The organism is Methylobacterium sp. CM6257, assembly GCF_054611515.1.
The window spans coordinates 1473040-1694787 of the sequence record NZ_CM137735.1 but is presented as its reverse complement, the minus strand read 5'-3'; the positions used below and the strand labels follow the sequence as shown (position 1 = coordinate 1694787).

Genomic DNA, 221748 nt, shown 5'->3' with positions numbered 1-221748 from the left:
CCGCGCCTCGCGACCCAGATCATTCATCGCACGGGATGGGGGCTGCCACGTGAGCCGGGCAGTTCTGCCGGTCCAGGACCGTGACGGGGGTGAACGGGTCGCCGCCGATCCGGACCCGTCCCGTACGGCACGCCCTCACGAAGAGCCTGCACTCCAGGCTCTCGGTCGGCCTGTCGAACTGTCGAGGCCGCTCCGCGGTCGATCCTCGCGCCGCACGCCGTCCGTTCACGGCAACCATGGAGTCGAGATGATGAAACCTCTTGCAGTCGCCCTCGCGGCGGTGTCCAGCCTCGTCCTATTCGCGCCAACAAGCGAGGCACGGCCCTTCGGCAGGGGGCACGGCTTTGCCGGTCACCATGCCGGGCTCCACGGTTTCCGGGGTGGCCACCACGGCTTCCGCGGTTTCAGGGCTGCGGGCTTCCGGCACCATTACCGCGGTTTCCGTGGCTATCGCAGCGTCGGCTTCCGTCCGGCCCGTTACGGCTACGGACGCCACTACGGCCACTACGGCCACTACGGCTACCGCCGCGGCTATCGCGGGCTCGGTCTCGCAGCTGGCCTGGGCCTCGGCCTAGCCGCAGCGACCGCCAGGCCTGCCTACTACGGGGCCTCCTACGGGTACGGCTTCCCCTACGCCTCGGTCGGATACCGCTTCGGCTACGGCGTGGGTCGGCCTTACTACGGCTGCGGCTACTGAGACGAGCATGAACACGGGACGCCCCGTCGCGGATGCCGCCCGGGTTTCCTTCCCATTAAACGGACCTGGTTGGCACAAGGCCCTCCTTCCCGCTGCCGGTGCCGTGCCCTCCACACGAAAGTCAGGACAGCACCATGAAGTACATCGTTCTCAGTACCCTCGCCGCCAGCGCGATGCTCGCGGCTCCCGCATTCGCCCAGGATAAGCAGGCGCAACCGTCGAACGCGCAGACAGCCCCGATGAAAGCTCCGGCGGCGGGTACTGCGATGCCGGCTGCCCCGAACAGTGCCAGCGGGAGCTCTAACGGTTCAGGAGGCATGACGATGGCCGATACTGCGGCCGTCAAGATCCGGTTCGTCACCGCCAAGCCGGCCGAGGTGACCTCCTCGAAGCTCGTGGGCAAGAACCTCTACAACAAGCAGAACGAGACGGTCGGCGAGATAGAGGACCTCGTCATAGAGAACGGCAAGACGGTGACCGGTGTCGTCGTCAGCGTCGGCGGCTTCCTCGGTATGGGCGAGCGTTACGTGCTGGTCGACCCTTCGACGATCTTCCTCCACCGCGCCGACGGGTCTCTCAAGGCCATGGTCGACGCCGACAAGGACACGGTCAAGAACGCGCCCGAATTCAAGTACGACAAGAAGAATACCTGACCACCTCACTGCGAGGGCTCGGCCATCTTGCGCCAAGCCCTCGCTCCGATATCGCCACTCAGGAAGGGCGAACTCGGGCCGGCGCCGGCGCAACGGTCAAGCTTCGCTACGACGGCGGCATGTCATGGTATTCCTGATACGTGTCAGTGAAAACGGCATGTCTGCGCAAACCGGTTGCCGGATGATAGAATTTAGGCGCCACTCAGCATGGCTGACCAGAGGATATAAGCCGCCTGGAAGCTTAGCGCATATGTTGCATCTCGTCGCTGCAGATGACCGGATCGCACGCATTGTGGACGTACGCAGCCTGCAGATCGGCACCGACAGCGTGCTGCTCGCCATGGTTCTCGCCTTCCGGGACGGCGTGAGCGCCCAGGACAGGGATGCCGCATTCGCCGAAGCTTACGGGCGGGTACGCATGCAGTTGCTGGTCGTCGGCTCCCTCTACCTCGTGCCAGCACGACGCGGACCATGAGCGCCTTGAGCCCGAGCTCTGGTCGGTGAAGGTCCGGTAGTCGCGCGAGCCAGACCCAAAGCTTATGCCGTTGGAGCGTCCGCTTTCGGGATGCCGTCGGAGGCCGCTATACGGCCGAGATGGGCGCAAAGCCGAACGTCCGGTCCTGCGTGCGATGGCGATCCGGCGTGACGGAGTCTGGCCGATTGCGGCCCGTCCGTTTCTGGACAGGAAACCGGAAAAGCGGACGTCGCTGTGATACCTGCTCACGACCGAGCCTGAATGAAAACGCCAGCGGCTCGGATTGCGGTAGAATATCTATCCCTGTCCGGCGAAGTCGGCCTCTTGAGGGCCTGTTCGGCCTGCGGAGGGACCCAAGCTCACTAATAGTAGAAAATTGCCCGGTGAAATTTCCTTCCGGCCTTCAGAACTTGTGCGACGTCGCACAGGCAACATCGGCCGATGACGCGCGCCGGGATGAAGGCTCGACCTCCAGACCGTTAACAAACAGGATCTCCAGCTGCAGAGTCGCCACATGCACCGTACATCCGCAAATGCCCGCAGAGTTCGAAGCTCACTGGCTGGCCGGCAGGCTGAGCCGCCCATTCGTACAGTAGATCTCGTGTGGGCCACGACCGGCATCGCGCTCCTTGGTGGCCTCTGCTTACTGCTCGAGGCCTGCTTGGCAACGGAGGCCCAAGGTCTCGTCGACGTAGCTGGCGCGCTGAGCTGAACGCACCCCTGTCTTGGCCGGACAGATGGGAGACCAGACACCATCGGCGCAGGCTCATGGATGAGGCGGACCTGTCCGAGCTGTATGCCAGCTCTCACTGCGGGGTAAGGCCCTGACCGGCCTGCAGCACCGCCGCTGTTGGTCGACGAGCGCAAAAACACTCGCGTCAGAGAGGCCGCGCAGCCCGCCTCGTCCATTTCGCTGTAATGCCGGGATCAAACATCTAGTAGCACGGCGCTATGGACTGCCGCGAGGAGATCGTCTCGGAAACCTGGCAGATAGGGCTGCCTTCCGCGAGCCGCGGCGTGGGCTCTGCCTCCCGGGCCAAGATGCCCCTGCAGCGTTTGCGCCCAGGGACGATCGTGTCTCGCTGCGTCTCGCTTGGTATGGCGTAAGCTGCTTCCGCTCAAGCCCGATTGCACTGCCTATTCGGTCGCGTTGACCACCCGCGGCACGGCTGCCGGGATCTGTCTCGTGGTCTCATCCGTCTAAGATCATGGTTCCGAACGCCCCGTCCGCTTTCTGAAGGCCACGATTCATTGCCGCATGCGACCGAACTGATCGCAATCATCGCTCTCGGGCTGACGCTCGCTTTCATCTGCGGGATGGTCGCGCAGCGCCTCAGGCTGCCGCCCTTGGTCGGCTATCTCCTGGCGGGCGTTCTCCTGGGGCCTTATACACCGGGATTTGTCGGCGACAGCAACCTGACAGGTCAGCTGGCAGAGATCGGCGTGATCTTACTGATGTTCGGCGTCGGTCTGCACTTTTCCTTCAAAGATCTGATGACCGTGCGCGCGATCGCCTTGCCGGGGGCAGTGGTGCAGATCGTGGCGGCCACGGCCATGGGCGTTGGCCTCGCTGTGGCTTGGGGTTGGAGCCTCGGCCAAGGACTGGTCTTCGGCCTCGCTCTCTCCGTGGCGAGCACCGTGGTCCTCTTACGGGCCCTGGAGGAGCGCGGTCTGCTCGACACCGACGACGGGCGCATCGCCGTAGGCTGGCTCATTGTCGAAGATCTAGCGATGGTGCTCGCGCTCGTCGTCCTGCCGGCCCTTGCACCTTCCCTCGGGGGCGAAGCGAAGGAGGCCGTGCACGGTACAGCCCGCGTGTTCAACGAATTCATCGGGCGTCTCGTCGGACCTGACTATGCCGGCAGCCTCCTGCTCACCATCTTTTTGACGCTCGCCAAAGTTGCGCTTTTCGCGAGCCTGATGCTGGTTGGCGGACGCCGCTTCATACCTTGGTTGCTCGATCAGGCGGCGCGTACCGGCTCGCGGGAGTTGTTCACCCTCGCCGTCCTGGCGATGGCCCTGGGTATCGCTTTTGGCTCGGCGGAACTGTTCGGCGTCTCGTTTGCGCTCGGGGCCTTCTTCGCGGGAATGGTGCTCGCTGAGTCTGATCTCAGTCATCAAGCCGCAGCCGACTCCCTGCCCCTCCAAGACGCCTTCGCGGTGCTGTTCTTCGTCTCCATCGGCATGCTGTTCGATCCGAGCATTCTCCTCCGTGAGCCGCTCTCGGTCCTGGCGGCGCTCGGCGTGATCATGGTCGGCAAATCGCTCGCCGCAGTGGCGATCGTACTGGCCTTCCGACACCCGATTGGCACGGCTTTGACGATCGCCGCGAGTCTGGCTCAGATCGGCGAATTCTCTTTCATCCTGGTGACGCTTGGCCTGTCGCTGAAATTGCTGCCGGAAGAAGGGCGCAATCTGATCGTGGGGGGAGCCCTGCTCTCAATCACGCTGAACCCACTCTTCTTTGCACTTGCGGCGCAGATCAAGCGGGTCCTCGCCATGCGTCCGGATCTTGCTCCCCGTTTCGAACGCAAAAGCGTGGCCGATGAGGCAGTCTCATTCGAGGCGTCACGGAGACGCGACCACGTTGTGATCGTCGGCTACGGGCGCGTAGGCAGCAGTATCGGAACGACGCTGCAGGCCTGGGATCTGCCGTATGTGGTGGTGGAGCGTGACCGGCGTCGCGTGCTGGATCTGCGCGCAGCGGGAGTTCCGGCGGTCTTCGGGGACGCGACCGCGCCCGGTATTCTTGAAGCGGCCGACATCAGCGAGGCGCAGCTGCTTGTGATCGCCACGCCTGACCCGCATCAGGCCCGTCGGCTTGTGGAGGCGGCACGCTCGTTGAACCCGAAGATTGACACCGTGGTCCGCACCCACAGCGAGGCCGAGCGGCGGCACCTCGAAGAGGATCGGGTGGGTCTCGTCCTGATGGCAGAGCGGGAACTGGCACTGGGCATGTCGCTCTACGCGTTGCGCAGTCTCGGCGTGAGAGAGGGTGAGGCACGCCTGTTCATCGACTCGGCCCGAACCGAAAGCCAGTTCGGATCGGAAAAGGCAGCGGGACCCGTGAAAGGGAGTCCTGAATTGAGACACCAGCACGATGAGGATGGCGACGGTTTTTCGTGATTTCATGGCTCAAAGCTGAAATTAATTATTGTGACGAAGATAGATGATAAGTAAATTTTATTTAAGTAACATCTTTTGAGATCTCGGCTGCAGAGTAGATATTTCAATTGATAATCAGAATTTAGTTCGAGTGCCTGCGTGGTCGAGCTGCGGGTCGAGAGCTTTCAGCCACTTGATGCGGCACAGGCACCGCCACCACCGTGTGCGAGACGGCTGGGGCCCTCCGGGCCCTGTTCCCTGCGTACGGCTTGTCGCGGCACCCTGCGACCGGCGCGGGAATACAGCGGCCGCATCGGACGTTCCCCTTATCCAGGAGGGTAACGATGCGCATCCTGACCCTGACCGCTTCCCTGGCCCTCGCGGCGGCCATCAGCCTCGCCGGCACCACCCTGACCGTGGCGTCACCCCTGTTCGCCGGGGCCGGCCTGACCCCGGTTGGCGACGTGGGCCTCATCGACCTCGCGCAGTACGGCTATCACGGCCGGCACCATCACCATCACCGAGGCTGGGGCCATCGCCATCATGGCTGGGGCCACCACCATCACTACCGGCGGCACCATCACGGCTGGGGTCACCATCACCATCACCACCACCACCGGCGGCACCACCACTTCTGACCATCGGTCGCACCGGTCCGTGAGCTCCCGCGATGCCCCGGTCAGTGCGGGCTGACGCCGTGCGGCGGTAGCCGTCGAAGCGCGCCCGCCGCTGGGCATCCGCATGCGCGCGCTCGATCCAGCCGCGGCGCAGGAGCAGGTCCCGGCAGTGCAGCAACGCCTTCACCACCTCTGACCCACCCAGTGCCGCGGCAGCCTTACCCTGGCGACGCATGGCCGAGCGGTGAGCCTTCTTCACGGGTTTGGCCTTCCCGGCCTCGATGGCCTCCAGGGTGGTGACCAGAGCCGACACGATTGGTGCGACCTCGCGCCAGGACGCCGCCGCCGTCTGCTCGAGCTAGGCCCCAGGCTCCCAGCTCGGTGCCGGTGCACAGAAGCTGGTGGTTAGCGTGCGCTTTACGCGGCGGTCCTCATGATCTGTCACGACTGGCTTCAAATCCCGAACGCCTGACCTTTCCAGGAATTGGTTTAGAGGCAGGAGGGCACCATGGCCCACGACCAAAGCAGCCGCGCTCACGCATCCGGGAAGACTGGTCGGAGGCGGCGTGGTGAGGACGGTTACCCGCAGACGCCACCCACACCTGAGCAGCAGGATGCGGCCAACCGGACGAAGATGACCGTGACCAAGGAACCGGAGCCGAACCCGCAGGAGACCCAACAGCCGTCGGGCGGGAAATAGGAGGCCTTACGGACTGTCCGGCCGCAGTGCCGGTCACGATGCCGACGAGCAGGTGCGAGACGGCCCCCTTGGCGAGTGCGATCTGGCTCGCCACAGCCAATGCGGTCGAGGGCGCAGCGCTCGGCCGAGGTGCGGTCGGGACGGGGCAGCCGGCCATCAGTTGGGCGAGGCACAGCGGCTCCTTCACTCGGCGAGCAGATCGGCCCGCTGCGGTGAGCACGGCCTTGGGGCGGTCGCGGTTCGAGGGCTCCATCGCCGCGATGTCGTCGATTGGTGCGGCGACTTGGACCGGACGGCCTTGGACCGGACGGCCATTGAACCACGTCGCAGCGTCTTTCGGCCTGCGCAGCGCGTCGGAACGCGCGGCCGGTGCCCGCGCGTCGTTGGTGTAGGCGAGAACGGCAAGGTCCGAGACGATGCTGACCGCGGCTGGCGCGGTCTCCTCAGCCGAAACATGCCGTTCGATGCGGTCGCACACGCTGTCGAAGGGAGCGCGGGCCATGGCGGCTCCCCCTCAGGCTGCAGGTCTGTTCAACGCGCCGTAGCTCGCCGGGATCTGGCGGCAGTCGTTGGCGGCCAGCGCGTCGAGGCCGCAGCAGGCGGGCTCCAACGCGGTGCGAGCGAGGATGGTGCGGAACCTGGCCACCTACCTCTTCGCCGAGCGTCGCGATCCACGCTTAGCGTTAGCGTACTCGGAACGCGTTTCACGCGAGTTGAGCCATGTCGGCAACATGCCGAATACGAGAAATGCCACATATGTTATAATTTGTATCAGAAATCCGTGACTTAGGGTAAAATTTCTATTCCATGCCGTCCGTGCAATACTGCAATGCAGCCAACGGTTACAAATCTGGCTTATGAGCTCTCGCATGTAAGAAGTTGAATTACCTTGGTGGCGATTCAGTGGCGACCAACCCTTTTTTGCTGCAGCTCGAACATGCCGGTCCACTGACACTGGCGGAACGAGCCGAGCTGCAACATCTGACGTCCAAGCAACGGTCGGTGCGAGCTCGTCTCGATCTTGGGGAGGGCGACGCCTCAGATCGCGTCTACCTGGTCCTGAGTGGCTTCGCTTGCCGCTACAAGGTTCTGCACGCAGGTGACCGTCGGATCGTCTCCTTCGTTCTGCCGGGGGACCTCTGCTATGTGCACGACACTGGCGTGTTTGGGCGCAATCTCCGGGTCGGTACGCTCACTCGCTGCACGGTAGTAGACATCTCCCGCTCCAAGCTGGCGGAACTGATCAGGGCTCATCCGGGCATCCAGCGCGCGCTCTGGTGGGTGACGCTGCGGGAACTCAGCCGCGCGCGGGAGTGGATCGTCAACGGCATCCGACCCGCCGAGCACCGTTTGGCACATCTCCTGTGCGAGTTGCTGGTTTGCCTGCAGGTCGTCGAACTGGCAAACGAGAACAGCTTCACGCTCCCGCTGTCGCAATCCGACGTGGCCGATGCGTTGGGCATCTCTCCGGTTCACACGAACCGCATTCTGCGGGCCTTGCGGGAGGGCGGTCTGGTGACTTGGAGCCGTCACCACGTGGACATCCCCGACGTGGAACGACTGAAGGCGTACGCGGAGTTCGACCGGGGCTACCTCTGCTTTGAGGGCTTTGCACCGCAGCCGCGTGTAGGAAGCACGCAGCCGTCTCTGGCTCGTGCGCTCTAGACCAAATGTTCGCCCGAGAGGGGGCGAGCATTTGGTCTAGCTTGAACGCCTTGAATGACATCGAGACAAACCAGCGGCAGCAGGCCAAGATCGCCCGGCGGCAGGGCCCAGCGCGACAGCGAGTGCGCCTACCGGGAGCGCAACGAGTACGTGAGTTCCAAACGCGACGCCCGATCGACGCGCCGCTTTGATCGGCCCTCACCTACTCGACGATGTGGCACTTCACGGGCGGCCGATTTAGGGTGGGCGTCCGCGGGCTTACTTGATGGAGCGGTCCCATCGCCGGCCACGGTCTTGGCGGGCTTCAGGATGCTCCTGAACACGGTTGCGTGAGATCAACAATCTGTTTGAGCCAGATCAATAGCCATTCACACAATGGCGCCAGGCTGGCATGCCAGTTGGACGGGGAAGGCGCCTCTCATCCCCTCGCGATGCGCCTTGGGTCGTCCACGCAAGCCGCCACGCCCGCGCAGTCCCGTGGTGGGCTGGTCGCGATGCAGCTACACGGGTGGCAGATCGGCCCTGGTGCCCCGGAGCTCATCTGGCGGAACAGACCTCCCCGACCGGAGTGTGAGCATGACCGAGATGCACAACACCCGTTTCTACGTCCTGGACGCGATGGCGGCCGTGGAGCGCGAGATATCACACCGGCTCGGCTTCGGGCCGTCTCGCTCACTCACGATGACCAAGGAAGAAACGATGCAGGCGCGCGCCGAGGCCGCCGCCGAGAAGGCGCTCGCTGAATTCGAGGCTGCAAGAGCGGCAGATTGAGTTTCGATGCCGGAGTGATCCGTCCCTGGCATCGACGGCGAGGGCGGCTCCTAGAGACGTGCGGTCGCTCTCGTCACCCTATCGGCCTTCTCTGGCTCGACCCAACTGCAGATGCTCTGCAACTGCATCTTTCTAACTATCCCCAGAAGAAGCCCGCGCTCATTGGAATCTAGCATGCCATATTTCGTCCTTATGTGCCGCAGGTAGTCGGCATCAGATTGAGTCACGGCATTCTCCTTTGTTGGACGATGCTCCAGAGAATTGAGAATGAGCCGGATGGTCTGTGGTTGCTCTCAGGGTCGTGCCTGCCCCGCTGCACCTGGACAGCCGCCCATTGGCCACCGTGAGCTCCTGGGATGCGCGGAGCGGCCCCGCCAACTGATTTTACGATTGATACTGCTCGCGCGGAATTGATGTCGTGCTCGGGTCGACAGTCTAGAAAGATGCGCCCAGCCGTGTACCGTGGCTGAGCAGTCAATTCGACTGCGGCGTATCCTCCCTAACCTCTGGCCGCTCCATTCGGGCGGCCATCTCTGTGTCTGGCCATGCTCAGAGCCGGGCCAGGACCCGTGAGATCTGAACGGTCGACCATGTGCCGGTGCCGCGAGCTGCAGGAACGCCGCGCACATTCAAGGCCGCTGCGATCTCCCGCAGGGATGTAGCACCGCCCGGATCTCAGCGAACACAGAGGCCAGAGCGGTCGCCCGGTTGTTCGCCTCGGCAACGCGCGTCTCGGTGCCCTTGGCCTTCACCTCCGGAGTCAGGACAGCGCCACGATCACCACCAAGCTGTGTAGCTTTCCTGGCGGCCTTCAAGTCGGCCCGCTGCTCATCCGTGAGCTTGACGTAGAACTCCCGCTTGCGTGCAAGAGCGGCCGTGGTCCCGGCCGAGATGGCGCGACGTTCCTCATCCGCGACCAGCGCCATGACGCCGAACGTCAAACGGTGCGCATGCGGGTTGTCGGTGGCGACGAACTCGATCCCGGCCTTCTCAAGTCCGAGTAGGAAGTAGGCGTCACGGCTGAGCCGGTCGAACCTCGCGATCAGCAGCTTGGCGCCGTAGATCCGGCAGGCCGCGATGGCGCGCCGCAGCTGAGGCCGGTTCGCGTCGCTCTTGCCGGACTCGACCTCCACGAACTCGCTGCAGACCATCCAGTCGCCGCCGTTGCGTTAGGTCTCGACGGCCGCGCGCTGCGCCTCAAGCCTGAGACCACTGTGGCCCTACCGTTTGGTGCTGACCCGTCATCCAGGAACTCGCCAATGAGGTAGGCGCCTTCGTCATTGTCAGCTCACACCGCTCGATGGCTGATATCGCTCTCCGCAACCGACACAATGCGCTGCGCGAGGCGCCGACGGATGTCGCTAACACTGGTCAACTCCACACTGCCTTCTATGACCGCACCCGCCTGGCGACTTGGGTCCGGCACTACCCCGGCCTGATCACCTGGGTAAGGGAGCGGATCGGCCGCGCGCTCGTTGGCTGGACTCCCTACGGTTCGTGGAGTGGTGCAGCGGAGGGTGTTGAAGCAGAGTATCTGTTCGAGGAGAAGGAGTGACTGCCTCCGATAGTTTTCGGACGTTCTCGCTGTCAGACGCTTCGCTGTCGGAGAGGCAAGCGAGAGCTTCTGGCGCGCTAGTCCGATAGCAAGCACGGAAATGCTTGGACTCAGCGCTGGCGGCCGCATTCGCACTTGAGACGGTAATCAGTGTGCGGATGCGCTGCTTGGCCCGTTGCAGCGTGATCGACCAGAGCTCCAGCGCGCACTTGAGCGCGGCTGAGAACATCGCGCTCTCCGAGCCGAAATCTCTCAGATAGGGTGCTCAGCGTGCAACTGTAAAGCTAAAGGCAACACGATTGCGAACAGCAGATAAGTACGTGAGCGCATGACCAGCAGCCCCTCCGAGTCGGCTTCTCACAAGATTATCCTGCAATTGTGCCGGTCTCCGGGGTAAATATTAATCACTGGTAAATTGCTGCTCATTTTGTCCTGTATGCGGCGGATGTTAAGCAGCAAAATCGAGATGTATCACCATAACGTACATCATTGAAGATTTATTAATTTTGTAATATTTCATACAAAAAGTAAAATCGACGATTTTTACTTTGAGAATGGAATGAGCGTTCCCGCGCGGTATCTAGCTTGTCTGTTTATCATGAGAATGACCGCATCGCGAATGCTTAGGGCCGGATTGAATTGCGTCCAATTTTGCCTCAGCAGCCGTTCGCCATACTTCCGGCGATCACCGAAGCACTCTGTATGGGTGCTGGTTTGGACGTTCAAAATTTTTTCTACTTGACATGGTAAGTGAATCGCTTCAGATTTCGTGTTTCCAGGGACGACAGCCTGCTTATTCGCGTTGCGGTAACAATACTGATGGCTTAATCCAAAAGATAAATTGATAAAAACCAAGTAGCACTGTATTGTGATACCTCAGAATTGTGTCTATTTTTGATTAATGTCTGTTTGCACGGAATTTTTTTAAAATTTTAGGTCATGTCTACCAACGCAGTTGGGCAAAAATTCGTCCTGATTTGCCCGTCATATTAAGGTAATCCGGCCCAATCTGCTCCTTAATTTGCGTATCAGGAGGGGCGAGCCGAACGAGGATTTGGATCTTGTTGCGGCGCGAAGCAACTCGACGCGTGGCTGTGCGGCATCGGGATATGATTTTGGTTCGATTCAGGGTTGTATTGAGAGTTGCCGCCTCTCAATATGCTTGCTCTGGCCGGAATAAGTTCACGTTCAGAGCATGTTAATTGCGGCTTTCCAGCAATGGAGAGATCCAATGCGCGAGCTCACTAGCAATGAACTGACGCATGTCTACGGCGCGGGCTCCTGTTATTCGGCATCTAAGTGCAAGAACAACGGCAGCAAGAGCAAGGGCAAGAGCCGGACCCGCCACGCGAGCCGCTCGAACCGGCACTCGAAGTCACGCGGCAGCAAAAAACATTGCGCGTAAGCGCCAAGCGCACCGGCGGAAGATCGCCGGTGCGCGCATACCACGGCGAGTCGGGCCGCCCGTGTCTGGCGGCAGCCTTGGGAGGACGAGATGGACGCTCGGGAGAAATGGCCCTTGGCCTGTCACGAGCAGGGGACGAGCATCAGGGAAGCTTGGCTGCTTGGGCAGCCCGGTCTCCAGGATTTCCTGGACTATGTCGAAGACCATGCGCTCCGCATATCCACCGTGCCTCGCTCGGAGCTGGTCGATGAATGGCGCGCGGCGAATGACTACTACCATCGTCTCGAACTCGACGAGGCCGGATCGGCGGACGCCGTCGAGGTCCGCGACCTCGAACCGGAATGCATCAGGTTGGCCGAGGAGGTGCGGGCCGATCCGCGCTACCGCCGCGCCTTCGACAAGGTGCCGACCCGCTTCGCCTTGGTCGAACTCGACCGCCTCGTGGTGACGCAGTCCCACATCGACCTCGACCACGCCGAGCGGCTCAAGGCCCGCGCCGGTGCTCCTCAGAGCGCCGAGGCGCTGTTCCGCTTCTGCCAGCCTCTCGGCGACTTTGAGGCGCCCGTCAGAGTCCAGAAGGCCGGCCCACGCCGGTACCTGTTCTCCTCGGCCTCGTCGGATCTCCGTTTCCACGAATGCCTCCTGCTCCGACCTGAGGACTTGGCCGAACACATCGCTTACGGCTCAATTAGCGGCGCAATATCGCTCGTCGTCGGCTTCGGGTCGAACTTTCTGAGCGTCGTCGAGTCCGACAGGCGCTTGCTCCTGCACAACGGCCATCACCGCGCCTACGCACTGCGCGCCATGGGCATCCAATACGCGCCATGCATCGTCCAGACGGCAACCCGTGGCGAGGAGCTCGGCCTGCTGGCGTCGAGTAAGATCATGGCGTCGCCGAGTTTCTATCTCCGCGCGGCGCGCCCGCCGCTCCTGAAAGATTTCTTTGAACCCCGGCTCCGCAAGGTGATTCAGGTCCGCAGGACCTCGCAGGTCATCGAGCTGAGCTTCGAAGTCAAGGATTATTCAGTCAGGACGCTTAACGACGCATAGGCAAATCCATGACCCAGCATGGAACTGCTTGCGAACTCGCGGCCGGACAGGAGCAACTGCCCATCCAGCGGGAGTCGCTGTTTCGGGCCGAGGTCCTGGCCGAGGGGCAGGCACAGTGGCTCGGAACCGTACTCCTGGAGCCACGTCTCGCCCACTGGATGTTCGCCCTCTTCGCCATGGCAGCAACAGCGGCCGTGCTGTCGCTGCTCTTCTTCGGCTCCTACACGCGCAAGGCGCGTATCAACGGCTGGCTCGTGCCGGAGCAGGGTGTCGTCCGGAGCTTCTCCCCGCAGGCCGGCGTGATCAAGGAGGTCTTCGTTAGAGAGGGCGTGACAGTTCAGAAGGGCAGCCCAGTCCTCGTCGTCTCGACCGAGATGCTGAGTAGCGCGGCCGGGGCGACCCGACAGGAAATCGTCAGGCAACTCAAGCGGCGCCGCGACAGCATGCTCCAGGAAAAGGGCATTCAACGGCGCGTCTTCGAGGATCAGCTCGACGGCGCGCGCAAGAAGCTCGACATCCTCAACGCAGAGCAGAAGCATCTCGAAATAGAGATCAGCCTGCAGAAGATCAAAATCGAGATGGCCGACAAGACCGCAGCGCGCCTTCGCGAGTTGCGCAAGCGCGACATCGTTACTGCTCCGCGGATGGAGGATGCCGAGAAGGATCGGCTTGAGGAGGCGGCCAAGCTCCAGGCCTTGGAGCGCAGCCTTGCGACGCTGGAACGGGACCAGGCAGAGGCACGGGCCACCACGCGGGCCGTACCGCTGCGCCGGCAAACGCAGGAGAATGAGATCGAGCGCAATGTCGCGGCCCTGGAGCAGGACTTGGCCGAGGCCGAGTCGCGCCGGGAGATCGTCATCACGGCGCCGCAGGATGGCACGATCACCGGCCTCCAGGCCGAAATCGGTGGTAGTGCCACCACGGCAGTTCCCCTCTTCGCCATCGTGCCGTCTCGGTCCAGGCTGCAGGCGCAGCTGTTCAGCCCAAGCCGTGGCATTGGCTTCCTGCGCACCGGGCAGCGGGTGCTGCTACGTTATCAAGCCTTCCCGTACCAGAAATTTGGCTTCTACGATGGAGTCGTGGCGAGTATATCCCGGTCGGCTCTGAGCCCAGCAGAATTAAACCAGTCCTTGACCGGGCTGACGGCGCTATTTGGCGCGAATGAACCCGTTTATCGAATCACAGTCGACCTCGACCGTCAGAGCGTCGTCGCCTATGGCCAGGCGGTGCCGCTGCAGCCCGGCATGCAGCTGGAGGCGGACGTGTTGATCGAGAGTCGCCGCCTTATCGAGTGGGTGCTTGAACCTCTATACACCCTGAGCGGATCATGGCAGGCGTAGCTGCACTGGAAGGCCTAAATCTCGGTTGGGGCCGCCGCGTCCCGATGCTGCTCCAGACGGAGGCGGCTGAGTGCGGGCTGGCGAGCCTCGCCATGGTCGCGAGCTACTTTGGCTACCAGACCGGTCTTGCCGAACTGCGTCGCCGCTATGGCATGTCACTCAAAGGCGCGACGCTCAATGAGCTGATGCGGATCGCGGATGAGCTCGGTTTCGCCACCCGGCCGTTGCGGCTGGAGCTTGCAGAACTTGGACAGCTGCGGCTGCCCTGCATACTACACTGGGACTTGAACCATTTCGTCGTCCTGCAGAAGGTCGCACGCGGCAGCGTCGTCGTGCACGACCCGTCGAGCGGCATCCGGCGGATCAGCAAGGCGCAGCTGTCGCGCCACTTCACCGGCGTGGCGCTGGAGCTTTATCCGACCGACCGCTTCGTGCCGGCCGCAGCGCCCCCGCGCATTCGCACCCTGCGGCTGCTCGGCCGCACTGTCGGCGTGAAGCGGGCGCTAAGCCATCAGATTATCCTGGCGCTGGCTATCGAGGTTTTTGCGATCGCAAGCCCGCTCTTCCTGCAATGGGTGGTCGACCATGCCGTGGTCGCTGCCGATCATGACCTTCTGCTGACGCTCGCGCTCGGTTTCTCGCTGCTGCTGCTGATCCAGACGGCTGTGACCGCCATGCGGAGCTGGATGCTGATCGGCCTAAGCGCGACGTTGAAGGTTCAGTCACGCGCCAACCTGTTCAGTCACCTCATCAACCTGCCGACAACCTTTTTCGAAAGCCGGCATCTCGGTGACGTGCAGTCCCGCTTCGCCTCGCAAGAGTCTATCCTCCAAGTCGTCACGACGGAGCTCGTCGAAAGCATCATCGATGGGATCATGGCCGGCATCACGTTGCTGATCATGGTCCTGCTCGCGCCCGACCTCGCCGCCGTGACGGTGATCGGAGCACTGCTCTACGCGGGTCTGCGATGGGCCACCTACACGCCACTGCGCGAGGCATCCGCCGAGGCCATCGTCTGGTCTGCGCGGCGCGACAGCCATTTCCTTGAAACCTTGCGCGGCATCCGCACGATCAAGCTGTTCAACGGGCATGAGGAGCGGCGTGCGCACTGGCTGAACCTCCTCGTCTCCGCGACCAACCGGCAGCTCTCGGTCGAGCGGCTCCGGTTTCTGTTCAAGATCGCGAACAGCTTGCTCTTCGGGTTTCTAAAGATCATCCTGATCTGGCTCGGCGCACGTCACATCATGGCCAACACGATGTCGGTCGGCCTGCTGCTGGCGTTCCTCCTGTACAAGGACCAGTTCCTCGAGCGCGTCGCGGAGCTCATCAACAAATTTGTCGACCTGAAAATGTTGCGCCTGCACGCGGAACGCTTGGGCGACATCGCTCTGACGGAGCCCGAACCGCGTAGCGCGGCCCGCCTTCGGCCGGAAGGATATCCGCCGCAAAGCGTTGAGTTGCGCCACGTCAGCTTCCGCTACGGGGAACACGAGCCCTGGATCCTCGACAATGTGAGCCTGCGGATCGAGGCGGGGGAATCGGTCGCCATCGTTGGTCCCTCTGGTGGCGGCAAGTCGACGCTCCTGAAGATCCTGTCCGGCCTGGTGGCCCCGACCCACGGTGAGATCCTGATCAACGGCGAGCCGATGACCCGGATTGGGCTGCAGAACTACCGCTCCATGCTGGGCGTCGTGATGCAGGACGACCAGTTGTTCGCAGGTTCGATCGCGGATAACATCAGCTTCTTTGCCGAGCAGCCGGATTTGCCGCGCATCGTTGAATGCGCGAAGTTGGCGGCTGTGCACTCCGACATCATCCAGATGCCGATGGGGTACAGCACATTGATCGGCGACATGGGGACGGTGCTGTCCGGCGGCCAGAAACAGCGGGTGCTGATCGCCCGGGCACTGTACCGCCGGCCGGGCATCCTCATGCTCGATGAGGCAACGAGCCATCTCGATGTGGACCGCGAGCGTGCCGTCAACGCCGCGCTGTCCGCCGCCCATGTGACGCGGATCGTGATCGCGCACCGGCCCGAGACCATCCGCGCGTCGGGACGAATCATCACGCTGCGCGACGGCAGGGTGTCCTCACTGCGAACCGACGAGACGGATGGCGGGGTCGAATTGCATCTGCCTCCGGCGACGCCGTTCATGGTGGAAATCGTGGACGTCGCGACTTGACGGCTCCGCAGGAGCAGCGAGCGTGAACGTGGAGCGTCCTACTGGGCGCACCCGACGAACTTTCACCACCGCCTGTCGTTGAGCTCGGGCCCGCAATTTCGGGAGGCCATTAATACTAGGTTTCACGACCTAAGTATTGATCGTCAAGCCACTGCTAGGAGTAAAAATCGATTATTCAGCGTCTATGACGCGGAAGCTTATCAAGGACACGCATAGCGGTCTCATGGTGTGATCGGCATTGAAAAGGGACCCATCCGCTCCCTTCCAGATCAAGCTCTTAGCGCGCCGATCGGCGTCCGAACCGCATTCTGGATTACACCGTGAAGGACCGCGCGGGGCCGAAGGAGACGGTCTTTTGGCCGTGAAAAAGGCGGGGCGCTCGACCCGAGCGCGATGCACCGGGTCGTGAAGGCGGTCGCGGCACGCGCCGGCCTGCCGCCGGAGGTGTCCTTGCACTGGCTGCGCCACGCCCACGCCAGCCACGCCAGATACGGCGCCACGAGCGCCCACTCTTCATCGCTGACGTCGGACAGGTAGGCAGCGCGTTCCAAGCTCATCCTCGGAAGCGCACCGCCGCATCAGCAGTTCATAACACGCTCTAGGCTCGGTCGTGCCGGGCCAACCGGATTGTTGGTAAGCAGTCTTTCTGAAGGTCCGACAAGAGTATGCTTGCGGTACTCTGATCGGCCTTGAACAATAGCAGTGGGCGGAGAGCTATTGGTGGGTTCTTGGCCGATAGCGGACTAGCCGTTGCTGGGTGACGCGATTGCCAGAACAGGCGCGCTCGAACGGCACAGGGATGATTTGTCTACTGCCGGCCTTCGTTCACGACGCGGTCGTAGGCGGCCTGCAACTCCGCCAGCACCGCGCGCTTTGGCGAATCGGCGCCGAGATGTGTGGCCCGCAGTTCGTCCATGAACGCTGCCCACAACTCGGGCCCACCCTGCTCCAGAAGTTCGGCCCTGATCGAAAGCTCCGCCGAAACCGGGGTGTGGCGCCGCCCCCATGCGCCCATGTGGGCGAGCAGAGGCACAAGCTGGATCGCCGGTTCGGTCAGGTTGTAGATCGCCTTCTGCTTATGGCTCGGATCGTCGCGCCTCGTCAGCAGTCCGGCCGCAACGAGCCGCTTCAGCCGATCGGCGAGGATGTTGGACGCGATCCCCTCCTCGCTGTTCGTCAGCAGGTCGCGGTAGCTTCTGCGATTTCCGAACATCACGTCGCGGATGACAATCAGGCTCCAGCGATCGCCGACCATCTCCAACGTCAGGTTAATCGGGCAGCCGGAGCGCTGCTCTGCCTTCATTATCGCCTCTGCTCATTGGATCGCTTGCACGATGCGAGCAGTGGGACTAGCCTGCAACCGGTTGCGATTTGCAAGCGGATTGCCGAGGGGGGATCGAATTTGTCGCTCGTGCTCTACGGACACCCGTTCTCCTCGTATTGTCAGAAGGTCGAGGTGGCGCTCTACGAGAACGGTTTGACCTTTCAGTATCGCATCCTCACACCCGACAACCCCGAAGCCTCCGCCGACTGGGCGTCACTCTGGCCGCTGAAGAAATTTCCGGTGCTCGTCGACGATGGTCGGGTGGTCGCAGAGTCGAGCATCATCATCGAACACTTGGACGTTTTCCACCCAGGCCCAGTTCGGCTGCTGCCCGAGGATCCAGGCGAGGCGCTGGAAGTCCGGTTCATGGACCGCTTCTTCGACAACCACGTCATGACGCGGGTTCAGCAGCCTGTGAGCGAGGCGCTTCGGCGGGACGGAGGTCGCAAGGAGGAGGCGCTCACCCGATCAGCCGAGGCGCTCGAAACCGCATACGGCTGGCTGGAAGAGCGGCTGGCCGGGCGCGCCTGGGCGGCGGGCGATCGGTTCAGCATGGCAGACTGCGCCGCCGCGCCTTCGCTGTTCTACGCGGACTGGGTGCACGAGATCGGCGACGCCTTCCCAACCGTGCGCGCCTACCGTTCGCGCCTGCTTGAGCGCCCCTCATTCGCCCGTGCGGTCGACGAGGGGCGGCCCTTCCGCTCCTTATTCCCGCTCGGCGCACCGGACCGGGACTGAGAGAACAAGGCGGCAGGAGCTTGCGTGCATGGCAAAGCTGATTTTCGGGATGAATCAGTCCCTCGACGGCTTCGTCGATCACACGGCGTTCGCGCCAGCCCCTGCTCTCTTCCGGCACTGGATCGAACATGTGCGGGGATTGAGGGGCAGCATCTATGGTCGGCGCATATACGAGATCATGCGGTACTGGGACGACGAGCACCCTGAGTGGGGCGCAGAGGAGCGCGAGTTTGCGGCCGCGTGGCGGAGGCAACCGAAGTGGGTTGTGTCGCACACCCTGGAGTCGGTCGGCTCAAACGCCGCGCTGGTTGGCAAGGAACTTGAGGCAGCGGTGCGCGGGCTCAAAGCCGAGCACGCCGGAGAGATCGGGGTCGCCGGTCCGGAACTCGCGCGGAGCCTGACGGCGCTCGGGCTCATCGACGAGTACCGCCTCTACTTTCACCCGGTCGTGCTCGGCCAGGGCAAGCCCTTTTTCGCCGGCCCCCGCCCGCCGCTGCGGCTTGTATCCAATGAACTGATCGAAGAGGACGTCGTCAGGCTGACCTACGTCCCGGCTTGATGGCACGCCTCACGCGGACGCCGCCCGAGATCATAGCTCCGCTATAGGGCGGTAGAATAATATCTTTTTTGAGCGGGCGTCCTCCGAAGCGGACATGCCGCTTTCGGCCAGTAGATGCCGAAGTCGACCCGTTGGACTGCTCGGGAGCGGACGCTCTGACCTTCAGCATGGGTGATCTTCTATCCTTTCCGTAAGAGGTGGCTGAGGACTGGGATGCAGCACCGTCCCTGAGCCATAGAGCCCCAAGCGCGCAGCAACCTACTTGCTGACGCGTGCCCATATGTTCGGCGATGGCGCCGCAGCCCCTTGCCGTCTCACCACGCCCAGGCAAAAATCGACTTTCGCGTCTGGCATAAAATAGATGGGAAAAAGAGTTCGCATCAAGGACCAGACAACATAAAAGCAAGCATCAAAGAGGCGCAATCCACACTCATTCCGGAGCTCATCTACTTGGGGCGAAAGAACATCCGCTACCTCTTCACGGAAATGGCCGAGCAATGCGCTCGTCTGATGGAAGCCATCGGCTGGAGGCACAACACATGCGAGCGAATGGAAGCCTGCGGCACGATGGACGAGAACGGCAACAACATGCGGCTCTGCGGAGTGCCGTTCTGCCCGCGCTGCTTCATGGTGAAGCGCGGCAGAGAAACGGGCAAGACCATCAAGAAGCACTTCGCAGGAACCGCCAACGACGACATGGCATTCCTGACGCTGCAGGTGCCATCCACGTTCGGTCTCGGCAGTAGATCCGTGCATGGATGAAACGGAGACGAGCATCCGCAACATGATCCGCTACAAGCGGAAATCCGACCAACGTTGGAACTCCGTGCGTCGCGGAGTTTCACCAGCACAAGCACGTAGCTGAAAACATCAAGACGCTGGTGCGCTGCTCGATGAAGCTCCGCATAGAGACGGACTACAAGATGACCACTGCGTAGCTGGCATGGAATGGCACAGCCATGTCGTTGCAGAGGAACTGGTGGAAGAACGAGGACATCACCGCGTATATGGATTGGTTGATGTCGAAGAGAGGTGGGTTTGAGAGATCGAAGACGCGTATCGTTCCTGAGAAGGCCTAAATTTCACAACTTTTACACATATGATACAAACTGGCTTTGCTTGTGCCGATGATCAAGCATTCGTCGCCGCTACTACGCTTAGGAGCGAAGCGGCTGACGCGTCTGGGCGGTGAGGTCGGACAGCCTGCATGCCACGAGACACAGGCAGGTCCATGTGGGCGGGAAGCTTGAACGACGCTGGCCGGCGTCCTCATGGGCCGAAGGGCAGCCTCGTCAGGCTGCCGCGATTGGCGCAGGTTTGAACTTTTCGCGCAGGCGAGCCGTTTCCTCCGACCCGAGCGCAAGCGCAAGCCGGATAGCCTCCTCGACAAAGGCTGCTGGTGTGGTGCCGGCGCGCTTAGCGGCACGCGAGATTTCAAGGCCCAAGGCGAGGTCGATCTGCACTGGCGTGGTGCGTCGTGCGGCTTCTGCGCTGATCGGCACTGAGACTGGACCAGGAACCGGAGCCGGAGCAGGCTGTACCCGGATGCCGCGTGCTTCGTGTCGCCCCTGCGTTGCGAGACGGTCCGCACGCTCGTTGAGCGGGTCGCCCGCGTGACCGCGGACCCAGGTCCAGCGCACGTCGCGCCGGCTGGCGAGCTCATCCAGGCGCTTCATCAGATCGACGTTCTTCACCTCGCCCGTGGTCGTGCGCCAGCCCTTCGCCTTCCAGCCGCGCATCCACTCGGTCACGCTCTTAACCACATACTGGCTGTCGCAGCGCATCTCGATCTGCGCCCCCTCAGGGAAGTGCTCAAGCGCTCGGATGGCGGCAGTCAGCTCCATCCGGTTGTTCGTGGTACCGGGCTCACCCCCGCAGAGTTCCGGGACACCGTCCTGTCCTGAGATGACGACGCCCCAGCCTCCCGGGCCGGGGTTGGGATCGCAGCCGCCATCGGCGTAGACAACGGTTCGCATCAGGTCGTGATCCTTCGGGAACGCGTGGCTGCGCCTGCCGGTGGGGAGCAAGCGTGATACAGGCAGACGCCACTGAGGTGCAGTGGGATCCCCTTCTCACCCCGGTCGGCGCGACCCGTGCTAGCTGCAGATTGAAAACGAACAGTTTACTGCGAAAGTCAGCACGTGAAGAGCGCCGCCCGGTTCCTGCGGCGATCACCCAGGGGGTTCGGTAGGCTGCACGTTGCCGGGCTCGAACCAGCACCCCGCGAGTACGCGGAGCGGGAAAAATGCCCCTCGATTATAGCGCGGCGCTCACGACAAGAGCTTAGGCGCACGCTGGTGAGCGGTACGTGTCAATGCGCAGAACCGGCTAGTTTTGCGATCTGCACATCGAGCCGTATCGCTCAATTGTGAGCGTGTCACCTCATGTCCCGCTCTCGCTTCTCGTGGGCTGCGCCTGAGTAGGCTTCTTCGGGTGTAGCCAGCTTTATCGAACACGATGATGCCACCCTCCAAGCAGTGACCTGCCGCTATCCGAGTGCACTGTTCCTCGGCGCCGGCGGCTACCCCCGCCAGCTGGCCGGAAACGTCTGGAACTGCCCCGGCGCCCCTGAGCGTGACAACGGAGCGACCGGCCTCAACGAGGTCGAGCTGCTTGCGGAGGCCGGGATTCTGGCAGCCGCGCGGACCCGCTGCCGGGACGACGGCCTGCTCCTCGTCGAGGACGTGGATGCGCTACTCGTGTGGGATCCATGGGGAACGCACTTGCGCCTCACGCCCATGCCGGGGTCAGGACGATTTGGACGTGGCGCCGCCCTCAAGCCTGGGCGCGCGTCTGCCGGCGGCACGCGCTGGGCAACATACCGTAGGCGAACCTGAAGCGACGGCCGAAGTGGGTCATGTCGGAGAACCCCCAGCCGTAGGCGATCTCACTCACCGTCCGGTGCATTTGGTTGGGGTCCTCAAGCGCCTCCCGGCAGCGAGCGAGGCGCCGGGCCTGGATGAGCCGGCCGAGCGACGTCGCTTGGTCGGCCAGGATGGCGTTGGCGTGGCGCGTGCTCACGCCGACGGCAGCCGCAACCGCCTCCGTGTTCAGACCGGGGTCGGCCAACATCTCCTCGACTGCCGCGTGCAGTCTCATGCGGATGAGTGAGCGTGCCGACGAGCCGAGCGATATCCGCCCGCCTACCGCCTTGCCCAACGCGAGCGCGAGGAGGTCGAGCAGGTGCGTCTCGATCATGTCCTCGCCCGCGGAGCTCAATTGGCCGGCCTGGGCAGGCAGCATTGCCAGGTAGCCGGCCGCTAAACGCCCCTCGGCGGTGTCCGAGGTGAGCGGTCGCGCCGTCAGGTCGTGGACCGCTCCGAGGCGGCTCTCCAGTGCCCGCCGCTCCATGATCACGGTGAGGACCTCGGAGTCTTCGGAGAAGCATCCCTCGTGAGGCAGCCGCGGGTCGACCAGCGCGAACTGCCCGGGGTCCAGTACGGCCTGCCGGCCGTTCTGTCGGACGGTCTTCGTTTTGGCCAGGGGCATGAAGACGAAGAGCTGGTCGTCGCTGGGCTGGCCGCTGTGGCGCTTCGTGTGCGCAACCCTGAGTTCCGAACTGCGGGCAAGCGCGAGCTTAACCCCGCCAATCGAGCCGGCGCGAAGGTCCGCCCTGAAGGCTCTCCTCCGGGCCGGGACCGCATCATTGTCGATGAAGTCTCTGCGGATGACGCTCATCCAGTAGTCGAAGCGGTCACGCGGGTGGAGGCCGGCCGTCGTACAGATTTTTCGCATGACGCCTTCTCATGCAGCCGAGGACCCATTCCGGGGAAGCCGATCCCGCGCACTGCGTGCCGGTTAGCATGGCACATCAACGGCGGGAATACAGAGACGCCCGCGACGACGGGCGAGGGATGCGTGCCGCGCTTCTATTTCGATATCGAGGATGGGGGCATCGTTCGCGACGACGAAGGTCACGAACTCTCGGATCTCGATGCCGCACGGCGCCACCTTCGGGACGCGCTCGGCGCGTTGCTCGCGCACGAGCTGCGCCGGGGCGGCTCAGCCCTGATCGGCGTGCACGTCCGTGACGAGACCGGGCGGCGCGTCGCGACGCTCGTTGGCCGCGGCGAGGTGTCGATCGACGAGGTGACGGGAGCGTCCGGCGGCGAGCGTGTCCCCCAACCGGGCGGTCGCACGTCAAGCCCGCTGGTCCAGGCCGCGAACCTCGCAATAGCGGCGCAGGGGGCCAATCACCAGGATGGCGACGCCTCCCTCAGGCACCATGCCGAGATGCTGGTTTGGGCTATCGGGCGCGCGATGATGAGGCGCCTCAGCCACGGGATCCGCCGCGAGCTCTAGTAGCCGCAGGTTCCCGCCGTCACAGATCCGTCCCTTCCCGCTCCGGGGACGACGCGCGACCGCGCGCAACGAGGAGCATCGGGGGTTTATTCAATGCGCTTCAACTACGACCGGAGATCCGCGCTGCTCGAACTCGTCGGCGGGATTGTCTCAGCCTACGTGTCGAACAATTCCGTTCCCGCCGCTGAGATACCCTCCTTGATCGCGAACGTGCACACCGCTTTGCAAGGGTTGGAAGATGGTACTTCGGCCGAGAACGCAGCGCCCGGCGAGACGTTCGAGAAGCCGACGCCGGCCCAGATCAAAAAGTCGGTCACCGCGGACGCATTGATCTCCTTCATCGACGGCAGACCTTACAAGACCCTCAAGCGCCACCTCGCGGCCCACGGGCTCGATCCCCGCGGCTACCGGGCGCGCTACGAGCTGCCCAAGGACTACCCGATGGTGGCGGCCAACTATGCGGCCCAGCGCTCCGCGATCGCAAAGGCCATCGGTCTCGGACGTCCGGGAACCATGGCCGAGGTCGGGGAAGCAAGGGAACGGACACGGAAGGCCGGCTGACCCCATCGACGATCCCGCTAATCCCACGCCAGGGGGCATGCCAAGCCCGCAAGAAGAGCCGCCCCGCGGGTCAGGTATCCGTCGCGAGAGACATCATCGCGCGTGGGAGTTTGCTGCGGCGGGCGCAAGCCAGGCGCCCGCCGCCGCGAGAATGGTCTCGACGCCGGTTCGCAGAGTCGGGCTCAGGACGGGGGCGAACTCGGGCGAGTGGTTCGACGGAAGCTCGTTCAGGGTCCCAGCCTTCTCAGCCTCGGCGTAGAGCTTTGGGTCGGTGCCACCCACGAACCAGAACACAGATGGCACGTTCCAGGCCCGGGCGAACTCGGTGAAGTCCTCGCTCGCCGCGGCGTTGCCGGCAGGTTGCACCCGCTCGTCGCCGAGACGCTGCTTCAGGGCCGCCGCCAGCTTGGCCGTCGCGTCCGCGTCGTTCACAGTCAGCGGAAACTGCCCGAGCGTGGTGAGGAGCGGCGGCTTCGGGGCGCCCGACATCGTCGCCTCGCCGGTGACGATCCGCTTCACCGAAGCGAGGACCCGGTCACGCACCTGGTCGTTGAAGGTGCAGATGTTGAGCTGCAACTCGGATTGGTCCGGGATGATGTTGGCGCTGGTGCCGGCCTGCAGCGAACCGACCGTGACCACCGCGCTGTCGGTCATGGCGACCTCGCGCGAGACAATGGTCTGCAGCCGCATCACGGTTGCCGCCGTCATCACGACCGGGTCGACGGTGGATTCTGGGCTGGAGCCGTGCCCACTGTGGCCGTACAGGGTCACCTTCACGCTGTCGCTGCGGGAAAGGACCGGGCCGCTCTTGAGGCGGACCTCTCCGGCCTGGAACGGCAGCACATGCTGACCCAGCGTGACGTTCGGCTTCGGGAAGCGCTTCACCATACCGTCGCCGATCATCGCGCGGGCGCCTTGCCCAACCTCCTCGCCGGGTTGGAACACGGCCATGACGGTGCCGCGCCACTCGTCCGTGTTCGCGGCGAGGATCTGCGTCGCGCCCATCAGCCAGGTCACGTGCAGGTCGTGCCCGCAGCAGTGCGCGACGGCGGTCTCGCGGCCTGAGGCCGGATCGGTGCCGGTCTTCGCGCTCGCGTAGGGGAGGCCGGTGTTCTCCTTCATCGGCAGCGCGTCCATGTCGGCGCGCAGCAGCGCCGTCGGCCCCTCGCCGTTGTGCAGGAGCCCGACGACGCCCGTGCCCCCCACGCCTTCGGCGGCTTCGAAGCCCTGATCCCGCAGCCAGTGAGCAGCGATGCCAGCGGTGCGCCGCTCCTGCATCGACAGTTCGGGGTTGGCGTGGATGTCCTTGTAGATGCCCTCCAGCTTCGCGAGCTGGTCGTCCGAGGGGCCGGGCAACGAGCTTGTCCCCGTTTCCCCGGTCCTCTGCGATGCGTTCTGGGCGAGTGCCGTCCTCGAGAGATGAGGGCTCAACAAGGCGAGCGGGGCCGCGATCGCGAGCCCTCCAAGGCGTTTCCGGAACGGCATCCCGGTGCTCCTCGTCGCAAGGGCTCTATCGCATCCTGTCATAGGGGCCGGCGGTCCGGGGGCGATACCGCGGAAGCACCCAGCTGAAGCGGAGCGAGACGGCACGCACGGAGAGGCAGACCAAGAAGCCGGCCGCGAGCGCGACCTCCCGCGGCACGCCGAGGCCCGTCAGCCCAACGAAGGTCGCCGCTCCGGCAAGTGCCGCCGAGGCGTAGATTTCTCGACTGAGGATGACCGGGCTCTCGCCGCCGAGGAGATCGCGGATCACGCAAGGTGGCGGTGACCACGCCCATGACTATGTCCACCACCCGACAACAACGGACTGCTGTTCATCCGCACCCACGTTCTGCTTCTCAGCTATCCACTGACCTTGCCAGTTTGGTCAGCTCCAAGCCGCAGCAGTGATACGAGTCGCTTCAGGTCGAGCGCTGCGCGTTTGCTCGGTGAAGGTGCCGATCGCGGCGGGACGGCCCATCAAGCAGCCCTGCGCCGCGTGGCAGCTCGTACCGGCCAAAAATTTCAGCTCCGTGCTCATCTCAACGCCCTCGCAAGCACCGGCAACCCAAGTCAGCGGCCAAGGCCGGACGCCGATCGCACAATCGCCGCCGGCTGCTCATTGCGCCTCGAACATCCGTCGATGGAGAAGGGAGGAACGTCGCGCCCCGGGACGAGCCCGTGAATACAGAGCTGCGTCGCCTCCAACATCCTGGACGCGGAAGGCCGCTCTCTCAGTCCGTTGCTTCACGGTCGAGCGGCCCCCACCGCTATGGCCCTGAAATCAAACGCCGTTTGATTTCAGCATGGTTAGCCGAATTGTAAGGATCGAGCGCGGATCGAAATCACTCCTGGAAAGTGGTCCGATTCCATGCCGAATTGCGAGGTGTATGGCTCGATCATACGAGCGAGAAGCCACCGTCAATCGTACGGGCTGTTCGAGTGGATTACTCCGCCGCCTCGACGAACACTGTTCCGGCCCGCGGCAGGTCGAGAGTCTCCCAGGTCTCCGAAAGAGCCGTGGCGAGGCGCGCGATGTGGTCGGCATCGTGGAAGGGCGAGGGCGTGATCCGCAGCCGCTCGGTGCCGCGCGGCACGGTCGGGTAGTTGATCGGCTGGATGTAGATGCCGTGCCGCTCCAGCAGGTGGTCGGCCGCCGCCTTGCACAGCTCGGCATCGCCGACCATCACCGGGACGATGTGGGTCTCGGTCTCGAGCACGGGCAGGCCCGCCTCTGTCAGCGCAGCCTTGGTGGCCGCCGCCTGGCGCTGGTGCGCCTCGCGCTCGGCACTCGAGCGCTTGAGGTAGCGTACCGAGGCCCGGGCGGCGGCCGCCACCGCGGGCGGCAGGGCGGTGGTGAAGATGAAACCCGGGGCGAAGCTGCGCACCGCGTCGCAGATCGCCGCCGAAGCGGTGATGTAGCCGCCGACGCAGCCGAAGCCCTTCGCCAGCGTCCCCTCGATCACGTCCACTCGATCCATCACGCCGTCACGCTCGGCGATGCCGCCGCCGCGCGGGCCGTACAGACCCACGGCGTGAACCTCGTCCAGGTAGGTCATCGCCCCGTAGGCATCGGCGAGATCGCAGATCTTGCCGATCGGCGCGACATCGCCGTCCATCGAATAGACCGACTCGAAGACGATCAGCTTCGGGCGGTCGCCGGCCGCGCGCAGCAGCTCCTCCAGATGCTGGAGGTCGTTGTGGCGGAAGACCTTCTTCTCGCAGCCCGAGTGGCGCACCCCCTCGATCATCGAGTTGTGGTTGAACGCGTCGGACAGGATCAGGCAGTTCGGGATCAGCTTGGCGATCGTCGAGATGCCGGCCTGGTTCGAGACGTAGCCCGAGGTGAAGACGAGGCCGGCTTCCTTGCCGTGCAGGTCGGCCAGTTCGCGCTCGAGATCCACGAGGGGCGAGTTGTTGCCGGCGATATTGCGGGTGCCGCCGGCCCCGACGCCGCAGCGGGCGGCCGTCTCGGTCATGGCGGCCACCACCTCCTTGTGCTGGCCCATGCCGAGGTAGTCGTTGGAGCACCAGACCGTGATCTCGGCGGTCTTGCCGTCCGGCTTACGCCACTTGGCCGTGGGAAAACGCCCGGAAATGCGCTCGATATCGGCAAAGACGCGGTAGCGCCGCTCGTCGTGGAGGCGGGACACGGCTTCCCTGAAGAAGCCCGCGTAGTCGTGGCCGCTCCTGCCCTGTGTCACCGGGGCCGAGTGGTGGGCGTCCGAAGCCAGCCGAAGATGCATGCGCAGGTATCCTGATAGGCCTCGCGGGCGCCTGGCCGCGGCGGAGAGAGTGGTCGGTCGCTCGGGTCGACAGAGCCGGTGACCTTCCTGCCTATGCGGAAGGGCCGCCGAGCCTACCTTGACGTCGATCAATCGGGCGATTGATCGAGCCCGGCTCGACTCGATAGGGGCAGGTGCGAGCGCGATGCGACGTCTCGGGCCACGGCCAGGGCAACTTCGCGGGCCGCGCGTCGCGTAAGCCGCCAGCGTCGCGTGCTGTTCTCGAACTGGGCGACGACCCACCAAGCCACTGGCCCGTCGCTCCAAGCCTCGGGCTCGATCCCGATCCCGGCCACCCGCGCCAGCACATGCGAACGCGTCCATGTTAGCCGGAACGGGCCCCGCGCCCGCTCGGAGAGAAGGCCATCCTCAGGACCGACGAGATCATTATTCATTCCATACGCTACGCTGCACCGTTATCCCGTGCCCATCCGTCGGCCGGAGCTGCTTCCTCCCACTCGCGATCCTGTTCTGCGAGCCGGGTCGCACGACGGGCGGCAACTTCCTCTGCATCGGCCACCGACGCTTCCGCAGGTGCCTCCATCACCGGACGGACAATCCGACTGCCTTCTCCGAGCAAGCAGGCGAGCGTCGTGACGATGCGGTCCAGATCTCCGGACACGACGACCCCAGTGCGAAGCAGCTCGAGGCGTGAGCGGCCAGCCAAATCCGCACAGGAGCCGCCATCGAAACCAAGGGCGGCGATCTCATCCTTGTTCAGAGGCAGGCGTTCGACTGGAACGTCCCGCAGTCGGGCGAGCCGCCGCTCCCTGGTGGCCTCCAGCGCGTGCATCTCGCGCGCGCCTGGCAGCCAACGGGCGATCTCCTCAAGGATGTAAGTCCGAACGGCCGCGACCCGGATCGCACCGAACTTTCGAACCTTGGTGATCGCGTCCGGCGAGGATTGAGCCAGCTGGCCAAGGTCTCGGAAGTCGGCCTTGCGCAGGCGGGCCCGCAAGGATGTGGTCAGGAACCCGCGACCATACCCGGACGCCGAGAGGCGGTGGATCGTGTCGCCGGGCAGGTCATCGAAAAGGGGCAGCCGCATGCAAGCCTCGGCAAAGAGGCTCACTGACCTGGCTGTGCGGGTTGATGGGCTGGGCATCGCCATTGCCGATACGGTGATCTCCGCCTACCAGCAATCAGCGCCGGAACTCCGCTCCAGTCGCGACGAGGATGAGCCGATAGGTTCCGGCGTGGGACAAAGATGGTAAACCGGATCGATCCTGGAGGGTCGCTCCATGTCCGCACATCCTGAACAACTGGTCACGAAAACCTGTACGCCGTGCCAAGGTGGGATCCGGCCGCTTGCGCCTGACGAGGCTGAGGATCATCGCCGGCAGACGCCCGCTTGGGCCTTGCTTGAAGACGCGCACCGCATCGAGCGAAGGTTCGAATTCGGCAGCTTTGCCGACGCGTTTAGATTTGTGCAGCGTGTGGCAGATCTCGCCGAGCGCGAGGGCCATCATCCCGACATTACGTTCGGTTGGGGCTACGCCACGATTTCGCTGCAGACCCACAAGATAAAGGGATTGCACGAGAATGATTTCATTCTCGCGGCTAAAATAGACCGAGAAGCATCGAGCCAGCATTAGCGCTGCTTCTTGCTCAGTGTCCGATGGAACCTCGCTGCCGATAGCAGGTGATTAAAGCTCAACGGCGGCGCCTCGAAAGAAGTACGTGCTTGGTCGTTACGCGACGGTAACTTCAGAGGGTGCCTCCGTGGGACTTTTGTCCAAGCGTCCCTGACGGGCGTCGCCGCCCTGCGCACACCGCGAGAGAGGTTCAGAGGCGGTGGCGAGGGCGAAGGTGTGGGTCGGTCATGATCGCGCCGCCTCGAACCGCTGGTCTTTCAGCAAGATGGCGTGCCGGCACCCGGGACATGCGAAGCGGTAGTGGTTCTCGAATGCCGATGCGGGCTCATGGATGAGCGTGGCGCAACGCGGGCATTCGCCCACCCAGACGCCGACCTGCTGTGGGCTTGGCCCGCGTTTGTCGCGCATCAGCGGGAGCCCGATCGCCGCCGCGACGACCGCCACGATCCAATACTGGTATGCGAGGCCCGCGACCGCTACGAGCAGGCACGTGCCTCCGGCCATGAGGCGCACCAGGAACAGGATTGTGCTGCCGCCCGTGTCCGCTTGGCCAAGCAGCCCGGTCATGGGATCGACGGCAAGGTCCGCGCGATGGACGGCGGGCGTGCTCGATGGCCTGCTCACCACGGCCTCCTTACGGTACGGGGCGGAACGGGACGGACAGCGCGTCGCTGCCGCCCGCGGTGTCGGCGGGTCGCGAGCGCGGTCACGGCTTCTTCGCCAGAGCGCCCTTCACCAGCGTGCCGTCCGGCCCGAACAGCCTGTAGGTGTCGGCGCACCAAGCGCCCTGCCCAACCCGCTCGTATGTCGACGTGATCGCGGCGGTGCTCTCCCGGATCCTGTCCGCGATCGTCGCATCTTCGGCATCGGTGATCCGGGCCTGCGCGCGCATCTGGGCGAGCTTCGCCGCAATCGTCCGAAAGCCCGGGCAGGCCTGCTCCGCGAAAGTGGTCGTGGACAGTGCCCGTGCGTAGACGTTGAGCTGGTCAGTGTGGCTCTGCGCGTGCGCGACGTCGGAGCCGCACAGGCCGATCAGTGCCGCCGCGAGGCGAAGTGGCGCCCAAGGGCTCTCGACACGGATCCCAGGCGCGATCTCGGTCGCGCAGTCGCTCGGGGCCGTGAGGGTCGTCATGTGCGGGTGCCGCCCGCCCCTTCGACCGCCCGGCCGCCCGGCGACACGTCCACGGTGTCCTTCGTGTCAGGGCCCTCTGGCGCGCGTTCGGCGGCCTTCGACTTATCGCTTGCCATGCCGGAGGTATTGTTCGTGGCCGGTGGTCCATCAGAGGATGTCTGTTCCCCGGCGGCTCCACCACCGCCCGCGGTTAGCAAGACCTGCTGCCGCGCAGCCTGCTCGGCGATCAGGTCGTGGAAGTCCTCGGAGCGCATGGCAGTCTCCGCGCGCGGGCCGGCGAACGGAGACAGCAATCTCCGATAATCATGCGGCGATCAACCGTGCCACGCTGCTGAATAGCGTACTCGTCTGTGGAGCGACCACCTCTTTCGAGCAAGGAGCGGCCTAGATGAGCGCCGTTCGCCGCATTGCCGCCGCTATAGCGTCTCGCACATCCTGCGGCGCTTCGAGCGACTTGTTCGTCTCGATGTACAGCAGGCCACGCCCCAACGCCGCCATGAGCAACGGACGCGGCAATTGTGCCTTCGTGTGTAGCTCGAAAGCAAAGCCGGCCATCATCGCGCCAAACGCCTCGGCGAGCGCCTCGCCCTCGGGGCTCAGCTTCTTCTCTCCCGCCATCCTCAGCTCCATCGATCGTCCCGCAGCAGCGATGCTGGGGCCACGCGGATCGGGTGTCCACCGGACGCGCCGGCCCGCTCGCATCATTCCGGGCAGCGCCCTGCGCCCGAGCTGCCCGGGGCCATCCTGAGCGTTCTTCCCGAGACCGACTGGCTGGAGCTATCGCGCTCCTTCCCCTTTCGGGCGGACTCGCAGCCGGGGATGCCTTCTATCGGCGCTGCATGCCCAAAACGCGACGGGCTTCTTCCAGCAGCACCTCGTGCCGGACTGCCGCGGGTCCGTGGTTCGGGGTGTTCCTGCTCTCCTGGGCGATCAGTTCCTGGAACCGCGGGCGCTTTACGGCTCGTGGGCCGACAGATTTCAGAAGAGCCGTCATGACTGCGCGCGTGGCTTCCATGCGGTGGTTGGCTTCCGAGACTTCGAGTGCTGAGCGGACTTTCAGCTCTTGGAAGGCCTCCCGCAGATCCGCCAGTTCTCTGCGGAGCTCGGCCTCTTCGGTCGCGGTCATCGCTCGCCCCTATAGCTGCTTCTTGCAGCACCTCCTGAAGTTGAACGCGCGCGATGTCCACGGTGCAGGGCGCATAGCGGCTGCCATACTCGTTGCTGCCCCGCTGCTTTCCACCTGCGAGGCCGATCACATCGCCGCGCGAGCCGTCCCCGAGGAGCGGGGGCTTCACGAAACTGCCTTCTCCAGGGCGCCGCTGAACGGCCGCTCCCGTCCCTGGAGTGAACCCTTCGCGCTGCGCTTCCGCGCCACGCGCGAGGACGGCCGGGTCGTCGAGGGCTTCCTCTTCTCGGCCAACGAGTCCGCGCAGGACGCCCCGCTACTCGCCGACACGGCGGAGGCGCCGCAATCATGAGCGCCCTTCCCGCCGGTCTCGCTCCTCGGGTCGTGGCGCCGCACGCAGGCGGAATGTCCCCGTCCCATGTGGCGCGGGCGCTCAAGGTGTCGCGCGCTGCCCTCGACGGTGGTCTGGTGCCGCGCCAGTCGGGCGCCGGCGAGTGGTTCGATTACGCCGGGGCGCGTCGGCCTCGCGCCGCAGGTGAGAAGGTCGCTGCCATCACTCGGGCGCTCGGCATGTCTGCGGCCTCTGTGAGTCGCGTCTGCGAGGGTATCGTCTGCCCCGTCGATCGTCGCGCCACCGCGTGACGGCCTGGGCTGGAGAAGGCCTAGGCGCCCCGAAGTGTCCGGCGTCGCGGCTTTCGCGCTCGCCGGCCGATCCCGGTTCCGAAGTGGCTGACGGCCTCGCTGGCCGAGACGTTCTTCGCGCTGTCCCTGCACGGACTGGCCAGGGCGCTCAGCAGCCAGGAGGTGCCCGCCATCTCCGGCACCGGCGTCTTGTTGCCTAGGTAAGCGGAACCTACGCAGCTGGCGTCGCCAGCTTGGGCGGCATCGCGGCGGGGCCGAACGCGCGGCAGCCGGACGTGCATGCTGGATGTAGACTGCTAAGCAGATGCGGCGCGTATGGACGTGTGGCACCCGAAATTCATCGGCTCAGACCACGATCACTCAGCCAGCCTTGAGCCGAAGCCATGAGTGTTCCGGGCAGGGACGGATTATGGTTCGTCCACGCGAACCGAAAGCAGCTTGAGAAGCTGACCTATGTGGCAGCTGACAAAAATAGGCCGCCCATGCGGACGGCCCGAAGTTTTGGGAGGAAACGCCCAGGAAGGGCTACAGCGTTGCGACGCCATCACCTCGCTGCAAATCGACAACCGAGCGCACTCGAAGCTGTTCCGAAATATCTCTCCATCACGGCTCGTGAAAAGCGAGCCTAATTTGTGTTATATTTTAGAACTCGTTTGTATCGCCGGATCGGCCAGACAAGCTTCGGGCACATCGCAGGCGTGAGCGCGAACCGTTCTGAGCAGACATCTCATGATAATCATGGCCGCTATCTGCGGCAAACTAGTGACAATCCCGGTTCCGAGGACGGGGCCGTAGCTTAGGCATAGGCGCCGCCGAACAGATCGCCCAGGGCCTTCCGCCCGAACAGCGTCGTCTACCGTCTGCGCCGGCACTCCGCCCGGTCTAGGATCATGGAGCGCCGCTGGCGGAAGACGGCCAAATTGGCGTCCGCCTCCTCTGACGTATCGTGATCCCGATGGGCCGCGGCCAGCATCGCGCGGGTGGTGCGCGACCGCCAGCACGTTGATCATGCCGGGCGCGAGGTGCACAAGGCGCCCTCGCCCGCTCCGTCATTAGCCGACCTGGCTTTCCCCGGGCCTCGTGCGAGTTGGGCGTCTATCGCCGAAGCTTGGCCGCATCCTGGCCGGCACCGCCGACATCAGCAGGAGGGCGCTTGATCGCGGCCGGCGCACGCCTCGCCGCGCCCCTGCCGGCTCTCGTTTCCGGATAAGTACGACGGCAGCAAGTCGGCCGGCGTCGGAGTGCCGTCGGGCCCTGCCGCGCTCCGGTTCTATCGGGCCGTTGGTGGCAGCTTCGGCCAGGACCGGCTGCGGGACTGAGGGCACTTTCAAGCCCGCCGCGCCGATGCCCTCCTGCACGATCACCTGCACCTTCCTGACCGCGTTGATGCCGTTGCCCCCGACGTTCCAGATCTCAAGTGGATCAAGCGGCTGCGCCGACCCGGCCGCATCCGTCGCGCGACAGGCCAAAGTGTAGTGGCCCGGCGTGTTGACGCCCCACGGTGCCCGCCAGCCCACCCACGCAAACGGGTCGTCGGAGACGCAGCTCAGTTCGGCCGGCGACCAAGTCTCCCCTCCATCCGCGCTCACCTCGACCTTTGCCACCGGAGCTCCCCCGGACCACGCCCTACCCTGCAGCACATGCTGGCCGTGCGCGATGAAGCGACAGCGCAACATCATATCGGGGATGCCGGGCGGCATCAGGAGCGACATCAGTCGCTTCTCGCGCACCGGTTCGCCCAGCTCGTCACGGGTCTGCTGATAGCGGTATGCCTGAGCTTGCTGCACGCCCATGAACGGGGCGCTCAGAGCCGTGATGGCGCGCAGCCACTTCACACTGGCCATGCCATACCAACTCGGCACGATCAGCCGCAGCGGGAAGCCGTGCTCGGGCAAAAGCGGCTGGTCGTTGGCCGCCCAGGCCAGCATCACCTCCGGCCGCAGGGCGTCGGTCACGGGGAGGCTGCGCTCGAAGGCATGCTCAATGCCGAGGTCGACCCCCGTATCCCAGCCGGTGAACAGGATCTCGACGGCATTGTCGAGGAGGTCGAGCAGCGGCCGCAGCGGCGTGCCGGTCCAGCGGTAGGTGGCCGACCGCATCATCAGCCCAGGGTAGTAGACTGGGCGGGGCTTGAGCAGGATCCGGCCCGTTCCGGCACACTGCATAGTAACGAACTGCGTGACGGATGGTCGGGTCTTCAACTCACCCAGTCCGATCTGCAAGAGCGTTTGTACCCGCCCCGCGATGATCAGCGTGTAGTTCTCGTCGCTAAACTGCGGGACGTCGAAGTGGATCAGCAGGTAGTGCGCGGCCAAGGGCGTGATCGGCTCGCGCAGGACCTCGGCGAACATGCCATGATTGCGGAAGCTGAGGACGGTCTCGGCTTCGCTGAAGTCCTGCCAGTGCGTCTGCGGGATCGGGCGCTTGACGGTCGGCGCAGACGAAACGCTCGTGCAGGCGGTCGGGGGCGCCGGCCGGGTCGCCGTTGCGGGCGCTCGCCGATCAAGACTGAGAGCCAAGTCGGGCCCGAGCACGAGGCGCATTGGCAGTAGAATCGGGAACACGGCCTCATGCGCGCCTTCATCGGCCGGATTGTGAGCCGGTCGGAGCTGTTGGAAGAGCTGTATTTATAGCCTAGCAGCTGACCCGCCACTACAGGCCCGCTTCGAACCGCTTAGAGCGCGCCCTGGCTTCGGCCGGGCCGCCCGTCGTCATCACCGGGTCAATCACAGCGAACTAAGAGACCGGTCTGCTGCTCGAGCGATTGCGTTCGAGGCGGCGAGGATCATGGAGCATGAGGCATTGAGCTGGCTCAAGCGACATTGTTTCTACGGCCCCACGATGCGGATCGCTGCGGCCTCGTTGCGCCGGAGCGGCGCTGCGGAACACGGCATGATTAACTCCTGATGCAGAAGCCTCCCGTTTTCGGCCGCTCCTGATGGCCTCAGTCGGTACGTGCTGCTTCCGCACCTTTGGCATAGGAGTTTGCGCCGGCGGATGTGCGCGGGATCCGAACGCCGCGGTGGAGCATGTCGCGCAATTGCAGATAGATCATCGCGGTCATAAGTGCGTCATTTCCGGCATCATGCTGCGCAAGCTTGGGAATGCTTAGATCGTCCAAAATGGATGTAAAGCTCAGATCGATCGTCACATAATCAGGCGCGCCGTCGTACTTGCATTGATAATACATGGACGATACATCGATCCGTTTATTAGGCAAATGAACTCTGAGAAATGGAACGAGATAGCGGTCTATCATCCCAACGTCGAAATCCGTGTAGTAGCCGACTATCGGTCGACTGCCAATGAAGTGAAGTAATTCCGGAAGAATATCGCGCATCGGGCGCCCATGCTGCAAGTCGCGGTCGAGAATGCCATGAACCTTGATGGCTTCGTGCGCAGACTTCCGGTTTGTTTTGGCCAATGCCTCGAAACGTTCGCTTGTCAGAATGCGTTCGCCCCGGATAGGGATTGCGGCAATCGTGATGATCTCGTCCTTGCGCAGGTTGAGTCCTGTTGTCTCGCAATCGACGGCCACGACCTCGTCGGGGGGAGCGTCGTCAAACAGGAAGGTGTAGCGAGGGTCAGAGATCCGTACCTGATCGATGGCGCGTCGCACTCTGCGGAGCATGTCAGAGCCCCGTGAGGTTGTAGCGGAGACGAATCAACTCGCGAAAACGGCGCACGATGCGAAGCGCGTCACGCAGCATATCTCGCTCCACCGTCGGCATTGTAGCGACATTGACTACGGAGGTGGCCTCGGCTCGGCCTCGATGCCTCGCCTCGATCTGCGCCGAGAGCCTGAGATTCATGAAGATCGTTAGCGCACTGAGGATTTCCCCGGCGAACCGGGCATCCAGCGCTCCGCGTGCAACGAGAGCCTCAGCGCGTTGTCTCGTCGATCCGGCCAAGGTATCGTGCTCAAGCGACAGAACCCGCACTCCGTGAATGATCGGGAACGTACCGTCGCGCTTTAGATCGACGTGCTTATGCCGGAAACTAATCGTGGCAAATACGGTGCCGAGCACGCCCAGATCGTCTGTAGAAAACAGGTCAATCAGCTTCGCGACCTCGGCGAGCAGCCGCGTCTCGCCCCGGAACATTTCAATCAGCTTAGCCTTAGCGTGGGCGAGCACATCGGCATTGCCGGCCACCGCGGCGGCGTCGGCAAAAATCGATAGGTTCATAGCGGCCTCACCGTTAGCCGCAGCGACCCAAGCTCGCAGTTGCGCCAGGAATCCATCCAGGGGTTGCGACCAGAGCGGGTTGCGCACCATGATGTTGCCTGGGCATGGCGGGAAACCGAAGCTTTCCAGTGCCTGCGTGAAGTCGGCCCGGAAGGTCGCGAGGTCGGCCTCAGGAACCGGGCGCGCAAGGAGGAGCCCATTGTCCTGGTCGGTGCGGACACTCTGCTCGCCGCGTCCCTCAGATCCCATCAGGATCAGGCAGCCCGCCTCACGGATCGTAGGTGGTGCGATGATTTCGAAAAGCTTGCCATGCAGCCGGCTGTCGAGATCGGCCGTGATGCCGTTGATGGCCTCGATGCGTACACCCTGTCGATAGAGGCGCTCCACCTGATCCTGGATGTCGCGCGCTGCACCTGCGAGATCGGCCACCGACGTCGCCCGCGCGATCCGGCCGGGAATTAGCTGCGAATTTCCGGCGAAGAGACCGAGGAGGTCGAGGTCGCGCAGCAGCCCGACATAGCGTCCATCCGCAGTCACCGCGATCCGTCGCTTGTTGGACCGAGTCATGATCAGCAGAGCATCGACGAGGAGCTGGTCGGCCTCGATGGAGACCACTTCAAACTGCGCAATCTCGCGCACCGGCGTCTCGAGGGGCAGACGCCGGATCATGCAAGCACGCGTAAGCTTCAGGCCAGTGACGACCCCGATCCGCCCGCACTCATCGACGAACACGGCGTCTGTATCGGCTTCGAGCATGACGTGCGCCGCCGCCTCCAAACTGGCGGAACCATCGATAAAGACGGCCTCGCGGTAGCGCGCATCGCGGATGCGGGTGCCAAGCACCGAATCCATCCCTCTGGGATCACGCGATGTGGAAAGCGCGTCGAGCTTGCGTGAGAGCTCTGCGTAGAAGAAAGCGGCGAAGCCATCGTTGCGGTGGACGAGGTCGAGAACGTCAGTCCGCGGAATCAAGAAGCAGAGCGTCTCCTCGGCGGCGATGAAATCCTCGCTTGCTTCGCTATGCACGACGGCGCGCGCGTCGAAGATGTCACCTGTGCCGAGCACGTCGTGGAGCGCTGCACCGTGGCGAGCTTCGACAGCGCCCTTGATGATGACGTGCAGACAATCGGATGCGTGCCCCTGACGCACGATCGCGACGCCTGGGCGGAAATAGCCGACGTCAATATGCTGCTTGAGTGTCTCCGCCTGATCGTGAGTCAGACGATCGAAAGGCGGACTCAGTGTATCGAGGCTCTGCATCGTCTAGGCTATCCCGACCAGTTCCGCGACCAAGAGAGCATACCTCGTCTACCGTATCCAAAAGACGTTACATCGTGAACTTGAGGCTGGCTCCAATGGCGGGGCCGAAGAATGCGCCGCGGAGCCGGGCCATTGGAGACGCATTCGGAACAACACGCCGAAGGGAAAAATCGTGCCGCAATTCCAGGTGCTTGCGGAGCCGTCCTGCATCGTGCGTCCGCGTCTGGCCACTAGCGCGAGAGGTCGCGCATCAAATCTCGTGTCAGCGCATCGAAGCGAGTATTGGCGCGTGCCACGTAGACACCGGTGAGAATGAAGGCCAGGACGATGACGCCAACACCAAGGAAGAGGCCAAGGGTCGCCGTGCCGGCAACCCGCGTGGCGAGCAACGCCTTATCAAAAGCGATCAGCCCGATGAAGCCGAAATACACCACTAGCATCAGCATCGTGAGGATCCAGCCGAAGCGGGTACGCTCGTGCACTAAAGTTTGGAACGTCGGATTTTGTATAATCCGGTTGTACTCAGTCGCAGCGTCGGCCTTCGCCTTGCTTGTGCGGTCCAAATCACTGATACGTGTGTTGGAGGTGCCGGCTGGATGATGATAGGCGGCTCTACTCATTGTTCCCTCCTACCGTAACGTGGCCTGGCCGGCAATTTAGACCTAGCCAGCGGAGAAACTACTGCACGGTAGCGGCCGTCGGTAGCCGGAAGGCCGGTTGTGAAAAATGTAAAGAGTGCAGGCGGCTGGTAGCCGAGCGACGAATGTGGTGGCCTCACGCGGTTGTAGGTATTCTGCCGAACGCCGAACGCGGCCTGCGCTTCTTTGAGCGAGTAGAAGATCTCCTGCTTCAGGCACTCGTCCCTGAGTTCTGTTCGGTGATATCTGCCTCCTTGCAGGCAACGACGACGCCGCTTCCTGAGCTGTCTGCACCTCGATCTGGCGGAGCATCACACCATCATGTCCACGATGCGGGCGTACCGGTGCGCCGGTGGCGGCTGTGCGCCCGCGTCTGCGCTGGAACTGGCACGGGATCCCGCTCATAGCTTGGAGCTTGCGATCCGCTCTGTTTGCCGCGCTTCTCGACAGCATGGCCGAGCCCTTCGGCTGCCTCACTGACGCGCCTAAAGCGATGCGGCTACGCTCTATTTCCGATTGGCCGATTTCACGGCGGCGCTGACCATGTCCTTGGCGGATGGCGCTGCCGCTATCGACTTCGGAACAGATTTTTTCGGCTTCTTAGCTTCGCGGTTTCCCCGCTTCTTTTCCGAGGACATAATGACCTCCTTTGTCAGAGAAGCAACGATTGCATATTATCAAAATCTGTCTCCCTGAAAAGCCGGCTCCGCCCGAATCCAATCGATGTGATGAGAGGATAGAAGGAGCGGCAGTGGCTTGAGGACTCGCGGGTGCAGCTGAATCCAAAGGTCCGCTACACAGCCCGAGCGTAAGCTGAGAAGGTGAGCGTAACATCGTACAAGGCGCATCGCCCGTGCGCTCGGCGTCAGTCAAACGAGTGTCACAACGCGGCGCAGGTCGCTGACGGAATGGATTTCTTTGGCCACACCAATGAGTTACTGCAGCACCACCGCCCGGTCCATCGCAGGCCCGACGTAGGACCGACTAGCGTGGCGCCTGAAGATCGATAGCATCAGCATTTGACACGCGTGGCCAGCTAGAGCGCGGCCCGATCTGTTTGAGTCATAAGCATCATTCTCATAGCCGGCAGCCGTGAAGCAGTTGCGGCTTTCCTCGGGCGAGAAGCGTGTGAGGGCTTTGTGGATGGCCGCCTAGAGATCGCTGATCGTGCGGGCCCGGCGCTGGTCAGCCTCTCAAGCTGCTACCGGACGATCGCGAGATCCGGAACTGACGTCTATAGCCCTCAACAAATGTTAATTGAAGCTGCGGTGCCGATTGAGCTGCGCGCTACATAATCGGGCCGCGCCGGTATCCAGCATGCGGCGAATCAAGCATCAGTTTTCACGCTGGCGATACGAGATAATGACGTGAGAGCCGGCGCGTCATGACCGGATCTTCTTGCCAATCGGCTTGACGAGGGTCCCGCAATGCAGCATTAGGCCCTGGCGCCGCACAAATCGCATCGGCGTTGTTGAGCCTTGAGGGGGCATCATGAGCACCACCCAGCCGAGCTTCGAGATCCCGACCCAGATGCGCGACTTTGCCGAGAAGAGCGTCGAGCAGGCCCGCGCTGCGCTCATCGCCTTCGTGCAGAATGCGCGCAAGGCCACCCAGAGCGCGCAGGGGCAAACCAAGTCGGCTGACCTGCCGGCCAGCGTCGCTTATGTTCGTGGTCTCGAGATGTTCGAGCAGAACCTCGCCACCACCTTCGATCTCGCGCAAAAGCTGGTGCGGGCCAACAATCTGCAGGATGCGCTGCAACTCCAGTCCGAGTACGTCCGCACGCAGTTCGCTGCCCTGCAGAGCCAGGCTAAGGAACTCGTCAATGCGGCCAAGCCTGCCAAGGCGGCCTGATCGGATCTGGCGCCTCCGCCCACTGCGCCCCGGAGTGAGGCGCAGTGGGACCCTTTGACCTGGGGAGCTTCCTCACTTCCTGTCCATTCTCCAAGAGCCATCCCAAGCGGTAGCTTGTGGACGAGCCTCAAGGTCCTTGATGCGAGACAAGAGAACACGGGAGGGGCCATCTTCTGGCACGCGTTCTTGCGCCTTCTCGAATGCCCCGCGAGCCTCATCCCAGTGTTGTTGCCGGTAAGCATTTAAACCTGCGCTGTACGCTTTCTGAAGTGCTTCCTGAGCAGCCGAAAGATCCTCAACCTTCCCGAGCAGTTCGTGAATCGTGGTTTGGGCCTCGTGACCATACACAATGACCCGATCGACCTCTCTGTACGCGAAGGCTTCGCGCGTCATATCCGCAGTGCGATCCGCAACGAGAATGCGCGTCCCGTAAACCTTGTTCAGGCTCTCAAGTCGTGCGGCAAGAACAACCGCATCGCCCATCACGGTGTAGCTCATCATCAACTCGGACCCAATGCTACCGGCAAGGACTTCTCCGGTCGCGATGCCTATCCGGATGTCCAGCTCACCGGGCATGTGCCGCAAGCCCAGCAGCTCTGGAAATTGGCTCCGCAACGTGGGTAGCTGCCGCACCATGTCGCAGGCCGCAGCACAGGCCAGAGATGCTTGGTCGGCATCGGCGATGAACGGCGGACCCCAATAGGCCATTATCGCGTCGCCTATATACTTGTCGACGATGCCGCCACTCTGACGTATCGGCGCCGACATCGCCGACAAGAACAGGTTTAGAACTTTCACGAGGCCCTGCGGCGTCAATCCCTCGCTTAATGATGTAAAATTCCTTATATCACAGAACGTCACTATCATAACTCGTCTCTGGCCGTCGGAAGCTGTCGAAGATGACCGGTCGATGAGTTGTTCTGCGACTTTGGGATCGATATACATACCGAATGTTTCTCTTGCGCGTCGTGCCTTTCGCAATTGCTCCGACGTCCGATTGAACGCAACTGAGAGTTCACCGATCTCGTCTGCCGTCGAGACACTTACGCCACCGTCGAGGCGGCCCAGCTCGACATCACGCGTCCCCTGCAAAAGTTCTCTGACTGGACGTGTAATGCCACTAGCGACCACCATCGCTACGCCGACCCCGAAAATTGCAGCAAGATGACTGACGATGACCGATGTTACGAGAACGCGATGCTGATCTCGGATTACCGTGGATGAGCTCGCGTGGACCTGCGCGAGCATGTCGGACCTGATTTCATCAATTTTCCGAATAAACTGATTTCGCATCAGGTCGACGTGGGCCATCGATCGGCGCGCTTCCGTGAAATTGTTTACATCAAGCTGTTCTATTAATTTGCCGTCCTCGTCCGAAATTTTATGCAGCAGCTCGGAAGTTGCATTCTCAATGCGGGCATCCAATCGCCCGAGAGCGGCGTTGTCCGATGGGGTGCGCTTGTCATCAATTATCGCGTTGATCAGCTTGCGCGCTTCATCTGCCTCGTGTGCAACTTGCGAACCCTTTTCGGTGGCAATCCGCAATTGCGCTTTGTAACTGTCATCATCAGGCGGCACTTGCATTCTGGCGAGGGCCATACGCCGCAACGCCAGCGCTCGCTCGAGCGAGTGCACGTTCGCACGTGCTAGATGGCTGTATGCGGGTATGTATCGGCTTGTCAGTTCTTCAAGGAGGACGCTGACGGTAATAGACATAACCATTGAGATTATGGAGGTCGCCAGCATAAAAACGATTAAAGCGATCGCGACAGCCACGATCTTGCTTCGAATCGAGCGCCAGGACGTGAACCAGTTAAAGGGTTGCGGAAGAGCCGGGCCCGCTCTGGAGCCGATTGAACAACTCTGCTTCCATCGCTTGGAGGAGGATCAGAGGTCGCTTGTCTCATGCCTCGGTCCGCTCGAATTCGGCAGCATGCAAAAATCACGTTAGAGCGCCGTCGTCGATTCGTACATTCCCGGCCTGTGAACCAAGCTGATCGCTCTTCGCTGCAACCGCTATGCGTTCTCCCTCCAGATGTATGGCGCGCCGGTTCGCAAAAGATACAGCAAGCCCCTGGCGCGTTTGGAGCGGGGGGAGGAAGGGCATCCAAACTGCTCGGTATCGCATTGCTAGCCCAGCGCCCCGGCCTCCCCTGTCCAATCAATAACCGAGCCGTGCTCACGCTCAGATCATCATCCTTGTGCCGGGATTCAAATCCCTCCCTCGCTACCAAATTTATGCCGCCGTGGCTTTAACTGTCGATCTCGCCCACACTTCAAATTCCCGGCAGTGCCACCGACTACCTCGGAATCGATATCGATGTACTCGAAGTCCCAGGACGTCTCCGGCGGCGCACGCAGAACTGATTGTCAGCATTCAGGCAGGTTCACCGCAAGACCGGCCAAGCTCGTTTCCTTGTACTTGGCGCTCATCTCTTCGCCGGTCTGCCGCATGGCCGCGATGCAGTTGTCGAGAGGCATGAAATGCGAGCCGTCGCCGCGCAATGCCAGTGATGCAGCCGCGACCGCCTTCGTCGCCCCGATGCCGTTGCGCTCGATACAGGGAACCTGAACCAGGCCGGCGACCGGGTCGCAGGTCATCCCGAGGTGATGCTCCAGCGCGATCTCGGCCGCGTTCTCGACCTGAGCGGGCGTGCCGCCGAGCACAGCGCACAGCCCTGCCGCTGCCATCGCGCTGGCGGAGCCGACCTCGCCTTGGCAGCCGGCCTCCGCACCCGAGATCGAGGCGTTGTGCTTGATCAGCCCGCCCACAGCGGCGGCCGTCAAAAGGAAATCCGACACCCGGGTCGGGTCCGCACCGATGCAATGGTCCAGGTAATATCGGATCACCGCAGGCACGACGCCGGCAGCTCCGTTGGTCGGCGCTGTCACGACCTTGCCTCCGGCCGCGTTCTCCTCGTTAACGGCCATGGCGTACACGCTCAACCAATCCGTCACGCTGTGGGGCTGCGCCGCGTTCGAGCCGCGCTCGCGTTCAAGCTGGTCCCGAATGCGCTTGGCGCGGCGCTTGACGCGAAGGCCACCGGGCAGCTCACCGGCCCGTGACAGCCCGCGTTCGACGCACTCGTCCATGGCTTGCCAGATACGCGCGAGGCTGGCGTCGACTTCCGCTTCTGGACGGCCGATGGCCTCGTTTGCGCGCTTCATGGCAGCAATCGACAAGCCGCTCTCGCGCGCCATTCGCAACATGGTCGCCGACGTCTCGAAGGGATAAGGCCAGAGCCGCGGGTCCGTGGCCTCGGAGGGCGGCGGCAGTTCAGCGTCGCGTTGTGCGGCGGTGACGATGAAGCCGCCCCCGATCGAGTAGTAGGTCTCCGACAGAACCGGCTCGCGATCCGCGTTCAGGGCGGTGAAGACCAAACCGTTGGCATGTCCGGGCAGCGGCGGACCGTAGTCAAACACGACGGAGGTTATGGGATCGAAGGCCAGAACCGGGAGCCCCGGCGTCGTCAGGCGCTTGGATGCGCGCAGATCCTCAAGCCTACGCTCGGCTTCGTCGATCTCGATATTAGCGGGCCGGTAGCCGAGGAGGCCGAGCGCGACGGCGCGGTCGGTGGCGTGCCCCTTTCCGGTGAAGGCGAGCGAGCCGTGCAGTGTCACCCGGATCGCGGCGGCCGTGCCTCTCGCGTCAGCCGCCCGCAGGAGATCGAGAAAGTCGGCCGCCGCCGTCATCGGCCCCATCGTGTGCGACGAGGACGGGCCTATGCCAAGCTTAAACACATCGAAGACGCTGAGGAACATCGCTACTGCCCGTTGCGGCCGCGATGACCACCCTGTGGCATGACGGCCAACCTTCCATCGAGTTTAACCCCGCGCCGAGGCCACCTCGGTCACGGCCGCACTGAACCGGAGCTGCTCGCACCCCCTCCCCGAGCCATCGAGGAGGTCGCCTCAGCTGCGCGCTGTGATCTCGCCGACATGTAAGCGCGCAACGCGGCCCAGCATCAGCGCAGCTCGATGCAGCCACGCGTGTGGCAAACGTCCCCGGACGGCACCTTCGGACGGCTTGAGATGAAAACGGCACTCGATTGGCAGCAGCTCAAGGCGCAGCCCCATCCTCGTCGAAGGGTTCGCGCGTGATGCCTTCGTCGAACTCGTCTGACCCAGCAGCCTGCTCAGGCAACTCAGTGGCTATCTGGGCGTCCGTCGGGACAATTCCAACGCCCCGACCTTCTGCTGCCTCGGAGCGAAGCGACCGGATCCGGCCAAAGCCGAGGTCCAGCGCAAGCCGCGAGCGCGCCGCCGAGTAGGCCGCTGCCGTCATCGGGTAGTCGGGCGGCAAGCCCCACTTCGCCCTATACGTCTCAGGGGTGAGGCCGCGCACCGTCAGGTGACGGCGCAGTGTCTTGTACACCTTGCCATCCTCGAAGCTGACCAACCCTTCAGGCCGGATCGAGCGGCGGACCTCGGCTGCCGTGAGCCTCGGCCGCTCATCGCTTGGCTCAGCCGAATCGATGCGGAGCCTGAGCAGGCCCGCATGCACGTCGCTCAGCAACACGGGCAGCTCGGCAGCTTGGACGTAATTGTGCGACACGTAGGCAATGACAATGCGAGTCACCAGCGTCACCAGCCAATCCTGCTCCACGATGTCCGCCGTCATCGGCACCTGTCCTGCCGCTTTCGAGCAGCGGCCAGGTACCACGCAGGCGGCCTGGATCAAGCAACCCGGAGTGGCTCAATGATCCGTTCCCGAGGCCGAAGAGCGTTACGATGACGGGGTACAGCTCTCGGGCGCTCAGGAATATGACCAGACGATAGCGATGCTGTCGGAGCTGATGAAACCGGCAGAATGACGCTGAAGCCGGCCACGACTTTGCCCGAGGCATCGCGTAGTGGAGCCGGATAAGTCATGACTGGAACGCGGGTGCCGTCCGGCTTTTCTAACAGGATCTGCTGCCCGCGAGTGACCTCGCCTCCGCGCAGGGTCTCGGCCATCGGGCTGGTCTCGTGGGGTAAGTCTGCTCCCTCGTGGTCGTACAGGCGCCAGGCGCCGCACCAGCGCGCCTCGCCCAGAACGGGTCTGTAGCCCCAGAGCCTTGCTGCCGCATCGTTGTAGTAGGTCAGCCAGCCGTCCGCGTCCGTGGTGTAGATCGGTGCGGTCAACTGCTCGAACACCTCGGCAGGCGAGGGTTCATAATTCCAGCTCTGCGTAGATGCAGCGGGGCCAAATTCGCGCTCATCTGGAAACATGCCGCACCTTCCACGACAGCGGGCCTGTGGCCCGTCAACCACATGGCTGCCCCCCTCTGTCGCGGTGCCTGGGAGCCGAATGGGCGCGCTGGCCGGCTCGGCTCGTCGGGACGCGTGCTTGCGTCACACTCCAGATCGTCCAACTCTACGGGATTGTGCCTTGAAGCTTCCGGGGGCGGTCGCTCCACGACGCCATGACCGGCTCGCGTCGGTCTGGGCTCTCCCGCATAGCCTTATGCGGACGCGCCTTTGTTGCACAGCTTGGATGCGGCGAAAAGAGCTTTTGTGCGAGTATCAGAAGGACTGCATTGCACCGCAATTTGTACTGCAGCGCACCCCAATCAGCTGGAGCTTTCTCAATGGTCGGCGTCGGTCTTACCTGGCCTGTGCCACCAGCCATGCACGGCGTCGTCGATGTAGCCGCCTAATCGCAGCAGCGTCGCCATAAGAACGAGGCTGATCATCAGCGGGAGATAAGCACCGAGCCCGCAGACCACGCCAAGCGCTGCCGCGACCCAGGTTGCCGCTGCCGTGGTCAGACCGTGTACCTGCTCTTCGCTCGGACCCTTCACGATCACACCGGCACCCAGGAACCCGATGCCGGTGATCAGACCCTGAAGGGCGCGGCTGGCATTGGCGTCCATCTCACCTGAGAAGCCGGAGCCGGACAGCGTGACCAGGGCTGCGCCAAGTCCGACAAGCCCAAGGGTGCGCACGCCAACAGCTTTGGCGCGCGCCTCACGGTTGATGCCGATCAGACCGCCGACGAGCACCGCAGAGGCGAGACGCAAGCAAAGGTCAGCCGTCGTGATCATCGGCGTGCGGCAGACAACGCAGCGCTAGGTCACCAGAGAACCCGCGGAAGCCGCCGCTTCCAGCGCTCGCCAGCACGCAGTGTTACGGCTGGCTGCGAGCGCCGTGCGGTACGCGCCTGCGCCGCAGCAGGTTGAGTAGCCACGAGAGGCTTCGCGATCGAGGCGGGAGCAGCAGCGGGTGTGACCTGCGTCTGGACGGCCGATTCGGCGCGAGGCCCACGCCTGGCGGTGGTCCCAGCCGCTGGTTTCTGCCCATGCTCGGCCGGCAATTTGACGCGGCGGACGCGCGGCAGGCGCTTCGGTCCTGGTCCCTCACGAACCGTTGGAACTTCGGGTTCAACCGGCATGGCAAATGTCGGTACCAGGCTCGGCAGTACGCGAGGGGCCGGCGCCTTGGGCTGCACAGGCTCTGGATGAACCATCGGTGTAGGGCTTGCCGGCTTCACCTCAACAGGCTCATCACTCGGGCCCAGCGGTATGCCCCGCCAGAGTTCGTGGCCCTTGCGGGACCGCGAGGTGGCCTCGTGCAGGGAGGCGCGGGATGTACGGGTGTGCTTGACTTCGACCGTGAACGGTCGCGCGCTGCGGCGCTTCATGTGTGTGGAAATCCTGAAAACATCGCACTCGGCGGCGCGAATCGCGCCGATAGGACCAAAACGTCATACGGGATGCTCTCGATCCTTGTCGAGGGGGATCGTTCGAGGCGTTGCTGGGAGAATCACAATCTCTCCGAGATCAACCTCAAGGGCCGACAGGGCGCAGGCGCCGACGAAGAGCCACATCCTGAACTCTACGACCGTAGGCCCGATCGTTGGAATGCGTATGTACACGCTGGCGGCAGTGCACCCGATGAGCCCACAGAGACGAGGAGGAACAGGGCGCGGGGTGCTGCGCGGTCTTGCCTGTAGTTGCCGCTGTCCCGTTTGCGGAACACCGCCTGTGGCTCTTGGGCCGGGCACGCCAACACGAGAAAGCTCGCGAAGACGAGGCGCACGGCGCGGCCGAGTCCGCTTAACGCCTCGCTTATCCCAATCCACGAGGCTGGGGCTGGATGGCGCGAGGAGGGAGCATGACCGACATGACCGACACCTCGGGCGTCGCCGGCGACCGCATCAGCTCGACGATCGAGCGCGTGGCACGGCTGGAGGAAGAGATCAAGGACCTGATGGAGACCAAGAAGGAGATCGTCCGGAAGCTGCAAAGCACGGTGACTTGAAGGTGTGGCTTGAGTGCCAACTTGCACGTGCATGTTGCTACCAGAATCGTCGCGGCACGCAGTTCGCTCTAATGTTCGATGATTATGTCGAGGATGCCAGTCGGCGCATGCTCGGTTACTGTTATCCAGGGCAAGTCGTGACCAAGGATGCCGGTGAGCGCACGATCGCGCACGGCAATGCGCTGGCGTCTTTCATTTACGACGCGAACTGATCGGAGCCCCCTTCCCTCCTCGACACCTGGAAACGGACATTGGCTGCGATCTTTAAGTGCATCTACAAGCATTTAGCGATTTGGATCGAAGCTGCGCTCGCAGTGCGCTTGCCCAGCAGGATCGGCTGCCTGTTTTGGGTTGGCCATCGCCCTGCTCTCAGCACCGCTCCCCTATTTCAGCCTTCAAGTGAACCTGCGGCGTTCGCAATACCGCGCACGGATCGTGTCCGTTCCGGCGAGCCAGGATCAGCGAGTCGGTCATGAGATCGACGATGTCGCACTCAGCAACATCCAATCCAGCCATAGGGTAGCTCCAGCGCCGCTCCGTCGCGTGCTCGTTCAGGTACAAGTTGAGCGCTTTCTGCGCGAGCTTGGCTCTCTTTGCTTCCGTGGGCATGAGCGTTCTCCTCGGCCCCGGCCTCTTGAAAGCATGTGCCGATCAGGCCTTGCGATCTGCGCCCCTGTCAACGGCCGATCCGCTTGCCTGGTTCTAAGATGAATCGCGAACCATCAATGTGCCGCAGAAATTTTCGAGTGTCGCGGTCCGCTAAGTCTGATCTTGTGCCCGCCTATCAGTCTGCGGCGGCAGCCGCAGATGCAACTCCGTCCCGTGATAGGGCTTGCCGACAAGGTTCCATCAAGGGGTGATGGATCAGGTAATCTCCATAGCGCGCGAGGAGGCGGGTATATCTATTCGACATAGAAGTCCGTCCGGTAAAAAGCGCAATTTTGAGCGCCCGTTAACGTCCGTAGGAAGGATTTGCGCCAGCAGTCGCAGGCCGAAACCTTTGTGTGCCGGCAATGGTGCCGGCACAGGCCCCCCGCGCTCTGCCCACCGGAATACGAGCCACGGTGCGCTTGCGGTGGACTGAACACGCCATCTTACCGCGACCGATCCCCCGCTTTCCGACAGGGCTCCAAACTTCACGGCGTTCGCCGTCAGCTCGTGTACCGCCAGGCTAAACACTTCGGCTACTTGCGGCAGAAGAGTGACCGGCGGTCCGGAAATGCGCACACGGTCCTCGCGCTCAAGCTCGAAGGCGTGCAGTTCGTCGGCAACGAGCCATTCCAGATCGATGCCAGACCGCGAACTCTGGCGCGCCGCACCTTCCCGGCGTTGAAGAGCTTCGATCCGGTTGCCCAGGTGCACGGCATCATCTGCCGCGGCCTCGGTGGTCTCGGAAGTGCGGCGTGCTATCGAGCGTACCAGCGCAAGCGTGGCGCGTACCTGTTTCTGAAGCGCGCGAGAGGTCTGATCCAATTGCTCCATGAGCCGGCTCACGTCCGCAGGTGCACCGACTGTCTGGCCTATCCCGGCAAGAGCTTGGTCCATGATCTCGCGGACCCGAGCAACGCGCTCTGTGGGAGACTCACCTGGCTGGTCGCCCGGCCGGACCTCGCGTTGCAGGGCAATCCAGTGGGTCAACGCACCGGCCTCGTTGCGCAGCGGCGTGATGTGCCAGTGCAGTGTGTAGGTGCTGCCGTCCTTGCGATAGTTGATGGCCGTGCCTTGGAACGCCTCCCGTGTCTCGAGGGCGGAGCGTAGATGATCGAGAACCGTCCTGTCGGTCAGCGGTCCCTGTAGGATGCGTGGCGATTGGCCAACGACTTCCTCCGCGCTGTAGCCGGTCATGCGGGTAAAGGCGACATTGACGTGCTCGATGACCGGGCCTGGCCGCTCAAGCTGAGGGCCGGTAATGATGACGGCCTCACTGATACCGTCGAGCGCTGTCCGGAGGAGTTCTGACAGGCCCGGTCCACCTACCGGTGCAGGAGCGGCGTTCTGGGGCATGTCAGCGGTGGAGCTGATCATGACGCAACTCTCTCAGCAACCAAATGCACTTCTGATTGCCAGAGGTGCGCTCGTGCACCTTTGATAAGCCCTGGAGCGCCTGAGATCTAGTCGCCTCCCGGTCAGCCGACTGGCGGGCTGCACGTGGGAGGGTGATCATAGGTTTCAGATCAGGACTTGAGGATTGCGGAGTCGCGCGTACGGAGCGGATCTTGTTTTGCTGGGCCATCAATAAAGGGAAGTTGTTGTAGCTGTTCTATGTCAGCTTGACGACAGTCGGTCTTCAATCGCGTCGTTAAACCGGGGCACTCTCGTGGCTCGCCGTCACAGCAGCGGCGTCACGCTACGAGCCTCGTTCTGGATCATCGGCCGCGAGGCAGGAGCGGATTGCGTGATCAAGGGCTCTTCCGTGCAGGCGGGAACCCAGCTCTACATGTCGCCCTGAGTCCTGAACCGGCACCCGCGCTACTACGAGGCGCCTGAGCAGTTTCGTCCCGAGCGTTGGCAGGACGGTCTTGAACGCCGTCTACCGCGCTTTGCCTACCTGCCCTTCGGCGGCGGACCACGCATCTGCATCGCCCATCGCTTTGCGATGATCGAGGCCGCACTGATCGTGGCGACGATCACACGCCGGTTCCGGTTGGTGACAGGCCAGACCCCTCCCGCTGACCCGTTCCCGTCGATCACCCTGGGGCAGAGTGGAAGTGTTGATGCGCAGATTGAAGCACGCCGAGAACAGGGCCATTGCGCGGCGAGGCCTCAGGGCTCTTCAAAGCTCGGAACATCACTGAGCTTCGCCTCTTCGGCAATTTTTGAGGCGGACGAGAGGCTCAGGCAGGGATGCAGAAGTCGGCGTTCGGGAAGATCGGAGCTGCCACTGAGGCAATTGGTGCTCTTGCGATGGGCAGATCGCGCGAGGTGTTCGCGGCGCGCTATCGTCAGCACGCGGCTGCGAACACGAGGCGCTTGCTGGCGTGACCCGCTGCTTGCACCTGAACAGGGTGAGTCGGCTGCGCGTGATCTCACCGCGGGCCGGCTGCAGCTGCGGGGCATGCTGCCCGGCACGCGTCGTAGTGGCCCGAGGCCACCTTAGGACTGCGGCCGCTTCACCGACGCAGCCACGGTGCTGCCCGTGCTTCGGATCAGCGCCAGAAGCGCTCAAGGGCGCTGTTCCGGCCACCGAAGAGGTCACGCGGCCTAGTTCAGCTCACCCCCCCTTTGGCACGAACGGCTGAACCAGCACGCGTCGACCACTGAGACTGTGTACGCTGACGTGCCACTTCGGCCAGCCTACACTGACGTGAAGACTGCGCATGACATTCTGCGCCACCTGCTCAGCCGGGCGTGAAAGGCGTTCCGGCGTGCGGACGTCGTCACCGACAGCGTCGAACACGCACTCCAGTCCGTTGGTGCAGTGGAAGCGGTAGCGGGCCATCTGCGCTTGATCGTCCTCGCCAGCAGCCTCAGAGAACGCCTCAGTTCGCGTTCCGTTCTCGTCCGGGCCAGGCAGTGGAAAAGAGCAAGGCGATGCCTCGCCAGTCAGGCACTTACACCCAGCTTTGATCCGTGGCCTGCCTGGGAATCGAGCTCGAGAGGCGGCGCCTGTCACGTGCTCCCGTGCGGGTAGGCACGTCGGGCGCTGCGCGCTGAGTGGGACCAGCTCGCGATAGCGATGAGCTGTTTGGACGAATCTCGGGTCGGCGATGCGAGGACGGCTTCGATCGGCGGCAGGCCCTCAGGCCACCATCAAATCATCCTTGAGGATCGGATCCCTGGACATTGGCGTTTCATAGCCCGAGCTCGGCCATAGGCCGGCATCCTCGTGTGAGGCTGCACCCATGTCCGCTTCCCGCGCCTTCACCCGCTTTGCCAGCAAGGTCGCCAAGTGGGCCGGGCATCCCCTCGCCTTCGCGCTGGGAACCGCTATCGTCGTCGGCTGGGCCGTCAGCGGCCCGTTCTTCGGCTACTCGGAGACCTGGCAGCTCGTAATCAACACGGGCACGACCATCGTGACGTTCCTGATGGTGTTCCTGATCCAGAACTCGCAGAACAGGGATGGAGCCGCTATCCAGGCCAAGCTCGACGAGCTCATCCGGTCGAGCGCCGCCCAGAACCGCTTCATCGGCATTGAGAGCCTGACCGAGGAAGAGCTCGACGAATTGCGTCAGCGCCTGGAGACCCGCGCGAAAGCCGAGCGCCTGGACGACATTCGGGAAGCCGCTGACGAGGCGGAAGCTCACGCGCGTGAGAAGGCCGCGCGAGCTGCGGCTAGAGCGGCAGGTGGTTGAGGCGGAGCAGCCGAGGTGCCCAGCCTGGAGGGCGCCCCGGCTTGGGAGAACGGGCAGTTTTGAGCCTTCAGCCGTTGCCTAGACCCCAAAGTCGCAAAGCCGGCCATCGTCGGGCCTGGCCAGCGGCAACCGGGAGGGGGAGAGCATGCCAAGCCTGCTTGGCTACGCGCCCATGGACGCAGGATCACGGACCGGCAGGAGGTTCAGCAAAGTGTGCACACCATCTTTGACTTCGTAGGCGGCCACTCCCCGAGGTAAAAATGTGTACGCAGGCGTAGTTCTACTGCCGAGACCTTCTTTCGCTGCAAAAACAGCATGACGGTGGAAGGCGTTGCTTACGCGATCGCAAAAATTGCGGCTCAATCACGGCTCTTTTGGGAAGGGAAGCTCATTCGTGATCAGGTCTATGCTCACCACAATTCTCTTTGCAGTTTTCGGAGTAGCCTCGCTCGCCAGCCCTGCCTCAGCGGTGCCCCTCCTTCCCGCGGTGAGGCTTGCTGCACCGGCTGATCTCGTAACGAACGTGCGGATGGTCGCTCCAGGGCGCTGGATGATGGACCGAGGCACGCGCCATCACTTGTCCCGACGTCAGCGCCATCATCGGCGTACGTGGGGGAACCGTGCATCGGACCTGTGGGTTGGTGAGCCAACCTTGACTGGCTTCTGACTTGGGCTATCCCGTGGGAGACCCGTTAAAGCTGGCCGATGTCCATCGCTCGCCTGGCCCACTTGGACCAGACTCAGCGACGCTCACTGGCAGAAATCCGCCTCTTATTCGATGAGGGCGACATTAACGACCCGACTGGAAACAGAGTCGGCATTCACATCGCCCTCGACCCTGGTCCCATTCAGGAGTTCGAATTCTGCATGAATGCCTCGGAGTTTGCCGGTCAGGCGCAGGTCTTTGCTATCGAACCCTCCTCTAGCATTTACGAAACTGAATGCGACAACCTGCGCATCCTGGCCTTCACCCGCCAGGGTAGAGACGCGTCCGTTCAATGCATCGATTTTGCAGCCGTTTGTGACGTTGATCTCTAGGTTATTTCCATCGGGTTCTCCTTTGAACGTCGGGGGGCTGGAGAGGAATTCAATTTTTATATCCACCTTGGTGTCTTCGGGCATTGTGCTCTCCAAACGAACTTTATCCTACCGTGTAAAATTTGATAACTGCAAAACTAAGCAGAGATACGTGGCCGCGGCTTCCGAGATAGTGCCAAAGGTGGGAAGCAGGTGAACGGCCAGTCGCCAGAGGAGCCATCATCGCTCAAAGGAACTATGTGGCGGCTTGAAGCTACTCGGCTGCCGCAGCAGGCTCCTCATCAGATTTGCTGGCACTCTCATCGGCAACCATTCCCTCCTTCTTGCTCATGCTTCCGCTGCGGCTTTGACGCGAGCGCTTCTTGGTGGATGGCTTGTCCTCGGTCGCCGGCGCGGCTGGACTTGCTCCGCAAAAGTGGAGAGCTCTTTTCCTGAAGGAGGAGGGTTCCGATGGCAGACCGGAAGCAAACCTTTACCCCTGAGTTTCGTGCTGAGGCGGTGCGATTGGCGCAGACGAGCGGGCGGTCCCGCCGCGCGGTCGCCGCCGATCTCGGCGTCGGGCTCTCGACGCTGCGCAACTGGATCGACGGGCAGCGTGATCGCGAGATGGACGCGCCGCCAGCCGACCGTCAGGAGGACATGGCCGCCGAGCTCAAGCGCCTGCGCCGCGAGAACGAGGTACTCCGCCAGGAACGGGAGATCCTGAAGCGGGCCACGGCTTTTTTCGCCAAGGAGGGAAGTCGGTGAGGTTCCGCCTCATCGATGCGGCGAAGAAGGACTTCCCGGTCGCGCGCCTGTGCAAGGTTCTCGACGTCAGTCCGAGCGGCTACTTTGCCTGGAAGAACCGTCCGGCCTCGACGCGGCAGCGCGAGGATCTCGTGCTGCTCGCCCATGTCCGTTCAGCCTTCACGCTCTCGCACGAGACGTATGGCAGCCCCCGCATGACGCACGAACTACGCGAGCAGGGCCTGGCGGCAGGCCGTCGGCGCGTGGCCCGGCTGATGCGGGAGAACGGGCTCAAGGCCCGCCAGCCGCGCCGCTTCCGGCGCACGACGGACAGCGGCCACACCTTCCCGATCGCGCCCAACCACCTCGACCAGGACTTCACGGCGGCCGGGCCGGATCAGAAGTGGGGAAGCGACATCTCCTACATCTGGACGCGGGAGGGTTGGCTGTACCTGGCGGTGGTCCTCGACCTGTACTCCCGACGGGTCGTAGGCTGGGCGACGGGCGACCGGCTTCACAAGGAACTCGCGCTGACCGCACTCCGACGCGCGCTCGTCGTTCGGCAGCCAGGACCAGGTTTACTGCATCATTCCGACCGCGGCAGTCAGTATTGCTCGACTGAGTATCAGGCGGAACTACGAGGAAATGGTATCGTGATCTCGATGTCCGGCAAGGGGAATTGCTATGACAACGCGATGGTCGAGACGTTCTTCAAGACACTGAAGAGCGAGATGATCTGGCGCACCGCGTTCCAGACGCGAGCCGAGGCCATCGTCGCGCTGGCCCGTTACATCGATGGCTTCTACAATCCCCGACGCCGTCACTCGGCGCTCGGCTTCATCAGCCCCACCCAATTCGAGAGGGGCATCGCCCACCAAACAGCTCTCCACTAAACCGAAGCAAGTCCAGGCTGCACCGGGTTGCGGCTCCAGCGCCACCTTCTGGTGGCTGCTGTCCCAGCGGGCCAGAACACGGTCCCCCTCGTGCACCGCGTCGGCCAACATGGCGCGGGCAAGCTGCGTCTCCAGCTCCGTGCGTATCAGGCGCCGCAACTCGCGCGCACCAAACTCCGGACGGAACCCTGCCGCCGCAAGGTGGTCGACGAGGCTCTGGTCGGTGACGAGCTCGACGCCCTGCCCCTGTGCCGTGCGTCGGACACGCTGCAACTGCAGCTCGACGATCGAACGGATCTCGCTCTGCCCCAACGCGTGGAAGACGATGATCTCGTCGATGCGGTTGATGAACTCCGGCCGGAAGTGCCCCCGCAGCACGTCCATCAACTCGCGCTTGAGCCGCACCGGGTCTTCGGATTCCGTTCCCCGCAAGCGCAGGTTGCGCTGGATGATGTCGGCACCGAGGTTCGACGTCGCGATCAGCACGGTGTTGGTGAAGTCCACCACCCGGCCCTTCCCGTCTGTCAGCCGGCCGTCGTCGAACACCCGCAGCAGCGTGTTGTAAACGTCCGGGTGCGCCTTCTCGATCTCGTCGAGCAGCACCACCGCGTAGGGCCGCCGTCTCACGCGCTCGGTGAGCTGGCCACCCTCCTCGTAGCCAACGTAGCCCGGAGGCGCGCCGATCAGGCGCGAGACGGCGTGCCGCTCCATGTACTCGGACATGTCCAGCCGGATCAGCGCGTCCTCATCGCCGAACACCGTCTTGGCCAGAGCTTTGGCAAGCTCTGTCTTGCCCAAACCCGTCGGACCCAGGAACAGGAAGGTCGCGATCGGCCGCCGGCCCTCGCGCAAGCCCGCACGCGCGAGCCGGACAGCGTCGCTCACCGCCCTTACCGCTTCTTCCTGGCCGATGACGCGCTTGTGCAGCCGCTCCTCCATCGCGACCAACCGCTGGCGCTCCTCCGTGGTCAGCTCGCTGACCGGCACGCCGGTGAGCTTTGCGACGACCTGTGCCACCTGCTCGGTGGTGACCTCGGCCGATCCGGAGCCGCGCTCGCGCCGCCATCGCTCGGTCGCCTCGCCGAGCTCCTTATCCTTGGCCGCGTGCTGCGCCTGGATCTACTGCGCGCGGTCGAACTGCTTGCGCGAGGCCGCGTAGTCCTGCTCGCGCTTGAGCTGGCGCACCTCCGCCTCGAGCTCTTGGACATCGACCGGCCGCGCGGTCGCGGAGATCTTCATTCGCGCCGCCGCCTGGTCGATCAGGTCGATGGCCTTGTCGGGCAGGAAGCGTCAGGTGACGTAGCGGTCGGACAGCTCGGCGGCGGCAATCACCGCCTCGTCCGTGATGGTGGCCTTGTGGTGGCCCTCCAGCGTGTCGCGCAAACCGCGCAGGATCATGATGGTCTGCGCCACCGTGGGCTCCGGCACGAATACGGGCTGGAAGCGCCGCTCCAGGGCCGCATCCGTCTCGATATGCTTCTGGTACTCGTTGAGCGTGGTCGCGCCGATCAGGTTCAACTCGCCTCGGGCGAGCGCGGGCTTGAACACATTGGCGATGTCAAGGCCGCCCTCGCCGCCACCCTGGCCAGCACCCACGATGGTGTGGATCTCGTCGATGAACAGGATCAGGCTGTCCTGAGCGGCCTCGACCTCCTTCAGGATCTCCTGCACGCGCTCCTCGAACTCGCCGCGGTACTTGGATCCTGCCACCATGGAGTTGATCGAGAGCTCGACCAGACGCTTGTCGCGCAGGCTTTCCGGCACCTCGCCGGCGGCCATGCGCTGGGCAAGCCCCTCCACGATGGCGGTCTTGCCCACACCGGGCTCGCCGATGAGGACGGGATTGTTCTTCTTGCGCCGGGCGAGCACCTCGACCGTGGTCTCGATCTCGCGGGCGCGGCCGATCACCGGGTCGAGCTTGCCGTCACGGGCGAGCAGGGTGAGGTCGCGCGCGTACTTGTCGAGGTTGGGCGTGTTGGTAGGCGCGCTGACACGCCCCTCCTCCACCCCGCGCCCCACCACTTTGGTGACCTGCTGGCGGATGGCCTGCGGGGTCAGTCCGTAGCGGCGCAGCACGTCGGCGGCGATGCCCTCGCCCTCCTCAGCCAAGCCGATCAGCAGGTGCTCCGGGCCGACGTAGGAGTGGCCGAAATCGCGGGAGGCTTGATAGGCGCGCGACAGGGCGTCCTTCACCCGCGGCGAGACGCCGATCTGACCCGCGTTCTCATCCTTCTGCGCTCCCGCTGCGCTGCCCTCGGCCTCATCGAGCTGTCTGCGCCGGTCATCAGCCGCGACCTTGAACTGGCCGAAGATGGTGCGCACGATGTCGCTGTCGGCCAGCGCGTACAGGAGGTGCTCGGTGTCGACCTCGCGGCGGCTGAGATCATGGGCGCGCCGGGCGGCAGCCTGGAGGAGTTCCTCCGCGTGCGATGAGAGCCGCTCGGAAATGCCCCCGGTCGGGCGAGCGCGCGACCCACCCCCGCCGGAGCGGACGGGGATCGGTGTTCCGTCGTCCTCCCGTTCGTCGGCCTCTCCGATACAAGCGCCGCCGCGTCCGGTGAACGGTCGCCGACCGAAGAAGTCGCCGCCGAAGAAGTCGTCGAACAAGCTGCCGCTTCCGCCGCCAAACAGACTCTCCAGCGGAGAGCTGGAGTGACTCTGCTGGCGGGCGAGGCGGCGGTAGTCGACATCGCACAGCTCCATGGTGCGGCGCCGACCATCGCTGACGACCTGGGCGCGAACGGTTGCGGGCCGGACCCTGCATATATCGCAGGTGGCGTTTGCCATCCTGGCCTATCCCTCCTCAGCCGAGTGCCGTGGTCCGATTCAGAAGGTCAATGACTCGTAGTGTTCGCCGAACCTGTGTTGCCCGCCCTGCTGACATTCGATCCAGTCGAACCTGTCATAGAGGGATTGGCAGAATGAACTGCCTCAACCATATCGAAGCCTGAGGGGCCAATTGTCATAACGACAGGATCGCCGTTCTTTGATCTTGCTCTAACGACGAATGCCTCGTTCAGAACGCTCACGTCCGAAAAGCCGGCATTCTGAAGATCCTGCTTCAGCTTCTGTGCGGTAAGAAGGGATTTTTGCTGGCCCGCCGAGTTGACGCTCGACTGCTGGTTTGATTGAGCAGGCTGATTCGGTGTCTGGGCACCAGCAGCAAATGCAGGGCCGGCGCAAAGGACGCCAGTCATCACAATGGACGTTACGAAGCGATGCATTGTGCGCTCCATTATTTTTAGGACGGATGTTGAACGTTGCCTGAGCGCAGTCCGGCTCAGGATACAGACAAAAAACTACTTGCGTTCGGGCGAGTTCCAATCTCGGCAGTTTTGTCTGCATGAATTCGATTTAATGATTGATCTTACTGCGAAGGCGCCTTATAGGGCTGAATTGTTCGCGAGATGTACGAAGGCGTACTAGGTTTCAGATTTACAACGGCGAAAATCTCCTGAGACTGGTATAATTCTAAATTTTCCCGGCCGGGAACTTGGTAGCCGGCGATTACCTAGACGTTGGAGTTGCCTAATCCGAATCGGAGTACGTGCACACTGAATGGCCACGTTCAGTTTTGGCCTCGGTGCGGATCGTGCCAGACGGAAGGATTGATCAGGTTCGCTCCAGGGCCGACACTTGAGCCGTGACGAGCATCCGCTTCTGCGGTTTAAGCGCCGGAAGCGGTCAGGTCGCTTTCGGCCGGGAACTGCCGTACGGGAAAGCCGTCACGGCTGTATCAAGCGACTATCCGAAAGCCGGTGAACGTCGACGGACCAGGGCCGCCCGCCCACCGTTGGGTCGGCGGCCATGACTGGACGGGCCACCGCGCGGCAGCGGCTGTCGGATAGCCAGAGGATGAGAACCGCAACAAGCTTCTCGTCGCCGACTGCGCGCTGAGTTGCACGCGCCATTCGCGGCGCCACAGGCACGCTCGACGAAGGCGAGACTCCTGATTGCCTGACGCAGGTGAGGGACTCTGTCGCTTCTCGCTGGTTGGTCCAGGCACAAAAGTGCGTTCGTCGCCGTTGTGCCGTAGCCGAAGGGCCAAGCGTGAGCCCTCATGCCTCGGTGAATCATGGCGGACCAGCAGCGCATCCCACCGGTTCCGCGCGCCCAAGTCGATAAGGCCCCTCGGTGCTCTGGACAGTGTTCCTGGGCACCGTATTGCTCGGCCTCACCGCCTTTCCGAGGCGCTGCTCGACAACGATCACGTCTGGCGCGCTACCTGGGGATCTGAGATGACCGAGCGGGAGACGAATCCAGACGCGATCGCGCGCCGACCGAGCCACGCCGGCCGGCGCGTCCTCGTCACGGGGGCCGGCCGCGGCATCGGTCGGGCGATCGCGGAGGGGTTCGGACGGCGCGGGGCCCTGGTCGGCGTCGCCGACGTGAACCCGGACGAGGTGGCGGCGACGGTCGCGGCTATCGAGGCCGCGGGCGGGCGCGCCCTGCCGATGAAGTTCGACGTCGCCGACTACCCGGCGGCCGAGGCGGCACTGTCTGAGGCCGCCGCGCTGGGCGGACCGTTCGACACGGTGGTCAACAATGCCGGCGTCTCGCCTAAGCACGACGGAGCAGCCCACCGCGTCTGGGAGATGGATCCGGCCGAGTGGAACCGCGTCGTCGCGGTCAATCTGACGGGCGCATTCAACACCGTTCGGGCGCTGACGCCGGCGATGTGCGCGGCCGGGCGCGGCTGGATCGTCAACCTGTCCTCGGTGGCGGGAAAGACCTATTCGCCGATCGTCGCCTGTCACTACGCGGCCTCGAAGGCGGGGCTGATCGGCCTCACCAAGCACCTCGCGGCCGAACTCGGCCCGTTCGGCATCCGCGTCAACGCGATCGCCCCGGGCCGCATCGAGACCCCGATGGTCCGGGCGGTGGGCAGCGCCGTCAACGACGAACAGGTCCGCCTGACGCCGATGGCTCGTCTCGGCGCCCCCGAGGAGGTCGCCGACCTCGCCCTCTACCTGACCTCCGCCGAAGCCAGCTTCGTCACCGGCCAGACCGTTGACGTGGCCGGCGGCCTATACATGACGTGAGCTGGGACCGGTCAGGACGGGGTATGGAGGAGAGGACGGCCATGGACGTAGCGATCACCGTGGCGGGGATCACCGGACGAACCCGGGTCTACGGTATCCTGGCGGATCCGATCTACCACGTGAAGGCGCCCGAGGTGATGGGTCGGCTCTTCGCCCGTCATGGGGTGGACGGCGTCCTCGTCCCACTGCACGTGACCGCGGATGGCTTGGCCGCCGTGATGGACGGGCTCAGGCACCTGCGCAATTTCGGCGGGTTCATCGCCACGGTCCCGCACAAGACGACGATGACCGGCCTGTGCGATGCGCTCACCCGCGAGGCCGAGCAAATCGGGGCCGTCAACTGCGTCCGGCGCGAGGCGGACGGCCGTATGGTCGGCACGATGCTGGACGGCATCGGCTTCGTCGAGGCGCTGCGCGCCTCGGGACTGGAGCCCCACGGTCGGCGTGCGGCGCTCGCGGGTGCTGGCGGTGCGGCGAGCGCCATCGCCTTCGCGCTGGCGGAGGCGGGCGTCGCGCGCCTGACGATCCTGAACCGCACCGCCGAGCGCGCCCGGGCGCTGGTGGAGCGCCTGCGCGCCGCATACCCCACCCTCGCGGTCGCCGCCGAAGGAGTTCAGGTGGATCATGACCTGCTCGTTAACGGCACGTCCCTCGGCATGCGCCCGCAGGATGCCGCACCCTTCGATCTCGCCGCCCTCCACGCAGGCCAGTTCGTCGCCGAGGCGATCATGGATCCGGAGACGACGCCGCTGCTCGACGCGGCGCTGGCGGCTGGCTGCCGCATCCAGAAGGGCCTGCCGATGCTGGAGCGCCAGATCGCACTCATGGCCCGCCACATGGGCGCACTCTGAGGCCGGGTCTTGGGACGGATCGACACCGACGCCCTCGAAGCGGGCGACTTCGACTACGTGATCGTGGGCGGCGGGACGGCGGGCTGCGTCCTGGCCAACCGGCTGACCCAATCCGGGGCGCACCGGGTGTTGGTCCTCGAGGCGGGGGGACGAGCACGCAGTCCCTGGGTGTCCGTCCCGGCCGGCTTCAGCCGCCTGCTCCAGCACCCAGCCTACAATTGGCGCTTCCGGACCGAACCGGAGGAGGCGACCGGCGGCCGGGTGATCGCGGTACCGCGCGGGAAGGGCCTCGGCGGATCGACGCTGATCAACGGCATGATCTACGTCCGCGGGCAGCCGCAGGATTACGATGCCTGGGCGCAGGTCGGCTGCCGCGGCTGGGGCTTCGCGGACGTGCTGCCCTATTTCCGCAGGCTCGAGGATTACGACGGCCCGCCCGACCCGTTGCGCGCGCGCGGCGGCCCGCTGCCGCTCACCGAAGTCGCCGAGCGGCCGGCCATCGCGGAGGCCTTCATCGCCGCCGCGCAGGCGGCCGGACATCCGCGCAATCCCGACTACAACGCGGCGAGCCAGGACGGCTTCGGCTATTATCAGGTCAACCAGCGGCGCGGGCGGCGGATCAGCGCCGCCGACGCCTACCTGAGGCCGGCGCTGGGACGCGGGAACCTCGCCGTCGTGACAGACGCGCACGTCTTGCGGCTGACTTTCGACCAGGATCGGGCGAGCGGCGTAGCCGCGCAGGTCGGCGGGCGCGAGCGGCTCTTCCGCTGCCGCGGGGAGGTGATCCTCGCTGCCGGGGCGGCTCAGACCCCGCAGATCCTGGAATTGTCCGGCCTCGGTGATCCGGCGATCCTCGCCGGGCTCGGCGTAACGGTGCGGCGCGCGCTCCCGGGCGTTGGTGCCAACTACATGGACCATTACTGCACGCGCATGAACTGGCGCGTGCACCTGCCCGTGACGCTGAACGAGCAGACCCGCGGTTTCCGCCTCGGCGTCGCGGCGGCGCGCTACTTCGCCACCCGACGAGGCATCCTGTCGCTGGGGACCGGCCTCGCCCATGGCTTCGTGCGCACGCGACCGGGACTCGACGGGCCCGACGTGCAGTACTTCTTCATGCACGCGAGCTACGCCAACGCCGCCGAGCGCAAGCTCGACCGCCTGCCGGGCATGACGATCGGCGTCACGCAACTGCGGCCGGAATCGCGCGGCACGATCCACGCCGCCTCGCCTGACCCGCTGAAGCCCCCGGCCATCCGCCCGAACTTCCTCGCCACGGAGGAGGACCGACGCGCGATGGTCGACGGGATGAAGATCGCCCGGTCCATCGTCGAGCAAGCGCCCATGGATCGCTTCCGCGGCGCCGAGCTCAACCCGGGACCGGACTGCCGGACGGATGCCGACTGGCTCGACTTCGCCCGTCGCGACGGCCAGACGATCTACCATATCTGCGGCACCTGCCGCATGGGTGGCGATCCCGGTTCCGTCACTGATCCGAACCTGCGCGTGCGCGGGGTGACCGGCCTGCGCGTGGCGGACGCCTCGATCATGCCGCGCATCGTCTCCGGGAATACGCAGGCCGCGGTGTTCATGATTGCCGAGAAGGCTGCCGACCTGATCCGCGCCGATGCCTGAGGTGTGCTGCTCATCAAGTGCGCATTGCAAAATGGCCGCGCCGAGCGGGCCGGCGCCTGCTCGGCGCCGGGTTCGGCCTGCGGGGGACGGCCGTGCCATTCCGCGTCCTGCCAGTCACGGACCTGTTCAAGCTCAAGCTGAGCGGTATCGTAGGCTATGTCGTTGCACGATGATCCGGGTCGGCCTCGGCGGCTCCGCGGCCGTCCCGGTCCGGACTCATCTTCACTCGGCAACGTGCACCGAAGCGCATCTCAGGTCAGATGCACTCAGGCATCTGGACGGGAAAGGATCGACGTTATGCTCTACATGGTCCACATGCAGGTCGACATCCCCACCACCCTGCCGAAGGAGGAGGCGGATCGCCTGAAGGCCGAGGAGAAGGCCTACGCGCAGAAGCTGCAGCACGAGGGCAAGTGGCGCCACCTTTGGCGCATCGCCGGGCAGTACGCCAACTACAGCGTGTTCGACGTTGTCAGCAACGATGAGCTTCACGACATCCTGAGTTCGCTGCCGCTCTACCCGTACATGTCGGTGAGCGTCACGCCTCTGGCGCAACATCCATCCGCCATCGCAGCCAACTGACGAGTAAAGTCCCATGCCCTACATGATCGAGACGTTCGACAAGGCCGGCAGCCTGGACATCCGCAGAGCCAATCGTGCCGAGCATCTCGTCTACCTCGACCGGATCAAGGGCCAGCTCCTGGCCTGTGGCGCGAAGCTGAACGATGACGGAAGCGACGCGGGTGGCGGCCTGTACGTCGTCAATGTCGACACCCGTGCCGAGGCCGAGGCGCTCATCCAGGCGGACCCGTTCTACAAAGTGGGCCTCTTCGAGCGCGTCGAGATCAGGCGCTGGCGCAAGGCCTACCTCGACGGCCGAAGCTATCTTTGAGGGAGAAAACGGCTTTCGCCGGGAACGGCGGCGACCGGTGGCAGCGCCGCGCAGATGACGGCCTGTCGAAGCGGACTGGTCGATCACATTGCCGACGCACACGATCTCGAGCCGCGCGGCGCATCTGATGTACCGCGCAGCTGTTCTGCACCACAAGGTAACGTTGCTCGATCTCTTCGGCGAAGAGAGGTCCTTCACGAGCAATAAACAGGGGAGGATATGATGGGTTATCGTACCTTGGCGGCGGCCGCTGCATTCAGTGCCGCTTCCCTCACCATCGTGCCGGCATTCGCGCAATATGCTGATGGCGGCATCAAGATCGGCGTTCTGACCGATATGTCCGGCGGCTATTCGGACCTTGCTGGTCGAGGATCCGTGACAGCTGCGCAGCTCGCGGTGGAGGACTTTGGCCGCCCGATCAATGGCCGAAAGGTCGAGCTGATCTTTGCGGATCACCAGAACAAGGCGGACATCGCTTCGTCGATCGCGCGACGTTGGTTCGATACCGAGGGGGTCGACGCGATTTTCGATACGAACTCCTCAGTCGCGGGTCTAGCAGTGCGCGAGGTCGCGCGCAGCAAGGGGAAGATCGACATCAACTCCGGTGCCGGTTCCATGGCGCTGACCAACGCCGCCTGTTCCCCGACCGGCGCTCATTGGACATGGGACACCTACTCCCTCGCAGCCGGGACAGCTTCGGCTCTGGCAGATGATCCGAAGAACACATGGTTCTTCATCACGGCCGATTACACCTTCGGACATGATCTGGAGGCACAGGTCACCCGCGTCGTCAAGGCCAAGGGCGGCACGGTGCTCGGGTCGGTCAAGCACCCGTTCCCCAATCCCGACTTCTCGTCCTACCTGCTGCAGGCTCAAGCCTCCGGCGCGAAGATCATCGGCATGGCCAACGCCGGCGCCGATACGATCAACACTATCAAACAGGCGAGCGAGTTCGGGATCCTGCAGGGAGGGCAGACACTGGGCGGCCTCAATATCTTCCTGACCGACATCTATTCAGTCGGACTGCCAGCCGCTCAGGGTATGATCCTGACGACGGGCTTCTACTGGGACATGGATGAGCAGACCCGCGCCTTCGCGCGGCGCTTCGGCGAGCGGATGGGCGGCAGGATGCCGACCATGGTGCAAGCCGGAGACTATTCGGCAGTGCTTCACTTCCTTAAGGCAGCTGAAGCCGCCGGCACGGACGACGGCTTGCAGGTCATGGCTAAGATGCGCGAGCTGCCGATCCAAGATTTCTTCGCTCGAAACGCCAAGCTACGCAAAGACGGCCGCATGGTGCACGACATGTACCTCGCACAAGTGAAAGCACCAGCCGAATCGAAGGGGCCGTGGGATTTCTACAAGATCCTGAAGACCATTCCTGGCGAGCAAGCGTTCCAGCCACTCTCCGAAAGTACATGCAAGTTGGTGAAGGAGTGATACGCGCCTTCGAGATGCACCGCGCGGTGCGACAACTCATCGGTCGCGCCTGACGCGGCAACACGCCGGGCGCCCGCCCGGCAACAGCGCCTTCGCTCGAATCTTGTTGTGCGACTTCCTTGCGCGGCACAGGCTCGCGGTATCGACCGCGCTTCTCATCTCAGACGCATTTGCTGGAGGGGCGCCAGCCTCCTACTTGCTCACCAGCGCCGCGCCTGCCCTGGCGCACGGAATTGTGGGCTACCGCTTCTTCCCCGCCACCCTCGCGGTCGGTGATCCCTTCGTCGCAGACGAGCTCTCTCTGTCCACCTTTGCCATCTTCAGAAATGGCGACAGCGCCCGCGAGGTCGATCTCTCGTTCGACTATTCGAAACGATTCACCGAGTACCTCGGCGTCTCGTTCGGTGAGACGTGGACGCATCTGCACCCCGGCGGCAGCGGCTGGCAGAATCTTGAGACCATCTTCAGGTATCAGGCGATCACCGACCCCGAGCACGAGTTCATCCTCTCGGCAGGCTTGAGCGTTGAGTGGGGCGGGACCGGTGCCACCCGCATCCGGGCCGAGAGCTTCAACGTGTTCACGCCCACGATCTGGTTCGGCAAAGGCTTGGGCGATCTGCCCGACACCCTCTCCTGGGTCCGGCCCTTCGCCATCACCGGGCAGGTCGGGTACGCCATTCCCGGTTCGGGTCGCACGGTGACCTTCACCGGCATCGATCAGGACAGCGGGCTGGTCACCTTCGACACCGAACGCAACCCGCGCAACGTCGTCTGGGGGGCACCCTCCAGCACAGCCTGCCCTACCTCAAAACGAACGTCGTTGACCTCGATCTACCCGACTTCGTGAACCACCTGATCCCGCTGGTCGAGGCCACGTTCGTGACGCCCGCGAACAACAAATTCGCCCGCCTGCCCACCACCGGAACGATCAATCCCGGCGTGATCTGGGTCGGGCAGAAGGTGCAGTTCGACCTTGAGGCACTGATCCGGCGAACCGGCAGAGCGGACGGCACGTTGGCGTGCTCGGACAGGTACACTTCTACCTCGATGATATTTTCCCGACCACGCTTGGGCGGCCGATCTTTCAGGGGCACTCGGAGCAGCGCTCCTGCTGCTGCTGGCGGCCCTTGTTCGCCCGCCGAGCCCTGTGATCGCGCGGCCGGCGGCAGTGCTGCTGATCAGTGAGGGCTGGAGCGGGCATGCCGTGGCCTGGGGCATGCTCGGCTCCGTGAACCTCGCGCTGCACGCGCTCTGCGCCGCCCCTTGGCTCGGCGGATCGGTGCCTCTTTGGTTGGTCGTGCTCGCCGCTTATGGCGGCGGTTCCGATCTCCAGTCCCCTGAACGGGCACTACGCCGGTTCGCTACCGTCGGCACAGTCGCGGTGTGCGGCGTGGTCGCAACGGGCGCGGTCAACACGTGGTACATGCTCGGCGGGACGGTGAACTTCATCGACACCTTCGTGCGTGTCCTCGCGCTCAAGATCATACTCGTCATGGTCATGATCGGGCAGGCCGCGCTCACCCGCGACCGCTTTCTGCCGCGGCTACGCACAGCTCGCTCACGGACGAGCTTGCGACTCCTCATCGGCAGTGTCGCGGTGGAGCAACGTCTCGGCCTCTTGGTGCTGCTCGATGTGAGCGCGCTCGGCATGATGAACCCGCACGCCTGACGAGCGCGCGGAAACGGGAGGCAGTGCGCGAAGCGAGTCTTTGGCCTTCTTCAATCGCGGGCAGCCATCCTTCGATCTGAGGCTCCATGCGCGGCGTGCCGGCCGGGACCTCGACCACACTATGGATCTGATCGTTGAACCACGGTTCCGAATACGCGGCCGGGGCCGTACCCGAATACCGCGCGTTGGAGTCCCGCTCCCGGTGGTGCGCTTAATCTGAAGCGTCAGTTCGAACCGCCTTATCGCCCAATCCCGTCGCCCTCTTCCATGGACATGCGCGACTGATCCGCACCGCTCTGGGCGGCGTTCATAGCCTGCTCTGACCCTTGCTTCATCGCGCTCTGCGCGATGCCGCCAAGCTCGGTCGCCTGTGCCTGCACGGCAGCAAGTTGGCCGCGAGCAAACTCAGCCTGAAGCTGCATCGCCTCCTGTAGGCTCTTGGCCTGGGTCAGCTTCTGCGCGAAGTCCAGGGCCGCCCGCACATTCTGTTCGGCAGCTTGGAAGCTGTGAGATGCCATGTCCTGTGTGCTCGTTTCCGCTGTCTGAGCCGAGCTCTGAGTATTCGCAAATGTTTGACGCGCTGCACTGATGAAGCCGTCGAATGCCTGACGCGCTTGGTTGATTCCCTTCTCGGCAAGCTCTCGCATTGCGCTGGGTATCTCAAAATTCGGAGTGGTGTTCACGGGCTTCTCCTTCAAACATTTCCCACGGGACCGCGCCAACAAGCCAGCACCCGCTCCCTTGCTGAACATCTCGATGGGATATTGGTTCATGGCGGGCATGGACGGTGTGACTGATGGACCGCTGTCCTGAGTCGCCGCCTGAGGGCTCGCCTTCCTCTGTTGCTTGCCGGCACCACAGCCCTTCATTCGTCCGTGCATAGCCGGAAATGACATGGCCAATTCTGCGCTGTAGCGGCAATTTTTTGCCGTTTGCACGGGCGAATCGCTCGATCCCGGCCCGCGCAACGCATCATAATGCTGAAGCGTTAGGCACCTCGGAAGTCAGCGGTCGTGAGGCTGCCGGAGGACACGTCCGTATGCTGTACCTGATGCGTGATGCCTACGACCAGATGCTCTCGCCCATGCGGGTGGCGGCAGAGATGGCCAGAACCGCCTGCGAGAACCCGTTCAGTCCGCTCTCCTACGCGCCCAACAGCCGGGCCGTCGCCGCGTCCTGTGAGTTGTTCGAGCGCGCCACGCGCTGTTATCCCAAGCCGGCCTTCAACCTGCCCGCCGCCGAACGCGTGGTCTGGGAGCGCCCGTTCTGCCGGGTGATCGCCTTCGGTGAGCCCTCCACCAAGCCGAAGCTGCTGCTGGTCGCCCCGCTCTCGGGCCATTACGCGACCCTGCTCCGTGGCACGGTGGCGGCCTTCCTCGACACGCATCAGGTGCTCATCACCGACTGGGCCGACGCCAAGAAGGTGCCGCTCTCGGCGGGACGCTTCGACCTTGACGATTACATCGACTACTGCATGGCGATGTTCGAGGCGCTCGGACCGGACCTGCACGTGATGGCCGTGTGCCAGCCCTCCGTGCCGGTGCTGGCCGCCATCGCCCGCATGGAAGCCGAGGATCACCCGCTGGTCCCCCGCTCGGCCGTGCTGGTCGGCGGTCCTATCGACACGCGCCGGTCGCCCACGGCGGTGAACAGGCTGCCGCAGGAGCGAAGCATCGCGTGGTTCGAGCGCCACTGCATCCACTCGGTTCCGTGGACCCATCAGGGGCACGGCCGTGAGGTCTATCCAGGCTTCCTCCAGTTGGCCGGCTTCATCAGCATGAACCTCGACCGGCACCAGACGGCGCACTGGGACATGTTCAACCACCTCGTCCAGGGCGACGGCGACTCGGCCGCCAAGCACCGGGAGTTCTACGACGAGTACCTGGCCGTGATGGACCTTGCGGCCGAGTACTACCTCCAGACGGTCGAGACGGTGTTCATCGAGCACCGCTTGCCCCGAGGTGAGATGCGCCACCGAGACAGGCCCGTGGACCTCAGCGCGATCCGGCGCTGTGCGCTGATGGCCATCGAGGGCGAGAAGGACGACATCACCGGTCTCGGCCAGACCCGAGCCGCACTCGACCTGACGCCCAATCTGCCGGCCGACAGGAAGGCTTACCACCTTCAGATCGGGGCGGGTCACTACGGCATCTTCAATGGCTCGCGTTTCCGCGCCGAGATCGTGCCGAAGATCGTCGCCTTCATGGAGGCGCAGGCCGAGACAGCAGTGGCTGCGCCGCCGATCAAGCTCGGCGGTGCAGCCCAAGCGACCGCCGAGTCTGACCTAGAGATACCGGCGGCGCTGATAGCTGAAGGCGCGCTCGCCTCCAGCGGGGCTGCTCCCGAGTTGCACGCGTAAGCTCAGGACGCATCCTCTGATTGCGCCAGATAAGGCGTGAGTGCGGTCACTGGACCGTGCCATTGCCTGTTGAGGCGAGCGTCGCCCGCTGCATTGATTCGGACGGGACTCGCGCCATGACCTTCCTGGCGCGCTGCTGTAGCTGCTCTACTCGCTTGTTCAGAGTGTCCCGCTGCCGCTGCCGCCGCTGTTCAAGTTGGTGCAGAACTCGGTCTCTCTCTTCGAGGGAGCCGGACCATCCTTCCAGGCGCTCGCAGTCGATTTGGTAGCTGAACTCGACATCAGCCAGCCCGGCCAAGGTGGCCTGGAGCAAACCAGTCAGATCGTCGAGGTCGGTTCCTCCTGCCTGCACTTCCGGCATCGGCTCAGCCCACTGATCGGCGGGAAGGTCAATCGGATCAGATCCGTTCAGGCTGGTGATCTTGAGAAGAATGTTGGACGCTGCGACCAGCGTGCCTGAGGCGTCGCGCAGCGGCGTCGGGTACGGCATGAACGGGATGCGTGTTCCATCCGGCTGCTCCAGAACAGCCTGCACACCACGCACCGGCCGCCCTTCCTTGATCGCCACAGCCATGGGGCACGCGTCGAGCGGGAGAAGTGTCCCTTCGGGCGTGTAGATGCGCCAGCTTCCGCACCAGCGCGTCTTGCCGAGATCGGGACGGTACCCCCACAATTCGGCTGCCGCATCGTTGTAGTAGGTCAGCCAGCCCTCCGCGTCTGTCGTGTAGACCGGGGACGTGAACTGCCTGAAGATTTCGGCGCGCGCCGGCTCGTAAACCCAGCCGCGATCTGGTCCGACGACTTCGAACTCATCATCGTCCGGAAACATGCTGCACTCCCTCGACGGACAGGCTACGAAATGCCCGTCCAAGCATTCCGGTCGCCCCCCTCTGTCGCGGGTGCCTGCAAGCCGATCTCGCCGCCATGATGGCAGCTTAAGCTTGTCGGTGACGCGAGCCGCGTCGCACTCCAGATCATCCAACGATATGAGATTGTGCCTCAGAGCTCCCGGGGGCGGTCGCTCCTCGACGCCATGACCGGATTACGCCAGCCTGGGCTCTCCCGCATCGCCTTGTACGGACGCCTCTTCGTTGCACAGAGGCGACGCACCTACAACCGCTCGATGACGAGAGACTGACGGTCAGCATCCCCGCTTACAGCGGCGGCTACCGAAGCTGGTTAACGCACCGCCAATTCGCAGAGAGTTTCGACCCGTCGCAGGCTCAGGTGTGATCGCGGATGAACGCCCTGAGAAGGCGGGCGACCTCCTCCGGCTGTTCCTGCTGCACCCAATGCCCGGCACCTTCAACGAGGTGAAAGTCGGTCATGTTCGCGCAGGCGCGGTTGCGCATTGCCTCAACCGCGCCCGGCGTCTGATAGACGCCCCAGTCGCTCTTACCCGAGATGAAGCAGGCCGGCACGTCGATGGTGCGGCCGGCGAAGGGGCGGAGGTCACCCACACATTCGGCATCCGTATAACGGCGGTAACCCTGCAAGCCGCCCTGAAAGCCAGTGCGCGCGTACTCCGTCACGTACACGTCCAGTTCGGCGTCTGTCAGCCACGCGCAGGACTTGATTTGATCCTCGGACGGCATCTCCGGGGCGACCGTCGCCGCCATGCCTTTGTCCCGGTCCATGATGTAGTAGGTCGGAAGCTGCGCGAGATCCTCAGCCGAGCGGGATTTCAGCGGATGAGGAGTGTTGTCCTTCCAGTCGGCACTCTTCGAATGATAGTATGCTTGGAGGAAGGCACGAAGTCCTTGAGGCGCGTGCAGCATGTCGTCGTTGGCCTCCCGCGTCCTGTACCAGCGCTGGTAGAACTTGCGCGGGCGTGGCAGGGCGGCCAACTGCGCATCGAGGGCATCGTCGCTTTGCGCTGGCGAGAGAGTGGGAGCGCCCCCGGCGTTGCATGGAAGGGCGGGCGGTCCCGCAAACGGCGCGCTCATCATAACGACCGAGCGGAAGACATCCGGTCTGATGAGCGCGCACCATGCCGCGGCGGGAGAGCCAGCATCGTGGCCGACCACACAGGCAACCTGTTTGCGTCCGAGGGTGGCAGCCAGAGCCAGGGTATCGGTGACGACGTTCAGGAAGCCGAAGGGATGCGTGCTCCCGTCGTAGGATGGGTCCCAACCGGTCGTCCGACCGTGACCCCGCTGGTCAGCGGCGACGACGTGAAATCCGGCCTGCGCCAGCGGCAGCATGATCTTGCGCCAACTGTAGGCGAGTTCCGGGAAGCCGTGCAGAAGCATCACGAGCGGCCGGTCGGCCGGCTCGAACCCGGCCTCCAGCACGTGAACGGTCAGGCCATTGATTCCCGGTAGGAGGCGCGACCGGATGCCCGCGGGGAGCGTTCCATTGCCGTATGATCCTAGCTTGGCACTCATGGCTGCATCCTCCGCCTGAACCACGGACTATACGGTCGTAAAGGTTGAGAGCAGACCTACAGCCGAAAGGATTGCGGCTCGACGCGACATGTACGATCCAGACGTGGACTGGGGTGCCTGATGAACGCGATGTCTCCCGCCGCTCATTGATAATGTTCTCCTGTGCTCACGCTTGGTCGCGGATACTTGCGCTGCAGGCCGACGATGTCACCACGTGTTCAAGCCTCGATTTGGGCTGCATCGAGAGTTCGCTGAGCAGGCCGACGAGATCGGGCCGCGACCTGCATAGCCAGTCCACGACCCAGGCGGCAACCAGATCGAACACTTAGCGGGCCGCACCCCTCGTCAACGCGTCGAGGCCGGACTGATGATCGCGCCTCTTGGGCCGGGGATGTCCTCGTCGGAGAACACCGCCAAGACGCTCGCGACGAGGAGGTGATGCACGGCATGATCGGTGACGGGGGCTGGACGATGGGTGGCATGGCCGTCTTTGGCCTGCTCTGTCTCGCCGCCCTGATCCTGGCGGTTGCTGCCCTGCTGAAGTACCTGCTGCCACGCTGAGGCAGCGCTTATCCATACGAGTAAATCGCCCTTTGACCGGAAGCGTGTCACCACCGGTGACGGAGACCGGAGCATTCTAAGATCTGCGCAACGAAGCCCTGGTCCTGATCTGCGCCTGAAGGGATTACGAACGGTTTCAGCGCCTCGAGCGTTCCTGGCGGTCGAACACGATGACGTGCCGGGAGGGTGCCATGCACACTTGGAGAGCCATGGATCGGGCCCCGCACGATGGGCGGTGGATCATCGCCATCAACCGTGACGAGCCAGACCAGCGCGCCATCATCCGCTGGGATCCCCACCACGCCGGCGATGCAGCGCCTTGGCACGTCGCCTCGTGCGAGCACAGCTACCGCACCGACGCGTTCACCCACTGGATGCAGTTCCCGGACTGCCCGCCGGTCGGGGACGGGAGCGCAGACAGGCAAGCCGAAGGAGATCACGATGGCGGCGGAAGCCTTGGCGGCCCCCTCCCTGCAGGTTGAGCCCTGCCCGGAGGACCGGTCGCGCTAGCGCTGGATCATCCACGATCAGGATTGCATCCTACGGCGATGCCTCTACTCGTTGCCAGATGAGCAAGCAGCGCTCAGCCGAGGAGAATCCGCTCTCCAGAAGATGACTGCTCTGTGGCGTGACGCGCAGTAAGCCTTAGCTCGACTTTGGCCAATCGGACGGGTCGTCGAGGATGTGAGGTGACGAAGCGGGTGTGACGGATAGGCTGGTGGCGTCCCCGCCAAGAGACACCGCCATGCTGGACCTGCCCACCCGCTTCGCCGGGATCATCCTGGCGTTCGCGCCGCTGTTCGTCCACCGCTCGTGGCGCCATGCTCAGCTTCTGCTGATCGGCGCGATCCTGACGCCGGGCCGCCGCACGGTGGCGAGTGTCCTGCGCATCATGGGCCGCGCGCAGGAGCGGCGGTTCGTGAACGCCCACCGCATCCTCAACCGGGCGGCGTGGTGCCCGCGCAGCGGCAGCCGCATTTTGCTCGGGTTCCTCGTCGACGCGTTCGCGCAACGCGGCCCCGTGGTCCTGGGACTGGACGACACGATTGAGCGCCGCCGCGGCAAGCGGATCGCCGCCAAGGGCATCTACCGTGATCCGGTTCGCTCCTCCGACAGCCACTTCGTCAAGGCGAGCGGGCTGCGCTGGATGAGCCTGATGTTGCTCGCCCCGATCCCCTGGGCGGGGCGCGTCTGGGCGCTGCCGTTCCTGACCGCGCTGGTGCCATCAGAGCGCGCCTGTCGCGACCGGGGCCGTCGGCACAAGCCGTTGCTCGACGTCGGACGCCAACTTGCCCTCCAGGCCCGCCGCTGGCTGCGCGCACGCGACCTCGTGGTGGTGGGCGACAGCGGCTTCTCGGCCTTGCTGTTCCTCGACGCGATGCGCCGCGCCCGCATCACGGCAATCACCCGCCTGCGGCTGGATGCTGCTCTCTACGATCCCGCCCCGCCGCGGCCACCCGGCACGATCGGGCGCCCGCGGACCAAAGGCGCTCGGCGGCCGACGCTCGCCGCGACCCTCGCGGCCAAGGACACGCGCTGGCACGCGGTCGTGGTGCCGGGCTGGTACGGGGCGGGCGAGCGCACGATCGAGATCGCCTCGGACACCGCGGTGTGGCGGCACGGCGGTCTGCCGGTCGTGCCGATCCGCTGGGTACTCATCCGCGATCCCAAGGCACGCTTCCCGCCCCAGGCCCTGCTCTGCACTGATCCGACGCGCGAGCCCACGCAGATCGTGGGGTGGTTCGTGCGGCGCTGGACCGTCGAGGTCACCTTCCAGGAAGTGCGCGCTCATCTCGGCGTCGAGACGCAGCGGCAGTGGTCCGACACGGCGATTGCCCGCACCACACCCTGCCTGCTCGCCCTGTTCTCGATCGTCACGCTGCTGGCCGCACGGCTCCCGGCCCGCCAACGGCGACGGATCGCGGCCGCCGCGTGGTACCCCAAACCGCGCCCGACCTTCGCCGATGCTCTGGCCGCCGTGCGCTGCGCGATCTGGCGCGAGCGGACTTTGGCAACATCACCGCGCCGACGCGCCCGAACAAAACCCCGCTTCCGTTTGCCCGCGCCCTGGGCCTATGCCCTCTGCCACGCCGCATGAATGGCCAAAGTCGAGCTTAGAGCGCCTAACAGAACGGGCACAGATCGGGCGGGCGTTGGCTCTGATGGCTCGTCCGCTTCGACCCGATGATCTCTGGACCGAGATCGCGCCGCTTCTGCCGCCACCCCGTCCGCGTCCGAAAAGTGGGCGCCGCCCGACTGAGAACCGGGCGGTGCTGACTGGCATTCTATTCGTGCTGCGCTCGGGGCTGCCCTGGGAAATGCTGCCGGCCGAGATGGACTGCGGCTGCGGGAAGAGTTGCTGGCGGCGGCTGCGCGGTTGGCAGGAGGCAGGCGTTTGCGCGCCTGCATCAGGTCCTGCTGGAGCGCTTGCACGCGGCCAGGCAGGTCGACTGGAGCCGGGCGAGCCTGGATAGCGCCTCTGTCCCGGCCAAAGGGGGGCTCTGCCACCGGAGCGAACCCGACGGACCGCGGCAAGCCGGGCACGAAGCGCCACCTCGTCACCGACGCGCGCGGCACGCCGCTTGGCCTCTGCCTGAGCGGGGCCAACCGGCACGACAGCGTGATGATGGCGACGCCGCTCGACGCCATCCCGTCCCTGCGCAACGGTCGGCGCGGACGTCCGCGCCGGCGACCCGACAAGCTGCACGCCGACAAAGCCTACGATGCTGAACTGCGCCGACACGAGTGCCGGGCGCGCGGGATCGTGCCGCGCATCGCCCGGCGCGGCATCGAGAGCAGCGAGAGGCTCGGCCGCCACCGCTGGGTCGTGGAACGGACGCATGCTGGGTTCAACCGCTCCCGCCGCCTGCCCATCCGCTACGAGCGGCGCAGCGACGTCTGCGAGGCCTTCACCAGCCTCGCCGCGAACCTCATTACCCTCAACCAGATCAGGCGGTTCTGCTAGGCGCTCTTAAATTTGGGGCGCTCAGCCGGGTGATCGCCTGATAGCGGTAGATGGCCTGCCGTTGCAGGGCATGTCGCCTGATCGGGCCCTCGCGGCGCTCAGTGGGAAAGCTGGGGAGTCCCGCAGACTGAACTTGTTGAGCGCCAGCGGGCGGAGGAGCGTCGAGGCGATTGCCTCGCCCTTCTGACACGGGTGCTACGCCAACTGGACCGCCCCGTCATAGGCGAAGGTCGTCACCGCAGGCTCGGCCGCCCCCGGCACCGCCATGCTCTCCCGCGTCAGCAGCCCCGAGGCGTCGTGCTCGTAGACAGTGCGCGTGCCGTCCGCCGCCAGCTTCTCCGTCGGACGCCCGGCACGGTCGTGCGCATAGGTCGTGCGCAGCCCGTCGAAGTCAGTCTCGGCCACCACCCGACCGGCCGCGTCGCGCTCGAACGTCCAGGCGCGACCGAGCTGGTTCTCCACCCGCTCCAGACGGTCCAGCCCGTCGTGGCCGAAGCGCATCACCCCGCCGAGCGGATCCTCCACCGCCACCACCCGCCCGAACCCGTCCCAGGCGAACCGGGTCAGTTCGCCCCGATAGTCGCGGATCCCCGACAGGCGCCCAGCCGCGTCGTAGGTGATGTCGGTGCGGTGCCCCAGCGGGTCGGTCACCGCGACGAGGTTGCCGCGTTCGTCGTAGCCGTAGACCCACGAGCGCCCGAGCGGGTCGAGCACGTGCTGCAGGTCGCAGCGCGCGCCGTCGGTGCCCACCAGGGTGATGCCGGTGCGCCGGCCGGCTTCGTCGTTGTCGAGGGCGAGGCTCAGGCCGTCCGGGTGGTCGATCCGCGGGATCAGCCCGCGCGGGTCGCGCGCGACCGTCATGCGGTTGCCGTTGCGGTCCTCGATCGCGGCCAGGCGCCGGACCCCGTCCGCCTGGCGGGTGAAGCGTCGGAACAGGCCGCCGTCCTTCAGCAGCAGGGTATCGAGGTCGGCAAACGACAGGGCGAGGTCCTTGTCGGCATCATTTTGCGCGCCCCAGGATGCAGCACTCGTGTCACGAGCCCTGGAATCACATTCCTGCGGTTATTCCGTTTGCCAACAATCTTCATCCAAGACAGACCATCACCCTCAATCGAGGCGGCGGACCCAGACGAGGGTTTCGGCCAAGCCGTCCAGCGGGTCGGGCACCTCAAGCCAGGGATGGCGGAAGGCCTCGAAGCGCAGGGGTGCGAGCGTGCGGGCGACGGTGCGGTAGTGTTCGGGAACCCTGCCGTGGTTGACGTCGCCCAGCTCCGGCTGCGGTCCGGCTTGGACGATCACGCCGCCGTCATAGTCGTGGATCGGGCAGGCCGGGCCGAGGCGCTGCTCCAGCGCGTCCCGCCCCCCGAGCTGCCGCACGAAGCCCGCGTCGAGGACGGTCAGCCAGTTGGTCGTCCGCAGGGCACGGTTGTCGGCCTTACTCACGATGCACCATACGCGGCTGTCGCTGTAGTCGAGGCCGGGGAAGCGCTTGATCAGCGGGAAGGCGACGAGGCCGCTGATGTGCCGGTCGTCTCCCTGGTTGAACAGGGTGCCGAGCCCGGCCGTGCCGTGCATGGGCTGGAGCAGCCCGCACCAGTGCCGGACCGTGTCGATCAGCGCCGGGTAGCCCTGCTGCGCCACCCACGAGGCCGGGATGTAGGCGTCGAGGAATGACACCGAGCCGGCCGGGAACCAGTCGTTGAGCGGCCGGCACGAGCCTCCGCAGTAGTAGAGCGACGGCTCGTCCTTCTCCTCGCCGCCCGGATAGCCGTAGAGGTGCGGCCCGAAAAAATTGATGTCGGGATCCTCGGTCTCGTCGAGGACGGGCCGGGTGGCGTTCTGCTCGTAGTGATCGAGGAACGAAGCGTCCTCGATCGGCGTCAGCCGCCCGGCGAGGATCTTCTGGTAGTGGGTCACGGCCTGGCCGAACAGGCCGTAGTAGTGGCGCACGACTTCCGTGAAGGCGAGGCGCTTCTCGGGCGTGTTGCCGTTGAGGAAGAACAGCGACACGACGAAGCCGAAGCGGACCTTGACAAAGCCGCGCGGGCTGAGCACCGCCAGCTTGTCGAGATCGCCGAGGTCCTTGAACGCGGCCAAGATGGTGTCGATTGCCTGTTCCGATGTGGTCATCGCACGTCACTCCCAAGATCTCATTGTGTTACGGCTACAGCGCCTCCGCCGAGGCCGAGGGCTGCCAGGGCTGCGGCCGCACCGGCTCCGCCCACGTAGAATGTCGCCGCCCCGGCCGCGACCACCGCCGCGGCACCGCCGGCGACCGCCCAATACGGATGCTTCTGGAAAAAGCTCTGCTCCTCCGGCTTTGCCGCTTCCTTCGGGACCGTAACAGGCTGTTTTTCGCCGTCATCGTCGGTGCAGACACAGTTTTCTTCAACGTCGATCGTCCGGAAGCGAGCGCCCAAATCGTTAGCCTGGTCGCTGTATCGATCAAATTGGCCTTCGCGAAAGCGATCGCCCTTGAACTTCATCTCGTAGACGGCCACCGGAGCCCCATCGACGAGGAGGGTGACATCGAGGCGGTTGCCCGACAGACCACGCCGGCGCGACGGCATCCCGTCCGCGGTCCGGCCGAATCCGCCGCCTGGACCGAAGGTCAGCTCCGGCCATAATCCGTTGTCGGCGTCGCGGATGTTGGTCGGGTCGGCCATGATGGCGCGCTCGACGCAAGTTTGACGCGCGGTACCCGCCTGCTTGCAGGTGCACGCATGGAAGCAGAGCCGGTCCATCACCGCCCGGTCGGCGCCCTGGACGGGGCCGGTGTAATACCCACCGGCCGACAGCGTGTTGCCCTTGTTGAGCAGCATCTTGTCGGTGAGGCGCGTGACCGGCCGGCCTTCCATGAACACGTTCGGCGACCAGGACAGCCAGGTCGCTTCGTGCAGATGCGTGCCGGACTTCACGCCGCCGGCCGAGCCCGGCTGGTCACCGGTCGACTTGGCGAAGCGCGATCCTTTGAGGCCGTTCATCGCCCCGCCATGCGAGAACACGGTCGTGGTGCCGCCGTCCAGGTCGCGCGCGAAGGCGACGTTGGTGTAGGGCACCGGCACGGGGTTCGGAGGCGTGAGGCAGACATCGGGCAGCGTCGAGCGCACGAACCCGTCGCTGTGCTTGTGGCACAGGGTCAGGCCGTTGACGGCGATCGTTTCCGTTGTCATCGCACGGCATCCGGCATCGGCGTGCGCGGACTTTCGAGGAGCGCAGCGCAGCAGCATCCGCTTGTGGGCGACGACGCCGACAGGAACGACACCTGGCGGAGCAGCGGAGGCCTTGTGGGCCGCGCGGGCTCGATCTCCGTGCGGCCGCGACGAACAGGCTGGGGGCCGAGCGCCAGCGCGGCCATGGTCAGCCCCGTGGCGGCCCCGAGATCACCGAGACACGTCGCGGGCGCCTCCGGATCGCCCGCAAAGCCGGCGAGCCTCGGCCCCGAGGCCGAGATGGCGAAGCCGAATTCCTCCGCTCTTCCGCGATCTCCGTTCAGATCGACGATCAATCGGCCGAGGGTCGACGTGTCCGGCAGGCAGGTCAATGCTTGCTGATACGCGGTGGCGAGACTCCGCCCACGGATGGCTTCAGGGGTGGACGAAGTCCGCGGTGTCTTCAGTGCGTTGAACCATCCGACCCCCTGAAGCCGGCCGAGCGGCCGCAGGAAACGGGCCAGTTTGTGTTCGCAGAGAAACAGCACGACCGCCCCTTCGCCCGGTATGAAGCCGTAGGGTGTGTGACGCGTCAGCAGTTGCTGCTGGACAGCGAGCCGGTCGAGCCGCGAAGGATGCAAGTGACTATCGACTGCAGCCACGAAGATGCCTCCGCTGCGGTTTTCCTCAATGTCCATGCAGCCAAGCTGGATCGCGTAAAGACTTTCGGCATGTTCTCCGTAAAAGATCCGCAAAGACGATACGCGATCGAGTGGATTTTTATCAGCCAGAGATGACAGCCCATGGGCGACTGGGTGGCCGCGCATCCACGGCGGAAGCACCAGAAGCAGCGGAAACCTCTTGATCGTCTGCAACAAAGAAATTTTACTCAGACAATCATCGTGTGCGCTGCGGAGCAATCCTTGCATGCGTCTCGAGTAATCGCGGACGTCGGCCAGCGGATAGACCCGTGCGACGGTTGGCGGTGAGCCGTCCGAGCTGACGGCGCCTAGATCTTTCACAAAACAGGTGTCGCCATTGACGTACGCCGCCATTGTGTCGGCGAAAGTGTGTCCCGCCGGGCAGGTGACGCCAACGGAATAGATAAATGCCCGTCGGATCGTCACCGCACAGCTCCTGCAATTTGCCGGAGGACGACCAGAGAGCGCTCCACCAGATGGTCGCCCTCCGGGCATGGGATGCAGGAGTTCCAGGTGATGTCGAAACGCTTGGTCGTTGCCTCGATGTGGATCGATATAATCCGGAACCGATGTGTTTCAGATCGCCGTCCGATCCAAGTCCGCGCCTCAAGGATGGCCTGCGGAATCCGGAATCTATAGTTACCTTCGCGATGCAGACCTTCGATGCAAACGATTTCGCCACCTTTGATTTCTGCGGGATAGACTTGATCCGGCGGTGCGGCTTGATGAAAAATATTTGAGAAATCGAGCGGCGGTAGCGGGGCCCGTCGTTTGGACCATTCATCATCGTAGGTACCGGTATGAACAAGCCGACTTGGCCAAGAAGGATGTACCGAGCCAAAACCGATAGGAGCAGGCATCGGGTGATCGGGATGAAACGGAGCGTTCGGATTTTCGATTTGAGGGAGATCGAATTCCGCTGCATCAGCCGCATCGGCGAGATGTTGCGACCAACCCTTTCCGATCGGATTGGACTCACAGATCGATTCCTCGGTTGCATAGGGGTCGCGACCACCCAGCGATAGGCGCCATGACAGAGGAACGGCCGAGACGGCAAGTCGATTGACAGTTTCCCATTTGCCGGCACGTTTTACGACACGGCGAGGGTAGACGGCGACGGCAGATTTACTTAAAACTCCAAAGGAAAATTTTACGACCTGTGTGTAAAATGGCCGCCGATCAACGGCGGTTGCTTCGCCTTCGATAATGATATCAGGCTTTGGGCGGAACGGACAAAAACTCGAATCGGCAAGCAGTTCATCGGCATCCGGTTCTGAGTAGTCAGGATGCAAGCTGATTGGCAATTGCGCCTCACTGATGGCGGCGAGTTCTTCAGATCTTGCTGAAAATCGACCGCGTACAGCTATACACCAGAATTCTCGGCCAATTTCATTTCGAACAAAATATCAGCCCGCCGAGAACGGAGTTCGATTGATGATCTCCCGCATGGTATTAATTCAATCCAATCACAGCGGCATCAAGTACTATCGATTCACTGGCGGATGTTGTGATACGAATTCCTTCGATCCTTAGAGTGCCGTCATCACGGATTGTGATTTTCGCGCTTCCAGCTCTGTTTTTTATTATCAATTGGCCTCTGTCTAAATCTATTTCAATGAAACTTGCCAGCTTCAGAAGCGATCTGATTTTCGTTATCTCGTTTATATCAAGATTAAATCTTGCGTGCTCAAGGGCGAAGTCCAAATCTTCACCATCAAAATCTTTCATCATTTCCGATCCTAATTATAATCGCGCTTAGAGACCGAATGGTGCTACGATTTTCCGGATTAATGCAGATAATTATTACTATAAATCTTGGACGCTTGCCTGTAGAAATTGAATCGATATCAAAAGTTGAAACCGATTGTTTTGCCTGAATGCTTGATCTTACCAGAGAAGTCGGTGGTCAGGGTCGTGCCGGTGAGCGTGACATGGCCGTCCTTGTCCAGGGTCAGCATCGCCTTGCCGACCTTGAGCTGGAATGTCTCGCCGACGTTGATCAGCATCTCCTTGCCGACATTGATCACGTGCTGCGCGCCGACCGTGACCTGCGCGTCCTGGCCCACCGTGACGGTCTGGTTCACCCCGACGACGGTGGTCTTCATCAGCCCGACCTCTTCCGACGAGGTCAGGCCCACCGTGCGGTTCATGGTCATCGCCACGCTGAGCTGCTTGTTCTGCGCGATCGTCTCGACGTGGTTGCCGCCGACATCGATCGCCTTGTTGCGCCCCACGCTCTCCGACTGGTCGCGGTCGACCCGCTTGCGCCGGTCGTGGCGCACCTTCACCCGCATGTCCCTCTCGGCGTGGACGAACACCTCCTCCTGACCCTGCGCGTCCTCGAAGCGCAGCTCGTTGAACCCCTCGCCCTTGTGGGTCTTCGACCGGATGGTCATCCGCGTCTTGTGCTCAGGCAGCGGGTACGGCACCGGCTCGCGCGCGTTGTAGGCCCGGCCCGTGATGATCGGCTGGTCGGGATCCCCCTCCAGGAAGTCCACGATCACGTGCTGGCCCACCCGCGGCAGCGCCATCTGGCCCCAGCTCGCCCCCGCCCAGCCCTGGCTCACCCGGATCCAGCACGAGGCCGTGTCGTCGGCCCGCCCCGACCGGTCCCAGGGGAAGCGCACCGTCACCCGCCCGAACGCGTCGCAGTGGATCTCCTCGCCCGCCGGACCCGTCACGATCGCCATCTGCGGGCCCTCCACCCGCGGCTTGGTCGGCGCATCCGGACGGTAGGGCGTGTCGTGCCGGATCACCCGGAAGCTCGTGGTCAGGTACGCGCCCCCGTCCCCGGCATCGCCCGCCACCGCCCCCGGCTGGCTGCCGGCGTGGCTGGCCGCCACCACCAGGAACCGCCGGTTCAGCGCAGGATCCGGGTGCGCGCTCAGCGCGAACCGGTGCCCCGGCACGAGCCGCGCGCACCGGCCCGCGCCCTCCCCGTGGCTCGCCTCGTCGCGCAAACCCTCCAGCCGGTAGCGCGTGAACGCCTTCCCCACCGCGTCCGCCTTGTAGCGCCCGGGGTAGTCGTACATCTCCAGCTGGCGCGTCAGACCGTTGAGCGCAGACGCCTGCGCGCGCGCCTCGAAGTCGTGCACGGGGTTGCGGAAGAAGTGGTCGCGCTGCACCACGTCCGAGGGCGCCACCACCTCCCGCCACGTGAACCGCCCGACATGCGGGCCCTTCACGCTCCCGCCCGGCAGCGCGTTGTACTCGATCGCCTCGGCGCCCGGCGCGTCCGGGGCGAGCCGGGTGGCGTCGGTGAGCACCAGCGTGTGGCCGCCCTCGGCGTGCTCGAAGTGGTAGGCGATGCCCTCCTCGGCCAAGAGCCGCTCCAGGAAGGCGAGGTGCGTCTCCCGGTACTGCACGCAGTACTCGCGCGTCCCGTGCGGCTCGGTCAGCGCGAGGCGAGAGGCGGTGACGCCATTCTCCTTCAGCACCGCCTCGACGATCTCGGGCACGCTCTTGTCCTGGAAGATCCGGCAATCCGAGCCGAAGCGCAGGCGGTGCAGCGCCGGCATCACCAGGACGGAGTAGCGCGTGTGGTGCGCGCCCCTGTCGCCGCGCTCGGCCAGGGCGACGACGCCGTGGACGTGGCGGGGCGGGCCGTAGCGGTCGAGCACGGTCAGCCGGGCGGGCTTGTCGAGCAGGGCGGTCAGCTCCAGGCCCGGGTCAGGCGAGGCCAGCGCGATCTCGGCGCGGGTCAGCGTCGAGATCGCCTCCTCCAGGCGGAAGCCCGTGGCCGTGAGCTCGGCGTCGGGCAGGCCCTCGGCCTTGAACGCGAGGGTGAAATCGTGCTCGAGCGCGCTCAGCGGCTGGGTGATCTCGGCGGGCAGGGCGATCATCGGGGAGCCTCGAAGGCGGCGGGCCGGCGTTGGTCGGTGGTGGTGGTCGGTCTGGCGTGGTCGGTCGGCTCAGGGGGTGCCGCCCGGGACGTGGAGGACGAAGCGGTGCAGCCAGAAGGCGGCCAGCCCCGCGCCCAGGATCAGCCCGAGCCAGGAGCGCGGCCGGCCGAAGCCGGCCAGGCCGATCAGGCCGAGCACCGGGCCGAGGGTGAGCGTGGCCAGCCGGCTGGGAACGCCCGGGCGGCCGGCTCAAGGCTCGCACCGCGACGGCCCCGCCGCTCAGGCCTTTGGGCTCAGGCCTTGGGCCTGCGCCAGTCGTCGGCGCCGGAGGTGCTGGCGACCGTGTGCTCCCACTCGATCCGGCGGTAGGACAGGGAGACCGCGATCAGCTGGGTGAAGTCGGCGTTGCGCGCGTCCTGGCAGTGCGGCAGCTGGGCGTCGATGTCGATGATGGTCGCGTCGATCAGCCGTGTGGTGAAGAAGTGCTCCTGCTTGCCGGCCGAGCTGGTGCGGAACCACTTGACCTCGACCTTGGTCAGCATCTCGCCCGAGGTGAGCGCGTTGTAGAGCAGCGGCGTGGCCTTGTTCAGCGGCGCGGTGAACTTGAACGGCAGGTGGACGCGCTGGCCCGAGGGCTGGCCGGACTGGGGGTCGCGCGGGATGGTGACGCGGTGGTCGATGGCCTGGACGAGGATCTCGTTCTCGTGACCCTCCTGCCAGATGTTGCCCACGGAGGCTTCGGTGAAGGCGCCCTGGGTGATGTTGCCCTGGGTCGAGCCCTCGATCGCGATATAGGCGGGTGTCGGCATGGTCTCTCCCGGTGCGGCCGGCCCGGGTCGATCGCGTGATCATCCGGGTTGAGGGCGGGAGGATCCCGCCGGCTGCGGCCGTGCACGGGATCCTATGGCAGTGTTCGTGCCAGACTGTGCTTGGACGCGCGAGTTGTGTGCTTGGCTTTGCAAGCGCATGATCTTGCGAGCGGATCGCTTCAACTTGCTGCTTCGGCGCTCTTCTACTTCGACCACGGGTAGAGAGATTTGGCCAAAAATGGCCGAGGGCTTGGCCAAAAATGGCTGAGCTTCTTGAGTGGGGCAAACATCTGGCAGGACACAGGAAATCGGCTCGGTTCGAACTGGTCCAGATCAAGGAAACGGCTAAGTCATTGGGAACACTGGAGCAGGAGGTTTGGCCAAAAATGGCCGAACCGTCCGGGCGGCTGGTACGGCCGGCAGCCCTGCAGGCGGCCCTGCATGCGCCGTACAGGTTGTTGGTCGGGTGGAAGGCTTACAGTGCCGGTTGCCCGCCCGGCGAAGGCCCACACAGGCCATGGCCGCCGACGCGCCGCGCCCTGTTCCGTAAGCCGACGCACGGCGAATTCGAGAACGAATGTCTCGGCTATTGTGGGGCGCAGGACACCTTTCACGTGGGCACGATGAAGGGGGTCGGGCGGATCTACCAGCAGACCTTCATCGACACCTAGACGGTCATTCAGATCCTGGTAGCAGTGCACGATGACGTTGACCGGCGTGGCCAAGCCCTTCGTCGCCGTCAGCTCTTGCAGCAGCCGCGCCTCCACCTGCTCCCAAGGCTCGTAGCCCTCGGCAAACGCCTCGCCGTCGACCACCACCAGCAGGTCGTAGTCCGAACGGTAGCCGCTGGCGTGATCCTCGACACAGGCGGCGCGTGCGTAGGAGCCGAACAGGATCGGATTCAGGATCCGCCCGCCCCGGCGCTTCTCCGACAACTTGCCAGCCTGCGCTGACTGGAAGGCCGCAAACAGGATCCGCGCTACGCGGCCCAGCTCGCGCTGCTTGCGCTCGGGCAGATGGGCGAGGCGATCGGAGAGCTGCATCAGTTGCCACCGAGAAGAGAGCGTCGTTTTTGGGCCGATCGGACGCGCCTCACAGGGACAGTCCCCGCTCTCGGCCGAGCCGCAGCTCGCGACGCTGGACCAGCTCCTCGCCGAGCTTCGCCCGGCGCGCCAGCCGGGGGGCGAGGATGCCAGCGCCGTTCATCACATAGCGCAGCTCCGGGGTGACCGTGCCGTGGCCGGGCGGCCGCTACGGCTCCAGCTTATGCCCGATTGCGCCGTTGCGCCCGAACCGCTCCCCCGCCGCCTTCGCGAACGCCTCGATCTTCGGCCAGAGCGCGGGATCGGCGACCGCCCGCGCCACAGCTGCATCCTGCGTGCCAGGTTTGGCCTTTGCCACGGCGCCGATTGCCTCCTCTGCAGCGCACTGAGACCCGGCAGGGCGATACGCAACTGCTGACGATACTCCAGCGCGTCGCGGCGCGCTGCGGCAAGCTGCGCCTCGTGGCCCGCCTTCAGCTCGCCGGCCTCCCTGCGCGCCACCGGCGGTATCCGCAGGGCCCAGTCGCGCTGCTGCTTGGCTGTCCTGGAGGCGAGTAGCCCGCTCCTGCCGGGCAAGCCGCCGAACCGCTCCAGCGCGGCGAACAGGGCTTCGGCGCGCAGGGCGAACAACGCCTCCGGCTGGTGCAGCTCGACCTGGATCGGTGCCAGCAGCGGCGCGGGATCCTGGACGATGCCGGCGATCGTCTGCGCCAGAGCCGCTCGCAGCCGGTCCAGCGTCTTCATCGCGGCCGCACGGGCGGTGATCACTACCCCCGGGCCGTCCTCACCCAGATGCACAGCCGCCAGGAAAGGCGTGGATGCCGGCCTCGCCTCGGATTGAACCTGCGCCTCCGGGTCGGCCGCCAGCGCCGCGCGTATCGTCGAACGCGTCCCGCGCCGCGTAAAGCCGCACCGCCTCCCGGTGCAGGGTCGTCGCCACGTAGGTCAGGTGCCGGTTCAGCGTCGTCGAGGCCAGCACGTGCGCCTGGCCGGTCCCCGCTTCTCCTATCCTGCCTTCGACGAGGCTCAGGTGATCGAGATCAGCTGATCTCACTCAGGTTCAAGCCGAGGGGCATCGCGTGTCAGCTCACGGACGAACATCTCGGCCTGACCGACGAGCAGGTTCAGATGAACCACGATTTCGCTCATCTGGCTGACCAACTCCGCTGTGAGCTTGGTGAGCTGGATCTTGGCACTCGGCTGCAAGCTCTGCAGACTCGCAATCTGGGCATTCAGCTCGGTCCGTCTCCGACGCAGCACCTTCAGGAGCGTCTCGATCCGCGCCGCTACCAGATCCGCGGTGAGCTCGTCCGTCCGTGCCACGACGGCGCTCTCATCCTCCTTGGAGCGCAGTGGGATGATCGTTCCGGTCATGGCAGCCTGGTTTTGCCTTCGGGAAAAACGGCTTAGGCCGTGACGCATTCCTCAGGCTGACCGGCGCTGGCGATGAACGGTCCAATGGCTGAGCTTTCCATCTCACCCGACCAGGCCGCTTTCCCGCAGTCGGGCACCAGGAGTGTGCATCGGAGCCCGAGCAAGTCTCAGGCGGCTCGGACGGTCGCGAGGAAGCGTGCCACCTCCGCACCAAGATGCTCGGACTGGCGCGACAGCTCGTCCGCCGCGCTGAGCACTTGAGCCGCGGCCGAGGACCTGCCGGCCGATCTCCTGGACCGACGAGCCCAGCTCCTCGGCGGCGGCCGCCACGGTCTGGACGTTGGCGGAGGCCTGCTCGGCGGCGGCCGCCACGGTGGTCGACTGGCTGGCTGTCTCGGTGGCGCTCGACGTCATGGTCTGGGCGGTGGCCTGGAGTTCGGTGGCCGAGGACGAGACCGTCCCGACGATGCTCCCGACCGCGCGCTCGAACTCGTCGGCGAGTTCCAGCATGGTGCGCTTGCGCTCGGCCGCCGCGGCCTCGTCGGCCAGGCGCTTGACCTCGGCCTCCGCGGCGGCCTTGCGGGCCACCATCGCCTTGATGCCCTCGACCGCCTTGCCGACCGCCCCGACCTCGTCCCGGCGGGCCGCCTCCTTGATCTCGGCGTCGATCTCCCCCTGCGCCATGCGCTGCAGGACCGCGACCAAGCGACCGAGCGGATGGGTGATGCCGACGGTGGCGATGAACACGGCCGCAAGCAGGCCCGCCATCATCCCGAGGGCGCTGAAAATCATCAGGCTGTAGCGCGTCGCGCTGGTCTGGTCCGTCAGGTCATCCGACCCCTCGTCCACGAAGGCCGTGATGTCGTCGGCGAACTTATTGCCGTATTTTGAAGCCCGCGGCCTGTTCCTCTGCGAACCGCGCCCCCATGCGCGTGATGCTTGGCGTGGCGGCGGTGCCGCTCGTGACGGGGTCGGCAGCAGAGTGGTGATCTGGCTGTTCGCGTGAGGCGAGCATGATGACGAGCGCCGATGCCAAAGCCTTTGCCCGCCTGCACCATGTGGGCCAGGTGGATGAGATCGGGCAGCCTGTCTTCGAGCATTTGGAACGGGTCGCGTTCGCTGCCGAACTCCGTGCCCAGCACGCTCAAGACACGGGTCTGCCGGCGGTGCCCGACGAGATCACGCAGGCGGCCTGGCTGCACGATGTCATCGCGAACACCTCGGTGACTGCGGGCGAGCTGCGCACCGCCGGCTTCGCCGAGCCAGTGATCAGGATGGTGGCGTTGCTGACGAAGCCGAAAGGCCAGGAGACCGATGAGGCGTGCATCGCCAAGCTGACTGCGAGCGGCAATCTGGGGGCCATACTGATCAAGCTGTCCGTGATCGAGGACGCGGTAAGCCCGGGCCAGCCATTGGATCCGGCGGCCACGCGTCTGGCGTACGCGGCCGCCGCAAGGGCGCGTCTGCGCAAGGCGGCCGAGGCCCTCGGCTATTCCGGGCCGTGAGATCCACCAGCCGGGCGGGATGCTTACTGACGCCCGGTCCGCAAACATCCATCCCGATGGCGAAGCAGGCCGCCGCGGTCACCTGGCTTGAGTGCCCGCTCCCCTGACATTCCAGGCCTTATTGGCGTCGGCTCGAGCGTCCTATTCGGTCCACCCATGAGGCCCTCAAGAGTATCGTGCTGAACGCGGGTCTCGCGATCCTGCCGTATTTCCTGGCGCGCACTTGCCCGGACCTCGTATCCGTCCTGCCCGAGGACGTGCGCCTCGTCCGAGCCTATTGGCTCATCGCTCACGCGGATACCCAAGACCACCCGCGGGTCCGCGTGGTCTCGGACTTCCTGACCCGGCAGGCCGAGGCTGCCGGCGACGCCTTCTGGCTGAGAGAGCCCTGATCGTCACCCCGCCCGGCTCGCGGTCTCCACGTCGAGCAGCCAGCGGCGGAAGGCCTGGATTCTCTCCAACGCCCCGTCCCGCTCGCGGTAGCAGATGAAGTGAAGGTCCCGGTACAAGTTCTCCACCCGGTCGGCCCCCAGCCGTACGAGCTGCCCGGCTCCGAGTTCGTCATGTGCGAACCGCAGGGTCTCCAGCGCAACCCCGAGCCCCTGGACCGCGGCCGAGATCACGAGCGAGCCCCGGTCGAAGGCGGCCCCCGCCGCCGCTGCCGGCATCGACAGGCCGTTGCGGGCGAACCACTCCGGCCACCGCACTGGGCTGACGGAGGATTCGAGCCGGGTGAAGCGCTCGACCGTATCCGGCCCGACCGGCCCGATCGCCCGGGCGACCTCCGGCGTGCAGAGGGCAGCGATCTCCTCCGGCCCGAGGGATTCCACGGTCAGGCCCGCCCCGCGCGGAGGCCGGCCGTAGGCGATCAGGATGTCGATCTCCTCGTGCCGGCCGAGATCCACCGGGTCGGCGCTGGTGGAGAGGCGAATGGCGATGCTGGGGTGCGCTTCCACGAAGACGGGTAGCCGCGGGCCGAGCCACTTCGCGGCGAAGCTCGGCGTGCAGTGGACGGCGAGCGACGAGGGCGGCGGCGGGCTCAGCTCCGTGCAGGCCGCCTCGATGGCGTCGAAGGCATCCGTGAGCCCGGCTAACAGGCGCTGGCCGTCGGTGGTGAGCGTCACCTGGCGGTTCGTCCGCCGGAACAAAGGCCGCCCGAACCAGCGCTCCAGCGCCCGGATCTGATGGCTCACCGCGGAGGGTGTCAGGTGCAGCTCCTCGCTCGCCCGCGCAAAGCTGCCGAGCCGGGCTGCCGCCTCGAAGGCCCGCAGAGCGGAAAAGCTCGGGATCCGGCGCATACGGCAATCCATGAATTGAATTCACGAAAAGAGTGAAAAATCGTCGTTTGTCAACGAATCGACGAGAAACGATAGTGCCGGCCGCACCGCGAAGACGGCTGCGAACTATAAGCTATAGAGAGACGTTGCGATGGCGCAGGGGGTCATGACCCTCGTCGAGCCAGCATCGACGAGATGACGCGGATCTACCGCAAGGTTACGCGGCGCCTCGTGCCGTTCCTGTTCACCTGCTACGTCGCGGCCTACCTCGACCGCGTCAATGTCGGCTTCGCCAAGCTGCAGATGCTCAGCGACCTGCAGTTCAGCGAGACGGTCTACCGACTCGGCGCCGGGATCTTCTTCATCGGCTACGTCCTGTTCGAGGTGCCGAGCAATATGATCCTCCACGAGGTCGGCGCCCAGGTCTGGATCGCCCGGGTCATGCTGAGCTGGGCCGTCATCTCGGCGGCCATGATGTTCGTGACCTCGCCGACCTGGTTCTACGTCCTGCGCTTCCTGCCGGGCCTCGCCGAGGCGGGCCTGTTCCCGGGCGTGATCCTGTACCTGACCTACTGGTACCCGTCCGAGCGCCGCGGCGGCATCATCGCGCCGTCCTTCGTGCTCGGCTTCTGCGTCCTCGCCTGCCTCGACGACGGCATCCAGAAGGCCAAGTGGCTGAGCGCCGACGAGAAGGCGCTGCTCTCCCGCAACGTCGCGGCCGACGGCGCCAACGTCACCGCCCACCGCTTCCGCGTCGGCTTCTGGCTGCCGACCCTGATCAAGGGCGCGGGCGTCTCCGACCCGCTGCAGATCGGCCTCCTGACGATGCTGCCCTACGGCGCCGCCGCGGTGGCCATGATCACGGTCGGGCGCCTGTCCGACGCGGCCCGGGAGCGGCGCTGGCACATCACCGTGCCGGGCCTCGTCGGGGTGGTGGGCTGGCTGGTCAGCATCCGGTTCAGCACGGACCTCGTCATCGCCGAGGCGGCGCTGACCGTGGCGACCATCGGCGTGCTCGTGACGCTCGCCCAGTTCTGGTGCCTGCCGACCGCCATTCCTGGCGGGGGCGGCCGCCGCCACCGGCATCGCGGTGATCAACTCGGTCGGCAACCTCGCGGGCTTCGTGAGCCCCTACCTGATCGGCTGGATCATCGACACCACGAAGTCCACGAGCCTCGGCGTCTACACCCTCGCCGCGTGCCTCGCCCTGGACAGCCTCCTGGCGCTGACGGTGCCCAAGCGCCTCGTGAGCCGCAGACGCCCCTCATCCCGTCCCCTCTCGCCCTACGAAAGGACACGCCATGCTCGACGATCATTCCCACGACGAGACCGCCGCCCTCGACCTGCCGAACGACGAGGCCGGCCGCAAGCGGACCTCGATCTACCAGCCCGAGCAGGCCGGCCTGATCTTCCCGGAGATCCCTAAATTCGCCAACCACGCCGAGGAGCGCGAGTACCGCAAGAAGCACCTCGTGGCCGCCTGCCGCGCCTTCGCGATGCATGGCTTCGACTACGGCTTCGCCGGGCACCTGACGATCCGTGACCCGGAGCGTCCGGAGCTGTACTGGACCAACCCGATGTGCGTGCACTTCTCGCAGGTGCGCATGTCGAATCTGATACTGGCCGATCACAAGGGCCGGGTCGTCGAGGGGCGCCATGCCATCAACCGGGCGGGCTTCGTCCTCCACGCCGCCGTGCACGACGAGTACCCGGAGGTGATGGCGATGTGCCACGCGCACACGACCTACGGGACCGCGTGGTGCGCTACCGGCCGCCCGCTCGACATGATCAGCCAGGACGCGGCGGCCTTCTACAACAGCCACGCGGTGATCGGCGCCTCCGCCGGGGCCGTGGCGGTGGAGGAGGAGAGCGGCCTCTCGGTGGCCCAGCAGATCGGCCGCAACCGCGGCGTGCTGCACCAGAACCACGGCCTGCTGACCTGCTCGCGCCACAGCATCGACGACGCGGCTTTCTGGTTCATCGCCCTGGAGCGGGCCTGCCAGCAGCAACTCCTGGTCGAGGCCAGCGGGATCAAGCCGCAGCTCCTCTCGGAGAAGACCGCCCGCTACAGCCGCGAGCACGTGGGCAGCGACTACATTGGCTGGCTGCACTTCCAGACGCTGTACAACCATATCGCCGAGACACAACCCGACATGTTTGCGTGAAAGCGAGGGGCCGGCTGCGAAGCCGGTCCTCCGCCGCTGACCGTATGAGTAGCCCCGTAGCGCGAAGCCGGTCAGGACGGTCTGGTGGCTGCGGTGCTGATCATGCTCCGCGGTCGCGCTGCCCTTCACGCGCTGCGCCAAGCGACCGATCCTGTGTTTTCGATGTCGAAGGCAGAACGGTGGCTTTCGGCCAGATCCGACTGACTGCTTTGCGCTCATTGCAGCGACTCAGCCGAGCTCGACACCGTTTTGGAGGCAGACGCTCCGGTCGAGAAACTCGCGGGTCTGGATTGCGCTGAATCCATACCTTCGAAGCCAGCCACGCGCACGCCTTCTATATTTCAGAAAGCGAAACTTTATCAGATGCCCCGGCCCCAAAATTGGTAGACACTGAGCTGTATAGGTTCAGCGACAACCATGGCCGGGTGCGGCCCCCGTCACGTTTCGCACATTTGCCGAAAGCCGGGACGACGGACAAAGTGGACCCGGCGGACATGCCGGCCTTCTGGGCCGGCATGCTTACCGGGGCGGTACTGCGCTACTTGTTCAGGTCCTGAGCCATCTTTAGGTGCTGCTCCAGGGTTGGCTCGGTCTTTCCAGCCCAAGTTTTGAGGTCTGGATTGTCGCCGCCCTTCGCGTAGCGCTGGAACAGGTCGACAGCATCCTTGTGCGCCTTCACCTGATCCTCGTGGTACTGCTTGTTGAAATCCGCTCCCTGCAGAGTCTTCAGCTTGTCGATCTTGCTCTGATGGGTGGAGTCCAGTGCAGCCGGGATCTCAGCCTTGACCTTGCCGCCCTGGACCATGCTCTTGAGCTCGCCGGACGTCTTCTGGTGGTCCGCAATCATCTGCTGCGCGAATTTCTTCGTCGCCTCATCGCCGCGCTCGACTGCGAGCTGGCTCGACTGCATCTCGAACATGTCGCTGATCGCCGCTTCCTTGACGAAGTCTGCCGTGCTCGGGCTGGCGCCCACGAGCGAGTTCAAACCTGACTTCTCAGTCACCGACTGAGCGTAGACGGGAGTGGCAAGCATGGCACAGGCAGCGACGAGAAACAGCTTCTTCATGGAACCCTCCATTAGTCCCGCGGCAACGCCTGAGGAGGCAGCAATGGTTCCACTGATCAATCTGCCTTGGCGTGGCGGCCGATGAGACTTCTGCCTCCTGCACCTGACCGTACCTTCGGAGCCGCGCGGTGGAAGGTCCGGAATGGGTAGGTCTGAGGCATTCAGCTGAGCCCCGCCGAATGGCCGCTTACCCACGACGAGGGGCCCGATGCGGACTGGGCGCAGCCGCGCCGAAGTCGCGCCGCTCTCGGTCGCCGTGGATCAAAACCGATCGATGCGCCGTTCCAAACAGCTACTTCCAAGGGCGGCGATGAGAAAACTCCATGAACGCAGCACCGGACGGTTCGGTCATCCAGCGCGACGCACCCCGGCCTGATCTCGTCGCCTTCGAGATCAAGGACAGGATCACGAAGCCGGACATCGAGTGGATGTCCTCCATCGCCGACGCAGCCATGAAGGCGCACAGCAAGATCGACATGCTGCTCATCATGTCGAACTATGAGGGCACGGATCTCGGCGCGAGGTTCGACGGCTATGCCAACGAGGTAATGGCCCGCTCGGTCGCGCGCATCCGCGCGTACGTCGTGGTCGGCGCACCGATGTTTGCCCGGGCTATGATCAAGCTGTCGGGGACGATCATGCCAGTGGAGACCAAGACCTTCGATTTGTCCGAGGAGGCTGCGGCATGGGCGTACCTCGCTGAGGCTGGACCGGCCGCGGCGAATTGAGGCCGCCCACCCTCTTGGCTGATCCGGTGCTCAAGATGATCCCTACGCGGCGAGACTGTCAGGAATTTCGTTTGGGGGTGGCCATAGTGGATCCGAAGGAGGATCCCGATGGCCCGACGCAAAGCCCCCCGCATCCCTGACGCGATCCTGGACCAGGTGCTGGCCGGTGCTGATCCGAAATCGGCGTTCGAGGCCGACGGCTTGCTGGACGAGCTGAAGAAGGCCCTGGCCGAGCGCGCCCTCAACGCCGAGATGGGCCACCATCCGGCGGGCGAGGACGCCGGCAACACGCGCAACGGCTACGGCCGCAAGATTGTGACCACCGAGACCGGCCGGATCGAGCTGGCGATCCCGCGCGACCGGCAGGCGACGACAAGCGCCGCGGCTTTCGCCGGGCCCACCAGCAGCGGCTGGATGTCGAAGTGGATTCGGTCGCGCGTGCCAGTCAGGGCCGTCGTCCATGAACTGCGCCCAGGCGCGGCACCGGGCCGCCGACGAGGTGCGCAGCGGGTAGAGGTTCACCGCGGTGAAGCCGCCGCAGCACCATGCCCGGGCGAAGTGAATCCAGCGGCGTACCGTCGGATCGTCTTGCCGGTGATCCGCGGTGCTCGGGTTGAGGCCGATGAAGCAGACGTGGCCGCCCACGCCCGACCAGGTGCGGGTGAGCGCGAAGCGGTTGGCGCCACAGCGGGACAGGTCGGTCGAGCGGGCGATCGTGTCGGCGAACGGCACGCCGCGTAGGTCGCGAGTGGCGTTGGCGGTCGCGCTCATGGCGTCCCCGCGATGTCGAGCGCGCCGGCCGGGGCTGGCAGCTGCCGGCGGATCAGAGGCTGCTGCAAGGATCGCGGTGCGTGACTGCCCGCACAGAGGCGCCCGCTGAGAAGCAGTATCCATAGCGAATGACGTGATCGCATCCAGGGAGACCCGCCATGTCCGTTCTGCACGTCGTCGCGACGGTATCGCTGCTGGTCCCTATCGCGTCGGCGCTGACGCTGGCGTCGTTGGCAAGTTTGGTGATGACGGCGACCGCACTGCAAATGGCGGCTGTCGCCTGCGTGCAGACGCGCTTGAGCGTCCACAGTGTGAGACCACGGTCGTTCTCACAATCATCGTGTCGGATGAGCCGACTCGCGCTCGCGCGCATCCACGCGCGATAGGCAAGAGCAGCATTCACGGCCGCACCTTCGCATCGCCGCCGAACAGATCCGCCTTCGCGTCCTTGGCGTTGGTCTTCGCGCTGAGCTTGCATGAGCGCGGTTTGGCGATCGGCGAGTTGCTGGGTCATCCGACCATACTCGACCCATCTGGGATCGGTGCGCTGCTGCTGGCGGACTTCGCACTCGGCGCAGTCGGCGAGTTCCGCAGCGGTGAAGGCGTCAAGCATGGGCTATCCCCCTCGCACGGAGGGAGGTGGAACGCGCGAAGCCGCTGATCACTTCCTTTCGAGTGGAGCGGACGGCGAACGCGCCGTCCACGGACGGCTGGTCGCCACGCCATGGCTCTGGTCGTCTGCCGCCTCCACAAGAAGAGTGGGAGAACGCGATGACTGGCGGCAAGGACGACGGCACGGCGCCATCTTTGGATGAGGTTGCTGAGCGCGAGGAGGCCAGCAGGAGGCGGATGATCGAGGACGGCGGCCCGCGGCGGCAGCCTCCGGACAGAAAGTCCTCGGCCCAGGATCGACCGAACGGCGAAGTCCCTGAATAGGAAGTGCCCGGCCTCATCGACGCGATGAAGGGAAAGCAGGTCCTCAGACGCAGGCGTCTCCCATGGCGCGGGCGTCGCGGTCGGGCCTCGGCTGCGGAATCGGTTCGTAGGGCTTAAACCACTCTCCACCGGGGTCCGCGAAAGCCTCGCGCTCCGGGCCGCAGCGATCCGCAGGGATGACGCCTTCGTTCACGTCCTGGTACACGGGATCACCGCTCTTGAGCGCTCGCCCGCCGGCGACGCAATGGTCGCGCGTGATGGTGCTGGACCCGGCCCTGCTGCTACTCTGTGAGTTCGGTGGCGGGGTGAGGAGTGCGTGTACCCCGTCCGGAAAGGATCGCTTCCCAGCAGCCGGAGAGGGTCCATGGAACGTAAGACGAAGACGCTGGCCGAGTTGGAGGAGATGCTCCTCGCAGGCCTTCGCGAACTGCCGAATGGAGAGCTCATCGAGGGTGTGAACATCGTGCCGCCGTCTCCCGACGAAGCGGCCCTCGGTGTCGGGGTGTTTTGGAACGAGACCGGAACGAACATGCGTCCGATCGTCAGTTATGCGATTACTTACAGTCGCATGCTGTTCCGTCGGTTTGATGTGAAAACGGAAGAGTAGCATCCGGCGACGAGCTCCATCTGCCCGGGCCGCTGCTCCCACGCGCCCGGCGTCTGCAGAGCGTCCCCGCTGTCGGTCATGCCGCGCGGCCAGCTCTGCGAGCGCCAGTCGTTCTGCGCGATGTCGATGCTGTCGATGGGGGCGAACGGCAAGGACTGGCCGCTGCACTTCATGCCGCAAAGCATGTGGATCCACGGCAGGTGCCGGTGCTCGCTGGCGAGCGCGTTCCAGCACGCGTCCAGCCAGTGACGCCAGAGGTCGGACATCACCTTGCGGGACTCAGCCGTCGAGCCGATGCAGACGCGGGGCCAATCCGAGCACAGGCGCAGCAGTCGGAGGAGCGGCTCGTCCATGTGCCAGACCGGTGCGCCGCGGTATCCGAATGGCCTTTCCCGCAGGAGCGCATCCTGCAGTTGCGAGCCGCCATCGATCACGTCGGGGATCACCGCCCAGGTGGTTGGGAATCCCAGCCAGCGATCGTATCACGCGTAGAAAGCTGGCCAGTCGGTGGCTCTACCGCGCTTCCAGAGGTTGAAGGCGCCATCGTCGAGCATCACGCTCTGGTCGATCTCGTGCAGGCGGGCGACCTGCTCGGGGCGGGCGTGACTGACGCAGAAGTGCCGGCGTGCTGGTAGAGCGCCGCCACGGGCGTGACTGGGGTGCCGTGATAGTGGATCACACTGCCCCCTCGCCGCTCGCCCCGAAGCCGTCGGAGGCGGCAACCCTGGCTCGATTGGTAGATTTGACAGCGCACTTTCTGGGGGACTGCCATACGTTGGAATTGGCCGCCCCAATTGACCGATGATGTGGCAGTAGAGGCCTATATTTGCCTAACTTTACAGCGGCAATCTGCCGGTATATAGACGTGGCGGTCTGGGGAGCGTGTTTTGCAAGGGACACGCTATGACTGATATGATGCCGATCGCGGATGAAGCCGCGACACGCCTGGCTTTTAGCCTCATGCGAAACGCGTATATTGACCTCGCGCATACGCTGCGGAGCCTCGACGAGGACGCCGCGCGCGAGTTGCTGCAAACGGTAGAGTGTCGGATTGAATACAGGCTCGGTTCGTCGGCGCAGTACGCTCCGGACGAGACCCCGCAGGAGACTGTGCTCGCCATCGCTGCCGGACGTGTCCGGAGCGTGCTCCGCGAAGCACTGGAGAACTGAGGCCTTCGCCGGGCCAAGCGGGCACGTGAGGCAGTCCTCGCCCGCTTAGCCGAACTCTGCCGGTCGCTGTAGTTCGGCTCGCGCATCACGCCACCGCCTCGCACACGAACCGGCCATCTGCCCGCGCATCCGCACGCGGCCGGCAGCATCAGCACGTCGTCTTCGTCGTCGCCGGCCATGCCATCGCCGAATTCGATGTCGCTGGCCCGGGTGTCGTGGCACCGCAGATCTGGGCAGTTACCGTCGTCGACGGCCACGCGATCTACGGCGGCACGCCGTCCGACCGGAGCGTGGTGCGCTGCAGGCCCCGGGAGACATCTTCACGGCCTGCCAGGGCTGCGACCACACCCTGGCGGCCTACCGATCCAAGTTCGCCAATGAGACCAACTTCCGCGGCTTTCCGCGCGTGCCTACACCCGAGGTTGCGTTCGAGCGCAAGGAATCTGAAGCTTCGTACCGACCGTCATCGGCCCTTCTCAGACCTTCGGAAGGTCCGGCCGGAGGTTCGATCGCCTTCGAATGACCGAAGGTGGCCAGAAGCGGCCCGTCCGCTTCTGAGCGGGCAAGGCGGTGAAGCGGACATTCTGCGCGGCTCAGATGAATGCCTCAAAGTGGCCCCTTCCGGGCTTTTCACACGAAGCTTCTGAGATCTTTTTCAGCGCCAGTAACGGACATGGGCCAGCGGTCCCGGTGTCAGGGTACTCTGGACTAGAGTCGAGGACGGCTGGGGGCTGGCCATGGCATCGAGGAGCTATCGCGTGTTGCCGCTCCCGACCGATCCTAGGCGATCCAGGTGCCATGCTCATCGCCGATGCCGTGCCACGCCTTGTCCAGCACGTCGCGGCGGTACTCGGCGTCCCCGGTATCCTCGACCATGTTCGCGGCTTTGTGGTGGATCGCCCGCATCGTCTCGATGCTGCCGGTGAGCCGGTGGGCGTGCAGACCGAGGCGGAAGAGGCTGACGCGCAGCGCATAGGCGACCGGCTCGCAGACCAGTTCGCCCAACTCGGCGTTGGGATCATCGCAGAACGGGTCGAGGTGCGTTCCGGTCCATGCCGCTGGGCTGGTGGCGTCCAGCTGACGAAGCGCGGTCAGCACGGCGTCGAGCGCCCCGACGATCTGGGACAGCGGCCCCTCGGTCGGCAGGGCTGCCGCGGCTCGCTCGAGCTGAACGCGCCCCTGCTCACGCGACGTCGCCGCAGGAACGGGTCCAGCGTCCGCTGAGCGGATGTTCGTGCGGGCGTCACCGAATAGGGTGCGAAGATCGACCATGTGGGCGTCCTTTCAGGCGGCACGGGCGAGGGCAGCGTAGGCGGCCCGGATCTGACGCTTGTCATTGGGCGGCAATGCGTCGAGGACGCGGCGGGCGCCGCAACGCGGCCGAGTTGGTCTCGGCCTGGGCGAGGAGCCGGCAGAGGTGAGTGGCGCGGGCCGGCGAGGAAGCGGGCCGCCTGGGGGGAGAGCGCGGAGGCGGGCGCTCTGCTCGGCCGGGTCGAGGTCGGGCACGAATGGGCTCCAGCAGTCGGCAGCGGCCATCATCGCCCGAGCCTCTCGATTCGCTGGGGCGTCAGGGCTTTACGCCAGGCTGTTGATGCTCGGCACTACCTCTGTTGAGCCCGCCCAGCTTGGGGCGGCCTCCTTCGAGGCGCACCCCGCATGTCGCGCAGTGACTGAAGTTCACGCGGTACGCTACTGTTCGGTGTCAAGGTGCGGGCGCGCAGCCAGCCGCTCGCTTCGGCCCGTCTGCATTAGGACGTCTTGCGGACCCGACGAAGCAGAGCTTCGCCAATCGCGCGATGTGGGGCGCGATCCGCACAACTATCGTCCCCTCGTCCTGCCGGCGAGCCGGTAAGCGGTCGCGCAAATTCGATTCGGGGCGTCGCTTCCGGACCCGTGTCATCCGAGCCCGGCACCCCTCCAGCCCGGCCTAGAGCACCGCACCGCGACTTCAAGAATGGGCGGAACAGCCAAGCTCCGGTAAAGCCCCGGTGCAGGTGATTTGCAGCAGCAGAGGACCATGGCGGGAGCACAAGCAAGAACCGTTCACTGCCGGAGCACCCGGCGCAGCCCCGACTTGGAGATCCGCACGAACGGCGTCTCTAGGAGGCGGTCGGCGGCAGAACTCGTCGGACACGACGCTGCCGGACCGCCAGGGCGGCCGCTCACGGCCCACGAACTGATCCAGATGGCCCAAGCCGCGCGAAGGGCCCGGCCCCAGAGGGCCAGGGCAATCGTGCTTCCGGGCGCAGGTCAGGAGTAGGAATGTCGGATATCTTCGTGACGCATAGGTCGGATAGCGGCAGCCGCGAGCCGGCGTACCGGGCGGTCGTCGTCGATGCGCAGAACACGGTCGTCAGCGTCGATACCTTGCCGGCAACCCGGCTCGAAGAGGCTGCAGCACGCGCCCGGGAAATGGCTGCAACCTCGACCGTCTACCTCTGGGAAGGCGTGCGGTTCATACAGCGGTTTCAGCGGGCGGATCACTAGGAAGGCCGCCATTCCAACCGGGCTGGCTGCCGCCGCCCGGACATTTGGAAGCCCCCACACAGCGTCATGCGACCCGGCGAGCCGAGCCGGAGGGAAAGCCAGCAGCGGGTGCTTCGCTACCGTCATTGTGACCGCGGACCATCTCTCGACCCGGTCTGAAAGCGATACCGGACCTCTCCTCCGGTGAGACGGTCGTGCCAGTTCGCGCATTGCGCGCCCATCGCGGTGCACGGAACTTCGTGGAAATGGCGTCGAAGCCCCGCAGTTCGATCCGATCCCCGCCCGCAAGAACGCCTGCGATCCTGTCGAGCACCGCATCCGCGACGGTCTTGGCCTCTCGCAATCTGCCAAGCACCGACGGGGCTCGGATCGCAAACGGCCACGCTTTGACCACGATCCCGGTTAGCTTGGCTGTTTAGTGAAAGGTTAACCCTTGGGGAGGGCGTGACGATCCGAATCTGGCCTGCCGCATCTCATGGCTCAGCCGAGGCTGGCGAGTGCCGCCGCGAAGTCCTCCGCCCGCCAGGGTTTGGGAACGAAGGCCATGCCCTCCGGCAGTTCCTCCGGGCCGACGTAGCCGGAGGTGAGCACGACCTTGAGATCGAGCCGCAAATGCTGAGCGGCCTCGGCAAGCTCCAGCCCATCCGTGCCCGGCCTGCGCACATCCGTGAACAGGATCCGGATTTCCGGGTGGGTTTGAGGAACCTCCAAAGCTGCCGGGCCGTCGCAGGCAGCAAACACCTCACAGCATAGCTTTTTCATGATCTCGACGGCGTTGTGGCGAGCCGGGGTAAGAGTTTCTACCGCTAGGACGGCAGTCTTTTCGCTCTGCAATGCTCAGCCTCGGTAACGCACCAGCACTTTAGTCTTCACGATCAACGCACCAAGGCGATGAATGGCCGACAAACCCGACGATATCGTGCCCGACGCCCCCGTACCGGCAGATCCCGAGGCGGTGATCGCGCGCGGGCGTGAGCTGGCGGCGCAGGCCGATCGACTACGGCGCGCGGCGGATCGTCAGATCGAAGAGGTTCAGGCGACCATCGAAGAGGCTGAGAGCGTCCTGATGCACACGGCCCGCCTCCTTGAGGACGATGCAGGCCGATAAGGCCGCGGCAAAGGTTACAGAATCATCCGGCTCTGGGGCCTGTCCACCGGCCCGTCCTGGACGTGTCGGCTCTGGTCAGAAGCGCGCGGGTTCAACTCAGGTCAGCTCCGCCGAGCCCGCACCGATGCCGCTGCGAGCCCCGGCCGGCAACATCGCCACGCCGACATACCCCAGACCTACTGCCGTTCGACGCGGAGAGCCCAATAGGAGCTCGCCGTTCGGGCAGCCTTGCGGCCCTTCCGCTCGCGCCTAGCCATGGCGCCCGGCTGCCTCAGCCCGAAGGCCTCAGCGATGGCGGAGCGCTGCTCGGTGTAGCTCGGAGCAATCATCGGGTCGTCGGCGGGCAGGCTGTAGCGCGCCCGGTAGCTGCGCGGGTCGAGGCCGTTGGCACTCAGGTGGCACTTGAATGTCTTGTAGGTTCTCCCGTCGACGAAGCTGACGCTCCCATCGTCCCGGACCGACTTGCGGATTTGGGCCGCGCTCGGCTTCTCGACCTCGACGTGTGGGATCGCAGACACCGAACTGCCTGTGGTGGTAAGACCATTGCCCGCAGTTGAGCGCCGAGATGGTCCCGCACGGCCGGGGGCAGAATAGAAATATCTGAGGATTCGGTTTGGGTTAGGCTACCCGAGTCCTGTTTCAGGCCCACGAACACATCCATCAACTCAACCCCGCATGGGAGGGGAATTCGCCGCCCCCGTGCTCTGGCCCGACGCGCTGTCAGACACGTGGCGCCCCTTGCAACAAGCCCCTCCCGACACTTGCGACGGTGGCCCAGTGGCGCCTGTCCGCGGCCCTCGTCAGCATGTCATGTCGCAATGAGCCTGGCCGTACAGTGAACAAATAACTCCCTGGTTGATGGATCGTTTCGTGAACCACTCGCGTTGCGCGAGCCCACAAGGTGCCGCGGCTGAGGTGATGAGACGACCAGTGATCTTCAGCATCATCGACTGTGCAGATGGGCGGTTCGCGGTTCTGGCTATTTCGTCCTCCGGCTCGATCTACCGGCGAGGACCGCTACTAACTCTCGCCGACGCGGAGGCGTGTATCGAGGAATTGCGCGAACTGATGGAGGCCTGTGGCTTTCCGCTCGCACGCGAAGCTGGCGAGGTGTCAGGCCGGGGTGTTGGAAGGTAGTCTGAACAGCAACCCTGCAGACCTCGCGCCTGGCCCGCAGCATCGAGAGCTAGATGCCAAGCTTGGCTGCGATCTGCCTCTCAGGCCGTGGCGCTGCTTTCCAGCAGCGCCACGGCCTCGCGCTTCAACCCGGCCGTGAACGTCCGCCTTGATGTCCTCAACAGACACCTTTCCATTCCCGCAGGAGCGTGACAAAGGCGTCCACCCATTTAGAGGAGGATCAAAGCTCCCGAGACAAATCTTGGCTAGAAATAAGGATCGTAGCCGAACCGCGGCCCAAACCCGAAGCCAACAGGGCGGAAGGGCCGGAAGAATCCGGGCCCATAAGCAAACCGTGGCCGCATGGGCGGTCCATAGGCATAAGGCGGCGGACCATCATCGAACGCCTCGACAAATACCTCGCGCACGAGTGGCCGGGGGCGGTAGACCATCGGCCGCTCGACCACGACCTCACGAACGATGCGCCGCGTCCGGTAGACGGGGCGCTCTACAACAACCTGGCGCACAATCCGGCGCCTGCTAGAGACAGCGCGGTAGCGAAAAACCGGACGGCCTTTGTAGGTCCGGTGGCTGTAGCCGACAGGCTCGTCGGCACTGGCTGGAGCGGTGCTCACCACCATCCCGGTACCAAGTGCCAACGCGCCAGCGAGGAAGTAGGCGATGGTCTTCATCTCAGCTCTCGACACTGCGCAGGGTCAAACCGATCGGACGCCTGCAGGAGACCGTACGCCCAAGCTTACGGCCGTGTCTATCGATGGGTTCCCTCCCGCTTCGCATCGAGCGCAATCCAAGCATCGCTGGATCCATTTTGGAGGTCGAGATTTCGCCTCGCCGTCAGACGCCTCTGTGCCGGATGGAATATGCTCTCTGACTAGGCTGAATCGACTGAGCAGGCGTCCACGCGGACTGCCCCGTCAGCTGTCAACATGCAGATGTACTCGCGTCCAGCGTCTGTGACGAAGGAGTGAAACAGCTGCTCCTCAAATACGCTTAGGCTGCCGCCGGATATTTCCACGATCTTCTCCCGCGCGCAGTCTGCCAAAACCGATTCGTCATCTTCCGACGAGGAAAGAGCAGATTGCGTGAATACAATCTCAAATGACATACGTGGCTGCCTTCATGCGGAGTAAATTTCAGAGCAGAGCGCCGGACGCCTCGCGCCATCCCGTGGCAAGCGCCTACGATCCGACCTTAAGGCAGAGCGAATCCTTCCAACTCGCCTCGTGCCCATCACCGGGTTGAGCATACGGCCATGAGCACTTGGGCTGACGCGGTCTCATTGCCGTGCGAGTTCCGGTAATCAGCCGACGCTGACGCCGTCCGACACACGGCCGAGAGGGCCGCTCGCAAGACCGCCGGCCTCGTCAAGCTCAGAAGCATTCGACGTGCGGATCGGCTCGATGCTCTGCGGCATGCAAGTTCCTTGCTGTTGATCAATCCTTTAGACAAATATGCCGATAGCTTTCCAAAGAAGCGCCTTAGCAATGCTTCCGCGTTCAAGTGATCACAGCAGCCTTTGCGCATCAACCCCGAGGAAATGCTGCGGTGCAGCATAAAAGGAACGGCCACGATGCGCTTTGCCCGGCTCAAGCCATGATCCCAGAGTGGCAAACTCCTGTGCTGCCATCGGCTTTCGGGAAGCCTGGGCGCACAAGCAACTACCAGTTTTCTGAGCCGACTCAGCGCCAGCTCGAAGTCGACCAAAATCGCCGTAAGCTGCTCATGTCGCAGTTGTTTCGGCTTTAGGCGCGGTCGGATGACGCAGGTAACGAAACTGCCAGCAGAACAAAAATTTTAGGGAACCTCTTCGAAGTCGCCGCTCGGTGAGGCTATGCCCTTGTCCGACCTAGTGCTTTCGCCGATTGAGCATGGGCACAATGGCCAAGCGGCTGCCACGATGAGCCCGACCCGGCACCGCAGGCGCGGATGCCGAAACATGGCAGAACCTGGGCAATCTGGAGCGGCATCAGGAATGCTGGCCCGTCGATCATCGACAGTCTACCGGGCATCTCAGCGGCGGTGCAGTTTGATGGCTGCCATCGACTGCGTCGCCAGCCGGCCTTTTAGATCAGCATGGCTGCGGCTCGTCGCGGGACACTGGATCAAAGATCGGAGCATATTATTACCGCATGTATCGACCTCATCACAGAGATCAGAAGTATAATTTAGGCGTGAGCGAGCCGCCTTGTTAGGTGAGGCTCGACGAGGCGTGAATATTTTCATATATCCACTGACTGCAATTTGATATAAATCTCTCAAGCTTCTCTACGAAAGCGTTAGGTTGTCTGCTGGCAAGCAGCAATGCTTAAATGACAGAGGAGCAGGTGGCTCATTGCTCCTCCGCTGTAGCAGGAGAGGCGCTGCCGTGAGCATGCATTCGGAAGGGTCGGACCGCTTGGAAGCCCTGCTGGCGGGCATAGCCCGCGAAACCTATGCTAGGTCCGCCCTCAAGCTCGCCGCGCAGTTCGAAGGCAGGCTGACCGAGACCGAAGCCCTCGTCTATGACGAGGCCCTGCTGCGACTGGCGCGGGCCGAGAAGAGCGAGGTGCGCGTACATCTCTCGCAACGCTTGGCTCCTGTCGGAGCCGGCCCGGTGCGCACCGTGGCCGATCTCGCTTACGATCTCGATCCTGAGGTCGCCGCGCCCGTCCTGCGCAGGTCCGTGCTCCTCCGGGACGCTGACCTCGTCATGATTGCAAGATCCCGCGGCCAAGGGCATCTCGAGGCCTTGGCGGAACGGCCGGCCGTCAGCGCGCCGGTGACGGATGTCGTAGTGGCTCGTGGCTCTTGGCCGGTGCTGCGTCTTCTGGCGGCGAACCGAACGGCGGCGTTATCTGGCCATGGGTTGGCCCGGCTTGTAGCCCTATCCTGCGGCGATGGTCACATCACGGTGGCCTTGACCAAACGCAGTGACGTGCCGGCCGCGGCCCAGCGCGATCTGCTAACCCAGTTCAGGGACATGGCGACAGCCGGGCGCCCCTCACTGCGCGGCGAATGCTCGGAAGTGCGGCTCCCCAGCGAATTTCCGGGTGCGGTGAGTTCTCCGCAGATATCGGCTCCTTCAGGGCAAGAAGATAGGGATCCGCTCTCGGCCGAGAGGCTTCTCTCGGCCACGATGCAAGTCGATCTCTTGGCCCAATCGCATACGCTGACGAGCCTGTCAGTGTCTGATGCCCTCGCGGGTGGGCGCGTGGCTGAGGCTGTCGTCATCATCGCGCGCCTCGCAAATGAGGAACCGGAAACCTTCGTTCAGGCTCTCAGAGGGTTGAGCTCCATCAAGAACCTTGCCCTTCTGGTGATGCGCAGCGCCGACCTGAGTTGGGCTACGGCCGAGCGAGTTCTGCGCGAGACCGGGAGCCGGGCGGATCGCGGGGGCAACCTGCCGGCCCTGAATGTAGCGGTTCAGAGAGAAGCGTATGTCGGGCTATCGAGCCGAGCGGCGCAGCGTGCGCTGCAGGCCGTTCGGCTGCGCGCCGGCTTCACAATACTAGAAGGTAAGCGATCGGTGTCGCGTTGACAGATCGAGGTTGCGAGATCTTGACGTCGCAAGCCACCGATCGCGGGGGCGCCGCAGCAGCGGACATCGTTGGAGGCCGAGGCTGCAGCGCTATCGGCATATGTTGGATGATCTTCACCAGCGCCGCGCGAGTCAACGCGCGCGGTCGCCCGATCTCCGGCTTCTTAGATTCAGACTATTCGGTGCGACGGTAAGTGGAGGTGCAGATCTGTTCCAATCAGGTTCGCTGGATGCTGGCTTCCGGAACCGGTAGGGCACATGCTTCGCGACAGTCTGCTTGGCGACGAGCAACGCAGCTGTTGCGCGGGGCGGACGATGTTCTGCTTGTGGCGTGATCCACGCGCGCAACCCGCGCTGACGCAACGTCCGCTTCCGAGAAGCCGCCGGGTACGGCATAAAGGCAGCAACGGGCGCAAAGCCGAACGTCCGGTCCTGCGCGCGATGGCTGTCTGGCGTGATGTAGTCTGGCCGAGAGCCGCCCGTCCGCTTCGGAGGTCTGCCTATGGGTTAGCGGACGTTCTGATCGGCCCCGGTGAAGAGCGCGAAACGACCCGCAGCCGCTCCAGCGAAGCGGCGCATCTGAGGTCTGCTTCCCTGAACGGACCCAGAGATTCCCCGGGATGTCACCCTGCCGCCAAGGACAATCGGTGTGGATAGGTCAAGCCCAAACAGCGGCGCTTTCCGTTCACCCCCGTTCGACTGGTGCGCCCGCTTTCTCCAGTGCCGAGAAGCCGCCGGCGATGTGGGCGACCGGTCCCAGTCCCATGTCCATGAGCGTCTTGGCAGCCAGGGCCGAGCGATTACCCGAGCTACAGTAGAGCAGCAGCTTTTTGCCACCTGCAAGCGCGGCCCTGTGGGTCGGGCTTGTCGGATCGGCCTGGAACTCCAGAAATCCTCGCGGCACGTGAATTGCCGCTGCGATCTTGCCGGTTTTGCTCAGTTCCTCGCTCTCGCGCACGTCGACGAACACCGCGTCCGGCTGCCCGAGGCGCGCCAGCGCTTCCTCGGCCGACAGGGTCTCCACCGCGCGGCTGGCCTCAGCCACCAAGTCCTTCGCGCTTTTCGTGGTCATGATGGCCTCCGTCACTCGCCCCAAGCTGCGCCGTCGAGCGCGTTCAGCGGGATCTTCAGGTAGCGTCTTCCGTTCGCCTCGGGCTCGGGCAGGCGGCCGCCCCGGATGTTCACCTGCAGCGAAGGCAGGATGAGCGTCGGCATCGGCAGCTCACGGTCGCGCGCCTCGCGCATCCGCACGAACGCCTCCTCGGTCCCGGTCTCGGTCAGGTGCTTGTTTTCGGCCCGTTGCCGGGCGACCGTGCTCTCCCAAGCGGCCTCGCGCCCACCCGGGCGGTAGTCGTGCCCGGTGAACAGCCGCGTCTCGTCTGGCAACGCCATGATGCGCGCGATGCTGCGCCAGAGCACGTGCGCGCTGCCGCCCGGGAAGTCCGCCCGCGCCGTGCCGCTATCTGGCATGAACAAGGTGTCGTGGATGAAGGCGGCGTCCCCCACCCGGTAGGCGATGGAGGCCAGGGTGTGACCCGGCGTGAACATCACCTCGACGTCCAGGGTGCCGATCCGGAAGCGCTCGCCGTCGGCGAACAGGCGCGACCACTGCGAGCCGTCCGTCCGGAACGTGTCGGGCAGGTTGTAGAGCCCCTTCCAGAGCCGCTGCACCTCGACGACCTTCTCGCCGATGGCGGTCGGGACGCCGGTCCTGTCGTGCAGGTAGCCCGCCGCCGAGAAATGGTCGGCGTGCGGGTGCGTGTCGAGGATCCAGTCCAACGCGTAGCCCTCACGCTCGATGTGGGCGAGCAGGGCGTCGGCGGACCGGGTGGCGGTCGCGCCGGACCTCGGGTCGAAGTCGAGCACGGGGTCGATGATGGCGCAGTGCTTCGTCTCGGGGTCCGCGACGACGTACTGGATGCTGCCGGTCGCCTCGTCGTAGAAGCCCGTCACGGTGGGCCGCCCGCGCAAGGGCGCGGTGATCTGGTCCGACATGGATCTCCTCCGTCCGGGTTCAGGTCGTCGCGCCGAGGAGCGGTGGGATCCCGCGGGCTACGACATAGAGGCCGACCAGGATGACGAGGCCGGCGAAGGTGATGGTCAGGGCACGCTTGTGCTCGGCGAGGCGTTTGCCGAGGCGGGCGCCCGCGAGGCCGCCGAGCATGCCGCCGAGGATGAACAGGCCGGCCACCGGCCAGTCGATCAGGCCCGAGGCGGCGTAGCTGGCCGCGGTGGCGGCTCCGAAGGCGCTGACCGCAACCAGCGAGGTGCCGATGGCCATCGGCAGCGGCATACCGGTCGCTAGCATCAGGCCCGGCACGATCAGGAATCCTCCGCCGATGCCGAAGAAGCCGGAGAACAGGCCCACGGCGAACCCGATGCCGAGCAGCCAGGGCAGGAGCACCGGGGCGCTCCGCTTGGTCAGGCGCACGTCCGGATCGCCCGCGCCGCGCCGCTTGCGCAACATCAGGCCCCCGACGACGAGCATCACGACCCCGAACAGGGCCAGCAAGCTCTGCCCGTTGACCGCCTTGGCCGCCGCCGAGCCGGCGAGTGCGCCGCGGACTCCGGCAGCCGAGAACACCGCCGCGCACCGCCCCTTCACCATGCCGGCGCGCCAGTGCGGGACGAGGTTGCCGGCCGCGCTGGCCGAGACCGCCAGGGCGCTGGTGCCGATGGCCACGTGCGGCGAGCTCACCCCGACCACATAGGTCAGGAGCGGGACTGCCAGGATTGAGCCCCCTCCGCCAACGAGGCCGAGGATCACGCCGACGACCCCACCGGACCCGGTCGCGAGGCCGGATGTCAGCAAATTGGGCATCACGCGTCCGCTCCCTGCACCGTCGAGGGCTTCGAGGCCGCCGAGGGCACGAGGCGGAACAGCAGCATGCCGACGACCATCGCGGCTACGAAAGTGGCGGCCTGCGCTGGAACGACCGTGAGGATGGTCAGCGCCGGCCCGGGGCAGAGGCCGGCAAGACCCCAGCCCACACCGAAGATCGCGGCACCAGCGATCAGGCGCAGGTCGAGATCGCGCCGGGTCGGGATCTCCAACCGTGGCGCAAGCAGCGGCTTGCGCCTGCCCCTCGCGATCAAGTAGCCAGCGGCCGAGACCGCGACGGCGCCCGCCATGACGAGGGCGAGGCTCGGGTCCCAACGTCCGGTCACGTCGAGGAAGGCGAGGACCTTGGCCGGGTTAGCCATGCCGGAGACGAGTAGGCCGAGCCCGAACAGCAGGCCGACGGCAAAGGCGGAGGCGGTCTTGGCCATGACTCAGGCTCCGAGCAGGTGACGCGTGACGAAGACCGTGGCGATCGCGACGGCCATGAAGGTGCCCGTCGCGACGAGGGAGCGGGGTGAGCCGCGACCGATGCCGCAGACGCCATGGCCGCTGGTGCAGCCGGCCCCGAGGCGCGCGCCGAACCCGACGAGCAGGCCCGCGAACACCAGGAGCGGGAACGAGGTGGCGACTGTCACAGGCGGCATGCTGCCTCCCAGGCCGGCATAGACCAGCGGCGCCAGGACCAAGCCGGCCAGAAAGGCGATCCGCCAGCCGGTCTCGCGAGAGGGCGGGGCCAGCAGCCCGCCGAGGATGCCGCTGATGCCGGCGATGCGTCCGTTGAGGAGCAGGAACAGGGCCGCGGAGGCGCCGATCATGAGGCCGCCGAGGGTAGCGCTGAGTGGCGTGAAACCGTCCATGGTGATCTCTCCCGAGCTGCGGCAGCGGCAAACCCGTGGGCGCCGCATGATCCGCGAGCCACTTCCGGGGTTGTCGTTGACCAAGTGCCCCCGCGCTCGGCCGCAGAAACATTAGATGATACTTAATTAGTAAGATCTAATCCAACGTCAAGAGGGAGATGGCAGATGATCCCCGGAACGGCGGAGCGGGTCCCGCTCCACACAGGCGCGCACGACAACCGGCGCATCGCCGCCGACCTTGATGCCAGTGTCCGCTGGCATGCCGAGCACCCGCAGGCCATCGGTCGCCGGATACGCGAGCTCGACGCGGAGTGGGACATCGAGCGGACACTGGAAGCCAATGCCGCGACGCTGGCGCTCACCGGAACCGTGCTGGGCATGACCGCCGACCGGCGCTGGCTCGCCCTGCCGCTGGCAGTGACAGCGTTCCTGCTCCAGCATGCCGTTCAGGGCTGGTGCCCGCCCTTGCCGGTGCTTCGGCGGCTCGGCTTCCGCACGGCCCGCGAGATTGAGGTGGAGCGCAACGCTCTGAAGGCGCTCCGGGGCGATTTCGGCCCCATCGGACCGGGCCCGGGCGACCACGACACCCGGGCGGGTCACGCGCTCATGGCGGCCAGGCTCTGATGCTGGGGCGCCAGAACGGCCTCGCCATCTCGCCGGGCTAAGGGTGAATGTAGGCGAATCCCATGCCCTGCAGGCGCGCCAACTCGGCGACGCCGCTCGGCACGATATCGTCCTCGCTCACGCCGTAGAGAGCGCCGCGGTCGATCTTCCGTTCCCGCAACGTGTTGGCGCAGACCAGGAACCTGACGCCCGCGGCCCGGAGGGCATCGATGCGTCCGGCAAGATCCGTGTTGTCCACGGCAGACTGGAGGAGCGCGACCCCGTCGCCGAGGCTCACCACGCGTATGTCGACGTGCTCCTTGCCTACGGCCTCGACATGGTTGCGCAGATTGCCGAGCAGGCGCTTGAAGTAGACGGTATCGTCGGGGCCTCTCCCACCGTTGTGGTAGACCACCTTCTGGTCCGCGTAGTAGCCGGCCGGCGCTGCCGAGCCGGGCCAGGCGACTCCCGCGCCAAGGGTTGCGAGCAGGACCGCGAGCAGCAGGCTTCTAAAGACGATCGTCACCGGGCTCTCCGTCGTCGGTCAGGGGCTCCGGGGCCTGGGCAGACAGGCTGTCGAGCCGCGCATGGTCGAGCCCATCCTCCAGCTCTGGTCCGGCGGACGCGCCGCTCCGGAGGCTGCCCGTCGTCTCCGGCCTGACCTGCCGTGCGGCGTGGGCCGTACCTCGTGATCCGAGCACCACGACCTTCGTGCCGGTCGGCACCCGCCGGTGCAGGTCAATCACATCCTGGTTCATCATGCGGATGCACCCTGAGGAGACCGCCTCGCCGATGCTCCACGGCTCCGTGGTGCCGTGTATGCGGTAGAGCGTGTCTTTGCCGTCCTTGAACAGGTAGAGCGCCCGCGCACCGAGGGGGTTCCTCTCCCCGCCCGGCATGCCGCCCGCCCAGCGCCCATTCCGTTCCGGGTCTCGCCGGATCATGTCGGGCGTCGGCGTCCAGCGCGGCCACGCGGCCTTGCGGGCGACCGTCGCCTCACCGGTGAACTCGAAGCCCGCCTTGCCGACACCAACCCCGTAGCGCATCGCCTTGCCACCCTCCATGACGAGGTAGAGGAAGCGCTTGTAGGGGTCGACCACGAGTGTGCCGGGCGACTCATTCGTCGGGTAGTCGACCACCTGGCGGACGTTGCGGGCCTTGAGGTCGCGCGGATCGACCGCCTCCACCAGAAACGGCTCGTCTGTGATCGCCGCGTACCGGCGCAGGGCATCCGGTGCGATGCGTGGCCGGGCTTCCGCGACCGGAGCCGGTGCCCCCATTGAGGCCGTGCAGGCGCCGAGCGCCGAGGCGAGCGCGATCAACGCCGAGAGGCGCAGGACCCGCCGCATCACGAGCGCCCCCTGGCGCGCGCCTGGGCCGCCGCCTGCTTGAAGCCGTCGTAGTCGAGCGCCGCGGCCACCTTCAGCGGGCCAATCAGGAAGACGGGCGTGCCCTGCAGGCCGAGAGCATCGGCCTGGTCCAGGTTGCGCTGGAGCAGAGCGGCGATCTCACCCTGATGGGCCTTCCCATCTTCCTCCAAGCGGGCCATGTCCGCGCCCGCGGCGGACACGGCCTCCAGCATCCGCTCCTTCGAGATCCTGCGGCCCGGAATGGCCATGAGCGCCCGGTGCACCGCGTCGTAGCGGCCCTGGTACTTCGCCGCGAGGGCGAGCTGGGCACCGTAGACGGAGGCGTCGCCGAGAATCGGCCAGTCCTTGTGGACGAGGCGGATCCGCCCGTCCGCTTTCACCAGCCGGAGAAGGTCGGGCTCGGACTTCTTGCAGAAGGGGCAGTTGTAATCGAGGAAGGCGACAATGGTCAGGTCGCCCTTCACGTTGCCGGAGACAGGCGCCTCGGGGTCGTTGAGGATGGCATTCGCGTCGATGCCTTCGGCGAAGGCTTGGCCAGCTCCCGGCGGTGCCAGCAGGGCCGGCGCGAGCGCGGCGGCGGGCAGAAGGGCGAGCAGGGTCCTGCGGTCCATGACGGTCTCCGTGGGGTTGTCGAGGGGGTGTTGGCTCAGGCGCCGACCAGGGCGAGACGGCGCGTCAGGTCCTCGACCGTGAGCTCGCCCTCGCTGCGGCCCTCCGGCACCTCGGCACCGTCAGGGCGCATCAGGATGAGCGTCGGTGGGCCGACGACCTCGAAGCGCCGCATCAGGGCGCGGGTGTCGGCGTCATCGCGGGTGACGTCGGCCCGGATGACCGAGACGGCCCTGAGCCTCTCACGGATGCCGGCGTCGGCCAGGACCGTCCGCTCGTTCGTCCTGCAGACGGTGCACCAGTCGGCGGCAAACTCGATGAGCACCGGCTTCCCCTCGGCACGTGCGGCCTGGAGGGCGGTCTCGAATGCGGAGACGGAGGAAACCGTGCGGGCCTCGGTGGCCCGACCCACCTGCGGAAAGCCGAAGCCGGCGAGCGGTCCGAGGGGGGCGGATCCGCCCGCCGTGGCGCCAACGACGAGGGCGCAGCCGTAGGCGACGGCCACGATCCCCGCCGTCCTGCCCACGCGCGCCGGGATGCCGCTCGTGGCAACCGCCGCGACCGACAGCCCGAAGCCGATGGCGAGCGCGCCCCAGAGCAGGAGCGACAGCCCGTCCGGCAGCAGGCGGGTGATCAGCGAGACCGCGAGCGCCAGGAAGACGAAGCCGAACGCTTGCTTGGCCCGCACCAGCCATGGGCCGGACCGCGGCAGGACACCGGCGCCGAACGTGCCGACCAGCACGAGCGGTGCGCCCATCCCAAGGCCGAGCGCGAACAGGGCCAGCGCGCCGCGCAGGACGTCGCCGGTCTGGGCGACGTACAGGAGCGCGGCGGCGAGAGGCGGGGTCACGCAAGGCCCGACGATCAGGGCCGAGCTGAAGCCGAGCAGCGCGGCGCCGAGGATCGATCCCCCTTTCGCCGCGGGCGCGCCACTCCGGCGATCTCGCCACCAGCGCGGCGCCTGAAGCTCGAACAGGCCGAACATCGAGAGAGCGAGGGCGCCGAAGGCGGCGGCCATGAGACCGAGCGCGACCGGGGTCTGAAGCGCGACCTGCAGGTTGCGCCCGAGCCACGCCGCCACGAGACCGAGGCCGGCATAGGCCCCGGCCATCGCGAGGACATAGCTGCCAGAAAGGATGAAGCCGCGTTCGGATGTCAGGTCCTGGCCCGCGCGGACCAGCATGCCGGAGAGGATGGGCACCATAGGCAGGACGCAGGGGGTGAACGCCAGGAGGATGCCGAGCCCGAACATGCCCATGAGGACCCCGGCCAAGTTACCGGTCAGGAGCGATGCGGGACTCTCGGGAAGGACGCTCGAACGCGAGGCGTTCGAGGTTCGCTCACCAGCAGCCTCCGTCAGACGGCCTGTCGCGAGCACCTCGTCCCGGGGCGTGGGATCCTTCGCGCCCAAAGCCGACATGTCGATCCGGCGCGTGACCGGCGGGTAGCAGATGCCCTTCTCGGCACAGCCCTGGAAGGTGACCCGCACCTCGCGCACGCCCGCGAGCGCTGTGCCCGGAACGATGGCCTCGGCCGAGCCGTGGTAGACTTCCGTGGGCCCGAAGTTCGGATCGTCCTTGGTCTCGCCCGGCGCGGTGCTGAGGGGCAGCTCAAGGCCGGCCCTGGCTTCTGCCCCGATCTTGTCCCGGTAGAGGTAGGTGCCGGGAGGAATGGTCCAATGCAGGCGGAGCGAGAGGTCGGCTTCGCGGGTGGCAGAGAGGGTGAACGGTGTTCGCCGGACGGACCCTTCCTGGCACTGTCCGGGCGACCAGAGCGCCGAGCCTGTCCAGACGAGAATGGCCAGTACGATGTGGGCGATAAGGTTCGGCATGAGAGGGCGGGGTCCGGGGTCGGATCGGTCCGCCGCGGGTCGGAAGCGCAGCTTAAGCCAGGCTTAAGCCAAGCTCGGCGGATGCCGGACAGCCAGGGAGACATGCATGCGCATTCTCGTCGTCGAGGACGACCATATCATCTCGGACGGCCTCCGGGCCGGCCTCGCCATGAGCGGCGCGACGGTCGACTGCGTCGCCACTTGCGCCGATGCGGACGCCGCGCTCGCGGCGAGCCGGTTCGGTGCCGTTGTCCTGGATCTGATGCTGCCGGACGGCTCCGGTTTGGATGTCTTGCGCAGCCTGCGCCGCCGGGGTGATCGAACACCCGTCGTCCTGCTGACCGCCCGCGACGCCGTGGCGGATCGGATCGCGGGGCTCGATGGCGGAGCCGACGACTACCTCAGCAAGCCCTTCGATCTCGACGAGCTCTCCGCCCGAATCCGCGCCGTCGTCCGGCGGGCCTCGGGACGGGCCGCGGCCAGCCTGGAGCACGGCGGCATCAGACTCGACCCTGGCACCTCGACCGTCACGGTCGACGGGGCGCCAGTCACCGTGTCCCGGCGCGAGTACATGGTGCTGGCGGCCCTCATGGAACGGCCGAGCGTGCTGCGCTCGAAGTCCGAGTTGGAGGATCGGCTCTACGGCTGGCAGGAGGAGGTCGAGAGCAACGCAATCGAGGTCCACATCCACAACCTGCGCGCCAAGATCGGCAAGCACGCCATCGAGACGGTTCGGGGCCTTGGCTATCGCATGAGGGCGCTCGCATGAGGTCGCTGCGCATCAGGCTCTTCGCCATCCTGCTGCTTGCCACCGGCCTGATCTGGCTGAGCGCCATGGCGTGGATCTACCTGGGCTCCAGGCGCGAGGTGGAACGGGTCCTCGACAACCGCCTCCAGGAAGCCGCGCGCATGGTCAGCTCCCTTGTGGGTGCGGTCGGCGGAACGGACTCAGACGGGACACCGCACACGATCCAGGCCCCGATGTCCTACGAGCGGCAGCTCTCCTGCCAAATCTGGTCCATCGACGGCCGGATGGTCGCGCGCTCGAGCGGCGCCCCGGAGCGGCGCCTGAGTGACGCGCCGGCGGGCTTCTCAGAGCGCGAGGTGGACGGCGAGACCTGGCGGGTTTTCACCGTCGAGGAACCCGAGAAGAAGGTCCGCGTCATGGTCGGCGACCGCCTCGGCTTGCGTGAGCGCCTCGTCACGGACCTCATCATGGGCCTGCTCGCGCCGGCCCTCCTCATCGTCCCGCTGCTCGGCATGCTGATCTGGGTGAGCCTGGGGCGTGGCCTCCGCCCCTTGCGGCTGATGGCCCGAAACCTGGCGGCACGGGAGGCCGATGACATGAGCGCCATCGACGCCGCACGAGCGCCGACGGAGGTACGTCCCCTGGCGGCCGCCCTCAACGGGTTGTTCCTCAAGGTCGAAGCGGCCCGCCGTCACGAGCGGGAGGTGACAGCCTTCGCCGCGCACGAGCTGCGCACGCCGCTGACCGGCCTGAAGACCCAGGCCCAGGTGGCTCTGGCCGCCACGGACCCGGACGTCACGAAGGCCGCACTCCGCCAGATCATGGCAGCGGTGGACCGGACCACCCACCTCGTTCGCCAGCTCCTCGACGCCGCCCGGCTCGATGCCGCCACGGAAGCCCGGCCGTTGACGGAAGTCGACCTGGGCGCGCTCGTCACCGAAACTGTGAGGGGCATGCGGACGCCGCCTGGCATCCGAACCACCATCGATCCCGGGCTGCGGGGCTTCACGATCCGCGGGGACCCGGACAGCCTGCGCCTCGCTGTCAGGAACCTGCACGAGAATGCCGTGCAGCACATGGAGACCGGGACGATCGAGTGGGGACGGCGACCGGAGGGCGGGGGCGTCTTCGTGCGCGATGAGGGTCCAGGCATTCCAGACGAGGAATTGCCGCACGTGACGAAGCGTTTCTTCCGGGGACGCCATAAGAGTGCGACGGGGAGCGGTCTCGGGCTGGCCATCGCGGAACTGGCGTCGCGCCGGAGTGGATTGAGCCTGCAGCTCCGCAACCGGTCTGACCGGCCGGGGCTTGAAGCGGAGATCCTCCGAGGCTGATCGCGCTCGTGCGCTCAGCCGAGGTTCGGACAGAAGATATCCTTTAAGGTCGCGAGCACGCGCGCCGCCCGCGGATCCTCCAATCGGTAGTAGAGCGTCTGGCTCTCTCGCCGGAACGCCACGAGCTCGTCCTCACGAAGCTTGGCGAGATGCTGCGACAGGGCCGACTGGCTGAGTTCAACGGCCTCGGCGAGACTGGTCACGTCCATCTCGCCGCGCGCGATCAGCAGGCACAGGATGAGGAGGCGCTTCTCGTTGGCGAGCAGGCGCAGCAGTCGCGCCGCATCGGCCGCCTTGTCCTGGAGGTGCAGCAGGTCGGTCGGCGTCACAGCATCCATCTATCCGCATCCCAAGACGTTAGGTCCATCTTATTTAGGTGCTTCTAATATATTTTCAGCGGGTCGTGCGACTGCGCTGCAAACGCAGGCGGGTGTATTGGATCGATGGGCGAACTGGCCGCGGCACCCTTCAGGCTCCAGGTCGGCGACAAGATCATCAAGCACTTGGTCGGTCGGGGCAATCACACGTGGGGCAGGCGCCCGCGCGACGGCGCGTTGGGTTGAGCAGATGAACCGGCAGCCAGGGAAGGCCGAGCCGTTCGGCAAGCGCAGCGTCCTATGACCCAGCGATGCTGACGTGGAGATGAGGCTCTTAGACGGCTGACACTTACGCGAGTCATCGGAGAGCCTGGGTGATAGCTCTGGTGCGCTGGAGTACGGGTACAGCCCGCACAGAACTTCGACGGCCGTGGGGCCGCTTCGCAATAGGGATTGAGCGATGCCGATAGCATGGCGTGTACCGGCGTGAACTTCAGTCCAGAGGTCCCGAGCGTTTGATCAACATCAAGGTGTGACCACCCAGGCCGGGTCAGTCTAAGCCCGGCTGCACCGACGGCCGACTTCATCGCTGGCGGCGGCGCTCGTGATGGGGGACATCCACCGTTAGTTTGGGAGGGCGCCATGACGCTGGCAACACTGGTGCAGGTGACGGCCCTCACCACCCTCCTCACTGGCGGCTCGCGGTCCAGCGCAGGCGCCCAGACATCAACGGGTCCGGGAAGCACTCCGGACCAACGCGCCCAGCCCAATCAGCCTGGGATGATGGGCCCTGGCATGATGAGCGGCATGGGAGGGATGGGCCAGGGCGGCATGTGTGGATTGATGGGCCACATGATGCACGGGGTGAACAGCAGCATGATGGATGGCGGCCTCAGAATGCGGATGATGTTCGCTATTGCGGACATGGACGGAGACGGGTCGCTCTCGTTCGAGGAAGTGACGGCTATTCACAAGCGCATCTTCAATGCGGTCGACGCCAACAAGGATGGAAAAGTGACCCCTGACGAGCTTCGGAAATTCTTCGGAGAGCAGTGATCAAAGCTCACATCGACCCGCAAAGAACGAGCGGAAGCAGGACGAGCGGGCACACGTCTTCCTCAGCCCAGTCCCGCCATGGGCCAGCGATGATGCAGGTGGGCGATGACATGTGGCATGAGCGTGCCGGCGCCCCCGGCGGCTTCCAAGTGTGTAGGATCAGGGTGGATGTGCTCGATGAGGTCCATGTCGGGGGCCGGCCGTAGATAGGTCGTCGGCACCATGGCCGCTCCGTTCGACGAGGCGGACACCATGACCATGATCGGTATCCCTGTCGTCGCCGGGCCGGCCAGCGAGAGGGTAGATCAGCAGTTTCTGCGAACCTTCCTCGAACACCGGCACTGAGACCACGCTCGCGCGTGGGTCGCCGCCCATGGCACAGACATGCTCAAGCGCCTCCTCATCGTGCTGCTGGCCGTCGTCAGCGGCTTCCTCGTCGCGACTTGGTGGCCCGCCGCCCCCGACGCACTGCGAGCCCTGCTGACCGGCACGCGGCACGAGCCCACGATCGCACGCCCAGAAGTCACACCGGCGGCCGTTCCAGAGCTGGAACGGTCCAGGCTGGTTCGCCTGACGGACGATCAGGTCGCGCGGGCCAGGATCCGCATGTCCCCCGTCGGCGAGGGGCGCCTCTCGCGTCACCTGCACGTCCCGGGCACCATCGTGCCGAGCGCCGACGGCACCGCCCGGATCGCGGTGAAGACGACCGGCACGGTGGTGGAGCTGCGCAAAGGGCTCGGCGACAAGGTCGGCAAGGGCGAGGTGGTCGCCCTGCTCGACAGCCGCGAGATCGCCGATGCCAAGGGCGAGTACCTGGCGGCTCGGGTGACGGCCGCGCTCCAGAAGACCCTGTACGAGCGCGACAAGGAGCTCTGGGACAAGCGCGTCTCGTCCGAGCAGCAGTACCTGCGCTCGCAGGCGAGCTATCAGGACTTGAAGGTCAAGGAGGACGCGGCCCGCCGCAAGCTGACCTTTCTCGGCCTCAGCCAAGCCGAGATCCAGGCGCTGCCGAACCAGCCGGAGGCTCAGTTCGAGCGCCAGGAGATCCGTTCGCCGCTCAGCGGCAAAGTGGTGGAACGGCGCGTCGACCTCGGGGCGGCCGTCGGACGGGACAACCTGGAGACCGAACTCTACAGCGTCGTCGACCTCTCGACCGTCTGGATCGATCTCGCGGTGAGCCCCAGCGACCTGCCGCTGGTCCGCGAGGGCCAGACCGTGGTGGTGCGGGCGGACGCCACCGGCGAAGCGGCTCGCGGTCGCATCGTCATCATCGTGCCCGTCCTCGATCAGACGACGCGCGCGGCGCGGGTCGTCGCGGCGCTGCCCAATCCGGACGAGATCTGGCGGCCCGGCTCCTTCGTGGCCGCCGAGATCGCGATCTCAGACAAGCCCATTCGGGTCCTCATCCCCGCGACAGCCATCCAGACCCTGGAGGGCAAGCCGAGCGTCTTCGTGCGGGTGGCGGAGGGCTTCGAGACGCGGCCGGTCAGCCTCGGGCGGTCGGACGACGACGGCGTCGAGGTGACGGCGGGGCTGGAGCCGGGAGAGGTCATCGCGGTGGCCAACACCTTCACGCTCAAATCCGAGCTCGGCAAGGTCGCGGCGGAGGACTGAGCCATGATCCGCTCGGTCCTCGCCTTCTCTGTCGCCAATCGCTACGCGGTCATTTTGGTCACGCTCATCGCGGCCGCCTTCGGCGCCTGGTCGCTCACACGGCTGCCCATCGACGCGGTCCCAGACGTCACGAACAACCAGGTGCAGATCAACGTCATCGCGCCGGCGCTGACGCCGGTCGAAGTCGAGAAGCAGGTCACGGTCCTGGTCGAGCGGGCGCTCGCCGGCACGCCGGGCCTGGAGAGTATGCGCAGCTTCTCGCGCAATGGGTTTGCCCAGCTCACCGCCGTCTTCAGCGACAGGGTGGATGTCTACTTCGCCCGGAGCCAAGTGAACGAGCGGCTGGTCGAGGTGCGAGGCACGCTGCCCCCCGGGGTCGAAGTCCGGCTCGGACCGATCTCGACCGGGCTCGGCGAGATCTACTGGTGGGCCGTCGAGTACCGGCCGCCCGGCGACGGATCGCCCGTCCGGGAAGGCCAGCCCGGCTGGCAGCCGGACGGCAGCTATCTGACGCCTGAGGGCGAGCGGCTGAATTCGGACTTCGAACGCGCGGTCTATCTGCGCACGGTCCAGGATTGGATCGTCCGGCCGCAGATGAAGAGCGTGCTGGGGGTGGCGGGGGCCGACGCCGTTGGCGGTTTCGTGAAGGAGTATCAAGTCCAACCCGACCCGATGAAGCTCGTCGGCTACGGCCTGTCCTTCGCCGACCTCACGCGGGCCATCGCAGCCAACAATGTGACCCGCGGGGCGAACTACGTCGAGCGTAACGGCGAGGGCTATGTCGTCCGGGCCGGCGGGCTGATCGAGACCATCGACCAGATCCGCGACATCGTGGTGGCCACCCGCAACGGCGTGCCCATCCTGGTCCGGGATGTCGCCGCGGTCGGACTCGGACGGGAGCTCCGGACCGGCTCGGCCAGCGAGAACGGGCACGAGGTGGTGCTGGGCACCGCGCTCATGCTGATCGGCGAGAACAGCCGCACGGTCGCGGCGGCAGCCGCCGCAAAGATCAAGGAGATCAATCGGCTGCTCCCGCCAGGCATCCAGGCCCAGACACTGCTCAGCCGCACGGACCTTGTCGATGCAACGGTCAAGACGGTGGCCAAGAACCTCGCGGAAGGGGCGCTGCTGGTCGTCGCGGTGCTGTTCTTGGCCCTCGGCAACATTCGCGCGGCGATCATCACGGCGCTGGTCATTCCAGTGGCCATGATGCTGACGGCCACCGGCATGCTGGCGGGGCGCATCAGCGCCAATCTGATGTCGCTTGGCGCCCTTGACTTCGGCCTCATCGTCGACGGCGCCGTCATCATCTCCGAGAACAGCTTGCGGCACCTCGCAGAGCGCCAGCACAAGTTCGGGAGGCCGCTGACCCCGGACGAGCGGCTGGAGACCGTTCGCGTCTCGGCCGAGGAGATGATCAAACCGAGCGTCTACGGGCAGGCCATCATCATCCTGGTCTACGTACCGCTGCTGACCTTTACCGGGGTCGAGGGCAAGACGTTCGCACCGATGGCGCTGACGGTGCTGATCGCGCTGGGGGCGGCCTTCATTCTGTCGCTGACCTTCGTGCCCGCCATGATTGCGACCGTGATCACCGGCCGCGTCAGCGAAGGCGACAATGCTCTCATTCGGGTGCTGAAGGGCGCCTATCGGCCTTTACTCGCCGGCGCGATCCGGGCACCCCTGGCTTATGTGGCCGGCGCGATCGCCATTCTCTGCCTGGCAGGGATCCTGGCGACGCGACTGGGCCAGGAGTTCACGCCGACGCTCGACGAGAAGAACATCGTTCTGGAGGCACGGCGCATCCCCTCGACGGCCATCTCGCAGTCGCAGGCCATGCAGCTCGGCGTCGAAGAGGCGATGAGCAAGTTCCCCGAGGTGGCCTTCGTCTTCTCGCGGTGCGGCACGCCCGATATCGCGGCGGACCCTATGCCGCCGAACGCCTGCGATGCCTACCTCATCCTGAAGCCGCAGAGCGCGTGGCCCGATCCGGAGGAAACCAAGGAGGCGCTCATCGGCCGGATGGAGGCGGAAGCGAAGTTGATCCCGGGCACGCTGCTGGGCTTCTCGCAGCCGATCCAGATGCGATTCAACGAGCTCATCGCCGGCGTGCGCGACGACCTCGCGGTGAAGGTGTTCGGCGAGGAGTTCGGGCCGATGGTTGAGGGCGCCCGCAAGATCGCCGGCATCCTGCGGAGCCTGGACGGGGCCGCCGACGTGAAGGTCGAGGAGGCAGTCGGGCTTCCGTTTCTAGAGATCAAGATCGACCGGCGGGAGATCGCCCGGCGCGGATTGAGCATGGCCGATGTGCAGGACGTGATCGGGACCGCGGTCGGCGGCAAGGACGCCGGGCTGGTCTACCAGGGTGACCGTCGGTTCAACATCGTCGTGCGCCTCGCCGACAACGTCCGCGGCGACGTCGAGGCGCTGAAGAATCTCCCGGTCCCGCTGCCAGTCTCACAGGTTGCGCAGGGCCGGACGGGCACGGGCGTTCCGTCGGCACCCGGGCCGGCCGGAGGTCTCAGCGTGCCTTTGCGGCAGCTGGCGAGCTTTACCTTCACGGAGGGACCGAACCAGGTCAGCCGCGAGAACGGCCGGCGCAGGGTCGTGGTGACGGCGAACGTGCGCGGCCGCGACATCGGCTCGCTGGTGGCTGAGGCGCAGGCGCGCATCGCCGCCGATGTGAGGCTGCCGGCCGGCTACGAGGTGCATTGGGGAGGACAGTTCGAGAACCTGACGGCAGCACGCCAGCGCCTGACGATCGTGGTGCCGGCCTGCTTCGCGCTGATTTTCATCCTGCTGCTCGGGGCCCTGGGCTCTGCCCGGGATGCGTCTATCGTGTTCAGTGCGGTGCCGATGGCTCTGACCGGCGGGGTGGCGGCCCTGTGGCTGCGGGACATGCCCTTCTCGGTTTCGGCGGCCGTCGGTTTCATCGCCCTTTCGGGCGTGGCGGTCCTGAACGGCTTGGTGCTGCTCAACCACATCCGCACGCTGGTGGCGGACGGAATGGCCGTTCCGGAAGCCGTACAGGAGGGCGCCCTGACCCGCCTCCGACCCGTGGTCATGACCGCGCTGGTCGCCGCCCTGGGTTTCGTGCCGATGGCCCTGGCGACGGGCACGGGCGCGGAGGTGCAGCGTCCGCTGGCGACCGTCGTGATCGGCGGCCTCGTCAGTGCGACGCTGCTGACGCTCCTGGTCCTGCCCGCTCTGTACACGCGGTTTGGCAGGGTGACAGCCAAGCCAGCCGAGGATGTACCGAGCGCAGCGTCAGAGCGCCTGAGACCGGCGGCATGAGGATGCGCTCGAAGAGCCTGTGCCAGGGACGAACTCGGCATCTTGCCTTGATCAAGCGCAACACTCGGCCGTCTGTGGGGTGCACACGACCACGCTCCGGCTCACCGGAGAGAAGCCGGGCAGCGGGACGCGTAAACGCTCGCTCGGACCGGTCACGACTTCCGGAAGCGAGACAGAAATCTCTCGCCCGCCTGAGCCGCCATTTCGAGCTGCGGCTTCAGTGCCGGGATGTCCTCACTCAGGAGCGCGAGGCCGAGAGGCAGCATCCAGAGGCCGAGGACGGGCAGGAATGACAGCACCCCGCCTCCGATCAGGACGAGCGCCGCCGCCAGTCGTAACGGCCGCCGCGAGGGCACTCTCAGCCACACGACCGCGTCGCGCACGCGCCCGGGAAGCCGACCGGTCAGACGGTCGATCCGCGCATCCCAATCCGCGGCGGTCGGGCTCATGCCACCCTGGTCCCGATAAAGGCCTTCAGAGGCTGATCGCGTCGATCGGGCATGAAAGCCTCCGCCGCCGAATGCCGTCGGTTTACCCCGGCTTCACCGTGGTCCCAGATGCCCGCTGGCTTCATCGGTCGGTGCCCCCCTACTTCGCATCGACCGGCAGCCGGACGACCGGAGCGCGCCGCCGTTCGTGCTCGGGAGAGGAGCCTCGCTCCGGGTCCTGCCTGAGCGCGGGAAACTCTGCCGCCGTGACGGTTTCCATGTCGAGGAGGAGCGTGGCCCCGGCCTCCAGATCCTGTCGCCGCCGTCGCAGGATCTCTGTCGCCCTCTCGAATGCGCCCGCCACGATGTCCCGACCGGCAACGTCGATCTCGCGAACCGTCAGTTCGGCCGCGTTCGGCCGGTCGATGCCGAACTCGGTCAAGAACGGGTTCGCGGGTGGCAGATAGGTGCGCTGGCCGAGCTCTGCCGTCATCCCGTGCCGGGTCACCATGTCCAGCGCGATCTGGGTCGCGCGCTGCAGGTCATCCGCGGCACCGGTCGAGACATCCCCGTCGAAGACCAGCGCCTCGGCCGCACGGCCGCCGAGCAGGACCGCGACCCGGTTCCGCAGCTCGCTCGCCGTGATCAGGAACTTGTCCTCGGTGGGACGCTGGATCGTGTAGCCGAGCGCCCCGACCCCACGCGGGATGATGGAGACCTTCAGGACCGGGTCGACACCCGGCAGGCTCGCGGCAACGAGCGCGTGTCCCATCTCGTGGAAAGCCACGCGCCTCCGCTCCTCCGGCCCGAGCACGCGGCTGCGCTTCTCAAGCCCGGCTACGATCCGCTCCATGGCGGCCGTGAAGTCGGCGTAGGTGACGTCCGCTCCGCCGCGCCGAGTCGCCACGATGGCGGCCTCGTTGACGAGGTTGGCGAGGTCAGCGCCCGTGAACCCGGGCGTGATGCCCGCCACCTCGTCCAGGTCGAGTTCCCTGGCGAGCCGAACCTTACCGACATGCACCTTCAGGATCTGGACACGGCCCTTCCGGTCGGGGCGGTCGACAAGCACCTGCCGATCGAAGCGGCCGGGCCGGAGGAGCGCCGGATCGAGGACCTCCGGCCGGTTTGTGGCGGCCAGGAGGATCACGCCGGTAGCCGGGTCGAAGCCGTCGAGTTCCGCGAGGAGCTGGTTGACGGTCTGCTCGCGCTCATCGTGGCCACCGAGGATCTGGGTGCCGCTGCGGCTGCGGCCGAGCGAGTCCAGTTCGTCGATGAAGATGATGGCGGGCGCGGCCCCATGGGCCTGCTCGAACAGGTCTCGCACCCGGGCGGCGCCGACGCCGACGAACATCTCGATGAACTCGGCCCCCGAGATCGAGAAGAACGGAACGCCGGCCTCGCCGGCGACGGCGCGTGCGAGCAGCGTCTTGCCGGTGCCCGGAGGCCCGACGAGCAGGATGCCCTTCGGTGATCGCGCCCCGAGCCGCCCGAACGACTTGGGATCCTTGAGGAAGGCGACCGTCTCCTGCAACTCGGCCTTCGCCTCGTCGACGCCGGCCACGTCCTTGAACGTCACCTTCGTATCGGTCTCGACATAGACCTTGGCCTTCGATTTGCCGATGGTCATGAGACCGCCGAGGCCGCCTTGTCCCGACAGGCGGCTGAACAGGAACTGCCAGAGGAGATAGAAGGCGAAGGCCGGTAAGATCCAGGAGAGGAGGCCCGTCAGGAAACCCGTAGGTGGGGCACCCTTGACCACCACGCCTTTGGCCGAGAGCTTGTCGGCGAGCGCTGGATCAACGCGCGTCGCCACGACGTACCGGCGGCCGCTTTCCGCCGGCTCCTTTAGCGTGGCCGTAATCCGGTCGGTGCCGACGGTCGCCTCGGCAATCTTTCCCTGGGACACCAACTGCTCGAACTGGCTGTAGGGGATTGTCTCCGTCTGGCTGACTCCGACCCATAGATCCTGGACGAGCAGCACGCCGAAGAAGGCCGCCATCACGTACCAAAGCGCCCAGCTCAACTTTCGCTTGTTTCGGTCCACGAGCGCCTCCCACGTTGAAACGGGAAGTGCACCGTTCGAGCGGTGATGACTTTGCGCCAGCTCAAACGGGCGCTGGCGATGATCTCCTGGGTTGGGGTGGTCTCGCCCCCATGGTCGGCCTGCAGGTCGAGGTCGTGACCGCACTCAAGGGCGTGCCGGCCGAGCTATAGTCGCTGCTGATGGCCGGCATCGGCGTCTACACGCTGGCCCGCTCGGTGGACAAGATCGTGCCGCAGGTGGCCGGGCCGAAACGGTGAGAACCCGCGCCGTGGGCAGTCACCGATGACGGGCGAGATGCCGCCCCGGGCACGCACAACGCGGGCGGGCCGCCGCGAGCAAAGGACCGGGACGATGTCCGACCACTCACCCGGGTGGATCGGACGCCTCTCCGGCCAGGACGTCTCTTTGGCGTGGCGCGGCTTGGGCGGACCGAACCCAAGCCCACTATCTGCGTACTATACCGTGGGGATTTGCCGACAAATACGTCATCCGAGAGTATACCGGCTAGTCATTACAGCTAAGGTCGTGCCGATGAGGAGTGAAGCCCCTCGTCAGCGATGAATGACTCAGCCCGCCCGGCCCAGCCGCGGCGGGCTTTTCTTCGGCCGAGCTGGAACATTTTGGATAAGGCGAGCTTGTCGCCCCAACTCGTCCGCACCTTGCGGGCCAATCTGGAATCCGGAGAAGCCAATGCATGCTGAAGCCGTCTTTGCTGCCGCCTTCCTAGCCGGGTTCGTCGAGTTCGCGTGTCTCTGTCAGGAGGCACCGACCTCTTCCGACGACTGAGCCTCAGGGTTGCGACAGCGAAAGGCGCTGCTGAGAGCTCGCCCGTTCTGCCATCGCGGCGGGCTCTCCTCCGCTCCGGGCGCTGTTCCTGTCCAGCCAGGCGCTCGGCGTAACGTACCGAGCGACTTGTCCCTCGACCCGCCCGACAGTCGCCGCGGCGGGCTTTTTCGACCGGTAGGCGCTAGCCTACTCCTTTGCGGCGAGGACTTTGCGCGCCTCGGCCAGCAACACCTCGTGCTGCACCGCCAGGGGGCCGGTGTTCGGCACAAGACGGCTCGCCTCGGTGATCATCTTGCGGAATTTCTGGCGATCGAGCCCCCGCCACCCCCGACTCGCGACCACGGCTGAGAGCACAATCTGCACCGCCTCCGTACGGGCGTTTGCTTCTGCCAGAGCGACCTCGCGCTCCGGCAACAGCTCCAGTGCCCGTTGGATCGCCGCCTGTGCTAGCGCGATCTCTCCGCGCACAGCGTCTTCCGCCATCCTACCATCCTTTGCCGCTCTGGGATGGGCTTCCTGGGATGCGCAAGCTGAGAAGTCCACTCGGGACGCCGCGTTGCGCCCGGCCCAGCCGGGGTGGGCTTTCCTTGTCGGGCCCAGAACGAATCGGCTGCCGCAGCGTTGCCCGCGTGAGCAGGAGCACGACATGCAAAGCAAGTGGATGACATTGGCCGAGTTGGCCGCGGAACGGCACCTGACGCTCGCCGAAGCCCAGAAGCTGGTGGACGAGAGCGATTGTCCGAAGGCCTTCAAGGCGCACGGCACCGTCTATCTGATCTGACGGCGAATCGTTCGGCCGTTCCAGCCCGCCCGGCTCGCGGTCGCGGATTTTTTGTGTGCCGAAGAGCAATGCCATGTCAGCCGACGGTATATCGCGGTTTGCTCCCTACCTAGACCGTGTGGTTCGAGCGGCCGATTGCAGCTGCTTACACATTAGCGTTCGAAATCTCCTATCTAAATTCTTTCTGAAAGAGTTAATGTTTTTCTCCGTTGTGATCGCATGCTTGCCGCTCCGGGATCCGGCGGGGCTCCTCGGTGTACCCTGAGCGCGTTCAGAAATGATGAGGCAATCGTTATTGACGCCGTGAAAGGGTCATATCGACCTCGGGCGTCTCTGATCGCTTCGTTCCTTCCTCAACCCCAACGCCGGTCCCGCGCCGTCCTCCTCAATTGAGATGAAGCTGGCGGCTCACGGGCCACGCCTCGTTAGTGCAGTGAGCCGGCCGCAGCGGCCATGTCGGACCTCCCGCCCGCCGTCGCTTCCTGACGCGACCAGATCGAGCACCTGTCCGGGCACGCTTCGCCCTGCCGGTATCTTGCCCCGTCGAAGTGGGCGGCGATCCGCGCGAACGCGCTGGCCTGCATCGATCAGTTCGGCGCTGAGGCGCACCGGCTCGGCTGGTCGACGGCCGAGCTGTTCGGCCTGCACCCGCAGAGCGGCACCCTGCGCGTGGATTCCTGCGGCGCACTGATGCTCGGCACTGGCGCGGTCCAAGCGATCCACGCCGATCGCGTCGCGTTCGCGCAGACCTCGGGCGACCGTTTTCTGAAGGGCCAGACGCCAGGCTTCCCGATCTGGGAGTTCACCACGAAGAGCGGTCGAAGTGGCCGATCGCAGTTGCATGCATCGCCCGCCGCTCTGGTATGCCAGGCCAAAAATTGTTGAGCTTGGGCCGGCTGCTACGGTGGAGACCTTCCACCCGTGACAACGACCTCGACCCGGCCAGCCTAGCGCTGCGCCGGGTTTTTTGTGCTTCCGGCTTCGAGCCGCAGCAGCACGAGGGTCACTTCCCGCGCCCGCTCACGACCTGGGGTCCCGGCGAGCTCGGCGATGACAGCTGCTGTCGCGGGCTTGGCGGACAGAGCAGCCAACAGGCGCGGGCGGGGGGGGGCCTTGCGGGGCCGGGCGCCACGTGGTGCAGCCACCACCCTCATCGATCAGATCATCTGGAATGCGCCGGTCGCCTTCCAGCGAAGGAAGGCCTCGATCGTGAGCGCCACCGTCGGCAGAACTTCCGGTAGTGCGTCGGGCCTGAACCACCCGACCCTCATGTTCTCGCCTCCATCGCTTGCCGGCGCGCCCGAGAAGGTTCGGGTCGTGAACATCATGCTGAAGTAGTGGCAGACATGGCCGTTGGGGTAAGTCCAGACCTCGGTATGGGGTCCAGAGGCGAAGCCGAACGGGACCAATTCGGAAATCCGCAACCCGGTCTCCTCGAGAATCTCGCGCATCGCGCAGGCAACGATGTCTTCGCACTCGTTCGGGACGCCGCCCGGCAGCCCCCACACGCCGAAGTCGGAGCGCAACTCCAGCAGCACACGGTTCTGATCGTCTTCGATGACGACGCGCGCGCCTGGCACGAGCAGCAGGCGAGAGCCGACAGACGCCCGTAAGCGGCCGAGGTACGAGCTGGCGAAGTCGTTCACCGCCTACTCCTTCACCGGTTGTGCCAGCATGATCGTTCCAAGCCCCATTCAGCGCCACCTCTCCTTCGTGCAGGCCAGCAGGTATGCGGTCCGCATGCAGCGCTCCTGACCGGATCGCGAGCCAGCGGCAGCCATGCATGCCTCCATCCCCACGGTGAGCAGCCCGCGATCGAGATCTTTCTCGGAGGCACAGGTGAAGATCGGCTGGAAGCCCTCGAACTGGCTGACCTCCCAGAAGATGGCCATGAACGACAGCAGGCAGAACGTGCAGACCAGCACCCGGTTGTCGTAGAACCAGTGCCTGCGGTCGGCAGCTGTGGCGGCTTCCTCGCTCATTCCTTCACCGGATGCGCCAGCAGGATTGCGGCGCGGACCATGTTGCGCTTCCACGCCGGCCCTTCGGCCTTCGGCGCCTCGGCCGCGCGGCTGTTCGTGCGGATCATCTCGACCAGGTCGAGGATCCAGCCCTTCGCCAACGGGTAGGCTTCGGTCCTGAAGCCAGCCACCACGTCGTCTGTCGCAGTGGCGAGATCATCGAGGGTGTCCCCCTTCGCTTTGAAGAGGTCGGTGACGGTCGGTTCGAGGAGCATGGCGGAGGCGTAACCCGCACCCGGCGGAGAGTCGAGGCGGGCCCGGACACCTAAGTCCTTGAATACAACGGGGCAGTTCGACGCGATTTCAGACGCTAAGTGCCTGAAGGTAAGCGAACAAGCAGGGCATCATAATCCCTGGGTCGGGGGTTCGAATCCCTGATTCGCTACCATCAAGTTCGCCCGTCTGGTCAATGGCTTGGCGGGTCTTTTACTAGCCGAAACACGTCCTCGCGGGATTGCAAAACGCTGCGACACGGGTCGTGGTTTCACGATGGGTTACGGCTTTGCGGAGGCTGCTCCACGCGACACGGATGGAACACGATGTCGGAGGTGGGGCGATGGCCGAGGATCATGTCGGCAAGCTGCACGCTTCTGCTCGCCGGAAAGGCTGAGCCGGTGGGCATTCCGACCCTGGATCAAGCCACACGCGCGCTTCGCGTTCGAAAGACCGATGGTCGGTCTCGACCGATGCTGACTGGTCGCCTTCGCGAGCGCGACGTATCAGCGAATGCCGCCATCGCTCAAACGGTACCAAGCGATGATCGCCGAGACGTACAGTCGATGGAGCGCATGCAGCGGTAGCGGCGCGATTGGCGTGATCGGGAGTGGCAGGGCGTCGGCATCGCCGGTGGCGATGTACGCGGCCATCGCGCGGCCCATCGCAGATTGGAGGCCAACACCCCGGCCCTGGCAGCCGATGTCGATGAGGAGGCCGGGTGCCGGCTCGTGAAGATGGGGCAGGTAGTCCCGGGTAATCGCCACGCGACCGCACCAGCGATGGTCGAAGGCGACGCCCTCAAGCTGTGGAAACAGCTTGCCCACGATCCGCTCAAGATGCGCCCAGTCCTGAGGGCTGCGCGGCTCGCGGAAAGGGCCGCGTCCACCCATCAGGAGCCGGCCGGAATGGTCGAGGCGGAAGTAGAGCAGCAGCTTGCGCGTGTCCGAGGAGACCTGACCTTCCGGAAGGATGGAGCGGCGCAGGTTGTCGGAGAGCGGCACCGTAGCGACTTGGAAGGAATTTGCCGCGATCACCGTCTGGGCGAGGCCCGGCAGAAGCCCCCCGGTATAGCCGTTGGTGCAGAGGATGACGCGCTCTGACGTGAGCCGAGCCCCCTGCGCCGTCGTGACGGTCCAACCCGATCTCGTCCGATTCAGTTCGGTAACCGGCGAGTCGCCGTGGATCGCCGCGCCGGCCTTCAGAGCCGCCCGGGCGAGGCCGCGGGCATAGCTCAGCGGTTGAATGGCGCCGCCACGACCATCAAGCCAGCCGCCGAGATACCGTTCAGTCCCGAGCAGCCGGTCGGTCTCAGCCTTGTCGAGTACGCGGGTCGGTGCCCCGAGATCGGCCCACTGGGATGCCCGCCGCTCGACCTCGGCCAAGCCGGCCTCGGTATGAGCGCCCTGGATCCAGCCCTCCCGCCGGTGCGGCACATCCATCCCATGCTTGGCGATCAGGTCGAACACCGTGTCGGCGGTGGCACCGGCAAAATGCGCGAGCCGTTCGCCTCGCTCGCGCCCGAACCGGGCGACAAGGTCGGCGGGGTCGTATTTCAAGCCTGGAATCACCTGGCCGCCGTTTCGGCCGGAGCCGCCGAAGCCGACTTCGCGGGCTTCCAGCACGACCGGCCGAATACCGCGCTCGGCCAAGTGCAGGGCGGTAGAAAGGCCGCAGAAGCCGCCGCCGACGATTACCACGTCGGCCCGCCCAGATTCGGCGAGCGGCGGCGTCTCCGGCGCGGGCGATGCCGTGGTGGCCCAGAGCGACGGGGCGAGTGGGAACGGTTCGGCCACGGCGTGTCCTACAGCGGATGCAGCACGCGCTGCAGGAAGTCCTGGGTGCGCGGATTCTGCGGACGGTTCAGGATTTCGGCGGCTGGGCCCTGCTCGACGAGGCGGCCGCCATCGAGAAACAGCACCCGGTCGGCGACCTCCCGGGCAAAGCCGATCTCGTGAGTGACAACGATCATCGTCATGCCTTCGTCGGCGAGCCCGCGCATCACCCGCAGCACGTCGCCGACGAGTTCGGGATCGAGGGCCGAGGTCGGCTCGTCGAACAGGATCGCCTCGGGCCGCATGGCGAGCGCCCGGGCGATCGCGACGCGCTGCTGCTGGCCGCCGGAGAGCTCGTTGGGCCGGGCGTGTTCCTTGCCCGAGAGGCCGACCCGCGCGAGCAGGGCGCGGGCGCGCTCCTCGGCCTCCGGCCGGGGTTCGCCCTTCACGTGTACCGGTCCCTCGACGATGTTCTCCAGGGCGGTCCGGTTGGCGAACAGGTTGAACCGCTGGAACACCATGGAGACCCGGGTGCGGATCGCCTTGATGCTGCGCCTGTCCCGGTCGACCCGCTGGCCGCCGACATGAATCTCGCCGCCGTCATAGGCCTCAAGCCCGTTGATGCAGCGCAGCAGAGTCGACTTTCCGGATCCCGACGGACCGATGACGCAGACCACCTCGCCCTTTGCGACCTCCGCCGAGACGCCCTTGATCACCTCCAGCGAGCCGTAATGCTTCCGAACGTCCTTCAGGACGATCATCGGTGCCGCCCCCTGGCCTCGAAGTGGCGGACCAGCAGGATCAGGGGCAGGCTGAGCGCCAGGTACATCAGCGCCACCATCGTGTAGACGCTGGTGTTCTTGAAGGTCGAGGACGCGATCAGCTTGCCTTGAAGCGCGAGCTCCGCGACCGTGATGGTCGAAGCCTGCGACGAGTCCTTCAGCATCATGATCATGATGTTGCCGTAGGGCGGCAGCGCGATCCGGATCGCCTGCGGCAGGATCACCCGCCGCATAGTCATGCCCCAGCCCATCCCGATCGACAGCGCGGCCTCAACCTGTCCGCGATCCACCGCCTCGATGCCGGCGCGGAAGTTCTCGGCCTGATAGGCCGAATAGGCGATGCCGAGACCGATGATCGCCGCCTGGACGGCCGTGAGCGACAGGCCGAAATCCGGCAGCACGAAGTAAATGTAGAACAGTTGCACGATGATCGGGATGCCGCGCAGGATGTTGATCATCACCGCGCTGAAGCCCGCCAGCACGGCGATGCCGGAGACCCGCAGTACCGCCCAGACCAGACCGAGCAACGTCGAGACCACCAGCGAAGCCACGGTGATCAGAACTGTGAGCTGCACGCCCTGCAGCAGGATCGGCAGGTAATCCTGCGCGTCGGCGAGGAACTCGCGCATCAAGTTCAGGACCGGTCGGCCGACGGCGGCAGGCCCCACTTGGTGAGGATCGCCTGGACCGTCCCGTCCGCCTTGAGCTTGGTGAGCGCGGCGTCGATCTTGGCGAGTAGCTCAGTATCTGTCTTGCGCACGCTGAGACCCACCGAGGCGACGACGGTCGGCTTGAAGGTCTCGACCAAGCGGACACCGGGGAACGCGCCCTGCTTGACGTAGTATGCGAGGATCGGCGCGTCGGCGAAGCCCGCCTTCAGCCGGCCGGAATTCACGTCGCGGATGATATCGGGGATCGTGTCATAGATCTTCACCTCGCCGAACAGGCCGGATTTCTTCAGCGGCTCGACGAAGGCGGTTCCGACCTGGGCGCCCACGGTCTCACCTTTCAGGTCGGCAAAGGACGTGTAGTCCTTCGCGTCGGCCTTCGGGACGATCAGCCCCTCGCCGTAGCTGTAGACCGGCGCTGAGAAGGCCACGACCTCCTTGCGTTGGGGCGTGATGAACATCGCCGCAGAGATGATGTCGATCTTCGAGGCGGTGAGCGCCGGGATCAGCGTCGAGAATTGCAGGGGCTCCACCGCGACCGTAAAGCCCGCCTCCTTGCCGATTGCGTTGACAAGGTCGACCATCACGCCCTGGATGGTGTTGGTCTTGGTATCGAGGAAGGTGAATGGGAGGCCGGTGGGTGTCGCGCCGACCTTCAAGGGTTGGGCACTGGACGTCGTCCCCAGGAGACCCAGGAGAAGCGCCGACGACAGACACAGGCCGGCCAACCGTCTTTTCATCATGCCGCTCCCGTCACATGCCTGGACCGACCGGCCAAGACCAGCGTCCGATTTCATTGTCGTGAAGAATACCGCATGTTTTCCGTGTCGACGCAAGCGACTTTCACGTGCATGAAGAGATGCGCGAGAGGCAGATTGGTGTGACGGTGAGCATCCCCCCAGGCGGTACGATGGGTCCGGAACCGGTCGACCAGGCGGTGGGCCAGCGTCTGCGCAGCCTGCGGCGTGCGCGAGGGTTGTCGCTGGAGGCGGTCGCGTCCAGCACAGGCCTGTCGATCGGCTTCATCAGCCAGGTCGAACGGGGGCTATCATCGCCCTCGCTCCGAGTGCTGGCACTGCTTGCGGACACGCTGCAGATCGGCATCGGGGGGCTGTTCGAGCAGCCCCTCAATGAGCCCGAACCGGATCCGATCGTCGTGTTCCGGAAGGATCGGCCTGAACTCCAGCTCTGGCGAGCCGGCATCACCAAGCAGTTACTGACGCCGCCGGGCGGGACGCAGGGCATGAGCCTGTTCCACATGGTGCTGAAGCCGGGCGCCAGCACGGGCGACGAGCTGTTCAGCCACGACGGCGAAGAGGCCGGCCTCGTCTTGAAGGGGTGTCTCACGCTCGTCGTCGAGACGCGCACGCTTCAGCTCTCTGAAGGGGACAGCTTCCGCTTCGAAAGCCGTCGACCGCATCGCTTCGGCAATCCTGGGACGCATGGTCAGACAATCGTGCTGTGGGTCAATGTACTCGGGTCTTCTCAACTCAGGACGCCATAGCCGCCTGGTCGAGTCGGCGTCCGGTACGTTGAGGCCTCGACTGATGTGTGCTCATGAGGCCAGCACTCGGCGACGAGCCTCCATTTGGCCGCCGCCCGAGAGCCGACATCCGACTTTGCGCCCATTCTCGCCATTCAGCTGAACGTGAAGGCAGCCCGGAAGAAGACATTCCTCTTCTGCGGCAAAACGAATGAGGTTTGAGGATAAGTTTTCTGTCTGGATGCGAGACCTCTATGGCGTCTGCCATGGCTCGGGGAGCCCTGGGTCTCGGGCCGATCCGGCGAGGCAGTGCGAGGTCGCAACAGGGACTCGCGGCGGGAAGATCCTTCAGCCGCGAGCCCTTCTGGTCGGTGTTCGAGTGAGCGACCGCTCTCAGTAAGCCCAGCCGTAGTACGGGCTCCCGTAATAGCCGTAGCCATAGTAGCTGGCCGGCGCGTATCCGTATCCGTAGCAGTAGGGATCGTAGTAGCTGCAATAGGGATAGCCGTAGGCGAGAGCGGAGCCGGCCGCAAGGCCAAGCCCAACGCCGGGCAAGCCCCAGCCCCAACCGCGCCGCCAACCATATCCGCGCCAACCGTAGCCGCCAGGCCAGCCCGCACCGCGCCAACCGACAGCCCCACCGCGCCAGCCGATGGCCCCACCGCGCCAACCGACGGCCCCACCGCGCCAGCCGACGCCTCCTCCGCGGAAGCCAGCGCCGGCGAAGCCGCCCCTGAACCCTCCGCCACCGAACCCGCCACCCCGGAAGCCGCCGCCTCCGAAGCCGCCACCGCGGAATCCCCCGCCACCGAACCCGCGCGCATCTGCGGGATCAGATGCAAATGCCAGAACGGCGAGGAGCGCCGTCGTCGCAAGGGCAAGACGTTTCATGTCAGCACCTCCGAACACATGCCCCTTGTCATGTTAACGCGTGTGCCGCGAAGCTTATCCTCTTCACATTGCGAACACAGTGTTCCGGCGTCGCTTCTGAAGCTTCTCCTGTCAGAGGGCATGGAAAACACCTGCTCTCGAGCGGAGTGCGACCTAACCTGAGCCTCCCGCCGGCAAGCCCATCTGCGTACGTCATGCGAAGCCGCGCGCGTCCGCTGTCAGGCTCGTCAGGATCAGGGCGGCGAAGCCCGCGAATGCAATCAGAAGCGGTCTCATGACATTGTCTCCTCGCCGGAGGACAACGCGGCACCTCGCGGCCCACCGGATCCGGCCAGTCTGATCGGGCCGGGATGCGGTCGGCTTCGACACCTTGGCTGGCTCGATCGTATTGCCGCCAGTGCACGGCCGCTTGATCCGAGAGGACGCTCGGCGACGTCTGTTCAAGGCCGTGATCGGATGGAGGTGGCTTTGCGGGGCAGGTGCAGCGAGGGCCCTGGGGCGCAACCTGTCTGCCATCGGAGAAGCAGGCCACGCGTCGTTCGCCGGAGATCAGGTTCGCTTCACCGCGCTGGCGGCCGCCTCTTCGGAGGATGTTGAGTCGTATGTCGGTGAACTTGCATTCACGTCGTGCGGTCACGGTGCGGAGGCTCGACCCCTTCAGCCGACCCGAGCCCCGTCGGCTCGAAGGCCAGCTGGCCGAAGCCCCGTTCCGCCGGCGCAGGATCTGAATGCCGATCAGTCCGCACGCTTGTGAGGTGGCCTCCGCGCGCGTACCTGGCTACGAGGGCGACTCGGCCGTTGCTTCCTGACCGGTAACAGCTCTAAAGACGCAAACACGAGGACTGTGCGGTCCACCCCCAAAGTCCTGGGGCTCGATCACACCCAGGATCCACATGCGAGCCGAGGGTACGACAGACCGACAAGGCAGCCTGAGCTTCGGCTTTTTGCCGCTATCGCCACCAGCCGGCGGCCTCATGCAGGCGTGCCTTAACGCTCAGGGTAGCACTTGGCGGCCATATTGAGGGTGACGGTGCACAGTACCGTCCCAGCCTCGTCCCGCACGTAGGCCGTGAACGCTCTTTGACCGTCTGCGGGCGGCGGTTCACGGCCGATGTCCGGCAACGCCGCGATCGCCGCGTTGCGTGCGTCGTGTAGATTCGCGTAACACGTGCCCTCCTCGTCTCGCAGGCTCTTCGAGCCATCCTCGTAGTCAATGAAATAGCGAGGCATCGCAACGCGCGGGTTGGTGAACGCAGACGGGTGCGACCCTAGAAACCGTTCAGGCGCAAAAGGTTGCATAGGTTACAGAACGCAGGCGACGACATCGGCCAAACTGATGAGATGCGCTCAACTTTTCGCCGTCGGGTCACTAGTGACCAGACAGCCAACCAAGCGTCGCAGTAAAAACGTTGTGCCCTATCGATCTGGAATGACCCACCTCTGCCCCATGCTCGCCGACGTCGACGCACTGCTCAGAGAAAACCTGCTCCTCAGCGCCCTGCGCGTGCCCGATCAGGCCCTGCTCAAACCGCATCTGGAGCTGAAGACGTACGAGCGCGGCGACGCGCTGTTCGAGGCCGGCGAGAACGTCAGCTTCATCTCCTTCCCGCTCGGTCAGTGCGTGGCTGCCCTGGTGATTGGGCTGCGGGACGGGCGTGCTGTCGAGACGGCCACGGTGGGACGCGAGGGCGCGATCGGTGGCGTGGTCAGCCAGGGTTCCCTGCCCGCGTTCAGTCGCGCGGTCGTGCAGGTTCCCGGCTCCGTGCTGCGCATCGAAGCGGCGATGCTGCAGAAGATCAAGCAGACCTCGCCAGGCCTGCGCAACCTGATCACCCGCTACTCCGACTGCCTGCTCGCTCAGGTGCTGCAGTCCGTGGCCTGTAACGCCAGCCACACCATCGAGGCGCGCTGCGCTCGCTGGCTCCTCAGCCTGCAGGATCGGCTCGGCACCGATGTTCTGCCGATCACCCACGAGGTGCTGGCCGAGCTTTTGGGCGTGCAGCGCTCCTACCTCTCGCGCGCCCTTCGAACCCTGCAGCAGCAGGGCCTGATCCAGGTGCGGCGCGGGCGGATTATCATCGTGAGCCGTCCTGCTGTGGAACAGGCCGCCTGCGAGTGCCACGGCGCGGTCAAGCGCCACTTCGAGGCCGTGCTGGGCGCTGTCTACAACGCGAGCGGCACCCTCGTGTCGCTTCAGGGCCGAGCCTCAAACGATGGCCGGGTTTGCGAGGCTGTCTGAAACGAGGGGTCGGCAAGCCTCTTGACAGCGTTCCGCCGTCGGGAGCGAGGCAATCGCGCCCTTGGCCACCGAACCCTGTCGAACCGTCAGCCCGGCCGATTCAGCCAACCCGATCAGAGCACCATGAGACCTGAGGCGTGCTGAGTTCTCTTTCCCGCAAGGCGCTCGAAGCGGAAGTCCTGCGCCTTCGCGCGCGCGACGAACGCTTCAGCACGATCTTGAACACGATCGAGGCAGCCTTCGCCATCGTCGAGGTCTCGTTCGACGGCGACGACAGGCCGGTGGACTATCGCTTCCTTGAGGCCAACCCGGCGTTCGAGCGCGAGGCTGGGGTCAACCTGCACGGCAAGTGGGTCACCGAGTTTGCCCCGAACCTGGAGCGGTTCTGGTTCGAGACCTACGGTCGGGTCGCCAAGACTCGAGAGCCCGCCACCTTCGAAAGCTATGCCGAGGCCTTCAAGCGTTGGTTCGACGTTCGGGCCGTCCCGGTCGGCGACCCGGCGGAGCGGCAGATCGCGATCATCTTCAAAGACGTGACCGCGCGGCGTGCCGCGGAGGAACGGCTGCGCGCTAGCGAGGCGTTGGCGCGCGAGAACGTGGAGCGCGTGCAGCTGGCGCTCGCGGCCGGTGCGATCATCGGCACATGGCATTGGGATATCCCAGCCGACCAGTTTACGGTCGATGAGGGCTTCGCGCGCGCCTTTGGCCTCGACCCGGCACTCGGCCGAGAAGGCATCCCGCTCGCCAAGATCGTCGAGACCGTCCACCCGGACGATCAGGCCGGTCTCGCAGTTGCAATCGACGCGGTCATCGCGCGGGGTGGTGCCTACGCGCACCAGTACCGGGTGCGTCGCGCTGACGGGCGCTACTACTGGATCGAGGCGAACGGCCGCGTCGACCGCGCCCCGGACGGCACGCCGCTCTCATTCCCTGGAGTTCTCCTCGACGTCGAAGAGCGGCGAGCCGTGGAGCAGGAGCGCGATCGCGCCGCCGCAGCCCTGCGCGCCCTCAACGAGACATTGGAGCAGCGTGTGGCCGAGCGCACGGCCGAACTGTTGCGCGCCGAAGAGCAGCTGCGCCAGTCCCAGAAGATGGAAGCGGTGGGCCAGCTCACGGGCGGCCTCGCGCACGACTTCAACAACCTTCTTGCGGGAATCTCGGGCAGCCTGGAACTGATGAACACCCGCATCGCGCAAGGGCGTTATCAGGACGTCGACCGGTACCTGGCCGCCGCTCAGGGAGCGGCCAAGCGCGCGGCTGCACTCACGCATCGCCTGCTGGCCTTCTCGCGCCGCCAAGCGCTCGAGCCCAAGGCGACGAACGTCAACACGCTCATCAGCGGCATGGTCGAGCTGATCCAACGTACGGTAGGCCCCAGCGTCCAGATCGAGACGGTCGGCATAGCGGGCCTCTGGCCGGCACTGGTGGATCCGTCGCAGCTGGAGAACGCGCTCCTCAACCTGTGCATCAACGCGCGCGATGCGATGCCCGAAGGCGGCAGAATCACGATCGAGACTGCAAACCGCTGGATCGACCGGCACGCGGCCAAAGAACACGACATGCCGGAGGGCCAGTACCTTTCCCTGTGCGTCACCGACACCGGCACTGGCATGACACCCGACGTGATCGCGAAGGCGTTCGACCCGTTCTTCACCACCAAGCCCACCGGCGAGGGTACCGGCCTCGGGCTTTCGATGATTTACGGATTCGCCAAGCAGTCTGGCGGGCAGGTGCGGATCTACTCCGAGGTCGGCGAAGGCACGACCGTGTGCCTCTACCTGCCTCGCCACACCGGCGACGCCGAGCACGACGAGGTGCTGCCAGAGACCGGGTTGCTGCCGTTCGCTGAAGCCGGTGAGACCGTGCTGATCGTGGACGATGAGCCGACCGTGCGGATGCTGGTCACGGACGTTCTGGGCGATCTCGGCTACACGGCTGTCGAGGCCGCAGACGGGGCCGGTGGCCTCAAGGTGCTGCAGTCGGGTGCGCGGGTCGATTTGCTGATCACCGACGTCGGGCTACCGGGCGGGTTGAACGGCCGGCAGATGGCCGATGCGGCGCGGATCACGCGCCCGGACCTCAAGGTGCTGTTCATTACCGGCTTTGCTGAGAACGCCTTACTCACAAACGGTCAGCTTGAGCCAGGCATGGCCGTGCTGACCAAGCCTTTCGCAGTCGATACGTTAGCAGCCCGCATCCGCGAATTGATCGCCCGCTGAGATATACTTGGCTGACCCCGAGGCGCGCCTTAGTAACTTAAGGTAGCGCTATTTCGGGTCAGAAGAGAGCTCTTTTATACCGCCGTCGACCAAGGGAGCATGTCGTGATCGATGAATGCCGTGCTCGCAGCGCTGGCTCAGCTCGACCGCGAGGTCATCGCGCTCTCGGCGGGACGCGAGTCGCTGCGTGACCTGACTGGCATTTTGGACCGGGCTGAATGCGAGGCTACTGCATGTCGGCAGCCACACGCATCCCGGTGTTTGCCAGCCCAGGTGCTATTCGTCACCCATCTCCTTGTGCTCAGTCGCTTCATCTTCCTCTTCGGCGTCATCGCCGAGAAGGTCGTCCAACTCTTGGATTAGGTCCGCGACCTGCTGCTCGTTCGCACGGACGCGGAAGATTTCTCCATCTTCGGCCTCGAAGGTGAGGTGGTACTCACCCTGAATCTCGTCGGAGAGCACACGGGCTAGCTTCTTGGGCAATCTCATTGCATGGCTCCTCCCAGTAGGGAGAGAACGCGCAATCAGCGAGTACGATGCCGGCGAGTTCTAAGCAGGTGGCCTGGATCGCTCTACGTCATCAAGTCCGCTTCTTCCGGAGCGGCCTGCCTCCGCACTGGATGGGCCAGCCGGATCGCGCAGCGGACCATCAGTCGCTTCAACTTGGGCGTGCGGTAAGCGGCGAGACTCAAGACTACACCTTCAGCGTGCCATTGCGCGCCAGAATCGCATCGCCCACCACGGATTTTCGGGTGGACGGTGCGTATGCTGCAGACTCTTGCTTTTCGCTAATCGTAGCGGCCGTGTTCACGCCCGGCGGCTACGGAATCACCGAAGCCGGACGACATGCTGATGAACGTACCGGATTCTAGGGAGCTCTGTTCGTGATCGCTACGCTCCTGGCCGGGGTTGCCGAACTGGTTCAGATCGGCACTTAAAGTTCGTCGCTCTTCCCCGATCGGTCATCCTCAGCGCCTCGCTCTGAAATCAAGAGGACGGCGCCTCCGGCTTCCTGCAGGCCGGAGCCAATCATCCGCGTCTGCCTTAGGAGTTAGGAGAGTGCGACACCGGTGGACGCTACGTCGAAACGGCGTGAGCAGTGCTGAAGCGGCGTCTCAGCGTGCTGCCGACTGCATTTGTCCCCTGGTCGTCGGTGACGGGATCCAGGCCCTACAAATCAAGCCTGAGCTGTCGCGTAGATGCCCTCCCTTCAGCGGGACAGGTCTGTGCGGATTGTTTCGCAAAATCATCTTGCCGGCTCCAGAGAAAGCACGCGATATCCCGAAACGAAGCTTTTGAACTCGGGCGTGTCGTGTACAGATGCCGTCGGGGCGTAAGCGCTCAAGTGCAGGGTGAACGCAATTAGCACGCGAGTTCAGCCCGTTCTTTGTTACCGCTGCCACGTCTCTCTCCGGAGGCTTAGGAGAAGGATTATGTGACGGTAACTAACATGGTTGCGTCACCTGTTATGTTTCCACCTTAATATCATTCCGAACAGATCCCGCGGATCATCTGGGTCGGCAAGCAGATCGAGATTTTCGTAGAACGGAAACGTCTCAAGTTTGCTCCGTAGATAACGCAAGGCCGAGAAATCTTCGACCGCAAACCCAACTGAGTCGAAGATTGTGATCTGCTGCGGGTCGCGCCTGCCTGAAGACAGACCGGACATGACCTGCCATAGTTCCGTCACGGGGTGCCCAAGTGGCAGTTGCTGGATCTCGCCCTCGATTCTGGTCTGCGGGGCATATTCGACGAAGATGTCCGAGCGCAGCAGAACGTCGCGGTGCAACTCGGTCTTGCCGGGACAATCCCCACCAACCGCATTGATGTGCACGCCGGCACCAACCAGGTTGTCATTGAGAATCGTGGCGTTTTGCTTGTCGGCGGTGGCTGTCGTGATGATGTCGACCCCTTCTACCGCTTCCGCAGCAGTCCTGCAGGCTGTCATTTCGAAGCCGAGAGCAGCGAGATTGCGCATACATTTGATTGTCGCAGCTGGGTCGATGTCATACAGGCGTACTCGATCAACACCGAGCAAGGCCTTGAAGGCCAATGCCTGAAATTCGGCCTGCGCCCCGTTGCCGACGAGAGCCATCGTGCGCGAGCCGGGTTTGGCAAGATGCTTGGCCGCCAGAGCTGAGGTTGCCGCTGTGCGGAGCGCAGTGAGGATAGTCATCTCGGTCAAGAGCATCGGGTAGCCGTTGCCAACGTCAGCTAGAACACCGAAAGCTGTGACCGTTTGACGTCCCTGGCGAATGTTCTTCGGATGGCCGTTGACATACTTGAATCCGTAAGTCGTGCCGTCGCTCGTCGGCATGAGTTCGATAACGCCATCAGGACTATGCGAAGCGATGCGTGGCGTTTTGTCGAACAGATGCCAACGCTGGAAGTCTTCTTTGATGTAAGTGGCGAGTTCCGCCATGAAGCGTTCCATGCCGATCTCGACAACGAGCCGCATCATGTTTTCTACGTTGACGAACGGGACAATGTTGAAATTCTGTCCTGGCAGTGGAAGTTGGATCATGGATAGATGACTTCTCATTCACCTCGGATCACCGGTTTGCGCACGTGATCGGATGGTCTTGCCCTTTAGATCGCTGTGAAAGTGCGGACCAAGGGAGTTTATCACTGAACTGTGCCCACTTTTCTACAGAGGCCCGTTGAGGAGAGCTCCGATGGCTTACGTGCTTCTCTCACTGTGGCGTCGATATCAGCCAGGGCCGCGGCGTCCGGCAGCCCGCTTATTACGGTCTTCCCAACGTGCTTGACCGTCCCCACCTTCCAACTTTGCCAGAAGATCCCGTTGCTCTGCAACTATCCATGCTCAGGCGCAGGGCAGATTGCTGATCTCGCGGCCGCGTATCGCGTAGATCGTGCAGATGCGCTTCACGTCACGCCTCCTACGTTGCGCGGTCCTGATCCACCCGCCGATTGCCGCTTTCTTCGCATCAGCGGGTGATCGGGTCCGAGCTCGAAGAGGTGTCTCTGACCCCTCGCGGAGGAAGGCCCAACGAGATCCTGCGGCGCTCCCTCGAGCCCATGTCGGTGTCCGCGAACTGGAAGAGGGCGGCCCCGGTTCTGGCGTCGACGACGGTCACGGACGTCGCCCCGTTCCGTGTGTGCTGCAACGGATATTGTGCGAGAGCGTGGGCTGTCGCCGCTTCCAGACTGCAGGGCCAAAGTCGGCTGGCGACGGTCCGATTGCCTTTCGAGAATATTGCTTCTGTAGGCCACGATGTCCTCCTGTTGTGAAGAGCATACGCCTGCAGCCTGGCGGGTGGATGCTGGTGTCTGCAGATCGATGCGGTCAGCCATGCCGCATTCGCGTGCCGTGGGCACTGTGCCGGTGCCTGCTCCGCTGGCCGTTGGAGTGCCCGTGAAAAACGGCGCTGACAAAATATCGTGATCTACGCGATGAGACGAAGAGGGGCTTCAACATCGTTCCAGGCGTACAATATGTCGGCCATATTCCGGCCCAGAGGTCGGGTCTGATCCCGGGTGCGGCCCCTCGATCTTCGCCATCCACGTGCCCTCCGACATTCACTCGCCTGAGCCAGGCGCTCTCCGCCGGCGTGCCGGGCGGCACTGGGCCGGCCCGCTCCTGTGCCAAGCCCCGTGACGCATCGCGCAACAAAGATCGGCCAGGACCATTATCTAGACGTTCAGATGCGCCATGGACGTCGTCGTCAAATCCGCCGGATCGGCCGGCACCTGCTGGACCTTGGCGGACAGGCTCGGCCGGTCCCTTGGCGCGATCTATCATTACAGACCCAACGGGTCCTTCGTCATCGCGGCGAAGGGGGCGCTTGTCGGGATTGTACCGCTGCACGCCACCCTCGATGACGCCATGACCGCTATCGCGCACAAGATGCACGGCGCCTGCGAACTCGACAGCGGCGAGCGACCGTAACGCTTATCCAGCCGGCCCTGTCGGTCGCTCCGATGCCATCGCGAACCGATCGGGGGCGAAGAGCCAGCCTGCTGAGCAGCTATCGCCGGTTCTGGCGCAAACCCCTTTTGCTCGGCCGTGTGCACAATCTTCCATGCCCGCCCGTCAGTCCGAAGACGGAGAAGACTGGGTCGGTCATGATCGCGCCGCCTCGAACCGCTGGTCTTTCAGCAAGATGGCGTGCCGGCACCCGGGACATGCGAAGCGGTAGTGGTTCTCGAATGCCGATGCGGGCTCATGGATGAGCGTGGCGCAACGCGGGCATTCGCCCACCCAGACGCCGACCTGCTGTGGGCTTGGCCCGCGTTTGTCGCGCATCAGCGGGAGCCCGATCGCCGCCGCGACGACCGCCACGATCCAATACTGGTATGCGAGGCCCGCGACCGCTACGAGCAGGCACGTGCCTCCGGCCATGAGGCGCACCAGGAACAGGATTGTGCTGCCGCCCGTGTCCGCTCGGCCAAGCAGCCCGGTCACGGGATCGACGGCAAGGTCCGCGCGATGGACGGCGGGCGTGCTCGATGGCCTGCTCACCACGGCCTCCTTACGGTACGGGGCGGAACGGGACGGACAGCGCGTCGCTGCCGCCCGCGGTGTCGGCGGGTCGCGAGCGCGGTCACGGCTTCTTCGCCAGAGCGCCCTTCACCAGCGTGCCGTCCGGCCCGAACAGCCTGTAGGTGTCGGCGCACCAAGCGCCCTGCCCAACCCGCTCGTATGTCGACGTGATCGCGGCGGTGCTCTCCCGGATCCTGTCCGCGATCGTCGCATCTTCGGCATCGGTGATCCGGGCCTGCGCGCGCATCTGGGCGAGCTTCGCCGCAATCGTCCGAAAGCCCGGGCAGGCCTGCTCCGCGAAAGTGGTCGTGGACAGTGCCCGTGCGTAGACGTTGAGCTGGTCAGTGTGGCTCTGCGCGTGCGCGACGTCGGAGCCGCACAGGCCGATCAGTGCCGCCGCGAGGCGAAGTGGCGCCCACCTCGCGCCTGGCAGCCAGCGGGCGATCTCCTCAAGGATGTAAGTCCGAACGGCCGCGACCCGGATCGCACCGAACTTTCGAACCTTGGTGATCGCGTCCGGCGAGGATTGAGCCAGCTGGCCAAGGTCTCGGAAGTCGGCCTTGCGCAGGCGGGCCCGCAAGGATGTGGTCAGGAACCCGCGACCATACCCGGACGCCGAGAGGCGGTGGATCGTGTCGCCGGGCAGGTCATCGAAAAGGGGCAGCCGCATGCAAGCCTCGGCAAAGAGGCTCACTGACCTGGCTGTGCGGGTTGATGGGCTGGGCATCGCCATTGCCGATACGGTGATCTCCGCCTGCCTGCAATCAGCGCCGGAACTCGGCCGCAGTGTGAGATGACCGGCTCGCGACCAAGTCGGTCAAACCTAGAGCTGTTCCCGGTCAGGTAGCGACGGCCAAGTCGTTCTCGTAGCCGGCTGCGGCGAGGTAGTTGCGGCACTCTTGCGGCGTGAAACGGGTGAAGGCCTGCCGGATCGCCGCCCACAGATCCGGGATCGTGCGGGCTGCCGCGCTGCGCAACAGCGCCTTCAGCTTTGCGAAGGCCTGTTCAATCGGGTTGAAATCAGGGCTGTAGGACGGAAGGTAGAGCAGCCGCGCTCCTGCGGCCTCGATCGCATCCTGCACGCCGGCGACCTTGTGGGCTGGCAGATTGTCCATGACGACGATGTCGCCCGGCTGCAGCACCGGGACCAAGGTGTCGGTGACATAGCTGCAAAAGCGCGTGCCGTTCGTGGGGCCGTCCAGCAGCGCGGTGGCACACAGCCCGCTCGTGCGCAGGGCGGCGGTGATGGTCGTGGTTTTGTAATGGCCCAGTGGGGCTGCGAGCCGGCAGCGCTCGCCGCGTGGGGCCCAGCCGGAGCGCCGCGCCATGTTGGTGGCCGCCGCTGTCTCGTCCAGGAACACCAGCCGGTCCGGATCGAGCTCGGGCTGTGCCTCAAACCACGCCTCGCGGGCCGCTCTTACGTCTTCACGCTCCTGCTCAGCTGCGAACGTCGCCCCCTTTTCCAGGTGATCGCGTGTCGCTGGAAGAAGCGCGACAGGCCGCTTGTGCTGGTCTGGACGCCCTGCTCAGCCAGTCGGTCGCGCAACTCGCGCAGGAAGAGACGCGGCTCCTGCTCGGAGGTCGCCAGGATCAGTGCGGCATGCGCCTCGATGCGCTGCGAGGTGTGATCGCCGCCCATCGGCTTGGGCGCGACATGGCCCTCTTGGTGCGAGCGCTGCGACCAGCGGCTGGCGCTCGACACGCTGACCCCAAAGCGAGCTGCGGCTCGGTGGCACGAGGCCCCTGCCGCCACGGCAGCCACGACACGCTCGCGTAAGTCGACCGACAGAGGTGAAGGCATCGGCATGCTCCTTCACCCGTCAACGCGCCAGCCGCTAACCCGTCGCAATCCGCCCGGGACCGGCTCTAGCGATTGATCGGTCACGATTGGGTAAGGGTGGGTCGCACCGGTGCGTCCCTCCCAATAACTAAGCAGGAGGGAGAGGACTGCCGGTACCGCCCTCGATCAGTGAGTGAGGGCTCATTAACCGGCCGAAGGTGCCCTGGAATACGCCCAGAACTTCATGGCCGCAGGCCGGGCTGGTGTGGACGCGTGCCTCGTCAAGCCGTTCAGTGTTGCCGCCTTACGCGACACGATCCAGTCGATCTCCGCCGAAGATCGGCTAAGCCGCATTGGTAGTAGAAAAGCCTCTCTGTAGCGTCTCAGGTACTTCTTGAGCGCCATGGTCGGTCTGGGGCGCGAGCTGTCGGGCTTGGGGGCCCGCCAAGAGCCCAGCAGGGCGGCCATGCCCGAGACGCTCCTGCAATGGCGGCGGAATGGTCTTCAGGCCGTCTGAGCGTAGATCTCAGAGCTACAGGCGCGGAGACGCTCCCTCATGGCACGGAGCGCTGCCGCACGCCCCCCGACGCCCGCTGGCAAGTGCCTCGCTTGAGAGCGTCGCGGAGGCTGCTGACAGGGCATCGTAGGTCTGGTGGTTCATGCCGCCGCACTGTGTCACCTGCTCAGAGACCTGCCGGATGAGGAGCTTGACCTCGGCCTCGATGTTCTCGCTCACCAGAGCCCTCAGCCTCCGCTCGATGACCTAGGGGTGCGTACGAGGTCGCACGGTTTGTTCGGAGCGTGCGCCCGGTTCAAGCGAGCTGTTCAGACCTCGGCTGCGGGCCATCGATCCAGCACGGCCGACCCGGCGTGCAGCTCGACGTGGTGAGCGTGAGCGTCGTGGCGTGTTTTGCAGAGGTCGACAGCCGAAGCGAAGCGTGTCCGCGCGGCAACCTCGGTGGCCACGTCCTCGGCGATCACCTGCTGCCCGTCGCGGAAGGTAAGCACCCGGAACGACGGGTTCTTGAGGTCATTGGCTTCCATAAGCGGCCCTCCAGGAGAATCGTTGCACCTTATCCGGTACCGCGGCCGTCCTCGATCTTGTCATGCATGCGGCGCCGCGGGCCGAACGAGGCGCATGACGGACGCGTGAGCTCCCAGCGAGGAACCAACCGCGGCAAAGGCCACGTACACGGCATTCTCCATGTAGATGATCACGGCGAACGCGGACAGCTGCTACCAGTGAGCGCGCCAGTTCTCGGCCGGGATGCGCCTACGGGCGACCACGGCGGCGTCCGCCAGGCAACTGGGCGGGTCCGTGCAGGAGATTGGCCGGCAGGTTCAGGGCTTGGCGCAGCTGGCCCGCACGGCCGCGGATGAGGCCAGCCAAGCGGCCGCTCTCGTGCAGGAGCTGAACGGGGCCATGTCGCGGATCGGCGAACCAGACTTCAATCCCGACGACTCGGTAGGATACGCCATTCAGGACCAGACCAACGGCCGGCGCGGCAAGTGCGGTCGAACCGTATGGCACGCGGCGGACTTCCCCGGACGATTCAAGGAGGTCTGCCGTGGTGTTTCGCTTGTTCCGATCGGGAAGTCCGCCCCCTCCCGCCAACCTGCACGTCCAGCCGCCGCCCGCGTCGGAGAAGCCGACCACCGCGATGCTGAAAGCCGACATCGACAGCGGCGCCACAGGTGACAAGGTCGAGCAGTACGACGTGGGCATGGCGCAGCTCGGCACCTGCGACGAGGTCGCCGGCACGCCGCCTTCACCTGAGCGGATCGCGCTTGCCAGGAAGACGGAGGCTGAGAACCGGCCGAGGCGTCCTGCCGGCTACCCGTATGCCCGGCAATCCTGGGTTATCCCTGCCTACATCGGCTTCATCGCTGCGGCTGCCGTGATCGTCAGCGGTGCCCTCTGGCTCACGCGTTGAACGGAAGCACGGCGACAGTGCACCAAGTTGAGCGCTATCCGAACAGGCCCAGGGCACCCATGCGGCTCACCCTGGCTGCCGGTGTCTCGAGCACTGCCGCGCTTGCTCAGAGGCAGCAGCAACACGGGGCCGTCTTCTCGGTGCGTTTCTCTGGCGCTGGTTCCGCGCGGAGAAATCCGTTCAGCATTCACCATCCGCTGAGAGGCGGACCGGCGGCCACGAACGCCTGTCGTGACCACTGCGGAACGGCCGCCGAGCCGGGAGGAGGTGTCTTGCTCGCCTGTCGCGGCAGTGTCTCGCCCAGCGCTGCCAGCTTGGGCGGATCTGGGTGACCGAGGAGGAGCTGCGCCGCGCCCTCTACAGCGTCATCCACCTGGGACAGCGGCTTTGGGTTCGGCGCGGGCGGCCTGCACGCAGCCGGCCCTTCTCGGGTGGCTCTGCGGCATCTCGCAGCGTCGGCTAGGACCAATTGCAGCGTGACAACGAATTGGGAAGCCGCTTCCCAACGAGGTGTACCGACGCTTTGTGCCGCCACTGCACCTAGGCTCCTGGTGAGGCCCCTTCCATCGTGAATCCAACCTTCAAGGTGACCTGGTAGTGCAGCACCTTGCCGTTCTCGACTTGGCCACGGGTCTCCAGCACCTCGAACCAGCGAAGGTTGCGCACAGTCTGGCTGGCGCGTGCGATAGCACCCTGAATGGCATCCTCAATCGACGCCGTGGATGAGCCGACCAGCTCGATGACCTTATAGACGTGGTCCGACATGGCAGCCTCGCTTGGTGAGACAAGCTGCTAGGATCGACCTGTATCAGAGATGGATCAAGTAGCTGGCGGAACGCAATCATTCCGTGGGTCCGGTGCCAGGCAGATCGGCTTGGCCCGTCGCGTGCAGGCTCGAGTGTGCCGCCGGGCGGGACATGGCTGTGTACATGGTCGGGCTCGGCGCGCTGCTCACCTGCATTTAAATCTGTGGCCTGATCATTCTACCACGCTGGCGAGCGCTGCGGATGAGCATAGACTCGCTCACTGTACTGTTCCTGTATGCGACTGATCCCGCGGAGCTGGTAACGATCGCGTTGCAATCAGCGAGCTAAGTTCGCCACGATGCGCAGAGAGGTCGCCGACAAGCGGCTCAAGCGTAGGGAAGGTGGCCTAAGCTGCGCGTCGGCGGGGTGCTGGCGCGACGCATAGTATTCCTGAATCATCAACAAATTATAAGTAATCATCGTCGAATCAAAAGTCATCAGCCCGCAAGCTCTGTAATAAGGGCGAGCACGCAATCGGCGACGTTCTCGCCCTCAGGCTACCGCGCACAAGCCAGAGGCGGCTGGAAGATCCGTACATTCGGTTGCGGCGCTAGGCCCCCGAAGCAGAGATAGCCTTCGTCGAATTCCGCGTATGTCTTCAGCCGTCCCACGTCAGGGATGTCCACGTGGTGACGGCTCCAGATAGCCAAACCGGTCTCCCGCAAAGTCCGCAGGACGCGGTTTGTGTGAACCGGAGAGATGCCCAACGCGTCGGCCACGTCGGATTGCGACAGCGGGAGCGTGAAGCTGTTCTCGTTTGCCAGTTCGACGACCTGCAGGCAAACCAGCAACTCGCACAGGAGATGTGCCAAACGGTGCTCGGCGGGTCGGATGCCGTTGACGATCCACTCCCGCGCGCGGCTGAGTTCCCGCAGCGTCACCCACCAGAGCGCGCGCTGGATGCCCGGATGAGCACTGATCAGTTCCGCCAGCTTGGAGCGGGAGATGTCTACTACCGTGCAGCGAGTGAGCGTACCGACCCGGAGATTGCGCCCAAACACGCCAGTGTCGTGCACATAGCAGAGGTCTCCCGGCAGAACGAAGGAGACGATCCGACGGTCACCTGCGTGCAGAACCTTGTAGCGGCAAGCGAAGCCACTCAGGACCAGGTAGACGCGATCTGAGGCGTCGCCCTCCCCAAGATCGAGACGAGCTCGCACCGACCGTTGCTTGGACGCCAGATGTTGCAGCTCGGCTCGTTCCGCCAGCGTCAGTGGACCGGCATGTTCGAGCTGCAGCAAAAAAGGGTTGTCCGTCACTAAATTGTCCTCGGCTAAATATTATCTATGTACATTCGATGGTTCATAAGATGGATTTGTATTATCGTCATGCATTCCAGCATTGCGTCCCCGGTATGGATTAGAAACTTGAGCTGAGGGCGAATATTTTTGCTTCGAGCGATGATCTATTTGGTAATGCCGGATACTGGCATTCCTTCGACCGCGCTTGGCGTGGGCGGAATCACCGAGCGGGCAATGACGCGGAGTATTCGTGCGGACCGAGGAGGTCGCCTTGGAGAGGCTAGCCGGTGGTGCGGGCAGTGCATCGAGTTGCCGTCGTGGGCCAATCCGCGGAGCACCCTCTACAGGGCTGCTGAGTGGATTGCAGGCGCGGTCAACGGCGCTGCTGAAGTCGGAATCGGCAACCGCAAGCGGTCCTGTCAGGTAACTCCGCGGGCACGGAGACCGGACTTGCCGCTGAGGAAAGGCGCACGCTGGAGCCGCGCCCCCGCGATGCAGCCGCTGCGCGACGCGATCCTACCAGTCGAACAACCAGTCGAGACTTGGCAGGAGGAATGCCACCGTCAGGAGGGCTCCAAGTGCGCCCGAGACCATAACCGCTATCGCCACAGCGCCGCCCTGCAGATCGCTTGTGCGCAATCAACCCAGGACGGAGCAGAAGGTTTCAGTTGCCGGCTCACCAGCGAATGAAGCGGTCAAGGGCTGGCAGGGTCGCCACGATGATCGCCACGGCGCCAACCGCGGCAACGAGCATCACGACAAACGGTAAGGTCACAGCTGATCGGCTCCCCATCCGACTGTGTGGCAGATGTGGGATCAACCAATGCAGAACGTAAACCGTGCTGTGCGACAGAATGACCGCGCCGTCGGCAGCGGGTGACAGCACGGTTATTGAGCCCCACCGAACTGCAGGTCTCCGGATGCTTAATCAGTCGGACGGTGCGTGGTCAGGCGAGGCGTGCTGCACCTCGTCGTTCGGGCACCCGAGATCTTGGCGCTGCAGATCAGACGCAGTCTGCGCGCACGACGCTGCGAGTGGTGTTGAGGCTTCCTCAGCATGCAAGGTGAGCGAGACGATCGAGAGCACAGCTGTGAGCACGGCGAAGCGCATCTGCACCTCCTGTGATGATCAAGATGCAGGCTACGCCACGAGGAAGCCTTCTCGCGTCCTCTGCTAAAAGGATGCAGCTTCACCCGCTCGGTCTGCCGCCTATGAATGGCACACCGTCGAGTAGTCGAACGAAAAGCCTGCCGTGGCGGACCGGGCGGGCAGTCATAGGAGACTGGAAAGACAGTCAGCGTCGCCCTGGCGAAATCGGTTCCCGGTGGGCGCTTAGAGCGCCGCCGATTGCGCGTTCGCCAGTGCTCACATCCATCGCCCGCCCCGGCGGGAGAGCAATAGGCGAAGGAGAAGCCCAGATTCGGGCGTAGGAGCGTTCGAGACCAGAGCAGCGTCAGCTCCTCGGTCGCCCGAGCGTAGGCAGGCTCGTTGAGCCCGGCCAGACTGATCACCGACGCCCGGACGCGCCTTTCGTAGCCAACGAGTTGCTCCTCCACGGCGGTGATGTCGAACTGGGTCGACAGGATCAACCCGCGCAGATTGGGGTGCGCCACCCTGCTCGGGGTGCGGCCAACGCTGAGCACCGCGTCGAGCCGGGGGCCGCCAGAGCCTCACGCAGGAAGCCAATCTTACGGCTTGCCGGGCCGTTTCGAGTGTCGCACCCTGCTCTGGGCGGCGCGAGCACGATCCGCTTCGCCGCGCCTTCGAGATCACCGACGAAGCCGGGCAGCAGACGACGGTCGTGCTGTTCACCGAAGCGCTTAAATCTCCTGTATAGGCAGCCAGTTGATCAGTCCCGGCGCGGCGCTCCGACCGAGATCCGCCCGCGCATGGCCGGATGGTAGCGGCAGTAGTACTCGGTCTCGCCAGCCTGCTTGAGCACGACGTGGCCAGTTCCTTCTGCTGGAATGGCCACATCCCACCTCCCATCACGGGCGGTTGCGGTGTGCGCGACGAAGTCGCGGCTGACCCACTCGACAGTGTCGCCCACGTGGGCAGAAGCCTGCGCCGGAACATAGGCCAGATCCTCGACGCGGATCCGGATCGTCTCCGCCGCCGCTGAGGACGCGGGGCACACTGCCAGACCGACAAGCGAAGCCAAGCGCAGCTGACGTCCTATGGACCGGCACCTCATTTCAGCGCCTGGACGACGTGCTCGGCATGCTGCTCATGCCCCTGAAAGATCTTCAACCCCGTGTGCAGCAGCTCCTTCAGCTCGGGATTGCTCGCCGACGGGATAAGCGTGGTCTCGAGCGCACCATTGACGGTCTTGTGGTAGCCGACCTCGTTCTCGGCATAGGCCTTGTCGAAGGCGGGACCGTTGAGCTTCACCAGCGAAGCTTCCTTCTCGTCAGCTTGCTTGGTCAGCGCCCTGCTGGTGGCGTTATCCTCCGGGGTGACGTTAAGCTTCTTGACCAGCGCCAGAGCTTTGTCGTTCACCGCCTTGTGGTCGCGTACCATGTCTTCCGCGAAGGCGCGCACGTCCTTGTTCTTGGACTTCTGCAGCGCGAGTTCTGCAGCCTTGATGTCGATCTGCCCGGCCGTGTAGGCGATGTGGGCGATCTGCGCGTCGTTCGGCTTGGTGCCTTGCGCGCTGACCGCGGCAGCGCTCAGCACCAACGCGGCAAAAGCCGCAGTTCCTCTCATGAACATCGCGTCTCTCCATCGCTGGGCCCACCGAAGTGGCTCTTCGAGCGCGGTTGGATGCCGGACGCGCGGAAAGGTTCCCGCGCGCTATGGGAAGCCGAGCCGCTCCAGCACAGCATCGGTCAGCCGCTTGCAGCGGAGACCGGCAAACGGGAATACATCAGCCAGCACAGGTCCAATCCGCTCCTCCAAGTCGCGTCTCAGCAGTCGACGCGCGCGGTGCAAGCGGGTCTTCACCGTCTCTGGCCGGAGACCGAGTAGCGCAGCGGTTTCCTCGGTGCTCAGGTCCTCGACCAGACGCGCGACCAGCACTGTGCGAAATGCATCGGGCAGCCTATCGATTGCCTGCTCAAGCAGAGTGCGGACCTCGTGTTGTGCCATGAGAGCTTCCGGATCGAGCGACGCGCTGGCGTGCGGAAACGGGATGATCTGGGCGCCGATGTTGGGCGCTCTGCCGACGCTCGGATCCAGAGCCGGGCGTTGACGCCGCAGGCGGCCCAGCGCTTCGTTGATGACGATGCGGGTCAGCCACGTACTGAAGCGAGCCTCACCCCGGAAGGTATTCAGGTGAGTGAAGGCTCGCACGTAAGCTTCCTGCAGCACGTCCTCCGCTTCGCTCTCGTCTCGGACGATGCTGCGCGCGATGCGGTACAGGCGGCGGTTGTGTTGCTGGAGCATCTGCCGCACGGCCGCTGGGTCTTGGCGGCGAGCTTGCTCGAGGAGTTCTGCCTCGTCTGCCGGGGGCTGCTGATGAATGCGCTCGGTCATGGCACGACTGCCCGCTGTTGCGAACAGGTATTAGATGTAGCCAAGTCGGAAACGTTCCCAAGCCGTGCGCTTACCCCGGCACAGTCAGGACAATAGTGGTCGATTTTGATCCAGCTACCCCACGCATCCGAAACGCCCAGTCCAAGCGCCCCGTCTGGTCGTGTGACCCGTCGCATCCTGTATGGAGGCGGCTACCTGAACAGGCAGCGCCCCGGCCTCCCCTGCCCTATCAATGACTGAGCCGTGCCCGCGTTCAAATCATCATCCTTGTGTCGGGGATTCAAATCCCTCCCTCGCTACCAAATCTATGCAGCCCCGCTAAGCACTTGTCGGGGTTTTTGTTTGCCTTGCTCCCTGCGGATGTCGGCTTTAAGTCCTGGAACAGCGCTGGCACAGCCGGAAAAATCATCGTGCGGGCGTGAGAGTTTGCCGGGGGCTTGAAAAGCAGCTGAGCCGGCCCTACGCCCGACTGAGATGTATGACCTGGCTTGGGCCGGTCAAATCATCGCACCCGCGTTCATCAATCCCTGCGGATCGATGGCCTGCTTGAGAACGCTGAGCAGGGCTAGGCGAGTCGGATCGCCGTAGCGGTTCAGCAAGTCGCGCTTGAACCGGCCGATGCCGTACTCGGCGCTAAAGCTCCCGCCGAGGTCAATCGCCACCGCGTAGACCGCATGAGCGACGCCCTCCTCCACTTCTCGCGTGAAGGCGATCCGGTCGCGGCCCGGCGGCACCATCAGATTGAAATGGATGTTGCCGTCACCGACATGGCCGTAGAACGACAAGCGCGTACCCGGAGACTGCTCCTTAACCACCGCGCCCGCCCGAACCAGGAAGGCGGAGACTGCTGACGTCGGCACAGCGATGTCGAGCTTCACCGATCCGCCGGCGTGCTTCTCCGCCTCGGGGATGGTCTCGCGGATCGTCCACATCTCGCGCCGCTGCCGCTCCGACTGAGCGAGCACCGCATCCTCGACATGGCCTGCCTCGATCAGTGCCTCCAGGGTGCCCAGAAGGATGTCGTCGAGCGGGATGCGCTCTGAGGACGCGGAGAGTTCCAGCAGCACCGCGCCGCCAGGCCCGGCCGCGAGCCCGAGCTCGGCGCCGCGCATGTCGGCGACGAGTCCGAGTGATGAGGCCGAGATGAGCTCGAAGGTCGAGGCGAGGTCTGCGGTCTCTCGTCGGACCAGAGCCGCGATCTCCGGGATGGGCGCGCCTGCCGTGAGTTGCATCCAAGCAGTGGCGCGCTGCGTCTGCGCGGGCCAAAGCTTGAGCACCACACCGGTGATGATCCCGAGCGTACCCTCAGCACCGACGAAGAGCTGCTTCAGGTCGTAGCCGATGTTGTTCTTACGCAGCGTCCGCATATCGGAGAACAGCGACCCATCCGGCAGCACGACCTCCAGGCCGAGGACGAGATCGCGGGTCATGCCGTAGCGCAGCACCTGCAGGCCACCGGCATTGGTGCCGACATTGCCGCCGAGGCGGCAACTGCCCTCAGCTCCCAGGCTGAGTGGCAGCAGACAGCCGCTTGCCGCGGCGGCCGCTTGTGCGTCGGCGAGGATTGTGCCGGCGTCGGAGGCAAGGGTGAAGCCCGTCGCGTCGACGGAACGAACACGGTTCATCCGTTCAAGAGCGACAACGAGCTGCCCGCGACCGGGCTCCGGCGTGGCACCACCTACGTAGCTGGTGTTGCCACCCTGAGGCACGAGGCCGAAGCCGAGGCGCGCTGCAAGGCGGACGGATTCCTGGACTTCTACGGTCGACCGCGGTCGCAGGATGCCCGAAGTCTGCCCCTGCATCAGGGCGCGCTGATCATGTGTGTAGCGGGTCAGGCTGCCGGTATCGGTGATGACGCCGCCCTCGCCGAGGAGGTCGCGGAAGGGGGACAGATTGGAGGAAGACAGGTCTGACATCCGAGGCGGCTCAGCCCATGGTACGTGGTGGCTGGGATTGACGCTAACGCCGTCGCTTCGGCGCAGCAGCTGGCGAGCTGTCTAACCAGACGCTCCGGCGCAGCAATGGCGTCGATCCCGTCCGCCGTCGAGTGCCGCAGGCGGCATCGGCAACTTTCTGATACCCGGAGCTCGGGATCGGACGATCAAGTCACGGGCCATGATCACACCGGCGAGGCTACAGTCAGCTCCCTGCGAGCGTTCAGTGCGGCCGGACGTTCGGAGCGGGAACGGGTTGTCGGTGCGCAAACTTTCACCTGATGCGCTTGGAAGTCACCCCTTCGCTGAGGGGACAACATAGGTCGAACAGTGACCGCTGAAACGGTTCAGTTCTGCGCGACGCAGCATGACACCGACGGTGATGCGCCTGGAGCTATGGCGGCCTTCCCGTATGATCGGACGACCGTGGAGCGGTTCCGCGCGGCGTTCCCACGTGCGCGATGGCGCGACGACCTTAGGGCTTGGTTTGTTCCGGGCACAACGGCGGAGCGTCGTCTGATGGCGTGGTCGAGCCGGGAATGGTCGGGCGTACTGGCCTACGCCGACGAGCGCGGTCGCGACGCCTTCATGTTCGAACCGATCACAAGCCCCTATTTGGAGGCTGCCGGCGATCTGGTTGTTCGTACACCGTACTCCCGAACGGTGATTGCCGAGTTGCGGATGGTGCCTTGGGCGCGGTGGGATCCGGCATCGAAAGCGTGGCACGTGCCGTTCCGGTCATTCGAGGACTTGCGGCGGCGCTGGCCGGGTATCGAGAACGCCGCCCGCCATGCCGAGCCCGACGAGCGGCGGAAACGCGACGCAAGTCGCAAGGCGTCCCCTGATCACGCGGATAGACTGGCCGAGGCTGCGGAACGCCGCCGCAATCGCTACCCTGTGCCCAAGGACGCGCTGCCACCGCTCGGGCGCGTGCTGATGACCTACGCGGGAAGTGTGGTGTTCGAGGCTATCACCGGCGAACGCGTGGAACCCCTGATTGCAGCCCGGTTCTACCCGGATGTGACCGCTGGGATCGAGACGTTGATCTGGGCGACCCGGCGCAGGCCCACGCACGATGAGTTGGTCCGGACTTGGCCCGCGCGTGCGATGCCGGGTTCGGACGAGTTGACGCGTGGCTGGTGGCAGCCGCCGATCGAAGTGTTGCGAGAGGAGCGGCGTAGGGCGGCCTCCTTGGAGCGCGCACGAAGTTGGGCGTTCCATTCGTCCTCTGCCAATGGCACGCCTCCTGACCGCCGCTTCGTTTGATGGGCGATGGTGTACCTAAACTATTATGCCAAGCCGGAAACCCTCCGCCACGGATTGAGCCCGATTGCGGGTCCGGAGCTTCGCGCGCACGCAGCGCAGGCTCGAATCGACCCCGTGCTCCGAGATCCCCATGATCTCGCCGATTTCCCAGTCGGTCTTGCCCTCGGCTGCCCACTGGAGCGTCTCACGCTCACGCGGCGAGAGTTTAGCTGACTTCTCTGTGGGCTGGCCGCGCACGAGCAACGCTTGGCCGAACGCGTAATTCGCGATCAGCGTAAGCATGCCGCGGTGCTCTGGCGCGATCTCTAAGCGAGCTCCGGCGAAGCTCATCCCGCCCGCCTCCCCTTCGATGGTCGTCAGGGGGACCGTGTAGCCATCGCACAAACTGAACTCGGCGGCCTCGCTCATGATCCGACGCGCAATCAACGATGTCGACGTCGCAATCTCCGGATCGCTCCAGGCGAAGCCCATCTGGCGCTGGAGGGTCTGGGCGACGATTGGATCGTGTGCAGCGTAGCGGCGGTGCAGGTACCGCTGACGCCACTCGTCGGACACGCTCTCCATGACCAAGAATTGGCGGTTGAAACCTGCCAGCGAGGGCGCCGTCGGAAGCAGCGCCGCGATAATGGAGCCGACGCCGAAGCCGGATAGCTGCCGCTGCACCGTGGCCACCACCTCCGACATACTGCCGGCCCGGTCGAGGTCCTTGAGCAGCTTGAGCGTGTGATCGAGCGACTTCCTGCTCACGACGCCTCCTGTCCTCTTCCTCTGATAACGCCAATCCACACGCTCGCCTACGGGATAAGGCATCCCGGCAGGCCGTGGCCTGCGACGCGCAACCTGTGTCCCGACACCACGCGTTCGCGTGGTGTCGCCCGCCGCATCGGGCGGGCACACCAGAGCACGGAGGTACTTCATGATCCAGATCATTACGGCAGCTGATATCGATCGGAACAAGGAATTGATGGAGCAGGCTTGGCGGCTTCGCCACAAGATCTTCGTCGAGGAGATGGGCTGGTCGGCCATCGCACGCGACGACAATCGGGAGATTGACGAATTCGACGATGAGCACGCCGTTCATCTGCTTGCCGTGCAGGACGACGAAGTCATCGGTTACTCTCGTCTTCTTCCGACGTCGCGGCCGTACGTCCTGTCCACACATCTGCCGCAGCTCTGCGAGCTGGATCCGCCCAGCTCACCGCACATCGTCGAGTGGAGCCGGATTGGCGTGGCCGACAGCGTGCGCACTTCCGGTCGGCGACTCAATCCGACGGCCCTGGCGATCCTGACGGCGATCGTGGAATGGGGGCTCCCGCGCGGCATCAAGGGCTTCGTCTCCGAGATGCCGACCAGTTGGCTCCTTCGGCTGCTGCAGCTTCATATCCACGCGCTCCCGCTCGGGCTTCCGCAGGTGATCGATGACGTCGAGATTGTCGCGGTCAACGCAGGTTTCGACATCCGGAGCCTGCGACAGTTGCAGAAGATGCGGGGAACCACCGAGTCGGTCTTGGCGCCGGAAAGTCGTGTCGCGGCCCGGCTGGCGAGCTAGAGAAGGTACAGGCGACATGGAAATCGTGCCGGCGAGCGATAGCAAGAGCGATGACCTGAGATGTCGTCTTGAGCGAGCGGTCGAACAAGCCCTCAACCTCCGCAAGTCAATCATTGGTCTTCCTGACCCGCACCTTCGCGTGATCGTAGATGTGCTGCTGCTCGAACTGGGACGGCACGTCGCCGAACTAAGACGCTGACACCTTCCGCGCGCCGGTCCAAGCCGGCGATAAGGCAGCGGATCGGCGGACAGTGAAGACAGGCACTGTCTGCCGATCTCGCCCCGTCGTCACTTCGTGTCACGAGCTGGCGACGGGTTAGGAAAGTAGAACGATGCGAGGGTCGCAGTCCCGACGTTGCCTGCACGCAGCTGCCACTAAATCAAATCTATAGACACAAGTCGAAATCAGCGACCGCTCCCGGGCGAGCGAAGTCCAGGGGGCTGACCCGGCGCAATGCAGTTTCGATCTCACCGGAACAGAGGGATAAAGACGATGGCCGCAGCCGACCGACCGCGCCTCTTCGACAACGTGGAACTCACAACGACGATCACAGCCGCCTACGTCTCTCGTAACCATGTGTCGCCCGCTCAATTGCCGCACCTGATCGCCTCTGTTCACAGCAAGCTTTGCGAATTGTATCGTGATCCCGTCGGTGCGGCGGTGCGCGACTGCGGCGCCGAATTGCCCAGTGCTGCCCAGATCCGTCGGTCCGTTACGGATGAGGCGCTGACCAGCTTCATTGACGGAAATTCGTACAAGACGCTGAAGCGGCATCTCGCCGCCCACGGTCTCACGCCCGAGCAATACCGCTCCCAATACGGTCTGCCTGCTGACTACCCCATGGTCGCCCCCGGCTACGCTGCGCGCCGCTCGGCACTCGCGAAGGCGATCGGGCTCGGCGTTCCGGGCGGGATGGCGCGGCGGCAGGCGGCGGGGTGAGCGGATGTGCGGCAATCGCCCTGTGACACACCTGTCGGTCCGAATTTCTTCTCAGGCCTGCGTCAGGCGAGTGGCCAAACACGCGTTATAGCTAAATGATAGGTTGCGAGGGTCGTACCGCGAGGTTGGATGATACGAGCACTCTTGGTCTTGTTCGCTCTCGCACAAGCCTCTGCTTATGGGTTCGCAGGCGACTTGCCGCGCGAACAGGCAAGTGGGTTTGTGGCGGCGCGTGGTCCCGACCTGATCGGGCCTGATGGCGCGCCGCTGCTATTGCGCGGCATCAGTCTAGCCAACTGGCTGGTCCCCGAAGGCTACATGTTCGGCTTCGACTCCGCGACGTCGCCCCGTGAGATCAGGCAGGTGTTCAGCGAACTGGTGGGTGAAGAGGCCACCAACGCATTCTGGTCGCAGTGGCGCGAGGAATTCGTAACGGCTGACGATGTGAGCGACATCAAGCGGATGGGCCTCAACCTGATCAGGGTGCCGTTCGACTACCGGGATTTCACACCCGAGGAGTACCCCGAGGTGTGGGTTGATCTGGGCTTCCGGTACATAGACCGTGTCGTCGAGTGGAGCGCCCGAAACGGTCTTTTCGTCCTCCTCGATATGCATGCGGCTCCCTGCGGACAGACCGGATCCAACATCGACAACTCCTACGGCTACCAGCATCTCTTCGAGGACGCACGTTGCGTGGAGCGGATGGGTCGGATCTGGCGGCGCATTGCGGAACATTACGCCACTTCGACTACCGTTATCGGCTACGAGCTGCTCAACGAGCCGATGCCCTTCGTTCAGGGCAAGGCTCCAAATCTCGCAGTGCTGAACGAGGTCTATAGGAAGGTCTCCGATCGCATAAGAGAAGTCGACATGAATCACGCGCTCTTTCTTGAGGGCGCCAACTGGGGTTTGTCGTTCCAGAATTTCGACCAAGCGCCCCTCATCAAGGGGTCTGCTTACGTGTTTCATTACTATTGGTCTGACCCGACCGAGGAGGGTATTCGAAAATTTCTCGATTTTCGCGATCGCTTGAGGGTGCCTGTGGTCATGGGCGAGTCGGGAGAGAACACGGACGAGTGGGTTCGAGAGTTCCGTACCCTCCTCGAAGCGCAGCGCGTCGGCTGGTCGTTCTGGCCGTACAAGAAATTAAGTTCACCAAGCAGCATCAAGACTTATCCGGCGCCGCGCTACTGGGATGAGATCGTGGCGTACCAGAAGCTCATGTACGCGCCGCAATCGGAGAGGCAAAAGATCAAACCCGAGCGACAGCATGTCCTGTCCGCGCTGAATGAGCTGCTTGAAAGCATCAGATACAAGAATTCCGTTGTTAACCCCGGCTTCGTCTCTGCACTTGGGCTGGCGCCATGAGCGATTCGCGGGTCCGCCCGTAATGCGCTAGGGTGGACGAAGGCTCGGGACGGGGAGCTGGGGGCGTCAGCGGCAGACCACGGCCCGCGTCGCGTACAGCATGCCATTCAGCCCTAGACCAGCGCAGACCACCCGCGCCGAGCGCGTCAGAGCTGCCCAACCAAGTCAATTCAGGGTGTAGCCCAGCAGGCCCTCGGATGACTGGCCCTCACAGTTCGGGTCGGCGGACACAAAATGGTCGTGTCCGCCTGCGTTGCAGCGGAAGATCGGATAGCTGCCCGGCTGCTGTGCATCGTAGATATACCCGGTTTGCCCCAGCGGTGTGTGACCCTCGCAATTCGCGTCGCGGCTAAGGAAATGATCCGTGCCAGCCACGCAGCTCATCAGCTTCGAGGTACCGGGCTTCGAGAGCAGGAAGAGCGAACCGAAATTGCGCTCGAACTCGTAGTCTGCGCCGACATAGCCCGTAGTGACCCAGTGCCCGCTTGGTCCCAACGTTTGCCTGAGGGGCGCGCGATCGGATGCGCGCGTCGCGGTCGCGGCCGCGATCCGCCAAGTGCCCGGGTAAGGGTCTCCACCCGAGAAGAAGACGGTGATGTTCGGCAAAAATGGCGTGATGTTGCCGTAGGAGTCGCGTTGAAAGCCCGGGCTGTGGTTCAGGTAGAAGCCCGTCACGTCCGAGTTCAGGTAGCCGATAGGCGTCCACTTCGCGGGATTGCCGCTCAGCAGGGCTTCCATCGGCATTCTGAAGAGACCCAACTGGTAGGTCTCACGATCAGGATTGCGGGCCGGGTCTTTGCAGGCAACCTGCCGGCAATTGCGACCTGGCAAGCCAGTGATGACGTAGACGTCGCCCGTCGCGTGATCGTAGCCGAAGTCGGAGTTGGGGTTGATGGTCGTGCCGTCGGACGCCACGTTCGGCACCCGCACGGGCTTGTCGAAATGAACACCATCCGACGTGCGGCGGACGTAGAGATCACCGAAGCCATTCACACCCTGCGGACCACTCAGATCGGTGGTAAAGATGAACAGGCTGGACCGGCCATCGATATTGAAGGTTGCCGGCTGCCCACTTCCATAATTGCCTTGAGCGACGGCCGGGTTGATCGATGAGATTACCGGTGTGGGATAGTCGACCCAATTAATCTTATCGTTCGAGAGGGCTAAACCTATCTGATTGTTGTTTCCCGGCTGATTGTCTGCGCCCGAATAGTACATGGCATAGCTGTAACGCTGGCCATCGGCTGGATTGGTGAAGCTGCCCTTGATGACGCTCGGGTCACAGACATACCGGCGGTTCCAAGAGCCGGGTGTGGGTTGAAAAACAATTTGCGCTGGAGAGAACCCCGTTTGCGGATTGTAGGATCTGTGAAAGATGACATCGGTCTCACCCTGGCCACACCACCAGATATCGGTCGTCCCGTTCTCCGTGATGATGCTCGGCGCGTAGTTGTATCCCTTCGGATTGGCCTCGTTGATGAAAAGGGGTTGAGCGTCGGGGCCCTTCCACCCGGCCTGCGCGGACACCAACACGGCGGCACTGAGAATTGCGGCGCTGGCGAGTGATAAGATCAGCGGTTTCAAATCTTCACTGCCCCTCGCTGCTGACGGCGTAGATGGGCTGCTCTCCGGTGACGGCGTCAAGTTGGAGCTCCTTCCCGCGAGCGGCGACGTTCCAAACGGGAACTTGCGCGGAATAACTAGGGGCACTTTGAGCGGCGTCACTGCGTTCGATGCTCGCCCACCGGGAAGGTCCTGACCCGCCCCGTGGGTCTTTAATCGGCGCCGATGTCGAGTGCTGGCCGACAACCGCAACGCAGACCTATAATAAGCTAAGCTGCCCCTGACGTCCGCCTCGGATGGGGCGCGAGAGTCGGCGGATCGGCCGAAATGGGCGCGAAGCAGCCGGCTGACAATGGCCGCAAGCCGCCAATCCGGTTTGAGGCGATTGAAATGAAAAGCGGGTACGCTGCTTTCGACCCATCTCGGTCCTTGAAACACATGCGCCGCAATGCTCGAAGCTGTCGGGGGCGGACGATCGCCCCCAATGTCACGGTCGAGGATTGCGCGTCTCTCACATCTTTGATCACCCGGCGTGACACCAAGGCTCGTCGAGGGAGCCGAGGGAAACGTCAAGCCGGGCGCACGGCGCTCTACGGCAAGGCCAGCGCTGTTGGGAGGCGCGTGTGGCGCCGGCCAGCATATCGCGTTGCAACGTGGCCTCATGCGCCCGCGCCCCGGGGTCAGGAAGGTCTCCGACGAAGGCTCGAATCTGTCGTCGACGTTGCAGAGACCGTTCTTGTTGTCACCATCACCCACGACCGTCAGGGTTTCGGCGATGCCCATGGGGTGGGCGCTGCACCACCCCGAGGCCTCGCCCTGCTCGGCAGCGTCGGTCTGGGGTGTCGCCGCAGACAGAAAGCGTCAACCAGCTCTGCCATCATAAGAGGACCGTCCGTCGTTCAACGAGCATGACGGCGTCCCGGTTCGTCAGCCCTTGGCGACCTTGGCGTGATCGAGGGCCTCGCGCAGGCCTTTTGCCAGCCTGCCCGCGTCGTCGTTGGCCCAGAAGTGCATGAAGAACAACCGCGGCTCGTCGTCGAGCATGTGGTTGTGCAGGGCCGTCACCTCGATGCCGTTCGTGCGGAGTGTCTTGAGGACCGGGTTCACCTCGTCGGCGGTCAGCACGAAGTCACCCGTGATCGCCGCCTTGCCGCCGCCGGTGGGCTGGAAGTTGATCGCGATGGCCGAGCCCATCGCATCGGGCACCAGCAAACCATGATCTTTCGGCGTCTCGGTGCGCGGCACGCTGACAGCATAGATGCCGCCGTTGAACTTGCCTTTGTGCCCGAGCGCCTGGTCGATGGCGGCCGTATCCAGGTCGAGAGGCTGATTGGACGTGATCGTCTTCGCGGGCACCGGCCCCTCTCCGGCCGAAGTCGGACCCGTGCTGGCCGTCGATGGCGGCGCGCCCCCCGTCGTTTCGCCGTCCAATGGCGTCTGGCTTGCGCCCAGAGCGCCCATCAGGATCGTGGATAGCTTGCTTGGCTCGCCATGACCCGAGACGTGCATGTAGAGTGTGCTCGGCGAGGCCCGCAGCAGGTGGTTGTGCAAGGCGGTGATCTCGATCCCGTTCTCAACGAGGCGCTTCATCACCGGGTTCACCTCATCCTCGGTCAGGACGAGGTCGCCCATCACCATCACCTCGTTGTCGCCCGTCTTCGTGAAGGCGAGCCAGGAACCGAGTGCGAGGGCTGGCTTGATCCGAACGCCATCGACTGTGACCGCCAGGTCCGTGCGTGGCAGCCCGACCCGGTAAACGCCGCCCGGCATCACCGTACCAGCCTTGCCGAGACCTTGGGCTATGGCGTCCTGCCAGGGCTCGGCCGCTGACGCGGCGGGTGCCAGCGCGACCGTGCCCAGCACGGTGAGATGGGCAAGCAACTGACGCATGGTCACCTCCTCGGTTGTTTTCAGCTTGCGCGTTCTCAGGACCGGTGCGCTGCTACCCGCAGCATGACCTCTCCAGGCTGGGTGCCGTCACCGCGGGTCCTCCCGCCCCTTACGCCAGTCCCACGAGATGGAGGGCGATGCCGGCCGCGGCACAGGCCGCGAGCGCTTGGACCATGCCGACCTTGAAGTGGAACACCGCCAGGATGGCTACCGCGGCGAGCGCAAGCGCCCAGGGATTGAGGCTTGCGAGGACCGGCACGTCGAGCCGGATCGTCCCGGCCGTGTATGACCGCGTCTCGGCGAAGATGGTATGCAGCGCGAACCAGACGGCGAGGTTCAGGATCACGCCGACCACGGCGGCCGTGATGGCCGAGAGGGCGCCGGCGAGAGCCCGGTTGCCGCGCAGGCGCTCGACGTAAGGCGCACCGACGAAGATCCAGAGGAAGCAGGGCACGAACGTCACCCAGGTGGTCAGCAGGCCACCGAGTGTGCCGGCGAGAAGCGGCGGCAGCAGGCCCGGCGCCCGGAACGCAGCCATGAAGCCCACGAACTGCGTGACCATGATCAGCGGCCCGGGCGTGGTCTCGGCCATGCCGAGCCCGTCGAGCATCTCGCCGGGCTTCAGCCAGCCGTAATGCTCCACCGCCTGCTGGGCGACGTAGGCGAGCACCGCGTAGGCGCCTCCGAAGGTCACCATCGCCATCTTCGAGAAGAACACCGCGATGTGGCTGAACACGTCGTCCGGGCCAGCGGCGACCAGGATGGCGGCGACCGGCACCAGCCAAAGCGCGCCCCAGGTCAGCAGTACCCGCACTGTACGCCCTGCTGCGGCCCGCTCCTGCGGAAGCTCGTTGTCGTCGAGCAGGAAGGGGCCCTCCACGACCTTGCCGCCGCCACCGTGCCCACCGGCCCGGAACTGCGGCAAGCCGGCCCGGCCGCCGAGATAGCCGATGACGCCGGCCGTCAGCACGATCAGCGGGAAGGGCACGTCGAGGAAGAAGATGGCCACGAACGCCGCCGCCGCGAGCCCGACCATCGCCGGCCCTTTAAGCGCCCGCTTGCCGATGCGGATCACGGCCTGCAGCACGATGGCGAGCACGGCGGCCTTGAGCCCGAAGAACAGGCCGGCGACGAACCCGACCTTGCCGTAGAGCGCGTAGATCCAGCTGAGCGCCATGATTGCGGCGATGCCGGGCACGACGAACAGGCCGCCCGCGACCAGCCCGCCGCGCGTGCCGTGCATCAGCCAGCCGACATAGGTCGCGAGCTGCTGCGCCTCGGGGCCAGGCAGGAGCGTGCAGAAGTTCAGCGCGTGCAGGAAGCGGTTCTCGGAGATCCAGCGCTTCTCCTCGACCAGGATGCGGTGCATCACCGCGATCTGCCCGGCCGGGCCGCCGAAGGAGAGCGCGGCCACCCGCACCCAGACCGGCAGGGCCTCGGCAAGGGTCACAGCCTGCGGGCTTTTTGAGGTGGTCACGAGTGACTCTTCCGGCGCGGCGTGGCTGAGTGTGGCACCGGCCATGGTCAGGTTCTCACTTTTGGCTTGTTGGTCGGCCAGTTATGGGTTTCCTCCGTCGCGTCCCGGCACCAGCGGTAGAAGGCGTCGTAGAGGAGCATCCCGGCCTCGAGCTGCTCCAGGTCATCCGCGAAGATGCGCGACAGACCGAGAGACGCAGCGAGCAGGCCGGCCGCCTCGGGCGCGAGGTCGGGCCGGGCGGTATCGGCTCCACGCACCAGCACCGCGAGATGCAGGAGCGGCGGCGTCGCGAGGCCGAACTCCTCGACCATGACGTCGAAGGTGCACAGCGCGCCCCGGTGGCTCCAGAAGACGTCCGGGTCGTCGATGTCGAACGCGGCGCCCGCAAACCGTTCTGCCACGGCGGTCACCTCGGGCGGCGGCACGAACAGAAAGACCGCGTCCGGGTCGACAAAGCGGCGGATCAGCCAGGGGCAGGCGATGCGGTCGACCTTGGGCCGGGCCCGGGTGACCCAGACGGTGCGGCCACGTGCGTCCCGTGGCGGCAGCTTCGCCTCCGACACCAGCGGCAGGCCAGCGGCATCCCAGGCATCGAAGCCGCCCTCCAGGGTCTCGGCCGCAACGCCAGCTTGGCGCAGGTATGCAGCCGCGCCGTGGCTCAGATCGCGACCATCTCGGCACACGAGGACCGCCGCTCGACCGGCGAGGTCGGCAGACCAGTGCACGATGCCGGGCGCGGAACGGCGGACACTGCCGGGGATCAGGCGGTGATCGGCGCCGAGGGCATTGTCCGGCCTGAGGTCGACTACAACGGGGCAGCCGACGGTGCCGACGAGACGGGCGAGTTTGTCGACGGGGATTGCAGTAGGCGTAGGCATGGCGCGTCCTTGCATCGAGTGCAGATTGGACGCGATTCTTCGGCCGGAGCCTCGTCGGGAGATCGCTTCCCGAGCCCCTAGTCATCGCCCTCGAAAGCGCGATGTCAAGGGGGAGACGAATCTGTCCCATAGGACGCCGTGGTGCAAAGCCGCCGACCCTGCGGATAGTCCGGTTCAGGGCGCATCCGGACGCTCACAGCCGGAATTGGCGGCGGTCGAGATATCTTTCGAACGTCCAATCATCGTCCGTGATGTAGGAGCGGCCCACGCGACCCATTCTCCAGGCCATCGCAGTCGGGAGGCCGCCTCGCTGCCGTCCGAGGGGCGGCAAACCCAATCGAGCCTATGCGGCAGGGGTCGGGCTGCGAGCCCGGCCCCATTTCCGGTTATCGTTACTTTGCGTACTTAAACTGCGGCGCGGCTTTCAACTGATCTTTGGTCGCGTTGAACACCGCGTGATCCGGCGCCGAGCGGTTTGCATCAGTCGTGTTGCCAGTGTCCGTCTTCGTCGTGCCAGTCGTCTCCGCCTTCTTCACATCGTTCCTGGCCTGGCGCGGCGATTCGTTGGTAAACTTGATCTGGTCGAAGGGCACCGCAACGTCGTGCTCACCCATGCCCAGGAACCCGCCAACACCTATCACAACCGCCTGGATTTTGCCGGTATTATCAACCAAAAGTTCGTTAATGTCGCCGATTTTCTCATTGTTGTCATTGTAGACGTTCAAACCTCTAAGCTTGGACGTACGCCACTGCCCGGCTTTCTCCTGAGTAACGAACTGTCCGTTGTTTGAGGCCGGCGCTGTTTCAGCCAGTACGGGACCGGCGAGCACAGCCGAGCCAACGACAGCGAAGGCAAGTAGCTTCAACATGGCAAACTCCTCACGCAAGCCAATAGTCCGGCCAGTTCTTCGATCCGGCACGGGTCGGGGCAGTAACGTGCTGAGGCAGAAAGGCGTTCCTGAATTCGATGGCTTGTGCTGATCATTAAGCTTTGCCGTATCCATGTGTGTGATCTACTATGAGACCTATCGGACAGCTTGATTCTTTGCTGCCGATGTTTGCGCTCCGGGTTCGATCCGATTCCGGGCCTTCTCCAAAGCGGCCTCTCGCCTATGGAAGAGCGGCCCAGTGGGCTCGTACTTGAAAGCCTCCGGATCGAGGAACTTGGCCAATTCTGCGATACGGGCCTTTCGGTCGTGTCCGTTGTTCATAAATATGGACGCCTTCGCTCGCCGGGACTGGGAGCAACGAACGGCAAGCCCCTCCGGACGGTTCCGCCGTCGAGGGCCCGGCCGCTCGCGCTGAAGGACGCAGGCTTGATCGTTGCCCGATGAGCAGACCTGCGATTGGGTCAGACGACAGCCTCATGAGCGCTCAGACTGTGAGAAGCGGGGCGGTTGGTTCTCGGCCTCTGCCGGTTAGGCGACCATCCCGAGCCCGACGACGCAGCCTACCAGCGTTATCAGCGATAACGTGAACCCGAGGCTTGCCTGAATAAGGCTGGGCCCGTTGCCGCCCACGCGCAATCCTTCATTGCTGCCCATACCGCTCACCTTTGCTGTTCGGATTGGGGCTGCAACGCGGATCGGCGGCATGCAGTTCCAGTCGCGTAGTGATGCCTCGAACAGGGGTGATCCAGTCTAATGAACCCGGCTCAACGCCGACGCTAGCCCTGGCAAGCGCGCAAACAGATATTGCGCAATCTATCTTATGTTAATGCCAAGCTGAAACGGCTGATCTGTCGGGTCAGTTCTATAGGTCTGTTGTGGGGCAGCGTCGAAAGGCGCGTCCGATTTGGGATTGATATCGGGGAAGTTGGTATGCGGGTCGTGACGGGTGGCGATTGGAGCATCGGTTTAGCCTTGGATAGCAGCTTGGATTCTGCTCTGCTTAATGCCTGCCTCAGTGAGGGGCTGCGCGAGGTCTACAGCGGCACGGTTGAAGAGCCTCTTCCGTCCGAATTTGGCCGGTTGCTGGCGCAGATCAGCGACGGTGGCGCGGACGTCAGTGGTACGGACCTGAGGAGCGATCATCAGAAGGCTGCACGACCGGATCCGACCAGACGTACGTAATTCGTCGCCAAATGGTTCTGCCCAGTTGATTTGACACGCCGGCACATCGCGCCATCAGGGGAACGGAGATGGACACGGGTTTGTCGGGCGGTTCGCCAACTTGTGCGAAGCGTCAGATGAACATTCTTACAGCGGCGGCGGCGATGACGGCTGTGATACCGGTCGGGGTCGGCCCGGGCGAGGCGCAGGGCTGCATCAAAAGAGCCATCATCGGTGGGGCGCCGGTCATTACCTCGCCAATCACCACGGCGTCATAGGCGCAGTGGTCGGGTGTATAGCTGGACGCTACGGAGCAAGCCGCGCCACGACCCGTCGGGGTTGTGGCCTGGGCTAAGCTCCTACCGGCGGCCCCGGTGTGAGAGGTGACCGCTACGGCTGTTCACGCCGGGCTATATGGGTCGCCGTCAGGCGGCCCGGTCCCCTCTACCAGGAAGAACCGGACCGGGAAGTGCTTGTTCAGCCGCTTCCACCCACTTCGCTTCGTGTCTGCGCGTCAACACCACCAGCCATATCAAGCCGGCAGCAGAGAAGACCAGCAGGATGATGCCCACCGGTCCAGTAAAGACCTCGACCTGTGAGCCGAAGAAGTAGGCTCCGCACGCAAACACGGTAGCCCAGACAACGCCACCCGTGGCGTTGAACAGGAAGAAGCGCGGCCACGACATCTGGTTCGCGCCGGCCAGCAGTGCTGCGAGCACGCGAAGCACTGCCACGAACCGGCCCAGGAATACGACCTTGCCGCCGTGGCGCAGGAAGAGGTAGCGACCAAGCTTGATCTTCTCGGGCGTGAGACCGATGCGCGGACCGTGCCGGATCAGAGTTTGCTGGCCTACGCTGCGGCCAGTCCAGAAGCCGAGGCTGTCGCCGATCACAGCTCCGGCTGTCGCTGCTGCAATAACCGCAAGCAGCGACAGATTGCCAGTTGCGCCCGCGTAGACGGATGCTGTGACGAGGCAGGTCTCACCGGGAAGCGGCAAGCCCATGCTTTCCAGGCCGATCACCAGCGCCACGATCCAGAGGCCGTGCGCAGCGATCAGGCCGGACAGATCGCCAAGGATAAGCTCTAGCATACCCGCACAGCCGCCTGAAACGAGAGCCTGTAAACTCAAGGGGCGTCGCTACCGGCTCACAGACCCCAAAATCTATGAACGCTGGTGAGTGACGCGGAAGAGAGGGTCAGTCGCAGTTCTCCCGGTGCACAGTCTTCGAATCGCCGGCATCATTTTCCTTGTGCACGGTTGTGTGCGAGCAGCCGCCTCGGCGCTCGACAACGGTATCGCGAACTGGTCCGGTTGCCGCATGCCCAACCCCTGCGCCGACAGCCGCGCCGGTTGCGGCTCCGACTGCCGCGCCCCCCTCAGCAGCCAGCGCGGCCGAGCCCATGAGCGTCGTTGCCGCGATCACGAGCGCAATGCATTTCATGGTTCACCTCCAGAATTCAGAGCTTGAGAAACGGAAGCATCGTCACTCTCGTTCCTCCACCAAGGTTGGAACGGTTTTCGACCCGCCTTCGTTTCCCGATGGCAAGATCAAGCTTCCTGGTTTGTTCGGAGGAACCCATGGATAAGGATCGTGTCGAAGGCTCTGCCACGAACATAGGCGGTAAGATCAAGGAAGGTGCCGGCAAGGTGACCGGCGATGACAAGTTGCGCAGCGAAGGGGTGATGGATCAGGTCAAGGGTAAGGTCCAGAACGCGGTCGGCGGCATCAAGGATACTCTCAGAGGCAAGTAGCCTCCGCTATCCTCACTCGAATATCGTGCGAGTGCGACCGACTGCCATGTCGGTACTTTGCAGTTCGTAGCCTTGACCGCATGGTGGCCCCAGGGGATTTCCTACGGGCCATCTCTTACGGCAAGGCGGCGATCTGCTCGGCCTCGGCTTGCATCGCCGCCCTGATCCGTTGAACCGAAGCGGAACCAGCGCAATCGGCGTTCCTCCAATCAGTGCGGGCGGCGCATCCTGAACCTTCTCGGCGTACGGATCGGCGAGCAGGGAGAGCCCGGCTCCCGTTCTCAGCCGAAATGCTGAGGGAGGCGGCCTGATGCATGCGCTCCGCGTTCGAAACGACCGTACCTTTAGCCGCTGAACACGGAATTTCTCTCCTGCGGCTGATTGCGTATACGTTTCAGAACATCTTCACTGCAGGGCGATGATGTGACCAGCCGATTCGCCGCCGGCAGCATTATCGTGCCTTGAATAAAGCAAACCTTAGCTGTTGGAACCGCTTTTCCCTCGACGTCGTTCGGGGGGTGGGCGTTCAGCGCGCCACTCTTGCTGCAACTTGGGAGGAAAGGTATGGTCAAAGCTGCGTTGCTGACTTCTGTTGCTGTATTTGTACTTGGCTCGTCGCTCGCGACAGCAACCTCGCCCGCCCAAGCCGCTCCTCTGGGCTGCGCCCCAGAGGGCAGCCTCGCAGCCCTTCAAGGCGACCTCCCGTGCGGAGACGACATGGGGAACGATGACGTGATCGAGTGGAAGACCGTTCGACGCGCCCGCACGGTCATGCGGCGAGGGATCATCGAGCGGAAGCGAACGGTTCTGCGTCCCGAAATCGAACGGACCGCTGCGACCGTTCCGGAGGAGGTTGATGTCCCGGTCGCCCGGACCGAGTTGCAGCCCGTCACCGTGCCGACACAGCGTATGGTCGAGACACCGGTCACCGTCCAGCGTGCCCGCACCGTGATGCAGCCGGAACAGGTGCCGGTTCAGCGCACGGTCGTCGAACGCGAACAGGTTCCAGTCACCCGCACGGTGATGCGGCCCGAGCAGGTGCCGGTTCAGCGTACCGTCGTCGAGCGCCAGCAGGTGCCCGTCACGCGCACCGTGATGCAGCCGGAGCAGGTGCCGGTAACCCGCACCGAGTTGCGACCTGCGCAGATCCCGGTCAGCCGCACGATCACCGAGCTTGCCCCGGTCACGCGATCGCACACGGTCATGGTCCCCTACGTCGCGTTCCGGCCTGAGAAGGTGGAGACGACTGAACTCGTGGCGCAGCCTCGCACCGTGACCGAGACCCAGACGGTGATGCGGCCCCAGACCGTCACGGAGATGCAGACCGTTCAACGCCCGCGCACCATCACGGAAACACAGACCGTGGAACGTCCTCGCACTGTCACCGAGATGCAGACCGTGATGCGGCCTGAGACGGTGACGGAAACTCAAGAGGTTGCCCGTCCGCGGACAATCACGGAGGCGCGCACGGTGATGCGGCCGCGCACAGTCGTGGAGAACGAGACTGTGCTTCAGCCGCGCACGATCACCGAGAACCGAACCGTGCTGCGACCCCGAACCGTGGTGGAGCACCGCGCGGTGATCCGGCCACGGACGGTCGTGAGCAACCGCACCGTGTTGCGCCCGCACACGGTCACCAGTCGAGAGGCGGTGCTGCATCCGGAGACGGAGGTGACCACCGGTACGGTCGAGCGCCGCGCCGGTATCCGCAACGCTGCGTTTGCGGAGTAGGACGCTACTGACGCGAGAGGCATTAGGCGCGCTGTCAGACCGCGCCCAGTAACAATGGGCCGTTCTCCTTCGGGAGGGCGGCTCAGCAGTCGTGACTTGCGCGGCTGGGCAGCTTGGGAGCTGCGGAGCCAGTTCGCGCGCCTACTGACGGGAGGCCCGGTTCTACGTTGCGCGGTCCTGATCCACCCGCCGATTGCCGCTTTCTTCGCATCAGCGGGTGATCGGGTCCGAGCTCGAAGAGGTGTCTCTGACCCCTCGCGGAGGAAGGCCCAACGAGATCCTGCGGCGCTCCCTCGAGCCCATGTCGGTGTCCGCGAACTGGAAGAGGGCGGCCCCGGTTCTGGCGTCGACGACGGTCACGGACGTCGCCCCGTTCCGTGTGTGCTGCAACGGATATTGTGCGAGAGCGTGGGCTGTCGCCGCTTCCAGACTGCAGGGCCAAAGTCGGCTGGCGACGGTCCGATTGCCTTTCGAGAATATTGCTTCTGTAGGCCACGATGTCCTCCTGTTGTGAAGAGCATACGCCTGCAGCCTGGCGGGTGGATGCTGGTGTCTGCAGATCGATGCGGTCAGCCATGCCGCATTCGCGTGCCGTGGGCACTGTGCCGGTGCCTGCTCCGCTGGCCGTTGGAGTGCCCGTGAAAAACGGCGCTGACAAAATATCGTGATCTACGCGATGAGACGAAGAGGGGCTTCAACATCGTTCCAGGCGTACAATATGTCGGCCATATTCCGGCCCAGAGGTCGGGTCTGATCCCGGGTGCGGCCCCTCGATCTTCGCCATCCACGTGCCCTCCGACATTCACTCGCCTGAGCCAGGCGCTCTCCGCCGGCGTGCCGGGCGGCACTGGGCCGGCCCGCTCCTGTGCCAAGCCCCGTGACGCATCGCGCAACAAAGATCGGCCAGGACCATTATCTAGACGTTCAGATGCGCCATGGACGTCGTCGTCAAATCCGCCGGATCGGCCGGCACCTGCTGGACCTTGGCGGACAGGCTCGGCCGGTCCCTTGGCGCGATCTATCATTACAGACCCAACGGGTCCTTCGTCATCGCGGCGAAGGGGGCGCTTGTCGGGATTGTACCGCTGCACGCCACCCTCGATGACGCCATGACCGCTATCGCGCACAAGATGCACGGCGCCTGCGAACTCGACAGCGGCGAGCGACCGTAACGCTTATCCAGCCGGCCCTGTCGGTCGCTCCGATGCCATCGCGAACCGATCGGGGGCGAAGAGCCAGCCTGCTGAGCAGCTATCGCCGGTTCTGGCGCAAACCCCTTTTGCTCGGCCGTGTGCACAATCTTCCATGCCCGCCCGTCAGTCCGAAGACGGAGAAGAGCGTCGGGGCGAGCATAGAAGGTCAGCGGGACCGTCGAAACCCGCCAACGAGTCTGGCAGAAAAGATGAGCATCGCCGAACGGCGTCCGCCTCTCCCGTGTGCCGTTTGCGCCTCTGTTGCGCGGCTCTTCTAGGCGGCTCGCGCGATCCAACCAAGTACCGAGGCACATTGCTCGGCTTGGTCACGCGTCAGTCCAGACGCTACGACCTCACCGTCGCGATAAACGACGAAGGTGCCGTCGTCGACTGCGCGGATCTTGACTGATGCCATCACTCACCTCCGCCCGTGAGAGCCTGAAGCTGCGTCAGGCCGGTGGAGGTGATCTGCCGAGTGACACAGGGAATGCTGATTCCGTGGTCGCCAACCTGTTTCAGACGACCGACGCTCTCAAGGGCGGTGAGCCGACTGTGATCGCTGGGCCAGGAGTTGTCCGGCTTCTTGCGGATCGAGATCCGATAATCGGAGGCCTCGGCAGCTTTGTTGAGAAGGCGGCGCTCGTGGTTGACCAGCATTAGCACTCCTGGTTGCGGGGGGATTGAGACACATCACGCCCGCTCATCGCGGAACGTATGGCCAAGCTTCAGCAACAGTGTGGCAACAATGCGGGTTTCTACGTAGCATGACGCCGAAATCGGGTAACCGGCGGCCAACCGGCTTGGCGCCCTTCACGTAGAGATGCGGGTTCTGCTCCGCGAGAAGGGCAAGGGTTCTGCCGCCGTGGCCGCCGGGGTGGAGGCATTGGCGGGCAAACCGCGTGTGCGACGAGCGAGATCTCAGGCCAGATCACCCGGATCAACGGCTCGACGGGGCAGGCCTGATAGCGATCAGCTCCATCAGTGCGCGCATCCAGGAGACCGGCGGAATTGCGGCGAGCATCGTGGCGGCTGTGGAGCAGCAGGGCGCGACTACACAGGAGATCGTGCGCAACGTCGCCAAGGCAGCACGAGGCATCGGTGGGAGGATCGCCCACATCGCCGGTGTGGCGGGCGCAGTCGAGGAGACCGGGGCAGCGGTGTCCCAGGTGCTCGGGGCAGCCCCAGGACTGTCGCGGCAGTCCGAGCGGTTTGCCGAGCAGTTTGCAGCCGAGTTGGTCCGCTTCCTGCTTACGCGGCTCGGTTGGGTTCTGGTGCCCCTAGCACGAAGGGCCGTACCAGCACGCGGCCGCCGCTGAGGTCGTGCGCGCCGACCCGTCACTCCGACCGATCATCGCCTACAGCGATGCGCCGGCGGACACGCGCCAGCCATTCCAGTCTCGTGAAGATGCCGATCTGCTCCGCGAGCACTGGCTATGGATACTCCTCGCCAGTTCGCCGCCTAAGCCGCTCTCAGCATGCTCTATGCACAATCCTGATTTACGTATATTGAACGAGCCACAGCATTCGATCGGTGATAGGCTGCGAATTACAATGAATATAGTCCTTCTGAAGGGCAGTGCGTAAAGGGGCGATTTTGTGGTTGGTGACCCGTTCCTGCAAAAGCTTGAGCGTGCTGGTAAATTGTCAGACGAAGAGAAGGCCAAGCTGCAAGCCCTGACCACCAGCCGCAGTGTCGCGCCTGCCCGAACTGACATCGCCTCGAGCGGCAACACGGAACGGGTTTATCTTGTCGCAAGCGGCTTCGCCTGCCGCTATAAAACGCTGCAAAGCGGCACCCGCCGGATTGTCTCTTTTGTTTTGCCGGGCGACCTCTGTTATATGCACGACACCGGTGCCTTTGGACGCGATCTGAGGATTGGAACTCTGTCGCAGTGCTCCGTTGCCAATATCTCCCGCTCCAAATTGGTTGAACTGATCGACTTATATCCCACCGTCAGCCGGGCGATGTGGTGGGTTACGTTGCGAGAGTTGAGCAGGGCGCGAGAGTGGATCGTCAACGACGCGCGTCCGGCCGAACAGCGCTTGGCCCATGTGCTTTGCGAGTTGCTGGTCTGCTTGCAGGTGATCGGGCTGGCGGATGAGCAAAGCTTTGAGCTGCCAATCTGTCAAAGCGATATGGCTGACGCGCTTGGGGTCTCTGGCGTTCACATCAATCGCATCGTACAAGCGCTGCGTGGGAGCGGTCTGATCACTTGGACCAAGCATCGGGTGACAATCTCAGACGTAAAGGCTCTGAAAGAGTTTGCCGAGTTCGACCCAGGCTACCTGTGTTTCGACGGCTACGGACCCTGAAGTAGCCTCGGATGACTTGTAGCTTTGACGCCCTGCGGAGGCATATGGAACTGGTCGATCTTGCGAGAGCAGGACGGGAGTGGCTTGGCGGTAAGCAGTTACTCGACTGAGGTGCGCGATGGTGGAGATCACGCTGCAATCGGTGCAGATTGGGACCCAGTGCGCTGACACCGAAGGGCGTCTTGCTTTTGCGAACGGTAAGCTCGTCGCCGTGCTGGTGCGCCTGAGCGATGAGTTGCATGGCTCAGACGGCAGAGCGGGCTATTGGTGTCTCGAGGCAGGATTCGGAGCTTGTGAAGCTCGCCCATTGTCTGTTCACTTCGACACACTGGAGGCCGCGAGCGCTTGGCTCACCAGCCGAATGAGACGCGAATAGGCTCGGATCGGACTCGAATCCAACGCTTTGAGCAGAACGAGAGTGCTCTTGCCGGGTTAGCGTCTGCCACTTCGCGGCAGAACCTGCACCGGCACATGATGGCGGTTGCGGCTTCCGCCTCAAGCAAGCCTCGCGAGGTGATCCGCCACCGGCGCGTCGGACCCAGGAGGTTAAAGCGCCGGTTCAATCGGCGGTCAGCTGTTGCCTTTACAAAGCCGAGGCGGGGCCCGCCGCGCGTTGTCGTACGCAACATCGACTGGCAGCCCTGATTCATCGCGAATGCTTGTCCCTGGCGGCCCAGAACGGCCGCTGGCAGCCCGATGAGTTCAAGCACGTCGACGGCGACCTGTACCGCTTGGAGGCGCAGGCGCGCGGAGAGGGTTGCGGCGCGGGCAAGATGCGGACGCAGGGGATCGAGTCGCGCGACCACCTAGGCCGGGACAGGGCCGCGATCGTAAACTCGCTCAACATCGACCACGATCTGGTCGCCGCTCGGCACCATAACGGCTGTTGCTGCGCCCCAGCCAAGCCCGCGCGGCCGGAGGAACTGGGTGAATATCGGGTTCGCCCCGATCTCTTTGGGCGTTTAGACATCAAGATCGGTGTGGGACCCGGCGTGCGGCTTGGACAACAACCGAGCCGAACGGTGGTTGCGGGCCACCCATCTGCCAGACATGAATTCCGCGACGTAGCCCTCCAACTCGGGGAGGCCACATAGCGAAAATCTTGGCCTTGGCTGGCAAACAACAAAGCGCCGACGCCGTCGCCGTCCTCATCGGCGCTCCGTGACGCGGGCCGCGTCTCTGCAAAGATTTCTAGGGCCGCAGATTCAGGGAAGACAATCAGCATCGGAGGAAGTCGGGCGCAGAGAAATCGTGCTGCGATCTCCGTCTACGAATTACGCTCCAGCTCGAGCTTTGCCGTCTGGCTGTCCAGCTCCGATAGAACGGCTTGTAGGCGGACGACGGAAGTCAGTTTTGCGAGTGAAGCCAGATTCTGGCGGTGCTGGTTCAGTGCCCGACCAGGGCTAACCCCGCTTCGCTGAGCGCGACGCGTGAGGATCTCCACAAACTCCCGCGCCGCCGCTGTATCGTGCTCGTCCTTCATCTAAACCTCACACTGCTTCGCTGATCTTGTCGCCCTTGGCTCGATAGATGGTGGGCATGGTCACCGCCGGAACCGAGTCGGTTCCGTTCGGACGGCATCCAGTGAGCAAGCGGATCAAGCGCCCAAAACCGACAGTTGCTTCACTTTTACAAGGATGTTCGAGCCAGCCACGATCTTCCCAGCGTTGTCCCGCAGCGGCGTCGGATGCGGCATGACCGGAATTCGTGTATTGTCAGGCTGTTCAAGGAAAATTTGCAGGCCACGCACCGCACAACCTTGCTGGAATGCAAGCGCAAGCGGCCAGTGCTCACGCGTTATTGGCGTTCCGTCAGTGTCGTAGATGCGCCAAGAACCGCACCAACGTTCCTCGCCGATGACTGGGCGACGGCCCCACAGTTCGGCAGCTGCATCATTGTAGTAGGTCAGCCATCCTTCGGCATCAGTGGTATACAAGGGAGCCGAGAACGTCTGGAGCAGCTGAGCGCGCGCGGGTTCGTAGTTCCAGCCGCGGTCAGGCGGCGAGAGCTCGTATTCATCGATGAACATTTGACGCCCCCCATCCGCGACCACGGCGCCGCGTTTGGCCTCAGCTCTCATTTCATACTAAAGTACAATTGGCAAGCATATCTGCATAGAGCCCTGACCCGAGAGGCTATTATCAAATGTTAATCGGGGGTTCAGACTCAATTAAGGCGCGCACCAGATAATCGCGCCGTTAGAATGGTCCTCGCGTATCGGATGAGAAATCCGGGCCGAGGGCTCAAGACGTCGGGAAATGATCGGCAAAACTGCCGGAAATACGGAATATTCCTGCTGTCCTGCTTGACGTCAGATTTGCGATGCAGCATTAGGCCGTAGCGCCGCACAAATCAATCCGGCGTTGTTGAGTTTCGAGGGCTATCATGAGCGTCACCCAGCCAAGTTTCGAGATCTCGACCGAGATGCGCGATTTTGCGGAGAAAGGCGTCGAGCAGTCGCGCTCCGCATTCATTACCTTCGTGCAAAACGCTCGCAAGGCGATGGAGAGCGCTCAGGCGCAGACGAAGACTGCAGAGCTGCCTATCAGCGTCGCCTATGTGCGTGGTCTCGAGTTCTTCGAGCAGAACCTCGCCAGCACCTTCGATCTCGCGCAGAAGCTGGTTCGAGCCAACAATCTGCAGGATGCGCTGCAGCTCCAATCTGAATATGTCCGCACGCAGTTCGCTGCGCTGCAGAGCCAAGCCAAGGAGCTCGCGAGCACGGCTCAGCCTACCAAGGCGGCTTGATCGATGCGGGACATCGCCCTCTGCACCTCAGGTGCAGAGGGCGTTCATGACCTGTGAAATGGTTAATGTCGCGACAGGATGGAGTATGAAGGTGGGCGGCGCCCGCTGCCTCAAGCCCGCCTTTGGTCGCTCTCGACTGGGACGAACCCGTGCAGGAGTCGCGGCCGCCGGTCGCGAACGGATGCCGGGCTGTGGAGGCCGCTCCTGGATGCCGTGGGGTACACCGGATTGCGATCCGGTGCCGCGTATACAACACCTGATCACAAAAGTTTGTCGCTCAAGTCCTTACCTGAACGACAAGTCGACCAAAGATTTTTCAGGCTGCAGCGGCAACTGGCACTTTGAATATGACGGACCGGTCTGAGTACTGGACCTCAACCCACGAAGAACAGACGGGATACCTACCGCGCGCCTGCTCTTGTAGCAGAACCTCAACCATCTGCTTGGCCTTGCGATATGCAAAGCCGATGTTCTCAAATTGCATTCCTTCTTTGTCGACGACCTTTTCTCCATCGCGATACAGGTCGAAATAGAACTTTGCCATTGCGCGACGTTGCCTCCCGAACGGAGCGCTCTCGGGCGCCTCACGATCACGTTCGTACCTCGGATGAGCCGGGGTTCCATTAACATTTGCAAAATATCGTGTCGAACCCGCGGCACGTGGAAACATCGTGCAACCTTGGCTGAGCGGCCGGAGGTTCGCTGCTCTACGGTGGCGTATCTGCGACCCACGATCTCGGCGCGCTGCGCGGCAACACCTGAGCGCTGCTTTTCAGCCTACATTGCCGGCCGAAACCCATCTTGAATGGAAGGGCGCTGCGGGTTCCGCTTGGTCGGAGTCCTGCTCTGCGAGGGGAGCCGCTTTGGCGAGCGTCGCGATCGAGCGGGGTAGCTCCAGGTGCTCTGGTCTACCTCCGCCGGCAACCAGAAGAGAGCCGAGTTCGATCTCGGCCGACGGGCGGCCGGATCCGGGGGCCGCCTCGTGCTGAACGAACGGGCAGCCCTTGGCTTCGTCGTGCACCGAAAGCCATCGGACGCCGTTTGGGCTCACGCAGAGCCCTCGCGTCCGGTTCATCGCCGGATCCTTTGTGGAACCTGCCTATGGAGCCGTTGCAAGCCGGGAAGGAACGCTCCGGCTGTTTCCGCCCTTCCCTTTCGTGATGTCTCGGCTAACGAGCGGCTTCTTACGCGTATCGACGAACTCACTCGATGGGACGCTCGTGAGGTTCAGTGCCAGTTCAGCGTAGCCGTGATATCAGGTCTTCGCGAACCTCACAGGAGTGAATATGAAGAGGCTGGCTTATGCGGCGCTCGCAGCCGCTCTCGCGGGCTCTGTTCTCATCGCCCCATCCGCCGAAGCTCGCCCGGGCTACCGTGGGGGCTATGGCTATCACGGTGGCTACGGTTACCGGGGTGGATACCGCCATTACGGCCACCGGCGGGGCCCTGGTGTGGGCGGCGCGTTGGCAGCAGGTGCTGCTCTCGGCATCATCGGGGGAGCGATCGCTGCCTCTCAGGCGCCGCGCTACTACGCTCCCGCTCCGGCCTATGGCTATTACGACCCTTATGGCTATTGAGGGTAGCTATAGGGCCGGTATGAATATGGGGCGCCTACGGGCGTCCCGTCCTTCGCCTGATGTCGGCTGCGACAGGACTCATCTGTGAGGGGCGCCTCCGCCGATTTGAGTGAAGCTCGGGCGGTTCTCGACCAAGCGGACCAGTCCAGCCCTGTTGCCCCGGCCGCGCACAGGTGAACGGCAGCGAGAGGGCCGCCTTCGCGGAGTTCCCGGAGCGCCAGCCTTACCACTCGGCCACGCGATCCCGGATCTTCGCGACGAACGAGCGCGTGAAGCGCTCCAGATCGGTTTTGTCGCTGTCCTCTCGCGCGTCGAGGGCCTTCCGGTAGTCGGGGCGGGTCTGCGGCGCGAGATCGGTGGGCGCCGCGTACGCACGGTAGGCGGCGATGAGGCTGCCAAGCGTACCGGGTTTGAGCGGCGGCCACCTCGGTGCTTTTGCCAATCCGAGCCACGAATCGTCCTGCCGATGATCCGTCGTGCTCGGGTGAGGCCGATGAAGCAGACGTGTTCGCCCTTGCTCAACCACGTGCGGACGAGCGTGAAGCAATAGGCACCGCGGCGGGATAGGTTGGCCGAACTGGCGATCGCGTCGGCAATCCGCACGCCGAACAATTCGCGAGTGGCGGGGGTGGCGGTACGCATGGCTTGGCCACCCACCGCTGGCGGCGGAAGAGGCTTAGTCCGCGTGTCGCGATGCGCGTCTCCTTCCGGACAGACAGGAAACACGCGGAACTCCCACACACGTCCATACTTGCCGTGAAGCCCGATCCGGGCGCGGCGAGGAGATCGGCCCTGATGCCTGACGTTCTCACCCCGCCGATGGTAGCTCTGGGGCTGACCATCACGTTCGTAATCACTGCGGGAGCCGTTGGCATTCGGCGCACGCGGCATGATCCGAGCCGCCGCACCGAACTGCTGATCATCTTGACCGTACTGACGCTTACGATGGCGGCGAGTGTGGCCCTCTTCCAGCCGCTGCGCGCCGGCGATTTGATCGACGCGCGGCCGCAGCCTTGAGGCGAGGCTGAATCCCCAGGTGATGACGGCGCTCATGCCGCCTCCACGCGCGATGTCGAGCGGGTCGGTCGGGGGGGGGAGCGGCTGCAAGCCCAGGTGAGGATGTTTCGCCGGTCTCGGACGTCTACTCCCAGTAGCCTCTCGCCGACACCGAAGGGTGTCCTGAGCAAGGGGTGACGGCTTGGACCTGCCCGGCGGTATCTCTGATGTCGCGCATCACGCTCACCCCCATGATCCTTGCAGCCGTCTTCACGTTGGGCTGCGTCAGCATCCACAGCGCGCGCCGGCATCCCGACGCCGTCACCTTGGCCTTGCTTCTGCTGCTTGGGTTCCTCGCAACCTTGTACGTCGGCCAGCATGGAAGTCTGGATGCGCGTCATCCTGCCTGGCAGCACGAGGCCGTCCACCCGTGGATTCAGCCGCCGCCGCATCCGACGATGTGAAGGCCCCCGCATAGCCTTGTCCGCTTGCTGGAGGAAGGCTCAGCCGCGGGCGCCTCGGGTCGCGACGGAAGCGCCGTCAAGAGCGCCTCTGGTTAAGCAATCTTGATCTGTTGCTGAGTTATTTCTATAGTATCCAAAGTCGGTTTTTATAGATAAGAGTGCCATATATGCCCAAGGCAAGGTGGTTGCTGCTAGCGGGCTCCGCCCTATTTTTCCTTGTCGGCGCATTTGGTTCTAAATATGACCCTATGGCACGAGATAAGATCAACGGGTTCTTTATTAAAGAGTGGGCGTTTTCAGCGGCTATTTTCTTCGCGTTCTGCATGACCTTTCTGCGAGAACGATGACGTTCTTAAAGCTTTGGCCTGCGGAGTGTTAGGGAAGCCGTCGCGCCGCCGCTCGTGATGGCTCTGTGCTCACCCATGAGCAGCCTTGTGCGCGAAAGCGGTCCGCGCGATCTCGGCGAGGATGGAGCAGAGGTCGGTTGCAGGTTCTCGTCGGGGTTGATCAGGCCGATGGCCTTTGTGGCAGCCGAGAGCGGCGGGAGGCGGGCGAAGGCTACCCACCAGATCAGCGTGAGGGGCGCGAGTGCGGGCAGGAGGAGCGCGGCGGCCACAGACCCGCTCCTGCGGCAGGTTGACCCGCGGGAAACCAGACGCGCGCGTGATTGATTTCACAACGGACGATCGCCCGTCCGAGGCGCCTTGCGAGTTCAGATTTCTGTCGGACGAACCAGCGAGGCCGCCCATGGCTAACCGCGATGTCGTTTTCGAGGCTGAGGCCGGCGTTGTAACCTTCATGCTGCTGAGTTCCGCCTTCCGCGAGCTGGCGGTCGCCATTCGCGGCTCCGACCCCCAGCGCGGCAATGCCTTGCTGCTCGAACTCGAGGAGCGGCTTGTCGCCACCCTCGAAGGATTCGAGGCCGACCGGCCCGACATGGCTGGCAGCCCGGTCCTGCACGAGGCTGCGCGGCGCGTGTGCACAGTCGTGCGGGCATCGCGGGGCTCGTGTCACGTCGAGGGCAGCGCGTAGCGGGACGGGGCGGATCACGGCTGCTCTTCCGTCGCGGTGGCTGCCTCCGGCACCCCCTCGGCATCCTCCGGGACTTCGGCCCTCAGCTTCGGCAGCAGGGTCACGAGGAGGCTGCTGAGCGGCAGGGCGCGCTGTCGGCCGGCTCGGCCATCGGCGTTCGCCCCGGTGGCCGCCTCGATCATCTCGCGTTTGATAGGGCTGGACACGGCCATACTGCTACTCCGCGGCTTGGATTGCCGGCTGAGGGGCAAATTCACTTGCCGATGCTCGCTCTAAAATCCGAAATCAGTCATCGGCCGGATTGTTAACCGGCGCCAAGCAGAATGCTCGAGTCTAATCTGATCTGGTTCAGCCATGCCCACAGAGCGCAGAGCGGCCCCGCGGCGAGACATTTTCCGGCTGGGGGAACTGATGACGGACAGGAGCGCCGCACCGATCGACTGCCTTGTCCGCAACTCCTCGGAAGTCGGAGCCCTAATCGAGGTTAAAGCGACGGAAGGCTTGCCAACCGAGTTCCACCTGTCCGTGGCAAGCACCGGCATAACCAAGCGGTGCCGTGTCACGCGCCAGACTAAGCATCTGTTAGGCGTTGTCTTCACGAACTGAGTTGCAGCAGCAGATCTTTGGAGCGCGAGAGGCACGTTCATTCCGCCGCTCCCTCGCCGCTCGCCGAGAAGGGCGCGGCGCGAAGTGGGCGAAGGCCGCCCACCAGATCGGCGCAGAAGGCGCAAGTGTGAGGAGAAGCACAGTGTTCCGGGCCGCGACTCGTTAGTTTGGCGTAGCTCGAGTGGGCAGGGCGATGCGCCCAATTCCCGACATCGCGCGGCGCCGGGGCCGGCCCAAACTGACCGGACCGGGTCAAGCGGAGGACAGGCCGATGAACTACGAATCTTTGATCGACGACGGCGACCACGCCGGCCTGTCCGACGATTTTCAGGAGGCGAACGGCGTTGCCTTCATCCTCGCGAGCAACGCCTTTCTGAAGCTGGCAGAAGCCTACATGCGCCGGGAGGAAGCGGCCGCTTTGGGTCTGATCAGCGAGGTCGAGGCCGAGATGAGCGACGTGTTGCGGCGCTACGCGATGGAGCCCGGACACCGAGACGTACGCGCCGATGTCATGCTGGAGGCGGCGCACAAGCTGGGCGCCCTGTTGAACGCAGGACGCGCCCTGTCCAAGGCGGCGCCCGGCGTTCACTGACGCGGCACCCGGGTGGGGACAGGGAGTGGCTATGATAGCTGCTCTCCCACTCCGAGGGCTGCCTTGAGCGCCTCCTCGGCGTCCTCCATGACCTCGTCCTTCAGCTTCTGCGGCAGGATCGCGCGGGCGTTGCCCATCGACGGGACAACTTGGGCCTGCCCGGCGCTGGCGATCGCCGCAACGGCGGCCCCGATCGTGTCGCGCGTGCTCGTGCTGACCTCAGCCCTGCTGCTACTCCGCATCCTGGATCGCAGGAGTGAGGGCGGCGTCCGCGATCATGCGGGCGCTGCGGTCTAGGGGATTGTGGGCGCTCGCGGCGATCTTACACGATGAGGTGCGGGTTGCCGGTTGAACAGCGGAGGCATCCCCTGCCCTATCGATGACTTGGCCGTGCTCGGGTTTGGATCACAATCCTTGCGTCGGGTGTTCGAAACCCTCCCTCGCTACCATTCTTCGCAGCCTCGCTTGGCCTCAAGCGACTCCTTGTCTTTCTACCGTAGCGCGCAGGCCGCCGGGCTTCGCCTCGGCGCAGATGGTGGATGCGGGAGCGACTTGGCCCGCTGATGATGGTGGGTCGTTCGAGGAGCGCAGGCCGAGATCGCCGCGGAGCCGCGGAACATGATGCCCGGTTGCAGATCCGTTCGGATGGAAAACCAATCTTCGTCGGGGGCGATGAGGTAACCCATCTCGGTTAGTTCCAATTGGTGACTATGCCGATCCGTATCAACCAGCCAACCTGATGCGGTTGCGGGACTGTCCCGCAGACTGGACCGAGCGCCCATTGAGGAAACCGCGCTCGGCGCGGGTCTAATCCGCTGCGCCCGAGCAGGTCACCGGTCGCGTGCCCCGCACGTGCGGACAGCCTGAGCTCGGGCCTGCCTGAGCCGCGACGCGCGCGCATCGGGGGAGCCTCACCATGAACGATCACCTCGGACACCTACTGGGCGGCGCATCCCTGGCCGCCGCGGCCCTGATGCCTGCGCCCAGTTTCGCCCAGGACTTCACAGCGTCATCCGCGGCTCCTGGCCCGGCGGACGCGCGAGCGATAACACCCGGCCGCCTCTGGATCCGACCCTATGAGCCGCCCGTCAATTGGGTTTTCCCGGCCTGGCAGAGTCTCGTCCCGTTCGCGCCCCTGAGCTTCGGCACACCGTTGGCCGGCCCGGCGCCGAGCGGAGCCAATACCCTCAACACCGGCGGCTTCAGCTTCGGCCCGACCGGCGGTTCCGGCAACAACAATGGCAACGGCAATGTCGGTTCGAATAACGGCAATGGAAACGAGACGAACGGCAACGGCAACTTTGGCGTGGGCGACAACCGCGGGAACGGCAACGCCAATTTTGCGGCAGAGTGACACGCTGCACGTTCGGCTTGGCTTCGCGCTGCGAACCGCCTTGTGCTCAAGCCCCAGAACACCTCTCGGGACAAGCCGATCGAGACTGGCGCGACCAGGAACGTGTCCTCATCGTTGCGCACCGGCCTCTGCCCGATGCATCCCTGCCGAGCCTCTGCGGCGGCGCGCGAGAGGCGAACGATCGCCCGTGAGTACTGATCCGGCGGCTTGAGGTCGCTGTCGCTCCAACTCCCATAAGAACAGGCCGCTTGGAAAGCGCGCGCTCGACGCGGGTTGTCTCCTCGGCCGAAAGTTACCGGTATGTGGCCCAACCCCAGGAGGTCGCTTCTCGGGGCTTCCGTCACACCCCGGAGGTTGGCTTGCCGTGACCCGAGGCGCCGATGAAACCGGCATCATCTCTGCGTCAAGGCGTCCAACGTGTCGCACGATGACGTGCTGCGGGCCTGGGCGGCCGCCCCGCACTCCGTGGGCGGGATAGCTCACCACCCGGGAGCTTATCGGCGACATCCGTGTTTCCCCCGGACATTCCGTCTTCGAAGCCGGTCAGCGTCGGCCATCTCCCACCCGGGGGCCGAAGATCGCGAAGCAGCGTCCTGTAAACCTTAACCTTGACCGGAGAGTTTCGATGGTGGGAGCATCCGCTGCGGCAGCCATGGCCGCCGCGCCTTCACGCGTGGGCGCCGCGGCGGCCCGGACCGATGAGCCGGTCCTCGCGAAGGTCGCCTTCACGGTGAACGGTCAGCGCCGAGACCTGGAACTCGACACGCGGACGAGCCTGCTCGACGCGGCGCGCGAGCACCTGCACCTGACCGGTTCCAAGAAGGGATGCGACCACGGTCAGTGCGGCGCCTGCACGATGATCGTCGACGGGCGGCGAATCAACGCCTGCCTGACGCTGGCGATCATGCACCAAGGCGCCGAGATCACGACCATCGAAGGGCTTGGGCAGCCGGACAACCTGCACCCGATGCAAGCCGCCTTCGTGAAGCATGATGGCTACCAGTGCGGGTACTGCACGCCAGGCCAGATCTGCTCGGGCGTCGCGGTGCTGGAGGAGATTGAGGCCGGCATCCCGAGCCACGTGACCGCGGATCTCACCGCTGCACCCCAGATGACCGAGGCCGAGATACGCGAGCGGATGAGCGGCAACATCTGCCGCTGCGGGGCCTATTCCAACATCGTCGAGGCGATGACCGAGGTCGCAGGGCACCGTGCCGCGCGGAGGCAGGCATGAGGTCCTTCACCTACGAGCGCCCGAGCACCCCGGCCCAGGCCGCGGCCTCCGTCGCGCGCACGCCCGATGCCAAATTCATCGCCGGCGGAACGAATCTCCTCGACCTGATGAAGCTGCAGATCGAGACACCGCGGCACCTCGTCGACGTGAACGGCCTGGGCCTCGACATGGTCGAGCCGACCGCAGAGGGCGGCCTGCGCATCGGCGCGCTCGTGCGCAACACCGACCTCGCGGCCCATCCGCGGGTGCGCAAGGAGTACGGGGTGCTGGCCCGGGCGCTGCTCGCGGGCGCCTCGGGCCAGCTGCGCAACAAGGCGACCACCGCCGGCAACCTGCTTCAGCGGACGCGCTGCCCGTATTTCTACGACACGGCCCAGGCCTGCAACAAGCGCCAGCCCGGCTCCGGCTGCTCGGCTCTGGACGGCGTGAGCCGCCAACTCGCCGTGATCGGCGGCAGCGAGGCCTGCATCGCCACGCATCCGGGCGACATGGCAGTTGCCATGCGCGTGCTCGACGCCACCGTCGAGACGGTCGATGCCGAGGGCGCTGAGCGGAAGATCCCGCTCGCGGAGTTCCACCGTCTGCCCGGCGACGAGCCTCAGCGCGACACGAACCTCAGGCCCGGCGAACTCATCACCGCGGTGACGCTGCCCGCGCCGAAAGCGGGCACGCATATCTACCGCAAGGTCCGCGACCGCGCCTCCTACGCCTACGCGCTGGTCTCGGTGGCCGCGATCATCGCCGAGGACGGCACCGGGCGCGTCGCCTTCGGCGGCGTTGCCCACAAGCCGTGGCGGGTCGAGGCGGCCGAGGCCGATCTCCCGAAGGGCGCCAAGGCAGCGGCAGATCAGGTCTTCGCCGACGCCAGGCCCACCGCCGACAACGCCTACAAGCTGAAGCTCGCCGAGCGGACCCTCGGCGCGGTGCTCAATCTAGCGAGGTCCTGAGCCATGAAGTTCGACACCCCCGCCGGCCCGAACCCGATCGACCGGCTCAAGATCGTGGGCCATGCCACCGACCGCATCGACGGCAAGTACAAGACGACCGGCACCGCGCCCTACGCCTACGAGCGCCACGACGCGGCGCGCGGTGCGGTCTACGGTTACGTGCTCGGTGCCGGCATCGCGAAGGGGCGCATCCGCAGCATCGACACCGCGGCGGCCCGGCAGGCCCCCGGCGTCGTCGCCATCGTCACGACCCTTGATACGCCCCGTCTGAAGCGCGGCGTGATGAACGCCGCCTACCTGTTCGGCGGCGACGAGATCCAGCACTATCACCAGGCCATCGCCGTGGTGGTGGCCGAGACTTTCGAGCAAGCCCGGGCGGCGGCCTTCCTAGTCAAGGTCGATTGCACGCCCGAGGCGGGCAAGTTCGACCTCGCGACCGAAGCGAGGGCCGCTAAACCTGTCCCGGCCGACAGCGGCGAGGGCAGCGGCGGCGACGGTGAGGAGCGCGTCGGCGACTTCGAGGCGGCCTTCGCGCAGGCGCCGGTGACGCTCGACGCGACCTACACGACCGCCGACGAGAGCCACGCCATGATGGAGCCGCACGCCACCGTGGCGGCCTGGGAGGGCGACAGGGTCACGCTCTGGACCTCCAACCAGATGATCGGCTGGGGCCACGGCAGCATCGCCAAGATCCTCGGTCTGCCGAAGGAGAAGGTCCGGCTCGACTCGCCCTTCGTCGGCGGCGGGTTCGGCGGCAAGCTGTTCGTGCGCGCCGATGCGGTGCTGGCGGCCCTGGCCTCGAAGGCGGCGGGGCGCCCCGTGAAGGTGGCGCTGACGCGCCCCCTGATCGCCAACAACACCACGCACCGGCCCGCCACGATCCAGCGGGTGCGCATCGGCGCGACGCGGGACGGTGCGATCACGGCCATCGCGCACGAGAGCACCTCCGGGAACCTGCCCGACGGCGATCCCGAGACGGCGGTGAACCAGACCAAGTTCCTCTACGCGGGGGCGAACCGCCTGACCGCCATGAAGCTCGCCCACCTCGACCTGCCCGAGGGCAACGCCATGCGCGCGCCCGGTGAGGCCCCGGGTCTGGCAGTCCTCGAAGTCGCCATGGACGAAATGGCCGAGAAGCTCGGACTCGATCCGGTGGAGTTTCGCATCCGCAACGACACCCAGGTCGATCCGAACCAGCCGGACCGCCGCTTCTCGCACCGCGACCTCGTCGGCTGCCTGACGCTCGGTGCGGAGCGGTTCGACTGGGCCAAGCGCAACCCCGAGCCCGGTCAGGTCCGGAATGGGCAGTGGCTCGTCGGACTCGGCATGGCCGCCGCGTTTCGCAACAACCTGGTGATGAAGTCCGGCGCCCGGGTGCGCCTGGACGACACAGGTACGGTCGCGGTCGAGACCGACATGACCGACATCGGGACCGGCAGCTACACGATCATCGCCCAGACCGCCGCCGAGATGATGGGCGTGCCCCTCGACCGGGTCGTGGTGCGGCTCGGGGATTCCTCCTTTCCGGTCTCCGCGGGCTCCGGGGGGCAGTGGGGGGCGAACTCCTCGACGGCGGGCGTGTACGCGGCCTGTGTCAAGCTGCGTGAGGCCGTGGCGCAGAAGCTCGGCTTCAATGCCACCGACGCGGTGTTCGAGGACGGGCAGGTCCGGGCAGGCAATCGCGCCATCCCGCTCGCCCAGGCAGCCTCGGACGGAGCGCTGGTGGCCGAGGAAACGATCGAGTTCGGCAAGATCGTCCACGCGCAGCAGCAATCGACCTTCGGCGCCCATTTCGTCGAGGTCGGGGTCGACGCCGACACCGCGGAGGTGCGGGTGCGGCGGATGCTGGCGGTCTGCGCGGCCGGTCGGATCCTCAACCCGAAATCCGCCCGCAGCCAGGTCATCGGCGGGATGGTCATGGGCACCGGGGCGGCCCTGATGGAGAAGCTGGTCGTCGACACGAAGCGCGGGTTCTTCGCCAATCACGACCTTGCCGGCTACGAGGTACCGGTCCACGCCGACATCCCGCATCAGGAGGTGATCTTCCTCGATGAGGTTGATCCGATGTCCTCGCCCATGAAGGCCAAGGGCGTCGGCGAATTGGGGATCTGCGGCGTCGGCGCGGCGGTCGCGAACGCGATCTACAACGCGACCGGCATCCGTGTGCGGGACTATCCCATCACCCTCGACAAGCTGCTCGACCGAATGCCCGACGCCGCCTGAAGGCCGATGCGCCTGTTAGAACCTTCTCTCGTGCGCGCCGACGTCGAGAATCCACCGGTCCTTGAGCTCGGCTTTTCCCAAGCGCGGGCCATCATGCGATGATGGCACCGGAGGCAACGACATGCACGACAGCGACGATCACGGCCACGCCCACGACCCCGGGGCTGCCGATCACCACAACGGCGCTACCGAGCGCTGGAAGCACGACGGGGTGCGGGTGATCCCGGGGGACCGGCTCGACGCGAACACCGCGCAGACGCCCGGAATGTTCCGTCAGGCGGCGATCAACGCCGCCCGGGTCGGCGCCCAGAAGATCTGGGCCGGCACCGTGGCGATCCAGCCCGATGCGAAGACCGGCGTCCATCACCACGGCGAACTGGAGAGCGTGATCTACGTCGTCTCCGGCCGCGCCCGGATGCGCTGGGGCGAGCGGCTCGAATACGTCGCCGAGGCCGGCCCGGGCGATTTCATCTTCGTGCCGCCCTTCGTACCCCATCAGGAGATCAACGCCTCGACGGACGAGCCCCTGCATTGCGTACTGGTGCGCTCCGACAACGAGGCCGTGGTGGTCAACCTGCCCGACGTTCAGGCCGCCGAACGGCCCGAGACCGTCTACTGGGTCGATCCCATTCACAAGCACCCGTGAGCCGCCGGAGACATCGCCGATGAGCCGGGACCGCCAACTGCATCTCGGCGCCTTCATGCGCCCGGTCGGGATCCATACAGCGTGGTGGCGTTATCCCGGCAGCTACCCGGATGCCAACTTCAACTTCGAGCATCTGGCGCATTTCGCGCGGCGGCTGGAGGCGGCGAAGTTCGACGCCTTCTTCATGGCCGACCATCTGGCCGTGATGAACATGCCGATGGCCGCGCTCCGGCGCTCGGCCACCGTCACCTCCTTCGATCCGCTGACCCTGCTGCCGGCGCTCGCCGTGTTGACCGAGCGGATCGGGCTGATCGCCACGGCCTCCACAACCTATAACGAGCCCTATCACATCGCCCGGAAGTTCGCCTCGCTGGACTACATCTCGAAGGGCCGCGCCGGCTGGAACCTCGTCACCTCAGGGAATCCGGACGAGGCGCTGAACTTCGGCCGCGACGCGCACCTCGATCATGCGACCCGCTATGCCCGGGCGCGCGAGTTCTTCGACGTGGTGACGGGCCTCTGGGATTCCTGGGCCGACGACGCTTTCACGATGAATTCGGAGTGCGGCCTGTTCTTCGAGCCCGAGAAGATGCACGTCCTCGACCACCGGGGCGACTTCCTGAAGGTGAAAGGCCCGCTCAACATCGCCCGGCCGGTGCAGGGCTGGCCGGTGATCGTGCAGGCCGGCGCCTCCGAGGCCGGCAAGCAGATCGCCGCCGAGACCGCCGAGATGGTGTTCTGCTCCGGCTCGACCGTGGAGGCGGCGCAGGCCTTCTACGCAGACGTGAAGGGGCGCATGCCGGCGGCCGGGCGCGACCCGGACGACTTGAAGATCCTGCCCGGGTGCTTCGTGGTGCTGGGCGAGACGGAGGCCGAGGCCCAGGCCAAGAAGGCGCGCCTCGACGATCTCGTCCACCCCGATAGCGGGCTCGCCAACCTCTCGGTGCGGCTGGGTATCGACACGTCGGGCTTCGACCTCGACGCGCCCCTCCCCGAGATCCCCGAGACCAATGCCAGCAAGAGCGGGCAGGCGCAGATCGTCGACTATGCCCGGCGCACCGGCGCGACGGTGCGGGAGCTGGCCCGCAAGGTCGGGGGCTATGGCGGGCTGCAGATGGTCGGCACGCCGGCCCAGGTCGCCGACCGAATGGAGGCGTGGCTGGAGAGCCGCGCCTGCGACGGCTTCAACGTGATGTTCCCGTTCGTGCCAGTGGGTCTCGACGACGTGGTCGACCTGCTGGTGCCGGAACTCCAGCGGCGCGGCTTGTTCCGCACCGCCTACACGGGCACCACGCTACGCGACCACCTTGGCCTGAGACGGCCGGCCAACCGGTTCTTCCCGCCCGAGCGCCCGGACCGAGCAGCGTGTTGACGGGCCCGCATCCGCAGCATCGGAACGGACCCGTCCGAGAGGGCCAGCCTCAGTGTCCCTGCGCCTCGCGGAGCACGGACCGGACCTGGCCGGCTGCAACCTGCAGCGCCGTCTCCTTCGGGGCGCCCTCCGGACCGTCGTTCGCCAGAGAACCGAGCCTATAGGTAATTCTGTTCTCGACAGCTTGCAGCAATTCGCGCGCAGGCTCCGCCTCGATACGAACTAAAGTTTGCGCGAGGTCAAGATAGGCGCTTCGCATGAGGCTGAAGGCCAAGCGTGTCGCGGCTTCATCCGCGATCGGCATGATATCGGTCATCGCGTGTTCCTGATCAAACACGCTCCCCAGACCGATGGATCTATATACCGTCTGAAAAGGATTGTAAATTCGTTGCGAGAGAGTGGGAACTAGGCCGATTTTCTGTCCATTGGCGCGCGAAATTACAACATAGGGCAGTCAGTGCTGCTCCTGTGGCCTGCCGGTCACGAGCCAGGACGCGCGGGTTTGTCGGGTTGGGCGCGCGCCCGAAGCATTCGGACGATCCGCACCTTGACGCCAGCTCGCTTCGAGAGAGGTTACTGTATCGTTCGAGCTTCCGGAGCGAGAGAGCGCCCCGCTTCGAGCAATGCGCGGACCTTCCGAGTCGCGTGCAAGAGTATATCCGGACGCGCATCCTCGTAGGATGTCTCGTCGACGAAGCTCTGCAGGGCCTCGGTGATGCGGTCTTCGATCTCGTCCATCAGGGCGAGGCCGCCCGGGCCCTCGCGCCGCAGATGGGCGTCGGCGAGCGCGAGATAGGCCGCGCTCGCGAGCAGGAACGCGATGCCGTTCGCTTCCTGCGCAGCGTCGCAACTCTCATCGCCGCTGTCACTGCCGTCTGCGACTTCGTCGTCCATCGGCCCACTGACTCCCTCTCCGGATCCGCTCCCTGTGCCGCAGCCAGCGCGCGTCAGAAAGTAGGGAAAAGGGGGCATCGCCCGCGTCCATTCGGTCGACGCCGAGAGTCTTACCTCTCGGCGGCACGGCCGGCCGTGGCAAAGGGCGCCGCTTTCTCAGGAGCAGCTCGGACCTCCCGACCGGCGTGAACGCACCCGGCGCGCCGCTCCTGCCGCGCCCGAACGGCGCGCTGCCACCGGTCACCGCAGCTTCTCTCGCGGCTCGCGATTCGCAACGGTTTAGCTGGGAAGGCTGGTCATATTCTGGGGGGCGGCCTCCTTGGAGCTGGTGGTCTAGCATTTCTCGTTCCTGGCTCACCGTCTTCTCCTTCTCGCGGCGGCGGAAGGAGGGTGTCGAACTCGGGCGCAGCGCAGTGAAATGGCCCACGCGAGCCGCAGATACTGGGGGCGGTCGAACGTCGACGGGAGCGCCGAGCATCGCTGAGCCGGTCAATGCGCGTCCGGTCCGTGCGGCGGCGGGAAGGTGACAGCCTTCGAAGGTCACCCCGGCGCCGGGCGGGCCGCCAGCCAGGGCTTCGGGCATGCCCCGCTCGCTCCAGTGCAACGGCCGAGAGGCACTTGCGGCAGGCCTGCTTCTGCCCGTCACGACGACACAATTTTTCTGACGGCCCACCGAAGAGTTTTTCAGCAGCATGGCCGCCGAGATTTGGAGTACTATCGCGTGACAGGCGTGTGGTTTCATGCGGCGCCGAAAATATTGATGCGGTGCAATAAGAGGCGTCTGTAACACTCAGATGTTCCCGCGGCCGGATCCGTCTTGGTTCTCCGCGGGCAGCCTAAGAACAGAGTCGGAGACGGCGGGCGTCGCGGACGCACGGTCCTCCGAACCCCAGGGAGGATCACGGGCTCCATGAGGAAGAACAAGGTCATCACGGCGGACGAGGCGATCGCGCTGATCCGTGAGAACGACGTCGTGACCACCACGGGCTTCGTCCAGAGCTGCATCCCGGAGGCGCTGCATGCGGCCCTGGAAAAGCGCTTCGTCGAGACCGGCTCGCCGCGCGGGCTGACCCTGATCATGACGGCGGGCGCGGGCGACAGCAAAGGCCTGGGCACCGGCCGCCTCCACCATGACGGCCTCCTCTCTCGGGTCATCGCGGCCAATTTCGGCCGCATGCCCAAAGTCGCGAAGGCCGCGCAGGAGAACCTGATCCGCGGCTACAATCTGCCCCAGGGCGTGATCTCGCAGCTCTACAGGGCCTGCGCGGCCGGCCAGCCGGGCCTGTTCTCGAAGGTGGGCCTGAAGACCTACGTCGATCCGCGCCACGGCGGTGGAAGGGTCAACGACCTGACTACCGAAGACATCGTCAAGCTCGTCGAGGTCGATGGCGAGGAGTGGCTGTTCTACACCGCCACCAAGATCGACGTGGCCTTCATCCGCGCCACATCGGCCGACCCCTCGGGCAACCTCTCCTACGAGAAGGAGGCGTTGACCCTCGACTGTCTCGCCCAGGCGATGGCGGCCCGCAACAACGGCGGCATCGTCATCGCCCAGGTCGAGCGCATCGTCGATGACGGCTACCTGCTGCCCAAGGACGTGCGGGTGCCCGGCATCCTCGTCGACTGCGTCGTGGTCGCGGAGCCCGAGATGCACCGCATGAATTACGGCGTGATGCACGATGCGGCGCTCGCCGGCGAGATCCGGGTGCCGGTCACCGGCATCAAGCGGATGCCGCTCAACGAGCGCAAGATCATCGCACGGCGCGCCGCCTTCGAGCTGCCCCCGAACGGGGTCGTCAATCTCGGGGTCGGCGCGCCGGAGGGCATCTCGTCGGTCGCCAACGAGGAGAAGATCACCCCCTACATCACGCTGACCACGGAGGCGGGAGCGGTCGGCGGGGTGCTGGCCTCCGGCTCGAGTTTCGGCGCGGCCACCAACGCCGACTGCATCATCGACCAGAATCAGATGTTCGACTTCTACGACGGCGGCGGCCTCGACATGACCTGCCTCGGCATGGCCGAGTGCGACGAGGCCGGCAACGTCAACACGTCCCGGTTCGGTGGCAAGCTCAACGGTTGCGGCGGCTTCATCAACATCTCGCAAAACGCCCGCACCGTGGTGTTTGCCGGCACCTTCACGGCGGGCGGCCTCGAGATCGCCGTGAGCGACGGTCAGGTTCGGATCGTCAGCGAGGGCAAGGCACGCAAATTCGTCGCCCACGTGCAGCAGAACACCTTCTCCGGCCCCTACGCGGTCGAGCGCTCGCAACCGGTCCTCTACGTGACCGAGCGTTGCGTCTTCCAGCTGACGCCGGAGGGCTTGGAGCTGATCGAGGTTGCGCCCGGAATCGACATCGAGCGCGACATCCTCGCCCATATGGACTTCAAGCCGGTGGTGCGGAACCCCGTGCCGATGGATGCGCGCATCTTTCGCGACGGGCCGATGGAGCTCATCTCAGACCTGCTCAACCTCGATCTGAAATCCCGCGTCAGCTACGATGGGGAGCGCAACATTCTCTTCATCAACCTGGAAGGCTGGTATTGCCGGGTGAAGAGCGACATGGACGAGCTGCGCATGACCATCGTCGAGGCCTGCCGCAAGGCCGGCCAGCGGGTCAACGCCGTGATCAACCACGACGGCTTCCGGCTCAACGAGAACCTGTTCGATGATTACGCTGGGATGGTTCAGTATCTCCAGGCCAATTATTACGCGACGACGACCCGCTACGCGACGAGCGCCTTCCTGCGCCTGAAGATGGAGGAGGCGTTGAACAGGCGTGGCGTCGCACCCCACGTCTTCGAGCGAAAGGAGGAGGCGCAGGCCTTCGTCAGCAGCACCGAGGACAAGAAGGCCCGCAAGCGGATTTCGCCGGCAGTCGCCTCGGCGGCGTGAGGGCGACGCGGCGAAGGGACCGGGTGCCGCGGCGCCGAGCCTGCCAAGTTAGCCCGCAGGCCTGAGGGAAGTGCCCGAGCAGGTCATCGGGGCTTTCTTGACCATCCCTGGGGCGCGGACCGCCCGACGGGCGCCCCGGGGTTCCATGGCCCCCGCGCCGGAGTGAGGGCGCTCCAAGGCGGTCTTCTGATATAGGCGGGTGAACCCGTCCTCGTCGCAGGCTCAGCCGACGAGCGTCGCGAGGAGTCCGGCCCCTGCGTCAGCAACTTAGTCCTTCCGCAGTCGCGCTCGCCGAAGCGCCGCCGGCGAGCGCGTACCTTCCCGAGCGCGTCGCCGATCTCGCCCATGGGGCGTTGATCGGGGAGCTTGAGACTTGGCCGAAGCCAGGCCTCGTCAGCCCCATCGATTCCGGCAGTCACGACGATATGGATGCCGGGATCCTGCGCCGCAGCGCGGCCGCGATTCGCCCCTATTTCGCGGAGCTGGTCTCGGCCGGCAGCCGGGGCGCGACCATGGGCGAACTCCGCGCGATCGGCCTACGGGCCGAGGCCGCGATGCTGCGGGCCACCGGCGGCGTCAACGCGCATCGCGGCGCCGTCTTCGCCCTGGGCCTGATCTGCGCGGCGGCTGGCGCGCTCGGCGAGGCCCCCGCGTCCGCCGAGGCGCGCGCCGAGGCCGTCGGACGGCTCTGGGGAGACGCGATAGCCCGGGCGCCTGCCTCGCTGACGAGCCACGGCGGGCGCGCGGCGCGGCGCTACGGTGTCGGCGGCGCCAGCGCCGAAGCGGCGGCGGGCTTCCCAACGATCCGCGCAGTCGGACTCCCAACCCTCCGCTCGAGCCGCACGTGCGCGCCGGGCGATCCTGAGGCGACCCGCGTGCAATGCTTCTTCGCACTCCTTGCCGTTGTCGACGATACCAACCTGTTGCACCGCGGCGGGGCGGCAGGGCTGACCAGCGCGCGTGGAGCGGCCGCCGCTTTCCTGGCGACCGGCGGCATCGCGGCGCCGGGCTGGCAGGACCGTGCCGTCGCGATCCATCGCGACTTCGTGGCGGCGCGTTTGAGCCCGGGAGGGTGCGCCGATCTCCTGGCGGCGACGCTGCTCCTCGACGCGCTGGCCGCGGCATTCTGAAGGCACCGCGCCAGCCGGCAGAGCCGCGGCCGCCAGCCGGACTGTTCGGCTGCATTCCCGCGGCTCGGCTGGATACCTACATGGAGCCTGTCCCCTCTCCTGCCCCGGCCAGCCCGTGACCTTCATCAGGATCGCGCTCCTCGCGCTTGCTGCCCTCTTTGTCGTGCCTGTCGCAATCTCGGCGACGCTGTATTGGTTCAAGGCGGGCGGCGATTGGCGCTTGGCCGACCGGTCCAGCGCGGGACTGCTGCCGCCGGCAGCATCCTATTCCGCCGCGGTGGTGCGCATCTTCTCGGCCCGCACCGTGAGCTGGCGAGGCATCGTCGCGACGCACAGCTGGATCGTCATCAAGGGCGCTGACGAACGCGCCTATCGCCGCTTCGATTACACGGCCTGGGGTCATCCGATCTGGATCGACCGCTTCGTGCCGGACGGCCGCTGGTTCGGAAATCTGCCCGACGTGGTGTTCGCGGTCGATGGACCCGAAGCCGAGGCTATGCTCCCTCGGATCCGTGAGGCCGTCGCCCAGTACCGCTACGCCCGTCCCGGCGACTACGTCGTCTGGCCGGGACCGAACTCGAACACCTTCGTCGCCGCCGTGATGGCCGCCGTTCCCGAGATCCGGGCCAGCCTGCCCACGACCGCTATCGGCAAGGACTTTCCCTACGACGGCCGTTGGATCGGCTGGACACCCTCGGGCACCGGTATCCGGGTCAATCTCGGCGGCTATGCCGGGGTGACGCTCGGCTGGGTCGAGGGCTTGGAGTTGAACGTGCTCGGCGGCGTGGCCGGGCTCGACCTGCGCCGTCCGGGGATCAAGCTGCCGGCTCTGGGCCGTCTCGGCATCTAGCTATCGCAGCGGGAGGGCCCGGTCTCGCCCGAACCATCTCGTCGACTCCTCTGGGAGCCGACCCTCGTGCTCTCGATATGTAGCGATGCTCGCGCCGATGGTCGCAGGACGCCGTGCACAGTGCGGATGCATGAGCGGGCCCTTACACGGGCGTCGCGCTGCATGAGAGACAGCGGCTGTTGTCGGGACCGGGGCTCAGTTGCGGGCTATGCGGGTGCGTCCGGTGTCGGCAAGGCTCGGCAGGGGATCCTGCGTGCCGCTCACGACAACCAGGCGCTGGACCTCGCCCCGCAGGAAGGCCTGGAGAAACCGGTTGTAGTCCCGGAACGACACGCAACCGTTCGAATCACCGCGCGGTCCCAGCATGAAGGTGTGAGCCAGCAAGCCGACGCGGCCGTAGACTGCCTCGCTGCCGCCGACCGGCGTGAGCCGGATCGCCCGGACGCCGTGGAACAGCTGCTCGCGCTCGGTGAGGTCGTAGGTTCCCGGCGGCGTCGGCCCACGCATCCGCACATTGACCAAGCGCGGGTCGTCCAGTCCCTCTCTCAGGCCGGAATGGGCCTCAAGCCGTTCGCCGTTCGGCAACGTCACGGTGCGGGCTGCGATGTTGTAGACGGCAACCCCCGCCGTAGGGCTCGGCTCCTTCGACAAGGTCAGGGGCGGAGAGATGCGCCGCTGCGGCACGAGATCCGTCGGTTTGCTCTCCAGCGCCGCGTAGGCCATGGCCGGCGCGCTCTCGATCCCGAACAGCTTCTCCAGGAAGGAGCGGTCATCGGCCTGCGGCGCGGGCATTGGGGCAGGCGGCAGCTCGCGGCGCGCCATGCGGCGCTCGGCCCTGCGGGTGAGGCTTGCACCGCCTGATGCGCGGAACTCCGGCGGGCGCGGCACCGGAAGCGGGACAACCATCTCGGCCCGCGGCGGCTCGGCGCTCTGCGCCTCCGCCTCGGGGGCGATCTCCGGGGCCGGTGCGATGGATGGGGGCTCCATCTGAGTCCAAGCCCAGCGCGACAGCGGGCCGCCGGTGGCGTCGCGCCAAGTCTCTGGGGTGGGCATCTCGACAGGCGACGCCTGCGGCGCAGGCGTCTCGAGGGCCGCCTCAGCGCGGGGCGTCTCGGCCGGCGCTTCGGTCATGGCGATCCGGGATTCCGGCCCCTCGGGTGAGGCGACCGGCGAAGGAGCCGGCGGCAACACGCTGCTTCCGACCGCCGCCATCACCAATGCCCCCGTGAGCACCGTCAACGGGGCCAAGCAGGAGCGGCGCGCGCTCCGGGTGTCGAGGCCGTCCAGCGGCACGGAATCGATGGCCATGTGGGTGCCCATGCTCCTCGTGGCGGAGGGGGTACCACCAGACCGCCGCCATCTCCGCGAACGGTGCGGAGGAATCGCGACGGGCCAACTGGCCCCGCTCAGGCTGAAACAGCGGGGCCGGGCCGGCTTTTCTGGGGCGACTGCGTGGTCGATCCTGGCTCGATCAGGACCATTTTCGGGCAGCTTTCGCCGCTAACACGCGGTCATCAGGCAGTTTTCGGTGGCCGATGCCCTTTAATCGTTGTCGATCTGCCGGCCGAGAAGCGCGATCGCCCGCTCGTAAACCGGGGCGGCGTTCCAGCCCTGGATCGCGGCGAAATTCGGCTCACCGGGCTGGTAGCCTGCGCCCGCGCGCCAACCATGCGCCTTGAGGAAGTTCGCGGTCGACGACAGGGCGGCTCCGACGTTGTTGAGGTCGCCGGTTCCGTAGGAGAGCACGTTCTTGGGCAGGAACTGCGTGTGGCCGACCTCACCGTGCGCCGCACCGCGGGTGCTGGGCGTCAGCAGCCCGCGGTCGATCAGCGTCAGCGCGGCATAGAGTTGCTCGGTGAAATATTCTGTGCGCCGGCAATCGTAGGCGAGCGTCGCCACCGCCGAGAGGGTGTTCACGTTGCCGCGCACCGCGCCGAAGCCCGTCTCCATTCCCCAGATCGCCAGCAGCGGACCCGGCGGAACGCCGTAGCGCTGCTCGATCGACTGGAACAGGGCGGCGTTGGAGCGCTTGAGCGCCCGCCCGCGCGAGACGATCGTCGGGCCGCCGCGCTTGGCTAGGAACTGGTCCAGCGACAGCTTGAAGCTGTGCTGCCCGCGATCCGCCGAGATGGTGGCCGTCGAATAGGTCGTGTTCTGGAGCGCCGCCAAGCTCGCAGCGCTGGCCCGGCCGCGCGCTTCCTCGGCGAACTGCCGCTTCCAGGTCTCGAACCCGGCGGCAGAGCTGCCGCACTGGGCGGCATGGGCCTGCCCGGCGCTGAGAGCGAGCCCAGCCATTGCCGCCACCGCGAAGGTCATACGCCGCTTATTGTCGATCACGCGAAACACTCCTCCGGCGCATCGTCGCGCCCCGTCCTTCTGGCGATACCGGGCCACATCTCGTCGACATGAGGGCGAGAAGATGTCGAAGCAGCGATCTTCAGCCGTCCCGTACTCAAAACATCGCGCATTCGCTGATCCGCCGCGAGATCGTTCGACCCGACGGTTCGGAGCGTCGTGAATAATGCGTGTTCGGCCACTCTGCACGTCACCGTGCGTTCGCGCGTCCGGGCCGGGGCGTGGGAGTGCGCGCGCTCCCGCGGGAGCGCGCGCCCGCGGGAGCGGGTGTCCCGAGCCAAGCTGACACGGCATCCGCTGCCAAATCCCGATTCCCAGGGAATACCTTCTTTGCCGACGAAGTGTAATCGGCCAAAATAACTTCGAACTGCTGTCACAACATTGTCAAACGACAGTCATAGCTTTGCCAGCGGAAAGAGTGCTGCGAAAAAACGGGGTGTGCTCGATGACGTTCCGGGCGGATTATCGCCCTCGGTACTTCCGAAGCTCCTGACCGGCGATCGGCATTACGCGATTTCAGCCGCGGCCGATCGGCTTGCGTGAACATGAGCGCCCCCGAAGAGTCGCCCTCTGACAAGGCAGGAGATCGGCTCATCCTTCGGCAGAGCCGAGCCTGATCCCGGCGGAGCCCGGGCGCCAAGCAACCGAGGGTGGCTGTGACCGCCGGCGGCCCGGTGTTCGGCCTGACACACAGCGAGACAGGACATCCATGGCCATCGGAATGCACGGCACCGGTCCATCGCGCGCGGACACGCCCGGCCCGGACCTCGATCGCGACGGCGTCGCGAAGGCTTATGGCCGTTGGGCACCCGTCTATGACGTGGTCTTCGGTCCGGTCTTCGCGCAGGGACGGAGCCTGGCTGCGGTCGCCGCGGAGAAGATCGGCGGCCGCGTCCTGGAGGTCGGCGTCGGCACGGGGCTTTCCCTGCCGGCCTATCGCCGCGTGCGGGCCGTCGTGGGTATCGATATCTCGGCGCCCATGCTGGCGAAGGCCAGCCGCCGGGTGGTGCGGTTGGGCCTGAAGAATGTCGAGCGCCTCGCCGTGATGGATGCCGAGCACCTCGAATTCACGGACGCCTCCTTCGACGTGGTCGTCGCCCAATACGTGGTGACGGCAGTCCCGAACCCGGAGGCGGCGCTGGACGAGTTCACCCGGGTGCTCCGCCCCGGCGGCGAGATCATCATCACCACGCGGATCGGCGCCGAGGCGGGGCTGCGCCGCGCCGTGGAGCATGCCCTGGCGCCGATCACGAGACGTCTGGGCTGGCGGACCGAATTCGCCTGGAGCCGCTATGCCGCCTGGGCGGCCAAGGCCCCGGTCGAGGTCGTCGAGCGCCGCGACCTGCCGCCGCTGGGGCACTTCTCCCTCATTCGCATGCGCAAGCGGAGCGCCTGAACGCGGCCGTCGCGCGAGCCTTCTAACAGCCCACCACCATTCGATCGGGGAAGCACATCATGGCCAGCTTTCTGGAGGCGCTGCGCGTCCAGCGTTGGGATGACCACAGGTACTACCATCATAACCGCGTCAATCAGAGCTTGCATGTGGTCAGCGCCGTGAGCTTCCTCGTGGCCTATGCGCTGGCCTTCAAGGATCCCGCCACGGCGGCGCTCATCGGATGGCTCGTGGCGATGACGTCTCGGCAGGCCGGTCACCTGTTCTTCGAGCCGAAGGGCTACGACCACGTGAACGGTGCCACGCACGAGCACAAGGAGGAGATCAAGGTCGGCTATAACCTCCGGCGCAAGGTTGTGCTTCTCGCGATCTGGGCGCTGTCGCCGCTGCCACTCTACTTCGATCCGAGCCTGTTCGGGTTGATCGCACCGCATCAGACCACCGCGGACTTGGTCCGCAATGTCGGATGGATCTGGCTGTGGCTGGCGCTCGCTGGCCTGCTCTTCCGGATGGTGCAGTTGTTCTTCCAGCGCGACGTGCAGACCGGTCTCGTCTGGGTGAGCAAAATTCTCACGGACCCCTTTCACGACATCAAGCTCTACCATCGGGCGCCGCTCGCGCTGCTGCACGGCGAACTGGTGGAGGAGCACGAGCCGCACGAGCGCGGCGCCTGAGCCGCACCGACGCGCCGGGCCGAAGCCGGTCCGGCGCGGTGCCGCGTCAGGCGCGTTCCGGTCCGCGCAGCCCGGGGCGACCCAGGCGTATCGCCGCGATCTCGCGCAAGATGGCCCGGCGGATCGCCTTGTCGCTCGGCGCGCCGGCCTCCCACCAGCCATCCGCGCGCATCGCGCGCGCCGCCGCAACGAATCGCTCGGCCACGGCCGCGAACGCCGCATCGTCATAGGCGAGGCTGAAGATCATGCGGCCGGTCCCCACCCAGGAGAGAGCGAGTCCCTCGGCGCGCAGGTAGAATTGCAACATCCAATTGTAGCGCGACGGCTTGGTGTACAAGACCGTCCAGATGGTGGACAGGTTGGCCACCCGCACCGGCAGTCCGGCCGCCGCCAGCATGGCATTGAGCCGCTGCGCGCGCGTGTCCCAGATCGTGTCGAGGTCCGCGTAGAGAGCCGCGACCTCGGGCGTGTCCAGCCGGTCCAGGAACGCGCTCATGGCGCCCATGACGTAGGGATGGGCATTGAAGGTCCCGCGGGCGAAGCAGATGTCTACGGGCCGGTCGTCCCGAAAGCGGCGCATCAGGTCGGCACGCCCGCACAGCACGCCTACAGGCAGGCCACCGCCCAGCGTCTTGCCGTAGGTGACCATATCGGCCTGCACGCCGAAAAAGTCCTGCGCGCCGCCGCGGGCGAGGCGAAAGCCGAGGAAGACCTCGTCGAGGATCAGCACGATGCCGCGGGCGCTGCACACCGCGCGCAGGTCGTGCAGCCACTTCGTGTAGCCGTCGCGGTCGAACTGCGCCTTGCGGCCGCTATCCACGAGAGCGGAATCCGCTGGCGCGCCGGCATTCGGGTGCATCGCTTGGAGCGGGTTCACGAGCACGCAGGCGACGTCCCGCCGGGTCGACAGGACCCGCAGAGTCGGCTCGGACATGTCGGCGAGGGTGAGCGTGTCGCGGGTCGGCATCGGGTTGCCGATGCCGGGCTGCACCGCGCCCCACCAGCCGTGATAGGCGCCGCAGAAACGCACGATCCGGCGCCGGCCGGTATGGTAGCGGGCGAGGCGCACCGCCTGCATCACCGCCTCGGTGCCGGACATGTGGAACGAGACCTCGTCGAGGCCGGAAATCGCCTTCAGCCGCGCCACGTTGCCGGTCACGACCGGGTGGAGCGGGCCCAGCACGGGCCCGAGCGCGGCGACGCGCGCGGCCCCCTCCTCCAGGCACGCCCGGTAGAAATCGACGCCGAACAGGTTCACGCCATAGGATCCGGCGAGATCGTAGAAGACGTTGCCGTCGAGATCCGTGACGGTGACACCCTCCGCGGCGGCCGCGAAGGCGCCCGTGCTGAGATGCTCGCGCACATGGCGGGCATACTGGAAGGGCACCCGGTAGAGCCCGGTGAACTGAAGGTCCGACAGGCCGTCGCGCACCGCCTCGGTTTCGGCGCGGGTGCGGGCGAAGCGGGTCCGGAACAGCGCGGAGAGCCGCGCGAAACCGGCTTCCCGGCGCAAGGCCACCGCCTCGTCCGGATCGTCGGAGCGGAAGAAGCCGCGTTCGGAATAGGCGTAGTGCGGGATCAGCCCCGCCACGCGCCGCGCCATGCGCGCGTGGCCGGTCAGCGAGGGATGTTTCGCCCGCGAGAGCTGAAGGCGTTGTGCCGCCCGTGGCAGGGCGAGCAGCGCTGCGGCGGTGGTGGCGGACAGGGTTGCGAGGAGCGCGGACATCGCTTCGCTCCCTATCGAAGGCGGTTCACGGCATGATGACGGTTTCCGGAACGCCCCTGCGGCGCGTCCTGGCACGGGTCGGCGCGCAGGAGGATCTGAATTTCCTGCTGACCAACCGCCTGCCGCGGCGCCTCGCCACCCGGTTCATGGGCTGGTTCAGCCGCATCGAGCAGCCGCTGGTGCGCGATCTCTCCATCGCGACCTGGCGCCTGTTCTGCGATGTCGATCTCAGCGACGCCCGGGACAGCCGGTTTCCGAGCCTCCACGCCGCCTTCGTGCGTGCCCTACGTCCCGGTTCCCGTCCGGTGCATCCCGATGTCGAAATCCTCACGAGCCCCTGCGACGCGATCCTGGGGGCCCATGGCCGGATCGAAGCGGGGCGCCTGTTCCAGATCAAGGCGTTGTCCTATCGCCTCGCGGACCTGCTCGGCGGTGACGAAGCGCTGGCCCGCTCCCATGAGGGTGGAACCTACGCGACCCTCCGGTTGACGGCTGGCATGTACCACCGCTTCCACGCACCGCACGACCTGCGCGTCGACTCGGTCCGGCACATCTGGGGCGATACCTGGAACGTCAACCCGATTGCGTTGAAGCGCGTGGAGGCCCTGTTCTGCCGCAACGAGCGCGCAGTTCTGCGCCTGCGGGTGGCCGAAGCCGGCCATGCCGTCACGCTGGTCCCGGTGGCGGCGATTCTGGTGGCCGGCCTGCGCCTCGGCATTCTGCCGGACGGCACCGAACTTCGCCAGACAGGCGGCCGCACGCTGCCGTGCACAGCCCGCCTCGCCAAGGGCGCCGAGATGGGCTGGTTCGAGCACGGCTCGACCATCGTGGTACTGGCGCCCGCGGGCTTCACGCTCTGGCCGACCCTGCGCGAGGGGGCCCGCCTGCGCATGGGCGAGCCCCTGATGCGCCTGCCGGGAGCTTCGGTGCCCCGCTCCTTCTGAGCGCCGTTCGCTGCCTCAAACCGCCATGATTTCCGCGCCCGTCACGATCTACTCTTCCGACTGACGCGATAGGCGCGTGGCCGCCTCAAGCACCCGGGCCGCGGCCGCACCGACTTTCCGAGGGGCCTGAGGCACGCTCTGTTGTTGATTCTGACCGCATGAGTCCCGTCCGGCGCCCGACTGAGTTGCGCCCTCTCCCGGGATGAAAGACCCGCCCCGACGCGAGCGAGGCGGGCGACAGCCGTTATGCCTGCGCCGCGGCTTCAGTCGTCGAAGTCATGGTGGTGATGGTGGTGCTCCTCGTAGAACCGCCTCTCCTCGTAGCGCCGCGGGTGGTGGTGCCGGACGACGACGTCCTCGTGATCTCCGTGGCGGTAGACCTCGACGTGGTCGTGCGGGCGCCGGTATCCGCCGCCCTCGTAGTATTGGGCGGAGGCCACGGCGGGCGCGAGGATCAGGGCCGCCGTGAAACCCGCCAAGATCGTCCTCATGTGTCGCTCCGAAGGTAATCCCGAATGCGAGCATCCTGGGACGGCCGCCTTGAACGCGCTCTGACATCGACGTTCAGCAACCGGTAACCTTCCCGCATCTTGAAGCCGCGAGGACCGCGGACCGGGTTCCCCTCGGGCTGCGGCTCCTCCGGCATTGGCCTCAGTGGCGGTGCTCTTCGACCACGGTGTACTCGTGGACGTCGTCGTGGTGGTGCTCGTGCACGACCGGCTCGTCGTGGTGGTGCTCGTGCACGACGGTGCCATGAGTGTGCTCGACGTCGTGATGATCGCCGTGAACCGACACGCCGCCCGGGCCGACATCAACGTGCTGGGCGAGCGCGGGGACAGGGGCGAAAGCCAGGGCAGCGGAGGCGGCGAGAGCGGCGATGGTGATCTTCATCTGTGTCTCCTGAGGTCTTGGAATAGCTCCACAATGCAGAGTTGCGCGAAACCGTTTCGGGCTATTTCTCCTCGGTTTCCGTGCGGTCGATTCCCGCCATTCCAAAGGCGAGTGATTGAAGTTCCCGCGTCTCTTCTGGCTCGCAGCGGGCCGGTCATCTAATCTCGACCGCTCGGTCTGGCTGAACGTGTGGGATTGCCGGACGAACATTTCCGAAGGCCGGCGTGGAAAGAGCCGTTCATCCCGAGTTCAAGCCCCTCACGACAGAGCTTGTGTCGTCGGACCTCAATCGCACATAAGGGCGACGATGACCGCGGCGCGACGCGATAGGGCCTTCGGGGCGCTGACGGGGTGGTGGGCGACCGCCGCCCGCCTGCTCGCGCTCGTCCTTGCCCTGTCGCTCGTCGCGCCCAGCGCCGGCCTCGCCGCCGACGTCGCCTACCACGATGGCGGCGGGAGGCACGTTACGGAGCTTGCGAGCCTGGAGGCTGCGCCTGAGGCCGGTGCAACCGACCCCGGCATGGCCTGCCACCTCCATTGCGGCTGCCACCAAGCCGCACCCGCCGTGACGGGCTTTACCGAGCCGGTCTTCGGCGTTGCCCGGCCGACCTATGCCCGCCTGAGCGAGGCGGGTACCTCTGTGTCACCGGACCGTCTGCCGAGGCCTCCTCGCGCCTGAGGTGACGCCGCGAAGGCGCGCGTCCTGAACTTGGAGCCGACGCTCCAGGCCGCCCTCCCAGGTCACCGAAGCGGGACTGCCGCGTCCGTTCGAACGGCGCCAGGTCTCGGCCGAGCAGGTCTCATGCGCATTCTCCTCACCGCGGCCCTCGTGGCCGCCGGCGTCCTCGTGGGCGCCACTGTTCCCATGGTTTCCGCCTTCGTCCGCGGCCTCCTGACCTCAGCTGGACTGCCGCCCACGGTCCTCACCTTCGCCGCCGGGCCGACGCCCGATCGAGAGGCGTCCGCGGGCGGAGCCGACCATGCCAAACACGGCGGCCACGATCGCGGGACGCCTGCGCCGAGGTCAGCCGGCGGCCACGCCCATGGCGAACACGAGCACTCCGAGGCCGAGGGCGAGGAGGGGCACGTCAAGATGACAGCCCAGCAGGTCGCCGGCCAGGACATCAAGGTCGCCTCCGTCGGGGGCGGGACGCTGGCCCGGCACATCCTCGTTCCCGGCACCATCACCCCCGATACCGACCGGATCGCCCGGGTCCCCGCCCGGGTGGCCGGGACCGTGGCCGAGATGCGCAAGCGCCTCGGCGATGTCGTGCAGAAGGACGAAATCGTGGCCGTGCTCGACAGCCGGGAGGTCGCCGACGCCAAGAGCGAGTACCTCACCGCCTTGGTCCAGGCCGAGCTGCAGAAGATCAACTTCGAGCGCCAGCAGAAGCTTCTGGCCTCGCAGGCGGCCTCGGAGGCGGCGTTCCAGAACGCGCGCGCCACCTTCCTGGAGAACCAGCTGCGCGTCGACCTGGCCCGGCAAAAGCTCTCCGCGCTCGGACTGAACGCCGCCGACGTCCAGGCCGCGCAGAAGCGCGACGAGGCCACTCCAAACCAGTCTACGCTCCGGCGCTACGAGTTACGCTCGCCGCTCGGGGGCCGGATCGTGGAGCGCAAGGTCGACGTCGGGACGGCGGTCGGCAAGGAGGGCGACCCATCAGACATCTACACCGTAGCCGACCTCTCCAATGTCTGGATCGAGCTGTCGGTGCCCACTGTCGACCTCGCCAAGGTGAAGGAGGGCGCCCGCGTCGTGGTCACTCCCGGCCAGGAGGGCAGCGACCGCCACGAGGAGGGCAGGGTCATTTTCGTCAGCCCGATCCTGAACCCGGACACCCGCTCCGCCCGGGTGATCGTCGCCCTGACGAACAAGGACATGGCCTGGCGTCCGGGCACCTTCGTCACCGCTGAGGTCGAGATCGCGCAGGACAGGGTCGCCGTAAGGCTTCCCAAGGCGGCACTGCAGACAGTGGACGGCAAGCGCGTCGTCTTCGTGCGCACCGAGGAGGGCTTCGAGAAGCGCGAGGTCGAGCTCGGGCGCGGCGACGACGACGCCTACGAGGTCACATCGGGGCTCAAGCCCGGCGACGAGATCGCGGTCGCCAACTCCTTCCTCCTCAAGGCCGAGCTCGGAAAGAGCGAAGCCGCGCACGACCATTGAGGAAGCCGGACATGATCAGCCGCATCCTCAACTTCTCCGTGCACCAGCGCTGGCTGGTTCTGCTCCTGTCGCTGATGGCCGCCGGTTTCGGGGGCTACGCCCTGACGAAGTTGCCCATCGACGCAGTGCCCGACATCACCAACAACCAGGTTCAGATCAACGCGGTCGCGCCGTCCCTCTCGCCGGTGGACGTCGAGAAGATGGTCACCTACCCGGTCGAGACCGCGCTCGCCGGCATCAAGGGCCTGGAATACACCCGCTCGCTCTCGCGCAACGGCTTCTCGCAGGTGACCGCCGTATTCGCGGAGCGGCTCGACATCTACTTCGCCCGCCAGCAGGTCGCCGAGCGGCTCTCCCAGGTGAAGCAGGACCTGCCGCCCGGGGTCGAGCCGCACATGGGCCCGATCTCGACGGGGCTGGGCGAGATCTACATGTGGTCGGTGCGCTATGCGAAGCCGGGCGAGCGCAAGGTCTCGCCGGCGGGCAAGCCCGGCTGGCAGCCGGACGGGATCTATCTGACCCCGGAGGGCCAGCGGCTCCGGACCGAGCTGGAGCAGACTGCCTACCTGCGCACGGTTCAGGACTGGATCATCCGGCCGCAGATCAAGACCGTGCCGGGCGTGGCAGGCGTCGACGTCGTCGGCGGCTTCGAGAAGCAGTACCACGTCCAGCCCGACCCCACGAAGCTGACCGCCCTCGACCTGTCCTTCGGCGACGTCGCCCGGGCGCTCCAGGCCAACAACGCCAACCAGGGCGCCCGCTACCTGGAAGACAACGGCGAGGGCTACGTGGTGCGCGCAGCCGGCCGCCTGGAGAGCATGGACGAGATCGAGAACGTCCTCGTCACCACCCGGGGGGGCGTCCCGGTGCGTATCCGGGACATCGCCGAGGTCCGTATCGGGCGCGACCTGCGCACCGGCTCGGGCAGTCAGAACGGTCAGGAGGTGGTCGTCGGCACCGCGTTGATGCTCATCGGCGAGAACAGCCGCACCGTCTCGGCTGCGGTGGACGCCAAGATGGACCAGATCCGGCGCGCGCTGCCACCCGGTGTCGAGGTCCAGACCGTGCTCAATCGGACGCAGCTCGTCGAGGCGACGGTCAAGACGGTCGTGAAGAACCTGTCCGAGGGCGCGGCCCTGGTCATCGTCATCCTGTTCCTGTTGCTCGGCAACATCCGGGCCGCCATCATCACGGCTCTGGTCATCCCGGTCGCCATGTTGATGACCCTGACCGGGATGGTCGAGGCGAAGATCTCGGCTAACCTGATGAGCCTCGGGGCGCTCGATTTCGGGCTGATCGTCGACGGGGCGGTGATCATCACCGAGAACGCGCTCCGCCATCTCGCCGAGCGGCAGCAGGAGCTAGGCCGGACCCTCGAGACCGAGGATCGGCTTCAGACGGTGCGGGCCTCAGCCGAGGAGATGATCAAGCCCTCGCTCTACGGGCAGGCGATCATCATCCTAGTCTACGTCCCGCTCCTGACCTTCACGGGCGTCGAGGGCAAGATGTTCGAGCCGATGGCGCTGACCGTCATCATCGCCCTGGCTTCGGCCTTCCTCCTGTCGCTCACCTTCGTGCCGGCGCTTATCGCCGTCGTGATCACCGGAAGGGTGACCGAGAAGGACAACCTCATCATTCGCGCCCTCAAGGCGGTCTACCGGCCGGTGCTGGGCGCGGCGGTCCGGGCGCCGTTCGCCTTCGTCGGCGCGGCCCTCCTGCTGCTCGTCGGGGCGGGCATCCTGTTCACCCGCCTCGGGACCGAGTTCATCCCGCAGCTCGACGAGAAGAGCATAGCGCTGAACGCGACCCGGATCCCCTCCACCAGCCTCATCCAGTCGCAGGCGATGCAGCTCAAGGTCGAGCAGGTGGTCTCGAAGTTCCCGCAGGTCGCCTACGTGTTCTCGAAGACCGGTACCGCCGAGGTCGCTACTGACCCGATGCCGCCGAACTCTTCGGATACGTTCGTGATCCTCAAGCCCCAGGAAGAATGGCCGGATCCCGACCTGTCGAAGGCCGAGCTCCAGGAGCAGATCGAGAAGGCAGTGGGCGGGCTCGCCGGCAACGTCTATGAGTTCTCACAGCCAATCCAGCTGCGCTTCAACGAACTCCTGGCCGGGACCCGGGGCGACCTCGCCGTGAAGGTGTTCGGCGAGGAGTTCGAGCCGATGCTGAAGGCCGCCAACCAGGTCGCGGCGGCGCTGAAGGGCATCGACGGCGCCGAGGACGTGAAGGTCGAGCAGACCGCGGGCCTGCCTTTCCTAGACATCAAGATCAACAAGGCGGAGGCGGCGCGCCTCGGCCTCAGCACCGGGGCCATTCAGGAGGTCATCGGTGCGGCCATCGGCGGTAAGGAGGCGGGTGTCGTTTTCGAGGGCGACCGCCGCTTCCCCATCGTGGTGCGCCTGACGGACAAGGTTCGCGAGGACCGTGAGGCCCTGGAGAATATCCCCGTCCCGCTGCCTCCGGGTCCGAACGGACGGGCGACCTCCGTGCTCCTGAAGCAGGTGGCGAGCTTCTCGGTCACCGAGGGGCCGAACCAGATCTCGCGCGAGAACGGCAAGCGGCGCGTTGTTGTCACGGCCAACGTGCGCGGGCGCGATATCGGCTCGCTCGTCGCCGAGGCGCAGGCGAAGGTCGGGGCGCAGGTACAGCTTCCGCCAGGCTATTACGTGACCTGGGGCGGGCAGTTCGAGAACCTCGCCTCGGCCCGGCAGCGGCTGATGGTCGTGGTGCCGGTCTGCTTCTCTATGATCTTCCTGCTGCTCTACTCGGCATTGGGCTCGCCCCGGGACGCACTCTTGGTGTTCAGCGCCGTGCCGCTGGCGCTGACGGGGGGCATCTTCGCCCTCTGGCTTCGCGGCATGCCGGTCTCGGTACCGGCCGCGGTCGGCTTCATCGCGCTCTCGGGCGTCGCCGTCCTGAACGGCCTCGTGATGCTGACCTTCATCAAGCAGCTCGTGGCAATGGGACGCCCGAAGCGCGAGGCCATCCTGGAGGGGGCCATGACCCGGCTACGACCGGTGGCGATGACGGCGCTCGTCGCCTCGCTGGGCTTCGTTCCGATGGCCGTCGCCACTGAGACCGGCGCCGAGATCCAGCGGCCGCTCGCCACGGTGGTCATCGGCGGCTTGATCAGCGCGACCCTGCTGACCCTGATCGTGCTGCCGGCCCTGTACGCCCGGTTCGGCAAGACGACCGTGCCGGCGTTCGCGGAGAGCACCGCGGAGGCGAAGCCACGGCACCTCAGGGCGGCGGAGTAGGTGGAACGCGGGGGCCTGCCGCTGTCCCGGCGGCTCTCGCCCGGACAGCGGCAGGCCGCCCCCGACGAGCAGCAGGAGGGCCGCGCCGAGTGCTCACGCGCTGGTCAGGGTCGTGGTGTCGAGGCTTCGGCCGGCCTCGGTGCCGTAACGATCGAGGCGATCAAGACGAGAACCGGTACCGCGATGCAGCCGAAGCTCAGCCGGGCGATCCCGAAGGCCCCGCACAAGGCTCCCACCGTGAATGCGACAATGGCGGGCAACACGCGCAGGAACCGCGCGCGGGTCCGGGCGGGGTTCTGGGCTCGCCTCAGGGCGAGATCGGTGGCGTCGATCACGGCTTGGCTCACGCTCACGGTCATCACGGTGGTCGGAGCGAGGTGACCGAGCGACAGACGGCCGATGGCGTTCTGAAGACCCATCGCCGCGACCGCGAGCATCCCGATGATGATGGCCGGGGCGCCATCCGGCTCACCAAGGGGCGACCACAGGGTTCCGCACAGGCCGAACCCCGTGAGGACGGCTGCCTCGGCGGCGAGGAGCCAGGGCAGAGGATCGCAATCCCATCGCTCCAAGAGCAGCGACAGAATGCGCGCCGCCGCCACGGCCGCCATGAAAACGGGCAGCGCCAGAAGTTTTGCCAGGACGCCCGTCGAATTGGTGACCAGCTCGGCACCAATCAGGACGAAGTTTCCCGTCACATGGGCGGTGAACAGACCTGTCAGAGCGATGAAAGCCGCCGCATCGACGAACCCGGCGACGAAGGCGAGAGCGGTTCCGGCGGATGCGAGCCGATCGCGCCCCTCCGTTGGGCTAATCGCCATAGGGAGTCGCGGTCATCGCGACCGAGGTCCGCGGGTTGGCGTGGTACTCGGGCGACCGATTGCAGAGGGCCACGAGCGCGGCCACCAGCACGGCGGTCGTCGGCAGGAAGGCGAGCCCCTTATTGACGGAGTGCGCCCACTTCCCGAGCGCCTGGATGGCGACGAAGCCGCTGACGAAGATGCTGGCCATGACGACGGGACCGGTCATCGAGTGAGGCTGGGCCTTGCGCTTCAAACGGGTTCAGCCTGGATCCTAAGCCTGTCATGACCTTGGGCGGTACCGATATCGGCTATCACGAACCATGATGAGCAATCTGAACGTCGACTTGCTGCGCTCCTTCTTGGCCGTCGTCGACAGCCGCAGCTTCACAGCGGCTGCCCAGGTGCTCGGCGTGCGGCAATCCACGATCAGCGGGCACATTGCGCGCCTGGAACAAGCGCTCGGTCGCTGCCTCCTGATGCGGGACACGCATCGAGTCGCTCCGACGCCGGATGGCCAAGCCATGATCCGCTTCGCGCGCGACGTGCTGGACTCGCATGACCGGCTGCGCGCCTTCTTCTCGGCGAGCGGCCTACGCGGACGCATCCGCCTCGGCGTCTCCGAGGACTACACGCTATCGGCCCTGGCCCAAGTCCTGGCGCGTTTCGCGGACCGGCACCCCTCGGTGGACTTGCAGCTCACGGTCGGGCTCAGCCGGACCCTCTACCAGGCCTATGACGCGGGCGAGCTGGACGTGATCTTCTGCAAGCGTCGGCGCGGCGATTCGCGTGGCGCGCTGGTCTGGGCAGAGGATCTGATCTGGGCAGGCCGGCCCGGCTTCCTTCCCGATCCGGCGCTGCCCCTGCCCCTGGTCCTCTACCCGCCTCCCTCGATGACACGCACCCTCGCGCTGGATGCCCTCGAAGCGGCAGGCCGGTCCTGGCGGATCGCCTGCACCAGCGGCAGCCTGATGGGCGTTCGCGCGGCCGTCGAGGCCGGCCTCGGCATCGCGCCACACTCGGCCAAGGTGATGCCACCGGGACTGGCCCCTGTCCCAGAGATGGCTGGATTGCCCGCGATCGGCGAGGTGGAGTTCGTGGTGCTTGGATCGGGCGGCCATCACGCCACCGCGATGGCCTTGCAGGAGACAATCCTGGCGAGCACGGCGGAGCTGCAAGGTGCCACGGCAGCTTAGGTCATCAGACACATGACTGCAGTGCGCTCATTGTCGCCGTTCACTCAGCTCATCTTTCACGCCAGGCTTTGCTGATTTGGTCCATCAGCGGCTTCGTCAGATAGGACAGGACTGTGCGCTCACCGGTCTTAAGAAAGGCGTCGACCGGCATGCCCGGGACGAGACGAATCTCGCCCAGACGCGCGCGCTCGGCATCCGAGACCCTGATCCGCGCCTTGTAGAAGCTCAGGCCCGACTTCGGGTCCTGCGTCACGTCCGCAGCTACTCGATCCACGATCCCGTTGATCTCCGGTGTAGTGCGCTGATTGAGCGCCGAGAAGCGCAGCGTCGCCAGCTGATCGATCTGCACGTGGTCGATATCCTTGGGCTCCACCCGGACCTCAACCGCAAGTTCGTCTGACTCGGGGACGATCAGCATTGCGGGCTCGTTCGGGGTCACAAGTCCGCCCACCGTATGCACCGTCATCTGGTGAACGACGCCATCCTGCGGCGCCCGAAGATCGGTTCGCCGGAGCTGATCGAGGGCGGCCGTCCGCTTCTCCTCGTATTCTGACCATTTGCTGCGGATCTCGGTCAGGTCCTTGCTGACCTCGTTCCGCATGTCCTCGTCGACCTGCATGATCTGCAGCTCGACCTCGTTGATCTTGCCCTTGGTCTGCGCGATCGAGGCGGCGAGCCTGCCGCGATCCCCCTCGAGCCTCGCGGCTTCCCGTTCAAGCGCCGTCAGGCGCGGAAGCTGGATCAGGTTCTTGAGCCACAGCTCGCGAATCCCCTTCAGCTCCTGGTCGACCGCGGAGACCTCCCGCGTCTTCGCGGCAATCTGATCGTTGATCCCGGCGATCTCTTGGCTGAGCTGGGCGATGCGTTCGCGCAGTTGGGCCTTCCGACCCTGTCGCGCTTTGCTGCGCGCCAGGAACAGGCGCGTCTCGCTGTCGATGAGGCGGGCGACCGCGTCGTCCGATGCGGCCCGGGCCTGGAGATCGGAGGGAAAGTTGAGCGCGAAGTCGCCGTCGCGCTCCGCTTCCTCGCGCGTCCGCTTGGCCGCGAGGGCATCCATGGCGCGGAGAACAGTGTCGAGGATCGCCCGCGGCTGCGTCTCGTCGAGGCGTACGAGGATGTCGCCGGCCCTGACGTGCTCGCCTTCGTGCACGCGCAGCTCACCGACGATGCCACCGATCGGATGCTGAACCTTCTTCACATCGCTCTCGACCACAAGCCTTCCGGACGCGATGACCGCTCCACCGATCTGCGTGAAGCTCGCCCACCCGCCGACGCCGCCGACAAGTGCCGTAACCAACAGGGCGGTGAAGCGGACCTGCCGTCGGATCGCCGCCCGGGACGCATGGCCGAGCGTCGGCGACGCGTTCTGTGGTGCGGCGCGCATCGGAATGGCGGTGGGCATCCTGTCCCCTCCTCTGGGGCGTGAAGCGGGCACGACATCCCGCCACGACGCGCGGGAGTGCGGCGGATCGAGGCGCGGGTTCTGGAGCGGTCAGGCACTCATCCTGACGCCCGGCCGGTCTGGTCTCGACCGATGGGACCTTGTCGCACGGTCGTGGCACGGGTCCGTGACCCGGGTCACACAGCGGAGCGGGCGGGCAGCTTCCGGCCGCGCTACGGCAGCGTCCCGACGAAGCGGTGCGCGATGACCACCTTGCCGCCGCGCACGACCTCGAACGTCGCCTCGTAGCCCCCCGAACGGAAGCCCTCGGCCGGACGCCGCCTCCCGGTGAAAACCAGAGATTGCGCGCGTGGCTTGACCAGGGGCGGCAGCTGGTTCTCAGCGAGGATCTGCCCGTCCGGAGCCCGGACGACGAGACGCTGCACGTCGCCGGCCTCAAGGCTGATCGCCCGGACCCAGGCCACCAGGGTTTCAGCCCGAGCACTAAAGGGGCGGGCAGCCTCGGCCTCGACGGCCGCCATCGTCACGGGACTGTCCGAAAAGCCGGAATTGAGAACCGTTCCGGACCTGTAGACGAGACTCGCACGGACCGCGTCGTCCCAGAGGCTCACATCGCGGCCGTCACCGGTCGAGCCGTCGGGCGCGAAAGGATCAACCGTGCGACCGGCGCGGCGAACGGTGAAGTGCAGATGCGGAAACTCGGTGGCGCCGGAGAGGCCGGCGTGACCGATGACTTGGCCGGCCGTCACGGCCTCGCCGGGTTGCACCGTCACGCTGCCTTCGGCCAGATGGCAATACTGAGTCTCGTACGAATCTGCGTGCGCGATGACGAGGCCGTTTCCGCACTCGACGCCCGCCACCTTCGCCATCCCGGTCTCGCGAACTGAGATGTCGGGCGCATCGTTGCGGATCCGGAGCACCGTGCCGGCGGCGGCCGCCCGCACGGCTCCGAGCGGACCGGCCGCGGCGATGGAGGAAGGAAGGCGAAAGTCGGTGCCGTCGTGCCGGTCGTATGTCTGAGAACCTCCGGCGAAATCGCGCGCATCGGGACCAGGGTCGCGATCAACATAGTACTGGACGAAGCAGGTCCGGCCCGGATCGCAGGTGAGCGGAAGCTGCAGCCGGAGAGGATCGGCACCCGCTCGCATCGGCCAGAAGGTCGTCACGAGGAGGCAGGCGAAGACGTACGACGCTTTCATGATCGGCTCGCTCCCTGAGAATGGGGACGTACTTTCTTCATGCACATCCGAGTCGGATCGCCCGACCTCGCCCGGGCATGACTCCAAGACTCCCGGTAACCTCGGGATCTGAAGCGCCGCAGGCTTCGCGGGCGCCGGAACCGTCCGGAGTGTCTCGCTTGAGGCTTCCGCGGATCCAGTTCGGCGGCAGCAGGTCACCCTCTGCGGTGACGATCCAGGGTTGCCGGTCGGGATGGATCAGGACGGCGGCGGCCGCGGCGATCGCTTCGCGCAGACTGTCGAACTGCTCGGGATGCCTTGAAAGGAAGCGGGCCGCTCCGGCGTGCCAAACCTTGAGGGATGCGGGCCGTTCAAGGGTTTCGACTTCCATTGCTCCGGTTCCTTATGCGGCGTCGCGCGGCCTCCCGATGGGATCCGGCGGCTTCAGGTTCAGGTCACCTGCTCCTGTTCTGGCCCTGAGTGTTCCACCCGCCCGGATCGACGACTGTGAGACAGATCACCGAGCCTCACCCGTCTGGCATGGACTCGCGACGCCCGCCCACGTGCCGGTGACGGTCGGCCATTCTCGGAGAGCAGGCCGCACGCCGCCAGAAGAAGCCGGATTTCCCGCGCGGCGCGTCGGCCGGTCTCGTCATGCCGGTCGGACCGCGCACCCGCCTGTCGCGGTCGTCGGCCGGGGCCAAGGACCCGCGTTCGTGCAGCCCGGCGAAGCCGGGGCACGTCCGTCGCGCGAGACTGACGGAACCGACGTGATCTCGATCACAGTCCGCCGCGGGACTGCCGGTCCATACCCGATCTCACGATACGCGGCAGACGCGAGCCAGTCGCCGCGTACACGTCGGCGACGCCTTCCCGAGGAGAATGATCATGTTCGATTTCTTGAAGAAGTGGCGTGAAGCGCCGGCTTCCAAGCGGGTCACCGAAGTGGGCTGGACCATCGCCGATACGAAGGCGGCCCTCATCTGGGACGACCCGGAGCCGTTCCGGCGAGACCTCGGTCGGGCCGCATCGGCCAAATCCGTGCAGGGCTGCCCGGCAGCGGTCGATTTCGACGCCCGGCATATCGTGATCCGGTGCCCCGTCGACCTCCATCTACGCATCAACCTGGAGGAGGGTCGTGCCCCAGTCCTGGAGAACGTGGACGGCGCCCGCAGCACGATCCGCCCCAAGCACATCGGCCAGATGGTCAGCATCGTGAACCCGGCGGAGTGGCGTCACCCGAAGCGGCCGATCCTCCAGATCATCACGCCCTACATCTTCCTCTCGGACGAGGTCGCCTACATCAACCAACTGCCGCCGTTTCTCGACTACCAAGCCGACCCGCTGCCGGGAACGCTGATCAGCGGCCGCTTCCCGGTTCACATCTGGCCGCGACCCCTGATGTGGGCCTTCGAGTGGCACGACACGTCGAAGAACCTGATCCTGCGCCGCGGACAGCCCTGGTTCTACGTGCGCTTCGACACCCTTGATCCCTCGAAGCCGACGCGCCTCGTGGAGGCGGAGATCACGCCACAGGTGCAGCGCTACATCGACGATATCAGCGGCGTCACAAACTACGTGAATCGCACCTACGCGCTGTTCGAGAGGGCGAAGAAGCGCCGGCCCGACCAGTTGCTCGTCCCGCGCGCAGACCGGAAGGCGACGCGTTCGGCCGCCAAGTGTCCGATGGCCGCGTGAGCACATCCGGTTGAGGCCGGCGAAGCGGTCAGATGGCTCAGCCGGTCAACCGTCGAAGTCTCCCTGTGTGAGCCTGCTCACGGACCCTCGGCCCTGGTGGTTCCAAACACATGCATCCGGGCCACGCGCCCTCGGGATCCACAGCCCGGGGCCACGCTGGGCTCCTTGGCCAGACCATCCAACAGAGGGACGAAGTGCGATGAAACCGGCTTCCGTCGAACTGGGCGCGGCACTGTCGAGCTGCCGCCCGGCCCTGGTCAGCCTCATCGTCACCAGCGGCCTCCTCAACATCCTGTATCTTACAGCCTCATTCTTCATGTTGCTGATCTCAGACCGCATTCTCCCGAGCCGGTCCGTGCCGTCTCTTGTCGGTCTCGTCCTCCTGGCCCTGATGCTCTACGCGTTCCAGAGCGCTCTCGAGGCTCTTAGGGGCCGCATCCTGAGCCGGATCGGCGCCGTCCTTGACGAGTGCTTGAGTCCCCGCGTCTTCGAGGCGCTGGTGCGCGGTCCGCTGGACGGGGCGGCGCCCCCGAACAGCCAGATGCCGCTGCGCGATCTCGATCAGGTGCGCGGCTTCCTCGGAGGCTCGGCACCGACGGCACTGTGCGACCTGCCCTGGATGCCGCTCTATTTCATCATCTGCTTCCTGTTCCATCCGCTGATCGGGTTCGCCACCGTCTCGGGAGCGCTCCTTCTCGTTGTGATCACCCTGGTCGCCGACCGCCTCACCCGCGGCCCGTCGAAGGTGGCGACCGAGCACGGGCAGCGTCGGGGTACCGTCACAGAAGCCAGCTGCCGCAACGCCGACGTCCTGATCGCGATGGGCATGCAGGGCCACTTCGCCGCCCGATGGCAAGAAGCCCACTACCATTACCTCTTGGCGCAGCAGCGCGTGAGCGACGTCGCGGGAGCCTCAAGCGCTGTCTCCAAGGCCGCTCGCATGGCCCTGCAATCGGGCGTCCTGGCGCTCGGCGCCTATCTGGTGATCCGCGGCCAGAGTTCGCCCGGCATCATTATCGCTTCGTCGATCCTGCTCGGCCGCGCCCTCGCGCCGCTCGATGCGACGATCGCGAACTGGAAAGGCGTCATCGCCGCGCAACAGAGCTGGAGCCGGCTCGCCGACACGATCGCCAAGGCCTCGGCGGCACGACCCACTTCCGCCCTGCCGGCGCCCAAGCACGTGCTCAAGGTGGATGGTGTGAGCGTGGCCCCGCCGGGCGGCACCCGCCTCACGGTGAAGGAAGTGCGGTTCAGCCTGAAGGCAGGGCAAGCCCTCGCGGTCACCGGCCCGAGCGGATCGGGCAAGTCGACCCTGGTCCGGGCGCTCGTCGGCATCCTTCCCATGGCCCGGGGAATGGTCTGGCTCGATACTGTCCCGATCACACAGTGGCAGGCCGCCGATTTCGGCCGCCACGTAGGGTACCTTCCGCAGGACGTCTCGCTCTTCGCCGGCACGGTGGCGGAAAACATCGCTCGCTTCGCCCCCCACGCGGACCGCGCCGAGATCGAGGAGGCCGCGCGACAGGCCGGAGTCCACGAGCTGATCGAGCGCCTGCCGGAGGGCTACGACACCGTGCTGGGCGACGGCGGCACGGGCCTTTCGGGCGGACAACGGCAGCGCATCGGTCTCGCCCGCGCCCTCTTCGGCTCGCCTTTCCTCCTCGTGCTCGATGAGCCGAACGCTAACCTCGACGGAGAGGGCGACGCTGCCCTGAATCGGGCGATTCTCAGCGTCCGGGCCCGCGGCGGCATCGTCATCATCGTGGCCCACCGGATGAGCGCACTCGCTGCCGTGGACCTGATGCTGACGATCGAGGACGGCCAGGTCGCGGCTTTCGGAACCAAGGACGAGGTGCTCCGCAAGATCCGCGGCCATTCAGGCGGCGAGTCGGGCGCCGCGCGGACCGACGCCGGTTCCGGCCGCCCGGTGGCGCACCATCCCCCGATGCACATCGTGAAGGAGAGCGCCTGACACCATTCGGCTTCCGGCAGCAGCCGGGCTTCGGTTCACGCACAGTCGACGTCCCCTCGAGCGGGCGGTCCGGTCATCCGGGCCGCCCGCTCTCGGTTGGCCGGGCACGCGCGGGATGACGGTTGCGCCGCGCGGCACGGGTCTGCGCGGCCTGCAGGTTACCCATCCCGTGAAGGGACAACGTCGGCTGTGCAGCCACGCCGCCGCCAAGTCCGGCTGGGCGCGAAACCGCCCGGTTCGAGCCAGCGGTCTCATGTGCTCCTCGGGCAAGGCGGCTGTTCGAAATCCCGATGCGGGTCCCGCCCGCGCCGATCCCGAGCTCAGATCCGGAACGAGCCCGAACGGGCCGCGGGAAAGCCGGCGCGGCCAGCGAACGGTACGGAGTCCGGGGTGCGGGCTCGTAGGGGTTGCCCAGCTGTCGCCGCGCTATAAGGGCTCGCACGGGAGGGACACGTGAATCCGGTCCGGCCGACGGAAAAAGCAGTCTGCGCAGATCACGCCGCACCGGCCGGACTGCACGCGCGGTGAGAAGCGCGCGGACGACCGGGTCCTTATCGACAGCCTCGTGGCTGTGCTGATGAGTGGTGGAGGCCCTGCCTACGCTCCGCGCGGGGTCACGGGCTGACGACGCTCGCCCAAGGGCTTCAAAATTCTGGCTGAGTCAGTGGAACTGCCAACCGCGTATCCAGCCCGAAATCAAACCAATCGACAGCCAATCAGGCCAAGGAAAAGGTTCGAGCGCGATGGCTATACCTTTGAAGTGCCGAGATTGAATCGAAGACGGATTGAAACACAAAATCACGCCCAATATACGGCGGAAAAGGCGGGCTGCAGCGGTAACGTTGACGGCAGAGCTGTCGTCGCGGCCGGCGGCGCAACTTGATTGTCGCAAATCGCTCGTCCGTCGACCAGACCTGATCCGTGAGTTCCTCCGGGGGCAGCGCGGAAGACGCTGTAGCCGGGCGTACCGGCAGCACGCGGCCGAGATTCAATGCTGCGAAACGCGCTTCAGCCGCGCACGTCCTCCCATCTGCTCATCCTGCGACCCATTGTGATCTTCATCACAGTATCTGATCTTGCCTCGCGGTAAATCAAAGGCGGCTTCGACGAGGAAATCTCCGGATCTAATCTCTCAAGCTGAAGACCAAATCTGCGCGATCTATTCAAGATCGAAGTGCAACAGAGCGGTAAATCTCCGTTCGACATTCAATGGAGCACGATTATGGCTAAGGTTCACAGCAACGACGTCATCTACGGCGGTGACGGCAATGACACCATCTACGGCGGTAGCGGCAACGACACCATCTACGGCGGTGGCGGCAACGACACCGTTTACGGCGGTGGCGGCAAGGACACCATTTACGGCGGTGGCGGCGATGACACCGTCTACGGTGGCAAGGGCAACGACACCATCTACGGCGGAGCTGGCAACGACCACCTCTACGGCGGCAAGGGTGACGACACCATCTACGGTGGCAAGGGTAACGACACCATCCACGGCGGGGCCGGCAACGACCACCTCTACGGCGGCAAGGGTGACGACACCATCTACGGTGGCAAGGGTAACGACACCATCCACGGCGGGGCCGGCAACGACCACCTCTACGGCGGCAAGGGTGACGACACCATCTACGGTGGCAAGGGTAACGACACCATCCACGGCGGGGCCGGCAACGACCACCTCTACGGCGGCAAGGGTGACGACACCATCTACGGTGGCAAGGGTAACGACACCATCCACGGCGGGGCCGGCAACGACCACCTCTACGGCGGCAAGGGTGACGACACCATCTACGGTGGCAAGGGTAACGACACCATCCACGGCGGGGCCGGCAACGACCACCTCTACGGCGGCAAGGGTGACGACACCATCTACGGTGGCAAGGGTAACGACACCATCCACGGCGGGGCTGGCAACGACCACCTCTACGGCGGCAAGGGTGACGACACCATCTACGGTGGCAAGGGTAACGACACCATCCACGGCGGGGCCGGCAACGACCACCTCTACGGCGGCAAGGGTGACGACACGATCTACGGTGGCAAGGGCAACGACACCATCCACGGCGGGGCTGGCAACGACCACCTCTACGGCGGCAAGGGTGACGACACGATCTACGGTGGCAAGGGCAACGACACCATCCACGGCGGGGCTGGCAACGACCACCTCTACGGCGGCAAGGGTGACGACACCATCTACGGTGGCAAGGGCAACGACACCATCCACGGCGGGGCCGGCAACGACCACCTCTACGGCGGCAAGGGTGACGACACGATCTACGGTGGCAAGGGCAACGACACCATCCACGGCGGGGCCGGCAACGACCACCTCTACGGCGGCAAGGGTGACGACACGATCTACGGTGGCAAGGGCAACGACACCATCCACGGCGGGGCCGGCAACGACCACCTCTACGGCGGCAAGGGTGACGACACGATCTACGGTGGCAAGGGCAACGACACCATCCACGGCGGGGCCGGCAACGACCACCTCTACGGCGGCAGCGGACCTGCGGACCATGGCCACGAGCAGATGCCGGCTCACCAGGACGTGGGGGGGCACGTCGATGCTCACGTTCCCGACATGGGCATGTTCCACTGAACGCGGTGATCGGCGGAACCTGACGGTCACAAGCCCATGACGGAGTGCCCCGCCAAGTTTACTTGGCGGGGCACCTTTTCGTCTGAGCAGATCCGGGGAGAGGTGCGTGAATCTCTCGCTCAGTCCGCGGCTGCCTCTCCGGCAAGATCCGCGTCGCTGTGATCTTCGTCACAGCCGTTCAGCGCGCGCGGGGCGACACTCGGCATCAGAACACGAGCCGATGGGAGGATGTCATGAGGCGCTCGACCGAGTTGCGCGTAAAATGCCAGATTTGGCGAGACTTGGACCTCATCCTGGCGCAGCGTGCCGCTTTCGACGGCCTGCGCAAGCGAGGAGAGCCAGACACGAAATCCGCCACCAATCGTTAGGCGGGCTGCGCGGCGGTGATCCGGCGTCGCCTCGTGACGCGGATCGCGGGAGCGGTCGTCATCCGCGCGGGGACCGAACGACCCAGCGGACAATCATCTACCGGCTGTGGTGGCGCCGGGGTCGCGGTTTGCGGCCGGTTCGCGTCACGGTCACCCGGATCACGTTGGACATCACGGGTGGCTTGTGCGGGACATGGTCGGCATCGGCGAGAACCAGCTGCAGGCTGTGCGTGCCGAGGGGCAGCGTCACGAGCGCCTCCGTCTGGCCCAGCCCGAAGTGCAGGTGCTCGAAATCGTTCGGGATCCGCTCATCGAGTGCGTGCAGGGACGTGTCGATCAGCAGGTGGTGGTGACCCGTATTCGCCTTGTCGAAACCGGCCGGAGCCACACCCATCCCGGTCAGGCCGAAGCGGATGAGCGTCTTGCGCCCCACGTAGTCGCCGTTGTGCGGCTGAACGAAATACACGCGCGCTCCCGGCGGAGACGGACGCTGCTGGACCGGCCCTCCCCCCGTCGCGGCGGCGGGCTCGGCGGCGTGGGAAGCGACCCGGACCTTGATGACCTCGGAAACGACCGGGGGATTGTGTGGGATGTGGTCCTTGTCGGCGAGCAGAAGTTGGAGCGTGTGTTCGCCCGGGGTCAGTTCGATCTCAGCCTCGGTCTGCCCAGCGCCGAAATGCACGTGGTTGAAGTCATTCGGGATCGGCCGGTCCAAGGCTGGCATCGGCGCGTCGATGAGAAGATGATGGTGTCCGGAGTTCGGACGATCCAAGCCTGCCGGTGCGACACCCATGTTCCGCAGACCGAAATGGATCGTCGTTTTGGGCGGCAGCGTAGAGCCGTTCTTGACATCGACGAAGTAGACCGCCGCACCCGCCGGCGATGGCGTCGGCCCACCTTTGCGCTCTTGTGCGGCCACGGCGGACGCGGTCAGCAGCAGAACAAGTGCCGCTCGAGGCAACCCGCCCGCAATTGGTTTCACCGCATCAATCACAATGCCTCCTGCGCAACGCGCTGATCAGAGCTCGCATTTTGACGGAGTGCGACGTCGTTTCGATCCGAACGGAACGATCGCAAATCCATACTACGGCGCCGCTGGACTGGCAATCGAAACCTATTGATATCTTGACTGAAGCGACACGGGGCCAGGAATGAGCGAACGTTCGGCGTAATCCATCATTGCGCTTCGGCTAATTCTACATACACTGCAGTCCTCGCTCGTCCGCTCATAGCGTGCAGGTCATCGTTCATGCCAGGACGGATCGATGTTCGGAGCCCTCCGGAGCCGCAGTCCCGGGCGGGGTTGCCCGGCCGCATCCGCCGGTGCGGCATGCTGATCTTGCTGACGCTCTTGACCCTCAGTGGACTGATTCTGTCAGTACAGCCCGGACAGGCCCAGAACCCGATCGGAGCCGGACGGCGTTTCGCCCTGCTCATCGCGAACAGCCGTTATCCCGATGCGCAGGGATCGTTGCCGACGATCGCAAAAGACGGGCGGCTCCTCGCAGAGGAGTTGCGGCGTCTCGAATTCGACGTCGATCTGCGCGAGAATCTAAGGCGCGAGGACGTCCAGCCGACATTGGACGCGTTCTATGCCAAGCTCAATGCCGGCGCGGCTGCCTTGGTGTATTTTGGCGGATACGGCATCCAGATCGAGCGCCAGAGCTACCTAATTCCCGTCAACGCGCAGATCTGGTCCGAGACGGAAGTCCGCCGTGATGGCATCAGCCTCGACGCGATCCTGAGCGAGTTGAACCGACGCGGCGTGCGCGTGAAGATCGCGGTTATCGACGCGGCCCGGCAGAACCCGTTCGAGCGCCGCTTCCGAGCCTCGTCCGCGGGTTTGGCGCCGGTCGATGCACCGGAGGGGAGCCTGATCCTGTTCTCGGCCCCACCGGGGAAGGTGGTGCGCGAGGATGACGGTGATGTCAGCCTTTTCATGAGCGAACTCGGGAAAGAACTGCGCGCGCCGAACATCACTGCGGAAGAGGCCTTCACGCACACCCGGATCGGGGTGTCACGCGCATCGAAGGCGGAGCGCGTTCCCTGGATTTCCTCCTCCTTGATCGAGGAGTTTCGTTTTGCCGTCGCGCCGTCCAACGCGCCATCGGCGATCATGACGGATCGGGCCAGCCGGCCCGAGCCGTCTCGCCTCGCCCGTCGTCCGCCTTCCGACCCCGTCGGATCGCCCCTACCCGCGCCAACTCCGACACCTCCCCCCGTGACCGTGCCGTCGACCGTCGCGGCCTTGCCTGCCCCGGCGCCACCGGCCGCGCCGGCTCCGCCGCGGTCCCAGACGCCGCAGGAGGGCAATCAGACGGCAGGACAGAGCCTGCGGGACTGCGAGACGTGCCCCGAACTCGTCATCCTGCGGGCGGGGACGTTCGAGATGGGCGCCGGCGCTCTGCCGTTCGACCGGCCTGTTCACCGGGTGACCATCCCGCGCCCATTCGCGATCGCTCGCCGAGAGACGACCGTCAACGAGTGGCGCAGCTGCGTCGAGGCCGGGGCCTGCAAGTACCGGCCGAACGCGGCGGAGGAGCAGTCCGGTACGCACCCGATCACGAACGTGAGCTGGTTCGACGCGCAAGAGTATGTCGCGTGGCTCAGCGCGCACACGCGGCGGACCTACCGCCTGCCGAGCGAGGCGGAATGGGAATACGCCGCGCGCGGTGGGACAAACACCACCTTCGCCTGGGGGCCTCATGTCGGCGAGAGCAAGGCAAATTGCCGGGAGTGCAGCCGCACTGCCAGCCGGGAGCTGTCCAGCGTCGCGAGCTTTGCGCCCAACGGGTTCGGCCTGTTCGACATGGCTGGCAACGCCGCCGAATGGGTTGAGGATTGCTGGAATGAATCCTATCGGGGCGCCCCACAGGATGGAACGGCTTGGCTGACCGGGAACTGCAGCCAGCGCGTCCTTCGGGGCGGCTCATTCGACAGCGCGGCCACCTACGTGAAGCCCACCGCGCGTTTCCGCTACGATGCCGACGTCCGCTACTATGCCAACGGCTTCCGGGTGGTGCGCGCGCTGCCATGACGTGGATCACGCCGCACGCCCCGTCCGGAGCCCGGACGCGCCGCAGCCCCGGATGTCCAAATGTGACGCATCCGCCCTGGCGCATCGTCCGATCACGCGCACGAAGGCTCCTGCGCCACTCGAGCCAGCGCCTCGGCATTGACGAGTACGACGCAGCCACGGCGAAGATCGATGTATCCGGCGCGGCGCCAGACCTGCAATTGGCGGTTCACGCTCTCGCGCGTGCCGCCCACGAATGCGCCGAGCTGCTCCTGTGAGATCTGGATCTCGTTGCCGAAATCCTCGGCCAGAATTGTCAACCGGCGGGCGAGACGGACACCCAGCGACAGCGTCGCCAGCTCGGTCATCTGGCCGGCAATGTAGCGGATCCGGCTGCAGAGCAGGCCGATCAGCCGGACGGCCACGTCGGGCTCGCGCCTGAGATAGGCGAGAAGATCGGAGCGCCGCAGGACGAAGACCTCGCTCGCCACGGCAGCCACCGCATCGGCCGTGCGCTCGCGCCCGTCGAGAAGGGCGATCTCGCCGAACAGGTCGCCGGCGCCGAGGCTGTTCAGCACGATGCGTCGCCCGGCCTCGGTTCCGGTCTCGATCCGGATTTCACCGCGCCTGACGCCGTAGAGCGCATCACCGGGATCGCCGACTTGGAACAGAATCTCGCCGGCCCGCAATGCGCGCGTCGTCGCCATCCCGGAAAGACAATCGATCACCTCAGGGCCGAGATCCGAGAACAGCGGATTCACGCTCAGAAGCGGACCAAAACCGGAGCCCTTCGCCATCAACGCCATCCCGAGATCAT

At 65.2% G+C, this 221748-nt stretch carries 215 protein-coding genes and 10 pseudogenes; 101 read left to right on the top strand and 124 right to left on the bottom strand.

The features are described from left to right. Nucleotides 1-247 precede the first annotated feature (247 nt). From ACYCO6_RS08175 to ACYCO6_RS08155, 5 genes are all read left to right on the top strand, one after another. A complete protein-coding gene (locus ACYCO6_RS08175; RefSeq protein ID WP_459770947.1) occupies nucleotides 248-697 on the top strand; it encodes a hypothetical protein in 450 nt (149 codons plus the stop codon). 323 nt (nucleotides 698-1020) lie between these two features. Further along, nucleotides 1021-1350, top strand: coding sequence for a PRC-barrel domain-containing protein (locus tag ACYCO6_RS08170; protein WP_459767750.1), 330 nt, complete (start codon nucleotides 1021-1023; stop codon nucleotides 1348-1350). A gap of 292 nt (nucleotides 1351-1642) precedes the next feature. After that, the gene (locus tag ACYCO6_RS08165; RefSeq protein ID WP_459770945.1) at nucleotides 1643-1825 is read left to right on the top strand and encodes a hypothetical protein; all 183 of its coding nucleotides are present in this window, start codon (nucleotides 1643-1645) and stop codon (nucleotides 1823-1825) included. Between the two features lie 1251 nt (nucleotides 1826-3076). Further along, nucleotides 3077-4951: a cation:proton antiporter domain-containing protein gene (locus ACYCO6_RS08160; RefSeq protein ID WP_459770943.1), complete on the top strand. Its 1875-nt coding sequence runs from the start codon at nucleotides 3077-3079 to the stop codon at nucleotides 4949-4951. A 323-nt stretch (nucleotides 4952-5274) separates the two neighbouring features. Further along, nucleotides 5275-5568 (top strand): hypothetical protein, encoded by a 294-nt coding sequence (locus tag ACYCO6_RS08155; protein WP_459770941.1) that lies wholly within the window; start codon nucleotides 5275-5277, stop codon nucleotides 5566-5568. Between the two features lie 1193 nt (nucleotides 5569-6761). On the opposite strand, the gene ACYCO6_RS08150 is transcribed toward ACYCO6_RS08155, so the two are convergent. Then, on the bottom strand, nucleotides 6762-6893 hold the full coding sequence (locus ACYCO6_RS08150; RefSeq protein WP_459770940.1) for a hypothetical protein: 132 nt from the start codon (nucleotides 6891-6893) through the stop codon (nucleotides 6762-6764). A 257-nt stretch (nucleotides 6894-7150) separates the two neighbouring features. On the opposite strand from ACYCO6_RS08150, the gene ACYCO6_RS08145 reads away from it, so the two are divergent. Then, nucleotides 7151-7912, top strand: a complete 762-nt coding sequence (locus tag ACYCO6_RS08145) for a Crp/Fnr family transcriptional regulator (protein WP_459770939.1) — start codon at nucleotides 7151-7153, stop codon at nucleotides 7910-7912. Nucleotides 7913-8488: 576 nt separating this feature from the next. After that, nucleotides 8489-8683: a hypothetical protein gene (locus tag ACYCO6_RS08140; protein ID WP_459770937.1), complete on the top strand. Its 195-nt coding sequence runs from the start codon at nucleotides 8489-8491 to the stop codon at nucleotides 8681-8683. 629 nt (nucleotides 8684-9312) lie between these two features. Here ACYCO6_RS08140 and ACYCO6_RS08135 read toward each other — a convergent pair. Then, on the bottom strand, nucleotides 9313-9834 hold the full coding sequence (locus ACYCO6_RS08135) for a recombinase family protein (protein WP_459770935.1): 522 nt from the start codon (nucleotides 9832-9834) through the stop codon (nucleotides 9313-9315). Between the two features lie 149 nt (nucleotides 9835-9983). Between ACYCO6_RS08135 and ACYCO6_RS08130 the strand changes: the two genes are divergently transcribed. The 4 genes from ACYCO6_RS08130 (at nucleotide 9984) to ACYCO6_RS08115 (ending at nucleotide 16216) form a co-directional block, all read left to right on the top strand. Further along, nucleotides 9984-10238, top strand: coding sequence for a hypothetical protein (locus ACYCO6_RS08130; RefSeq protein ID WP_459770933.1), 255 nt, complete (start codon nucleotides 9984-9986; stop codon nucleotides 10236-10238). A 1495-nt stretch (nucleotides 10239-11733) separates the two neighbouring features. Next, nucleotides 11734-12693, top strand: a complete 960-nt coding sequence (locus ACYCO6_RS08125) for a hypothetical protein (RefSeq protein ID WP_459770930.1) — start codon at nucleotides 11734-11736, stop codon at nucleotides 12691-12693. 8 nt (nucleotides 12694-12701) lie between these two features. Further along, on the top strand, nucleotides 12702-14033 hold the full coding sequence (locus ACYCO6_RS08120) for an HlyD family secretion protein (RefSeq protein WP_459770928.1): 1332 nt from the start codon (nucleotides 12702-12704) through the stop codon (nucleotides 14031-14033). Next, complete coding sequence (locus tag ACYCO6_RS08115) at nucleotides 14021-16216, top strand: peptidase domain-containing ABC transporter (RefSeq protein ID WP_459770926.1); 2196 nt, start codon at nucleotides 14021-14023, stop codon at nucleotides 16214-16216. Before ACYCO6_RS08120 ends, ACYCO6_RS08115 begins: the two co-directional genes overlap by 13 nt. Before the next feature lie 476 nt (nucleotides 16217-16692). On the opposite strand, the pseudogene ACYCO6_RS08110 reads toward ACYCO6_RS08115, so the two are convergent. Further along, a pseudogene (locus ACYCO6_RS08110) lies at nucleotides 16693-16773 on the bottom strand (IS5/IS1182 family transposase); the annotation flags it as partial. Nucleotides 16774-17024: 251 nt separating this feature from the next. Beyond that, a complete protein-coding gene (locus ACYCO6_RS08105; RefSeq protein ID WP_459770924.1) occupies nucleotides 17025-17519 on the bottom strand; it encodes a winged helix-turn-helix transcriptional regulator in 495 nt (164 codons plus the stop codon). Between the two features lie 99 nt (nucleotides 17520-17618). Here ACYCO6_RS08105 and ACYCO6_RS08100 point away from each other — a divergent pair, with 99 nt between their 5' ends. From ACYCO6_RS08100 to ACYCO6_RS08090, 3 genes are all read left to right on the top strand, one after another. Beyond that, nucleotides 17619-18278, top strand: a complete 660-nt coding sequence (locus ACYCO6_RS08100) for a glutathione S-transferase family protein (protein ID WP_459770922.1) — start codon at nucleotides 17619-17621, stop codon at nucleotides 18276-18278. 28 nt (nucleotides 18279-18306) lie between these two features. Further along, a complete protein-coding gene (locus ACYCO6_RS08095) occupies nucleotides 18307-18837 on the top strand; it encodes a dihydrofolate reductase family protein (protein ID WP_459770919.1) in 531 nt (176 codons plus the stop codon). A gap of 306 nt (nucleotides 18838-19143) precedes the next feature. Continuing rightward, on the top strand, nucleotides 19144-19599 hold the full coding sequence (locus tag ACYCO6_RS08090) for a hypothetical protein (RefSeq protein WP_459770918.1): 456 nt from the start codon (nucleotides 19144-19146) through the stop codon (nucleotides 19597-19599). 530 nt (nucleotides 19600-20129) lie between these two features. Here the strand turns inward: ACYCO6_RS08090 and rnhA are convergent. Continuing rightward, a complete protein-coding gene (gene rnhA / locus ACYCO6_RS08085) occupies nucleotides 20130-20813 on the bottom strand; it encodes a ribonuclease HI (RefSeq protein WP_459770916.1) in 684 nt (227 codons plus the stop codon). A 799-nt stretch (nucleotides 20814-21612) separates the two neighbouring features. Continuing rightward, nucleotides 21613-22515, bottom strand: coding sequence for an AraC-like ligand-binding domain-containing protein (locus ACYCO6_RS08080; RefSeq protein ID WP_459770912.1), 903 nt, complete (start codon nucleotides 22513-22515; stop codon nucleotides 21613-21615). Nucleotides 22516-22695: 180 nt separating this feature from the next. On the opposite strand from ACYCO6_RS08080, the gene ACYCO6_RS08075 reads away from it, so the two are divergent. After that, nucleotides 22696-23139 (top strand): DUF6894 family protein, encoded by a 444-nt coding sequence (locus ACYCO6_RS08075; RefSeq protein WP_459770910.1) that lies wholly within the window; start codon nucleotides 22696-22698, stop codon nucleotides 23137-23139. Nucleotides 23140-23232: 93 nt separating this feature from the next. Further along, a complete protein-coding gene (locus ACYCO6_RS08070) occupies nucleotides 23233-23700 on the top strand; it encodes a Ros/MucR family transcriptional regulator (protein WP_459770908.1) in 468 nt (155 codons plus the stop codon). A 93-nt stretch (nucleotides 23701-23793) separates the two neighbouring features. Here ACYCO6_RS08070 and ACYCO6_RS08065 read toward each other — a convergent pair whose 3' ends face one another. The 4 genes from ACYCO6_RS08065 to ACYCO6_RS08050 form a co-directional block, all read right to left on the bottom strand. Beyond that, nucleotides 23794-25056, bottom strand: coding sequence for an amidohydrolase (locus ACYCO6_RS08065; protein WP_459770906.1), 1263 nt, complete (start codon nucleotides 25054-25056; stop codon nucleotides 23794-23796). A 154-nt stretch (nucleotides 25057-25210) separates the two neighbouring features. After that, nucleotides 25211-25453, bottom strand: a complete 243-nt coding sequence (locus ACYCO6_RS08060) for a TRIC cation channel family protein (protein ID WP_459770904.1) — start codon at nucleotides 25451-25453, stop codon at nucleotides 25211-25213. 673 nt (nucleotides 25454-26126) lie between these two features. Beyond that, a complete protein-coding gene (gene hemA, locus ACYCO6_RS08055; RefSeq protein WP_459770902.1) occupies nucleotides 26127-27425 on the bottom strand; it encodes a 5-aminolevulinate synthase in 1299 nt (432 codons plus the stop codon). A gap of 442 nt (nucleotides 27426-27867) precedes the next feature. Beyond that, on the bottom strand, nucleotides 27868-28536 hold the full coding sequence (locus tag ACYCO6_RS08050) for a hypothetical protein (RefSeq protein ID WP_459770899.1): 669 nt from the start codon (nucleotides 28534-28536) through the stop codon (nucleotides 27868-27870). A 169-nt stretch (nucleotides 28537-28705) separates the two neighbouring features. Here ACYCO6_RS08050 and ACYCO6_RS08045 point away from each other — a divergent pair, with 169 nt between their 5' ends. Continuing rightward, nucleotides 28706-29059 carry a 4a-hydroxytetrahydrobiopterin dehydratase gene (locus tag ACYCO6_RS08045; RefSeq protein ID WP_459770897.1) on the top strand — a complete coding sequence of 118 codons (354 nt, stop codon included), beginning with the start codon at nucleotides 28706-28708 and terminating at the stop codon, nucleotides 29057-29059. A 225-nt stretch (nucleotides 29060-29284) separates the two neighbouring features. Here the strand turns inward: ACYCO6_RS08045 and ACYCO6_RS08040 are convergent, their stop codons facing one another. From ACYCO6_RS08040 to ACYCO6_RS08020, 5 genes are all read right to left on the bottom strand, one after another. Then, nucleotides 29285-29626: a hypothetical protein gene (locus tag ACYCO6_RS08040; RefSeq protein ID WP_459770895.1), complete on the bottom strand. Its 342-nt coding sequence runs from the start codon at nucleotides 29624-29626 to the stop codon at nucleotides 29285-29287. A 139-nt stretch (nucleotides 29627-29765) separates the two neighbouring features. Then, nucleotides 29766-30191 carry a hypothetical protein gene (locus ACYCO6_RS08035; RefSeq protein ID WP_459770894.1) on the bottom strand — a complete coding sequence of 142 codons (426 nt, stop codon included), beginning with the start codon at nucleotides 30189-30191 and terminating at the stop codon, nucleotides 29766-29768. After that, a complete protein-coding gene (locus ACYCO6_RS08030; protein ID WP_459770892.1) occupies nucleotides 30188-30445 on the bottom strand; it encodes a hypothetical protein in 258 nt (85 codons plus the stop codon). The genes ACYCO6_RS08035 and ACYCO6_RS08030 overlap by 4 nt, the downstream gene beginning before the upstream one ends. A gap of 130 nt (nucleotides 30446-30575) precedes the next feature. Further along, a complete protein-coding gene (locus ACYCO6_RS08025) occupies nucleotides 30576-30809 on the bottom strand; it encodes a hypothetical protein (protein WP_459770890.1) in 234 nt (77 codons plus the stop codon). Between the two features lie 208 nt (nucleotides 30810-31017). Next, entirely contained in the window at nucleotides 31018-31317 is a 300-nt protein-coding gene (locus ACYCO6_RS08020) for an ATP-dependent helicase (RefSeq protein ID WP_459770888.1), read from the bottom strand. A gap of 40 nt (nucleotides 31318-31357) precedes the next feature. Here ACYCO6_RS08020 and ACYCO6_RS08015 point away from each other — a divergent pair, with 40 nt between their 5' ends. Together ACYCO6_RS08015 and ACYCO6_RS08010 are read left to right on the top strand one after the other, a co-directional pair. Next, nucleotides 31358-31669 (top strand): hypothetical protein, encoded by a 312-nt coding sequence (locus tag ACYCO6_RS08015; RefSeq protein ID WP_459770886.1) that lies wholly within the window; start codon nucleotides 31358-31360, stop codon nucleotides 31667-31669. After that, nucleotides 31666-31959: a hypothetical protein gene (locus tag ACYCO6_RS08010; protein WP_459770884.1), complete on the top strand. Its 294-nt coding sequence runs from the start codon at nucleotides 31666-31668 to the stop codon at nucleotides 31957-31959. Before ACYCO6_RS08015 ends, ACYCO6_RS08010 begins: the two co-directional genes overlap by 4 nt. A gap of 1052 nt (nucleotides 31960-33011) precedes the next feature. Here ACYCO6_RS08010 and ACYCO6_RS08005 read toward each other — a convergent pair. The 6 genes and pseudogenes from ACYCO6_RS08005 to ACYCO6_RS07980 form a co-directional block, all read right to left on the bottom strand. Then, on the bottom strand, nucleotides 33012-34502 hold the full coding sequence (locus tag ACYCO6_RS08005) for a molybdopterin-dependent oxidoreductase (protein WP_459770882.1): 1491 nt from the start codon (nucleotides 34500-34502) through the stop codon (nucleotides 33012-33014). A 401-nt stretch (nucleotides 34503-34903) separates the two neighbouring features. Then, nucleotides 34904-35578, bottom strand: coding sequence for a 3'-5' exonuclease (locus ACYCO6_RS08000; RefSeq protein WP_459770880.1), 675 nt, complete (start codon nucleotides 35576-35578; stop codon nucleotides 34904-34906). Nucleotides 35579-35591: 13 nt separating this feature from the next. Then, the gene (locus ACYCO6_RS07995; RefSeq protein WP_459770878.1) at nucleotides 35592-37406 is read right to left on the bottom strand and encodes a DUF294 nucleotidyltransferase-like domain-containing protein; all 1815 of its coding nucleotides are present in this window, start codon (nucleotides 37404-37406) and stop codon (nucleotides 35592-35594) included. A gap of 230 nt (nucleotides 37407-37636) precedes the next feature. Continuing rightward, complete coding sequence (locus ACYCO6_RS07990) at nucleotides 37637-37978, bottom strand: DUF485 domain-containing protein (protein ID WP_459773477.1); 342 nt, start codon at nucleotides 37976-37978, stop codon at nucleotides 37637-37639. Nucleotides 37979-38084: 106 nt separating this feature from the next. Next, nucleotides 38085-38277, bottom strand: a pseudogene (locus ACYCO6_RS07985) (integrase core domain-containing protein); the annotation flags it as partial. A gap of 273 nt (nucleotides 38278-38550) precedes the next feature. Continuing rightward, complete coding sequence (locus ACYCO6_RS07980) at nucleotides 38551-38682, bottom strand: hypothetical protein (RefSeq protein WP_459770876.1); 132 nt, start codon at nucleotides 38680-38682, stop codon at nucleotides 38551-38553. Between the two features lie 853 nt (nucleotides 38683-39535). Here ACYCO6_RS07980 and ACYCO6_RS07975 point away from each other — a divergent pair. Beyond that, complete coding sequence (locus ACYCO6_RS07975) at nucleotides 39536-39898, top strand: phasin family protein (RefSeq protein WP_459770874.1); 363 nt, start codon at nucleotides 39536-39538, stop codon at nucleotides 39896-39898. 72 nt (nucleotides 39899-39970) lie between these two features. Here ACYCO6_RS07975 and ACYCO6_RS07970 read toward each other — a convergent pair whose 3' ends face one another. The 5 genes from ACYCO6_RS07970 to ACYCO6_RS07950 all read right to left on the bottom strand — a co-directional run bounded on the left by ACYCO6_RS07970 (nucleotide 39971) and on the right by ACYCO6_RS07950 (nucleotide 45924). Continuing rightward, the gene (locus tag ACYCO6_RS07970) at nucleotides 39971-41674 is read right to left on the bottom strand and encodes an adenylate/guanylate cyclase domain-containing protein (RefSeq protein ID WP_459770873.1); all 1704 of its coding nucleotides are present in this window, start codon (nucleotides 41672-41674) and stop codon (nucleotides 39971-39973) included. A 594-nt stretch (nucleotides 41675-42268) separates the two neighbouring features. Further along, nucleotides 42269-43660, bottom strand: coding sequence for an L-serine ammonia-lyase (locus ACYCO6_RS07965; protein ID WP_459770872.1), 1392 nt, complete (start codon nucleotides 43658-43660; stop codon nucleotides 42269-42271). Nucleotides 43661-43958: 298 nt separating this feature from the next. Next, nucleotides 43959-44519, bottom strand: a complete 561-nt coding sequence (locus tag ACYCO6_RS07960; RefSeq protein ID WP_459770870.1) for a Ros/MucR family transcriptional regulator — start codon at nucleotides 44517-44519, stop codon at nucleotides 43959-43961. Nucleotides 44520-44575: 56 nt separating this feature from the next. After that, nucleotides 44576-45109, bottom strand: coding sequence for a PAS domain-containing protein (locus tag ACYCO6_RS07955; RefSeq protein WP_459770869.1), 534 nt, complete (start codon nucleotides 45107-45109; stop codon nucleotides 44576-44578). Nucleotides 45110-45465: 356 nt separating this feature from the next. Continuing rightward, nucleotides 45466-45924 carry an MgtC/SapB family protein gene (locus ACYCO6_RS07950; protein WP_459770867.1) on the bottom strand — a complete coding sequence of 153 codons (459 nt, stop codon included), beginning with the start codon at nucleotides 45922-45924 and terminating at the stop codon, nucleotides 45466-45468. 1069 nt (nucleotides 45925-46993) lie between these two features. On the opposite strand from ACYCO6_RS07950, the pseudogene ACYCO6_RS07945 reads away from it, so the two are divergent. Both ACYCO6_RS07945 and ACYCO6_RS07940 read left to right on the top strand, forming a co-directional pair. Beyond that, a pseudogene (locus tag ACYCO6_RS07945) lies at nucleotides 46994-47128 on the top strand (GapR family DNA-binding domain-containing protein); the annotation flags it as partial. Nucleotides 47129-47211: 83 nt separating this feature from the next. Beyond that, entirely contained in the window at nucleotides 47212-47352 is a 141-nt protein-coding gene (locus ACYCO6_RS07940; RefSeq protein ID WP_459770866.1) for a hypothetical protein, read from the top strand. Between the two features lie 157 nt (nucleotides 47353-47509). On the opposite strand, the gene ACYCO6_RS07935 is transcribed toward ACYCO6_RS07940, so the two are convergent. Together ACYCO6_RS07935 and ACYCO6_RS07930 are read right to left on the bottom strand one after the other, a co-directional pair. After that, a complete protein-coding gene (locus tag ACYCO6_RS07935) occupies nucleotides 47510-47749 on the bottom strand; it encodes a hypothetical protein (protein WP_459770864.1) in 240 nt (79 codons plus the stop codon). A 255-nt stretch (nucleotides 47750-48004) separates the two neighbouring features. Beyond that, nucleotides 48005-49165: a PAS domain-containing protein gene (locus tag ACYCO6_RS07930; RefSeq protein ID WP_459770862.1), complete on the bottom strand. Its 1161-nt coding sequence runs from the start codon at nucleotides 49163-49165 to the stop codon at nucleotides 48005-48007. Between the two features lie 427 nt (nucleotides 49166-49592). Here ACYCO6_RS07930 and ACYCO6_RS07925 point away from each other — a divergent pair, with 427 nt between their 5' ends. Beyond that, the gene (locus tag ACYCO6_RS07925) at nucleotides 49593-50237 is read left to right on the top strand and encodes a cytochrome P450 (protein ID WP_459773475.1); all 645 of its coding nucleotides are present in this window, start codon (nucleotides 49593-49595) and stop codon (nucleotides 50235-50237) included. A gap of 114 nt (nucleotides 50238-50351) precedes the next feature. Here ACYCO6_RS07925 and ACYCO6_RS07920 read toward each other — a convergent pair whose 3' ends face one another. Next, nucleotides 50352-50579 (bottom strand): DUF6894 family protein, encoded by a 228-nt coding sequence (locus tag ACYCO6_RS07920; protein WP_459770860.1) that lies wholly within the window; start codon nucleotides 50577-50579, stop codon nucleotides 50352-50354. 403 nt (nucleotides 50580-50982) lie between these two features. Here ACYCO6_RS07920 and ACYCO6_RS07915 point away from each other — a divergent pair, with 403 nt between their 5' ends. Next, entirely contained in the window at nucleotides 50983-51432 is a 450-nt protein-coding gene (locus tag ACYCO6_RS07915) for a low affinity iron permease family protein (RefSeq protein ID WP_459770858.1), read from the top strand. Nucleotides 51433-52203: 771 nt separating this feature from the next. Here ACYCO6_RS07915 and ACYCO6_RS07910 read toward each other — a convergent pair. After that, nucleotides 52204-52554 carry a hypothetical protein gene (locus ACYCO6_RS07910; RefSeq protein WP_459770856.1) on the bottom strand — a complete coding sequence of 117 codons (351 nt, stop codon included), beginning with the start codon at nucleotides 52552-52554 and terminating at the stop codon, nucleotides 52204-52206. A gap of 366 nt (nucleotides 52555-52920) precedes the next feature. On the opposite strand from ACYCO6_RS07910, the gene ACYCO6_RS07905 reads away from it, so the two are divergent. Beyond that, nucleotides 52921-54089, top strand: a protein-coding gene (locus tag ACYCO6_RS07905; protein ID WP_459770854.1) for an IS3 family transposase whose coding sequence is annotated in 2 segments (ribosomal slippage) — nucleotides 52921-53188 and nucleotides 53188-54089 — 1170 coding nt in all. Because the reading frame shifts where the segments join, the coding sequence is not laid out codon by codon here. 87 nt (nucleotides 54090-54176) lie between these two features. Here ACYCO6_RS07905 and ACYCO6_RS07900 read toward each other — a convergent pair. The 3 genes and pseudogenes from ACYCO6_RS07900 to ACYCO6_RS07890 form a co-directional block, all read right to left on the bottom strand. Continuing rightward, nucleotides 54177-55028 (bottom strand): annotated as a pseudogene (locus ACYCO6_RS07900) (AAA family ATPase); the annotation flags it as partial. A 180-nt stretch (nucleotides 55029-55208) separates the two neighbouring features. Beyond that, nucleotides 55209-56792 (bottom strand): annotated as a pseudogene (locus ACYCO6_RS07895) (Clp protease N-terminal domain-containing protein). A 131-nt stretch (nucleotides 56793-56923) separates the two neighbouring features. Next, nucleotides 56924-57313: a hypothetical protein gene (locus tag ACYCO6_RS07890; RefSeq protein ID WP_459770852.1), complete on the bottom strand. Its 390-nt coding sequence runs from the start codon at nucleotides 57311-57313 to the stop codon at nucleotides 56924-56926. A 1014-nt stretch (nucleotides 57314-58327) separates the two neighbouring features. On the opposite strand from ACYCO6_RS07890, the gene fabG reads away from it, so the two are divergent. From fabG to ACYCO6_RS07850, 8 genes are all read left to right on the top strand, one after another. Continuing rightward, on the top strand, nucleotides 58328-59131 hold the full coding sequence (gene fabG, locus ACYCO6_RS07885) for a 3-oxoacyl-ACP reductase FabG (protein ID WP_459770850.1): 804 nt from the start codon (nucleotides 58328-58330) through the stop codon (nucleotides 59129-59131). Between the two features lie 41 nt (nucleotides 59132-59172). After that, complete coding sequence (locus tag ACYCO6_RS07880) at nucleotides 59173-59982, top strand: shikimate dehydrogenase family protein (RefSeq protein WP_459770848.1); 810 nt, start codon at nucleotides 59173-59175, stop codon at nucleotides 59980-59982. Nucleotides 59983-59991: 9 nt separating this feature from the next. Further along, on the top strand, nucleotides 59992-61614 hold the full coding sequence (locus ACYCO6_RS07875) for a GMC family oxidoreductase (protein ID WP_459770846.1): 1623 nt from the start codon (nucleotides 59992-59994) through the stop codon (nucleotides 61612-61614). Nucleotides 61615-61911: 297 nt separating this feature from the next. Next, on the top strand, nucleotides 61912-62196 hold the full coding sequence (catC, locus tag ACYCO6_RS07870) for a muconolactone Delta-isomerase (protein WP_459770844.1): 285 nt from the start codon (nucleotides 61912-61914) through the stop codon (nucleotides 62194-62196). A gap of 13 nt (nucleotides 62197-62209) precedes the next feature. Further along, nucleotides 62210-62506, top strand: a complete 297-nt coding sequence (locus ACYCO6_RS07865; protein ID WP_459770842.1) for a YciI family protein — start codon at nucleotides 62210-62212, stop codon at nucleotides 62504-62506. Between the two features lie 222 nt (nucleotides 62507-62728). Continuing rightward, a complete protein-coding gene (locus tag ACYCO6_RS07860) occupies nucleotides 62729-63946 on the top strand; it encodes an ABC transporter substrate-binding protein (RefSeq protein WP_459770839.1) in 1218 nt (405 codons plus the stop codon). A 196-nt stretch (nucleotides 63947-64142) separates the two neighbouring features. Further along, nucleotides 64143-64793 carry a hypothetical protein gene (locus ACYCO6_RS07855; RefSeq protein ID WP_459770837.1) on the top strand — a complete coding sequence of 217 codons (651 nt, stop codon included), beginning with the start codon at nucleotides 64143-64145 and terminating at the stop codon, nucleotides 64791-64793. 300 nt (nucleotides 64794-65093) lie between these two features. Next, nucleotides 65094-65615 (top strand): CopD family protein, encoded by a 522-nt coding sequence (locus ACYCO6_RS07850; protein WP_459770834.1) that lies wholly within the window; start codon nucleotides 65094-65096, stop codon nucleotides 65613-65615. 239 nt (nucleotides 65616-65854) lie between these two features. Here ACYCO6_RS07850 and ACYCO6_RS07845 read toward each other — a convergent pair whose 3' ends face one another. Beyond that, nucleotides 65855-66298: a phasin gene (locus ACYCO6_RS07845; protein WP_459770832.1), complete on the bottom strand. Its 444-nt coding sequence runs from the start codon at nucleotides 66296-66298 to the stop codon at nucleotides 65855-65857. A gap of 356 nt (nucleotides 66299-66654) precedes the next feature. Between ACYCO6_RS07845 and ACYCO6_RS07840 the strand changes: the two genes are divergently transcribed. Beyond that, nucleotides 66655-67974 carry a polyhydroxyalkanoate depolymerase gene (locus tag ACYCO6_RS07840; RefSeq protein ID WP_459770828.1) on the top strand — a complete coding sequence of 440 codons (1320 nt, stop codon included), beginning with the start codon at nucleotides 66655-66657 and terminating at the stop codon, nucleotides 67972-67974. A 46-nt stretch (nucleotides 67975-68020) separates the two neighbouring features. On the opposite strand, the gene ACYCO6_RS07835 is transcribed toward ACYCO6_RS07840, so the two are convergent. After that, nucleotides 68021-68803, bottom strand: coding sequence for a histidine kinase (locus ACYCO6_RS07835; protein ID WP_459770826.1), 783 nt, complete (start codon nucleotides 68801-68803; stop codon nucleotides 68021-68023). A gap of 394 nt (nucleotides 68804-69197) precedes the next feature. Beyond that, nucleotides 69198-70361, bottom strand: coding sequence for an alpha/beta fold hydrolase (locus ACYCO6_RS07830; RefSeq protein WP_459773474.1), 1164 nt, complete (start codon nucleotides 70359-70361; stop codon nucleotides 69198-69200). Nucleotides 70362-70799: 438 nt separating this feature from the next. Between ACYCO6_RS07830 and ACYCO6_RS07825 the strand changes: the two genes are divergently transcribed. The 3 genes and pseudogenes from ACYCO6_RS07825 to ACYCO6_RS07815 all read left to right on the top strand — a co-directional run bounded on the left by ACYCO6_RS07825 (nucleotide 70800) and on the right by ACYCO6_RS07815 (nucleotide 73887). Continuing rightward, on the top strand, nucleotides 70800-70922 hold the full coding sequence (locus ACYCO6_RS07825; protein WP_459770824.1) for a hypothetical protein: 123 nt from the start codon (nucleotides 70800-70802) through the stop codon (nucleotides 70920-70922). Nucleotides 70923-71667: 745 nt separating this feature from the next. Further along, entirely contained in the window at nucleotides 71668-73020 is a 1353-nt protein-coding gene (locus ACYCO6_RS07820) for an IS701 family transposase (protein WP_459763495.1), read from the top strand. A gap of 64 nt (nucleotides 73021-73084) precedes the next feature. Then, nucleotides 73085-73887 (top strand): annotated as a pseudogene (locus ACYCO6_RS07815) (IS5 family transposase). A 195-nt stretch (nucleotides 73888-74082) separates the two neighbouring features. Here the strand turns inward: ACYCO6_RS07815 and ACYCO6_RS07810 are convergent. The 14 genes and pseudogenes from ACYCO6_RS07810 to ACYCO6_RS07745 all read right to left on the bottom strand — a co-directional run. Then, a complete protein-coding gene (locus ACYCO6_RS07810) occupies nucleotides 74083-74748 on the bottom strand; it encodes a hypothetical protein (protein ID WP_459770822.1) in 666 nt (221 codons plus the stop codon). Between the two features lie 246 nt (nucleotides 74749-74994). Then, complete coding sequence (locus ACYCO6_RS07805) at nucleotides 74995-76017, bottom strand: type VI immunity family protein (RefSeq protein ID WP_459770821.1); 1023 nt, start codon at nucleotides 76015-76017, stop codon at nucleotides 74995-74997. A 20-nt stretch (nucleotides 76018-76037) separates the two neighbouring features. Continuing rightward, entirely contained in the window at nucleotides 76038-77117 is a 1080-nt protein-coding gene (locus tag ACYCO6_RS07800) for a PAAR-like domain-containing protein (protein ID WP_459770818.1), read from the bottom strand. Beyond that, nucleotides 77057-78166: a hypothetical protein gene (locus ACYCO6_RS07795; protein ID WP_459770817.1), complete on the bottom strand. Its 1110-nt coding sequence runs from the start codon at nucleotides 78164-78166 to the stop codon at nucleotides 77057-77059. The genes ACYCO6_RS07800 and ACYCO6_RS07795 overlap by 61 nt, the downstream gene beginning before the upstream one ends. Then, nucleotides 78163-79128 (bottom strand): DUF2169 family type VI secretion system accessory protein, encoded by a 966-nt coding sequence (locus ACYCO6_RS07790; protein WP_459773472.1) that lies wholly within the window; start codon nucleotides 79126-79128, stop codon nucleotides 78163-78165. The genes ACYCO6_RS07795 and ACYCO6_RS07790 overlap by 4 nt, the downstream gene beginning before the upstream one ends. A 64-nt stretch (nucleotides 79129-79192) precedes the next feature. Beyond that, nucleotides 79193-79471 carry a hypothetical protein gene (locus tag ACYCO6_RS07785; protein WP_459770815.1) on the bottom strand — a complete coding sequence of 93 codons (279 nt, stop codon included), beginning with the start codon at nucleotides 79469-79471 and terminating at the stop codon, nucleotides 79193-79195. 116 nt (nucleotides 79472-79587) lie between these two features. Further along, a complete protein-coding gene (locus ACYCO6_RS07780; protein WP_459770813.1) occupies nucleotides 79588-81582 on the bottom strand; it encodes a type VI secretion system Vgr family protein in 1995 nt (664 codons plus the stop codon). A 69-nt stretch (nucleotides 81583-81651) separates the two neighbouring features. Beyond that, on the bottom strand, nucleotides 81652-81780 hold the full coding sequence (locus tag ACYCO6_RS07775) for a hypothetical protein (protein WP_459770811.1): 129 nt from the start codon (nucleotides 81778-81780) through the stop codon (nucleotides 81652-81654). A 95-nt stretch (nucleotides 81781-81875) separates the two neighbouring features. Next, on the bottom strand, nucleotides 81876-82391 hold the full coding sequence (locus ACYCO6_RS07770; protein WP_459764523.1) for an Hcp family type VI secretion system effector: 516 nt from the start codon (nucleotides 82389-82391) through the stop codon (nucleotides 81876-81878). 350 nt (nucleotides 82392-82741) lie between these two features. Beyond that, nucleotides 82742-83434 carry a nucleotidyltransferase domain-containing protein gene (locus tag ACYCO6_RS07765; protein ID WP_459773903.1) on the bottom strand — a complete coding sequence of 231 codons (693 nt, stop codon included), beginning with the start codon at nucleotides 83432-83434 and terminating at the stop codon, nucleotides 82742-82744. Between the two features lie 162 nt (nucleotides 83435-83596). Further along, nucleotides 83597-84202, bottom strand: coding sequence for a hypothetical protein (locus ACYCO6_RS07760; protein WP_459770809.1), 606 nt, complete (start codon nucleotides 84200-84202; stop codon nucleotides 83597-83599). 16 nt (nucleotides 84203-84218) lie between these two features. Further along, entirely contained in the window at nucleotides 84219-84488 is a 270-nt protein-coding gene (locus ACYCO6_RS07755; RefSeq protein WP_459773901.1) for a hypothetical protein, read from the bottom strand. Beyond that, nucleotides 84485-84808, bottom strand: coding sequence for a hypothetical protein (locus ACYCO6_RS07750; protein ID WP_459770807.1), 324 nt, complete (start codon nucleotides 84806-84808; stop codon nucleotides 84485-84487). The genes ACYCO6_RS07755 and ACYCO6_RS07750 overlap by 4 nt, the downstream gene beginning before the upstream one ends. Before the next feature lie 249 nt (nucleotides 84809-85057). Beyond that, a pseudogene (locus ACYCO6_RS07745) lies at nucleotides 85058-85573 on the bottom strand (HAMP domain-containing protein); the annotation flags it as partial. A 248-nt stretch (nucleotides 85574-85821) separates the two neighbouring features. Between ACYCO6_RS07745 and ACYCO6_RS07740 the strand changes: the two are divergent. Both ACYCO6_RS07740 and ACYCO6_RS07735 read left to right on the top strand, forming a co-directional pair. Beyond that, complete coding sequence (locus tag ACYCO6_RS07740) at nucleotides 85822-86313, top strand: HD domain-containing protein (protein ID WP_459770804.1); 492 nt, start codon at nucleotides 85822-85824, stop codon at nucleotides 86311-86313. A gap of 176 nt (nucleotides 86314-86489) precedes the next feature. Next, complete coding sequence (locus ACYCO6_RS07735; protein ID WP_459770802.1) at nucleotides 86490-86705, top strand: hypothetical protein; 216 nt, start codon at nucleotides 86490-86492, stop codon at nucleotides 86703-86705. 3 nt (nucleotides 86706-86708) lie between these two features. On the opposite strand, the gene ACYCO6_RS07730 is transcribed toward ACYCO6_RS07735, so the two are convergent. Next, nucleotides 86709-87611 (bottom strand): LysR substrate-binding domain-containing protein, encoded by a 903-nt coding sequence (locus ACYCO6_RS07730; RefSeq protein WP_459770800.1) that lies wholly within the window; start codon nucleotides 87609-87611, stop codon nucleotides 86709-86711. Nucleotides 87612-87785: 174 nt separating this feature from the next. On the opposite strand from ACYCO6_RS07730, the gene ACYCO6_RS07725 reads away from it, so the two are divergent. After that, nucleotides 87786-88997 (top strand): MFS transporter, encoded by a 1212-nt coding sequence (locus ACYCO6_RS07725; RefSeq protein WP_459770798.1) that lies wholly within the window; start codon nucleotides 87786-87788, stop codon nucleotides 88995-88997. Further along, on the top strand, nucleotides 88892-89755 hold the full coding sequence (locus ACYCO6_RS07720) for a class II aldolase/adducin family protein (protein WP_459770796.1): 864 nt from the start codon (nucleotides 88892-88894) through the stop codon (nucleotides 89753-89755). Before ACYCO6_RS07725 ends, ACYCO6_RS07720 begins: the two co-directional genes overlap by 106 nt. A 538-nt stretch (nucleotides 89756-90293) precedes the next feature. On the opposite strand, the gene ACYCO6_RS07715 is transcribed toward ACYCO6_RS07720, so the two are convergent. Further along, a complete protein-coding gene (locus tag ACYCO6_RS07715; RefSeq protein WP_459770794.1) occupies nucleotides 90294-90821 on the bottom strand; it encodes a DUF4142 domain-containing protein in 528 nt (175 codons plus the stop codon). Nucleotides 90822-91144: 323 nt separating this feature from the next. Between ACYCO6_RS07715 and ACYCO6_RS07710 the strand changes: the two genes are divergently transcribed. Together ACYCO6_RS07710 and ACYCO6_RS07705 are read left to right on the top strand one after the other, a co-directional pair. Beyond that, nucleotides 91145-91549 carry a SpoIIAA family protein gene (locus ACYCO6_RS07710; RefSeq protein WP_459770792.1) on the top strand — a complete coding sequence of 135 codons (405 nt, stop codon included), beginning with the start codon at nucleotides 91145-91147 and terminating at the stop codon, nucleotides 91547-91549. A 108-nt stretch (nucleotides 91550-91657) separates the two neighbouring features. Next, nucleotides 91658-91921: pseudogene (locus tag ACYCO6_RS07705) on the top strand (transposase); the annotation flags it as partial. A 162-nt stretch (nucleotides 91922-92083) separates the two neighbouring features. Here the strand turns inward: ACYCO6_RS07705 and ACYCO6_RS07700 are convergent. Together ACYCO6_RS07700 and ACYCO6_RS07695 are read right to left on the bottom strand one after the other, a co-directional pair. Then, nucleotides 92084-92320, bottom strand: a pseudogene (locus ACYCO6_RS07700) (DUF1643 domain-containing protein); the annotation flags it as partial. A gap of 52 nt (nucleotides 92321-92372) precedes the next feature. Then, nucleotides 92373-92933: a hypothetical protein gene (locus tag ACYCO6_RS07695; RefSeq protein ID WP_459770790.1), complete on the bottom strand. Its 561-nt coding sequence runs from the start codon at nucleotides 92931-92933 to the stop codon at nucleotides 92373-92375. A gap of 26 nt (nucleotides 92934-92959) precedes the next feature. Here ACYCO6_RS07695 and ACYCO6_RS07690 point away from each other — a divergent pair, with 26 nt between their 5' ends. Next, a complete protein-coding gene (locus ACYCO6_RS07690) occupies nucleotides 92960-93256 on the top strand; it encodes a hypothetical protein (protein WP_459770788.1) in 297 nt (98 codons plus the stop codon). A 364-nt stretch (nucleotides 93257-93620) separates the two neighbouring features. Further along, on the top strand, nucleotides 93621-93863 hold the full coding sequence (locus ACYCO6_RS07685; RefSeq protein WP_459770786.1) for a hypothetical protein: 243 nt from the start codon (nucleotides 93621-93623) through the stop codon (nucleotides 93861-93863). On the opposite strand, the gene ACYCO6_RS07680 is transcribed toward ACYCO6_RS07685, so the two are convergent. Continuing rightward, nucleotides 93815-94309 (bottom strand): hypothetical protein, encoded by a 495-nt coding sequence (locus ACYCO6_RS07680; protein WP_459770784.1) that lies wholly within the window; start codon nucleotides 94307-94309, stop codon nucleotides 93815-93817. The genes ACYCO6_RS07685 and ACYCO6_RS07680 overlap by 49 nt on opposite strands. Before the next feature lie 457 nt (nucleotides 94310-94766). Here ACYCO6_RS07680 and ACYCO6_RS07675 point away from each other — a divergent pair, with 457 nt between their 5' ends. Further along, nucleotides 94767-95033 carry a hypothetical protein gene (locus ACYCO6_RS07675; protein ID WP_459770782.1) on the top strand — a complete coding sequence of 89 codons (267 nt, stop codon included), beginning with the start codon at nucleotides 94767-94769 and terminating at the stop codon, nucleotides 95031-95033. A 115-nt stretch (nucleotides 95034-95148) separates the two neighbouring features. Beyond that, entirely contained in the window at nucleotides 95149-95556 is a 408-nt protein-coding gene (locus tag ACYCO6_RS07670) for a phage BR0599 family protein (RefSeq protein WP_459773470.1), read from the top strand. Between the two features lie 257 nt (nucleotides 95557-95813). Here the strand turns inward: ACYCO6_RS07670 and ACYCO6_RS07665 are convergent, their stop codons facing one another. Beyond that, entirely contained in the window at nucleotides 95814-96305 is a 492-nt protein-coding gene (locus tag ACYCO6_RS07665; protein WP_459770780.1) for a hypothetical protein, read from the bottom strand. Between the two features lie 990 nt (nucleotides 96306-97295). Between ACYCO6_RS07665 and ACYCO6_RS07660 the strand changes: the two genes are divergently transcribed. After that, nucleotides 97296-97520: a hypothetical protein gene (locus tag ACYCO6_RS07660; RefSeq protein ID WP_459770779.1), complete on the top strand. Its 225-nt coding sequence runs from the start codon at nucleotides 97296-97298 to the stop codon at nucleotides 97518-97520. Between the two features lie 64 nt (nucleotides 97521-97584). Here ACYCO6_RS07660 and ACYCO6_RS07655 read toward each other — a convergent pair whose 3' ends face one another. Then, nucleotides 97585-97875: an HU family DNA-binding protein gene (locus ACYCO6_RS07655; protein ID WP_459773468.1), complete on the bottom strand. Its 291-nt coding sequence runs from the start codon at nucleotides 97873-97875 to the stop codon at nucleotides 97585-97587. Between the two features lie 125 nt (nucleotides 97876-98000). After that, nucleotides 98001-98354, bottom strand: coding sequence for a response regulator (locus tag ACYCO6_RS07650; RefSeq protein ID WP_459770778.1), 354 nt, complete (start codon nucleotides 98352-98354; stop codon nucleotides 98001-98003). Nucleotides 98355-98415: 61 nt separating this feature from the next. Here ACYCO6_RS07650 and ACYCO6_RS07645 point away from each other — a divergent pair, with 61 nt between their 5' ends. Further along, nucleotides 98416-98628, top strand: coding sequence for a hypothetical protein (locus ACYCO6_RS07645; RefSeq protein ID WP_459770777.1), 213 nt, complete (start codon nucleotides 98416-98418; stop codon nucleotides 98626-98628). A 176-nt stretch (nucleotides 98629-98804) separates the two neighbouring features. Here ACYCO6_RS07645 and ACYCO6_RS07640 read toward each other — a convergent pair whose 3' ends face one another. After that, on the bottom strand, nucleotides 98805-99236 hold the full coding sequence (locus ACYCO6_RS07640) for a MucR family transcriptional regulator (protein ID WP_459773467.1): 432 nt from the start codon (nucleotides 99234-99236) through the stop codon (nucleotides 98805-98807). 774 nt (nucleotides 99237-100010) lie between these two features. Next, entirely contained in the window at nucleotides 100011-100436 is a 426-nt protein-coding gene (locus tag ACYCO6_RS07635; protein WP_459770776.1) for a hypothetical protein, read from the bottom strand. A gap of 1700 nt (nucleotides 100437-102136) precedes the next feature. On the opposite strand from ACYCO6_RS07635, the gene ACYCO6_RS07630 reads away from it, so the two are divergent. Next, a complete protein-coding gene (locus ACYCO6_RS07630; protein WP_459773465.1) occupies nucleotides 102137-103282 on the top strand; it encodes a DUF2336 domain-containing protein in 1146 nt (381 codons plus the stop codon). Nucleotides 103283-103967: 685 nt separating this feature from the next. Here ACYCO6_RS07630 and ACYCO6_RS07625 read toward each other — a convergent pair. The 5 genes from ACYCO6_RS07625 to ACYCO6_RS07605 are packed head-to-tail and all read right to left on the bottom strand — an operon-like array spanning nucleotide 103968 to nucleotide 106981. Further along, a complete protein-coding gene (locus tag ACYCO6_RS07625) occupies nucleotides 103968-104354 on the bottom strand; it encodes a rhodanese-like domain-containing protein (RefSeq protein WP_459770774.1) in 387 nt (128 codons plus the stop codon). An 11-nt stretch (nucleotides 104355-104365) separates the two neighbouring features. Next, a complete protein-coding gene (locus tag ACYCO6_RS07620; protein ID WP_459770772.1) occupies nucleotides 104366-105277 on the bottom strand; it encodes an MBL fold metallo-hydrolase in 912 nt (303 codons plus the stop codon). A 19-nt stretch (nucleotides 105278-105296) separates the two neighbouring features. After that, complete coding sequence (locus tag ACYCO6_RS07615; RefSeq protein ID WP_459770770.1) at nucleotides 105297-106103, bottom strand: sulfite exporter TauE/SafE family protein; 807 nt, start codon at nucleotides 106101-106103, stop codon at nucleotides 105297-105299. Then, on the bottom strand, nucleotides 106103-106552 hold the full coding sequence (locus tag ACYCO6_RS07610; RefSeq protein ID WP_459770768.1) for a DUF6691 family protein: 450 nt from the start codon (nucleotides 106550-106552) through the stop codon (nucleotides 106103-106105). Before ACYCO6_RS07610 ends, ACYCO6_RS07615 begins: the two co-directional genes overlap by 1 nt. Nucleotides 106553-106555: 3 nt before the next feature. Then, nucleotides 106556-106981, bottom strand: coding sequence for a YeeE/YedE family protein (locus ACYCO6_RS07605; protein WP_459770766.1), 426 nt, complete (start codon nucleotides 106979-106981; stop codon nucleotides 106556-106558). Nucleotides 106982-107146: 165 nt separating this feature from the next. Between ACYCO6_RS07605 and ACYCO6_RS07600 the strand changes: the two genes are divergently transcribed. Further along, nucleotides 107147-107605 carry a hypothetical protein gene (locus ACYCO6_RS07600; RefSeq protein ID WP_459770764.1) on the top strand — a complete coding sequence of 153 codons (459 nt, stop codon included), beginning with the start codon at nucleotides 107147-107149 and terminating at the stop codon, nucleotides 107603-107605. A gap of 37 nt (nucleotides 107606-107642) precedes the next feature. On the opposite strand, the gene ACYCO6_RS07595 is transcribed toward ACYCO6_RS07600, so the two are convergent. Genes ACYCO6_RS07595 through dsbD form a run of 4 tightly spaced genes read right to left on the bottom strand, consistent with a single transcriptional unit; the run spans nucleotide 107643 to nucleotide 111394 of the window. After that, the gene (locus ACYCO6_RS07595; RefSeq protein ID WP_459770762.1) at nucleotides 107643-108110 is read right to left on the bottom strand and encodes a DsrE family protein; all 468 of its coding nucleotides are present in this window, start codon (nucleotides 108108-108110) and stop codon (nucleotides 107643-107645) included. Further along, complete coding sequence (locus ACYCO6_RS07590) at nucleotides 108094-108933, bottom strand: L,D-transpeptidase (protein ID WP_459768869.1); 840 nt, start codon at nucleotides 108931-108933, stop codon at nucleotides 108094-108096. Before ACYCO6_RS07590 ends, ACYCO6_RS07595 begins: the two co-directional genes overlap by 17 nt. Then, nucleotides 108933-109565, bottom strand: a complete 633-nt coding sequence (locus tag ACYCO6_RS07585) for a DsbA family protein (protein WP_459770760.1) — start codon at nucleotides 109563-109565, stop codon at nucleotides 108933-108935. Before ACYCO6_RS07585 ends, ACYCO6_RS07590 begins: the two co-directional genes overlap by 1 nt. Nucleotides 109566-109600: 35 nt before the next feature. Next, complete coding sequence (gene dsbD / locus ACYCO6_RS07580; RefSeq protein ID WP_459770758.1) at nucleotides 109601-111394, bottom strand: protein-disulfide reductase DsbD; 1794 nt, start codon at nucleotides 111392-111394, stop codon at nucleotides 109601-109603. A gap of 106 nt (nucleotides 111395-111500) precedes the next feature. Between dsbD and ACYCO6_RS07575 the strand changes: the two genes are divergently transcribed. Beyond that, nucleotides 111501-112163, top strand: a complete 663-nt coding sequence (locus ACYCO6_RS07575) for a response regulator (RefSeq protein ID WP_459770755.1) — start codon at nucleotides 111501-111503, stop codon at nucleotides 112161-112163. After that, nucleotides 112160-113476 (top strand): sensor histidine kinase N-terminal domain-containing protein, encoded by a 1317-nt coding sequence (locus tag ACYCO6_RS07570; protein WP_459770753.1) that lies wholly within the window; start codon nucleotides 112160-112162, stop codon nucleotides 113474-113476. The genes ACYCO6_RS07575 and ACYCO6_RS07570 overlap by 4 nt, the downstream gene beginning before the upstream one ends. Before the next feature lie 14 nt (nucleotides 113477-113490). Here ACYCO6_RS07570 and ACYCO6_RS07565 read toward each other — a convergent pair whose 3' ends face one another. Beyond that, nucleotides 113491-113814 (bottom strand): ArsR/SmtB family transcription factor, encoded by a 324-nt coding sequence (locus ACYCO6_RS07565; RefSeq protein ID WP_459770751.1) that lies wholly within the window; start codon nucleotides 113812-113814, stop codon nucleotides 113491-113493. Nucleotides 113815-114435: 621 nt separating this feature from the next. On the opposite strand from ACYCO6_RS07565, the gene ACYCO6_RS07560 reads away from it, so the two are divergent. After that, entirely contained in the window at nucleotides 114436-114849 is a 414-nt protein-coding gene (locus ACYCO6_RS07560; protein ID WP_459770749.1) for an EF-hand domain-containing protein, read from the top strand. Between the two features lie 62 nt (nucleotides 114850-114911). Here ACYCO6_RS07560 and ACYCO6_RS07555 read toward each other — a convergent pair whose 3' ends face one another. Then, the gene (locus ACYCO6_RS07555) at nucleotides 114912-115109 is read right to left on the bottom strand and encodes a hypothetical protein (protein WP_459770747.1); all 198 of its coding nucleotides are present in this window, start codon (nucleotides 115107-115109) and stop codon (nucleotides 114912-114914) included. Nucleotides 115110-115233: 124 nt separating this feature from the next. Between ACYCO6_RS07555 and ACYCO6_RS07550 the strand changes: the two genes are divergently transcribed. Both ACYCO6_RS07550 and ACYCO6_RS07545 read left to right on the top strand, forming a co-directional pair. Beyond that, a complete protein-coding gene (locus tag ACYCO6_RS07550; RefSeq protein WP_459770745.1) occupies nucleotides 115234-116463 on the top strand; it encodes an efflux RND transporter periplasmic adaptor subunit in 1230 nt (409 codons plus the stop codon). A 3-nt stretch (nucleotides 116464-116466) separates the two neighbouring features. Beyond that, on the top strand, nucleotides 116467-119757 hold the full coding sequence (locus tag ACYCO6_RS07545; RefSeq protein ID WP_459770743.1) for an efflux RND transporter permease subunit: 3291 nt from the start codon (nucleotides 116467-116469) through the stop codon (nucleotides 119755-119757). A 152-nt stretch (nucleotides 119758-119909) separates the two neighbouring features. Here the strand turns inward: ACYCO6_RS07545 and ACYCO6_RS07540 are convergent, their stop codons facing one another. The 3 genes from ACYCO6_RS07540 to ACYCO6_RS07530 all read right to left on the bottom strand — a co-directional run bounded on the left by ACYCO6_RS07540 (nucleotide 119910) and on the right by ACYCO6_RS07530 (nucleotide 123498). Then, nucleotides 119910-120206: a hypothetical protein gene (locus ACYCO6_RS07540; RefSeq protein ID WP_459770740.1), complete on the bottom strand. Its 297-nt coding sequence runs from the start codon at nucleotides 120204-120206 to the stop codon at nucleotides 119910-119912. Between the two features lie 139 nt (nucleotides 120207-120345). Continuing rightward, on the bottom strand, nucleotides 120346-122229 hold the full coding sequence (gene ftsH / locus ACYCO6_RS07535; protein ID WP_459770738.1) for an ATP-dependent zinc metalloprotease FtsH: 1884 nt from the start codon (nucleotides 122227-122229) through the stop codon (nucleotides 120346-120348). Nucleotides 122230-123201: 972 nt separating this feature from the next. Continuing rightward, nucleotides 123202-123498, bottom strand: coding sequence for an ATP-dependent helicase (locus tag ACYCO6_RS07530; RefSeq protein ID WP_459770735.1), 297 nt, complete (start codon nucleotides 123496-123498; stop codon nucleotides 123202-123204). Nucleotides 123499-123661: 163 nt separating this feature from the next. On the opposite strand from ACYCO6_RS07530, the gene ACYCO6_RS07525 reads away from it, so the two are divergent. Beyond that, complete coding sequence (locus ACYCO6_RS07525; protein ID WP_459770733.1) at nucleotides 123662-123796, top strand: hypothetical protein; 135 nt, start codon at nucleotides 123662-123664, stop codon at nucleotides 123794-123796. Between the two features lie 1157 nt (nucleotides 123797-124953). Here the strand turns inward: ACYCO6_RS07525 and ACYCO6_RS07520 are convergent. From ACYCO6_RS07520 to ACYCO6_RS07490, 7 genes are all read right to left on the bottom strand, one after another. After that, nucleotides 124954-125442 carry an NUDIX domain-containing protein gene (locus ACYCO6_RS07520; RefSeq protein ID WP_459770731.1) on the bottom strand — a complete coding sequence of 163 codons (489 nt, stop codon included), beginning with the start codon at nucleotides 125440-125442 and terminating at the stop codon, nucleotides 124954-124956. A 48-nt stretch (nucleotides 125443-125490) separates the two neighbouring features. Then, nucleotides 125491-125778, bottom strand: coding sequence for a hypothetical protein (locus tag ACYCO6_RS07515; protein ID WP_459770729.1), 288 nt, complete (start codon nucleotides 125776-125778; stop codon nucleotides 125491-125493). After that, the gene (locus ACYCO6_RS07510) at nucleotides 125775-126032 is read right to left on the bottom strand and encodes a hypothetical protein (protein WP_459770728.1); all 258 of its coding nucleotides are present in this window, start codon (nucleotides 126030-126032) and stop codon (nucleotides 125775-125777) included. The genes ACYCO6_RS07515 and ACYCO6_RS07510 overlap by 4 nt, the downstream gene beginning before the upstream one ends. A gap of 504 nt (nucleotides 126033-126536) precedes the next feature. Beyond that, nucleotides 126537-127826, bottom strand: coding sequence for an NAD(P)/FAD-dependent oxidoreductase (locus tag ACYCO6_RS07505; RefSeq protein ID WP_459770726.1), 1290 nt, complete (start codon nucleotides 127824-127826; stop codon nucleotides 126537-126539). 8 nt (nucleotides 127827-127834) lie between these two features. Further along, complete coding sequence (locus tag ACYCO6_RS07500; protein WP_459770724.1) at nucleotides 127835-128566, bottom strand: amino acid ABC transporter ATP-binding protein; 732 nt, start codon at nucleotides 128564-128566, stop codon at nucleotides 127835-127837. Next, complete coding sequence (locus ACYCO6_RS07495; protein WP_459770722.1) at nucleotides 128563-129216, bottom strand: amino acid ABC transporter permease; 654 nt, start codon at nucleotides 129214-129216, stop codon at nucleotides 128563-128565. The genes ACYCO6_RS07500 and ACYCO6_RS07495 overlap by 4 nt, the downstream gene beginning before the upstream one ends. A 5-nt stretch (nucleotides 129217-129221) precedes the next feature. Next, the gene (locus tag ACYCO6_RS07490) at nucleotides 129222-129995 is read right to left on the bottom strand and encodes an ABC transporter substrate-binding protein (protein WP_459773463.1); all 774 of its coding nucleotides are present in this window, start codon (nucleotides 129993-129995) and stop codon (nucleotides 129222-129224) included. A 170-nt stretch (nucleotides 129996-130165) separates the two neighbouring features. On the opposite strand from ACYCO6_RS07490, the gene ACYCO6_RS07485 reads away from it, so the two are divergent. Further along, entirely contained in the window at nucleotides 130166-130759 is a 594-nt protein-coding gene (locus tag ACYCO6_RS07485) for a cupin domain-containing protein (RefSeq protein WP_459773461.1), read from the top strand. Nucleotides 130760-131131: 372 nt separating this feature from the next. Here ACYCO6_RS07485 and ACYCO6_RS07480 read toward each other — a convergent pair whose 3' ends face one another. Further along, nucleotides 131132-131629 (bottom strand): hypothetical protein, encoded by a 498-nt coding sequence (locus ACYCO6_RS07480; RefSeq protein WP_459770721.1) that lies wholly within the window; start codon nucleotides 131627-131629, stop codon nucleotides 131132-131134. 987 nt (nucleotides 131630-132616) lie between these two features. Then, nucleotides 132617-132859 carry a DUF6894 family protein gene (locus ACYCO6_RS07475; RefSeq protein ID WP_459770719.1) on the bottom strand — a complete coding sequence of 81 codons (243 nt, stop codon included), beginning with the start codon at nucleotides 132857-132859 and terminating at the stop codon, nucleotides 132617-132619. A 217-nt stretch (nucleotides 132860-133076) separates the two neighbouring features. Here ACYCO6_RS07475 and ACYCO6_RS07470 point away from each other — a divergent pair, with 217 nt between their 5' ends. After that, nucleotides 133077-133868: a Crp/Fnr family transcriptional regulator gene (locus ACYCO6_RS07470; RefSeq protein ID WP_459770717.1), complete on the top strand. Its 792-nt coding sequence runs from the start codon at nucleotides 133077-133079 to the stop codon at nucleotides 133866-133868. Between the two features lie 137 nt (nucleotides 133869-134005). Next, the gene (locus ACYCO6_RS07465; protein ID WP_459770715.1) at nucleotides 134006-136087 is read left to right on the top strand and encodes an ATP-binding protein; all 2082 of its coding nucleotides are present in this window, start codon (nucleotides 134006-134008) and stop codon (nucleotides 136085-136087) included. Between the two features lie 276 nt (nucleotides 136088-136363). Here ACYCO6_RS07465 and ACYCO6_RS07460 read toward each other — a convergent pair whose 3' ends face one another. After that, on the bottom strand, nucleotides 136364-136576 hold the full coding sequence (locus tag ACYCO6_RS07460; RefSeq protein WP_459770713.1) for a hypothetical protein: 213 nt from the start codon (nucleotides 136574-136576) through the stop codon (nucleotides 136364-136366). 970 nt (nucleotides 136577-137546) lie between these two features. Further along, a complete protein-coding gene (locus tag ACYCO6_RS07455) occupies nucleotides 137547-138611 on the bottom strand; it encodes an ornithine cyclodeaminase (RefSeq protein WP_459770712.1) in 1065 nt (354 codons plus the stop codon). Nucleotides 138612-139760: 1149 nt separating this feature from the next. Here ACYCO6_RS07455 and ACYCO6_RS07450 point away from each other — a divergent pair. After that, complete coding sequence (locus tag ACYCO6_RS07450) at nucleotides 139761-139997, top strand: hypothetical protein (RefSeq protein ID WP_459770653.1); 237 nt, start codon at nucleotides 139761-139763, stop codon at nucleotides 139995-139997. 174 nt (nucleotides 139998-140171) lie between these two features. Here the strand turns inward: ACYCO6_RS07450 and ACYCO6_RS07445 are convergent, their stop codons facing one another. From ACYCO6_RS07445 to ACYCO6_RS07425, 5 genes are all read right to left on the bottom strand, one after another. Then, nucleotides 140172-140513, bottom strand: coding sequence for a hypothetical protein (locus tag ACYCO6_RS07445; protein WP_459770711.1), 342 nt, complete (start codon nucleotides 140511-140513; stop codon nucleotides 140172-140174). A 139-nt stretch (nucleotides 140514-140652) separates the two neighbouring features. Next, nucleotides 140653-141261, bottom strand: coding sequence for a hypothetical protein (locus ACYCO6_RS07440; protein ID WP_459770709.1), 609 nt, complete (start codon nucleotides 141259-141261; stop codon nucleotides 140653-140655). Between the two features lie 169 nt (nucleotides 141262-141430). Then, nucleotides 141431-142392 (bottom strand): IS630 family transposase gene (locus ACYCO6_RS07435; RefSeq protein ID WP_459764350.1). Its coding sequence is split into 2 segments (ribosomal slippage): nucleotides 141431-142053 and nucleotides 142053-142392, totalling 963 coding nucleotides; the frame shifts between segments, so codons are not numbered across the junction. Between the two features lie 511 nt (nucleotides 142393-142903). Further along, nucleotides 142904-143107, bottom strand: a complete 204-nt coding sequence (locus tag ACYCO6_RS07430) for a hypothetical protein (RefSeq protein WP_459770708.1) — start codon at nucleotides 143105-143107, stop codon at nucleotides 142904-142906. A gap of 89 nt (nucleotides 143108-143196) precedes the next feature. Then, nucleotides 143197-143415, bottom strand: a complete 219-nt coding sequence (locus tag ACYCO6_RS07425; RefSeq protein ID WP_459770706.1) for a hypothetical protein — start codon at nucleotides 143413-143415, stop codon at nucleotides 143197-143199. A gap of 524 nt (nucleotides 143416-143939) precedes the next feature. On the opposite strand from ACYCO6_RS07425, the gene ACYCO6_RS07420 reads away from it, so the two are divergent. After that, nucleotides 143940-144305: a hypothetical protein gene (locus ACYCO6_RS07420; RefSeq protein WP_459770703.1), complete on the top strand. Its 366-nt coding sequence runs from the start codon at nucleotides 143940-143942 to the stop codon at nucleotides 144303-144305. Nucleotides 144306-144845: 540 nt separating this feature from the next. Here ACYCO6_RS07420 and ACYCO6_RS07415 read toward each other — a convergent pair. From ACYCO6_RS07415 to ACYCO6_RS07385, 7 genes are all read right to left on the bottom strand, one after another. Further along, nucleotides 144846-145070 carry a dodecin gene (locus ACYCO6_RS07415; protein ID WP_459770701.1) on the bottom strand — a complete coding sequence of 75 codons (225 nt, stop codon included), beginning with the start codon at nucleotides 145068-145070 and terminating at the stop codon, nucleotides 144846-144848. A gap of 538 nt (nucleotides 145071-145608) precedes the next feature. Continuing rightward, entirely contained in the window at nucleotides 145609-146370 is a 762-nt protein-coding gene (locus ACYCO6_RS07410) for a Crp/Fnr family transcriptional regulator (RefSeq protein ID WP_459770699.1), read from the bottom strand. 910 nt (nucleotides 146371-147280) lie between these two features. Then, the gene (locus ACYCO6_RS07405; RefSeq protein WP_459770696.1) at nucleotides 147281-147463 is read right to left on the bottom strand and encodes a hypothetical protein; all 183 of its coding nucleotides are present in this window, start codon (nucleotides 147461-147463) and stop codon (nucleotides 147281-147283) included. A gap of 739 nt (nucleotides 147464-148202) precedes the next feature. After that, nucleotides 148203-148514, bottom strand: coding sequence for a cupredoxin domain-containing protein (locus ACYCO6_RS07400; protein WP_459770693.1), 312 nt, complete (start codon nucleotides 148512-148514; stop codon nucleotides 148203-148205). A 29-nt stretch (nucleotides 148515-148543) separates the two neighbouring features. Then, nucleotides 148544-149065 (bottom strand): DUF4142 domain-containing protein, encoded by a 522-nt coding sequence (locus tag ACYCO6_RS07395; RefSeq protein WP_459770690.1) that lies wholly within the window; start codon nucleotides 149063-149065, stop codon nucleotides 148544-148546. Between the two features lie 81 nt (nucleotides 149066-149146). Continuing rightward, nucleotides 149147-149827, bottom strand: coding sequence for an RNA polymerase sigma factor (locus ACYCO6_RS07390; RefSeq protein WP_459770689.1), 681 nt, complete (start codon nucleotides 149825-149827; stop codon nucleotides 149147-149149). A 497-nt stretch (nucleotides 149828-150324) separates the two neighbouring features. Continuing rightward, nucleotides 150325-151743: an FAD-binding oxidoreductase gene (locus ACYCO6_RS07385; RefSeq protein ID WP_459770687.1), complete on the bottom strand. Its 1419-nt coding sequence runs from the start codon at nucleotides 151741-151743 to the stop codon at nucleotides 150325-150327. A 537-nt stretch (nucleotides 151744-152280) separates the two neighbouring features. Here ACYCO6_RS07385 and ACYCO6_RS07380 point away from each other — a divergent pair. Then, on the top strand, nucleotides 152281-153027 hold the full coding sequence (locus tag ACYCO6_RS07380; protein ID WP_459770685.1) for a hypothetical protein: 747 nt from the start codon (nucleotides 152281-152283) through the stop codon (nucleotides 153025-153027). Between the two features lie 15 nt (nucleotides 153028-153042). Here the strand turns inward: ACYCO6_RS07380 and ACYCO6_RS07375 are convergent, their stop codons facing one another. Next, nucleotides 153043-153945: an autoinducer binding domain-containing protein gene (locus ACYCO6_RS07375; RefSeq protein WP_459770684.1), complete on the bottom strand. Its 903-nt coding sequence runs from the start codon at nucleotides 153943-153945 to the stop codon at nucleotides 153043-153045. On the opposite strand from ACYCO6_RS07375, the gene ACYCO6_RS07370 reads away from it, so the two are divergent. The 4 genes from ACYCO6_RS07370 (at nucleotide 153944) to ACYCO6_RS07355 (ending at nucleotide 156884) form a co-directional block, all read left to right on the top strand. Next, nucleotides 153944-154576 carry an acyl-homoserine-lactone synthase gene (locus tag ACYCO6_RS07370; protein ID WP_459770682.1) on the top strand — a complete coding sequence of 211 codons (633 nt, stop codon included), beginning with the start codon at nucleotides 153944-153946 and terminating at the stop codon, nucleotides 154574-154576. The genes ACYCO6_RS07375 and ACYCO6_RS07370 overlap by 2 nt on opposite strands. 16 nt (nucleotides 154577-154592) lie before the next feature. Then, nucleotides 154593-154775, top strand: coding sequence for a hypothetical protein (locus ACYCO6_RS07365; RefSeq protein ID WP_459770680.1), 183 nt, complete (start codon nucleotides 154593-154595; stop codon nucleotides 154773-154775). 294 nt (nucleotides 154776-155069) lie between these two features. Then, complete coding sequence (locus tag ACYCO6_RS07360; RefSeq protein ID WP_459770678.1) at nucleotides 155070-155516, top strand: Ros/MucR family transcriptional regulator; 447 nt, start codon at nucleotides 155070-155072, stop codon at nucleotides 155514-155516. A 150-nt stretch (nucleotides 155517-155666) separates the two neighbouring features. After that, the gene (locus ACYCO6_RS07355; protein WP_459770676.1) at nucleotides 155667-156884 is read left to right on the top strand and encodes a glycoside hydrolase family 5 protein; all 1218 of its coding nucleotides are present in this window, start codon (nucleotides 155667-155669) and stop codon (nucleotides 156882-156884) included. Between the two features lie 165 nt (nucleotides 156885-157049). On the opposite strand, the gene ACYCO6_RS07350 is transcribed toward ACYCO6_RS07355, so the two are convergent. The 5 genes from ACYCO6_RS07350 to ACYCO6_RS07330 form a co-directional block, all read right to left on the bottom strand. Next, nucleotides 157050-158528 carry a hypothetical protein gene (locus ACYCO6_RS07350; RefSeq protein WP_459770674.1) on the bottom strand — a complete coding sequence of 493 codons (1479 nt, stop codon included), beginning with the start codon at nucleotides 158526-158528 and terminating at the stop codon, nucleotides 157050-157052. 846 nt (nucleotides 158529-159374) lie between these two features. After that, nucleotides 159375-160337, bottom strand: coding sequence for a DUF1259 domain-containing protein (locus ACYCO6_RS07345; protein WP_459770672.1), 963 nt, complete (start codon nucleotides 160335-160337; stop codon nucleotides 159375-159377). Nucleotides 160338-160446: 109 nt separating this feature from the next. Then, the gene (gene chrA, locus ACYCO6_RS07340; RefSeq protein WP_459770669.1) at nucleotides 160447-161859 is read right to left on the bottom strand and encodes a chromate efflux transporter; all 1413 of its coding nucleotides are present in this window, start codon (nucleotides 161857-161859) and stop codon (nucleotides 160447-160449) included. 2 nt (nucleotides 161860-161861) lie between these two features. Next, entirely contained in the window at nucleotides 161862-162692 is an 831-nt protein-coding gene (locus tag ACYCO6_RS07335) for a chromate resistance protein ChrB domain-containing protein (protein ID WP_459770667.1), read from the bottom strand. 392 nt (nucleotides 162693-163084) lie between these two features. Beyond that, a complete protein-coding gene (locus ACYCO6_RS07330; protein WP_459770665.1) occupies nucleotides 163085-163561 on the bottom strand; it encodes a PRC-barrel domain-containing protein in 477 nt (158 codons plus the stop codon). Between the two features lie 951 nt (nucleotides 163562-164512). Between ACYCO6_RS07330 and ACYCO6_RS07325 the strand changes: the two genes are divergently transcribed. Then, entirely contained in the window at nucleotides 164513-164764 is a 252-nt protein-coding gene (locus ACYCO6_RS07325; RefSeq protein ID WP_459770662.1) for a NepR family anti-sigma factor, read from the top strand. Between the two features lie 404 nt (nucleotides 164765-165168). Here ACYCO6_RS07325 and ACYCO6_RS07320 read toward each other — a convergent pair whose 3' ends face one another. Next, nucleotides 165169-165834 (bottom strand): DedA family protein, encoded by a 666-nt coding sequence (locus ACYCO6_RS07320; RefSeq protein WP_459770659.1) that lies wholly within the window; start codon nucleotides 165832-165834, stop codon nucleotides 165169-165171. Nucleotides 165835-166323: 489 nt separating this feature from the next. Here ACYCO6_RS07320 and ACYCO6_RS07315 point away from each other — a divergent pair, with 489 nt between their 5' ends. The 3 genes from ACYCO6_RS07315 (at nucleotide 166324) to ACYCO6_RS07305 (ending at nucleotide 169400) form a co-directional block, all read left to right on the top strand. After that, nucleotides 166324-166497 (top strand): CsbD family protein, encoded by a 174-nt coding sequence (locus ACYCO6_RS07315; protein WP_459770657.1) that lies wholly within the window; start codon nucleotides 166324-166326, stop codon nucleotides 166495-166497. A 717-nt stretch (nucleotides 166498-167214) separates the two neighbouring features. Next, entirely contained in the window at nucleotides 167215-168228 is a 1014-nt protein-coding gene (locus tag ACYCO6_RS07310) for a hypothetical protein (RefSeq protein ID WP_459770655.1), read from the top strand. Nucleotides 168229-169163: 935 nt separating this feature from the next. Beyond that, the gene (locus tag ACYCO6_RS07305; protein ID WP_459770653.1) at nucleotides 169164-169400 is read left to right on the top strand and encodes a hypothetical protein; all 237 of its coding nucleotides are present in this window, start codon (nucleotides 169164-169166) and stop codon (nucleotides 169398-169400) included. Between the two features lie 435 nt (nucleotides 169401-169835). Here the strand turns inward: ACYCO6_RS07305 and ACYCO6_RS07300 are convergent, their stop codons facing one another. After that, on the bottom strand, nucleotides 169836-170078 hold the full coding sequence (locus ACYCO6_RS07300) for a hypothetical protein (protein ID WP_459770651.1): 243 nt from the start codon (nucleotides 170076-170078) through the stop codon (nucleotides 169836-169838). A gap of 181 nt (nucleotides 170079-170259) precedes the next feature. Between ACYCO6_RS07300 and ACYCO6_RS07295 the strand changes: the two are divergent. The 4 genes and pseudogenes from ACYCO6_RS07295 to ACYCO6_RS07280 form a co-directional block, all read left to right on the top strand. Continuing rightward, nucleotides 170260-170737: pseudogene (locus ACYCO6_RS07295) on the top strand (hypothetical protein); the annotation flags it as partial. A gap of 280 nt (nucleotides 170738-171017) precedes the next feature. After that, entirely contained in the window at nucleotides 171018-171734 is a 717-nt protein-coding gene (locus ACYCO6_RS07290; RefSeq protein ID WP_459770649.1) for a Crp/Fnr family transcriptional regulator, read from the top strand. Between the two features lie 118 nt (nucleotides 171735-171852). Next, nucleotides 171853-172110 carry a hypothetical protein gene (locus tag ACYCO6_RS07285; RefSeq protein ID WP_459770647.1) on the top strand — a complete coding sequence of 86 codons (258 nt, stop codon included), beginning with the start codon at nucleotides 171853-171855 and terminating at the stop codon, nucleotides 172108-172110. A 283-nt stretch (nucleotides 172111-172393) separates the two neighbouring features. Then, the gene (locus ACYCO6_RS07280; protein ID WP_459770645.1) at nucleotides 172394-172828 is read left to right on the top strand and encodes a hypothetical protein; all 435 of its coding nucleotides are present in this window, start codon (nucleotides 172394-172396) and stop codon (nucleotides 172826-172828) included. Nucleotides 172829-173001: 173 nt separating this feature from the next. On the opposite strand, the gene ACYCO6_RS07275 is transcribed toward ACYCO6_RS07280, so the two are convergent. After that, complete coding sequence (locus ACYCO6_RS07275) at nucleotides 173002-173217, bottom strand: hypothetical protein (protein WP_459770644.1); 216 nt, start codon at nucleotides 173215-173217, stop codon at nucleotides 173002-173004. 114 nt (nucleotides 173218-173331) lie between these two features. Then, complete coding sequence (locus tag ACYCO6_RS07270; RefSeq protein ID WP_459770643.1) at nucleotides 173332-173763, bottom strand: hypothetical protein; 432 nt, start codon at nucleotides 173761-173763, stop codon at nucleotides 173332-173334. Between the two features lie 356 nt (nucleotides 173764-174119). Between ACYCO6_RS07270 and ACYCO6_RS07265 the strand changes: the two genes are divergently transcribed. After that, the gene (locus ACYCO6_RS07265; protein WP_459770641.1) at nucleotides 174120-174482 is read left to right on the top strand and encodes a phasin family protein; all 363 of its coding nucleotides are present in this window, start codon (nucleotides 174120-174122) and stop codon (nucleotides 174480-174482) included. Between the two features lie 316 nt (nucleotides 174483-174798). On the opposite strand, the gene ACYCO6_RS07260 is transcribed toward ACYCO6_RS07265, so the two are convergent. Beyond that, entirely contained in the window at nucleotides 174799-175026 is a 228-nt protein-coding gene (locus tag ACYCO6_RS07260) for a DUF6894 family protein (RefSeq protein WP_459770639.1), read from the bottom strand. 742 nt (nucleotides 175027-175768) lie between these two features. Here ACYCO6_RS07260 and ACYCO6_RS07255 point away from each other — a divergent pair. After that, on the top strand, nucleotides 175769-176059 hold the full coding sequence (locus tag ACYCO6_RS07255; protein WP_459770638.1) for a hypothetical protein: 291 nt from the start codon (nucleotides 175769-175771) through the stop codon (nucleotides 176057-176059). Between the two features lie 223 nt (nucleotides 176060-176282). Here ACYCO6_RS07255 and ACYCO6_RS07250 read toward each other — a convergent pair whose 3' ends face one another. Continuing rightward, nucleotides 176283-176501 carry a hypothetical protein gene (locus tag ACYCO6_RS07250; protein ID WP_459770635.1) on the bottom strand — a complete coding sequence of 73 codons (219 nt, stop codon included), beginning with the start codon at nucleotides 176499-176501 and terminating at the stop codon, nucleotides 176283-176285. 353 nt (nucleotides 176502-176854) lie between these two features. Here ACYCO6_RS07250 and ACYCO6_RS07245 point away from each other — a divergent pair, with 353 nt between their 5' ends. The 3 genes from ACYCO6_RS07245 to ACYCO6_RS07235 all read left to right on the top strand — a co-directional run bounded on the left by ACYCO6_RS07245 (nucleotide 176855) and on the right by ACYCO6_RS07235 (nucleotide 178551). After that, on the top strand, nucleotides 176855-177076 hold the full coding sequence (locus tag ACYCO6_RS07245; protein ID WP_459770634.1) for a hypothetical protein: 222 nt from the start codon (nucleotides 176855-176857) through the stop codon (nucleotides 177074-177076). 206 nt (nucleotides 177077-177282) lie between these two features. Then, a complete protein-coding gene (locus ACYCO6_RS07240; RefSeq protein WP_459770632.1) occupies nucleotides 177283-177519 on the top strand; it encodes a hypothetical protein in 237 nt (78 codons plus the stop codon). Between the two features lie 747 nt (nucleotides 177520-178266). Beyond that, on the top strand, nucleotides 178267-178551 hold the full coding sequence (locus ACYCO6_RS07235; RefSeq protein ID WP_459770630.1) for a hypothetical protein: 285 nt from the start codon (nucleotides 178267-178269) through the stop codon (nucleotides 178549-178551). 14 nt (nucleotides 178552-178565) lie between these two features. Here the strand turns inward: ACYCO6_RS07235 and ACYCO6_RS07230 are convergent, their stop codons facing one another. Beyond that, a complete protein-coding gene (locus tag ACYCO6_RS07230) occupies nucleotides 178566-178757 on the bottom strand; it encodes a hypothetical protein (RefSeq protein ID WP_459770628.1) in 192 nt (63 codons plus the stop codon). A 686-nt stretch (nucleotides 178758-179443) separates the two neighbouring features. On the opposite strand from ACYCO6_RS07230, the gene ACYCO6_RS07225 reads away from it, so the two are divergent. Continuing rightward, on the top strand, nucleotides 179444-179749 hold the full coding sequence (locus ACYCO6_RS07225; protein WP_459770625.1) for a hypothetical protein: 306 nt from the start codon (nucleotides 179444-179446) through the stop codon (nucleotides 179747-179749). A gap of 29 nt (nucleotides 179750-179778) precedes the next feature. On the opposite strand, the gene ACYCO6_RS07220 is transcribed toward ACYCO6_RS07225, so the two are convergent. Further along, nucleotides 179779-179991 carry a hypothetical protein gene (locus tag ACYCO6_RS07220; RefSeq protein WP_459770622.1) on the bottom strand — a complete coding sequence of 71 codons (213 nt, stop codon included), beginning with the start codon at nucleotides 179989-179991 and terminating at the stop codon, nucleotides 179779-179781. A gap of 674 nt (nucleotides 179992-180665) precedes the next feature. Between ACYCO6_RS07220 and ACYCO6_RS07215 the strand changes: the two genes are divergently transcribed. From ACYCO6_RS07215 to ACYCO6_RS07190, 6 genes are all read left to right on the top strand, one after another. Beyond that, nucleotides 180666-181103, top strand: coding sequence for a hypothetical protein (locus tag ACYCO6_RS07215; RefSeq protein WP_459770620.1), 438 nt, complete (start codon nucleotides 180666-180668; stop codon nucleotides 181101-181103). Nucleotides 181104-181728: 625 nt separating this feature from the next. Continuing rightward, the gene (gene paoA, locus ACYCO6_RS07210; protein ID WP_459770618.1) at nucleotides 181729-182337 is read left to right on the top strand and encodes an aldehyde dehydrogenase iron-sulfur subunit PaoA; all 609 of its coding nucleotides are present in this window, start codon (nucleotides 181729-181731) and stop codon (nucleotides 182335-182337) included. Further along, the gene (locus ACYCO6_RS07205) at nucleotides 182334-183284 is read left to right on the top strand and encodes an FAD binding domain-containing protein (RefSeq protein ID WP_459770616.1); all 951 of its coding nucleotides are present in this window, start codon (nucleotides 182334-182336) and stop codon (nucleotides 183282-183284) included. The genes paoA and ACYCO6_RS07205 overlap by 4 nt, the downstream gene beginning before the upstream one ends. A 3-nt stretch (nucleotides 183285-183287) precedes the next feature. Then, a complete protein-coding gene (gene paoC / locus ACYCO6_RS07200) occupies nucleotides 183288-185507 on the top strand; it encodes an aldehyde oxidoreductase molybdenum-binding subunit PaoC (protein WP_459770614.1) in 2220 nt (739 codons plus the stop codon). A 121-nt stretch (nucleotides 185508-185628) separates the two neighbouring features. After that, on the top strand, nucleotides 185629-186153 hold the full coding sequence (locus ACYCO6_RS07195; protein WP_459770612.1) for a cupin domain-containing protein: 525 nt from the start codon (nucleotides 185629-185631) through the stop codon (nucleotides 186151-186153). Between the two features lie 19 nt (nucleotides 186154-186172). Beyond that, nucleotides 186173-187525, top strand: a complete 1353-nt coding sequence (locus ACYCO6_RS07190) for an LLM class flavin-dependent oxidoreductase (RefSeq protein ID WP_459770610.1) — start codon at nucleotides 186173-186175, stop codon at nucleotides 187523-187525. Nucleotides 187526-187574: 49 nt separating this feature from the next. Here ACYCO6_RS07190 and ACYCO6_RS07185 read toward each other — a convergent pair whose 3' ends face one another. Continuing rightward, on the bottom strand, nucleotides 187575-187841 hold the full coding sequence (locus ACYCO6_RS07185) for a hypothetical protein (protein WP_459770607.1): 267 nt from the start codon (nucleotides 187839-187841) through the stop codon (nucleotides 187575-187577). 257 nt (nucleotides 187842-188098) lie between these two features. Continuing rightward, nucleotides 188099-188419: a hypothetical protein gene (locus ACYCO6_RS07180; protein WP_459770604.1), complete on the bottom strand. Its 321-nt coding sequence runs from the start codon at nucleotides 188417-188419 to the stop codon at nucleotides 188099-188101. Nucleotides 188420-189329: 910 nt separating this feature from the next. On the opposite strand from ACYCO6_RS07180, the gene ACYCO6_RS07175 reads away from it, so the two are divergent. The 3 genes from ACYCO6_RS07175 (at nucleotide 189330) to ACYCO6_RS07165 (ending at nucleotide 193292) form a co-directional block, all read left to right on the top strand. Beyond that, nucleotides 189330-191312: an acyl CoA:acetate/3-ketoacid CoA transferase gene (locus tag ACYCO6_RS07175; protein WP_459770599.1), complete on the top strand. Its 1983-nt coding sequence runs from the start codon at nucleotides 189330-189332 to the stop codon at nucleotides 191310-191312. Between the two features lie 254 nt (nucleotides 191313-191566). Then, nucleotides 191567-192442, top strand: a complete 876-nt coding sequence (mdcB, locus tag ACYCO6_RS07170; RefSeq protein ID WP_459773459.1) for a triphosphoribosyl-dephospho-CoA synthase MdcB — start codon at nucleotides 191567-191569, stop codon at nucleotides 192440-192442. 115 nt (nucleotides 192443-192557) lie between these two features. Beyond that, nucleotides 192558-193292, top strand: a complete 735-nt coding sequence (locus ACYCO6_RS07165; protein ID WP_459770597.1) for a DUF3750 domain-containing protein — start codon at nucleotides 192558-192560, stop codon at nucleotides 193290-193292. Nucleotides 193293-193487: 195 nt separating this feature from the next. Here the strand turns inward: ACYCO6_RS07165 and ACYCO6_RS07160 are convergent, their stop codons facing one another. Beyond that, nucleotides 193488-194600 carry a DUF2778 domain-containing protein gene (locus tag ACYCO6_RS07160; RefSeq protein ID WP_459770595.1) on the bottom strand — a complete coding sequence of 371 codons (1113 nt, stop codon included), beginning with the start codon at nucleotides 194598-194600 and terminating at the stop codon, nucleotides 193488-193490. 234 nt (nucleotides 194601-194834) lie between these two features. After that, nucleotides 194835-195608: a lytic murein transglycosylase gene (locus tag ACYCO6_RS07155; RefSeq protein ID WP_459773457.1), complete on the bottom strand. Its 774-nt coding sequence runs from the start codon at nucleotides 195606-195608 to the stop codon at nucleotides 194835-194837. A gap of 748 nt (nucleotides 195609-196356) precedes the next feature. Here ACYCO6_RS07155 and ACYCO6_RS07150 point away from each other — a divergent pair. Both ACYCO6_RS07150 and ACYCO6_RS07145 read left to right on the top strand, forming a co-directional pair. After that, nucleotides 196357-197043, top strand: coding sequence for a class I SAM-dependent methyltransferase (locus ACYCO6_RS07150; protein ID WP_459770592.1), 687 nt, complete (start codon nucleotides 196357-196359; stop codon nucleotides 197041-197043). A 59-nt stretch (nucleotides 197044-197102) separates the two neighbouring features. Continuing rightward, entirely contained in the window at nucleotides 197103-197714 is a 612-nt protein-coding gene (locus ACYCO6_RS07145) for a hypothetical protein (RefSeq protein ID WP_459770590.1), read from the top strand. Nucleotides 197715-197760: 46 nt separating this feature from the next. Here ACYCO6_RS07145 and ACYCO6_RS07140 read toward each other — a convergent pair whose 3' ends face one another. Then, complete coding sequence (locus ACYCO6_RS07140; protein WP_459770588.1) at nucleotides 197761-199440, bottom strand: aminotransferase class III-fold pyridoxal phosphate-dependent enzyme; 1680 nt, start codon at nucleotides 199438-199440, stop codon at nucleotides 197761-197763. 32 nt (nucleotides 199441-199472) lie between these two features. Between ACYCO6_RS07140 and asd the strand changes: the two genes are divergently transcribed. Further along, nucleotides 199473-200384, top strand: a complete 912-nt coding sequence (gene asd / locus ACYCO6_RS07135; protein WP_459770587.1) for an archaetidylserine decarboxylase — start codon at nucleotides 199473-199475, stop codon at nucleotides 200382-200384. A gap of 263 nt (nucleotides 200385-200647) precedes the next feature. Here asd and ACYCO6_RS07130 read toward each other — a convergent pair whose 3' ends face one another. Both ACYCO6_RS07130 and ACYCO6_RS07125 read right to left on the bottom strand, forming a co-directional pair. After that, nucleotides 200648-200875, bottom strand: a complete 228-nt coding sequence (locus ACYCO6_RS07130; protein ID WP_459770585.1) for a hypothetical protein — start codon at nucleotides 200873-200875, stop codon at nucleotides 200648-200650. Nucleotides 200876-201035: 160 nt separating this feature from the next. Next, complete coding sequence (locus tag ACYCO6_RS07125) at nucleotides 201036-201275, bottom strand: hypothetical protein (protein ID WP_459770583.1); 240 nt, start codon at nucleotides 201273-201275, stop codon at nucleotides 201036-201038. Nucleotides 201276-201582: 307 nt separating this feature from the next. Between ACYCO6_RS07125 and ACYCO6_RS07120 the strand changes: the two genes are divergently transcribed. From ACYCO6_RS07120 to ACYCO6_RS07110, 3 genes are all read left to right on the top strand, one after another. Further along, the gene (locus tag ACYCO6_RS07120; RefSeq protein ID WP_459770581.1) at nucleotides 201583-201954 is read left to right on the top strand and encodes a hypothetical protein; all 372 of its coding nucleotides are present in this window, start codon (nucleotides 201583-201585) and stop codon (nucleotides 201952-201954) included. Between the two features lie 123 nt (nucleotides 201955-202077). Next, entirely contained in the window at nucleotides 202078-203439 is a 1362-nt protein-coding gene (locus tag ACYCO6_RS07115; RefSeq protein ID WP_459770579.1) for an efflux RND transporter periplasmic adaptor subunit, read from the top strand. 11 nt (nucleotides 203440-203450) lie between these two features. Then, complete coding sequence (locus ACYCO6_RS07110; protein ID WP_459770577.1) at nucleotides 203451-206699, top strand: efflux RND transporter permease subunit; 3249 nt, start codon at nucleotides 203451-203453, stop codon at nucleotides 206697-206699. A gap of 104 nt (nucleotides 206700-206803) precedes the next feature. Here ACYCO6_RS07110 and ACYCO6_RS07105 read toward each other — a convergent pair whose 3' ends face one another. Beyond that, nucleotides 206804-207520: a YoaK family protein gene (locus tag ACYCO6_RS07105; RefSeq protein ID WP_459770575.1), complete on the bottom strand. Its 717-nt coding sequence runs from the start codon at nucleotides 207518-207520 to the stop codon at nucleotides 206804-206806. Further along, a complete protein-coding gene (locus ACYCO6_RS07100; protein ID WP_459770573.1) occupies nucleotides 207510-207728 on the bottom strand; it encodes a hypothetical protein in 219 nt (72 codons plus the stop codon). Before ACYCO6_RS07100 ends, ACYCO6_RS07105 begins: the two co-directional genes overlap by 11 nt. A 97-nt stretch (nucleotides 207729-207825) precedes the next feature. On the opposite strand from ACYCO6_RS07100, the gene ACYCO6_RS07095 reads away from it, so the two are divergent. Beyond that, entirely contained in the window at nucleotides 207826-208695 is an 870-nt protein-coding gene (locus ACYCO6_RS07095; protein WP_459773455.1) for a LysR family transcriptional regulator, read from the top strand. A gap of 49 nt (nucleotides 208696-208744) precedes the next feature. On the opposite strand, the gene ACYCO6_RS07090 is transcribed toward ACYCO6_RS07095, so the two are convergent. Both ACYCO6_RS07090 and ACYCO6_RS07085 read right to left on the bottom strand, forming a co-directional pair. Further along, the gene (locus ACYCO6_RS07090; RefSeq protein WP_459770571.1) at nucleotides 208745-210097 is read right to left on the bottom strand and encodes an HlyD family type I secretion periplasmic adaptor subunit; all 1353 of its coding nucleotides are present in this window, start codon (nucleotides 210095-210097) and stop codon (nucleotides 208745-208747) included. 212 nt (nucleotides 210098-210309) lie between these two features. Continuing rightward, nucleotides 210310-211296, bottom strand: coding sequence for a M23 family metallopeptidase (locus ACYCO6_RS07085; protein WP_459770570.1), 987 nt, complete (start codon nucleotides 211294-211296; stop codon nucleotides 210310-210312). Between the two features lie 867 nt (nucleotides 211297-212163). Here ACYCO6_RS07085 and ACYCO6_RS07080 point away from each other — a divergent pair. From ACYCO6_RS07080 to ACYCO6_RS07070, 3 genes are all read left to right on the top strand, one after another. Next, a complete protein-coding gene (locus tag ACYCO6_RS07080) occupies nucleotides 212164-212973 on the top strand; it encodes a hypothetical protein (protein ID WP_459770568.1) in 810 nt (269 codons plus the stop codon). A gap of 199 nt (nucleotides 212974-213172) precedes the next feature. Next, nucleotides 213173-214945, top strand: coding sequence for a type I secretion system permease/ATPase (locus ACYCO6_RS07075; protein WP_459770566.1), 1773 nt, complete (start codon nucleotides 213173-213175; stop codon nucleotides 214943-214945). 1222 nt (nucleotides 214946-216167) lie between these two features. Next, a complete protein-coding gene (locus ACYCO6_RS07070) occupies nucleotides 216168-217547 on the top strand; it encodes a calcium-binding protein (protein ID WP_459770563.1) in 1380 nt (459 codons plus the stop codon). A gap of 465 nt (nucleotides 217548-218012) precedes the next feature. Here the strand turns inward: ACYCO6_RS07070 and ACYCO6_RS07065 are convergent, their stop codons facing one another. Further along, complete coding sequence (locus ACYCO6_RS07065) at nucleotides 218013-218909, bottom strand: DUF4399 domain-containing protein (RefSeq protein WP_459770561.1); 897 nt, start codon at nucleotides 218907-218909, stop codon at nucleotides 218013-218015. 255 nt (nucleotides 218910-219164) lie between these two features. On the opposite strand from ACYCO6_RS07065, the gene ACYCO6_RS07060 reads away from it, so the two are divergent. Further along, nucleotides 219165-220952 carry an SUMF1/EgtB/PvdO family nonheme iron enzyme gene (locus tag ACYCO6_RS07060; protein WP_459770559.1) on the top strand — a complete coding sequence of 596 codons (1788 nt, stop codon included), beginning with the start codon at nucleotides 219165-219167 and terminating at the stop codon, nucleotides 220950-220952. A 92-nt stretch (nucleotides 220953-221044) separates the two neighbouring features. On the opposite strand, the gene ACYCO6_RS07055 is transcribed toward ACYCO6_RS07060, so the two are convergent. Next, complete coding sequence (locus ACYCO6_RS07055; RefSeq protein ID WP_459770557.1) at nucleotides 221045-221728, bottom strand: Crp/Fnr family transcriptional regulator; 684 nt, start codon at nucleotides 221726-221728, stop codon at nucleotides 221045-221047. Between the last annotated feature and the right edge of the window lie 20 nt (nucleotides 221729-221748).

What these genes read in the sequence shown, in the direction of transcription:
- ACYCO6_RS08095 (WP_459770919.1), top strand. Translation starts at nt 18,307, where the DNA reads ATGGCAAAGCTGATTTTCGGGATGAATCAGTCCCTCGACGGCTTCGTC.
- ACYCO6_RS07995 (WP_459770878.1), bottom strand. Translation starts at nt 37,406, where the DNA reads ATGCAGAGCCTCGATACACTGAGTCCGCCTTTCGATCGTCTGACTCAC.
- ACYCO6_RS07120 (WP_459770581.1), top strand. Translation starts at nt 201,583, where the DNA reads ATGACCGCGGCGCGACGCGATAGGGCCTTCGGGGCGCTGACGGGGTGG.
- ACYCO6_RS07255 (WP_459770638.1), top strand. Translation starts at nt 175,769, where the DNA reads ATGAAGAGGCTGGCTTATGCGGCGCTCGCAGCCGCTCTCGCGGGCTCT.
- ACYCO6_RS07930 (WP_459770862.1), bottom strand. Translation starts at nt 49,165, where the DNA reads ATGATCAGCTCCACCGCTGACATGCCCCAGAACGCCGCTCCTGCACCG.
- ACYCO6_RS08080 (WP_459770912.1), bottom strand. Translation starts at nt 22,515, where the DNA reads ATGAGCGTCATCCGCAGAGACTTCATCGACAATGATGCGGTCCCGGCC.
- ACYCO6_RS07220 (WP_459770622.1), bottom strand. Translation starts at nt 179,991, where the DNA reads ATGCGGAGTAGCAGCAGGGCTGAGGTCAGCACGAGCACGCGCGACACG.
- ACYCO6_RS07600 (WP_459770764.1), top strand. Translation starts at nt 107,147, where the DNA reads ATGATCCCCGGAACGGCGGAGCGGGTCCCGCTCCACACAGGCGCGCAC.
- ACYCO6_RS07115 (WP_459770579.1), top strand. Translation starts at nt 202,078, where the DNA reads ATGCGCATTCTCCTCACCGCGGCCCTCGTGGCCGCCGGCGTCCTCGTG.
- ACYCO6_RS07685 (WP_459770786.1), top strand. Translation starts at nt 93,621, where the DNA reads ATGGAACGTAAGACGAAGACGCTGGCCGAGTTGGAGGAGATGCTCCTC.
- dsbD (WP_459770758.1), bottom strand. Translation starts at nt 111,394, where the DNA reads ATGCCGAACCTTATCGCCCACATCGTACTGGCCATTCTCGTCTGGACA.
- ACYCO6_RS07560 (WP_459770749.1), top strand. Translation starts at nt 114,436, where the DNA reads ATGACGCTGGCAACACTGGTGCAGGTGACGGCCCTCACCACCCTCCTC.
- ACYCO6_RS07370 (WP_459770682.1), top strand. Translation starts at nt 153,944, where the DNA reads ATGATCCAGATCATTACGGCAGCTGATATCGATCGGAACAAGGAATTG.
- rnhA (WP_459770916.1), bottom strand. Translation starts at nt 20,813, where the DNA reads ATGCGAACCGTTGTCTACGCCGATGGCGGCTGCGATCCCAACCCCGGC.
- ACYCO6_RS07075 (WP_459770566.1), top strand. Translation starts at nt 213,173, where the DNA reads ATGAAACCGGCTTCCGTCGAACTGGGCGCGGCACTGTCGAGCTGCCGC.
- ACYCO6_RS07590 (WP_459768869.1), bottom strand. Translation starts at nt 108,933, where the DNA reads ATGCGGCGGGTCCTGCGCCTCTCGGCGTTGATCGCGCTCGCCTCGGCG.
- ACYCO6_RS07160 (WP_459770595.1), bottom strand. Translation starts at nt 194,600, where the DNA reads ATGGCCATCGATTCCGTGCCGCTGGACGGCCTCGACACCCGGAGCGCG.
- ACYCO6_RS07915 (WP_459770858.1), top strand. Translation starts at nt 50,983, where the DNA reads ATGTCCGCTTCCCGCGCCTTCACCCGCTTTGCCAGCAAGGTCGCCAAG.
- ACYCO6_RS07720 (WP_459770796.1), top strand. Translation starts at nt 88,892, where the DNA reads ATGCTCGACGATCATTCCCACGACGAGACCGCCGCCCTCGACCTGCCG.
- ACYCO6_RS07660 (WP_459770779.1), top strand. Translation starts at nt 97,296, where the DNA reads ATGTCGGATATCTTCGTGACGCATAGGTCGGATAGCGGCAGCCGCGAG.
- ACYCO6_RS07055 (WP_459770557.1), bottom strand. Translation starts at nt 221,728, where the DNA reads ATGGCGAAGGGCTCCGGTTTTGGTCCGCTTCTGAGCGTGAATCCGCTG.
- ACYCO6_RS07480 (WP_459770721.1), bottom strand. Translation starts at nt 131,629, where the DNA reads ATGAAACGTCTTGCCCTTGCGACGACGGCGCTCCTCGCCGTTCTGGCA.
- ACYCO6_RS08070 (WP_459770908.1), top strand. Translation starts at nt 23,233, where the DNA reads ATGCGCTTCAACTACGACCGGAGATCCGCGCTGCTCGAACTCGTCGGC.
- ACYCO6_RS08125 (WP_459770930.1), top strand. Translation starts at nt 11,734, where the DNA reads ATGGACGCTCGGGAGAAATGGCCCTTGGCCTGTCACGAGCAGGGGACG.
- ACYCO6_RS07530 (WP_459770735.1), bottom strand. Translation starts at nt 123,498, where the DNA reads ATGGCGGAAGACGCTGTGCGCGGAGAGATCGCGCTAGCACAGGCGGCG.
- ACYCO6_RS07810 (WP_459770822.1), bottom strand. Translation starts at nt 74,748, where the DNA reads ATGACGGTCGCGCGCGACCCGCGCGGGCTGATCCCGCGGATCGACCAC.
- ACYCO6_RS07110 (WP_459770577.1), top strand. Translation starts at nt 203,451, where the DNA reads ATGATCAGCCGCATCCTCAACTTCTCCGTGCACCAGCGCTGGCTGGTT.
- ACYCO6_RS07730 (WP_459770800.1), bottom strand. Translation starts at nt 87,611, where the DNA reads ATGCGCCGGATCCCGAGCTTTTCCGCTCTGCGGGCCTTCGAGGCGGCA.
- ACYCO6_RS07260 (WP_459770639.1), bottom strand. Translation starts at nt 175,026, where the DNA reads ATGGCAAAGTTCTATTTCGACCTGTATCGCGATGGAGAAAAGGTCGTC.
- ACYCO6_RS07510 (WP_459770728.1), bottom strand. Translation starts at nt 126,032, where the DNA reads ATGCTCCTCGAACCGACCGTCACCGACCTCTTCAAAGCGAAGGGGGAC.
- ACYCO6_RS07565 (WP_459770751.1), bottom strand. Translation starts at nt 113,814, where the DNA reads ATGGATGCTGTGACGCCGACCGACCTGCTGCACCTCCAGGACAAGGCG.
- ACYCO6_RS07860 (WP_459770839.1), top strand. Translation starts at nt 62,729, where the DNA reads ATGGGTTATCGTACCTTGGCGGCGGCCGCTGCATTCAGTGCCGCTTCC.
- ACYCO6_RS07830 (WP_459773474.1), bottom strand. Translation starts at nt 70,361, where the DNA reads ATGAGTGCCAAGCTAGGATCATACGGCAATGGAACGCTCCCCGCGGGC.
- ACYCO6_RS08140 (WP_459770937.1), top strand. Translation starts at nt 8,489, where the DNA reads ATGACCGAGATGCACAACACCCGTTTCTACGTCCTGGACGCGATGGCG.
- ACYCO6_RS07890 (WP_459770852.1), bottom strand. Translation starts at nt 57,313, where the DNA reads ATGCATCGCTTCGTAACGTCCATTGTGATGACTGGCGTCCTTTGCGCC.
- ACYCO6_RS07070 (WP_459770563.1), top strand. Translation starts at nt 216,168, where the DNA reads ATGGCTAAGGTTCACAGCAACGACGTCATCTACGGCGGTGACGGCAAT.
- ACYCO6_RS07235 (WP_459770630.1), top strand. Translation starts at nt 178,267, where the DNA reads ATGGCTAACCGCGATGTCGTTTTCGAGGCTGAGGCCGGCGTTGTAACC.
- ACYCO6_RS07615 (WP_459770770.1), bottom strand. Translation starts at nt 106,103, where the DNA reads ATGCCCAATTTGCTGACATCCGGCCTCGCGACCGGGTCCGGTGGGGTC.
- ACYCO6_RS07145 (WP_459770590.1), top strand. Translation starts at nt 197,103, where the DNA reads ATGGCCAGCTTTCTGGAGGCGCTGCGCGTCCAGCGTTGGGATGACCAC.
- ACYCO6_RS07140 (WP_459770588.1), bottom strand. Translation starts at nt 199,440, where the DNA reads ATGTCCGCGCTCCTCGCAACCCTGTCCGCCACCACCGCCGCAGCGCTG.
- ACYCO6_RS07270 (WP_459770643.1), bottom strand. Translation starts at nt 173,763, where the DNA reads ATGTTCATCGATGAATACGAGCTCTCGCCGCCTGACCGCGGCTGGAAC.
- ACYCO6_RS07190 (WP_459770610.1), top strand. Translation starts at nt 186,173, where the DNA reads ATGAGCCGGGACCGCCAACTGCATCTCGGCGCCTTCATGCGCCCGGTC.
- ACYCO6_RS07820 (WP_459763495.1), top strand. Translation starts at nt 71,668, where the DNA reads ATGCTGGACCTGCCCACCCGCTTCGCCGGGATCATCCTGGCGTTCGCG.
- ACYCO6_RS07360 (WP_459770678.1), top strand. Translation starts at nt 155,070, where the DNA reads ATGGCCGCAGCCGACCGACCGCGCCTCTTCGACAACGTGGAACTCACA.
- ACYCO6_RS08155 (WP_459770941.1), top strand. Translation starts at nt 5,275, where the DNA reads ATGCGCATCCTGACCCTGACCGCTTCCCTGGCCCTCGCGGCGGCCATC.
- ACYCO6_RS07100 (WP_459770573.1), bottom strand. Translation starts at nt 207,728, where the DNA reads ATGACCGGTCCCGTCGTCATGGCCAGCATCTTCGTCAGCGGCTTCGTC.
- chrA (WP_459770669.1), bottom strand. Translation starts at nt 161,859, where the DNA reads ATGGCCGGTGCCACACTCAGCCACGCCGCGCCGGAAGAGTCACTCGTG.
- ACYCO6_RS07285 (WP_459770647.1), top strand. Translation starts at nt 171,853, where the DNA reads ATGGTGGAGATCACGCTGCAATCGGTGCAGATTGGGACCCAGTGCGCT.
- ACYCO6_RS07105 (WP_459770575.1), bottom strand. Translation starts at nt 207,520, where the DNA reads ATGGCGATTAGCCCAACGGAGGGGCGCGATCGGCTCGCATCCGCCGGA.
- ACYCO6_RS08005 (WP_459770882.1), bottom strand. Translation starts at nt 34,502, where the DNA reads ATGCGCCTCGTGCTCGGGCCCGACTTGGCTCTCAGTCTTGATCGGCGA.
- ACYCO6_RS07095 (WP_459773455.1), top strand. Translation starts at nt 207,826, where the DNA reads ATGAGCAATCTGAACGTCGACTTGCTGCGCTCCTTCTTGGCCGTCGTC.
- ACYCO6_RS08030 (WP_459770892.1), bottom strand. Translation starts at nt 30,445, where the DNA reads ATGCGCTCCGAGGACTTCCACGACCTGATCGCCGAGCAGGCTGCGCGG.
- ACYCO6_RS07500 (WP_459770724.1), bottom strand. Translation starts at nt 128,566, where the DNA reads ATGATCGTCCTGAAGGACGTTCGGAAGCATTACGGCTCGCTGGAGGTG.
- ACYCO6_RS07840 (WP_459770828.1), top strand. Translation starts at nt 66,655, where the DNA reads ATGCTGTACCTGATGCGTGATGCCTACGACCAGATGCTCTCGCCCATG.
- ACYCO6_RS07800 (WP_459770818.1), bottom strand. Translation starts at nt 77,117, where the DNA reads ATGCTGCTGCGCTGCGCTCCTCGAAAGTCCGCGCACGCCGATGCCGGA.
- ACYCO6_RS07130 (WP_459770585.1), bottom strand. Translation starts at nt 200,875, where the DNA reads ATGAGGACGATCTTGGCGGGTTTCACGGCGGCCCTGATCCTCGCGCCC.
- ACYCO6_RS07610 (WP_459770768.1), bottom strand. Translation starts at nt 106,552, where the DNA reads ATGGCCAAGACCGCCTCCGCCTTTGCCGTCGGCCTGCTGTTCGGGCTC.
- ACYCO6_RS07805 (WP_459770821.1), bottom strand. Translation starts at nt 76,017, where the DNA reads ATGACCACATCGGAACAGGCAATCGACACCATCTTGGCCGCGTTCAAG.
- ACYCO6_RS08120 (WP_459770928.1), top strand. Translation starts at nt 12,702, where the DNA reads ATGACCCAGCATGGAACTGCTTGCGAACTCGCGGCCGGACAGGAGCAA.
- ACYCO6_RS07345 (WP_459770672.1), bottom strand. Translation starts at nt 160,337, where the DNA reads ATGCGTCAGTTGCTTGCCCATCTCACCGTGCTGGGCACGGTCGCGCTG.
- ACYCO6_RS07315 (WP_459770657.1), top strand. Translation starts at nt 166,324, where the DNA reads ATGGATAAGGATCGTGTCGAAGGCTCTGCCACGAACATAGGCGGTAAG.
- ACYCO6_RS07545 (WP_459770743.1), top strand. Translation starts at nt 116,467, where the DNA reads ATGATCCGCTCGGTCCTCGCCTTCTCTGTCGCCAATCGCTACGCGGTC.
- ACYCO6_RS07570 (WP_459770753.1), top strand. Translation starts at nt 112,160, where the DNA reads ATGAGGTCGCTGCGCATCAGGCTCTTCGCCATCCTGCTGCTTGCCACC.
- ACYCO6_RS08045 (WP_459770897.1), top strand. Translation starts at nt 28,706, where the DNA reads ATGTCCGCACATCCTGAACAACTGGTCACGAAAACCTGTACGCCGTGC.
- ACYCO6_RS07240 (WP_459770632.1), top strand. Translation starts at nt 177,283, where the DNA reads ATGTCGCGCATCACGCTCACCCCCATGATCCTTGCAGCCGTCTTCACG.
- ACYCO6_RS07980 (WP_459770876.1), bottom strand. Translation starts at nt 38,682, where the DNA reads ATGTCCTCGGAAAAGAAGCGGGGAAACCGCGAAGCTAAGAAGCCGAAA.
- ACYCO6_RS07215 (WP_459770620.1), top strand. Translation starts at nt 180,666, where the DNA reads ATGAACGATCACCTCGGACACCTACTGGGCGGCGCATCCCTGGCCGCC.
- ACYCO6_RS08020 (WP_459770888.1), bottom strand. Translation starts at nt 31,317, where the DNA reads ATGACCGCGACCGAAGAGGCCGAGCTCCGCAGAGAACTGGCGGATCTG.
- ACYCO6_RS07960 (WP_459770870.1), bottom strand. Translation starts at nt 44,519, where the DNA reads ATGACGGCGGACATCGTGGAGCAGGATTGGCTGGTGACGCTGGTGACT.
- ACYCO6_RS07195 (WP_459770612.1), top strand. Translation starts at nt 185,629, where the DNA reads ATGCACGACAGCGACGATCACGGCCACGCCCACGACCCCGGGGCTGCC.
- ACYCO6_RS07275 (WP_459770644.1), bottom strand. Translation starts at nt 173,217, where the DNA reads ATGAAGGACGAGCACGATACAGCGGCGGCGCGGGAGTTTGTGGAGATC.
- ACYCO6_RS07265 (WP_459770641.1), top strand. Translation starts at nt 174,120, where the DNA reads ATGAGCGTCACCCAGCCAAGTTTCGAGATCTCGACCGAGATGCGCGAT.
- ACYCO6_RS07865 (WP_459770842.1), top strand. Translation starts at nt 62,210, where the DNA reads ATGCCCTACATGATCGAGACGTTCGACAAGGCCGGCAGCCTGGACATC.
- ACYCO6_RS07605 (WP_459770766.1), bottom strand. Translation starts at nt 106,981, where the DNA reads ATGGACGGTTTCACGCCACTCAGCGCTACCCTCGGCGGCCTCATGATC.
- ACYCO6_RS07935 (WP_459770864.1), bottom strand. Translation starts at nt 47,749, where the DNA reads ATGCCCACGGAAGCAAAGAGAGCCAAGCTCGCGCAGAAAGCGCTCAAC.
- ACYCO6_RS07470 (WP_459770717.1), top strand. Translation starts at nt 133,077, where the DNA reads ATGCTCGCCGACGTCGACGCACTGCTCAGAGAAAACCTGCTCCTCAGC.
- ACYCO6_RS07335 (WP_459770667.1), bottom strand. Translation starts at nt 162,692, where the DNA reads ATGCCTACGCCTACTGCAATCCCCGTCGACAAACTCGCCCGTCTCGTC.
- ACYCO6_RS07715 (WP_459770794.1), bottom strand. Translation starts at nt 90,821, where the DNA reads ATGAAGAAGCTGTTTCTCGTCGCTGCCTGTGCCATGCTTGCCACTCCC.
- ACYCO6_RS07550 (WP_459770745.1), top strand. Translation starts at nt 115,234, where the DNA reads ATGCTCAAGCGCCTCCTCATCGTGCTGCTGGCCGTCGTCAGCGGCTTC.
- ACYCO6_RS07645 (WP_459770777.1), top strand. Translation starts at nt 98,416, where the DNA reads ATGGCCGACAAACCCGACGATATCGTGCCCGACGCCCCCGTACCGGCA.
- ACYCO6_RS07455 (WP_459770712.1), bottom strand. Translation starts at nt 138,611, where the DNA reads ATGATCCAACTTCCACTGCCAGGACAGAATTTCAACATTGTCCCGTTC.
- ACYCO6_RS07415 (WP_459770701.1), bottom strand. Translation starts at nt 145,070, where the DNA reads ATGTCGGACCACGTCTATAAGGTCATCGAGCTGGTCGGCTCATCCACG.
- ACYCO6_RS08035 (WP_459770894.1), bottom strand. Translation starts at nt 30,191, where the DNA reads ATGACGACCCTCACGGCCCCGAGCGACTGCGCGACCGAGATCGCGCCT.
- catC (WP_459770844.1), top strand. Translation starts at nt 61,912, where the DNA reads ATGCTCTACATGGTCCACATGCAGGTCGACATCCCCACCACCCTGCCG.
- ACYCO6_RS07515 (WP_459770729.1), bottom strand. Translation starts at nt 125,778, where the DNA reads ATGAGCGAGGAAGCCGCCACAGCTGCCGACCGCAGGCACTGGTTCTAC.
- ACYCO6_RS07695 (WP_459770790.1), bottom strand. Translation starts at nt 92,933, where the DNA reads ATGCTTGACGCCTTCACCGCTGCGGAACTCGCCGACTGCGCCGAGTGC.
- ACYCO6_RS07385 (WP_459770687.1), bottom strand. Translation starts at nt 151,743, where the DNA reads ATGTCAGACCTGTCTTCCTCCAATCTGTCCCCCTTCCGCGACCTCCTC.
- ACYCO6_RS07940 (WP_459770866.1), top strand. Translation starts at nt 47,212, where the DNA reads ATGTTCGATGATTATGTCGAGGATGCCAGTCGGCGCATGCTCGGTTAC.
- ACYCO6_RS07395 (WP_459770690.1), bottom strand. Translation starts at nt 149,065, where the DNA reads ATGTTCATGAGAGGAACTGCGGCTTTTGCCGCGTTGGTGCTGAGCGCT.
- ACYCO6_RS07175 (WP_459770599.1), top strand. Translation starts at nt 189,330, where the DNA reads ATGAGGAAGAACAAGGTCATCACGGCGGACGAGGCGATCGCGCTGATC.
- ACYCO6_RS07485 (WP_459773461.1), top strand. Translation starts at nt 130,166, where the DNA reads ATGGGTCCGGAACCGGTCGACCAGGCGGTGGGCCAGCGTCTGCGCAGC.
- ACYCO6_RS07765 (WP_459773903.1), bottom strand. Translation starts at nt 83,434, where the DNA reads ATGCAGCTCTCCGATCGCCTCGCCCATCTGCCCGAGCGCAAGCAGCGC.
- ACYCO6_RS07380 (WP_459770685.1), top strand. Translation starts at nt 152,281, where the DNA reads ATGGCGTGGTCGAGCCGGGAATGGTCGGGCGTACTGGCCTACGCCGAC.
- ACYCO6_RS07300 (WP_459770651.1), bottom strand. Translation starts at nt 170,078, where the DNA reads ATGCTGGTCAACCACGAGCGCCGCCTTCTCAACAAAGCTGCCGAGGCC.
- ACYCO6_RS07955 (WP_459770869.1), bottom strand. Translation starts at nt 45,109, where the DNA reads ATGTTTCCAGATGAGCGCGAATTTGGCCCCGCTGCATCTACGCAGAGC.
- ACYCO6_RS07375 (WP_459770684.1), bottom strand. Translation starts at nt 153,945, where the DNA reads ATGAAGTACCTCCGTGCTCTGGTGTGCCCGCCCGATGCGGCGGGCGAC.
- ACYCO6_RS07330 (WP_459770665.1), bottom strand. Translation starts at nt 163,561, where the DNA reads ATGTTGAAGCTACTTGCCTTCGCTGTCGTTGGCTCGGCTGTGCTCGCC.
- ACYCO6_RS07085 (WP_459770570.1), bottom strand. Translation starts at nt 211,296, where the DNA reads ATGAAAGCGTCGTACGTCTTCGCCTGCCTCCTCGTGACGACCTTCTGG.
- ACYCO6_RS08130 (WP_459770933.1), top strand. Translation starts at nt 9,984, where the DNA reads ATGGCTGATATCGCTCTCCGCAACCGACACAATGCGCTGCGCGAGGCG.
- ACYCO6_RS07575 (WP_459770755.1), top strand. Translation starts at nt 111,501, where the DNA reads ATGCGCATTCTCGTCGTCGAGGACGACCATATCATCTCGGACGGCCTC.
- ACYCO6_RS07725 (WP_459770798.1), top strand. Translation starts at nt 87,786, where the DNA reads ATGACGCGGATCTACCGCAAGGTTACGCGGCGCCTCGTGCCGTTCCTG.
- ACYCO6_RS08010 (WP_459770884.1), top strand. Translation starts at nt 31,666, where the DNA reads ATGAGCGCCCTTCCCGCCGGTCTCGCTCCTCGGGTCGTGGCGCCGCAC.
- ACYCO6_RS08175 (WP_459770947.1), top strand. Translation starts at nt 248, where the DNA reads ATGATGAAACCTCTTGCAGTCGCCCTCGCGGCGGTGTCCAGCCTCGTC.
- ACYCO6_RS07675 (WP_459770782.1), top strand. Translation starts at nt 94,767, where the DNA reads ATGACTGATATGATGCCGATCGCGGATGAAGCCGCGACACGCCTGGCT.
- ACYCO6_RS08135 (WP_459770935.1), bottom strand. Translation starts at nt 9,834, where the DNA reads ATGGTCTGCAGCGAGTTCGTGGAGGTCGAGTCCGGCAAGAGCGACGCG.
- ACYCO6_RS07950 (WP_459770867.1), bottom strand. Translation starts at nt 45,924, where the DNA reads ATGATCACGACGGCTGACCTTTGCTTGCGTCTCGCCTCTGCGGTGCTC.
- ACYCO6_RS07325 (WP_459770662.1), top strand. Translation starts at nt 164,513, where the DNA reads ATGCGGGTCGTGACGGGTGGCGATTGGAGCATCGGTTTAGCCTTGGAT.
- ACYCO6_RS07320 (WP_459770659.1), bottom strand. Translation starts at nt 165,834, where the DNA reads ATGCTAGAGCTTATCCTTGGCGATCTGTCCGGCCTGATCGCTGCGCAC.
- ACYCO6_RS07620 (WP_459770772.1), bottom strand. Translation starts at nt 105,277, where the DNA reads ATGTCGGACCAGATCACCGCGCCCTTGCGCGGGCGGCCCACCGTGACG.
- ACYCO6_RS07205 (WP_459770616.1), top strand. Translation starts at nt 182,334, where the DNA reads ATGAGGTCCTTCACCTACGAGCGCCCGAGCACCCCGGCCCAGGCCGCG.
- asd (WP_459770587.1), top strand. Translation starts at nt 199,473, where the DNA reads ATGATGACGGTTTCCGGAACGCCCCTGCGGCGCGTCCTGGCACGGGTC.
- ACYCO6_RS07975 (WP_459770874.1), top strand. Translation starts at nt 39,536, where the DNA reads ATGAGCACCACCCAGCCGAGCTTCGAGATCCCGACCCAGATGCGCGAC.
- ACYCO6_RS07425 (WP_459770706.1), bottom strand. Translation starts at nt 143,415, where the DNA reads ATGGAAGCCAATGACCTCAAGAACCCGTCGTTCCGGGTGCTTACCTTC.
- ACYCO6_RS07665 (WP_459770780.1), bottom strand. Translation starts at nt 96,305, where the DNA reads ATGGTCGATCTTCGCACCCTATTCGGTGACGCCCGCACGAACATCCGC.
- paoC (WP_459770614.1), top strand. Translation starts at nt 183,288, where the DNA reads ATGAAGTTCGACACCCCCGCCGGCCCGAACCCGATCGACCGGCTCAAG.
- ACYCO6_RS07630 (WP_459773465.1), top strand. Translation starts at nt 102,137, where the DNA reads ATGCATTCGGAAGGGTCGGACCGCTTGGAAGCCCTGCTGGCGGGCATA.
- paoA (WP_459770618.1), top strand. Translation starts at nt 181,729, where the DNA reads ATGGTGGGAGCATCCGCTGCGGCAGCCATGGCCGCCGCGCCTTCACGC.
- ACYCO6_RS07880 (WP_459770848.1), top strand. Translation starts at nt 59,173, where the DNA reads ATGGACGTAGCGATCACCGTGGCGGGGATCACCGGACGAACCCGGGTC.
- ACYCO6_RS07365 (WP_459770680.1), top strand. Translation starts at nt 154,593, where the DNA reads ATGGAAATCGTGCCGGCGAGCGATAGCAAGAGCGATGACCTGAGATGT.
- ACYCO6_RS07540 (WP_459770740.1), bottom strand. Translation starts at nt 120,206, where the DNA reads ATGAGCCCGACCGCCGCGGATTGGGATGCGCGGATCGACCGTCTGACC.
- ACYCO6_RS07825 (WP_459770824.1), top strand. Translation starts at nt 70,800, where the DNA reads ATGCACGGCATGATCGGTGACGGGGGCTGGACGATGGGTGGCATGGCC.
- ACYCO6_RS07490 (WP_459773463.1), bottom strand. Translation starts at nt 129,995, where the DNA reads ATGAAAAGACGGTTGGCCGGCCTGTGTCTGTCGTCGGCGCTTCTCCTG.
- ACYCO6_RS07625 (WP_459770774.1), bottom strand. Translation starts at nt 104,354, where the DNA reads ATGACCACGAAAAGCGCGAAGGACTTGGTGGCTGAGGCCAGCCGCGCG.
- ACYCO6_RS07585 (WP_459770760.1), bottom strand. Translation starts at nt 109,565, where the DNA reads ATGGACCGCAGGACCCTGCTCGCCCTTCTGCCCGCCGCCGCGCTCGCG.
- ACYCO6_RS08040 (WP_459770895.1), bottom strand. Translation starts at nt 29,626, where the DNA reads ATGACCGGGCTGCTTGGCCAAGCGGACACGGGCGGCAGCACAATCCTG.
- ACYCO6_RS07080 (WP_459770568.1), top strand. Translation starts at nt 212,164, where the DNA reads ATGTTCGATTTCTTGAAGAAGTGGCGTGAAGCGCCGGCTTCCAAGCGG.
- ACYCO6_RS07440 (WP_459770709.1), bottom strand. Translation starts at nt 141,261, where the DNA reads ATGCGGCTGCCCCTTTTCGATGACCTGCCCGGCGACACGATCCACCGC.
- fabG (WP_459770850.1), top strand. Translation starts at nt 58,328, where the DNA reads ATGACCGAGCGGGAGACGAATCCAGACGCGATCGCGCGCCGACCGAGC.
- ACYCO6_RS08115 (WP_459770926.1), top strand. Translation starts at nt 14,021, where the DNA reads ATGGCAGGCGTAGCTGCACTGGAAGGCCTAAATCTCGGTTGGGGCCGC.
- ACYCO6_RS07835 (WP_459770826.1), bottom strand. Translation starts at nt 68,803, where the DNA reads ATGTTTCCGGACGATGATGAGTTCGAAGTCGTCGGACCAGATCGCGGC.
- ACYCO6_RS07390 (WP_459770689.1), bottom strand. Translation starts at nt 149,827, where the DNA reads ATGACCGAGCGCATTCATCAGCAGCCCCCGGCAGACGAGGCAGAACTC.
- ACYCO6_RS07450 (WP_459770653.1), top strand. Translation starts at nt 139,761, where the DNA reads ATGGACGTCGTCGTCAAATCCGCCGGATCGGCCGGCACCTGCTGGACC.
- ACYCO6_RS07770 (WP_459764523.1), bottom strand. Translation starts at nt 82,391, where the DNA reads ATGCCGACACCCGCCTATATCGCGATCGAGGGCTCGACCCAGGGCAAC.
- ACYCO6_RS07090 (WP_459770571.1), bottom strand. Translation starts at nt 210,097, where the DNA reads ATGCCCACCGCCATTCCGATGCGCGCCGCACCACAGAACGCGTCGCCG.
- ACYCO6_RS07635 (WP_459770776.1), bottom strand. Translation starts at nt 100,436, where the DNA reads ATGAAGACCATCGCCTACTTCCTCGCTGGCGCGTTGGCACTTGGTACC.
- ACYCO6_RS08170 (WP_459767750.1), top strand. Translation starts at nt 1,021, where the DNA reads ATGGCCGATACTGCGGCCGTCAAGATCCGGTTCGTCACCGCCAAGCCG.
- ACYCO6_RS07155 (WP_459773457.1), bottom strand. Translation starts at nt 195,608, where the DNA reads ATGACCTTCGCGGTGGCGGCAATGGCTGGGCTCGCTCTCAGCGCCGGG.
- ACYCO6_RS07245 (WP_459770634.1), top strand. Translation starts at nt 176,855, where the DNA reads ATGCCTGACGTTCTCACCCCGCCGATGGTAGCTCTGGGGCTGACCATC.
- ACYCO6_RS07920 (WP_459770860.1), bottom strand. Translation starts at nt 50,579, where the DNA reads ATGGCCCGCTACCGCTTCCACTGCACCAACGGACTGGAGTGCGTGTTC.
- ACYCO6_RS07740 (WP_459770804.1), top strand. Translation starts at nt 85,822, where the DNA reads ATGATGACGAGCGCCGATGCCAAAGCCTTTGCCCGCCTGCACCATGTG.
- ACYCO6_RS07180 (WP_459770604.1), bottom strand. Translation starts at nt 188,419, where the DNA reads ATGGACGACGAAGTCGCAGACGGCAGTGACAGCGGCGATGAGAGTTGC.
- ACYCO6_RS07310 (WP_459770655.1), top strand. Translation starts at nt 167,215, where the DNA reads ATGGGGAACGATGACGTGATCGAGTGGAAGACCGTTCGACGCGCCCGC.
- ACYCO6_RS07555 (WP_459770747.1), bottom strand. Translation starts at nt 115,109, where the DNA reads ATGGTCATGGTGTCCGCCTCGTCGAACGGAGCGGCCATGGTGCCGACG.
- ACYCO6_RS07525 (WP_459770733.1), top strand. Translation starts at nt 123,662, where the DNA reads ATGCAAAGCAAGTGGATGACATTGGCCGAGTTGGCCGCGGAACGGCAC.
- ACYCO6_RS07495 (WP_459770722.1), bottom strand. Translation starts at nt 129,216, where the DNA reads ATGCGCGAGTTCCTCGCCGACGCGCAGGATTACCTGCCGATCCTGCTG.
- ACYCO6_RS07060 (WP_459770559.1), top strand. Translation starts at nt 219,165, where the DNA reads ATGCCAGGACGGATCGATGTTCGGAGCCCTCCGGAGCCGCAGTCCCGG.
- ACYCO6_RS07785 (WP_459770815.1), bottom strand. Translation starts at nt 79,471, where the DNA reads ATGATGAAAGATTTTGATGGTGAAGATTTGGACTTCGCCCTTGAGCAC.
- ACYCO6_RS07475 (WP_459770719.1), bottom strand. Translation starts at nt 132,859, where the DNA reads ATGCCTCGCTATTTCATTGACTACGAGGATGGCTCGAAGAGCCTGCGA.
- ACYCO6_RS07910 (WP_459770856.1), bottom strand. Translation starts at nt 52,554, where the DNA reads ATGCCCGAAGACACCAAGGTGGATATAAAAATTGAATTCCTCTCCAGC.
- ACYCO6_RS07405 (WP_459770696.1), bottom strand. Translation starts at nt 147,463, where the DNA reads ATGCGCTTCGCCGTGCTCACAGCTGTGCTCTCGATCGTCTCGCTCACC.
- ACYCO6_RS08105 (WP_459770924.1), bottom strand. Translation starts at nt 17,519, where the DNA reads ATGAAGGCAGAGCAGCGCTCCGGCTGCCCGATTAACCTGACGTTGGAG.
- ACYCO6_RS08025 (WP_459770890.1), bottom strand. Translation starts at nt 30,809, where the DNA reads ATGGCGGGAGAGAAGAAGCTGAGCCCCGAGGGCGAGGCGCTCGCCGAG.
- ACYCO6_RS07125 (WP_459770583.1), bottom strand. Translation starts at nt 201,275, where the DNA reads ATGAAGATCACCATCGCCGCTCTCGCCGCCTCCGCTGCCCTGGCTTTC.
- ACYCO6_RS07965 (WP_459770872.1), bottom strand. Translation starts at nt 43,660, where the DNA reads ATGTTCCTCAGCGTCTTCGATGTGTTTAAGCTTGGCATAGGCCCGTCC.
- ACYCO6_RS07710 (WP_459770792.1), top strand. Translation starts at nt 91,145, where the DNA reads ATGAACGCAGCACCGGACGGTTCGGTCATCCAGCGCGACGCACCCCGG.
- ACYCO6_RS07780 (WP_459770813.1), bottom strand. Translation starts at nt 81,582, where the DNA reads ATGATCGCCCTGCCCGCCGAGATCACCCAGCCGCTGAGCGCGCTCGAG.
- ACYCO6_RS07460 (WP_459770713.1), bottom strand. Translation starts at nt 136,576, where the DNA reads ATGAGATTGCCCAAGAAGCTAGCCCGTGTGCTCTCCGACGAGATTCAG.
- hemA (WP_459770902.1), bottom strand. Translation starts at nt 27,425, where the DNA reads ATGCATCTTCGGCTGGCTTCGGACGCCCACCACTCGGCCCCGGTGACA.
- ACYCO6_RS07305 (WP_459770653.1), top strand. Translation starts at nt 169,164, where the DNA reads ATGGACGTCGTCGTCAAATCCGCCGGATCGGCCGGCACCTGCTGGACC.
- ACYCO6_RS07185 (WP_459770607.1), bottom strand. Translation starts at nt 187,841, where the DNA reads ATGACCGATATCATGCCGATCGCGGATGAAGCCGCGACACGCTTGGCC.
- ACYCO6_RS07750 (WP_459770807.1), bottom strand. Translation starts at nt 84,808, where the DNA reads ATGACCGGAACGATCATCCCACTGCGCTCCAAGGAGGATGAGAGCGCC.
- ACYCO6_RS07150 (WP_459770592.1), top strand. Translation starts at nt 196,357, where the DNA reads ATGGCCATCGGAATGCACGGCACCGGTCCATCGCGCGCGGACACGCCC.